We start from the raw sequence: 230,686 nt of genomic DNA, 5'->3' as shown, positions 1-230,686 counted from the left end.
TGACGATTGATTATCGGGTGCGCGGCTTCACACGTGATACGAATGGACATAAGCTTTTCATCGACCATGATATCGCCTCCATTCAAAACTATATTCCGGACGAAGTGCGCAGTCAGTATGACATGATCGACGTGAATGTGTATCAGGAAAATATTTTCCATACCAAATGTAAGCTAAAACAATTCGATCTGGACAATTACCTGTTCGGCTACACCAAGGAAAGCCTGAGTGAAAAAGAGCAACAAAATATATCAACACGTCTCAAAATCGAAATGGACGAAATTTACTACGGTAAAAATATGACATAACAGATCGAATGCGTAAAAATAAAATAGATCATTTCATTGAAAAAAGGAGGATCGCTTGGACTGGAATATAGCCGGGCTTTCGTCCTTTTTTAAATACAAAATAATAGATATTACTCAACTTAATCTGTACAAGCGAGAGATTGTTCACTATGATAGGGGAAGAAACCACTAATTTAAAATAACAGCATGGATTTTACATCCGTTTCTTATTGTAAGCGCAATCAATTGATCCTACGTATGATTTTGTTATGGAAAACAAAGGAGGAATTTGTATGCAAGGCGGTATTGGCGGTAAAAACATCATTTTACGATTGGAAATTTCCACCGGGCACGTCCAATTTGGTCAATTGATTACGCTGGTAAACGAACATGGCGGAGATGTGATTGCCATTGACGTCATTAGCACCTCTGAGAAGGTCACTGTGAGGGATATTACAGTTACCATTGCCGATCCAGCAGAAATCGACCGTATGATTGCCCGAATTAAAAAAACACAAGGTGTTAAGGTATTATCCATCTCTGATCGTACCTTCCTATTACACCTCGGGGGCAAAATTGAAATGCAGCCCAAAGTCCCAATTCAAAACCGCGATGACTTATCCCGAGTATATACCCCCGATGTGGCACGCGTATGCATGGCGATTCACGAGGAACCCGACAAAGCTTTCCGTTTGACGATCAAGCGCAACACGGTCGCTGTCGTCTCTGACGGAAGCGCTGTCCTCGGGTTAGGTAACATCGGTCCCTATGCAGCCATGCCGGTTATGGAAGGCAAAGCCATGCTGTTCAAGCAGCTCGGCTCCGTCGATGCCTTTCCAATCTGTCTGGATACGCAGGACACCGAAGAGATCATTAAGGCCATTAAGCAAATGGCCCCAGCTTTTGGCGGTATTAATCTGGAGGATATTTCATCGCCACGATGCTTTGAGATTGAACAGCGGTTACGTAAAGAGCTGGACATACCTGTTTTTCATGACGATCAGCACGGCACAGCTGTCGTTTTATACGCAGGGCTGATCAATGCGCTCAAAGTTGTCGGCAAAGCCCTGTCTGACGTCAAAATTGTCGTCTGTGGTATCGGGGCTGCGGGTGTGGCTTGCACCAAAATTTTGCTATCTGCAGGGGCTGTCAACATCATTGGCGTAGACCGCCATGGGGCTCTTACAGCTGATGAAACATACGAGCATCCGATGTGGAACTGGTATGCACAGCATACCAACCCTGATCGGCTGTCGGGCACGCTGTCTGAGGTTCTGAAGGACGCTGACGTGTTTATCGGTCTGTCGGCAGGTGGAATACTGCAACGAGAAGACGTGAAACGTATGAAAGAAGCCCCGGTGCTGTTCACTATGGCTAACCCGGTTCCTGAAATTGCGCCAGAGGACGTCGAGGACATTGCAGGTGTCATCGCCACCGGACGTTCGGACTATCCCAACCAAATTAACAATGTACTTTGTTTCCCTGGCATCTTTCGAGCAGCGCTCGACTGCCGTGCCCGTGAAATCAACGAAGAGATGAAGCTGGCGGCCGCAGAGGCCATCGCAGGCACGATCCGTCCTGAAGAACTAAACAAGTTGTATATTATCCCAGGTGTATTTAACGAGAGTGCGGTTCAACGGGTTCGTGAAAAGGTGATTCAAGCCGCCATTGCGAGCGGTACAGCCAGAAGAGTGCCTCGGGATTTCAGATAAAAGAAAAGGATTGCTCCCCTAATGCGGGTGCAATCCTTTTTGCTATCGAAAGATCAAGCTGCATATCCGTTATCTTTACAGCGGTTATGACCTCCATTTAGAGAACAATTGGCTGGCACGCTGAGCAAACTCCTCCAAATTAAAGTTGGAGTTATCCAGCTTGTAGTACCATTTTTTAATCGTATCCAAAATCCATGAGGGAACCTTAACCTCCGAGATACCGGAATAAAACGTATGATATGCCCACACCAAATGCTCCCAGCGCTTGTCATCGCCTTCCTTCACGTATTCCGACACGTCCAATACCTTGGCACGCCCGTCTTGCATAAGTACATTCTTGAGGTGAATATCACGGGGATTCAGCCCCTTGGACCGGACAAATTCCCTCGCCTTTTCCACATCCAGAATGACCTGCTCTGGCACAGGAATTCCTTGCAGCAAACAATCCAGCAGCGTAATACCGGATTCATAACTTATGACAATATACTTGTCGCCTTTTCCGTAATAATGAGGAAAAAAGTCAGACCCTCGCAAACGCTCATATACGTCGGCCTCCGCATCTTTTTTCTCGATCGCCATGTCTGAGTACACCTTGAACGCGTAGCCTGGCAACGTATCGATCGTAAATACGGCCGCATCAGTCCCGATGCCAATACAGCGGACGTCTTGAGTGGCTGTTTTAATGGTAACCGGATCATTATCCTCCGTACTGTATACGGTCACTTGACTTATGATGTCTTCTGCCTGCCTCCATTGTTCTACCATGCGCGATCCCCTCCTTCTCTGTTCTAAACCTTTACCAATGAAGTTAGTTCTATAACAGATAAATAGTATTACGGGTTATCTTTTGGAATGGCTTCAAAATAGGTTGATTCTTTTAAAAAATACGGTATGTACCGTGTCTAACGAGCGTCCGGCAGCAGCAACCTTCTTAACTCTGCATAGCTTGCTGCTGTTTTATAGTCCCCCAGCACATCAGTTTCCGGGGGAGCATTCCTGTGATTGAACCAGATCACCTGCCAATTTGCAGCTATAGCTCCCGCCACGTCATTACGCCAGGAATCCCCAATGTAGCAGCAATGCTCTGCTAACGTTCCTGTCCGCTCATTCACTACTTCGAAGATGCGCGGATCAGGCTTGGCATAGCCAACGGTCCCAGATACAAAGATATGCTCTGCCGCAACATGATTTTCCAACGCCATCGCCTTGATCTTGCTCATCTGGTGTTCTTCAAGACCGTTTGTAATTAATCCAACTAAAAAGCCAGCTGAGCTCAAATCATTTATTAACGAGGTAGCCCCCTCAAAAGGCTCAATTCGGTACTGACGATCCAAGTATTCTTGCTGAACATGTACTGCCTGCTCACGGGTGATTTCTACCCCGAATTCTTGTAAAGCCAGAATGAAACGGCCTTCCCTCATCTCATCCAGTTCATCCGGCCCTGCCTTCCCCTCCAATAGTCCTCCTTTAGCCGATAGTGCGTCGCTGTAATAGCGAATACGATGGTAGGCTTTCTCATAAGGAAAACGCTCATTCAATCCTAATACTGTACGCAATGCATCGCGTGTAGGGTGCAAATGATCGTACATCGTATCATCTACATCAAAAAATACAGCCTTCTTTTGCAAGTTCATATGCCCACTTCTTTCTGTTAAATCTTCGGATGACGCTCCTTTTCACCTTGTCCTGATATTATACCCGTTGGCCTGTTACGTTGCACCTTGTCCTTCACACCGCGCATCCTGCAATCACACTTCACGGTTGCTAACATACACTGAAAAGACCGCATTTTCGCAAACCCACTTTACTTCTCTACCGAGCTAACATAGGTATCTTGTCCTGCTTTGCTCGAAAGCGTTTTATTTGACAACACACGGGTAAAAGGTCACATTTTTGAAAATATTCGTCATACAGGTTTACATTTCGTGTAAAATCACGTACCTTTTAGGGATGAACGCTTTAATGGATGTATTGGATAAGGGAGGCATACACGATGGATTCCGGTTCTAACCTAGCCTATGGATCAGCTACACCTTTGATTGAGGCACTTATAGAATTTGAAAAGGAGCTCGAAGCGAACCGGCATTCTCTGAGTTTTGATTTGGGATTGATTATGGAGCAGGGCCGCGCGCCACGATATATGGCTACACCACCAGATGTTATTCCTTTTGCCCACGCAGGAGTGGACGGAATACATTATGGCTTTTTAACGGATTTTGGTCTTGAAAAGGACCTTTCACAGGCCCCTATCGTATGCGTATCTCCCGTCGATTGGACGGGTGTATGGGTGGTTGCCCGTCATTTGCAGGATTTTTTAAACGTTGTTTATACAGAGAACAGTTCATTAAAACGATACTACGCCAGCGGAGACGACTATTCTGGACATGCAGGTCAGCGACTGCCTCAGCTTGTAGATGAACGCACCGCGTTTGTACGCGAATGCTTTCGGGAACGATTTGGTATCGAACCGATTCAGGATATGGCTGCCTATATCGACAGCTTGCGAGCAGAACGGAAGCACAATGAAGCAGCTCCTACGCTGAATGGCTTGGGCATTCAGGTATCTTCTTCCGCGAAACATAGCTCTTCTATGGAAAGTACCCTCTTGACCGTAACGGAGCCTTTCCTTTGGGAACAACAAGGCGAAGCTGTACGTGAATTGTTCTATAACGGTTCGCGTGAAGCCAGACTGGCCTTTATTCGGGATGCCCAGACACGGCATCTGTTCACCCATTCTGCCCTTCGTGCTTTTGTAGCTGGACAGCTTAAGTTGATGGGCCTATCTGAGGCCGCAACATATCTGGAAGAGTCCTACTATACCGTTATTCCCGATATGATAGAATCTTGACGAAAACTTCGATTCCCCCTAACATAACCGCCTCTGAAAAGGCGGCTTTTTGTGCTACAATAAATGAAAATAATAGGGTCGAACGGCCCGGTACGAATGAAAGAGAGCGAGTATGAATAATCATTCCTATCCTACTCCTGAAATCATTGAAGTTTGTCTGTTGGCGGGCAAACTGATGATGCAAAATGGAGCCGAAACCTATCGTGTTGAAGATACGATGTCCCGCATTGCTTCAGCCTATGGCATATCCCAGTCCCATAGCTATGTAACACCAACTGGGATTTTTTTTGCCATTAATGATTCGGAGCCTGCCAAGCTCATCCGCATCGTAGAGCGGACCACCGATTTGCACAAGGTGACAGAGGTCAATTCCATTTCACGTAAAATCAGCACAGGTGATTTGTCTCCCCGCGCTGCCGTCAAGGAGCTTGCGGAGATTGAGCGTGGCCCCCTCCGCTATTCCAACCGTGTACAGCTGATGGCTGCTTCGTTGGCCAGCGGTTGCTTTATGATCATGTTTGGTGGTGTCTGGCGAGACTTCCCCGCAGCTGTGTTATGCGGCGGTATCGGATTTGCAGCCGTACAGTATTTTCACAGGCTCGTTAAGGTCAAGTTTTTCTCAGAGTTTTCTGCATCTTTTCTAATCGGCTTGCTGGCGGCTCTGTTAACGATAGTAGGCTGGGGACAGATGATGGATAAAATTATAATTGGCTCCGTCATGCCACTGGTTCCAGGCTTGTTAATTACAAATGCCATTCGTGATTTAATGTCCGGGCACCTTGTTTCGGGTCTTTCCAAGGGAGCTGATGCTTGCCTGACATCTTTCGGCATTGGAGCTGGCGTTGCGGTTATCATTTCTTATATGTGATTCGGAGGAGATTCAAGTCTATGCTTGCACAATTATTCACAAGCTTTATTGCCACCGCTGGTTTCGGCATACTTTTCCACGCCCCCCGGCGCTCGCTGCTGCAATGTGGTTTTGTTGGTATGCTAGGTTGGCTGGTCTATTATTCAACCACGGACAGCATGGGACCTGTGAGCGCCAGCCTTTTAGCAACAATCCTTATCGGCATCGTCAGTCAAGGCTTTGCGCGGCTATACAAAATGCCTGTGATTATTTTCAGCGTAGCAGGCATGATTCCGCTCGTTCCAGGGGGAATGGCCTATAATGCCATGCGCCAGTTCGTACAACAACATTATCCTCAGGCACTAGAGCTGGCCATGAGCACGCTGATGATCGCAGGAGCTATTGCTGTCGGTTTGGTGCTGTCTGAGGTGCTTAATCAAATTTTTCACAACATACGTTTTAGACCTCAGCGTTAAAAGCGATGAAAATAGCAAAATAAAAGAGGCTGCTCCCAAAATCATCCGCAGTGTATGAGACGATTTTGGAAACAGCCTTTTTCTGTACACATTACAAAAAATATTTAACTGTCATAAGCTATTATTCATCCACTCGCTTGCCCAATATCGCCAAATCTCGCTCTATGCTGTCCAGCACAGCTACACGCGGATAGTACCCCCATTGCTCAAAACCAAACTTCCGCAGCAGCCCAATACTTGGCTCATTATGACCAAAAACAAATCCCAACAACGTTGTAATCCCCAGTCTCGGACATTCATTTAGCAAATGCTGTACCAGTCGACTTCCTGTTCCGGTTCCACGAGAATCCTCATGGACGTAAATACTAATTTCTGCTGTACCGTTATAAGCTGGACGCCCATAAAAGGACTGAAGGCTGGCCCAACCGGCAATGGTCCCCTTTTGCTTTAAAACCCACAAAGGGCGGTGGTTCTCCTGATGAGCCTCAAACCATGGAATGCGGCTCTCCACTGTCACCGGTTCCAGATCTGCGGTGACCATTCGTCCTGCAATCGTAGAATTATAAATATCCACAATATCGGGAAGATCCTCTCTGCACGCAAATTCAATGGAAAAAGATTGGTCCTGATTCATTATTCGTATCCGCCTCCTATGGTGTGATTTATTTATTGTACAAGACAAGCGCCCGATCAGCCATATCGAGTTGTTTTGCGGATTAGTCCCAAAGGGTTTTATAATAGAGCTTGAAGATAAGGAAAAATAAAAACGGGGAAAGCGATTTAACACGATGAGACGGGAGGTATGTTTCGGAGTCAAGGATTCTGAAGCAGCTTAATATGAATATTGGAACTCAACTCTTGATTTTGGAAATACCTATGGAATCTTTTTTTGGAAAAACGACTATTTATCCTGTACTGCTCAAGGACGAGGATGGACTTACACTGATTGACACGGGAATGCTCGGCCAATTTGAGCCATTACGCAAGGCTATCTCAGATGTGGGTGAGGATATCAGCCGCGTGAAAAGAATTATTTTAACACATCAGGATATTGACCATATCGGAAATGTTCATGCACTGCTGGATCTGCTGCCGAATACTGCCCTGTTAGCCCATAAGGATGACGTTCCTTACATGACAGGAGAGCGACCGTTTGTGAAGCTGACGTCGGAACGGATTAAACAAATGGATACTGTGCTCAAGCAGCAAGCAGAGGATATGATTCGCCGCCTGCCAGATTTGCGCTTTGCTCATATTCTTGAGGACGGTGAGCATCTGCCTTATGGTGGGGGCATACAGATTATACATACACCTGGCCATACACCCGGGCATATCAGCTTGTATGTGCCCGCACAAAAGCTACTGTTGGCAGCAGATGAACTGCTGGTAGTCGAAGGTGAACTGGTCGGTCCTGCTGAGTCGGCTACGCCGGATATGCCATTGGCTCTGAAGAGCCTCGAAAAGCTGACGGTATTGGATGTTGAAAAGGTAATCTGCTACCATGGCGGCTACTATGATCAGAACGTACAAGCACGTCTGCAAACATTAAGTCAGGCAAGAGAATAAGCCATTCAAAGCTATAAATAAAGATGTAATAAGAGCTATAATGAATACATGGACAGAAAGGAATGAGACTCTATGAATGATAAAATCACAAGATTATATGATGAATTGAAATCACAATCTTGGGATGGCCTGCTTGTGACCGATCCCAAACATATTTACTACCTGACGGGCTTTGCTAGTGATCCGCATGAGCGTTTTCTTGGTCTCGTGCTGCTTCGAGACCAAGAACCAGAACTGATCGTACCCGCTCTGGATGCAGAAGCCGCCCAAGCTGCTTCTTCTGTGACTCGTATATCCACCCACACCGATACGGACAATCCATATGATCTGTTGCGTCAACGTACAGGCACCGGAGTGAAAACATTCGCGCTGGAAAAGGAGCACGTCTCCGTCCTCCGTTATGAACAGTTACATACTGCTATTGGCGCGGCTCAATATGTGGATCTGGGTCCTGTGCTTCAAGAAATGCGTGTGAGAAAAACTCCTGAGGAAGTACAACGTCTGAAACATGCAGCTCGTTTGGTGGAAGATGCTCTTCGCCACGGCCTCACCCATGTGCGCGAAGGAGTGACGGAAGTCGAGCTGGTGGCCGAAATCGAATATCAGATGAAAAAAATCGGCGCAGATGGCCCGTCCTTTGACACAACAGTGCTGTCTGGACCCAAAACAGCCTTGCCTCATGGTGTTCCGGGCACCCGCAAGCTACAGCCTGGCGATCTGCTCATGTTTGATATGGGCGTATATTCCGATGGTTATGCTTCGGATATTACGCGTACTTTTGCTTTTGGAAAGCTGTCGGCTGAGCTGGAAACGATTTATAATACGGTTCTTCGCTCGAACAAAGCGGGAATTGCCGCCATTCACCCGGGAGTTTCCTGCGCATCCGTAGATCAGGCAGCACGGGCTGTTGTTGAAGCCGCTGGATACGGCCCTGCCTTTAACCATCGAGTTGGACACGGCCTTGGTATGAGTGTTCACGAATATCCATCTGTACACGGAGGCAATAGCGATCTGCTTCATGAAGGCTTCGTGTTCACCATCGAACCCGGCATCTATGTGCCAGGCCTCGGCGGTGTGCGGATTGAAGATGACGTTTTGGTCACCTCTAATGGTGTTGAAGTGCTTACCTCTTTTCCAAAAGAACTGACAGTGCTCGGATAAACCCATCGCTATTCATTATATTGGTATGTAAAAAAGGATGAAAAAAAGGAGGGGCAACCCCAAGCCATCATGGCTTGAGGGTTTGCTCCTCCTCTTCTATAAAGCGGAAATTGCGTGCGATGTACAAAATGGGTGTACCCGCCGCGGTCAGTACAAATTTTAAGATGTAGGTGGTGAATAATATCTCGAGCCATATCCCCCACGCATAACCGTAAAAGGCAATAGTACAGAAAATGAGCGTATCTATAAACGAGCTGATCATCGTGCTGCCATTGCCGCGAATCCAGAGCTGATGACGTTCCGGGAAGAACTTGCGAATCCAGGCGTACAGACGCACGTCCAGCAATTGACTGACCGCATAGGCTGTCAAGCTGGCAAGCGCAAGTCTTGGCAACAATCCAAACAGCTGTTGCATCGGTGTCTGGGCAAAATCCGTTGCAGTAGGCTGAAACTGCAGCACCATTTGCATCGTTACCGTCGTCATAATCAGAGTGAAAAAGCCGAACCATACAGCTTTACGCGCTTCTTTAGGCCCATATTTTTCATTCAGTAAGTCGCTGGCCATATACATAGAAACATACATCGTATTTCCCAATGTCGTGGTAATGCCGACCAGATCAATCGTTTTGGTTACCTGAATGTTGGCCAGTACAGTAGCAACACCAATCCAGGCGTACAGCCCTTTTTTACCGAACAACCGAAAACATAACAAAAAGAACATAAAATTGACGAGGACAAAAGCTGCCCCCCATAACAGATTAAACATGAAATCCTCCTAGTTTTGATAGCGCGGGATGGTTGCGAACCGCGGTTCATCCGAAGCAAGCCGGAAAAACATTATTTTAATGTATCATAGATTAGGATTTGTGAACAGCCATAATTTACACTGCCCTAAACTCAATACAAAGAGCCGACCTTATGGCCGGCTCTTTGTACAGCGTACATACAGTACGTGTGTTATATAGGCTACAGATGTGATATGAGACTGATCGTACACCCTTCATTTATCATTACTTAAGAGTGTGCCGTTGCATCCAAATCCATACCATGATTATTGAATACGTCTTGATCGTTCTCCTTGAGCACCTTGCCTGAAATGAGACCTGCAGTAATAGAATCATTGACATTTAACGCTGTGCGTCCCATATCAATCAACGGTTCGACTGAGATGAGCAATCCTGCCAATGCCACTGGAAGATTCATGGTAGAAAGCACGATCAGGGAAGCGAAAGTGGCACCACCGCCTACACCCGCCACGCCGAACGAGCTGACCGTAACGACCAGAATCAGCGTGAGGATAAAATCCCAGCTCGTTGGATCAATACCCACGGTTGGAGCAATCATAACCGCCAGCATTGCCGGATAAATACCAGCACAGCCGTTTTGCCCAATAGTCGCTCCCAAGGTCGCAGACAGATTCGCGATGCCGTCGGATACACCAAGCTTTTTCGTTTGTGTTTCAACATTTAATGGAATGGTCGCCGCACTGGAACGAGAAGTAAAAGCAAAAACCAGTGTAGGCAATACCTTTTTCACATACGTCACCGGATTGTAGCCGAACAAGGCCAGCAAAATAAGATGAATGATAAACATGACCAACAGAGCCACATAAGAAGCGAGCACAAACTTGATTAGCTTCAAAATTTCATCTGGATTGGTCGTAGCTACTACTTTAGTGATCAGTGCTAAAATACCGTAAGGAGTCAATCTCAGCACCAGCGTTACAATTCGCATCACTACAGCGTACACTGCATCAATCACTTTACGGAAGGTTTGCGCCTGTTCCGGTTTTTTACGATCCAATCCGAGCACAGCCACCCCGATAAAGGCCGAGAAAATAACCACCGCCAGCGTCGACGTACGACGTGCTCCCGTCATATCCTCAAAAGGATTTGAAGGAATAAATTCCAGCACCTGCTGTGGAATGGTCATGTCCTGAACTGTTCCAAGGCGCTCTTCCATCTTCAAGCCCTGTGCTTGTTCCTTTTCCCCACCTTGAATCTCAATTGCCTTTAGGTCAAACGACAGGCTGGTTACAATACTAACTGAAGCAGCAATTGCCGTTGTAATCAGTAGTACTGCAATAATGGACACGCTGATTTTGCCAAGGTTCTGTCTTCCCTTCAAATTCATAATAGCCGAAATAATCGACACCATGATAAGCGGAATAACGACCATTTGCAGCAAACGGACATAACCGTTACCTGCGAGGTTGAACCAATCAACCGATTTTGTAATGACCTCTGAGCCTGCACCATAAGCATATTGTAGAATAGCCCCGTAGATCAGTCCGAAGCCAAGTCCGGCAAATACCCTTTTTGTAAAGGAGATGTGCTTTTTCTGCATCCAGACCAATACGCCTAGCAGCAAAAGCAGCACGATTACATTTAAAATAATAAAGAAGGTATCCATGTATTATTTCCTCCAAACTTATACTTAATATGTTTTATAAGGTGATCCTTCAATCCGAAGAATACTATATCACAAAACCAACTATTTTTGTAGGTTTTCTAACAATAAAATAGTTAAGCAGCTTCAAATTTGGATTTTATCGAAAACGCCAAACAGCAAGCCTTCATCTTTCGAGGGCTTGCTGTTTTTTTGTCCTGAACAGAACGACATGCATTCAACTTAGCTGCCGGGGCTCTTTTCCACAACCGAGTTCGGAGAAGCATTCATGCCAGATGTAGATACTCCTTGCGAATGCTCGTCTTTTTCATCCACAAAGCCCACAAAATACGTAATTACGCCAGCTGTAACAAACGAAATCAGCATACCCACAATACCGTACACAAGCGTGGGTTCAGAAAATAAAGGTAAGCTGAGCAGCCCAGCAGAGACACCAATACTAGTAAGCTCCGTTTCAAACAGACACATACAAGCCCCACCAACGGCTCCACCGATCATAACTGCTATTAACGGTTTTTTGAAACGGATATTGACACCATACATGGCCGGTTCAATGATTCCTAGCATGGCCAACAAACCTGTGGACGCAGCCAGCGTTTTGACTTTGGCATTTTTGGATTTAACACATACGCCAAATGTTGCGCCAGCCTGAGCGAAAGCCGCTGCAACGACCACGGGAAAAAGGTGATCATAACCCAATGTTGTCAGCGAGCTGATCATAATCGGTAGCATTATATATTGCATACCTGCAATAATAAGCAAAGACATCATGCCTCCGAGCAACAACCCTGTAAATACTTCTGCATTGTCAAACAACCAGCCTAGTCCATCGGATACATGTTGGCCGAGATAACTCCACAGTGGCCCGAAAGCGAACACCATTAAAGGTATAGTGATCATCAGTGTCAAAGTCGGGACAACCATTAATTTAAGTGAATAAGGGATATACCTGTCTAACCATTTTTCGATATACGATGCTATCCAGACAACAACAAGTATGAGTACTATAGATGAAGCAGCTTGTGGGTCTATAACTGGCAGACCGGCAAAACGTACCTCCTCACCAGACTGGAGTAAACTTGTTAATTGGGGATGGAATACGGATGCTGCGATGGCTGCTGCAACAAACACATTGCTGCGCAGCCTTCTTGCCGCACTTGCCGCAACGAAAATAGGTAAAAAATAAAATATCCCATCGCTGATAGCCGTTAAAATAGTATATACCTGCGGATCAAACAACAATAAACCGAAGGATATTAAAACTAATATAATTACCTTAACCATTCCCGCACCAATCATTGCCGGCAAGATCGGAGTAAATACGCCTGATACATAATCTAATAGTCGACTTATCGGATTTCTCCCTGTGGCAGCTCTATAACTGCCGGAAGTCAGCTCCTGTGTATCTTCTCCTCTGACCTGCGAAATCACTTCTTTGGAAAGTAAATCCCGATTCATAACAACCTTTTCCCCTTTTATATGTATATTGAAGACCACTTTCGAACTTACAAACCAAGCTTAGAAGAATATTGTAAAAAAGCCGTATTCCTTATGCTACTTATATTACTTCTTTTTTACAATAGTTTTAAAGAAGGAGTAATCTATTCGTTTTTATGCACCTGATAATTCACACCTAACTTACATCTAAACACCTAAGACCATAGTTATATATTTTTTGTTTGTTTTTGGGCAAATATGACTATTCAACCGTCTGTTAATTATGTAAAATAGGTCTAACCTACTTTTTAGTAAATCATGGATTACTTCCCTTTCACATTCTTGTCCCTTGAATTCAGCTGAAATATACATAGAATCCGAACATTTTCAGTCTTTTCTTCAAGCAAGGAAAGGAACACAAGTAGATCATGGCGTGTCAAGTATCTATTGGACAAGCGGCCTACTTCAAGCAGGGAATTCGTCTGATTTTATTACCATCATGTGAGAGGAGATTTTTCATGAAGAGTTTTAATCGTTCCATTGGCGCGAAATTACGAATTATGTTTTTGCTGATTCAGCTCTTTGCGTCCCTTTTGTTCAGCATCAGTTTCTATGCAATATCCATGAGTATCATTAATAACAGTGTCATGCCTCAGGTAGACCAATTGCTAGAAATTGGAGCTAAAAATGTGTATCAGGATCTCAATATTTCCTTAGCTGTTCAGGCTGGGCAAGGAAGCGGTTCTGATTCCGGCTCCGCTATACAGATGGAATCCTATCTTCAGGACAAGGTCGATACCCTCAAATTAGAATCGGCATATATCGCGGTAGTGAAGGATGATAAAGCCGAAGTCGTCGCACGAAATGTAAAATCAGTATACAAGGTTAAGGATGCACTCATTCCTGTTGAGGATATTAAAAAAGCAAAACAAGGCGAGATGAATATCAGTGAAATTTACAGCGATTCATATGGAGTACACAAAACCGCCTTCTTTGCTATATCAGGTAGTAATCTAGTTCTGGGTGTGAACGAAGACGTCGGATTTGTACAAGAAAAATCCCAACAAATTCTATGGATTTGCATAGGTATTACAGTGGCAACGCTCCTGCTGGGCGGCATTATTTCTACCCTCGTGATACGTAAAGTTGTAGAACCCATTGCTGAATTGGTTCGTCATAGCCAAAAAATTGCTCAAGGTGATCTTTCACAAGAAGCCAAGGTTCATGGAGTTAATGAAATTGCCCAACTTGCCCGCAGCTTCCAATCCATGTCTCATAACTTGAAAGAAATGATCGGCCATGTGCTTTCTACATCCGGTGCGGTTGTTGCAGGATCGGACGAGCTACTTCGTCGGACTGAGGCTATGAGTGTAAAAGTGCAGGATTCTACAGTTGCCGCAGAGGAAGTAGCAAAGGGCAGTACCAGCATAGCTACTGCTGCTGCTGAAAATGCACAGGCTATGGAGGAAATCGCTCAAGGTGTTCAGCACATTGCCTCCTCTGCCAATGATGTATCCGATCAAATCAGTGAAGCGACAAAAGAAACAGTTAACGGTAATACGCTCGCTCAAAAGGCTGTAGCTCAAATGTCACAGGTAGGACATGCTGCCGATGAATCGCTTCGATACATCCATAGTATGAATGAGCGCTCAGAAGCCATTGGCAGTATCGTTTCGGCTATCTTCGATATTACGAAGCAAATTCAAATGTTGTCCCTGAATGCCTCCATTGAAGCCGCCCGTGCGGGCGAACATGGACGGGGCTTTGCCGTAGTAGCTGGAGAAGTACGCAAGCTTGCCGAGCAATCTAAAGAAGCCACACAAGAAATTTCCGACTATTTGGTTACCATTCAAGAAGTATCGCAACAATCTGTGGACTCTGTGACCCAAGTGAGCCGTGAAATTCATTCGGGAACGGAAATGGTTCAACAAGCGAGCTCAGCCTTTAACCAGCTAAGTGAGCTTATGCAAAAGATCAATGCTACGATTCAAACGGTATCTGCAGCAACGGAGCAGGTATCCGCCAGCTCGGAGGAAGTATCTGCTTCCGTGGAAGAGACAGCTCTCATCGCAGCCAATGCACAGCATATGATTCAAGAAATCGGTTTAAATGCCGATGAGCAACTGAATGAAATGGAAAGCCACAGCGATGTTGTTCGCCAATTAAGCAAACAAGCAACCGAACTGCAAAAGGCTGTCCAAAAATTTAAAATTACGTAAGCCGATACAATACAAAGAGGTATCTCACAGTCTTGAAAATGGCTGTAGAGATACCTCTTTATTTTTTAAAAGCGATTTTAATAATCATCCATGAAGTTTATGAATCCATTCCCATAATACGATAAATTTGCTCCATATCTAAATGAGCCCGGACCACCTCTGCGACACGGTCAAACTCTCGTTCCTTGGCTTCACGTACAGTAAAAGTGCTCTCTAAAGGTGCCAAGCCCTTGGCTTGTCGCAATCCATCCAGCCAGCAACGGCGAAAACGGTCATTATCAAACACACCGTGCAAATAGGTTCCCCATACTTTACCGTCTGTCGTACCCCAGCCTTCCTCAAAAGCTGCTTCTTCGCCACGCCGGATACGGAATAACCTTTTCATTTCGCTTAGCTTAAAAGTTATATCTGTAGGTGCGTATGGTTCCGTAACATACTCCGTAACGCCCATATGTATTTCATAACCTTCAATGCTTGGCTTGGAGGCAGAACCCGAATCAGGCACAGTGCTAAGCAAAAGCGGGCAATGATTAGACAGGGTTCCCTGTACGCGTACGGTTTGCTTTTCCTTTAAAAAGGTCGTGGATAGAGCAAGCCAACCTAACCCTTCTGCCTGCTGCGGCAACCCAGATTCGACGGCTTCGGGATCAAATAGTGCGGTACCCAGCATCTGATAACCTCCACAAATGCCAACTAGCTGTGTGCGTCCGGTATTCATAGCCTGCCGAATGTCTTTCTCCAGACCTCTCTCACGCAATTCCAGCAGGTCTCCAATAGTGTCTTTGGTCCCCGGTAAGATAATGGCGTCTGGTACGCCCAACTGTCCAGCTTCAGTGACATAACGAACGCTCACATCCGGCTCTGCGGCCAGAGCATCCGTGTCGGTAAAATTGGAAATCCGCGGATATCGTATCACCGCAATATCCAGTTCTTTATCCTTTGCAGATTGTTTGGGCTTCTTATCCAGTACTACCGAATCCTCTGCTTCAATGCGAATGTCTGGCAGATAGGGCAATACACCGAGTACAGGAATGCCTGTCCGTTCTTCCAGCCAGTCTAATCCTGGTTGAAGCAGAGACAGATCGCCTCTGAATTTGTTAATGATAAATCCGCGGATACGCTGTACTTCATGGGGTTCCAGTAATTCGATAGTTCCTACGAGAGAGGCAAAAACTCCGCCCCGGTCGATATCTGAAATAAGCAACACTGGAGCATCCGCCCAACCTGCCAGATTCATATTTACGATATCGCGGTCCTTCAAATTAATCTCTGCCGGGCTGCCTGCCCCTTCCATAAGGACAATATCATAGGTATCACGCAACCGATTCAGAGCATCCATAACGGTCTGTTTGGCTTTTGGCAAAAAATCCTTCCGGTAATCGGAGGCGCTCATATAGGCATAAGGTACACCGTGTACAACAATTTGTGAGTGCATATCTTTGACCGGCTTAATCAGAATCGGATTCATGTCAGTTGTGGCCTCAATACCGCAGGCCTCAGCCTGCACCCCCTGAGCGCGTCCTATTTCCTTGCCGTCCTCGGTAACATAAGAGTTTAACGCCATATTTTGCGACTTAAACGGTGCGGGACGATATCCGTCCTGCGTAAAAATACGGCAAAGCGCAGTCGTCACCACGCTTTTGCCAACATCCGACGCTGTTCCTTGAAGCATTAATACGGCTGCCGGGTTCGTGCAGGACGGTTCGAAAGTTGACAATTGCCTCTTCCCCTTTAACGAATTCATTTCAAATCTGGTCACAACCCGTACAAAATGACAATAAACAACAATAAAACAGCCTCCAGCAATTCGTTTAAAGTTCCGTATATATCTCCTGTAAGTCCACCCAAGCGGCGGTTAATACGGTTTGCCGTGAAGGTTCCAACACCGTAAGCCAAGACCGGAAGCAACACAAAACCTAGCGAGATTGGAAGGCTCTCAGAATATGAAAGGAACGTCTGTAAGTAGGATCCTGCCAACGACAGATTCCCAGTCCCCCTTGTTGCTGTAGCCAAATCTGCCAGAAGATATTGTCCTACGGCAGCACTTAGGGTCACTAATACTGCCCAGAATACGGCCAACCCTACGCGGCCACCACTCATATCAGCAAAACGCGCAGCCAGCCCATCATCATTACGGGCTTTAGGCCAGCGTTTCATTGCATGTACCATAAACCAGCGGCTCCAAACCATCGGAAGCAGCAGCAAGCCAGACACATTCCGTTCAACCAGCACCGTATACAGCAAAGAAGCCTTGAGCATAAGTAGCAGCACACAAGCAATAACGCCCATTGCTCCTACACGGCTATCCTTCATAATCTCCAGCATCCGCTCACGGGATCGGTAGCTGAATAAGGCATCAGCCGCATCCATCCACCCGTCCAAATGCAATCCGCCCGTCAACCAAACCCAGATAACAAGCGTAAGAATCGCACACGGCAACGGTGGCAATACCATAGAAGTAAGCGCCGCAAAGCCCCAGACAATGATGCCAATAACCACTCCCACCAGCGGATAATAACTTGCACTGCGTTTAAGCAAATCCGGGGAAAAATCTATTTCCGCCTTCACCGGAAGACGCGTTAAAAATTGAAAAGCCGCAGCAACAGCCTGACGTTCGCGGCTCATAGCTTATATTCCAACTGTTTGAGTTCTACGGGAATGCCACCCGTCACCAAAAATACTTCATCACAAAGACGGGCAATCCGCTGATTCATAAACCCACTCAAATCCCGATACAGCCGACCCAGCGGATATTCGGGCACAATACCGTCACCAACCTCGTTGGTTACGATGACGAGCTGCCCTGGATACTGCTCCACAGCTGCCGCCAGTTCATTAATGGCAGCTCTGGACGCAGCTTCGCCGTCCTCGCCTGCGGCCAGCAGTACGTTCGACAGCCACAGGGTCAGGCAGTCGACCAGCACCATAGGCGCGGGCTGCGACGCTTGATCGCCACCAAGCCGCTGCAGCAGCTCCGGCAGCGCCTGCGCTTCCTCCAGCGTCTGCCAGTCGTACCCAGCAGACTCGCGCTGGACCCGATGAAGGGCGATGCGCTCCTTCATCTCCATGTCATAGGCTTGCGCCGTTGCAATGTAGCAGGCGCGCGAAGCGCGCGACATGCATAATCGCTCGGCAAAGTCGCTTTTGCCGCTGCGTGCCCCGCCGGTCACGAGCGCTTTCATCGCTGCGCGGCTCCCTGACCGTCCGATACGCCTGCATCGGCAAAGGTCGCCATTTCGCGCATGATGCGGCACGCCGCATCAATCAGGTGCAAGCTAAGCGCACCGCCTGTGCCCTCCCCGAGCCGCATGTCCAAATAAAGCATGGGCTCCAGCTTGAGCTGGCGGAGCACCGCCTCGTGCCCGCGCTCGTCCGAGGCGTGCGAAGCGAGCATGTACGCAGCGCTTGCAGGCGCAAGTGCACGCGCTGCGAGGGCAGCTGCGCCTGAAATAAAGCCGTCCAACACGACTGGACAGCGATGTGCGGCTGCGCCGAGGATGACTCCTGCCAAGGCGGCAATCTCCAGACCGCCGACCTTAGTGAGCACGTCGAGCGCATCATTTGCATCTGGCTGGTTCACGTCCAATGCGCGGCAGACAACCGATATTTTACGGGTAAGTCCAGCCATATCTACACCCGTCCCCCGGCCTACGATAACTTCCGGCTCTAGCCCGGTAAGAGCACATACGACCGCAGCGCTGGCTGTCGTATTCCCGATGCCCAGCTCCCCGGTAACGAATAGCCGTGTGCCACCTTTGACCGCTTCTGCTACGGCTTCAGCTCCGGCCAAAACCGCCTGTTCCGCTTCCGTACGCAGCATTGCAGGCCCTTTAGCTATATTCGAAGTACCCAGGCGTACCTTACGGTCCACCAGATTCGCGTGAGCGACATCCGCATTCACGCCAACATCTACCACCTTGACATCTGCGCCCGCATGGCGTGCCAGCACATTAATTGCCGCGCCACCTGACAGCATGTTATACAGCATTTGCTGTGTAACCTCAGCCGGAAAGGCACTGACTCCCTCTTCACACACCCCGTGATCCGCAGCCATGACCATAACCGTTTTACGATCAAATTCAGGCTTGTCCACTCCTGTAATTCCTGCTAGCTTGATGGCCACACTTTCCAACTTTCCAAGACTTCCCGGTGGCTTTGTTAATTGGTCCAAATGGGCTGAAGCTGCCGAGGCCGCCACCCCATCCGGCTGGACAATGCTATCGATCAGCTGACGCAGCTTGTTGTTCATATCTTCCACTCCCTGCTCTTTTTAAGTGTGTTTCATCGTTTATTTAATCCGCTGGATCCGAAGCACTTCTGCGCAGCAAGAGCTGCGGCACACCGCTATCAGGATGCGGAAGCATCACAGGCTCAACACCGTATACTCGTCGAATCCGATCCTCGGTTAATAACTTCGATGAAGCTCCCAATCCTTCAACCATTCCATCCTTGAGTACAAGCAAATCTTCGCAAAATTGGGCTGTCAAGTTAAGATCATGCAAGACTGCAATGATCGTCACACCCGTTTCTTGGCGCCAATCTGCCAGCAGTTCCATAAATTCAAGCTGATAGCGCAAGTCCAGATAGGTCGTAGGCTCGTCCAGCAGCAATATTCGTGGCTCCTGCACCATTACTTTTGCCAAAGCTACACGCTGTCGCTGTCCCCCACTCAAGCGGTCCAATGCTCTGTCCGCCAACGTGGCAAGACCCAATCGCTCCAGCACGCGATCCGTGATCGCCTCCACATCAACACCCTTTTCCCTGCCTAACCAGTCCTGATGAGGAAAACGTCCCATTTCTACGACTTCCCTGACGGTGTATCCCACTGGAGGAAGCCCTTCCTGTTGGAGTACGGCTATGAGTCGGGAAAGCTCTTTTCTGCTGTAGCTACCGACCTTTTTGCCATAGATATGAACGTTTCCCGAAGTTGGCTGATCTACACCCGAAAGCAGATGCAGCAAGGTCGATTTTCCACTGCCGTTCGGACCAATAATCCCCCACCAAGTTCCTTCGTCGACGCTCCAGCTTATATTCTTTAACGCATGGAATTCTCCATAGGCACGTGTCAGACCCGCTACCTCTAATGCCCGATCACGCACTTTCTGTGATTCACTTTGTTCTGTCACAGCAGTTCCCCCCTGCGCAGCTTCTTGTTCCGATACAGGAGATATGCGAAGAACGGTGCCCCAACAAAGGCCGTCATCACGCCCAGAGGAATTTCCGTGGGGGATAACAACGTGCGAGCCGCCGTATCCGCCCAAGCCATAAAAATGGCTCCACCGAGCGCAGATAATGGAACAATCATCCGGTAATCAGGACCTGTCACCAGACGAATGATATGCGGTACAACAAGTCCCACAAAGCCAATCACTCCACATACCGAGACAGCGGCAGCTGTCAGCAGCGTGGAAATGATCAGGACAGATAGCTTCGTCGCATCTACATGAACTCCCATGTGAGCCGCCTGACGTTCACCCAAAGCCAAAATATTCAGCACACGTGCCCGGTTCCATAGAAATACCAGTCCTATGACCACATAAGGTAAAAGGATTCCTGTATATGACCAACCGCGCAGACTAAGACTTCCCATCGTCCAGTACAATATTTCATTGACCGTCTCCTTCGACATGGCTGTCAGAAAGGAAACAACTGCTCCTAGAAAGGATTGCATCACCACACCCGACAAAATGAGACTTTGTGTCGGAATTTTTCCACCTTCCCGTGCCAACGTTAGCACCATCCACAGCGTCAGCATTCCGGTCGTAAATGCCACTAGCGGCAGCGTCCATATGCCAACAAATGAAAATTGAAGGCCCCAATAGATCAGTACTGCCGCTCCTACCGAAGCCCCCGAGGATACCCCCAGTGTATACGGATCAGCCAAAGGATTACGCAGCACACCCTGAAATCCGGCTCCCGCCAGCGCCAGCGCTGCTCCTACCAACATTCCCAGTAACACTCGTGGCAATCTGACCTTCAAAATAATCTGCTCTGAGGATGTATTCCAATCCGGTGTAAACGTATCGCCTAACCACGGAAGGTGGTTAACCAGAATGCCCGTGATCTGGCTGACCGGAAGCTTGGCCGAGCCGATGCCAAGACAGAGCAGCAGCGTCAGCAACAGCAGGACAAGACCTGTCCCTCCAAAGCCGATCAGTTTACGGTTCATTTGAAAATTTCAGGATACACGCCCTTGGCCACTTCCTTGAGACCTTCCGTTACGCGTGGACCCGGACGACTGATCAAATTATCATCCACGGCAAACACCCGGTTATGGCGAACAGCCGATATTTGATCCCATCCACTGCGAGCTTTAATGATTTCGCCGAGCGTCTGGCCAGTTTTGTCGTCCTTGACACTTTTGCTGTACAAAATCACGTCAGGGTTCGCAGCAATAATATTTTCTTCACTAATTTGGTACCACCCCTTCTGCGTGGCACCTACATTTTCGCCGCCCGCCAACGTAATCAGCTCGTCCATAAACTCGCCTTTACCAACTGTCCAGCCTGGTGAAAACTCGACGTATACCCGCAGCTTCTGCCCTTTACCGATATTTTTAACTCCTTCTTTCACTTCCGCTACATCTGCCCTCATCTTGTCAGTCACCGCTCTCGCATCTTTCTGATGATCGGTGATTTTTCCATACAATTCGATGTTAGCTATGACATCTTCAACTGTCTTCGGTTCCGTTTTAAAAATCATAATTCCCATGTCGCGCAGCTTGGTCGTAGCCTGTTCACTAAGTGATATCCCTGCAAAAACGACTTCCGGGTTAGCAGCAATGATCGCCTCTTCGTTCGGTTTCATAATACCGCCCACTTTAGGCTTTTTCGTAGCTGCTGCCGGGTAATCAGAGTAGTCGGAGACGCCAACTATTTCCTTATCCAGCCCGATGGCGAACAGCGCCTCGGTTTCTGCCGGGGAGACGGAAACGATTTTATCCGGCGCTTTTTTGAATGTAAATTCCTGTCCTGTTGCATCCTTAACTGTGAGTGGGTAAACTGTTTTGCCCGGAGGCTCTTGTGCGGTTACGGTCTTTCCTGGCTGCTGTGCAGAAGTCTGATTCTCTTTATTTTCAGCATTTTTTCCATTAGAGCCACATGCACTCAGCACAACTGCCAAAATCGGAACCAATAGACCTGTTGTCCAAACCTTTATTTTTTTTCCTGCCATGATTTGCACCCCTTCATAAAAAAATCGTTAAGAGCGTTACTTGAGCATCATCAGATATCTTCTAAATCCAGCCTTCTTTTCCTATCAAAAAAACCCCGCATCCTCATATTAGGACACAGGGGTCACGTTAGCGCAGATTGTGCGCAGGCGGCAGCTTCTTTCCGCACGGACAGTCACTGCGAACACGTCATCCTTTCCTCGAAGGATTATGGTGACAGGCGGACGGGCAGGTATCCTGACTTATGGTAAGATGCATGTCCTGAAATTCCTTCATATGCTTAGTAGCACATAAAGCAGGACTAACCGGCATGTTTCCATTTACAGTGGCGGGACCGCGCCGGACTTACACCGACTTCCCTTTTAACAGCGCAGGCAAGGGAAACCATAGTTTCATCACACTGCGCCGACCTCGTCTGCTGGATATTTGATGTAGTGGTAGTCAAGCCGTTCTTTTACTTGATGATTATAGGTTAAAATGAGGCGGCTTACAACCCAAACAGCCTCTTTACCCGCTGGTGTCTAACCTAATGAGGGAGCATTTCCGCTATGTAATTGTGCGGTCCTGCCAGCCTCAATTGAATCCTAAATGCTTCTCCCGGCTTCGGATTCAGACTCCAAAAATCATGGCCCGGTATCAGCATGCAAGCTAACTGACGAATTACGCCACCATGCGTAACGACCAAAACAGAGGGCGGCGCAGCAGTCAAATCCATGGGTTGAACTTCCATAGCAACACGCCATTCATACAGAGAGTCAAGAAATTTCCGCAAACGATTCACAAAATCTGTCCAAGACTCTCCTCCAGGAGGGGTTATCCGTTGCGGCTCATCAATCCAAGCGCGATACAACGACACATCCTTGAGCATGTCATACGTTTTTCCATCCCACTCGCCAAAATGAAGCTCTCGCAGACGTGGTTCCATCATAGGAGACATAGTAGATAGGGAACCTCCAGACGTCAATTCTGACTCCGGCACAATGATCTGCAAGGTCTGGCGACATCGCCTTAAATCGCTGCAATAGATTCGAGCAAAGGACTGCCCCTGCAATTCTTCTTGCAAAGGCTTTAATTCCTGTTCTGCTCCTGGTAGCAAACCTAAGTCGGAGTGTCCCATATATCGACGTTCCTTATTCCATAAGGTTGTGCCGTGACGAACTAACACGAGTTCCATGTCCCAATGCAGATCTTCTTTAGCATCATATGGCACCTTATCCTCCTGTGAGTTCGGACTTTGTACGTATTCTACCGTCCTTTTTGCTGCTATATCTTGCTTCAAGATCATGTCACTTCCTGCTCGATCATTATTCAGTGTGTCACGCCTCACCCTCACCGCACCCATCCCAAGGCAAAACAACCTGCGGCTCCTAACAAACACAATCCTACGAACATACTGGACACGGCGAACATCAGCTGGATTGTATGCCGTATATCTTTCGACTCTAGCGGTCGTATCCAATCGCCCATGTATGCACGAAAAGAGCGTACGCCATGATACACATTATAGCCTCCAAGACGAATCCCCAGTGCTCCAGCAACAGCTGATTCCGGGAAGCCACTGTTCGGGCTTGGGTGCAGACGAGCGTCTCGCTTGACTGTGCGCCAGCTTCTCGCAGCATCTCGCTTGTACATCCACGCCGCTACGACAAGCATTGCCGCTGTCAGGCGTGCCGGAATGTAGTTAGCCACATCATCTAGACGTGCTGAAGCCCAGCCTAAATGCAGATACTTTTCATTTTTATAGCCAACCATGGAATCGAGCGTATTCACAGCACGATAAGCCAGCGCCAAGGGTGCTCCTCCGATCAGGGCATAAAAAAGCGGGGAAATAATCGCGTCCACGATATTTTCAGCGACCGTTTCAACCGTACCACGTACAATCTCAGGCTCATCAAGCTGTTGCGTATCCCGCCCGACAATCATGCCCAGCTCCCGCCGTGCCGCTGCCAGATCATCCGCCTGCAACGCTCGGTATACGGCCATTCCTGCATCCTTTAGTCCTTTGGAAGCAATCGTGGTCGCAATCAGCACCATTTCTGCGCCGACAGACAACCACGGATGAATCCAGGCAAGCAAGTGCAACAGCGCCCAGGCGAGCGCAAAGGAGCCTCCCGCCACAATGAGCGGAAGCAGTATACCCGCACGTTTCAGCCCCCGATCACTGCGGACCTGGCGACGAATCGCTTTTTCCAATGCTGAAATGGCATGTCCCATCCCGATGACTGGATGCGGCAACCACCTCGGATCACCGATCAGCCTGTCCAAAAGGTAGGCTGCCAGGATAATCAAGCTAACTGTCACGCCGCTGCTCCTCCTCCAGCACTTCACCCAATACAGACAGCAGCCTGTCGTTGGCTTCTGCATCCTTGACCGCAATGCGAAAATGGCTCGTCGTCAGTCCCGGATACATAGCACAGCTACGTATAAGAATTCCGCGTTGTCCAAGCGCCTGCTGAATAGCCGATGCGCTCCACGTACCCGGCGCCCTTGCCAGCACGTAATTGGCTTCACCGGGAACGACACCGCAGCCCCATTCCGCCAAGGCGGTCAACAGGCGGTTGCGCTCCGCAGCAATCAGCTCCTGTGTTTGGCGCTCATATGCTTGCCCACTTCTCAAACACGCCTCCCCAGCCAGCAACGCCAATCCATTCACACTCCAGGTCACCTGTTTGGCCGTCATTCGCCGGATATAGTCCGGATGAGCAATCGCATAGCCCAATCGCAAGCCAGGAATGGCATAAAATTTGGTCATTGACCGGATCAAAATCACATGAGGATAGCGATCCAGCACAGGCAGCAGTGAGATTCGCCGTTCCAGCGGAATAAAATCAATGAATGCTTCATCCACCACCAGCACGGTACCCGTTGTGCCAGCCGCCTCTGCCAGCTCGCACAGCTCCTGCTCACTATATTGTACGCCATTTGGATTATTCGGCTGTCCGAGGAACAAAACATCTACCTGCTCCATGAGCTGAAGGATGTCCTCCACGTCCGCCTTCCATTGAAGCGAGGCCTTCCCATACACCCGGTTGACCTCGGCTCCGAATTTGCCAGCCAGCTCGGCATATTCCGAAAAACACGGCTCCACTGTACCCACACGCTTAGGAGCTAGTCCCAATAGTAGGAGCGCCATGCTTTCAGCCGCTCCGTTTCCGATACTTAGCGACTCCGGTGGAACATGCAGTCGCCGTGCGAGCATATTTTTAAAATTCCGATGCCCAGGGTCTGGATAGCGAATCACAGTGTCAAATGAGTGTTGCAGCGCCTCAAGCACCTCTGGCGGTGGACCAAGCGGATTAATATTTGCACTAAAATCTACAAAATCCGCAGCAGCTCCGCCAAAAGTCGCGGCAGCTGTCTCCCTGTCTCCGCCATGACCGTAAACCTCTATCATTGCCTCTCATCCTTTCCGCCCGTTTCCAATCATTTAGCTCCATTATGAGGCTGCTTTTTGCGTCCCGTCAATGCAAATGAGCTTTTGTACATGGCTCACTTGGGTTACAATAGAAGGAGGCACACATAAATTACACAGTTTATATACGGAGGAATGGACATGCTGTTCATCGACAACCAGGGGATACACGATCCAGCCATTAATCTTGCTATTGAGGAATACGCGCTCAAGCATTTACCGCTGGACGACAGCTATTTGCTGTTTTACATTAATCAGCCTTCTATTATTATAGGCAAGCATCAAAACACTATTGAAGAAATCAACGCCGAGTTTGTTAGGGACAACAATATTCAAGTCGTTCGTCGCCTGTCCGGCGGTGGGGCTGTATATCATGATCTCGGTAATTTAAATTTCAGCTTCATTACTAAGGATAACGGGGAGTCCTTTCATAATTTCCTCAAATTTACGCAACCTGTGATTGACGCCCTGCGCCAAATGGGAGTAGAAGCTGAAATGACAGGCCGCAACGATCTACAGGTCGGAGAACGTAAAATTTCAGGAAACGCCCAATTTGCCACACGCGGACGTATGTTCAGCCACGGTACATTGATGTTCAACCTGAATCTGGATAATGTGGCTGCATCGTTGCATGCCAATCCCGAAAAGTTTAAATCCAAAAGCACAAAATCCGTCCGCAGTCGCGTGGCTAACATCAGCGAACTGATGGACCGTGAGATGACCATAGAGCAATTTCGCGAGGAACTGCTACGTTCCATATTCGGAGCAGAATTGGATCAGGTGCCTCAATATAAGCTCACCGATGCCGACTGGGCCAAAATCCATGAAATATCCAAAGAACGCTACCAATCGTGGGATTGGAACTACGGTCTATCCCCCGAGAGCAATATCAAGCACACACGTAAATTTCCGGTCGGTATTATTGATATCCGCATGGATCTTAAGGAAGGCTACATCCGTGATATTAAAATCTATGGGGATTTCTTTGGTGTGGGTGACGTTGCTGATATTGAAAATATCCTGCGCGGCAAGCGTTATGATGAAGGTGAGGTACGTCAAGCCTTATCCTCTCTCGATTTGAAGCACTATTTTGGTAATATTGAGCTGGACGATTTTGTTGGACTTGTATTTTTGGAAGACTAACCGTTACTTTTTCCCATCGTTTCAAGCCAATACTTCAGTGGTTATATGGGGACAGGCTCTTATGGGAGCTGTCCCCTTTTCATTGCGATATTGTCATTTTGAATATTATAAGATACAATTTTAGCATTGCCCCATGATAGAGATAAAGGAGAGAATACCGATATGTATAAATTAATTGCCATTGATATTGATGATACACTCATTAACGACCAGAAAGAAGTCACACCAGCGACACAACAGGCATTAGAAGCTGCTGTAGCAAAAGGTGTGGTGGTTACCCTCGCTACTGGACGAGCTTATGCCTCTGCACACAAAATTGCTCGCCAGACGGGTTTGAACGTGCCGATCATTACGTACCAAGGAGCTTTGGTTAAAAACCTGCTGGACGAAAACGTGCTGTATGAGCGTTATGTTCCACTCGTGGCTGCACGTCGTCTGTTTGAATTCTGCGTGGAACGCAATCTGCATCTGCAAACGTATATTGATGACAAATTGTACACACGTGAAGATAATCAGAAAATCAAAGATTACACGGAGCTGAACAACACGGAATATTTTGTAGAGCCTGTATTCAGTAAAGTTATAGAGCAGCCGGCTCCTAAATTGCTGATTATCGACGAGCCTGAAGTGTTGGATGAATTAATTCCTGAACTTCGCGAACTGCTTGGCAATGAAGTTCACATTACAAAATCCAAGCCTCATTTTCTGGAAATTATGCATCATGAAGGCACTAAGGGCCATGCGCTTACCTTCCTTGCAAATCATTTTGGCTGTGAACTGTCGGAAACAATTGCTATCGGTGACTCTTGGAACGACCACGAGATGCTTGAATGCGCTGGTCTCGGCATAGCGATGGAGAATGCCATTCCCGATTTGAAAAAGCTGGCTGATTACATCACTCGCAGCAATAACGAAGACGGTGTTAAGCACGCCATCGACAAATTCGTACTCAACGTTGAATAAAGTAAAAAGTGACTGTTCCCATAATACTTAAATGAAGTAGTACAACAACAAAGCCTCCAAACGTCGCATGTTCAGTAACATACGACAGTTTGGAGGCCTTTTCTGTCAGATCATATAATAACCTGCCTCCCTTTAAAATATCAGGCAGCAGAACGTACCTTACGCCTGTTCACCAGACGGATAATTCCATTGTTCATAAGGATTAATCCGGTCACAATGAGCAGCACCCCAGCCAGCATCCACCAGCTTACATGCTCTCCATACAACAACGCTCCCAAGCCCACCGCAATCGGCGGTGATATATACAGCCACGTCGTCGGAAACAGGGGATTTGTACGCTCCATGAGCCAGTAGAACAGTGTATGTGCAATCATCGAACCAAACAGGATCAGATAAAGTAAAGACCCCATGGCAGGAAGGTACTGCCACCCCTCAGAACTCCACGGTTCCGTGATCGCAGACAGTAACAGCAGCATCCATCCCCCATGGATCATTTGCGCCGCATTCAGGGCAATCGGGTTCGTTTCACGAAATACATCCATCACTCGCTTGGAATACAGAGCTCCCCCGGAATAACACAGCTCCCCCAGCAAAATGACAAGGCATCCCGCCAGCCACAGACCACTGATCTGAACCGCCAATCCGGGCAGCACAACCAGCACCACACCAAGAAAGCTGATCATGCAGCCAACGACCGTAATCCGTGACGTTTTTTGCCGTAGCAGTACAGATTGCAAAATGACGATCATCATCGGCCCGGTAGCTGACAAAATAGCTCCGATCCCGGAGCTGACATATTGCTCTGCCCAATACAAAGCTGAAAATGTACCGAAGGTCGTTCCTGCTCCAATCAGCAACATTTCCTTCCGCCATAATAACGACCATCGTACTTTTCCGGTCAGCTTCATAGCAATGAACAATATCGCCCCTGCCGCGAAAAAACGTACCCCTGCCGATAGGAATGGCGGAAGTCCGGCTTCCACTCCCACTTTTATGGCCAAAAACGTTGTGCCAAAAATAAGACACATTACTGTAAACGCGATACCTATCATGATACGTCCCTCTCCCTTCAGTTGCTTTTAAGCATACAGGGAGACGAACAGAACAGATGTATAACTACAGAACAGTTGTATACGTTTTTGAAGTGCTATATAGTACAATACACAGAAAGGAGCGTGGATAGCATGGTTAAGAACAACAGCGAACTACTCTTTGCAGCCGATCATGCCTTAAAGCTGTATGAGCAGGTTATCCATTATGTAACTGTGCGGATTGATCGCGGGGATTGGCAAACAGACATGAAGCTGCCGTCCGTACGAAGCTTGGCTCAGGAGCTGGGTGTACATCGGCTAACTGTTTTCCGGGCATATCAGGAGTTGAAGCAACGGGGACTGGTCTATGTAAAGGACAAATCAGGATATTACGTTCATGCTTCCCAAGCGACTGGGCATGCAAAATATGCTGGCTACTCGGGACATTCGTCCATTGACCTCACGATTCACTCCGAATCTGCCCATGCGGCAGATGATCCGTCAGTTTCAGCCTGGAGAGGAATGGATGGACTTAGCCGTGTTCAATCCGTAAATACGAATTTCCAGTTTTCCAAAGCGCTGATTGACCCCTCTCTCCTGCCCAACCGATTTTGGGGAGAGCTAATGATGCAGGTATTTGAAAAGCATCCGAAAGTAGCGGCCACCTATTCCGCTGTGCAAGGTGATGCCGAGCTTCGGGAGGCCATGGCGCAGCATTTTAGCGTGGATAAGCATTTTGCTTTATCACCGGATGAAGTGCTGATTACCTCCGGAGCACAGCAAGCCATTGATTTAATTGGCCGATCTCTGCTCCGTACAGGAGACCGTGTATTGATCGAACGCCCTGCCTATGGCCCCGCTATGGAAATATTCCGTAGACTAGGCGCGCGTCTGACTATGACTGATATTCGACCAGAAGGTTATGATATGGACCAGATTGAGTGGTGTATGAAAACGGAAAAACCACGCCTCTTTTATATGAATCCAACATTCCACAACCCGACGGGCTTTACGGTCCCCGATGAGCAGCGCAAACGACTGCCTGAACTAGCCGAGCGCTATGGCTGCCTCATTGTTGAGGATGACAGCACCTATGACATTAGCTTTGGGCAAAAGCCCCCTTCTCCGATTTTCGCCTATGATGTTTCGGGAAGCGTCGTCTACATTCGAAGTTACAGTAAATATGTCGCACCCGGTCTACGAATCGCAGCCGTGACCTGCCGACCACAGCTCATGAACAGCCTGCTGAACGTCAAAGCGTTAGTGGACAATGGATCGCCACTGCTGAATCAAAAGCTGTTTTTAGAATACTTTCAATCTCCACGTATGCAGCAGCATATTAAAAAGCTATGTATCGCGCTCCAGATTCGTAAAGAAACGATGGAAGACAGTCTCCGCGACTCCGGTTGGACATGGACCAGCCCGGCAGGGGGACTCAACCTGTGGCTCCAGCTGCCTTCTACGTTGAAACCTAATGAATTACTTGCCAAAAGTTTACAAGAGTCTGTATCCTTTGTCCCCGGCAATGTATTTGATCCCTTCGGCGCAGAGGGTAAAACGCATGTACGGCTGTCCTATTCATACGCCAACGAGCTACAAATCAAAGAAGGAATCTCCACACTTCTACGTATCAGTCAAACGATGTAAAGGTAAGGTCACCTTTATTCTAACGGCAAACTCATGCCGGTGTGTGCCAAGCTAATCCCTTCCAGAAGCCCATAGTTGCGTGTGACATCTACATCATGGGACATATGTGTAAACACTGTACTTTCGGGTTTAAGCCTTCCTATAAGCTCCTGAGCCTCCAGCATGTCATATACGGAACGGGTGGCATACTCGGCCTCCTCATGATAAAAACTCGTTCCCAGGACGAGCAAATTCAGATTGTGCAAGGGCAGAATTTCCGCCTCATTCAATCCAATCGAATCCGAACAGTAAGCCCACGAGAAACCGTCCTTTTCCAGACGATAAGCGTAGGCATATCCGTTCTTCCCGTGATTCACACGCCATCCCCGGATATTCCATCCGCCAAGTTGGGCTCCCTGGTCTACTGGAATAAGATCCAAGTTTCCAGAGAGCCAGGAAAATTGACGCAAGATCGTGTCGATCACTTCCTGTGGCGCGTACAAGCGACCTCTGTTCCCAGTCCAGCGACAGGCATCTGCCCATTCTGGTAATCCTCCAATATGGTCAAAATGTGCATGTGTTACAAGGATCGTAGGGATAAAACGCAGACCGCGCAATTCTAGCTGTCTGCGCCAGTCCGGGCCACAATCAATCATAAAGTCCTCCGTCTCGCTTTCGATCAGCACAGACGATCTCAATCTTACATTCGCCCCTGTCGTGCGAGCTTCTGTGCATACGAGACAATCACAATATACACGCGGAACCCCCATTGCATCCCCCGTGCCAAGAAAAATAAGCCGATTCATGGTTTAACTCCTATCTACCTGGGTCTTTTTACTACTATTATAACGAACAGACCGATTCTGCGTAAATCACCTGCGTAAATCCTTCCAGCGTCCAACGCCAAAAGGAGCATGCCCAAAGCCGTGAAATCCGGCTAGACATCCCCTCATGCGTGATCGTATTTATTTTCAAATAATGATAGGCATTGGATCTTCCTTCAGGCGGTTTTCCACCATCCAGCTGGACTGGTCATTATAGAGATAGGCTCGATGCACCAACACTCGCACCTGCTGACCAGGTTCCAGCGTAGACTTCTCCAGCGAGCGGTATGTCATGAGACGATGATCCCCTACCTGTACTTCAACCATCCACTCACTTCCACGAAAATGCAAATGCTTCACTGTGCCTTCCTCGGTCGCCGACAGAAGCGTAAATTCCTCGCTTGGCCCGACATCAATATACTCTGGACGGATCAAGGCACGTGTTCCCAGTCCAGCAGCTTCTTCGAAGCCTCTGAGACTGCCTGCCTGTTCAATCACCGTAGATTCCCCAATAAAGGAAGCCACGAACGGAGTACCCGGTTTTTTATAAATATCCCAAGGTGTTCCCTTCTGCTCCAGTCGTCCCTGATTAATCACCATAATTTCATCCGCTACTTCAATCGCCTCATCCTGATCATGGGTGACAAAAATTGAAGTAATACCCACCCGCTCAATCAACTCTCGCAGCCAGGTGCGCAGCTCCTGACGAATCTTGGCATCAATAGCTGCAAAAGGCTCATCCAACAGCAGCAATTGAGGCTCTGGTGCCAAAGCACGCGCAAAGGCAACCCGCTGGCGCTGTCCACCTGACAACTGATGCGGATAACGATGCTCAAATCCTTTGAGCCCCGTTAGTTCGACCAACTCTGTGACCCGTTCCTTGATGCGGGTTTTGGAGCTTTTTTTCACTTTCAGGCCAAAGGCAATATTGTCGTAGACGCTCATGTGCTTGAACAAAGCATAGTTTTGAAATACAAATCCGATTCCACGTTCCTGCGGTGACAGCTCGTTTACCCTTTTTCCATGAAAATGAATTTCTCCCGCATCCGGTTGCTCCAGACCCGCCAAAATGCGAAGAATGGAGGTTTTCCCCCCACCACTTGGACCGAGTAAGCCAATAAGATGGCCCGCCTGAATATCAAAAGATACGTCCTTTACTGCATGAAAATTACCGAAATGCTTGTTTAATCCTCTTACTTCCACATGCATATCCGTACACTTCCTTTCCGCTTCTGGACCTGTTCAGGAACAGCAGCAGCCTTGCTTCCCGCAAAGCACGTACCTCATTTGAAATCATTTAATTATTCCAATGTATATACTATGTTTTTTCTTATGTGATACTTTATCAAAGGAAAGTAATTTTCGTCAACTATATATTATATTAGGAATTAAAAGGGTAAAGTATTAGGAAGAAAGGAGATGGAGTTATTGTTGCATACTTTAGAATTATCCACTACACGGCGAGATGAAATGCGCGATATTACACGAGAGGTTGCTTCATTGATCGAAAAAAGCGGGGTACAACAAGGAACCGCACTTGTTTATTGTCCACACACGACGGCCGGCATCGCCATTAATGAAAATGCAGACCCAGACGTCAAACATGATGTGATATTAAGACTAGATGAAGTTTATCCGTGGGAGCATCCCCAATATCGCCATATGGAGGGAAATACGGCTTCCCACCTAAAATCCATTACGACAGGCCCCTCACAAACGATCATCATCCATGATGGAAAGCTGTTGCTCGGACGATGGCAGGGACTTTATTTTTGTGAATTCGACGGACCACGCAGACGCCAATACCATGTAAAGATCATGAAAGGCTGACGGGCCGGGTAAAAAAACAGACCATGATGTTTTCCTGCTGGATGCATCATCGTCTGTTAAATTCTCAGTCGCTTTCGCAAAGTACCGTAATGATAAGTCACCGTCATGAAGTGCATACACCCAGAAAAGCGCCCTACATGTTCATGGCTGAAGTGTGTGAATGCAGGTACGCTCATAGGTGTCTGCACAGCAGCTTTACATGTGCTAAAGCAGCGGGCCTAATTTCTTCAAATGTTAAACCGTCCTGAATATAAAATGATACAAAGCCATGCATCGATAAAAACAGACTTTTCGGTACCCTAGAGCAATATTCCTCCGAATGCCCCTGACCACTCAATTCTTGACGGATCATGGACGCAAATAGTTCCACACAACGGTTTTGCTCTGTGCGACAGTATGCAAATAGTTCTTCATCGTGCATCATGAACATAATTTCGTATTGATATGGATTTTCCAAACCAAAACGGATAAATTCCAGCATCAAGTACTCCAACCTGCTCAAGCCATCATCAGGCGTACCTGTTGCTGCTTGCAGTAGAATCCCACGCAATGTATTAAAATCTTCAATTACAATGGCATAGAACAGTTCAGCCTTCTCTTTAAAATGATAATATAACGAACCATGACTGTAACCCAGATGCTGGCCAATGCTGCGCATTGAAATCGCACGGTAGCCCTTGGTAATAAACAAGTGCCTGGCCGCTTCCAGAATCCGCCCTCTTGACAACTCCTGTTCTACTGCTCTTCTAGCCATATTATTTATTCCCCTTCAATAAAGTAAAGCTGCTCTCCCTCCGACACAAGCGATTGCCCCTGCGTCAAGTCTGTTATCCAGTTGCTGAAGGATTCCGCATCACCAGCCAGCGGCAGACAGGTTAAGGTAACTTTATCCGTAAACATTGTTTCTCCAGTGCGGATGCTGCGATTGCGTAATTCATTTTCCACTTTGCCCAACCAGGTATAATCCAATTCTACAAAAACTTCGCGATGCAGCACACGTGTAATTGCATCCCCTGCCTCGATTGCTGCAACAGCACCATCTGAATACGCGCGAATCAGACCGCCTGCTCCCAACAAAATCCCACCAAAGTAACGGGTAACAACAATAGCGACATTTTTTAGCTTCTGGTTGCGGATCACCTCTAAAATAGGCTTTCCAGCCGTACCACTCGGTTCTCCGTCATCCGATTGCTTTTGGATTTCGTCTCTTTCACCAATCATGTAAGCAGAACAATTATGGGTAGCATTCCAATGCTCTTTTTTGATGCGCTCTATGAAAGCAACTGCTTCTTCCTCAGTTTGAACAGGCTGAATATGGCCGATAAAACGGGATTTTCGGATCACAATTTCCTTGTTGCCGGCACCGCGTACGGTTCGGTATTGTTCCAACATACACGTATAACCTTCCTTACTTCATTTTACAAGAAAGCAGTCCCCCGCTTCTGGCAGCTGGTGAACTGCTTTCCTGTACTTTAATTGATGCTATACACTATAACACTTCTGACCGAAATCCTGTTTCGCATCAGAGATTACAGCACTCTTATTCAGACAATCTCGCTTCAAGCTCAGCTTTTTCTTTTTCGAAGCCTGGTTTGCCGAGCAGCGCAAACATGTTCTTCTTGTAAGCTTCTACGCCCGGTTGATCGAACGGATTTACACCCAACAGGTAGCCGCTGATGCCGCAAGCTTTTTCGAAGAAATAAGCAAGATAGCCGAAAGAGTAAGGGCTTAAGTCAGGAATATTTACAATCAAGTTCGGTACTTGTCCGTCTGTGTGAGCCAGCAATGTACCTTGGAATGCTTTTTTGTTTACAAAATCCACAGTTTTGCCTGCCAGGAAATTCAGCCCGTCCAGATCATCCTCATCTGCTTCGATGGTGATGTGACTTGGTACATTTTCTACTTGGATTACCGTTTCGAAAATGTTGCGGCTGCCTTCCTGAATGAATTGTCCCATGGAATGCAGGTCTGTCGAGAAATCAACAGAAGCAGGATAAATGCCTTTGTAATCCTTGCCTTCGCTTTCTCCGTACAACTGTTTCCACCACTCAGATACAAAATGAAGAGACGGCTCATAGTTTACGAGAATTTCAATTGCTTTACCTTTGCGGTACAAAGCGTTACGAACGGCTGCATATTGATAAGCTTCGTTCTCAGCTACATTCGGGTTGCTGTACTCTTTGGAAGCGTCTGCCGCCCCCTGCATCATTTCCTCGATGTTAATGCCTGCAGTAGCAATCGGCAACAAGCCTACGGCTGTCAGCACGGAGTAACGACCACCCACATCATCAGGAATAATGAAGGATTCGTAGCCTTCTTCGTTAGCCAGTTTTTTCAAAGCGCCACGTTCTTTATCCGTCGTTGCATAAATACGCTTGCGCGCTTCTTCTTTACCATATTTTTTCTCCAGAGCTGCACGGAATACGCGGAATGCGATCGCTGGCTCTGTTGTCGTACCTGATTTGGAAATGACGTTCACAGAGAAGTCTTTACCTTCAATCAGTTCCAACAGATGATTGACATATGTAGAGCTGATGTTATTACCAGCAAAATAGATAGCTGGACCCTTGCGTTGATCTTTAGGTAGCGCATTGTAGAAAGAATGCGACAGCATTTCGATCGCAGCACGTGCTCCAAGGTAAGAACCGCCGATACCGATTACGATCAGTACTTCGGAATCACTTTGAATTTTAGCAGCAGCCTTTTGGATGCGCGCAAACTCTTCTTTATCATAATTGGTAGGCAGGTCAATCCAACCCAAGAAATCGGAACCTACACCGGTTTGGTTGTGCAGTTGCTCATGAGCCAGCTTGATGGGCTCTGCAAAATAATCAATTTCGTGCTGACCTACAAAGGAGAGCGCTTTAGTGTAATCAAAATTAACTTTTTTAGACATGTTTGGAACCTCCTGTTTGGTATTACTAAGACCATGAATACGAACATAAGGACTTAGGAATAGGATACTTTAATTTGCGGGACCTGACAAGCTTGCGTTACCTGTGTATCCTGTGCTTGACAGCCCCTCCTGTAGATAGGGTAGCATGCCCATGCTACAATTAACTGAGATCAACCTGTTTTATATTCATTTCAAGCCGAACTCGCAATCTGCATCGGACGGCAACTTCCAACAAGAAAGGTGATTAGCAATGAAAAATATCGGATTTATCGGACTGGGCACCATGGGCGCCCCGATGGCATCCAATCTGCTAAAGCAGGGATTCGGAGTCACAGTTTATAATCGTACCGCTTCGCGCTGCGAACCACTGGCAGAGCAAGGTGCACGTACAGCTTCAACTCCTCGTGAAGCAGCTGAAGGTCAGCACTTGGTCATTACCATGGTCAGCGATGATCACTCCATTCGTGACATCTATTACGGCGATGACGGCGTGTTTGCCGGACTTACGGCTGGCATGGCCGTGATGGACAACAGTACGATTTCACCTGAACTGGTCAAGCAACTGGCCGCCGAAGCGGACAAGCTGGGCTGCTCTTTCATTGATGCACCCGTAACAGGCAGTAAGCCTGCTGCTGTAGACGGTACACTTGTGTTCATGGTTGGCGGTAATGCAGAAGCCATTGCGGCACAATCAGATGTTTTTGATACCCTGGGCAAAAAGGTACTTCATATGGGACCTAATGGCAGCGGGGCCGTAGCCAAGCTCGCTCATAATACGATGGTGGGTATTCATAACCTCGCTCTGGCTGAAGGCTTTGCTATCGCGGCTAAATCCGGCATCCCGGCAGACAGCTTCCTTGAATTGGTACAACTCGGATCAGCAGGCAGCAAGGCCGCTGACCTGAAAGGGCGCAAAATCATTGAACATGATTTTAGCAACCAGTTCTCACTCGCCTTGATGCTTAAGGACTTGAAACTTGCTTCCTCACTAACAGACAGCCTGTCCATCCCTGCACCTATGTTATCCATTGCCAAAAGCCTGTTTCAAGCCGGGCAAACACAAGGCTACGGCGATGAAGACCTATCCGCTGTCGTGAAGACATACGAAGCATGGATTGGCCACACCATTGGTGGTCAACCTCTCGAATAAGCTGCACCTTTCTTTGTAACCATACGGCTGTGCTTGTGTCATATGGCAGAGCTTTAGGGTAAGCACACTTGGCTTGAAGGCTGAGTGTGCTTACCCTTTTTAGCTTATTATTCGGGATAAGAACAGCAATAATCAGTTACACTTCGTACTTCCAGCTTGAATGAAGACTTTGCAGGTACGTGAAAGGTTGCCGTCCCTTGTATTTCTAGCCATTCCTCAGTACCTGGAAGCAACACTCTCAAATCCCCTGCCAAAATCTCCATGATCTCACGGGAATCCGTGCCGAACTCATACGTTCCTGGCAGCATAATACCCAGTGTAACCTTACTGCCGTCACCCAGGATGACTGTACGGCTTGTAACCTGACCATCGTAATAAACGTTTGCTTTTTTAACTACGCTTACTCCATCGAACTGTGTCATTCGTTATCCCCTCATCTGCTCTCAATGGTTGAATGAATATTGGTGCATCATAACATAGATTTGATTCCAGCTTCAGTATGAAAATACACACTGTATCACCGTATCCTATACATTGGAATTCAATAGTGATTTCATTGCAAAACATCAACTGTATGAAACAAACAGCCGTAAGCCTTTCTCAGGTTACGACTGTCTGTTTTAGATGCTCAGTGTTTTATTTCAACAAAGCTTTCACACGGCTAACAACATTCTCTACTGTAAAGCCGTATTCCTTAATCACACGGTCGCCAGGTGCGGATGCGCCGAATGTGCTGATACCGAGAATGTCGCCTTGGTCGCCAACATATTTTTCCCAGCCCAGTGGATACGCCATTTCTACAGCCAAACGAGCTTTCACTTCTGGCAACAGAACGGAATCTTTGTATGCTTTGTCTTGTTTTTCGAACAGATCCCAGCTTGGGAAGCTGATAACACGTACTTGAATACCTTGTTCTGCCAGTGCTTCCTGAGCTTTAACAGCCAATTGTACTTCGGAGCCTGTAGCCAGAATTTGAGCAACCGGTTTGCCGTCTGTTGCATCTGCAACCACATAAGCACCGCGTTTGATACCTTCGCGTGCATGCTCAGCACTAGCAGCCAGGATTGGCAGGTTTTGACGAGTCAATACCAGAGCAACCGGGTTTTTCTTGTTTTCTAATGTATAAGCCCAAGCAGCAGAAGTTTCATTTCCGTCCGCTGGACGAATTACTGTCAAGTTCGGGATAATACGCAGGGAAGCCAATTGTTCGATCGGCTCATGAGTCGGACCATCTTCACCTACAGCAATACTGTCGTGAGTCAGAACGTAGGTTACAGGCAATCCCATCAGAGCTGCCAGACGAACGGCTGGACGCAGATAGTCTGTAAATACGAAGAATGTACCGCCGAATACTTTTACACCTTGGTGCAACGCCATACCGTTCATCGCAGCAGCCATACCAAATTCGCGGATACCGAAATAAATGTTACGTCCGGCGTAGTCTTCTGGCGTAAAATTCGTCAGGTTGTTCAAATGTGTCATCGTGGAGCTCTCCAGATCGGCAGATCCGCCTGTCAGGAAAGGTACGTTTGGAGCCAATCCGTTCAGAGCATTACCAGAAGCTACACGAGTCGAAACGGCTTTGTCTCCAGTCGTGTATTTCGGAAGATCACGATCCCATCCTTCTGGAAGATCGCCGTTTACAGCTGTTTCGAACTGAGCTGCCAAATCAGGGTGAGCTGCTTTGTATTTCGCGAACTGTTCATCCCATGCTTTGTTCGCCGCGATACCGCGCTCTTTTACTTTAGCAAAATGCTCGCGAACCTCTTGTGGCACGTGGAAGTCCTCCTCGTATACCCATTTGTAGAATTCTTTAGTCAGCTTGGCTTCTTCTGATCCCAACGGGGAACCATGAGTACCACCGTGTCCGCCTTTACCTTGTTTGTTCGGGCTTCCGTAGCCGATAACTGTCTTCACTTCAATCAGCGTAGGGCGTGTCGAGTCGCCTTGCGCTTCTTCAATGGCTTTTTGGATGGCCGGAAGATCGTTACCATCTTCTACGCGCAGTACTTGCCAGTTGTAAGCTTCAAAGCGTTTGGCAACACTCTCGGAAGAGGACAGATTAAGCTTGCCGTCCAGTGTAATATCATTGGAATCAAATAATACAATCAGCTTGCCCAGTTGTAAACGACCAGCCAACGAAGCAGCCTCGTGAGAAATACCCTCCATCAGATCGCCATCGCCGCAGATTGCATACGTGAAGTGATCTACAACTTTAAATTCGTCTTTATTATATGTTGCACCCAGTTGAGCTTCAGCCATTGCCATACCAACGGACATTGCGAGACCTTGTCCCAGAGGTCCAGTTGTAGCATCTACACCAGCAGTGTGCCCAAACTCAGGGTGGCCCGGTGTAAGGCTGCCCCATTGACGGAATTGTTTCAGTTCTTCCATAGGAAGATCATAGCCGCTCAGGTGTAGAAGGCTGTATAGCAACATGGAACCGTGTCCTGCGGACAATACAAAACGGTCACGGTTAACCCACGTAGGTTGATCCGGATTATGATTCATCGTTTTAGCAAAAAGTTGGTATCCCATTGGCGCGGAACCCATCGGCATACCAGGATGTCCCGAGTTTGCTTTCTCGATGGCGTCAATTGCCAACGTACGAATAGTTGTGATGGACAAATTGTCGATCGTGGAGTTTTCATCCTTTTGAATCGCTTGATTCTGGTCAGTCATGGTTTGCCTCCTCATATTGTATAAAGTATGTCAATTGCATTCGGTCATACTCTCCAACACCACCGTCCGATATAGAAACGATGTCTATTGAAGTGAGTGAATCTGCTTGAATGTTTCAATATGACTTATACATTCTTAAGTATTGTACCATTTGCCGTGAAAGTTTGCCAGATCGTTTATAAAGATGATTGTGGAAATGTTGTACCGAGTCCTCATATAAATATACCCGTAATGTATTAACCTCATTTAATAAATTATAAAATCACAAAAAATATTATGTACTGACCGTTTATAAGGCAAATAACTCACATAAAAAAACAAAGCCCGTTATGCGACGGGCTTTGTTCAACAAAAAATATATACTCACAAATTATCTTCTAAAATTTTAAGATTAGTTAAAAACGACCGTTTTGTTCTCATGAACCAGAATACGATCCTCTGCATGCCACTTCACGGCTCTTGCCAAAACGACCCGCTCTATGGTGCGACCGATCCGTTTTAGCTCATTTACATCATCTCCGTGACTTACCCGCTGCACGTCCTGCTCAATGATCGGGCCGCCGTCCAATTCTTCAGTTACATAATGCGCAGTAGCACCAATAATTTTCACACCGCGATTATAGGCTTGGGCATATGGCTTCCCACCCACGAATGCAGGCAGAAAGGAATGATGGATATTGATAATTCGGTTGCGATAATGCTCAATAAACTTGGGAGAAATAATCTGCATGTAACGGGCCAAAATGATAACGTCAATGTCTTCACCAATGACTTCTAGTTGACGGCGCTCCGCCTCTGGCTTGGTATCGGCTGTTACCGGAATATGGTGATACGGGATGCCAAACGATTCCACATACTCCTTCATATCCGGATGATTACTAACCACCAATGAAATATCCGCGTCCAGATCTCCTGCCTGCCATTGCCACAGCAGTTCTACCAAACAGTGATCTTCTTTGGAAACGAAAATAGCCAATTTTTTCTTGCGGCTGACCGCAGAAATCGTCCACTCCATACGGAATTGCTCAGCAACAGCGGCAAAATCCTGTTCCAACTGTGGCTGGGTTGCACTCAAATTCGGCAGATCAAATTCAATCCGCATAAAAAACATACCGCCGGACGGGTCCATTGTATATTGGTCAGATTGAACGATATTGGCCCCATGCTCATACAAAAAACGGGACACGGCCGCTACAATACCTGGTCCGTCTGGACAAGATACAAGCATACGCGCGCGGTTTTCATGGGCTGATAGAGTGCTATTTGGCTGATGTTTTACGTGAATTTCCATGTGGCTATTAATCCCCCTTAGCTTATACCGTCACTGGCAAATGACTGCCGGCAAACCAGGCAATCAACCGTTGATTAATGTGTTCTTCGCTCAAATCTGGAAATAGTGCTGCTTCCGTTATCATGTCATACAGACGCTCCAACGGCTCACGTGGATCGGCTTTTCTTGCTTTGGCATCATTTTTCAGCAGAGCCCAGGTGTCCAGCACAAATTTACGGACATCCACATCCTGTTTTTTGAAAAACGAATGCAATTGCTCTACCTGACCCAAAAACTCATCCCCAAAGCGCTCCTTTACATTTCCGCGAAGCAGGGCAATTTCAACCTCATACATCGGACGCTGAGTTTTGGCTTCCTTCCCAATCCATGGCGTCTCCAAAATAAACGGACGTCCTTGAAGTGCTTCATGATGCACCACATTATGAATCGTCTGATAGCCAATCCAGCCTGATCCGATCGGAGTATGTCGGTCTTTATGAGCGCCAACTGGATTTTTACTGTCATTAATGTGAACAACTGCGATGCGATTCAAGCCGACAATCCGGTCGAATTGCTCTAATACACCGTCCAGATCATTTACGATATCATAACCCGCATCGTGAATGTGACAGGTGTCCATACAAACTGTAAGACGCTCGTTATGCTCTACTTTATCTATAATGGAGGCAATCTCCTCAAAGCTACGACCCATTTCCGTTCCTTTGCCTGCCATCGTTTCAAGCGCAATGTTAACATCTGTCTCCTTCACGCCGTTCAGTACCTCGTTCAAACCATCAGCAATACGCCCAATTCCGTATTCTGCATCCTTATCGGTAAAAGCGCCTGGATGTAGCACGATATTTTTCACACCAATCGCGTGTGTGCGTCGAATTTCCTCCTGAAGAAAGCTGACCGCAAGCTCATAGGTGTTTTCTTTGTAAGAGCCAAGGTTGATGATATACGGGGCATGCACCACGATATCTTCCATTCCCTTCTCAGCCATTAACTGCTTGCCTTCCTCCAAATACATGGACTCCATCGGCTTACGGCGCGTGTTTTGCGGTGCCCCCGTGTATATCATAAAGGAGCTGGACCCGTAAGAAGACGCTTCTTTTGTAGCGCTGAGCAGACCCTTGTCCGAGAAGGACACATGAGAACCAATTTTCAGCATGATTCTGATTCATCCCCTTATCCTGTTATGCTTGTCTTATTTTAATTTAATCATTTTAACGTGATTATTGAAATCAAACAACATAGCTTTTATGGCAGCTTTCTTAAATGACTCTATTAAGGGAACACGTAGATAAAGTACACATCCGAATATATGTTAGTCAAACGAGGGTAAATAAAATCATGGATTGACATCCTTAACCGTATAAAGGTTCATTCATATGAAGTTTTTTTCTCGAAAAGGGTTATATTCTATAACAGATGTATTTTTTTGTGAATCGGAAGGAGAGCTGGCTCCATGAACATCATCGTATGTGGAGGAACTGGATTGGTGGGGAGTGCACTGGTCAAAAGCTTGCTAGACGACGGATACACTGTGAAAGTCGTTACCCGCAAGCCACTGGTAGGACACGAAGCGAGCCCCCGTTTGCAATATATGAGTTGGAACGAATTAAAACAAAAGCCTGAAGTACTGGAAGGCACCGATGCGGTCGTTAATTTAGCAGGCGAAACGCTGAATCAGCGCTGGACGGATAAGTCCAAACAAAGAATTCTTCAATCACGACTGCTATCTGTTGCACGGTTGGCTCAAGCATTGAATGCTCTACAAAAAAAGCCGAAAGTTATCATTCAGGCTTCGGCTGTTGCCGCCTATGGTACTTCCCTGACCGAAACATTCGATGAAACGAGCCCTCGCTGTTCGGAAGATTTTCTGTCTCAGGTGGTAGAGCAATGGGAGGAAGCCGCTAATGCCTACCCTTCTGATGCCCGTTTAATCAAGTTACGCATTAGCCTTGTGCTGGACAGAAAAAAAGGGGCATTCCCCCTCATGAAGATGCCTTATAGCTTCGGATTCGGCGGCAAAATAGGCAGTGGTCATCAATGGATGAGCTGGATTCATATTGAAGATATCGTTCGTCTGATCACGTACTGCATCCATACGACAGAAATCGTCGGGGCAGTGAATGCTTCATCACCACATCCCTTGACGAACGACCAGTTTGGGAGGACAGTAGCTACGGTATATCACCGTCCGCACTGGTTTCCCGTCCCCAGCATTCTCGTTTCAAAGCTAGTTGGTGAGATGAGCACGCTTGTATTGGATGGTCAAAAGGTACTACCGCGCAAAGCGCTGGAGCACGGATTTAAGTTTAACTATCCTTCACTTAAGGACGCTCTTGAGGAACTCCATTCTTCCCAAAAACAGCATTGAATCTAAAAAGAGAAACTCCAGGCTGGTAGGTAGTGTCACTGCCAGCTTAGAGTTCTTTTTTAGTCCGACACAATCTCTCAAGCAGACTGCAAGTTTTTAAGATGCTCATTTTATTCCTATGAATAGCCCCCTATTACAAAGAAAGAAGCCCTGAACATAACAGGCCTCTTCTTGACATATTCCATATAACCTTTATTTATGATGCATTGGAGGATTTAAAAGAGTCCAACCGATAAGTATAAGATACCCCGGCGATTTTAAAAGTGTCTCCATCCTTCATTGTGTACTCCTTATAAGGCACCATAGGCTCTCCATTCAGAACAGTTCCGTTCGTCGAAGATAAATCCTTTACAATGTGGCTATGTTCTCCTGTAACTATACAAAGCTCAATATGAGAACGGGAGGCTCCATCCGTATGCTCTACAAACTGGACCAGTTGCGGGTCTCTCCCGATGATAAAGCTGCCTGCAACGAATTGGTCTGGCTGCAACCGGATGCGCTCGGTCCCTCCACTACCTGGTGGCTTGCGATCCAGGCAAGCAATCGGTGATTGCTGAACAGGTGAAATCTGTATCTCTTGATCTGGACGAAGCAGCATCGTTTCCTGCTTAGATGCAGCATTTAGCAGCTCCGTTACCCCGGAGAGAGACTTATAATAAGCCTCACTGGTATCACTGGCTTCCAATTCATTTCCCCGCTCCGCACCTTTCCACGATGGCTCGTGTGAGTCATAATTTGCTGAAGTTTTCTCCCTGTCTTCCGTAACTCGGTCTCCCACGCTTTTAGATTCTGAGTTTGGAAAAGTCCATCTCCAGCTCTCCTGCCCTTGATCACTCAAATCGGAAGATCGCTTGTCTTGATGATGCTGTCCCGCTACAAATCCGGTCAGTTTATCTACCTGATAACGATCATTTTTCCGCTGCGCTGGGGAAGAAGTAGTTCCTAACCATTCCGAATCCAATACAGGTACTGAATCGCTGTACATATGAGATGAAGTTCTATTGCGCTCCCATTTCCCCGTCCAGCTTATATAAGCAACGGCGACAAGTACCAAGGTCAGCACCACGGAAATGATCAAAGGTACCGTCTCTGGATGATCCAGATAAATATAACGCCACACGATGGCCGAAGCGAGCAGACATCCAAGAGCAATGTACGTTTTATATTTTTGCAATCCAGGCTCCACATCTTCTACTTCGTTTTCTGTTACAAGCTCAGAATTCTCCTCTGGTTTCATGGACGGTTTGAGCCGATTGATCCGTTTAAGCTCCTGAATCTCCTGCAGAGTCTCCCGATGCTCTTGCCCGTATGTTCCGCCACGATCAGTATAGTTCCCCTGTGAGGTATGAGAGACATGAGAGGTATGAGCAGATATGATAGGGTCGGCTGATGAAAAAGCTCGCCCCTCCATACTTTCTCCCTGCACGCTAGCACTCTCTGTACCGGCCTTCATTCCTTGTAATAACAGTTCCTTTAGCAATCCCAATTCAAATTCATTTCTATCACACAGATCCAATATGCGTTGTATATATTCTCCCTGAAAGTGGGCCACACGAGTCATTAAACGAATAACCATCTGCTTAAATTGACTGCCTGTTTGCCCTGCATACTGTACACTGCGTAAAGGAACATAGGTTAAACTGGCGGTTTCCCTAGTACCTGAACCACTTAGAAAAATATAATCCTCATGCAAAATAAACTGGCGGATATCTAACATATATTGCGGGCTGCGATGGAGGGCATCTGCCACTTCATAAAGAATCCGGTAGAAATCAGAAGTCGACACGCCCCCACCTTTCCATAACTGGGAAAGCATGCGTTGTCCCGAAATGTCGTAATGTAACTCAATCTGAAAATCGACTTCCTTTATTCTAAGTTCCAGCAGACCAGGAATCCGATTACCAGTCATCATTCCGGTCTGTACGGAATTTAAATCATCGGTCTTGAGCCCGTCTTCCTTGTTTAGAATCATAAATGTCCCGCCGTTCCGGGCAAAATCCCTGCTTAAACCCAACAATTCATGACCTCCTTAACAATTTCCTATCTCCGTGAGGTAGCATGATCTCCCCCAGCGGACATGTCATGGCAAGAAGTAAAGATAAGCACTGATCGCTCCCGGAATGACTGCCGTCATAAAAGGAAACCTGAGGTGCGCTTCATTTCCACTGGTCAGCGCTTTGCCGCTGCGAAATAGAAAAAATCCTCCTAAATTAAAAGCCACGCGCCGCAGTCTCATGATCGTTTCCCTCTTCCATAGCAAAATTCCTATGCCAATAATACCTGCAAAAAAAATCGAATATAAAGCTGACTGCCATGCAAAAGCGGCACCTGTCCATGCTCCAATCAAGCCGAACAGCTTTACATCTCCTGCACCAACAGCTCCCATCCAGTACAAAATCAGCATGAACCCAAATCCGGTACCCAGTCCAGCAACAGCAAATAAAAAACCGTGCCACCCTCCAAACAGAGTATTGAACACCAAGCCTACCACTATACCGGGCAATGTAAGCTTATTAGGGATTTTCATGCTACGTAAATCCGTAACTAACGCAATCGCGAGTAGTACTCCGCATACAATATACATCCACGTCAATGTGATCTTCCCCCTTTAAAAAATAGAACTAGCAGACTACCAAATCATTTTCCATCGTAGCCATCCCTTACACGTCTATATCCATCCTATCCATCAGCTGGCTTTTCCACGGTAAACGGAACTTCTATACGTTGACCGTCCTCCGTTTCAATCACAAAGCTCCATTGACCGGGTGTTGTATTCGTTCCCACAAACCAGTTCCATTCAATAATCCCGTCCGCATTGGCAGAGGTCCAGCCCAAGTGCTGAGCTGTGCTCTCACCCGACTTATAAAGTACAGAAAGGTTAGCAGTCGTCCCAGGCTCAACCTTGGCCTTGATCAAATTGTACACACCTTTCACAGCAGGTTCAGGCTTGACGAGCAACTGTATGGAATGCTGCGCATCCTTATCTCCTGTCGCATTTCCTGTAGCTGCTCCTTCCCCTGTGTCGCCAATCCAAAGACGTTCCTCTGCCGCCGCCTGAAGCACAATGCTGCGATACAGAAAGGGGACCTTCATCGGCAGTTCATACGACAGCTCTACTCTAAAATAAGGGTCCTTAGTTCCTGTAAGAGCAGGTACATGTACGCTCGTTATATGAATACGGTCATACTCCAGAATGTTTTCCTCCATAAAAGGCTTTAGCATCGGCTTCAGAACAGGGTCAAGTGCAGCTTCCGTAAATCGCCCCCGCAGCTCCTCCATCGGCTTTTGACCGCCCTGAACAGCGCTTTCTACCCAATCACCAATTGGAGGTGGCAACTGGGCAGCGAATTGGCTTGCATATTCACTCACAGATAACTTGGGCAATTCATCCAGCGGTTCACGGACTGCATCTATTTTCGCGGACGCCGCCTCCACGGCTAGAGAAACTGGGTAGATTTTAGTCGAAACCTGCTTAACCGCTTCTGAAGCGGTGGTCTGCAAGGCTGTGGATACCAGCGTCATCTGAACCATATAAATGAGAAAAATAATAAAAAACAGAAACATTGGCAACACGAGTGACGCTTCTAAAACAATACTTCCTTGTTCACGCCGCTCCTGCCCACAAACCTGCCGTAGATACTGATTAATAGGAAAAATGCGCTGTTTTCGTGACATAGTACACACTTCCCTTAATACTCTCGCCTTCTTTTGAGGCGGTCCCGAGCATCTTCATTACCCCAGGTAGAAACCACAGCCTCATCCCATTCTTGACCTCACCCGTTGCATACGTTTGCCGCTCAGCAGGATTGACATCTGTATTCAGGCGGATCAGAGCAAGCATACGGGACATTTTTCGTTCATTATTGCTATGGAGCATCAGAAACAATCGCAAATGATCTTTGTATGTCATTCGAAATTTCAGAAAATCAGACAATGGCACGTCCCCCTTTTGTGCCAGCATAATCATATCTTCTATCGCTTTTTCTACTCCATATAACAAAGCTGCCGCCAAAACGACTAGCGGATTACCTTTTGAACTGTTTTTAACCAATCCCTCCATTGTTCGAATGGCAAGTCTCATAGCAAAAATTTCTCCATAGGCGGATGCCAGATTACCCGTCGGATTATGGAACCCATACAGGATGTACTCAACTTCCTGATTATTCACCTCCAGCTGATCTCCCAAAATCTGTGCAGCATTTCCCACATTTCCACCCGATCCGGCCAAACTGCCAAAACGGCTAAAATCCACATGATGGAAGTAAGAAAGCGCGTATTCATTCTGGTAAAACTCGTCTCCCAGTTGAGTCAGTAAATTGGATGCCGACCCGTATAGACCATCCATACTATCCATGGAAGCTCCCGCTGCATCATAGGTGTCATAGGACAAATCAGCGGATACAGATGGACTGGATGTAGACTGGTTAAACGAAATACTTTCATTGTAATACCGCTCCAGATTTCGGAATTGTTCTGCACTTTGTTTACCTTTGGAAAGAACCTCAATGATCCGATAGGCTTGTTTGAGCTTGTTTTTCGCCTCTTTTTCCATTTTCTTGCGTTCTTTGTCCGGTCCACGTCGCGTATCCATCATTTTGGCTTCACCGTCGAGTACATTCGCAGGTCCCGTCCAAGCATACGCACTCAAGTATTTATCTATCTCTTTGAGCGTTGAAGCGACTTCTTGCTTGAGCATGTCTGCATTCAAAAATGGATCTGTATAATAAGATAATGTACGCATCATACTCGTTATTCTATTGTTAGCAGTATTTATAGAAGTCCGTTGCTTTTCAATTTCTGCTTCCCATTGCTCAAATTCCTTGTCTGGAATCAACAAATCCTCTGCTTTTTGCCGTGCGCTTCCTACCGACGGATCTGCGTTGGAGCCTGCTCCGCTTGGAGTAGGTGCTGCTGAAACCTCATCGTAGCCTGCATTGGCCGCCCTCTGCTTATACTGGGCAATGACTTTGCGCATCTCTTCATTGATCTGCCGGGCCTCATTTAACGGTTCCTTGGCTTCCAGAAGCAGCTTATCATGTTCTTCTCCAGCCTGAGCCATGATCTGACGCAGGCGATCAAGCGCTGCCCTCGCTCTACGTGCATATTTTTCCATCTGCATGATTTTAACGTCGTCCACACTCTTCTTATTGTCTTCATATACATGTACGTAATGCTTATATTGAGCGGCAATATCGGCTACAACCTCAAGCGGGTCCCATATATACTGATTGGGCATATAGGTGCCCCTCTGTTTAATAATCCGCTTACGAACCTCTTCCATATAAGCTCCTGCCTTACGCTGCTTCTCCAGCATGTCATCTAGTTTGGCCTCTCGTCTGTCGTACAGCTTTTGCAGCCGTTTCAGCAAATCTACCGTATGTGAAGCCTCTTTCATATTTTGAGAGAGCGGCTTTAGCTTTTCGAGCACTTCAAACGTAAAATCGACAGGTGCTTTATACTTCATCTCTTCACGGATCTGCTCGTTAAATATGGCATATTTACCAATCTCCCTTTCCATTTTCAAGGAACTAGAATCCAGCTTCATATTCATAAGCGGTAGCGTTTCTGCGCGTGCCGTACGTCGCGCGCTGTCATTGAGCACTTTGACCATAATTTGTTCTCCGCCGCCTTCGCCATAAGCAAACAAACCGTACTCCTGTTGTAATGTCGGATCATAAGCAGACATCACTGAACGAACCGCCGCATGGGTCAGCCGTTCGGTCTGCACATGCAGTGCAGCAATTCTCGCGTAATCAATAAATACAGCAATAAAACCGAACATAACCGCCAAAATCAGAATTAAAAAGACCGTGACAGCACCTGATTCCCCGTCCTTTGTATTGTGTCCCTTACCAAACACCCGCTTCCTCCTTTCCAGTTACATTCCCATTACTTACTTCTCACTGACCGTTTTGACCATATTGCATCAATACTTTCCCTACAACTGCCGAATCTACCTTTTCACCTGATCCTCTGCCCATAAACTTCGCACCATAATAACGGACCAACTCCACCGTACGAATCCATTCTACAGGTTCGACCACGCCAGAACTCATTTCCCCTTGTAAATCTGTCTGATCTAAAAACTGATTCAGCAAAGGTACCTTCACTATCTTATTTAACTTTGTGGTTACCTTACGGTGAATCATACTGTTCTCATATGTCATCTGCCCCTGCATGCCCGCAGGCATATTATTTTCTGCATTGGACAGCTTTTGAGCAGGTAACGAGCCTCCCCCATTGCCGCCCGGCACCTGTACACTTTCCTGATTGTTGGCTCCGGTCCAGCCAAACAGGGCTCCCAGCATAACATCATCCTTCAAGCGCCAATAGAGAGAATCCCGTTGCCCTTGTGTAAATGCTCCCGTACGCGGGTCCTTGAAGCTGTTATCCCAACTGTAAGCGGCCCTTTCCGAAGCAGTAGCAGCGACCTGCACCAATATAGATTTTTGATATATGTACAGGCAAAAAAATAACATCACAAAAATGACCAGCAGTAGAATGGGAAAGACGAGGGAAGCTTCCAAGGAGAAGCTCCCATCCTCTTTTTGTGCCAATTTGCGCAGCATTATGAATCCATAAAATCGTTACTTTTTTTATCCGCCTTTTTCAAAAGCCCTTCTACAATTTTTTTGATCTGATCCTTGAAAATAATTGCCACCGCAATCAGAATGGCAATGATCAGGATCATTTCTAACGTACCCAGGCCATCCTCATCCTTGTACAATTTACGAATACTGCCTGTTACTAATGTCATCATCGTTGTATTCCTCCTACATATTCATCATCATTAAAGCCGGAGCGCCCACCAGCACAATTACCGTTAGCAAAATCAGCGCCATCGGGAATACTAGCTTAGATGAAGCCTGCTCCCCCCTTGTGCGGCTAATTGAAGTCCGCTTGCCCCATAACGTCTGGGATAACTCACGTAAAGCCATCACGAAATCGCTCCCGCCGCGCCTCATATTCAACAAAACTGTCGTCGTAAATACCGTCATTTCCTGAATACCACAACGTTTGCTCAGGTGCTCAAATGCCTGTTGAAAGGAAAAACCACTTTCCCATTCCGCCACCGTCTGCCTCAGTTCTCGATACAACGGATGTTCCGTATCCGCCCCTTTACGTTCCACGCAATGTAGCAATGCCCGTTGTACCGTCTCACCTGCACCTACTAAAAGCATCATTTTACTCAACAGTTCAGGCAGTTCCATTAAAATTTGCTGATCCCGCTTCTGTACTTTCCCATGCAAATCCTTGATCAGTGCGATGGGTACCAGAATACCAAGTCCCAATCCGAGCACCAGCCCAGTCGCATCCCCGCCCAGCATAAGCGATATTAAAGCTCCACCAGCAGCCATCATATATCCGTAACCCAACATTTCTGCCAGAAAAAGCATCGTTTTTTCTCCGCTGTTGCGCATACCATACAGCTTCTGCACCGAACGCTGGAGCTTGAACATCAGCAAAGGCAGCCGATGAGTAGCACGTGAAGCATGAATCATGTGTACAAATGGGACTGAAAGTCTTTGCAGCCGCAGTCCCTCCAGCTTCATATGGCGAAAATGCGCATACTTAGCACTATGCATCTGGTTCAGCACCACCCAACCTCCCACTTGCAGAACCAGCATGACCAGACAAACCAACATCACCACACCCATCTCTCCTTACACTTCAATCTTCATAATGTGGTTGATCCACACAAGACACCCACCAAGCACCAATAAACAAAAGGTTGATAAAATCATACCTGTACCGCTGTATAAGGGCATCATGTAATCACCCGCCGTCATCGTCATAAACAATACAAACAAAAAAGGGGCCGCAAACATAACCCTCGATTCAAAACGTTTCTGCGCAATCATTACACCGATCTCCTGCTGAATTTCCAACTTCTCACCAATGACATTTGAAGCTCGTCGTACGACTTCCACCAGATCACCTCCGGTTCGTTTGCAAGCCGCAAATACGTCCGCAAAATTCGTAATATCCTCCATCTGCGCGCGACGGGCCAAATCCTGCAAAGCAGCCTCTACAGGCTGTCCGATTTCAAGACAGGCGGTAATGATATTAAATTCAAAAATCAGGTCGTGATCTCCATCTGGACTAAGCAATCTCAAATCCTCTACAGCCTCACGAAAACCATTCTCCACCGACCTTCCCGCTGAAAGAGAAGATGAGAGTGAATATAAAGCCTGCTTGAATTGGATGCTTAGAGCAGATCTGCGTCGTTGCAGTAAAAATTGCCTAAAATAACGAGGCGTCACCACAGCCCCGGCAGCGCACAGCAATGATAATATCCATTGGTGATAAAACAGATAGCCGATCATCGCAAACAGCACGCCACTAAACAATATGCACAGACTTTTTTGTACTGTCGATAATGTATATATCGTATAATCTGGCAGAGAAGGGACCTCACGTGATACTTGCTTGGCAATCGTTTTTCCTGACTTCACGCTGATACTCCTCCCCTGTGCCAGCTTTCCGGATTGATCCCGGCCATTTGCAGCTTCAAAGTATGTTGCAGACCCTCGCCACAACGTTCCAGACCTCCCACGATTCGCCCCTTACTCTCTCCTCGTTCCTGAAAAAGATAAAGAGGATTAAGCGTCACCTCACCATTTTCAAAACCAATCACTTCGCTAATTTCCAGCACTCGTCTGGATTTGTCGCGCATCCGTGACAGATGAACGAATATATCAATGGCCGAGCTGATCTGCTGCCGTACTACTCCAAGCGGAAGCTCTGCCCCTCCGAGCACCATCGTTTCCAGCCGGCTGACCATATCGCGGATATTATTCGCATGCCCAGTTGACAACGATCCATCGTGTCCTGTATTCATTGCTTGCAGCATATCCAACGCCTCACTTCCCCGGACCTCACCCACCACAATGCGGTTGGGCCGCATACGCAGGGAGGAACGAATCAGATCACGAATCGTGATTTCTCCCTTTCCCTCGGTGTTCGCATTCCTTGTTTCCATGGAAACCAGATTAGGAACCGTCACAATTTGTAGCTCTGCTGAGTCTTCAATGGTAATAATCCGTTCAGACGACGGGATAAACTGGGATAATGCATTCAAAAAAGTTGTTTTACCAGAACCCGTTCCCCCGCTGATAAAAATGTTGTACTTGCTACGTACCAAATCCTTGAGCATAGCAGCGGTTTCTGTATCCAGCGCACCCATACGTATCAAGTCATCCATCGTCATAGGACGCTCGGGAAACTTCCGTATGGTCATCGTTGGACCCTTGAGAGCAACTGGAGGCAGCACAATATTTACGCGTGACCCATCCTTTAACCGGGCATCCACAATGGGGGAAGCCTCATTCACAATTCGGTTCACCCCGGCTACAATCGTCTGGATTAAATCCTCCAGCCGCTCGCGGGACTCAAATTGATCGGGTACCTGCATCACCTCACCAGCCCGCTCCACAAAGATTTCCCGGTGACTGTTGATCATAATTTCCGTAACGGTCGGATCGTCAATCAATGGCTGGAGTACATCTAGCCCACGGAAAGAGTTAAAAATCTTACGGACAAGTGCGTGCTTCTCACGGGAAGTTAAGCCCGCCAGCTCTACATCGTGTAAAATTCGATTTTCAATATGCCGAACCAGATCGGCATCCTTTACCGAAGACGTTACGTCCAGCCCGTTTCGGATATCTGCTCGCAATGCCTTAAACCGTTCCTCATTCATGTTCATCAGCCCCTTTTAAGACCAAGCAGCGGGCGGATGTGTTACACTGTCCACATTCAGCAGCTCGTGGCACAGATGACGAATTTCCCGCTGATAAATAGGTGAACTAAGCAGTAGCTCACGGTGCTGCATCTGCTTCCATGAAGGTATATAGGGTAACGCTCCGTTTAGCTCCATAAAGTCACGAGGTAACGAGTTGATCATAGTTCCCATATAACGGTTCACCACAAAGCTGGTTTTGCATATCATATCTTCAAGCCCTTCAGGCTGCGTGGTTTCTAAAACATCCAGCCATAATCCGCACTTGTGCATGCTCATTAAATCGTCTGCCAGCAGCCAAATCAGCTTATGACTAGCTTCAAGCACGGCTTGAGTCCGGTCACCTTTTTCAGAATCGCCATCTACGATCACTACATCATACTGTCCGCTTTCGGCAACCGTTCGAATCAGTTCTTTCGCTTCATCACAAGTCATGTCCGTCAGTTCCTTACGATTATAGACAGGCTGAAAAGTATCCGCCTGAATTTCAGGGCGGCGAACACAATAGGCTGCCACAGATAGTGGAATGCCCTCATTTCCCTCCGCCTTGAGATCATAGAGCAGCCTGGACAGCCCTTCTCCTTCTGCTCCGCTAGCACTGCCTGAACCAGTGAACAACGAGCTTGAATCCACCGTCTCCAGATTCAGATAGAATACCGAATATCCCTCATTCCCCAGCTGTTTGGACATATTGAGTGCGGCCGTTGTCTTGCCCAGTCCGCCAGAAGCTGCTACCATGCCGATAATCAGTCCACCTTCCAGGCTGTTTACACATTTCCGACCGTTCGATCTTTGTCTCGCCGTTTCCAAAATAAAACCGACCAGCTCAGATAAAGGCTGATATTTTAATAAAGGCTGTCCATATTCGCTCACTTGTTCTCCCTCATGCAATACCAAACAAGGAATATCAGCAGCTTCCCTATCTGTCCATAGATTCAAAAAAGCCGCTTCACCAACCACCACGTCCGGTCTTTTCATTCCGCTGGTTTCCATCATGTATTGATGAAATGCCTCCGGTTGCGAAAAAGCCGTTATTCTCAGCCTTCTGGCGTACTCGCTTCCGTGAACATAATTCAGCAGCGGCTCAATATAATCCCGGCCTTCTACAGCCAATACCACTTTCACTGGAACCATAACGCTCATCCCTTTCCCTAACACAACAACGCAAAAAAGCACCGTTCATCCATCCGTAAGTACATACGGTTGGTGAACGGTGCTTCCGTCACGTGCAATCTATTTACTGGTAGAATAGCATAGCGCTTATATTAGAGCAAGTATTTTTTGTGCAAGTATCTTCCAAAACCCTCGTACTAGGAGAAGGCGGGCAGTCTAGCCCCGCCTCCTACTATCTTCATCTTAGTAGAATTTGTGGTGACGACGATGACAGTCATGATGGCGATGATGGCGACGTTTCCGGCAATGACATTTCTTATCAAAATCTTCATGTTTCCAGTGATCACGTTTAAATTTAGGTTTAAACTTAATGACAGTCACCTTAATGATCTTCTTAAAGACACGTTTTTTTGGCTTTGGAAAATGACAATCATGCTTACGATGTTTATACATTCAAATTCGCCTCCATTTCTTTGAGATAGAATATACTATGGAAGCAGCGAACCATCGGTAACCAGCATATGACTATTTATGAATTTACTGGGCTAATTAATGATCTACATCCAGCTTAATATCCGGATCATAATCCGCCACAATGAGAACATCCATATGACGTGCTTGACGGAGAATCCTTGGCACAACCGCAAACTTACCCCAACGGCTACTTCGGGAAGACTGCCCCACGATGAGCTGTGTACCTGAATATCCTTCCACCGGAGCAATCAAAATGTCGGCAATTTCGCGTCGGCTGGAAACAAGCCGTATCTCAAAGGTCCCCCCCAGTCGGTGGGTCAGCAGCTTTAGTTGTTCCAGACGAGGGTTCAGTCTCTCAGGTATACGCTCACCGACATGAGCATAAGTCACAATCCACACAGCCTTCAGACGAAAGGCGATACGAAAACCACGGCGAATCAACCTTTCAGCATTTTCACTTAGCGTCACGCCTACGAAGATTACTTCCTCCCTGCGCCACGGTCCCCGAAGTGATTCATGTCGATCCCAGGATTCCAGCCGCTCATCTACGTCATCTGCCAATTCCCGCAAAGCAAGTTCACGCAGCGCAATCAGATTGCCCAGTTTAAAAAAGTGGCTAAGTGCCTGTTCCACCTTCGCATGATCGTATATTTTGCCTTCACGCATACGCTGCTGCAACGATTTAGGAGCCACATCCACAAGCTGTACCTCATCGGCCAGACGCATCATATGGTCGGGAACAGTCTCTCTCACTCGTATACCAGTAATCTGTTCTACCGCATCATTCAGGCTCTCCAGATGCTGTACATTCATTGTGGATATCACAGAAATACCTTGTTCCAAAATGGTAAGCACATCCTCATAGCGCTTAGATCTCATACTTCCGGGCACGTTGGTATGTGCCAGCTCATCAATAAGCACCACCTCGGGATTACGCCTGAGAATGGCTTCGGTGTCCATTTCTTCCAAATGTGCGCCATGACGCTCAATGGACTGACGGGGAATCATCTCCAGAGAGCCTACTTGTGCCAATGTTTCTGCTCTTCCATGCGTTTCCAGCAGTCCGATAACTACATCGATCCCGCTTTCCAGCAGATCATTCCCCTCTCTCAGCATCGTGTATGTTTTGCCGACCCCCGGAGCAGCGCCAATGTATACCTTGAGCTTGCCCCGCAGGATTTTGGCTGCCTCAGCCTGTGCTTCCTCAACGCTCAAACGATGATACGGATCATTATCTCCCTCTTCCTGTCTCATTGTTGGCAAGATCCGCTCACCCTCCTGCTCGGCCCGGTCCGCAATCAGCAGTAAATCCATATTTTTCATTCGTTTTAAAATCCCGTTCACCAGCGATCCTTTCATCAGCTCCTGCCACGGAGTCTGCCGAGAATGCCCCATAACAATTCGGGTAACATTGTGCGTCACCGCATAATGAATCAGTTGACGAGGCAACCTTCTGCGGGAAAAAAGCGGGATTTCTTCAAATGTTGATCCGATCTTGTCAGCCAACTGCTCAATCGAACGCTTGAAGGCTGCTGATTCCTTGGACAGCCTGCGCTTCGAGCTGACAAAGGAGACCACTAGCATATCTCCACCCAACCGCTTGGCGACCTGTTCTCCCCTACGTACATAAATAGACCCATTCCAATGATATTGAACAGGTACCAAAATACGCTCTGCCGCTCCTGACGCCCCGTGCAAGCCTAACTCCTCCCGGTGTCGTTCCAGCGAATCATTCACATCCTCTGCTACCAATCGCAGAGCAAGCTCACGCAATTTACCGAGATTTCCCCGGTGAAACATCTCAGGATTGGGCGTATGCATGTAGCCTTTCGCCAGCCGTTCCAAAATCATCTCCGGGGTGGCATCAATCAGACGAATTTCATCCGCCAGTTCCAGTGTATCAACCGGAACCGTATATTCCGCTTCAAAGCCTGTTAGCTGATATACCCACTCCGTAATTCCTTCGAGTTCATATACATTAACCGTCGTAATGACGCTAATTCCCTGCTCCAGCAAATACCGAATATCCTCCAGCCGTGTTGGAAATGGGGCGTCTTTCCGGTTATGATGTGCCAAATGATCCACCAGTACCACCTCGGGATTTCGTGCCACCAAAGCTTCCACATTCAGATCCTTTTGCTCCTCACCATCTTTTATCCAATGAATACTAGGCACGCGCTCCAGCGTGCCGACCTGTTCCACAGTCACAGGCCGCTGCATGGTTGAGACCGCGCAAATTACAACATCAATACCTTCATGCTGCAACGATTGTCCCTCCTGCAGCATATGATACGTTTTGCCCGAGCCACTGACCGCACCCATGTATATTTTGAGTCTGCCTCGATGCAGTTTGTTAATCGAATCCAGTATTTCCTCTGGTGATTTACGTTTGAAGCTCTCCACTTTCGTTCCTCCCCGCAGCGTAACCGCTCATTCCGTTCATTCTTATATGGTTGTAATGAATGTACTCCCGTGTCCCAATCAATTCAAGATGATCAATCAAGTTTGCTCCAAAAAAAGCCGCGCAGGGCAGTATAAGCGCAAAAAAACGTGCATTCAGGTCTCTTATGCCTGAATACACGCTATTTTGGGTAACTCATATGGGATCACTTCCTACAATCACTTGCTATCTTCGCCAACTTCGCCAACGATCCCCCGTTGTTGAAATAACTTTTGCCATATCACACCGTGAGACGGGGAAAAGAGAAAAGCCAAAAGCAGCAACACACCCGATACACATAGCATACATGCCGCAATAGAAGCATCCAATACACTTGCTGTGTAAAAGCCTACGACCGAACTGATGGCTCCAAATCCGACGCTGTATACAATCATACGGGACAACTTCTCCGTCAGCAAATAAGCGGTAAGCGGCGGTACAACGAGCATGCCAACCACCAGAATTGCACCCACGCTCTCAAATGACGCCACCGTCGTTAGCGAGACGAGACTCATCAGCAGATAATGAAAAAAAACAACTGGAATGCCTAATGAAGCTGCCAAGGCGGGATCGAAGGAAGTAATTTTAAATTGCTTGAAAAAGCCCCCTATCACGAGCAAATTGATCAAAAACATCGCGCCCGTAATCCACACAGCCCTCGGACCGACATCGAAGCCGACTATTTCTAGCGTATTCCATGGCACATAAGCAATTTCCCCATATAAAACGTGATCCATATCCAAATGGGCATTGGAAGCAAACACACTGATCAGCAAAACACCGATAGCAAACAATGTCGTAAACACCACGCCAATGGCAGCATCACTTTGCAGACCGCTTTGTTGGAATAGCTGAATTAGGTACACCGTTAGAAGACCCAGCACAGCCGCACCAAACATCATCCACACCGAATCCCTCGATCCGCTGATGAGAAAGGCAATGACAATCCCCGGTAGTACCGCATGACTGATTGCATCACCGATCATAGCCATTTTTCGGAGCACGAGAAAGCACCCAACGATACTACATCCCCCTGCCACTAACATTCCCGTCAAAATTACATAAAATGAACTCATAGGGCACGCTCCTCCCTTGGCTGTGTTCCGACTGTCTGCTCCAGATTTTTTCTGGCGTTCAACCGAACGATAGCCTTGGAGATCATCCCGCGCTGCGGCGCAAAAATCAAGCTCATTCCAAACACCACAGTCGCACACAACACACATAACGGTCCTGTAGGCAGATTTTGCCCCAGAGAGCTAATGAGCGTCCCACCAAGGCCTGCTATAGCACCAAACAAGCCTGATAGGCACACCATGACACCCAGCTTCTCTGTCCAGTATCTTGCCGACACGGCCGGGGTAATCAGCAGGGCAGCCATCATAATGACTCCCACGGCCTGAATGCCAGCAACCACCGCAATGACAATCAATAGCATCAACAACTTATCCAGCAAACCTGCCGGATAACCAAGTCCGCGGGCAAAGCCGGGATCAAAGCTGAGCAACTTAAATTCCTTGAAAAATAATATACATATTCCGATGAGTACCACCGAAATTACCGCCATCGTATAGACATCAGACAATACCATTGCCGCAGCTTGACCAAATAGAAATTTATCCAATCCGCTTTGGTTGCCTGCGCCACTATGCTGAATTTCGGTCAACAACATAATGCCGAAGCCAAAAAATACCGACAGCACCGCTGCAATCGCGGAATCGCTTTTAATTCGTGAATACCGGGTTAACGCACTGATGGCAAAGGTCGCAACAATCCCTGCAATGGCGGCCCCAATCATAAATCCAAACACGGATTTTGTACCTGTGATCATAAAAGCCACACATACCCCCGGCAAAGCCGCATGTGCCAAAGCATCTCCCATGAGCGACTGCTTGCGCAAATACATAAAACTGCCAATCACTCCGCTGCTTAAACCGAGCAAAATACAGCCCAGCAAAATCCACTGCATATTCGGGTCGGTCAAAAGCGTTGCCAAGCTTGTCATACTGCTCACCTCACTCCGAGTATCGTACCGGAATCCGGGCTTGTTTTGAGTATACTCAGACGCCCGCCATACGTACGCTGCAGATTTTCCTCGGTAAAAATATCTGTCGTCTCTCCAAACGCCATAAGATGCCCGTTCAACAGCATAACCTGATCAAAATAATCCGTGACTGTAGATAAATCATGATGAACGACAAGTACGGTTTTACCCTGCTGTTTCAGATCGTTGAGCAGCGAAATAATGGCTTTTTCTGTTGCAGCGTCCACACCGACAAACGGTTCATCCATAAAATAAAGCTGAGCATCCTGCGCGAGTGCTCTGGCTAAAAAAACACGTTGTTGCTGACCGCCAGACAATTGACTAATCTGCCTGTCTGCATATTTGCTCATTCCAACCTTGTCCAAACTCTCCATCGCAGCCTGACGATCTGCTGCACCCGGACGCTTAAACCAGCCCAATCTGCCATACCGTCCCATCATAACCACATCCAGCGCGTTCGTCGGAAAATCCCAATCCACCGACTCCCGCTGTGGTACATAGCCAACCTTGAGCAACTGTTGCTTGTAGGGCTTGCCGTAGACCAGCACCTCGCCCCTAAGCTTTGGAATCAGTCCAAGCGCTGCCTTGATCAACGTAGATTTCCCAGCCCCGTTCGGGCCGATAATACCAATCAGCTTGCCTTCCGGCACCTCAAAGGAAACATCGAACAAAACGGGCTTTTTTTGATAAGCTACCGATAAATCACGAACGACAAGTGGTGAATGCCCCATGTATCTTTTCCTCCTTATTTAAGAGCTTTAACAATCGTATTAACGTTATGCTTGACCATTCCAATATATGTGCCATCTTCTGTGCCTTCTTCACCCATGGCATCCGAATACAGCTCGCCACCAACCATAATTGTATGACCTTGCTGAGCGGCCCCCTGAATAACCGCATCTATGGCCTTTCTCGGAACACTAGATTCTACGAATATAGCCTTGATTTTATGTTCGACCAGATAATCTCGCAGCTTGGTCACATCTTGAGAACCCGCTTCTGATTCTGTGCTCATACCTTGAAGTCCTCTCACTTGAATGTGGTAGGCATCTCCGAAATAGCCGAAAGCATCATGTGCCGTGACAAGCACGCGCTGGGCTTCCGGTATACTGGCAATCTGCTCTCTCGTGTAATCATCCAGCTCTCGCAGCTCAGTAAGATAGGCTTCTGCGTTGGCCTTATATTCCTCCGCATGAACAACGTCTAGCGCCGACAATTCATCTCTGACGGTTTCTACCGCAGACATCCAATTCTGTACGTTAAACCAGATATGCGGATCATGCTCAGATCCCATTTCCGGGCTACCTGCACGCAATTGATCCTGTGCGATGTTTTTGGACACGGGTATGACGGGTTTTTGCTTGCTGATCTTCTCCAGAATGTCCTGCATTTTTCCTTCCAGATGCAACCCGTTATAAAAAATAACGTCGGCCTGATCCAGCTTGCGCATATCTCCCTGAGAAGCCTTGTACAAATGCGGGTCAACGCCTGACTTCATAATTCCCGTGACCTCCACATGATTACCGCCGACCTTGCCGACAATGTCAGAGATCATACCGATGGTAGCCGTAGCCTTTATTTTTTGTCCTGATTCTCTCGCAGTTCCCTGCTCCTTCTTCTTAGCATCGGTACATGCAGTCACTAAAACCAGAGCTAGAGACAATACTCCAACTGTCGTTACCCATCGCGGCAAAGCCTTCTTAAACTGCTTGTTCATGTTTTAAAATCCTCCTTTGAACTTCGTTTTGGGACAAACTATTTCCTTGATTCAATTATTTTTTATCAATACTATATTTTAGAGTATACACTAAAGTTTTTACCTAGGGAAACATTTTTAAAAAATATAATTCTTATGTATTTCGTTATACCGTTCGATTTTCGTTCTCCCAATGTGTAATATATAGAAGATATCCAATCGTTAAACCAAAGAATACATATAAAGAGGTGCAGGTCATGGAGCCAACAGGATACAGCCCTTATCGGAACAAACGTCGGCAAGTTCGGATACGAAAAATACTGCTTATTTTTATGCTGGTGTGCTGTCTGCTTGCCCTAACTTCCTGTGCTCGAGGTGACATCCATGTAGATGTTCATCTCGATCAAAGTGTAGATCTGGATGCAACGTTCAGTGTAAACAACCAGACACTGATGATGTTGGACAATCCCGGGCTGCTAGATCGATTAGTCAAGCGTATTCAAAGCAACAATGTAGATGTACAGCCGCTAGCTGAACAGGGAAGAAAGGGATATCAAATCAAGGGGCATTATCAAGGAGATTGGAGCACAAACAAAAAAAATCCCAGTCAGGGATTAAATCTACCTGAGGGATTAGAAATAAAGCGCGCTGTGAGCCAACATTTTTTCACAACGAATATTGATCTTACCATGAAGCTCGATCTACCACGGATGCTTCCTGAAGAAGCTCAAGGAATGAGTGACAAATTTGAGCAAATGAATGTGTTTGCGCGCAAATTACTGGAGCGGCAGCTGGATCTTAACTTCAGCCTATCCTTACCTATCCAACCTGCTACCAATAATGCGGACCGTGTGTCGGAAGACGGAAAAACACTGTATTGGGACATTGCTCCTTTGGAATCTAACGAGCTAAAATTGTCTGTTAACGTACCCAATGTACGACATATCGTGTATGTAGCTGTTACGAGCCTGATACTAATCGTGATCGCTGTGATCTTACTAATTCGTAGACATCGCTCCAAAAAAGAGACTTAAAAAAGCAACTAAAAGTGCGTGTTCAAAAAGTCGGCTTTTCAGGACCGAGAAGGTTGGATGAAGCTAGGGACTGAGTAGCGGAGCGTAGACAGATCTACGTGAGCAACGGAAAGCCCGGCTGAATTCAAGATTCGACGTCGAATCCGCTTCTTGAGTAGCTTCGTTATGGAAAGACGACTTTTTGAACAACCTCTAAAAAAATCGTTGTCTAATTTCTGGTGGGGGGATCAGACATTGATCCTCTTCATCCTTGCCAAACCAACGATATCGGTTACGCGCCACCCAGTTATAGACAGCGTTGCGCACAAAGCGGGGAACCAGGATGAACACATAGGCCAGCGGGTATGGAAAACGAAGACGTTTGGCAATTCGCAAAGCCGCGGTGGACCTTGTATAATACGTACCGTCTTCAATCAGCACGAACGTATCCAGCTGATCTGTAGATAGTCCTCCTGCACGTAATAGTTCTTGTCCTGCCTCGGATTGCAGGGAACCAAAATGAAATGTTCCCTTAGGGTCACGCTTGATAATAAAGCGGGCAGCTCCCTGACAAAAGTGGCATACCCCATCTAACAACACAATGGAATGATCTAAATGAGCATGATCAGTCTGGTTCATAAATGCTTTTCACCTCCAAGAAAATCAACGGCATGAATACCAGCAACGCAACCATATGAATATAAACAAAAAAACGCCGAAAGTATCCGACGCTTGTTTAGAAATGTATAGTCTTTACCTGTTCGAAAAACTAGCTCAATGCTTTCTCAAACAGCTGTTTCGTATTAATTTGCTCTAAAAACTCCTCATGGAACTTATCCATACACTTGCAGATAAAATCCTTATGGCATACCGGGCAAGGCGTCGTTAGCAGTCGACTAATATTCGTCAAGGTCCACTCCGGATTACGTTGAGAAAAAACGCGGCACTCCGTTCCATCGGCCAAACTCATTTTAAACTCATAAAGCCCTTCTTTTTCGTTGCTGCCAGCCAGCGTGAAATTAACAATATTCGGTCTGTAAGACATCATATCACCCGTATTTTTCAAATTTGTTTCGTACCTGATGACCAGAATCACCTAAGCCATCTTAATGAATTTTGGCGATGATGTCAAATGGTCGCAAATCTCAGCGAATCAAGATCTATGTGCAAAAGCCACCGATAAATCGGCGGCCAGAGTGTAAAAGTTATAGAAATGCAGTCAAATGACATTAAGCTCGACATCAATGTTACCGCGTGTTGCTTTGGAATACGGACAAAAATCATGCGCTTGGCGTGCCAGATCTTCGGCCTGGGCGCGTTCAATACCGGGTATTTTCACATCCAGACGTACCGCCAGCTGGAAGCCGCCATCGCTTGGGTCCTTGCCGATAGATACGTGGCTGGTGACCTCAACATTGTCTACCTTCACCTTAGCCTTCCGGGCCACATTAGCCAATGCGCTCTCATAGCAGGCACCATAGCCTGCCGCAAACAATTGCTCCGGATTCGTAGCTTCTCCACCTGCGCCACCCAGTTCCTTCGGCGTGCTGAGCTTATGCTTCAAAACTCCATCGGATGAAGCGACTGAACCGTCTCTTCCACCATGTACCGTTGCTGATGCTGTGTATAATGCTTCCATGATTTCATCTCTCCTTCTCTATATCATTTGTTTTCCGCAGGAATCTATCGTCATGTTAATACATGATTTCCTTCTCGTATGTACTTTAAACGAACTACATAAAATGAATCATTTGAAATAGGGTTGTTAACCCGTACATTTATCGTTTAGTTCCACCTCACCTTGTTTACACTATATGTTATAAGCCCCTAGCTTGATGGGCCGTCAACATATGTCTTGAAGGCTCACTCGCATCATTTTATTGTATCTGCTCAGACTTCCATGACTGACAACCCAGTCGTACGCGAGATCGTAGGCTACTTGTTGGTGCGGGGTGGGAGTCCATGTGATGCCCTATACCAAAGCGTTGGAAAAGCTTACAGGCGTAGAAATGACCAAAATGCTTCCGATTCTGAACTTGGAGAATGAAGCCTTTTCTGAAACGCGTAAATTCGAAGAAAAAGGATTGCACCGGACTATTTATCATTTCAGTCCGAATAACTACAAGGAAATTGATAAATATGGAGCAGCGTTCACCCGGAAGATGGACAACAATTTAAAAAAATCCAAAACGACCAAGCTGCTCTCCTCAGAGCGATATAGCTTGGTTTTTTCTAGTGTTCGGCTTTATACGATGCCCATATTGCTTCAAAAATACGATTAACTTGCTTGACCACACAAAAGTTGCACTAGACAAAAACTATTGTAAGTGTACAATAGGGATAACACAATCGTTATGTCACTAATAATATATTTCAACATCAATAAAGAAGGTGAAGCGTATGAAAAATACAAAGGGTAACTTCGCGGAAATCGCTTCACTGTCGGAAGTGAATCGTTCCTTGAGCGTCCCGAAAGACGGAACCTGGTTTCGGAAGTTTCTTGCCTTTGCTGGACCCGGCTATATGGTCGCAGTCGGCTATATGGACCCCGGCAACTGGGCCACAGACATCGCTGGCGGATCAAAATTCGGCTACACGCTGCTTAGTGTCATTCTAATCTCCAACCTGATGGCCATCCTGCTGCAAGCCTTATCCGGCAAGCTTGGCATTGCCACAGGTAAAGATTTGGCTCAAATGTGCCGTGATGCCTACAGTCGTCCTGTCGCCGTCGGCTTATGGCTCTTGTGCGAAATTGCTATTGCAGCCATGGATTTGGCCGAGGTCATCGGTTCAGCCATTGCGCTGAAGTTGCTGTTTGGTCTACCGTTACTATACGGAGTCATCATTACCGCATTTGACGTCATGCTTATTTTACTGCTGCAAAACAAAGGTTTTCGGGCATTGGAAACACTTGTCATTGTGCTGATGGCGACGATTGCCGGCTGTTTTGGGATTAATCTCATTTTGGCACAACCGGAATGGGGCGGCGTATTGGGCGGCTTTGTACCAGACTCGCAAATTTTGACGAATCCAAGCATGCTGTATATTGCCATCGGTATTATGGGCGCTACTGTAATGCCGCATAACCTGTATCTGCATTCTTCTATTGTACAAACTCGCAAATTTGAGCAGACTTCAGCAGGTAAACGGGAAGCTATTACATTTGCAACTTGGGATTCCAGTATAGCGCTGATGTTCGCTTTATTTATTAATGCCGCCATCTTGATCGTGGCAGCTGCTGTATTCCATACGGCAGGAAGAACAGATGTAGCCGAAATTAGTGATGCCTATTATCTGCTTTCGCCACTTCTGGGAACCACGCTTGCGAGCATACTATTTGGGGTGGCGTTACTCGCCTCAGGTCAAAATTCAACCGTTACAGGCACTTTAGCTGGACAAATCGTGATGGAGGGCTTTTTGAATCTTCGTCTTTCACCTTGGTTGCGTCGTCTAGTGACCCGCCTCATCGCGATCATTCCAGCGGTCATCGTCACTGCCATCGCAGGTGAAAAAGGTGCGGAGGAACTACTTGTGCTGAGCCAGGTCATCCTGTCCATCCAGCTTCCCTTTGCCATCATTCCATTACTGCTCTTTACCAGCGACAAAAAGATTATGGGTGAATTCGCAAATAAAATGTGGCAAAAAGTATTAACCTGGATCGTGACCGCTGTCATTATCATCTTGAATGTAGTGCTCATCATCCAAACGATTTCAGGTTAATCGGTAGCCAAATATGAATATATTAAATAGGTATCTCACTAGCCCCAATGGCAGCGAGATACCTTTTTTTGTTCATCCTATTTTATTTGTCCTGTATACATAAAGAATACTCAACGCTTGGCAGGCTCTACCTTCATTTGCGCCTCAAGCGCGAGATTCAGCTTGAGCACGTTCACACGCGGCTCGCCGAATACCCCGGCGCTGCGGCCTTCTGTCTGCTCCTGCACCAGTGCTCTCAGTTGATCCTGCGGGATACCCGTCAAGCCGCTAATGCGCGGAATTTGCACTCGTGCCGCCTGTGGCGAGATGTGCGGGTCCAGACCGGAGCCGGAGTTCGTAATCAGGTCCACCGGAACCTGACTGACGGGTACATCTGGGTTATGCTTCTGCCAATCCGCAATAGAGTCCTTGACTCGCTGTATCAAGGCCGGATTCGACGGCGCGTAGTTGCTTGAGCCTGAACCAGCCCCATTGTAATCAACGCTCGATACCCGACCTTGAAAAAACGCCGAATCGGCAAAGGACTGCCCAATCAGTTCGGAGCCGACCACCCGTCCCTCTGCGTCACGGAGCATACTGCCGTTTGCTTGCTGCGGAAACAGAACCTGCGCTACTCCTGTACTGACTAGCGGATATGCCAAACCACACAAGAGAATCATCAGCACCGATGTTCGCAAAGCCACTCCAATAACTGTACTTCCTCGCATCTCTTGTCTCTCCGGTTGTCCTTCCGACACTGTCCCGGTCCCTGTACGTTTGTTATGACCTTGCCCGCCAGATTCAGCTTTTTCGTGCGCAGCAAATCTGCGTCCAGACATCATCCGATAAAAACCACTCATGTCGTTCACCCTTTCTGCGCTAAATCCACAAATGCACCAGCAAATCAATGGCCTTAATGCCGACAAACGGTACGACCATACCGCCCAGACCGTAAATCAGCAAATTCCGTCCCAGCAGGCGATCCGAGCTCATCGGCTTATACTTCACGCCCTTCATGGCTAGCGGAATCAGAAGCGGAATAATAACCGCGTTAAAGATCAGCGCCGACAAAATAGCGGACAGCGGGGAGCCAAGCCCCATGACGTTCAAAGCGCCCATTTGTGGAATGGCCAGCATGAACATCGCCGGGATGATGGCAAAATATTTGGCAATATCGTTCGCAATGCTGAACGTTGTCAATGCTCCGCGCGTCATAAGCAGCTGCTTGCCGATCGCGACCACCTCAATAATTTTGGACGGATCGGAATCCAGGTCCACCATATTAGCTGCTTCTTTGGCCGCGACTGTGCCGCTATTCATGGCCAGACCGACATCCGCTTGCGCCAGTGCAGGTGCATCATTGGTGCCGTCTCCGGTCATGGCAACCAGCTTTCCCTGTTCCTGCTCACGTCGGATAACCGCGATTTTGTCCTCCGGCTTGCTCTCAGCTACAAAGTCGTCCACACCCGCTTCTCGTGCAATTGTAGCTGCCGTCAGCGGATTATCTCCGGTACACATGATCGTACGGATACCCATTTCCCGGAGCTGATCAAACCGTTCCTTCATGCCTGGCTTCACTGTATCCTTCAAATAAATAATGCCGTATATCTGATCATCCAGCGCGACTGCCAGCGGTGTACCTCCTTCTGAGGCTACCTGATTGGCTTTTTCCTCCAGATCGGCTGGAACACTGCCGTTTTGCGATACGATCCATTGCCGAACAGAATCCACCGCGCCCTTGCGTACCTTTCGTCCATCGGCCAGATCCAGACCACTCATCCGTGTCTCCGCCTTGAATTCGATAAAGGTTCCACCTGCTGCCAAGGATGCATCCAACGTATGCTCCTGTTTGCGCATCAATTCGAGAACCGAGCGGCCCTCTGGCGTCTCATCCTTCATAGAGCTAATCGCTGCCCACTTCACTAACTCTGTCTTCTTCACGCCCTCCACAGGCACGAATTCACTCGCCATTCGGTTACCGAAGGTGATTGTACCTGTTTTATCCAGAATCATCGTGTTGATATCCCCAGAAGCTTCTACCGCCTTACCTGACATGGCCAGCACGTTAAACTGGGTGACCCGGTCCATACCAGCAATCCCGATAGCTGACAGCAGTCCTCCAATCGTGGTCGGAATCAGACAGACTAGCAACGAAATCAGCACAGGAACAGGCAAATCAATGTTAAAATGACGGGCAATCGGCGCTAGCGTAACCACCACAATTAGAAAAATAATCGTCAAGCTAATCAGCAAAGTGTTCAGTGCAATCTCATTCGGCGTCTTTTGCCGCTGTGCGCCTTCCACGAGCGAAATCATTTTATCAATAAATGTCTCGCCCGGCTCTGTCGTAATTCGCACCTTAATCCGGTCACTGACTACCCGCGTCCCGCCGGTTACCGAGCAAAAATCACCACCCGATTCCTTGATGACCGGAGCCGATTCTCCCGTAATTGCAGATTCATCCACCGAAGCCAGACCTTCAATGACCTCACCATCGCTTGGAATCATTTCGCCCTGGGAGACAATAACCACGTCCCCCTTACGCAATTCGGTTGAGCTAACCACCTGAATGTCATTTCCGATGAGCTTGTTAGCTTGTGTATCCTGCTTGGATTTTTTTAAAGAGGCAGCTTGTGCCTTACCCCGCCCCTCCGCGAGCGCTTCGGCAAAATTAGCAAAAAGCAACGTAAACAACAGAATAACAAACACGGCCAGGTTAAAGCCCATTTCCTTGCCAGTTCCAAAATAACCGGGAAGCAGTAACATGAGCAGCACGACCAATGTACCGATCTCCACGACGAACATGACAGGATTTTTCATCATAATCATCGGATTTAATTTTATAAAGCTATCCTTGATCGCATGCTTCAAGATGCTTCTGTCCAGCATGTGTTTGCGTTGTTCCTTCATGATCCAAACACCCCGTTCATCCATTCTCATTTTCTTCTTCACATGGTCAAAAATTCAGCAACAGGTCCCAATACGATGACGGGTAAAAAGGTTAACGCACCAATCAGCAGCACGACCCCGATCAGAATGGCTCCAAATAACTTGTTGTCCGTGCGCAGTGTCCCCGTCGTCACCGGAGTCGGTGCTTTGGCATTCAGCGAAGCCGCCACAGCCAACAATGCAATCATAGATACATATCGTCCGAAGAACATAACCATCCCCGTTGTCATGTTCCAAAATACGTTGTTATCCGAAAGACCTTCAAATCCCGAACCGTTATTTGCGGCAGATGACGCATATTCATAGAGCACCTGAGTCAACCCGTGATACCCAGGGTTAGTGACCGCATCGTATCCCCAATGACTCATAAATGCAAGTGCAGTTGGGGCGAGAATGAGAAACGGATGTACCAAAATGGCAATCGCGATCAGCTTCATTTCCTTACCTTCAATTTTCCTTCCCATAAATTCCGGAGTTCTCCCGACCATCAGTCCGCATATAAACACACCCAGAATCGCATACATCAGCATATTCATCAGCCCGACACCCTTGCCGCCAAAAATGACGTTTAGCATCATTTCTCCCAAAGCAGCCATACCACCCAGTGGGGTTAGTGTATCATGCATATTATTGACCGAACCTGTTGTTGCCGCTGTTGTGACCGCAGTGAATAAAGCCGATTGTCCAATGCCGAAACGAACCTCTTTCCCTTCCATGCTTCCCTGAGAAGCATCCACACCCAGTGTCTGGATTAACGGATTACCTGTCTTCTCAGACACATACGTAATGGATAGAAAAATAAGAAACAATACCATCATGGAGCTAAAAATAATCCAGCCCTGCTTACGATTACGGGCAAACAATCCAAAGGTATACGGCAACGAAGCCGGCATTACCCACATTGCCAAAATTTCCAGCACGTTCGTCCAAGGACTTGGATTTTCAAAAGGGTGCGCAGAGTTAGCTCCCGCATAACCACCCCCGTTTGTCCCCAAATGCTTGATGGACTCCAGAGAAGCAATGGGTCCCATAGAAATCTGCTGCTGTGTTCCGCTCAGCGTCGTAATATCCGCCGTAGGCTGTAGCGTCTGGGGTACCTTCAATCCAACCAGCACCAGCGTAAGCACAAAGGCCAGCGGCAGGAAAATTCTTATAATGGCTTTAATAAAATCTTGAAAGAAATTGCCCATTCCTTCACCGCGCCGCGTCAATCCTCTCATAAAAGCCGCAGCAACCGCAAAACCGGAAGCAGCCGAAGTGAACATCATCATCGTGACGAACGCCATCTGTGTCAGATACGTAAGCCCGCTTTCTCCGCTATAATGTTGGAGATTCGTATTCGTCATAAAGCTGATTACCGTATTAAAAGCTAGTGATGCTTCCATATTACTGTTTCCAGCCGGATTACCGGGAAGCATTCCCTGTAAACGCAACAGCAAGTAGCTGATTGCCACAAGCACGGCGTTCGTAGCAATGAAACTCATAACATACGTAGTCCAACGCATGCTCTCCACTTTCTTCAAGCCTACTACCTTATAAATCAGCTTTTCTGTTCTGCCAAAAATCCGATCCGTCCGATTGGGTTCATTCGAGAATACATGATACATATATGTACCCATTGGCTTTACCAAGAGCAGCAATATAACGATCACAATTCCAATTTGAAGCAGCTCCATCCTTTATTCCTCCTTCAAAATGCTCCTGCGTTTGGAACAACAGACCTGCTTCCAGAGCACCAAACGTGTGCACACGTTTGCGAAAACCTGCTACCTATGATGCTTAATATTCATGATCTGTTGTTCCCGCCCGCTCTATCCCCTATAGCTGACTAGAACTTTTCAGGGTTCAGGAGTGCGTAGATTAAATACATAAACACAATAGCCGTAAGCCCAAGTATAACGATCATCCTCTTCGTCCTCCTTTAGAGGTCTGCGCATCACACCAGCGTACAAACAGCAGTATCACTCCATAACTCACAGCCATGACGAGCAGCATGTATATATCCATCATGTTTATACCCTCCGTATCGGTCCTCAGATCGCCATTCCTATTTCATCATAAAATCATAAAACAACTATGTTATAAGTGCTTATCCGTTCAGCAGAAAACCCACCTCTCCGTTCAATGTGTAGATCACATGGTCCGCTCCCAATCCTCGATAAATTCCTTGTGGATTACAGCCGTGCGTAATAACATAGATCGATTCCGATGTTAGCGGCCGACATATTTGCAGGAAACGGCAAGTCAGATTCAAGCTGTTCTCGAACAAATACACACTACCAATTTCTTTTTTTGGAAAATTCCATTTTCCCGCTTGCATGGTATTGATGCGGACAATGTGCTCCACACCCATTTTCTTGAGCTGTCGTTCCTCCTGGGCGCTATTCGTCAGAACTGCAAACGCCAATTTTTTGAAAATAAGCAATTTCACAAAACTTCTGCCCGCTTCATTCGGTGCAGTGACAATAATTAACCGACCTTCCATCAGTAGCTCCTCTCCCGGTATAAAAAGACAACAAAAAGAAGCCGAAGGAAAAAGGCTTTCCTCCGGCTTCTTACATATCCATGATAAAATAAACCATGGCTGCACACGGCGGTTTGTTGCCTCTCCCTGTACGCTTACGAGGTTAGCTGTCGGATTCGGACGTGAGAGTCGCCCTATTTCTGGCACTTGACCGGAAAATTCACCCCCATGAGACACACGGCAAGCCGTACAGTCTCGATTGGTTCCCCCGCTTTTGCAACTGCAAAATTTAGCGCTATAGACATTTCGTTGTTGCTTCATTCAAGTTAATTTGAAATTACGTCTTGAATCATACACCCGCGCATGGAAGACTGTAAAGCTCAACTGCGGGGTTATAAATCGGCCTTTAGAGCATAGAAGATTAATAATAACGCTTACAATACAACTATGCTACTCACAGCTCCTTCAATCTCTGTTTTTCATCCCTTTTTGAAAATGACAAGCATGTCAATATTGGCGTAGGGTAGAGCCTTTTTGACCTTTTTTTGTAAAACGAGAAGAAAATACGCTATATGTACCAGCTAAACACCGATTGAACCCGCTTTTATAAGAAGAAACACCTTAATTCGCTCCATTTGCAGTGCGATTTACTGTTTTGAACAAAATACGAATTTACAGCGGCTAAAGGCTTAATACAGCTTTTCCAGACTTGCAACCTTACTTTGAATTGCTTACAATTTAATTGCTGAATATTGAATGAGGAGAGATACTATGACCGTTTATGAATATGATGCGCAAACCCTGCAAGGGAAACCAATTCCGTTATCCACATATAAAGGGAATGTTCTGCTTATTGTGAACACAGCCAGCAAATGCGGGTTAACCCCCCAATACAAAGCGTTACAAGAGCTATATGACCAGTACCATGAACTGGGGCTCGAAATTTTGGGATTTCCCAGCAACCAATTCGCCAAACAAGAGCCAGGTTCCAGCGAGGAGATTTCCGAGTTTTGCCAGATCAATTATGGTGTTACCTTTCCGATGTTCGCCAAGACAGATGTCAATGGCGATCAAGCGCACCCCTTATTTCGCTTCCTGACCCAAACAGCTCCGGGGGTACTAGGGTCCAAAGCGATCAAATGGAATTTTACTAAATTCTTAATTACACGAGAAGGTAACGTATTTAAGCGCTATGCACCGCAAACCACTCCAGATAAGTTGGCGGGAGATATAGAGAAGCTTTTGCAGCAAAACTGATATTCTTCTTTATCACAGTTATTAAAACAAAAAAAGCATCCCTTCACGTAAACCGTGTCAGGATGCTTTTTTAACTAGGTCTTGCATATAATGCGGTCGAGAGGACTCGAACCTCCACGGGCGTACGCCCACTACCCCCTCAAGATAGCGTGTCTGCCATTCCACCACGACCGCAAATCATAATGTATTGAGGCAACAGATTTATTATACTCTCTCATCAACTATTTGTAAACAAAAATATAATAATTATTTTATATGTTATTTTATCTAACATATAAAAGTGATAATAATATTTAATTTGACACAAATACTGCTAAAATGTAAATATATATTACATATATTTCGAATTTTTTCGTTGTCCCTAAGTAAAGAGTAAAATAATATAACATAATGATTCACTTCGAGGAGGCGAACCGCCCTGCATAAAGGCAACCGCTTGCTGAACTATGCATTATTGTTGGACCCTTCCCTACCTGTTGGTGGCTTCACCCGTTTTAACGGACTGGAGAAACTATTCCGCAACGGACATTTGAACAGTCTACAAGACCTGGAACATTACATGCTGGATGATTTGTATCCTCAATTTACAACCGTTGACGGCATGGCTATCAAAAGTCTGTATGTCGCCATCCAGCAGAATGACGGTTGGCGAATCGCTCTCATTGATAAGATGCTGCATACCCAACGTCCCTCATTGCAGCATGTGAAGGAGTTGCGTCTATCCGATCAGCGTCTACTTAAGCTCGCTAAGGCTCTTTATCCTTGGCTTGAATTTGACCAGTTGGAATCCATACTCATTCAATACAATGCAATTGGCACACTCGCTACCGTTCACACCTGGATTAACTTCCTTCTCGGAAACGATGTAGAACAGACCGTTCACGGCTATCTTGGCGCAGCGGTGTCCTTCTGTGTGGAAGATGCCTTCAAACTACTCAATCCTCCCTATGAGGAAAAGAACCCTTTTATGGAGCGTATGACCAACGAGCTGCTCTCCGCATGGAAGAAGCTTAACGAACCTGAGCCAACCACATTTCAGCGTCGCCTTCTTCACAGACATTGGTCCAGCTCCTACATCACTCTACCGCTTTATATGAGCCATAATAGCCAATTGGATGAGCCTAGACTGTTTTCCTCCTCAGGTCTATTCAAACGCCTTCCAGCATCCCCCTGATGCGTCGTTTCGCTAATGTGGCAGCAACACCAAGAACACTCTGTCCCTTTCCTCAGGTGGCAGAGTGTTTTTTATCCACATATAATCGAAATTCACACCATTAGTAGACTCTAGATCGATTATCAGAACCACCTAGCACTTAATTAAGTAATTAATTCAACAAAATAACGTATTTACGATTGTAAAAACACGTATAAAAGTGTATCATAGTTTTAGATGGTTAATTCTAACATGTTTACTGATGATTATTATAACACACCAATTATTCCGCAAGAATCCGTAAGGGGCGATTTCTCTTGAACAACAAAATGCCTGTCACCTCCTTCGGGTGGGCCATCAAACAACGGCTTGTCGAACTTCGACTGGATCAGAAAACATTTTGTGAGACACACAACATTCCGCCTTCACGCTTGTCCAATCTGATTCACGGCACCCGCAAAGCACAAAGGTACAGAAAACAAGTTGCTGCAATTCTGAACATCGACGATAACGATTATAAGGAGGCATCGCCACTCTAAACCCAACAAGCATTCCAGTTACATATAGGTCATTCCATATCACCAAGAAACCAAATAAACCCGTAAAGCGAACTGAAGTGCACCCCTTAGAATGGACATTGGAATAAACCCCTGGTTTATCCGATGAAATCTAGGGGGTGCATTTTTTATGCCAGCGAAAAAAGGAACAAAGTTTAACGAATATACGTTTGAAACCAAGGTAGAGGCCATACGGCTCCATATCAAAGAAGGTTGGACATATCGTAGGCTCATGGAGAAGTTTGGGATCGCAGATCGACATCGATTAAAAGAATGGATGCGCAAATACAAGCAGCTCGGTGAATTCGGACTGATGGACCAGCGAGGACGGCGTAAGGAGTATATCGACCAGGATAGGTATATACAGAAGCTAAAACGAGAAAACGACATGCTAAAAAAGTGTTTGGAAATCTGGATACAGGAGATGAAGCACACAAATACGTAACCATTGAGAAAGCTGCGAAAGACTACCCTATTAGCAAACTGTGTACGCTTTTCAAAGTCTCCAGAAGTGGATATTACGCCTTCTTAAAACGGAGAGGAACTGATCGGGATCAGGACGCGAAAGCTCTTGTGAAGAAAGTGTATGAGCAGTATAACGGAGTCTACGGCTATCGCCAAATTCAACTATTTTTGCAGCACGATCATGGAGTCTGGATGAACCATAAAAAGGTACTCCGGCTCATGCAGGTCTTGGGGATCCGCTCACAAATTCGCCGGAAGCATCGCTGTAACTATGCTTCTTCTACAGAAGGTCGTGTGGCGAAAAATCTGCTAAAACAGGATTTCAAGGCGGCCAAACCTAACCAAAAATGGGTCACAGATATCACGCAATATCGTGTGGGGGATTGCTGGCTATATCTGTCTGCGATTAAAGACTTGTTCAATAACGAAATTATCGCGTACCAGATGAGCCATAGAAATGATAACGAACTGGTTTTACAGACATTTCGACAAGCCTGGAAACAGCAAAAAGACGTGACTGGCCTCATCGTTCACAGCGACCAGGGATTCCAGTACACGTCCCATGCGTACCACGACATGCTGCCAAAGGTTGGCGCCCGAATCAGCATGTCTCGCCGAGGCAATTGTTATGATAATGCCTCTATGGAGAGCTTCTTCTCGCATCTCAAAACGGAAGGGCTCTACCCATATGATACCCGAAATATGGACGAGGCACAAAGGAGAATAAAAGAATATATCCAATTTTACAACCAGTGTCGACCACAACGAAAGTTAAATAAGCTGCCTCCGAATGAGTATCGGAAGCAGCTTATAGCCTAGGGTCTTTTTTCAGTGTCTATAAAATGGGGTCTTGACCAAACCCCTCCAGTTCGTTTACGGGTTTTCAACCCAGACGATCTTTAGCCAAAAAATTATTCCGGCTTTGTTTTATCCTTCTCACTTTTTTGCTTACGGTATTTCGCAAATTCAACATATTCTAAAATAAAATTCTGTTCTTCCGTCTCAAGATCTTCTGCCTGGCAATTCAGTGGCCCCATCACTCCAAAAAAATAAGCAGCCTTCTGCTCCTGAAGTACGCCTTCCCCTGGCTTGATCCCTTTCATTAACCAATCAAGCGATACATTAAAAAAGTCCGAAATCTGAATCAAATGGGTGGTACCCGGCGTTGTTTTACCTCTTCTCCAATCACCGAGATTCCCTGAACTGATTTTAAGTTTTTCGCAAAATGCCTTCTTGGTCATTCCGCGATCCTTAATCAAAGCTTCAATCCGCTGATAAATAGTTTGATCTCCCAAAATGTTTCCCCTCCGACACAGTAACTTTTTCTGAAATAATTTTCATTTTTCAGCCTTACTCATTAGTAATCCTCATCAAATCCTAAGCAACCATTACCCCATAGTAGAATTGCGCTGGTTTTTCTCTTTACGAAAGCGGGTAAATTCAATATACTCAAGTATAAAATTTCTTTCCGCCTCACTAAGCGGTTCGCCCTGGCAATTCAGTTGCCCTGAAGCGTCAAAAAAATAAGGGTCTTGCGACTCCTTCAGCACCTCACCCTGTACATCTCGACCCAGCATAATCCAATCCAGACTGGCATCAAAAAAAGAAGCGATTTCAATGAGTTTATTCGTGCCCGGCGTCGTTTTTCCTCTTTTCCAATCCCCGAAGTTCCCTGTACTAATGCCTAACTGCTGGCAGAACGCCTTTTTCGTCATTCCCCGTTCCTTGATGAGTTCCTCAATGCGATGGTAAATAGATTGCATAGAAGTTCCTTCCTCCCTAGCAGGCTCTCAAATAACGATATCATGTTCTCTGTTCCCATTTCAAAGATCACGTATGCTAAAATTACCGAATTATGTATGTTGGTTTCCATTATACCACAACACGCAACAAAAACCGCCTGTTTTCCGAAGAAAGGGCGGTCTTTAAGCCAGTTCACTTACGCTAATCACGTAGCAGCGTTGTCGATTTTAAGTAAGATATGCTTCAATTCATTCAAAGTTTCGCTCAGATGCAATAAATCTTCTTCTGGCAGATACACCAGTTTTTCTTGAATTTTATTGGAGAAGGTATGAAATACCTGTTCACAAAAAGCATCGCCTTCCTGTGTAATCGCCACATTCACGACTCTGCGATCCGAATCACACGACTGGCGGTCAGCCAACCCATGCTCCACCAGTTTGTCCAGAAGAGGAGTCATGTTCGGACGTGAGACATTAAGCTGTTTGGATAAATCAGATACCGTAGACAAGCGCACCTCACGCAGAAGCAGTAATACCTGAAAGTTATTAGGCGACAAATGTAATGGGAAATCGAGCGGACCGTAGGTGAAAAATTTCTTCTTCACAATCGGAAACAAGCCCAAAATATTTTCTGATATATTCCCTAACAGTTGAGTGTCCATATTTTTCACCGTCACTTCATAAGTTTATACTTATCATTCTATAACATTATGGCGTTATATTATACTATGGAATCATTATTTCATCATAATGATTACTTTATTACATCACTACACAAATAAAAAAAGCCTCTACCGCGAGAGACTTTTCCGTTTATTCCATTGATGCGGTCGAGAGGACTCGAACCTCCACGAGCGTACGCTCACTACCCCCTCAAGATAGCGTGTCTGCCATTCCACCACGACCGCATAACAAAATATAAATGGTGAGCCATGAAGGACTCGAACCTTCGACACCCTGATTAAAAGTCAGGTGCTCTACCAACTGAGCTAATGGCTCATGCTGTTCATCCAAGCTGTCCGCCATTAGACCAGACCTCAGGAATTTCCCTTAAGCATGCAACATGTAGTCTATAAAGACAACAATGACCCGTAGGGGATTCGAACCCCTGTTACCTCCGTGAAAGGGAGGTGTCTTAACCCCTTGACCAACGGGCCTTATTATTATGCGCCAACTTGGCGACAAGAAAGAGTATATCAAATAGAATAACGAATGGCAATACTTATTTCTAAAATTTTTAAAAAAGCAGTTTTTATAAGTACAAAATGCATATTAACTTACAATTCCTTATCTTCAATCACTGAAATTCTGAAAACAGCGATAAATGATTGCAATATCACTTGTATTTACTTATAATCACTTACAAGATACCGAAATAATTATATATCAGAGGAGCTTTCTATGTATCAGGAAGAACGAATGTTAAAAATCGTTGATTACTTACAGCTTCATAAACGTATTTCGGTGGATGATATTTGTGAATTTTTTAATGTTTCACGAGATACGGCTCGTCGAGACCTCGTAAAACTTGAAGAACATCAAAAAATTATTCGCACCCGCGGTGGCGCTCTTCTCCCTACACTTCATCACGATCCAATTGGAAATTATAACGAAAGACTACTTACTGTATCCGAGGAGAAACAAGTGATCGGACAGCTGGCTGCCAGCATGGTACGAGATAAGGATCGTATTATATTGGATTCCTCTACCACCGTACAGGCGTGTGCAGAAAGACTGAATGTGCAGGAATGTTCGGTCATCACCAATTCAATCAATCAGGCTGACGTGCTATCTGGAAAAGACGGTGTCTCCATACATCTGTTGGGAGGCCGCCTGCAAAAAGAACACCGATATGTATATGGCTCCTCCGTGATCGCCACTTTGTCTCACTATTTTGTAGACAAAGCCTTTATCGGGATTGGTGGTATATCTGCCCACGGACTAAGCCTAATTCATGAAGAAGACGGTATGCTGAAGCATCAGATGATGAAGCAGGCAGATCAGGTGATCATCCTTGCGGACCATTCGAAATTCGGGATCAATTTTCCATATCGTTTTGCCGATCTGTCTGAAGTTAATATCGTGATTACCGACAGATTGCCAGAACCAGCGATGCTGGAAATTTTGCAACATTATGATGTTGAAGTTGTTGTACCCTCATAAAATATGAAACTGCTTAGCTAGAACTCAAGATTTATCACAGAGATATCGAAAGACAGGAGTTGGAGAGAAATGAAACTGTTTGCGATTGATATGGATGGAACACTGCTGAACGAGGAAGGAAAAATAAGCAAAGTGAACGCGGAGGCTATACGCCAAGCACAGCAGCAAGGCGTTCAGGTGACAATTGCCACTGGTAGAGCCGCTTATGACGCCTGGACGAAGCTAGAGGAAGCAGAGCTTGTAACTCCCGTCATTGGAGCAAACGGCGCAACCGTACACGATGTGCATCGTCGTCAGTTAACCTCTACTCCTATGGGCCGCAGTGAAACGTTTGAAGTGCTGAGCTGGCTGCATGACAACGACTTTTACTATGAGGTCATGACAGACCGCGCGATTTATTCTCCACAAAACGGACATCAGCTGCTTGCTGTTGAAATGGACCGCTTGCTGAGCTCCAACCCGGATATTTCGCTGGATACTTTATTACATGCAGCTGAAAAACAATATGAACAGACCGGACATACCCGGATCGCTTCATATGAGGACATTCCACTGGATGTAGAGATTTATAACGTGCTCTGTTTCTCCTTTGATCAAGCCAAATTAGAGCGGGGTCGTGAGCGTTATCGAGGTTTTCAGGGCCTAAACATGGTCATCTCTTCAGACCGTAACTTTGAAGTCGAGCATAGGGATGCGTCTAAAGGTAATGCATTGCGTTATCTGGCGAATCATCTGAGCATTCCCATGCAGGAAGCCGTAGCGATTGGGGACAGCTACAATGATATCTCCATGCTGACAATGGCAGGAACAGGCATTGCCATGGGCAATGCAAAAGACGACATCAAGGCCGTCTGCTCCCAAGTGACTCTGACTAATGCGGAAGATGGCGTCGCTCATGCTCTGTTGAACATACTCAAGACAGTCGAGGCTGACACCGTGAAATAGAAGTCATGGCTGCGTACAAGACAGGCTAACGCCGCTTCAAGCTGTACGCAGCACATCCCCTCTCCATTTAAACGATTTCAGTCCACCGTTATTCTCAAAGCAGATATAGACGAAAAGGACGCTCGCAAGCATCATTACAATGCATACGAGCGTCCTTTTTCTACTTAAAATACCAACGGAGAGAGAGGGATTCGAACCCTCGCACCGCTTTCGCAGCCTAACCCCTTAGCAGAGGGTCCCCTTATAGCCACTTGGGTACCTCTCCATGGCTCCCCGAACAGGACTCGAACCTGTGACAACTCGATTAACAGTCGAGTGCTCTACCAACTGAGCTATCAGGGAACATTACTGTAAATTATCTTACAGTATGGTTAATTTACCATGATTCAGGGGGTGCCGTCAAGTGCCAACAGGCGAAGCTTCCCTCCACATTTCCCACAGCGATACCGCTGAGGATTCATCTTACGCTTGCGCATATACTCCTGTTTACAGGAAACGCATACTAGCTTGTAACGATAAGGCTGAGGCTTACGTTCCGTTCTTCCCGGCAGAGTCTGACAATGCCTGCTTCCTCCTACACGGGCCAGCCATGCTTTGAAGTCAGCATCTCGATGCTGATAGCCCATCCCACGCAAATGCAAATGATAATGGCACAGCTCATGCTTAATAATTTTCTCCACCTCAGAACGTCCGTAAGCTGCGAGTTGATGTGGATTAATTTCAATATGATGACTTTTCATAAAATACCTACCACCTGTGGAAGACAAGCGCGCATTAAAGGTGGCTTGATGTCGAAACGGCACGCCGAAGCTCTCCAGCGAAATGCGCTCTACCCATTCTTGAAGCTCTTCATTACTCATAGAACGGCTCATTGAATGGTTCATTGAATTGCTCAGGGACTTGGACTCCATCCTAACGGTCTCTCCTCCTTTGCTCCTTACTGACAAGCATATTATAAAATAACGACCGAAGTCTAACCCCCAATTCATAAGCACACTTTAGGTACCCACCCCATATGCTAAACATACAGATGTAACGCAGAGGAGGAGATCGGCTTGCCTCAATGGCTCAGCAACCAGCTCATGCGGGCCTTTTACAAAAAGGACCGGCGCCAAATTAAACTGTTGAACGATTGTTGGTTTTTTTATCATAAAGCACCTGGCGTGGAGTTCGATGCCAACAACGGGTAAAAGCTAAAGGCATCCAAAAATGAAAGCCGGAATCTCCGATACAGTTCGGAGATTCCGGCTTTTGTTATACCTTCACAAGAAGGTTGTACAGCTTTATTTAAAGTATTATGCCTGCGATTGCGCCTCTGCAGGAGGTTTCATCGTCAGACCAACCCTGCCTTTTTTCAAATCAACATTCAACACCCACACCGTTACGTTATCACCGACAGATACGACATCCATCGGATGCTTTACGAAGCCACTGCGCAGCTGTGAAATATGAACCAACCCGTCACTTTTAATACCGATATCGACAAACGCGCCGAAATCAATGACATTGCGGACGGTTCCCTGAAGCTCCATACCCGGTGCCAGATCCTCGATCTTCAGCACATCCTTGCGGAATACCGGCAACGGCAGCTCGTCACGCGGGTCACGGCCCGGACGCTGGAGGCTGTCCAGAATATCCTTCAGTGTCGGCACGCCGACTTCCAGCTTGGCGGCCAGTTCGTCAATGTTGGACACACTCAGTGCTTCCATTGCAGTCTTAGTACCCAGATCGTGAGCGCTGATGTTCAGTTCCGCCAACAGGCTGTCTACGACAGCATACGATTCAGGGTGAATCGGTGTGCGGTCCAGCGGATTTTCTCCACCCGGTATACGGATAAAGCCTACAGATTGCTCGTAGGTTTTTGCACCAAGACGCGGCACCTTCTGCAACTGACGACGGTTGCTGAATTTTCCGTTTTCCTCACGGTACTTAACGATGTTTTTGGCAATCGTCGCGTTGATCCCTGCTACATAGGATAACAGCGCAGAGGAAGCCGTGTTCACATCCACACCGACATGGTTAACGGCTGATTCGACAACGTCCTTTAAGCTTTCATCCAGATGTTTCTGCGACACATCATGCTGGTATTGGCCTACACCAATAGCCTTCGGCTCAATTTTGACCAACTCAGCCAGCGGGTCCTGAACACGACGTGCGATGGAAGCCGCACTGCGCTCGGCCACGTCCAAATCGGGAAATTCCTCCTGTGCCAGCTTGGAGGCAGAGTATACGCTCGCGCCCGCCTCATTGACGATCAGATACGCTAGACTGCTGTCACCAATGTCCGCGATGACTTCCGCTACGAATTGCTCTGTCTCGCGCGAAGCGGTTCCGTTACCAATGACAATCAATTCAATCCCGTATTGGGCAATCAGCTGCTTGAACTTTTCAGCAGCCTCGCGCTTCTTGTTGTTCGGCGGTGTCGGATACGTCACTGCCACTTCCAGCAGCTTGCCTGTGTCATCGACAACCGCCAGCTTACAGCCTGTCCGATAGGCCGGATCGACACCGAGCACACGTCGGCCCTTGATCGGAGCCTGTAGCAACAGACTGCGCAAGTTGCCTGCAAAGATGGAGATGGCCTGCTGCTCGCCCTTCTCCGTCATTTCAGCGCGCACTTCGCGCTCAATGGATGGCGCGATAAGTCTTTTATACGCATCCTCAATGACATTGCGCAGCAGATCTTGCACGACAGACGATCCTTTAATCACTTGACCTGCCACGTAATTGTAAATGGAATCTGGCACTACCTCCAGACCAACCTTAAGAATGCCTTCCCGCTCTCCGCGATTAATCGCCAGAATACGGTGAGGTGGCATTTTCTTAGCGAGCTCACGATAGCTGTAGTAGTTCTCATACACGGATTCTTGCTCCGCGTCCTTCGCTTCGGAGGTCAACATACCATGGTCCAGCGTATATCGGCGTACCCATTGGCGAATAGCCGCATCATCCGCTATATTTTCAGCTAAAATGTCCAAGGCTCCTTGGATGGCCGCCTCGGCGCTGTCCACTCCCAGTTCCGCATTTACATAAGACTCGGCTTCTTTCAGAGCATCGCCCTGCTTCGGCTGGCTCCAGATCCAGATGGACAGCGGCTCCAGTCCCCGTTCCTTCGCTACACTGGCGCGGGTTTTGCGTTTTTGCCGATACGGACGGTACAGATCCTCCACTTCCTGAAGTTTAACCGCAGAGGTGATAGCAGCCTGCAGGTCTTCCGTCAGCTTGCCCTGCTCATCAATAATGCGGATGACCTCTACCTTACGATCCTCCAGATTACGCAAATACACCACACGATCTTCAATTTCACGCAGCTGATTTTCATCCAGCTCTCCTGTCATTTCCTTACGATAACGCGCGATAAAAGGAATTGTATTCCCTTCATCCAACAAACTGATCGTTGTCCGGATTTGCTTGAGTGCCAGCGACAGCTCTCTCGCCACTTGTTTGACAATCCGCTCTTGGCGTTCTGCTTCGTTCGGCTCCTGCCGGATTTCCGTCTTCGTTTCCTCGTTAGACAAACCTATCCCTTCTTCCTCACAGCTCTTGTCATACACCATGTCTTTCATTATCACAAAAAATGATTCAAAGCGCCAGCAGGTGACGTTAACGCAAGCCCTACCTGCTTTTTTCATTGGACACACAAAAGGACAGCGCCCAAGCGCTGCCCTTTTCCCGTTTCACTCGTCGTTCCATCACGCTAAAAATCAATCAAACCGAGACTGATTTGTAGCGAATCGCTCACTTTGCGCATGGTCTCTTCATCTAAATGGGTGATTTTGTCGGTAAGCCTTTGCTTGTCGATCGTCCGAATTTGCTCCAGAAGAACAACAGAATCACGATCAAAGCCATGCGTCGCCGCGTCGATTTCCACGTGTGTAGGCAGCTTTGCCTTCTGAATCTGGGCAGTGATGGCTGCTACGATCACAGTAGGACTAAACCGGTTGCCGATATCATTTTGAATGATCAGCACAGGTCTGACGCCACCTTGCTCGGAACCGACTACGGGTGAAAGGTCTGCAAAAAAAACGTCGCCGCGCTTTACGATCAATATGGATTACACCCCGCTAACTGTACGGCCCAAGGTGCTGTTTGCATCTTCCTCCGCGTGAAAGGCTTCGGATGCCATGGTTAAGTTAATTTTAGCCATTTCCATGTATCCACGCTGCATAGCTTCACGAATGTAACGTTTTTTTCGTTCACCTACATACAGCTTCATGGCCTGCCTGATAAATTCACTGCGGTTGGAATTTTCCATAGCTACGATCCCGTCCACTTCCTGCAAGAGATGATCTGGCAAACTGATCATTATTCTTTTGGTGTTCTGCAAATTGGCCAACTTCTCTTCCACCCCCAAAACCTTGTCGCCATTGTACCATTATAACGTTATTCCCGGTAATTTATTCAAACGGAATACAAGAGAATGTATATGATATTCGTATATCATCTATGCTGCATTCCATTATAAACTACGCAGTTCGTTTTCGTACAGGCGTTTGATCCCCGAAATATAAGTGTCAGCGGAGCCTGATGCGTCTTTTGACAGTTATAGCGCTCTTTTCTTTCCTTTGTACATATTTCGGGACGTTCTGCGAAAACTCCTGCTTTTATTCGGTAATTTGCGTTATGAAATTAATTCCAGCGGGTTGGAAGAAGCGAGTTCACTCGAACAACAGGAACATGACCTCGTGTGTATACACGCGGTACCCTGTCTGCGATCATGCAGATCACCTCATAGTGGATCGTACCAAGCTTGGATGCCAGCTCATCCGCCGCGATAGTTTCGCCGGACTGCTGGCCGATGAGAACAACCTCTTCGCCGGTTTGGATTTCTTTCGCATCTTCTGCGAAAGATTGTAAGGATACCATACACTGGTCCATGCAAATCGTACCGAGTACCGGGACGCGGCGACCGCGTATCAACACTTCGATCTTCCCACTCAGCATGCGGGAGTATCCATCCGCATAGCCGATTGGCAGTGTACCGATCCGTTCTTCACTGGAGGTTACATACCGGGTGCCATAGCTAACTCCCCAGCCGGGAGGAAGCGTCTTGGTATAAACCACCGCCGTCTTCAATGACAATACAGGCAGCAGCTCAATAGCTTGCCGGTTAACCTCATCAGACGGGTACAGACCGTATATACTGATACCAATCCGCACCAAATTGGGGGAAAGAGAAGGGGTATCAATGGTGGCGGCGCTGTTGCCCGTATGTATAATGGGAATGGTGATACCTTGTTCCCTTAGCGCTTCCGCCACGCCCCGAAACCGATCATATTGTAGCAGTGTATAGCTTTTGTCTTCTTCATCCGCGCGGGCAAAATGGGTGTACATGCCTTCCAGCTGCACTTGCTCTAATTCGTTAGCCTGCCGGACAAAAGCCATAGCCTCTTCTCCAGGCAGCAAACCCAGTCTTCCCATGCCGCTGTCTATTTTGATGTGCACCTTCAACTTGCGTTCGTTTCCTTGGCGGTCCAGTCTGCGGATACCCTCCAGCACTTCCTCACTGAACACTGTCAATGAGATATCATGCTCCCAAGCCGTTTGTACAGCTTCCGGTGAGGTGTAACCAAGTACTAGAATGGGTAGCTGAACCCCTGCATGACGAAGCTCCAACGCTTCATCCAGAAAAGCGACGCTCAAATAATCCGCACCAAGGCGTTCCAATTCCTTTGAAATTTCCACGGCGCCGTGTCCGTAGGCATTAGCCTTGACACAGACCAGTATCAGCTTATCCGCTGGCAATGCCTTGCGAAAAGCTTCATAGTTGGCGCCAAGGTGATCCAGGTTGATTTCGGCCCGGGTCGATCTGTATTGTGCTTGCAAATCCAGTCACCTTCTTCAATTGTTAGCCTGTAACATAACCTTTAACCATTCGGAGTGTGGCAAAGTTCTTGCTTCCAAAGGTTAATGGTAATGTTCAAAAACGTGGCTGTCAAATGGCAGGAGAAGTTTGCCAGCATCCTCTACAATGAACACGACATACAAGCGGTGCACATCCTAGACCGCGAATGAACAAAAGACGGATACGGGCGGCAGCAGAGCATTTTTACACTCTAGACCGTCTGCATCCGTCTATAAAGTTTTATTTACCCGATTGATCCTGTATAGAAGCGGCAATTTGTATCATTTCGCTCACAGGCAGGTCAGCACTGGTGATTCTGAACTCGATTCCGTCATTCATCCAGGTCATCGTCTGCTGTTCGCTTCCGGTCAGAACGGCAAAACTTCCTCCAATATCAACCAGTTCGCCTGCGGCTAGTGCGACTGCCCGATCTTTTGGACGCGCCTCCACAATGGTATAATTATACGTTCCACTATACCGCAGCATCACGGCATGTGTACCATTATCCTCCAGCTCCGGCGTATCCTTGATCTGTACTCCGGCTGGCGTGTAGGACGGTTCGATCAAGCCGAATTCACCCATCACAGCTTCTGCCGCATCTGTTCCCGCTGACGTTCCGTTTGCGGCATCCGATGTGCTCGGGGTTTGTTGCTGCGCCTCTGCGTTGGCTGCTGCGTCCGATTTGGATGTATCATTTGTGGCAGTACCGTCCACCTTCGCTTCCCCTGACGGCTGCTGGACTGCATCCCCTGCTGTTCCCTGCTCTTGTCCGGGTTCGCCAGACGTCACGCCAGTCGTCCCATCTATCGCACCGGAAGGATCAAGCTGACCGCTGGGCTCCACTGCTCCGGAAGATGGAGCCCCTTCGCTACCCGTACTCGTCTTACCTGAAGCCATGTTCCGCTCCATATCAAAAGAGTCTTTGTCAAACTTCGTATCAAAAGCAAATTGATCGAATTTCAGATCAACAACTACCTTGGCATTCGCATCAGACACCTGTACCTGAGTCGGTGCATAGTCATTTTTGGACAGCCATATCTTTTGTCTCACCAGCGCATGGCTGTTGTAATTCGCTGCCACATCAAACACATAGGATTTATCGTCGGTAGCCAACTGACGGGAGGCATCGCCGATAATGCTGCGAACCAACGTTTCATATAAATATACTTGACCCTGATTGTTTGGCCAGTCGCTTTTGAAACGGAAGCTTTTGTTCAGGCTGGGTGTCAGTACAAATACACCCTCATCATTACGAAGCACAATTTGCGTAACATCCTTTTTCTCGTTCGTCATGGCAATTCGGTAATAGGACGGCTTGCGGTAGGAAATATCCACCTTGTATTCCTGCGGCGTGTCGCCGGTATGCAGCGTCATCAAAGCTGTACCGTGGTAGCTGTTCAGGTCGCTCACCACGTCACTCAAATCTTTAACCACATCGTCCGCGCTCTTCTTGCCGCACCCGGCCAGCAGCAGCGTTACACACATGACCATGGCAAGCATCCATGAAATCCGGCGCATGTCATCAACCCCTTCAGCACATGTTTTAAATGAATTAGTACATGTCTATGAAGGACTTGTTCGATTTATGCAGACTGGCATGACAAGCTTGAACGTATCCTTGTGTAATACTATAGAATCTTTTGGAGACTGATAATAAATTCATACAGGAAATAAAAAGAACCTCCCCCGTTCAGTTCACTGCTTTTTCATTTTAAAGAAATTGCGTTGATTGGTGAGCCTACCGATGAATTATTATCACGTCCCAATTCATATCACTGTCTGCTTATGTTCATCGGTGGGACAGGTATGGTGGACATTGGCTCAGAGCAGTATCTATTCCATACAGGTCATGGATATTGGCTAGCTCCAGGTGAATCCTATCAAATCGCTCCCCTGAATGGAACTGTGCCCGAATACTACAAAATCACGTTTGAGGTCATCGCTTTGCCGTCAGAACCACAAGCGGACATGGCCTTGGGTAAACACGCAGTACGTATGCCATCCTATATCATGGACCTGTCCTGCCGAGACCGCGCGAATGCATCGTCTCCTCTTCTTCCTCCAAACTTATTCAGTTGACTGAAGAGCTATTTCATAGTACCCAACAAACGATACAGCCGCATAACCAGATATCTGTATTACGGCAGCAAATTATGTTTCAAGAGTTGCTCTTGCTGTGGCAGGAAGACCACACCCATATTGATCAAAATACTACCTCTAATCCGGCATTGCCAGCATCGTTAGAAGGCACTCTCTCATATATGGAAAACAACTATGAAAAGCCCATTACCGTCAAGCAGCTTGCCGAGCAGGCAAACGTCTCCATATGGCAATACTCCCAAATGTTTCGTAAAATCACAGGCAAAAAGCCGCTGCATTACCTCACTGAGCTGCGCTTGAATCATGCCAAGCGGCTGCTGCTGGATTGCAAACGGCCTTTACGTGAAATTGCCCGTCAGGTTGGTTTCTCTGACGAATATTATTTTAATCGGCGGTTTAGGCAAATGACCGGGATTCCCCCGGGCAAGTACGCGCTTTCTGTCTCCGTTTCTGTGCGCGTCAAGGATTGGACGGGTCACCATATTCATATTCCGCGCCGAGCAAGCCGCATCATCTATCATGGAGAAACGATGGGCGATCTATTGGCATTAGGGGCCAAAGCCATCGGCGGAAGTCTGCGACTCAGTGAATACAGCGTCTATAAACATCGTCTTGTGAATGTCGCCGATGTGGGCCTTCCACTGGATACCCGCTTGACCAGTGCTCTCGATCCTGATCTAATTATCATCGCTAATTCGGATGAACAGGAATATGAGCGCATTGCCAGTATCGCTCCCACCGTCACCTTCAACTCCTTCGCCACGCTGGAGGAACGGATGCGTACACTTGGCACCTGGCTCGGTAAGGAGCGGGAGGCCGAACGCTGGTTTGTCTACCTTCACAGCCCGTAATCTGGCAATGTGGCAGCAGCTCGGTACGCAAATCACAGCCGGAGAAACGGCCTCCGTCTTCAACTGGAGCGATGCCATGACCCGGCAAAAACTGCTTACTGCACTGCCCAAACTGCTCGTCACTTCAACCTGATAAGCTGTCATTTTTCTAAAGATACTACATCAGACCATGAATGCTTCCATCTGCCTCCAGCGACATATGCTCAGCTGCTGGGGATTTAGGTAATCCTGGCATCGTCATAGTATTGCCTGTTTCCACGACCACAAAGCCTGCCCCTGCGGACAAAGAAACGCTGGACACATGAATGGTAAAGCCCTCCGGTGCACCTAGCAGAGAAGGTTGATCTGAGAAAGAATACGGTGTTTTGGCCATGCATACAGGCAGTTGTCCAAAACCAAGCTGCTCCATACCGGCCAACGCCCGTTTGGCCGCAGGAGTGTAAGCTACCTCTGCCGCACCATAAAGCTCCTTCGCAATGACACTAATTTTCGTTTGCAAATCAAGTGTATGCTCATACAATGGTGCAAAATGGGCTTTGTCCTCCTGAAGCAGGTTTAGGAGGCTTTGAGCCAGCTTTTCTCCACCTTGGCTTCCCCGTGCCCACACCTGTGACAGCTCTACGGGTACACCCAGCTTGCGGCATTCCGAGAAAATCAGTTCCAACTCGGCTTCGCTATCTGTTACAAAATGGTTGACCGCTACTAGTACTGGCACGCCAAACTTTTGCAAATTCCGAACATGCCGATTCATGTTGACTAATCCAAGTTGCAATTGCTCCAGATTTTCTGCGTCCAGCTCATTTTTAGCTACACCGCCGTTATATTTCAGCGCTTTGGCGGTTACGACCAACAGAGCCGCATCTGGCTGCAAACCGGATTGACGGCACTTGATGTCAAAAAACTTTTCCGCTCCCAGCTCGGCCCCGAATCCAGCCTCCGTGACGACCACCTCTCCCAGCTTCAGGGCCAGCTTCGTACCGATCAAACTACTGCATCCATGCGCAATATTCGCAAAAGGTCCACCATGCACAATAACTGGAGTTCCCTCCAACGTTTGCACCAGATTGGGTTTCAATGCTTCCCGAAGCAGCACAGCCATACCTTCCACCGCCTGGAGTTCCTCAGCTGTTACCGTTTCGCCATCTTCGTTATAACCAATCACCATCCGACCCAATCGCACTTTAAGATCGTCCATATCTTCACTTAAACATAATACCGCCATCACTTCTGAAGCCGAGGTAATGAGAAAGCCACTTTCTCTCACTGCTCCATTACCTGACCCCAATCCGGTCACAATATTTCGCAAACTCCGGTCGTTCATATCGACAGCGCGTTTCCATACGATCCGCTCCGGCTTCAACCGCAAAGCATTTCCATGAAACAAATGGTTATCGATCATCGCTGCCAGCAAATTATGCGCTGCCGAAATCGCGTGAATATCACCTGTAAAATGCAGGTTAATGTCTTCTGCCGGAACAATCTGGGCTTGTCCTCCCCCGGTTGCTCCCCCTTTCATCCCAAAGCAAGGGCCAAGGGACGGCTCACGCAATGCAGCAACGGTTTTATGCCCCAGCGCATTCAGCGCCTGTGACAGCCCGATGGTTGTCAGCGTTTTTCCTTCTCCCGCCGGCGTGGGATTCATTGCCGTAACCAGCACCAGCTTTCCATTCGGGCGATCCTTTAACTGCTCCCACAGGGACGGATTTAGCTTCGCTTTATATTTTCCATACGTCTCCAGATGTTCTTCTTCAATTCCTGCTTCCTTGGCTATATCAATAATCCTCTTCATCTTTCGTTATGTACCCCCTGTTTTATAAGTCTGACCGATGGTGTCAAACCCTGTATCGTTTTATTTTACCAAAGTGTGCCGCTTATTGCGCTATGATTCATTTCATCGCAAGCGTTGCTATCATGTGAGTTATAAAAAAAGAGCATTCCCCGCCCGCATGGACTTTGGTGGATGCTCTTTTGATACGTCTCGTTTAACAAACAGCTTTCAATTTAACCTGCAAAGTTAGCAGCGTAATTTTCAGCAATAAATCCCTTAGAAATCAGGATAGCCTGGGATTTCTTAGTAGCAGGGCCATAGCCTTGGGACAACAAATCATTAATATGTAAGCGGTTATATATGAAGCAAAATACAAAGTTGGATGCCCCACTCGTAAGGATCGACACCAGAAAAATAATAACAGCCCACTTCCAATCCCCTCTAAACAACGCAGGGAAAAAACCGAAAAAGAGCGTAGTCCATGAAAAACCTACTTTGCGTTCCTTGATCATTCCAGTTTTATTTCTCAATTTAATCTTCATTTACCCCTTACCTCTCTTTATATAGTCTTTTAGAACTATATTAGATTATATAGGACAGAGGGAATAAATGGAACTCATTTCGTAAAATCATAAAATTCTCAAATACTCTCTAGTTTATAATGCTTTTCTAGCATTTCTTTAAAAACATCAACAGGGTACTTATATTCGACTGTTTTGAAAACAATCCGGTTATTCCACTGGTTTTTTTCCAGCTCGCACCCATGCTCCATATCCAGTTCCTTCATGATAAAAATAATCTCATCTAAGGTTCTCATTACACTATGACTATTCGTCGTCGTAGCCAGCATCTGCTTGCCTTCCTGTATGTAGGCCTTTACGATCTGTTCATCAAAGCCTTCGCTGATCATAAATTCCTTCAAGGCTTGCATAAAAAGAGCTGGCAAGTTTTTGTACTGCGATTTTTTAATCCCAAAAAGCGTGATACTTAAGCGGGATATATCATGCATAAATACTATATTTTTTCTTCGATTCAGTAAAAACATGCTGGCATGCCAACTATTCAAAGGCGGATAAATATCAACTTGAAGTGGTTCAGTCTCCCATTCCTTCAGCAGTTTTTGTGTTCCTCGTATGACAAACATCGTCGCTCTCCTTTATTGACGGTCCTGTACCGCAGCGTGATTCGACATACCCAATCTCTCATATAAGGCATGTCCCGGATATCATAACACCGTATTCCAAACATCGGATTATAAACTCTTTCAGTATAATATAGGGGAATCATAGATTACCAGACACATTAATTTTCTCTTTGGATATTTATTATGGAAATCCCCTCCACTGCTCTATATAATTCAGGTACAGTTCGTCACGCGAGCTTAATCTAAAAATTAGGGGTGTTCCACACCTATGTCACAACATATTTTACTAATTGAAGACGATCTATCCATTGCCGAAATGCTACTCAAAGCACTCAGCAAGGAAGGCTACAATTTAACTACCGCCTATGACGGGGAAGAAGGGCTTCTCGCCTTTGAACGTCATACCTATGATCTGGTACTGGTGGATTTGATGATGCCGAAGGTGGACGGTATGGAAGTGATCCGCCGGATCCGTACCCACAGCGCCGTGCCGATTCTGATTATGTCAGCCAAGGACAGCGACGTGGATAAAGCGCTTGGACTGGGCTTTGGGGCAGACGATTATGTTGCTAAACCTTTTTCAATGTTGGAAATGACAGCTCGTATTCAGTCCGCGATCCGCAGATCTACTACATATGCCCGTCAGCAACAACAGGAGGAACAGCCGCAAGCACAAGTTTTGACCTACGGCAGTCTGCGCATTGATTTTGATCATTTTACAGTCGTACGCAATGAAAATGAAATTCAGCTAACAGCCAAAGAGTCCGATATTTTGAAGCTATTTGTAGCCAATCCGAACCGGGTATTTACAAAAGCCCAATTATACGGATTTATTTGGAAAGACGATTATATGGGCGACGAGAACGTGATTAACGTCCATATTCGCCGCCTGCGTGAGAAAATCGAAGAAGATCCCTCTCATCCTGTCCACATTAAAACGCTATGGGGCATTGGCTACAAATGGGAGAATGGCTGATATGAACATCGAAAACATTTCTGAATGGATTGTCGGCCTCATCATGTCAGTCGTTATAGTATGGCTTTGGCGGGAGCGTATGGCCTATAAGCGCAAAATAAAGGATATCCGAACCCTACTAGAGCGGATTGTGACGGTGAATCATGCGGAAAAGCTGCTATACGTCACAGGTGACGTTGAACTGCAACGACTCATGACGGAAATTAACCGACTACTGGACTTGAATCTCAGAGTGTCTGCAGATTACAACCGTAGCCAAATCGCCATGCGGAAAATGATTTCGAACATTTCCCACGATCTCAAGACCCCGCTTACGGTTGTGCTTGGATATGCCGAGATGCTGGATGGCGATCCGACTATTTTGCCAGAAGAACGTATAAAGCTGCTATCCAAAATTCATCAAAAGACAAGCGAAGCGATTGAGCTGATCGGCAGCTTTTTTAGCTTGGCGAAGCTGGAGGCTAATGATACGGATATTCCGTTGACTCGACTGGAAGTGGGAGAACTGTGCAGACGCAGCATTTTGGAGTTTTATGACCTGCTGACCGCACAGGGATTTACTGTGCATATTGAGATCCCGGAGCACCCCATTCATGCCTTGGGGAACGAAGGAGCGATTGGGCGGGTGCTGAACAATCTGATCTCGAATGCCATTCGTTATGGGGCAGATGGACGGACGCTGGGTCTGGCTCTATTGGAACAGCAGGATACAGTGCGTATAGAGGTATGGGATCGTGGCAAAGGCATACAGGAATCTGAGCAAGATAAAGTTTTTGAACGCATGTACACACTGGAGGACTCCCGTAATAAGGCGGTACAAGGCAGCGGACTGGGCCTTACGATTGCCAAACGCCTGGTTGAAACGATGAACGGAGAAATTCAATTGACTAGTAGACCTTATGAGCGGACAGTCTTCTCTTTTACATTGAAGAAAATCAACTATTAATCGAACTCAGCATTTTGCATAATTCGATTTGTGCTCAACTTAATAAATTTGTAAGAATCACGAAAGAAAAATGAACATTTCGCCCTTTATCCTTGAATTATCAGCAGTATACGAAGGGAGAACACCTATGACTTACGTAATACGTACACATCAGTTGACCAAGGCCCTGAAGGGCAATGAAATTGTAGCGGGAGTCAGTATGAATGTGCGCAAGGGAGAAACCTATGGCTTTCTCGGCCCTAACGGGGCAGGCAAGACAACGATGATGAAAATGATTACGAATTTACTCAAGCCGACTTCGGGTGAAATTGAATTATTCGGTGAGAAATTAACGCCAAAATCGTATCATCTGCTCGGACGGATGGGTTCGATTATTGAATACCCGATTTTTTATGACAGGCTGACGGCACAGCAAAATCTCGAACTTCATTGTGAATACATGGGCTACTATAATAAGCAGGCGGTTCGGGATGCCCTGGAATTAGTGAATTTGCGAAATGCGGATGACAAGCCGGTAAAGGATTTTTCGCTGGGAATGAAGCAACGTCTTGGGATTGCCCGCGCTATTGCGACTAAGCCAGAGCTACTCATTTTGGATGAACCCATTAATGGTCTGGACCCCGTGGGTATCAAGGAAATCCGCCAATTATTCCACATGCTATGCAAGGAATATGGGATGACTCTGCTCGTGTCCAGTCATATTTTAGCGGAAATAGAGCAGATTGCGGATACGGTAGGCGTGATTAATCACGGACGACTGATTGAGGAAGTATCGATGGAGCAGGTGCGGGAAACCAATACGGAATATATCGAATTTACGACCAACGATTGTAAAAAAGCGACCTATGTCCTCTCCCATCATCTGAATCTGAATAATATAAAGGTACTCAATGAACAGAGTATACGTATTTACGATTCAAATGTACCACAGAAACAAATTACGAAAACGCTCATTTTAAATGATATAGAGGTGGATTCCATTCATCAGAAAAGCAGCACGCTGGAAGACTACTTTTTGCGCCTGTTAAACGGAGGTGATCTCCATGCTTAAATTGATGCAGTTGGAGCTGAAAAAATTTCATCTCGCGGGTTATATCCGTTCAGCACTGATCGCCAATGCATGCATTCTTGGGCTGCTCTGTATTATCGCACTGGACAGTCAAAGTGAAGGAATACCCGAATTCACACAATACACCCAACTCTTGGATCTAATAGACAATTTTGTGAGAGCAACATTTATTGTATTTTCCTCCGTTTTGCTATGCCGCTTTATCGTCGGAGAATTTAAATCCAAATCGATTACAATCTTGTTCATGTATCCGATTCACCGTCAAAAGCTGATGATCGCCAAGCTCTTGGTTGTGCTGCTGTTTACGTTCTTGTCTATTATTATTTCGGAAATAATCATTACGGCTGCTATTCATCTGCTCAACCAGTTTGTCTTGATTGTACCGGATAACCTTACTCTTTCCATACTGGGCCAACAATCAGCACGGACGCTGATCAATGCCGTTGCTGCCAGCTTTATGGGATTGGTTCCGCTGTATATGGGGATGCGAAGATACTCTGTACCCACCACCATTGTGACCTCAATCCTGATTGTAGCATTGCTTTTCTCCAATAATAACGGCGCTACACTTAGCTCCATAGCCCCCGTGCAAATTGGCTTCTCTCTACTAGGAATGCTTGTGGCTTATGCGGCGATTCGACGTATTGAGTATAAGGATATTACCTCGTAATATGTAATTTTGTAGAGCGCTTTCAAAAAACAGATGAAAATCATTGTTAGATATACACACATTTTTCACTGGACTTCATTCTAAAACAGGTATATCCTATAGGAGAAATTAAAAACGGAATAAGGATCTTCGGGGTAGGGTGAGATTCCCAACCGGCGGTATGGCTCATGGAGCTAAGCCCGCGACTCTGTATCTGGCAACAGGATACGGACTGATTTGGTGAGATGCCAAAGCCGACGGTAAAGTCCGGATGGAAGAAGATCGAAATATCAACATGCCGCGAAGTGGATGAATACTGCGTTATTAGTTTTGCAGCAACTTCATTTAACTTGCATAAAGCGGCAAGTTTATTTGATCAACCCCCGTCTTGCATGGCCTTTCGCCATGGACGGGGGTTTTTGTGCCACCGGTCCTGTATTCGCAAGGAGCTAATTGAGTATGAGTCAATCTTCTACTGTACTAACATCCAAAGGTTTTGATCGTAGCTCCCACATGAAAAGCGGTTTTTGGCTGGTCGCAATTGGAGCAGCCTTGTGGGGCGCAGACCCGCTTTTTCGTATTATTTTGCTAAAGTCATTTACTTCAACACAAATTGTACTTATGGAGCATGTGCTGCTCTTCCTCGCTCTGACACCGATGCTGTGGAAGCATCGTGAGGAACTCAAAGCGGTACGGCTTCGTCAAGTTTTCGCTATTTTATTTGTCTCGTGGGGCGGCTCGGCTCTGGCCAGCGTGATTTTCACTATGGCACTCAGCAATGGTGATTTGAATGCTGTACTCTTACTCCAGAAGCTTCAACCCTTGGTCGCTATTGTTCTAGCCCGTATTATTTTGAAGGAAATGTTGCCGCGTCATTTTGGATTATTAATTGTCGTCGCTCTGTTCGGGACGTATCTTCTGACCTTCGGTTGGTCGCTCCCCTTCGGACATGTTCGTGATTTTGTTCAGGTTGGTAGTCTGCTTGCACTCGGTGCAGCAGTTCTGTGGGGCGGTTCGACAGTCATGGGAAGTTACTTGCTTCGTTCAATGAAATATGAAACAGTAACCTCCCTCCGCTTCATGGTGGCGCTCCCTCTTCTGATTGTCCTCACCTCTGTAGAGCATGCGCCATGGAATATGCCTGCCGGTACATGGGCGGGCGCAGCTGTGATTATCAATCTGCTATTGCAGGCATTGCTTCCGGGCCTTCTCAGCTTGCTGCTGTATTACAAAGGCTTAAGTACGACCAAAGCGTCTTATGCTACGATGGCAGAACTGAGCTTTCCCATGGTTGGTGTCGTGATTAACTGGATCGCATTTCAGCAAATTGTCACTGTAGCGCAACTGACTGGTTTTATGCTCATCTGGATTACGCTCTTTATGATTTCACGTCAGCAAAAAAATTAACAGTTCAACGTCCCTTTCATGACTCACCCAAGCCAAATCGTGAAGATGCTTTTGCATCTCCGATTTGGCTTTTTTATGTATTCGTATTCATATAAAATATAGTTCTTTAGACCCATCTTTCAGAAAAAGTGTCTAAAACATGTAATTATTCTTCGTTTCTCAAAGATTACATCTATAAAATTAGTCGGTTTCTGTCGAATAAAAGAATGTAGTGATCATCAGACACAGAGGAGCAAGAGCTATGACGAAAACAAAACAAACAGTTCCGTGGTGGAACAGGTTTCTCAAGCAGTTTTATTTAATGAGGACAAGATTAATAATATCTTTTTTGGCTGTGTTATTGATTCCGAGCGTACTTATCGGGTATTTTTCCTATCAGGGGGCTACAACACAACTCAGTCAGCAAATGGGCGGTTCCGTATACACGAATCTGTATTTGATCCAGAGCAATGTCAATCAGTATGTAGCACCTATTATGAAAGACCTGGACGTGCTTACCACTGAAATCAATTCTGATTCCATTGGTACCAACCAAGAGGCCCTTCAGAAGAAGTTGGATGTCATCGTCAAGGCTCATCCCGAGCTAGATGCCGCGCTTCTCGGTAATGCGAAAGGGCAATACATACGTTCGCCGAAAAAACAGGAGGCCGATTATGACCCCCGGGAGAGAAAATGGTACAAAAATGCGATGCTGGAAAAGGGCAAAGTATTCGTCGGTGTTCCAGTTGCCAGCGTCACGACAGGGAATTTAGTCGTTAATATATCGGGAACGCTGGAGGACGGTGAAGGAGCTGTTGCATTGGCTTTGAATCTGGACAAGATGGGTGAAAGTCTGCAGTCTGTTAAGATTGGTGAACGCGGAGGACTCATTATTGTTGATTCTGAACATAAAGTTGTATCTGGGACTGGAACAGCCTTTAACAAGACAGGCAAAAAACCGGCTGACGCCATAGAGGGACTTCCCGAAGTGGCGACAACCGTCGAAAATGATACTCCTTCCATGTCGCAAATTCAATTTATGAATCGAGATATGCTGGCCTTTACACTTAAGGACCCTCTCACCGGATGGAGCATTGTCGCACTGTCGGATCTGGAGGATTACAGTGATGCAGCCCAACCGATTCTGAAGCAAAGCCTGATTGTGATTGTCATTTCCATACTTGCCGCTGCGATCATCATTGTGCTTATGGTCCGCTCGTTCTTAATTCCGCTGCGCAAGCTGCAAGCAGGAACACGCATCGTCCGTGACGGAAATCTGACCGAACGTGTTAACCTATCCAGCAAGGATGAGTTCGGCGAACTGGCACAGAACTTTGACCAGATGACGCATTCCTTGCATACGATGGTTTCCGAGGTCAATCAAACGTCCTCCCGACTTGCTTCCTCTTCTCTGATGATCAAGGAAAGCACAGAACAAACGACGGAGTCCGTACAACACGTAGCGGAAACGGTTATGGAATCCGCAGAAAATGCAGCCACCAGCGCCGAGGCATCCGAGCAAACCGCTAATGCCGTTGAAGAAATGGCCAAGGGTGTCAGCACCATTGCCGAATCAGCAAGCTCCATCGTAGATTCAGCAGGACAAACCGAGCATGATGTAGCTCAAGGCAGTCAAATGATCAGCCATGTGCGGACACAAATGGACCGTATTCTGGAAGCTGTAAGCCAAACGGCTAGCCTGATGGATGAGCTATCCCAGCTCTCAGACGATGCGAAGCAGATGAATACAGCTATTGCCGCCATTGCCAAGCAAACCAATTTGTTGTCTCTGAACGCGTCTATTGAAGCTTCCAGAGCTGGCGAAGCCGGGCGTGGATTTGCCGTAGTCGCTATAGAGGTACGCAAGCTGTCTGAGCAATCCAAGGAAAGCGCAGATTCCATCAGTCAGATCATTACTCAGATGCTCGATTTGATTCAACGCTCCACCGCTACCATGAACGGTAATGTTCGTAACCAGGTAGGTGAAGGATTACGTATTAGCCAAGATGCAGAAGGTGCATTTACGAATATTGAACGCTCTACATCTCATATTGTGGAACAAATTCAAAGTGTGTCGGCTGCGGCTGAACAAATCTCAGCCAGCACAGAGGAAGTTTCGGCTACTGTCACCCATTTGGCAAGTCTGTCTCGCAATTCGGCGGACAGTTCGCAGACAACCTCTGCTGCCGCTCAGGAGCAAATGGCGGCCATGGAGGAAATCGCATCTTCGTCTCAGGAGTTGTCCAACATGGCGCAGGATTTGCAACAGCTGGTTAAGCGATTTAAGATTTAAGTTACACATCGTATCGTTGCAATTTCATGAAAGTAAGAATGAGCAGCAGTATATCTAATGACTAACAAAAGCCTTCGTCCGTATGCTAATTACGGGCGAAGGCTTTTTCCATGTGAGTACTTGGGGTGATCTCTCTTATTTACTTATAGGGTCATCTGACCGGTTAACTGACGGCGTCTATCTCCTTCGGGGTCGTGCTCCATTTTAATATCCTGATGGAAAATAGCTGTAGTCCGCTCTTCCCTGTCGTACATCGGCCAAGCCTCCTCGAACAGCACAGGCTTCCCATCACGTGCAAAAGCAACCCATGCCTGCTGTATAGCTTGAGCGAGCTTCTGCATCGACGGTTGAATCTCTAATCCAAGCTTGCCTAGCAGCTCCAGATTATCGAAAACAAACGCAATTTCGGCACCGTGAACCGCTTGTCCAAAGGTAGGATGTCCCGGCAATGTCCAATCAAAACGATACATCCATACAGGCGCATGCGCCGACTGCGCAACAGCAAGAGCCAATGCAGGACGCCAAAAAAATAGATCAGTCAACATTTGTGCCTGTCCCTCAATCGTAACCGGAAATGGTTCTATCAGGTCGCCGATGTCTGACATGCCCGTCATCATTTCCAATGCCTGACTCGCTGTTGACTTGTTCATTAGATGGGATTCTTTTCGGATGAAATAGGCCCCCTCATGCAAGTTCGTTCCAATCAAAACGGATACCTGCTTTGCTGAACCTTGCGCGATTGCAGACAGCGGTACATCTGGCAAGGTCACACCGTCCACGACGGGTTGATAGATCATCGCCATCCCTGGTCCGATGACTTCATGCGTCTTCGCCATAGCTAGCATCAGCGCATCTGTCGGCAGCGTAAACAACCGTTCTGGATGCTGAGTGTCCACACCCAGCTGCTGCAGATACACAGCCGTCACTTGTTCGGCCTGTGAGGTTGGCAATACCTGCGACGCACCGCTCTGCGAAATCGCACGCTGGAACAGTCCCTCAGCAGCTGGCATCGCCAATAAAGCGGCAATACTCATCGCGCCTGCCGATTCACCGAACACCGTTACTTCGTCCGGGTTACCGCCAAAGGCAGAGATGTGGTCCCTAACCCATTCCAGCGCAGCGATCTGATCCAGCAGTCCCGCATTAGAGGTCAGGCCATCTCCCTTTGGAGTCAGATGCAAAAATCCTAACGGCCCTAATCGATAATTGATCGTAACAACCACAACATCGCCATTCTTCGCCATCCGTGCCCCGTCATATAAAGGTATAATCCCGGACCCCGTGACAAAGGCACCGCCATGAATCCACACCATCACCGGACGTCCCTTCTCAGGAGCCTTCGAAGCAGGTGTCCAAATGTTCAGGTATAAGCAATCCTCTGACTGCTCAGGCGGTTCCACCAGATTTCCAGTCATACTTTCAGCGGATGGCATAGGTTGCGGACAGATTGGCCCAAAACTCGTCGCAGCCCGTACACCCTCCCAAGACTCCAAAGGCTGGGGCGCGTGAAAACGTAGTTTTCCAACAGGAGGCTGTGCATATGGGATACCTTTCCATACATGATATCCATTCCCCGTTTCCCCACGTAATTGACCTAAACGAGTATGTACTGTAATACTCTCCATCATGAAGCCTCCTTTATTTCGTATCTTCAACACAACGGTATAATATCAATCTTTACATATCTCTATTATACCCTTTGCACACGGCCAAACCAAAAAATACCGGAAGCACTTTTGCGCTCCGGCATTTTTATAAACAAGATAGAGAAATAGCGATTAATCCCGAACTTCTTCTTTGGGAATCAGCTTGTAAATTTCTTCGCTTTCCATAGAGTCAATTAGTCGGTCTAGCCACTTGTAATAAGCGACGGCCTGCTTCATTTTCATACGATCTTGCTGAAGAATCGCCTTAAATTCCTCGTACTCTTCACCCTGATTCATCAATCTGTCCAGCTCATCAATGGCTTTGCGCAACACCAGTAAATTTGTTTCTACCGCTTTTCTCCATTTAATAGCGAAGAAGTCAGTGAAGGTTTGATGCCAGTCATATTCGACTTCATACAAGTCTTTGCGTGAGCCCTTGCTCCAAACCTTATTTACCATTTTCAGATCCAATAATGTTCGAACTCCTGTACTCATGCTCGTTTTGCTCATTTCCATTTCACGGCCCATCTCGTCCAGCGTCATCGGTTTATCCGCAAAGAAAAGCAAACCGTATAAATGCCCCGCAGACAAAGTGATCCCATACAGGTCCATGTTTTTACCTATAGCTTCTATAACACGTTTGCGAATTTTTTGCAGCGAAGCCTGCTGCTCATCACCTAACTGGTACAAGCTCATGCTTGCAACCTCCTAATTTTAGAGCATTTTGCACAACCTAGTATGAACGATTTACCCGTAAAAGATTAGCTTTGACGCAATGTATGAAATCTTTCAATAATAAATGAAATGTTTCAAAAACAAAGCTTCTGTCTATATTACAACAGCATGGATCGTTCAAAATCATAATTCGCAAAATTGCTAATGATAGTAAACTTTTAAAATTATGGATATACATAAATCTTTTTCTTATGGTTATATTTCATTGTCTATTTTAAAAAAAGCACTATCGGTTGTAAAGTTCCGAATGTTTGAGCATTCTATAGAACGAAGGAGCATATCAAAGGAAACTTTGTACAGTTTTTTCTGTACGTACTTTATGAACAGTTTTTTTATTTGAAATGTAAGCAATGCTTCTGTTACAATTAATTTTGTCATTAACCGTTCAGGATGTTCAGAATTATGATTTTTATACTCAATCCTTAATGCAACAAGGGGTTAATACCAAGCAAAGTATAGAAAGAAGAGGTGTATGTATGACGATTTTGGAAGTCAAAAATGTCAGCAAACTCTTTGGTCCTCACGCAGAGCAAGGTGTTCCGCTCCTGGAGCAAGGCTGGGGCAAGGAAAAGTTGGCCAAAGAAAAACAGATTACTGTTGGTGTCAATAAGGCCAACATGGAAATTAAGCAAGGTGAAATTTTCGTAATTATGGGGCTATCGGGCAGTGGCAAGTCCACTTTGGTGCGAATGCTAAATCGCTTGATTGAGCCTACCTCCGGTGAAATTCTGGTCCACGGCAAAGATCTCCGTAAGATGAACAAAGAACAACTTCGCGAAGTTCGTCGTAAAACCATCAGCATGGTTTTTCAAAAATTCGCTCTGTTCCCACATCGGACTGTATTAGAAAATGTAGAATATGGTCTTGAAATTCAAAAGGTAGAAAAAGTACAGCGTCAGGAAAAGGCGCAACAAGCGCTGGAACTGGTTGGTCTTAAAAACTGGGGCGATAAAATGCCCGATGAATTGAGTGGCGGTATGCAGCAGCGTGTCGGCCTGGCACGGGCGCTGGCTAATGACCCTGAAGTGCTCCTGATGGATGAAGCGTTCAGTGCATTGGACCCTCTCATTCGCCGTGACATGCAGGATGAGCTGTTGGAGCTTCAAGATAAAATGAAGAAAACAATTGTGTTTATCACCCATGATCTGGATGAAGCGTTGCGGATTGGTGACCGGATTGCCTTGATGCGAGACGGTGCGGTCGTACAAATCGGTACACCGGAAGAAATTATGATCCAACCGGCTAACTCTTATGTAGCCCGCTTCGTCGAGGATGTGGATCTGTCCAAGGTATTGACGGCTGCTCATGTCATGCTTCGTCCAGAAACCATCACCATGGATCGTGGTCCGCGTGTGGCTCTGGAATTGATGCGGGAGCGTGGGATTTCCAATTTGTTCGTCATTGACCGTACTAAAAAGCTACTGGGTGTTATTAACGCCGAGGATGCTGTTCATGCACTGCGCAATAATTTGAAAATTGAAGATATTTTGATTACTGACGGACCGCAGGTTGCTGCCGAGACTGTCATTAATGATTTGTTTGAAATTACAAGCTCGTCCAAGGTGCCGCTGGCTGTGGTCGATGACAAGCAAAAGCTGCTGGGCGTTATCGTCCGTGGAGCATTGCTCGGCGCACTTGGTGGAGATGTTACCACTACAAAGGAGGTGAATGCCCATGATACCGAAACTGCCAATCGCTGAGTGGATTCAATCCATTGTCGACTGGATGGGTATTCATCTGGCTGGATTGTTTAATGTTATTTCTTCTATTATAGAAGCTGTAGTAGGCTTTTTCTCAGGCCTGTTCATGCTTCCGCACCCTCTGGTGTTCATCGTGATCATCGGGATTATCGCCTTTATGATCGGGCGGGTTCAGCTTACGCTGTTTACTGTCATCGGCTTCCTGCTGATTGATAATCTCGGCTATTGGAGTGAAACAATGAATACGCTCGGACTGGTCATCACGTCTGCGCTCGTATCCATTGTTATCGGGATTCCCATCGGGATCTGGTGTGCATACAGTAAATCCGCATCCCGCATTATCACGCCTTTACTTGATTTTATGCAGACGATGCCTGCGTTCGTGTACTTGCTCCCAGCGGTTACCTTTTTCAGCCTGGGTGTTGTACCTGGTGTTATCGCATCTGTTATCTTTGCTATCCCCCCAACCATTCGCATGACTAACTTGGGGATTATGCAAGTATCAGGTGAGCTGATCGAAGCCTCAGATGCTTTCGGTTCAACCTCTGCGCAAAAGCTGTTCAAAGTTCAGCTTCCACTGGCATTGCCTACCTTAATGGCTGGTATTAACCAGACGATTATGCTGTCACTGTCCATGGTTGTTATTGCTTCCATGATCGGTGCAGAAGGCATCGGTGCTGTTGTGTACCGTGCTGTGACACAGCTGCAAATCGGTAAAGGTTTTGAAGCCGGCTTAGCTGTTGTCGTTCTGGCTATTGTGCTTGACCGTTTTACGCAAAACCTGTTTAAACCTACGCAAAAAGGCAAAAGCCGCGTATCCAGCAAGCAAAAAGTATGGATTACTTCTGCAGTTACAGCTGTCATTTTGATCGCTGGTGCTTCCCAATATTTTGTTGGTACAGATCATTCTGCATCTGGCAAAGGTAACGCTGCTGCCAACCCGGTTGGCGAAGAAGTCGGTTACAAAATTATCGGTATTGATGCCGGGGCAGGCATTATGAAATCGACTGCCAAAGCAATTCAAGACTACAATTTGTCTGATTGGAAGCTGGTTGAAGGTTCCGGTGCAGCTATGACGGCCACACTGGACAAAGCCATTAAAGCGAAAAAACCGATCATTATTACAGGTTGGACTCCTCACTGGATGTTCAACAAGTATGATCTCAAATATTTGGAAGACCCTAAGAAGTCTTATGGTGAAGCCGAGGGGATTCATACGATTGCCCGTAAAGGCTTGCAGCAGGATGCTCCTATCGCTTATGAGTTTCTAAAACGTTTCAAATGGACACCGGAAGATATGGGTGAAATGATGGTTGCCATTCAAGCCGGAACCAGTCCTGAACAAGCTGCCCAGGATTGGGCGGAGAAACATGCCGACAAGGTTCAGGAATGGACTAAAGGACTGCAACCTGTCAATGGCGACACGTTCAAGCTGAGTTATGTCGCTTGGGATTCCGAAATTGCCAGTACGAATTTGCTAAATTATATTTTGGAGAACAAACTGGGTTACAAAGTAACCGCACTTCAAGTTGAAGCAGGTCCTATGTGGACGGGTGTCGCTAGTGGTGATGTAGATGCTTCACCGGCTGCATGGCTGCCGTTAACACATGCGGATTACTGGGCTAAATACAAGGATAAGCTCGACGATCTTGGGGCTAATATGAGCGGTGTTAAAACCGGATTGGTCGTTCCAGCTTACATGGATGTTAAATCGATTACTGATTTGCAGGATAACGGAGCCGAAGCGGCTCCGGCTTCCGCCACAACCGAGGACTTTGGCAAAGAGGTCGGTTACCGCATTGTCGGTACCGACCCTGGCGCCGGACTAATGAAGCTGACCGCTAAAGCTATTAATGACTATGGCTTATCCGACTGGAAGCTGCTTGAAAGCTCTGGAGCTGCTATGACTGCTACACTGGATAAAGCTATCAAAGCCAAGCAGCCTATCGTCGTAACAGGTTGGACTCCTCACTGGATGTTTAACAAATATGATTTGAAATACTTGAAAGATCCTAAAAAAGCGTACGGTGATAAGGAAGAAATTCATACAATCGCCCGCAAAGGTTTGAAGCAGGATGCTCCTGTGGCTTATGAATTTCTAAGCCGCTTTAAGTGGACTGCTGAAGATATGGGTGAAGTGATGATCGCGATTCAGGACGGTATTGCTCCACAGCAGGCTGCCAAGAACTGGGCTGATAAACATCCTGACAAGGTACAGGCATGGATCAAGGGCCTACAGCCCGTCAACGGTGATCCTTTGAAGCTGAGCTACGCTGCTTGGGATTCTGAAATTGCCAGTACGAACGTATTGAAATATGTATTGGAACAAAAATTGGGCTATAAAGTAACAGCCCTGCAAGTGGAAATCGGCCCGATGTGGACTGGCGTGGCCGGCGGAAGTGTAGATGCTACTGCTGCCGCTTGGCTTCCATTGACGCATGCTGATTATTGGGCTCAATACAAGGATAAGGTGGATGACATCGGAACCAGCATGACTGGCGTTATGTCCGGGCTTGTCGTTCCATCCTATGTGCCGATTGATTCTATCGAGGATCTTAAAGCGCCGCAATAATATTTTTTCCGCTTTTAAACCATACGAATAAGCAAAAGGCAGATCAGGGGGAAACCCTGATCTGCCTTTTTATGATATCCAGATTTAAAGTTGCTCTCAGCCTTTTAGCGTGAATCCTTCTTGAGCGGGCACATCGGCATGCTGCCCTGTCGTCTGGTGCTGTCTAAAGAATAACGGATAGATCACAAAGGACACCAGCAGACTCACACAACCAATGACGCCTAGAGCAATCATATCTTTGAAGATGTAGGTGATATCCAGTCCTTTGAGCGTGATGTTCCGTACAGCGTCCAGGTAATACGTCAGTGGCAATATTTCAGCAAGCCCCCGCAAGAAGCCGGGCATTGCCTCTAATGGCCACGTATAGCCTGACAGCATAAAGGAAGGAACAGCAATCAGCATCAGCGTTTGGGTCGCATCCACTCTGGTCTTGGAAAAGAGACTGAATAAGAAGCCTAATCCGCACAATGCAAAGTTAAAGACCAGCGATACCAAAACCAAAGGCAGTACCTGTCCCCTGAACGGAATATCAAAGCATAAAGCACTGATACTGAATACAGTCAGCACATTGAAAGCTCCCGCTGCATAATACGGTGCCAGTTTGGCAATAGCCAAACGCCAAGGGGTATTTCTCCATGCACCAAATCTTCCCCAAGTCCCTGCTTCCTTATCACGCGTGCAGGACAACGCGATACCAAGCAGCAAACACTGCTGGAGAGCCGCAGAGATAACCCCTAGTGGCATGAAAAGCTTATAATCATATACCGGGTTAAATAGCACTCTGGATCGGAACGGGATGGTAGTCAGCGTCGACGCGGCCTGATCGGCGTTCATTCCCTTTTGTTTCATGGAATTGACCGATACTCCAGCGCTCACGCTGCTAATGACCTGATTCGCAATCCGACTGGCACTATTGGAATACATCATATTACTGCCGTCAATCAGCGTGAGCACGGGTGGATTCTCCCCATGCTTAAGCCGAGTCGTAAAGTTGTCGGGAATGACGATTCCGACCTTAGCTTCCCCGGTCTCTACCTGACGGACAGCATCTTCCTGATTGGTCGCTTGCCGTGTAACGGCAAATGAGTCGGTCGAATCGAACGCCTGAATGATCTGGCGACTGAGCTGTGAATTATCTCCATCGTACACTGTGACAGGCATCTCGGTAATCCGCTGATGTGAATATAGGAAGCCAAATAGTATCGTATACACAATCGGCGTAATCAGCAGAATAGCCATAAAGCGGCGGTCCCGGAAGATGCTCAGCCATTCCTCGCGAAACACATCGCGGATACGAAGTCTTTCCTGTGAATCCTGCATATTACTGCGCCCCTTTGCCTGTAAACAGGACCGTGGAGCCTGTTGGAACCGAAGCAGCAAGGTCCGGCAATGCTACTTTAACACCGAAGGAACGGACATCCTTGTCACCGGAGCTTTGGCTCGGTTTTTGAATGGCAAAGTCAGCAGCCGATTCTAACAGAATGACTTTACCCTTCAGCTCCTTACCGCCAGACAGCAATTTAATTTGGACAGTATCCCCTGCTTGAAGGCCATTCAGAGACGTTTCAGGTACATAGAATTTAGCCCAACGTTGTGTCGAAGTTTCAATGGTATAGACCGGGAATCCTGCGCTAGCCATTTCACCTAAGCTAAGCGACTTGGATTTTACGATTCCATCTTCGGCCGCATATAGAGTCGTGTAACTCAAATAGGTCTGAGCCTCTTGAAGCGCGGCTTCCGCTTGGGCTACCTGAGCATTGGCACCTGCAACCGCAGATTGAGCCTGCTCAACTGTGGATTGCGCCGCCTTCACAGCAGATTGCGCTTGTTCTACCGAAGCCTGAGCAGCTTTGACATCTTCCTGTTGCACAGCAACTTTGCCCGCTCCTGCCTGTGCTTCCTTCACCGCAGCCAAGGCTTGACGGTATTGAGCTTCAGCCGCCGTAATTTCCTCCTTGCGGCTTCCCTCCCGTGCCATATCCAATTTTTGCGACTCTGCATTATACTTGGCCACTGCCTGTTGATGTTCCAATGTCGCTTGATCCAAAGATGCCTGGGTTGCTGCTCCGGCTTCTTGAAGCTTTTTGGCACGCTCCAGATTTTTAACGGTCAGGTCCAGCGTTTCCTTGGCTATCTTCACAGATACTTGCAATTGCTCAAGCTCCTGCGGTCTTGCCCCGCTCTTGAGCGCATCCAGTTTTGCCTTGGCGGCGTTCGCAGCCGCTTTGGCCTGTTCGATCTGGCTGGAGGATGCCTCAGCGGTCACACTGACCGATGTCGTACCTTGGCTCTTCTTGGCCTGAGCGGCGCTCACAGTAGCCTGTGCCTGACCTACGCCTGCTTGAGCCTGCAACACACTGGCTTTTGCTTTGGATACATTACTCTTAGCTGCCAGCAACGCCGCCTGTGCCTGCTTCACCTTATCTTCCAACTCGCGACTTTCCAGATGGGCTAATACCTGCCCCTTTTTAACCTGATCGCCTTCCTTGACGAGCATCTGGTCAATCCGTCCTGCCATTTTAAAGCTGGCATTGAGGGTATCCGACTCCACATAAGCCGTAGGTATGGAAGAAGACTGATCCGCAGACAAGCTGCTCCCACCCCGTGGGAAAGCAGTCAAGGCATAAATTCCTACCGCGATTAAAATAATAAGTACGACGTAAATCGTATATTTTTTAGCTTTCATGTTTTCATCACTCCATCTGTCTATTAATGTTGCATGCCCAATGCATTACACACAAATACTTCGATACTTTCTCGAACCTCTTGCAGATTCATCGTTTCGCCCCAAACCATGGACCGCATCGGAGCGAAAATGTAAATCCCAAATAAGCAATTGGCTGTTGTTTTGGCATCCAGCTTACTTGAAATTTTCCCATATAACTTACCGGAATCGATCTCCGCCTCCATAAAATCAAAGTAGTCTGCCAGCACCTGCCTAATATTAAAATGCTGTTCCTGTGAGACCCATCCCTTGCTAACCAGTAAACGGCAGAAATCCGGCTCTCTCCCAATGAACTCAATATGTACTTGGATCAGCTTGTGAACCCTCAGTTCTACCTGATCCATAGGAACCTGAGCCATCGCTTCACGGATATCCTGCACAAATCGCTCCATCCCCATCTTCAAAATGTAAATGTACAATTCTTGCTTGTTTTTAAAATTGTAGTACAGGGTTCCTTTGGCTATGCCACAAACCTTAGCAATTTCTTCCATGTTTGTTTCGTTAAATCCTCGTTCGGAAAAAGCTTTAAGTGCGCCGTTAAAAATAATTTCCTTCGTTTGCTGTTTCATGCTTCCTCCTTTTTTGAACTGACCGTCCAGTACAAAAATTATGTATTTATTATAAGCCCATCTTTAGTTACCCAGCAATAGGAAAAATGAAAATAATTCATTTTAGACATTTCGTCTAAACGCTTATTCTAAAAAATAAAAATGCAAAAACGGATCGAATAAGTGAGGGGGTCACTCATTCGATCCGCTATGTCATAAAATCGGGTGATAAGGGGGCCATTCTACAGATTATCAACCGATTTTAAGGGAAGGCCGACTATTTTTTCACCGTTTGATTGTATTGCGCAATTTTGCCTGTAATTTCTTGTGCAGCTTGATCCAATGCCTGTTTTGGCTTTTGCTGGCCACTCAGAACGGCCTCGATTGCACCTTCGACGATTTGGCGCGCTTCTGGGAATACGCCCATCACTGCGCCCTGTGTAGCGGTGGATTGTGCCGATGCGTGCAATTGGTCAACCGCCGTCTGGAATTGCGGATATTTTACCATATTGTCTTTGAGTACCTTCTCGTCATAGGCTGCTTTCGTGATCGGGAAGTACCCGGTATTTACACTCCATTGTGCCTGTACAGCTGGGGAAGCGACGAATTTAATGAACTCCCACGCTGCCTTCTGTTGGGCTTCAGGTTTGTTGTTCATAATGTACAAACTCGCGCCGCCTACAACCACGCCGCCTTCTTTAGCTTCATTGGCTCTTGGCAGGAATCCGGTGCCTACTTCAAATTTATCGCCAACCTGCTCCACAATATTACGCAGCGAAGCGGTGGAATCCAGCGTCATCGCAATTTGTCCTGCGGAAAAAGCCTTTGCCGTATCGTCTGAGTTACGTCCCAGATTGGATACAACCTTTTCATCGATCATTTTCTTCCACCACGTCAGCGTTTTTACACCGGCATCCGAATTCAGCATGGATTCCGTTGCCGCTTGGTCACGACCATTGCCATTATTCACATAATCCGCGTTCTGATTGGCAAACAGTTGCTCCATAAACCAGCCGTAGATGGCAATGGAAGCACCGGATTTACCATCCTTGCTCAAGGCTTTTGCAGCCTTTTCGAACTCATCATACGTTTTCGGAGGATTAGCTGGGTCAAGTCCTGCGGCTTTGAATGCATCCTTGTTATAGTATAGTATCGGGTTTGACGTATTGAACGGCATAGCGTTCAATTTACCATCAATCGTGTAGTAACGTGTAATATTTGGCTCTAACTGCGACAGATCGAACTTGTCTGCATCAATAAATTGTTGTACAGGTGTGATCATTTTGGAGTCGATCATGAATTTACTACCGATTTCGTATACTTGAATGATGTCCGGTCCGCTGTTGGAACCAAGCGACGCCTTCAGCTTGTTCAAGCTATCATCATATTTGCCTTGATATACTGGCTCTACCTGAATGTCCTTATGACTGGCGTTAAAATCAGCAGCGATCTGCTTGATTGCTTTTTCACCGTTACCGGACATCGAATGCCACCAAGTCAGCTTCACTGGAGAAGTCGCTGCTGCCCCATCACTACCATTACTCGGCTTCTCTGCAGCAGTATTATTGCTACAACCTGCTGCAACCACCATGGCAGTCAGAATAAGCAGGGTCAATGTACTTTTCAGACGAAAAAATCTCATAATCTCTCTTCTCTCCCTTTGATTAAATGATCTTGAATTGGCATTCTCTTGCGATATTCTTGTGTGTTGAAGCTCTGTATATGGGCTGCTTGCGCAGGTGTTGCTTTTCATTTGAAATATGTGATCAGCCTTTAAGCGCACCCGCTGCCATTCCACGTACCAACTGCTTTAGTCCAAAGATCAGCAGGAGCAGAGACGGTAAAATGACAAGTGCCGTACCCGCAAACACCAGATTCCATGAAGTCGATTCCTGAAATTCGAGCATGGATATTCCGATCTGTACCGTACGCATATTCTCACTATTGGTGATCAGTAAAGGCCAGAGATACGAATTGTACATATTCAGGAACGAATACACAGCCAGTGTTCCGAGCGCAGGGCGCGATAACGGAAGCACATGGAACACAAAGTAACGGATATGTCCGCACCCATCCATACGAGCCGCCTCAAACAGTTCCTTGGGAAGCTGGAGAAAAAATTGCCTTAACAGGAATGTTCCGAATGCCGTCGCCAGAAAAGGAACCGTCAACCCTTGATACGTATCAAGCCAGTTCCAGCTTCGTACCGTCAGGTAGTTTGGAATAATGGTCACTTCCCAAGGGATCATCATCGTCGCTACAAACATGCTGAAAATGAAGTTTTTCCCCTTGAATTCCATTTTGGCAAAGGCGTAGGCCGCCAAGCTCGCTGTAATCAACTGCCCAATCATCGTCAGACCCGAAATGAGAAATGTATTTCCAATAAAGGCTGCAATCGGAACAATTTCAAACACTTCAGTGAAATTCTCCATATGAAAGGAATGCGGAAGAAAGCTTGGTGGATAAGCGCTTGCTTCCTCCGGCGACATGACTGCCATAAAAAACGTATATATAACCGGATATAAAATGAGAGCAGCTGCAATCGTAAGCAGTACATACAGCAATGTTGAATTCAGGTGTCGTTTCATTGGTAATGCACCTTTCTTTCCACCCATTTGAACTGAATCATCGTGAGCAGCAGAATGACGGCAAACAAGACAATGGCCTGCGCGCTCCCCGTTCCAAACCGGAAATTAACGAAAGCTTCCTGATAGATGGAATACACGAATACATTCGTACTGTTCACCGGACCGCCTTTGGTCAAAATGTTAATTTGAGCAAAAGACTGGAAGGCTCCAATGATGGAAACTACTGTTACAAAAAAGATCGTCGGTGATAACAGTGGCAGGGAGATACGCCAGAACGTAACGAGCGGGCCAGCTCCATCCATTTTGGCACTTTCATACATGTCATCTGGAATCCCTTGAAGTCCGCTCGATAAGATAATGTAATTGAAGCCAAGATTCATCCAGATGGTCATCATGGCTACTGAGAACAGCGCCCAATCCGGGCTGGTCAGCCACGGAACCGGATTAATATGTAGCAGGGAAAGCACATAGTTGAACATCCCCAGTGTCGGATGAAAAAGAAATTTCCAAATGACCGCAGATGAACCGACCGACAACACCATCGGCAGCGAAAAGGCAAACTGGAAGATACGCATTCCCCGCAATTTACTGTGTGTAAGTGCAGCCAGTACCAGCGCCAATAAAATACCTACTGGTACTGTTAACAGTGCAAACAGGAGTGTGACCTTAATTCCTTGTAGAAACAGTCCCGAGCTGAAAAGTGTAGTAAAATTATCTAACCCCACATAAGCTGCAACGTTTCCTGCGGGATCTGTAGAATGCAAGCTGAGATATACGGACTTGATCATCGGGTAAAACATAAATACAGCAAACAAAATAAGCGATGGAGCCAAAAAGGTATACGCCAGCGCGTTTTCGCGCAATCTTTGAATTTTTAGCGAACCCGTGCGTATGCGGGCTTTAGACGAAGTCTGTTGCTGACTCCTCGTCCCCAGTCCCATAGATTTGTTAAGCTCACCCAAAACGGAGCGCCCCTTTCTTTTCAAACCAACCTCAGTAAGTGTATCGTTTTGATGTAAAGGGAACGTCAAGTGGACTGGAGTAAAATGTTAATGTTTTTTCATTTTGTAAAAGCAACTCTCTATAGGTATAAGCACAAGGACATAGATTCCTACATATAATGCATCATTACAGGGTATGGAGGTTAGAGGCGAATGCCATACAACACCGTCAGTCCGCAAACGTTATATCAAGCTAGACCGGAATTACAGGCGGAACTCAAAAATATCCGCGATCATTTGCATTATCAATTAAGCCCCTACATGAATCACACGGTTAGGGTGCAAACGATGGATCATCAAGTATATGAAGGAACGATTATTCACATCGATGCGGATCATTTGTATTTAAGAGTCCCTCAGCAATATCACTCACCCTTCTCAGGCACCACCCCTGATCGCTCCTATGCCTACAACAATGTCATTCTGCCGTTGGTGTTATATAATTTATTGGTTATAACTCTGTTGAGCTGACGCTCGATCCACATCTCTCTAATTAAAAGACAAAAAAACCTCCAAATTCTGTAAGGAGCCTTCTTGGCACATTACGAAGTTGGAGGTTTTAGTTATTTGTTTTTCATAATCATTAGTTCTCACAAGAGATACCTGCTTCTTGCTCTAGTACAGCTATAAACCTTTCTATACAATCTCCACTCGGCAGGTGGGTGAATACCTCGTTCACACCCTGATTGATCAGCGTGATGTTCCCCCTAGAATCCGACAAACCCTTATCCAGCTTAGCCAGTGAAATATGGTGATAATTGATGAACTTGACCCAAGGAGTACCCATAGTGCAGGAATAAAAGATGATTCGTTGGGATGTCACTGCCAGCATTCCATGATGCGATATCTTCTGGGAGCTCTGTTGCAAATCATACGTACACCCCATACATGATCGGATGTGTTCGCCCGCTTCTAACGTCAGACTAATAGCTTGCAACTCTTTTTCATTTGTTTGCATCCCGTCTCATCTCCTGTTCGAAGTTCAGGAACGAGTCGCAGCTCCTTGACCTCAGACCAGCTTTTGCGGCTTGTCCCGTCGACCTCTTCATTTTTCGTCAGATTAACACTCTCACGAACTGGACAATGACCTACCTCAACTGCACATTGAAACCAAGGATGGATATGTACAACTTAACATGGGTACAGGATGTTATCAACAAGCAAGCTATCACTCTTTTTCAGCATAACTTTGTAATCTACGCATTGCTGAAGAAGCAATTAGATCTAATTTTAAGTGATTGGAATTGATGAATTTCAGAAACGAGGAATGGTATACGCTTCTTCTTGGCAAGCTAATGTGAGAATACGTTAGAACGGAGAAGAAGCCTTATGAAATACAACCGTTTGCTGTGCGCTGGAATCGCTGTTTCTTTACTGTGTATCAGCTCTTGTCCCACTCCATCTACCAATGCACAAGCCCCATCATCCGCCTCCCCCACTCCTACAAAGGGAAGGGCCTATTACGAGGAACGGGGCGACATTGTGTGGGAAGTTCCTACCCATCGTAAGCTTATCGCTCTCACATTCGATGACGGACCGGACGAAAGCAATACGCCTGCCATTTTGGATTTGCTTAAAGAGTACAATGCTAAAGCGACCTTTTTTGTCGTCGGCAGCCGTGTAGAAAAGCTTCCTGATATTGTGAAACGAGAACGAGCAGAAGGGCATGAAGTAGGCAATCATACCTTTTATCATTCATCTTTTCAGTATATTTCCCGTAACAAAGCTCTATCAGAATTGGATCAAGGCCAAGCGAGCATCGTTCAAGCAACTGGTGCGGGAACCCATCTTTTTAGGCCCCCCGGCGGCTCCTATACCGATTCGTTAGTCAAGCTCTCCAAAGAGAAGGGACTGAAAATTATTTTATGGTCCTGGCATCAGGACACCCTGGATTGGCGAAAACCAGGTGTACACCGTATCGCTAATAGGGTGCTTCGCAACGCCCGTAATGGCGACATTGTCCTGATGCACGATTATGTACATCAAAGTACACAAACCGTCGAAGCCCTGAAAATCATTTTACCGGAGCTCAAGAAGAAAGGGTTTACCTTCGTCACGGTATCCGAATTACTCTCTAATCGGGAAAAACCGGATGGGCTCATTGAAGTGAATAAGTAAAAGAGAGCAATAAAACTCCGTCAATTATTTGTTGACGGAGTTTTATACATAAGGATTTAAGCGAAAACCTAATAAGGAACTGATAATTCTCCGAGCGATAATGTGTTGTTAACGAATGGCTCAGAGAATGTACGGTAAGGCTGGCTTGAACTTTAAAGAAGCCTATTACATCCTATTGCTATTTTCATTTGCTAGCTGTACCTTTCAGTCCAACGTTTTGGAGGCTAGCCATTGCATCATCGTTATTTTCTTTCCGTTAATCACCTTCGATACTTCGTTGTTATAAACGTAAATCCAAGACCAGTGGCCATTGTATTCATACGGTGTTTGGTCGCTCTTTTTGTACAAACCAGAGGTATCTACTACGCTATCAAATAAAGACATATGAACATCCTTTGCTCCAGCATTCACTAAACGGTTGTAGGTCGGAACCGTATAATCGTTCGGCGGTACTACGGTGTCGGTTTTGGCAGCCACAAACCAGATCGGAAGGTCCTTCATTTCGTTAATCTGTTCATCGGTTATAAGGCTATCCTTCAAGGCTTCACATGCAACCACAGCGGCTGCAAAATAGTCTTTATAATCACGGATCATCAGCATAGTCATGTAACCGCCGTTGGAGTCTCCGCCAATGTAGATTCGATCTGTATCAATGTCTTTGTTCTTGGCCACGTACTCCTTAATTAAGGACATCAATGCTTGCTCGTATTTGGAGGTGCCGTCTCCGAAGCCTGTAAAACCATCCATCCAGTAGGTTGGAGTCTGAGGTGCCAGCACATAAGCCCCTTCAAAATAGGATTGAATATCTTTAGATGCAAAATTCGCTGCATTATTTCCGGAAATCGGAATCGTCGGATCTGTACCTCCCTCACCCATACCATGCAGCCAGATCACCAAGGGGTTTTTCACTTTGTCTTTTGACGGTGCATAGTCCGTATAGGTTAAAGTAATCCCGTCAAAAGTAGCTTTGCCGGTTGCAAATTGATCAACTAGCTTCCGTATCTGACCTGCGGAAGTATCAATTTCCAAGCCGGAAATCGTTCCTGATGTGGTTTTAATAGCTTTTTGCTGCGTGATTGTGTATTTGTTATCATTCCATGCGTTAAACCCGGAACCTGCCGCATCATAATGAATAGCTGAGCTTAGTGTTAAGGCTGGGCCGACTTCCATTTCTAATACAACGTAGCTTCCGGTTTTATTTACAGGGTTGCCACTTTTGTCCGATACATAGGCCTTGGTGACTTTCCGGTTGCCACTCTCAATAAAGGGATTTACCAGCCTATTGTCGCTTCTTCCCACGTGCACCTTAAATGTATCCTTTGTTATCGCATCTTTAGGTACTGGCTTACCCAGGTTAACAATGATCTTCGTAATGGCTGCTCCCCAATCCTTAACCTCCGCAACCGTCCGGTACGAGGTGGGCTGTATCTTTACATCCTTGGCCCATGCAGCGGAATTGAAAGCAAGGGTCGTACCGATAGCTAAAGTGAATAACATAGTTGTTTTAGCAGCCTTTTGAAACCGTTTAAACATGATGTCTTACCTCCCAGGTCCATTAATAAAACGCTTACATTATTTATTTTAATGATTTTTTTATTTGTATCCTGTCTTTTATTAGCCTAATTCAGGTCAATTACTGACTCCTTGCTCCAAAACACCTCTTGTTCTCTTTTCGATATTGATGCGGTGTTGCCTGATAAACCTTTTTAAATACCCTGGCAAAAGACTTCTCGTTCGGAAATCCATGCTCCAGCGCAATTTGTATGATGGAATGATCCGTATTCATGAGAACTCGAAAAGATCTCTCCAGACGGATGGCATTGATATATTGAAATAAGGTCATCCCTACATGCTTCACAAAAAAACGGGACAAATATTCGGGAGACAACCCAAAAACCTGAGCTATCGAATCCAAGGATAAACTTTGATCGTAATTCTTTTTGATATAATCGGTTATCAACGTCAGCCGCTCCAAATATTTATCGGAGTTAAAGCCACGGATAGATTCATGATCCATTTTAAAATGCATTAATAACAGATACACCAGTTTATAAGATAATGACGTTAAATGGATATGCGCTAAAGGGTCATTATGCCGGTTGAGATAAGCCACAAATAAGGTGTTTAACAAATCACGCAGCTCCGCAAAATGCAGTAATCTCTGCTCGTTAGTTTCAAAAATGGATATGCAGTCAAATGAAATCGGGTCACTGCCGTTAACATTTTCTCGAATAAATCCAGAAGGAATCAGAACGGTTATAGCCTCTCTTCCTTGTCCCTTAGCCACAGAGAAGGAATGAATAGCATTCGAATTAATGAGCACAATATCTCCTTCTTTGGAGCTATAATTTGTGCCATCTATATAGATATTATCGATTCTTCCTGAACGCACATAGGATATTTCGGTGCTATCGTGCCAATGCCTAGGTATGTACGCTGGTTCATTGGAGGAATGAATTATAATTTTTAACGGAAAATGATTGTCTGTCTGGACCAGCTCATATTTGTATTCCAAGTTTGTCGCTCCTCTCAGATGTGAACTCATAATATAGAAGAAAATGGCTTCAGCAAAGTGCCGAAACCACTTGTATTTAACCTTCCTTTCTCTATAAACAAAAAAACCTAAGTATAACAAAATACATAAGATCCTTAGATCTTAACATTTTGTTCCTTAGGTTTTGCCTGCGTAACAGTAACAATCCTAGTGCTATTCATTTAATTAAGCTAAGTATATAGCGGGTTGAAAATCATGTCAACGCTTTCATTCAAGGCGTAATAAACGAAAAGGTCTTATAGATCATGCGTAAATCTATATATAACACTACAATTTGGATCATTAAAAAAGGCTGATTATGAGAGTGTCCATAATCAGCCTTTTGTTTTACACTATGTGGTCAAACAGGGCGCTAATCATAGAAGCCCTTGATGCATAAGGTTTTTTGCCCCCCACATAATTCATTCTAATCAACAACTTCCTTACAATTGTATAATGGGGTATACAAAGTAAATGATATTTCTGAGAATTTGATTTTCTAAAATATCTCACCTTCTCTTGGCCGCATAGGTATGCTCTATCCCGCTCTCAACTCTCCAGAATGACGATATCTCGTAAAGTGTAGACTTATCCCGCCCCATAATATAGTTATTTTGCTCTAAAGCAAGCAACTAACTTTTATGCTTTCTGTACACCTCCGCGTCTTTATCTCCAGATCTAACATATTACGGCAACCTGCTGAAAAGTTGTAGACTGAACGGCGATGTTAAGCTGACGTGACAGGTTAACCTAACAAGCAGACTGCCAATTACGCTTGAAAATACCCAAACGTGCTGCCGGATTGACATTCAGAACTGGCCTTGTGAATCTGGTGGAGTTAAAGGGAGTGCTAGTTGTGTCTCATCTATTATTTTGAACAAGCATTGTATTGAAGAGCCAGCGAAAATTCCATCTGAAATACTGAGCTAGATGCCAATCTTCATAGCCATTTAATACACCTTCATTTAACCAGTAAGACTCTGGTTTTCCGCTCGTCGCAGCTTCAGACACATAAGCGATCATTTTTTCTAAAAAGCGAATGACATCTAGGATTCTATCTGGAGTGGACACATCTCCATGCCCGGGAATGACAGTATCTACCTTCAGATCTCTTTGAATGCGTCTAAGGATGCGTATCCAAGCGTAGGGATTACCGTATGGCATGACCGGAATCGTCTTGTTGGTTATTAAATCACCAGCAATCAAGGTTCGTTCTTCAGGCACGTAAATAACGGCATCGCTTAAAGAATGGCCGCCTCCGTAGGATAAAACTTCGACAGTGCGTTTTGCTCCTTTTATAACTAGTTTATCGTCAAAAGTTATCGTGGGTATCACCCTACGAAGGGAAGGGATAGCATCATACAGGGCTCTCTGCACGGAAAGATCATAGCCGATTTCGGTTAACATGTGCGGATTTTTTTCTTGTGAACGTACTTGATGTAGGCTATTTATTAACTTCTGAATGTTTTGTTGCATTAGATCAATATTCACTTTACCCATTTTAGATAGCAAATCTCTTGTCCAAACGGTAGATATAAAATCACTTTCCATGAATTCCTGATTGCCGTTGACATGATCTCCATGGAAATGAGTATTGATCACATATTTAATTGGTTTATTCGTTAATTGTTCTGCGGTTTGACGTAACAAAGCACCAGAATGCGGTAGGTTGGTTGTGTCCACAACAACGGTCAAATCCCCAATGTCAATAATTGCTGCATTCCCCAGCGAACCACTACCAGGTACCGAAATAGCACCCCAGATACCTTCCGCTGCTTGTTGAATCGTGAAATATTTGTTGTTCATTGTTTATGCCTCCATCAAATTTATGTTTCATGTATATCAATTAGCAACTTTAGCTTACAAGTTAGAGTCAACTAGAAATCAAGCACAAATTTTTGAAATGAAGTTAGAGGTGCAAATATCGACTTCGAGTTGACTTAAAGATGTATAATAGTTTTAAATTTTGGTTTAGAAAAAAGGAGTGACATAAAAAAACAATGCTTACTATAAGTCAAGTATCAGAAAGAACGGGGCTAACTCCTTATACGATTCGCTATTATGAAAAAATTGGAGTACTACAGGAACCAAATCGAAGAAATGGAAGGACACGCATTTATACCGAAAGTGAGGTTTCATATATACAATGTTTAATTAGATTAAAAAAATTGGGATTGTCGCTTGAGGAGATTACGGAATTTACTCGTGACGGATGTGTACTGGATAAAATTCAAAAAGGAGAAGAAGTTGCTAATTTTACTCCTGCCTTACACATACGGATAGAAATTCTTGAAAAGCATCTGGTGGAACTGGAATCCAAGCGGCAGGAACTTGAGTGCATGATTTCCCTTGCCAACGAGAAGATAGCCCTGTACCAAAAACTTACGAAAGACGATATAGTAATGTAGAAGACCTGGTTCACCACCAGCATATACGATGGCAACAGAATTGATTGAACTAACGAGAAACGTTAGTTCAATGAAATAGCGGTAGTCTAGGGCTTTATTTTCCCGTCCTAGGCTACCATTGTTTCTTTTGTTGTAGTTATCAACGAACATTAAAAAGTAGACTCATACCAGTTACCCAGTTGAGCCCTTTACATCTACTCTAAATTCAAACTGATTCCTCATGAAAAAGGTTCCGTTAATCTTAACCGACTCCGGTGTAATATTCTCCACTGCTCCACTGTAATCCACAATATCTATCAAACCCTCGTTCAACGGCTGAACCATATATACTCTTGCCTGGCTTAATGCAGCAGCAAATAGTTCTAAATCCGATTTTAACACTTTATATGTATGGTTCATGCTGATCACCTCAGAAATAGATATTCGGGTAAATCGTGTGGTAATTCCTACACTGAAGAAAGCTCTGCCGACCATAAGGTTAGCAGAGCTTTTTAATGACGATTAAGAACCTCCAACCTGTACAAGAATCTGGATACCAGATACGTTTATAAAAACCAAAAAGCTACTCACAACAATTAACAGTCCCATTTTTCTCAACATTACCTATGCACACCTTTTCAATTAGATTGGAGAACTCTGTTTTGATTTCAGGAGTCGCATAGACTTGGAAACGCATAAACAGGCCAATACAATTTATAAAGTAAGTCTCATTATTAATTATATGTGACTTTACCATTGCAAATAACAATTGTTTAAAACCATCACTGTACCTTTCTCTGTTTAAATAATAGTAGGCCATTTCGTAACCAAACCATGCAATGTAGTCGGGTACTACTTGTTGGCTGTACATATCAGTAGATGTCGGGAGTTGAGTAACGGCATCAATGTCTTTTTTAAACCTTGAAAGTACATCATCAACATCCAAATTATATTGATTAGCAGCTATCATAACGTTTAACAGCTTTGAAAGTTTCTCACCTTCCATGGTATCTGCTGTTTCGGCTATGTATTCAACATAATCTGAGAGCACGCTGACATCTCCAGACAGGAGCTTATTTACATAAATATTGCGTCGTGTCCAATCTTGATACATTTCTACCCAATAGAGGGTATCATCATCAGTCTCTCTGACCCAATCCAAGTCCGCATAGGCGTATGTATATTGTAGAGCTTGTTGGTAATCGCCTCGGGCATCACAGACACTCGCACATAGTAAGTCGGCATACGTGATGTACACAAACATCGGACGACTTAGTTTCTTAGCAGCCTCATTGCGTTCTTGGTTCTTCTGTTGATGTTTCCAATTGTATTGGATTTCAGCCTTAGCTCTCATCACCCCGCTATTTCATCAACCTTGTCCCATTTACGCAAAGACCTGTACACATTAGCCAAATCCTTTAACGCATCAAGTTGTTCTAAATCATCTAGGCGCTCGACATAAGGCTCAAATAGTATAGCTGCCTTGTGATTGCGGCTTTGATCGTCTCCAACTTGAATCGTAAATATACGATATTGACAGACTGCCAATCGTTCTGAATGTTGATATTTCTCCGCTTCAGCTACCCCCTCATAGAGCAGCAATGCAGCCGCATGTCGTTCCTGCGACAACAATTCTTCTGCAATGTCAAATAGTTTGGGCGAATAAAGTAGATTGTCCATGATGGCTCCCACCACTCGACGGATCGCATCCAGCTTGTCCAACTCCGCACAGCGATATAAAAATGGCTCGATTCGCCTCATATTCGGAGGATGGTCGATGATGTAGTTTTCTATGAATAAGTCATAAAAGTGACCTTCCGGTAAACCCATAGCCTCAGTAATTCGATCCAGTTGGTTAACAGACAAAGGCTTGTTTCCTGTCACGATAGCACTTACTGCTCCCCTATTCATATCCGCAATATGACCAAATTGTGTTAAACTCAATCCTTCTTGTTGTAGGAATCTGTCTAATTCTGCTCTAATCGTAGGTGTATGCTTCATGTCATATCCACCTTCCACACAGAAATTCCAAAACTTTTTATTATTGCATTCTATTTTTGTCCATAATTAACCATCTATCAATAAGTTTTGAAATATTTGTCATGCAATATTCAAATGAAATATGTATTTTCGAATATTAATGATTTTTTACCATTTTGTTAATAATAATGTACATTTTATTCCTTTTTCTGTGGTATGATTGGTCAGTAGTACAAATTATACCATTCGAGAGGACGGTTTTTGATGAAGTTTAAAAACACAGCAATTATCCTTACAAGTGCTTTGGCTCTAATGGCAGTAGCTCCTGTAGCTGCTTCTGCCGCACCAGTTACAGGGATTACATTCTCGAAGGATCATGGAGGTATAGTTATCCAAAGAACTGGCCAAGAGGTACATGAGGTTCTTGGTGGGACAAGTCCAACGATGGACTTAACCGTTGAGAAAGGTTATGGACATGTAAGGATTAGAGTTCAGAATACAGGAACATCAAATCTCACTTGGAGCTTGCAGGGTAACGGGAAAGAATACATCTTTAAAACTGTTGGCAAACGAGACTCATTAACGTGGACTAGCGTTAATTCATTCCCTAATGGAATGCCTTCAGGGAAATATGTAATTCAATTCAGAGCGGACGGTAACAACGTTGAAGGCGAAGCTTGGGGTACTACTGGTCAGTACACAGGAGACATTAACTAACCGTTACTACAAGCAGGGGAGCGCCTTGGAGATAAATCCAAGGCGCTTTAAGTATTCAATGTTGCCATACTCAGTGTCTAACAAAATACTGCCGACCAATTAAAGGTTAGCGGGGATTTACTATTTAACGATAAATTCAACTTTTGTTCCGTCTGTTCATCCAACTTGTGACCTACCCACGATCCAGCTCCACGGTTATCCTTTGGACTTATGTATTTAATGTCTGCACCCTCTCCACCTTCGGAGAACATAGCCCATAAAGTTGAGTCTTGTGCTCTTCGAAAATTTAAATACATTATCATACTTATATTTGAATATATAGACATTAATGTTTAGACATCCCTTTTTCGTTTTTGTATGATTACTGAGCAAATAAACAAAAAGGGGATTTATACATGAAAAGAAAGCTCAATTTAATTTTATGCTTCACTTTACTTATTACTATTTTCCTCCCATTATCATCAGTGAGCGCGTACACTGGTGGGTATGCCAACGGAAAGAATGTTGTTGCAATGATATCTGACAGTTATTTTATAGGTAGACCGCATGCAAGCAAAAAAAACACAACGCTTATTACAGATAACAATGAAGAAACAAGCTATTTACTTCCTAAAGGTAATATGATTATGATTGATTTAGGTACAAATAGAACAATTGATTCATATAAGCTTAAAAGTGATTCTAAAAATTTAAGGATCATCTTTTACGACCAAGACACCGGTTGGTTAGACGCTTTAGAAACCAACGTAGGTAATGGAGAACTGACAAAGCTTCCAAAGGAAAAAAAAGTAGATCGTGTTAGATTCATCACTCTTTATTCACTTAGTGCTGAAGATTTAAATATAAGCGAACTTGACTTTTTCTACAGTAAAGATGCAGTACCGACACCGGAACCTTCTCCAACACCAGATCCTAAACCGACACCGGAACCAACACCAACACCGACGCCGACTCCAACACCAAGTCCTGAGCCTAATCCTTCTGAACCTACGGAGCCAACTGAACCATCCGAACCATCACAACCTACTGGTGACCGTGCTATTCTGACTGTAACAATGGACAATGGATTTGATAAAGAATTCGATCTAAGTAAAAAAGAACTCAGTGCATTCATTGCTTGGTATGACGCTAAAGATGCTGGTAGAGGCCCTTCATTCTTTGCCATCGATAAACACAATAACAACAAAGGTCCATTCAACAACCGTAAAGACTATGTAATATTCAATAAAATCCTTACGTTTGAAGTAAGCGAGTATTCAACTAAATAAACAATAAAGAGGACTCCATACTGGTTACATACCAGTGGAGTCCTTTTTCACATCTACTCTAAATTCAAACTGATTACGAAAGAAATAAGATCCGTTAATCCTAATTGACTCTGGTGTAATCTTCTCCACTGCGCCACCGTAGTCTACTATATCTATCAAATCCTCACCCAGCGACTGTACCACATTACTCTTACCTGGTTTAATGCAGCAGCAAATAGTTCGATATCCGACTTTAACACTTTATATGTATGGTTAATGCAGATCACCTCATGTTGTAATACGCTCGACTTTTTCTGAAGTACCTTGGGTTATTACTTTAACCTCATCTCCAACGATTAAAATGCCATATTCATTTTCCTGTACTCTGACTTCTTTCCGATCCGATCCTTCAAATTGGCATGTTATAAAATATTTTTTCGTTGAAGAATTTTCCACCCAGTCTACTCTTTTATCAATTACTTTTGCGATTCGTTCAATTTAGCGCTTCCTGGGGGCGTTGGCGGCGTAGTAACCTTTGGATCTCTATCCCAGTCCTCCAGGATTACAATGTGTCGCGTGTCCGTTTTGTTTTCCCACAAGATAAGATATAGTTATCCTGCTCCAAGGCTAGCAAACCCGCCTTTATGTCCTCTGTACGCCTCCCTGTCTTAATCTCCAGATCTAACATATCACGGCGGCCTGCTGAAAAGTTGTAGACTGAACGGCGACGTTAAGCTAACGGGCAGGATAGTTCCAACATTCTTGTATTTACAAATTCAATAGGTATTTGGTAAAATTACACAAATGCAATGACGAGAAGAGTAAATAAGGTTTACTTTAACAGAGAACTCTGGTAGCTGAAAAGGAGTAAAGGAGATCTTATTGAATCAAGTCTCTGAGCATCACATCGAAACTTGAACTAGTTCGGGGGATGGTGTGACAGGAGCTCCTGTTACAGAGCTAGAGTATAAGTATGTGTTGGCATGCCGTACTCGATGAGGCTAATCTGAAGACAGATTAGCGAACTGGGGTGGTACCACGACGAGATCTCGTCCCCAAGACTTCGTTCTTGGAGGTGGGATTTTTTATCTTTTTGGAGAAGTAGAAAGCCAATTAGCATTAATAATCATGGGGGGCCTTTCAAGCAAAATGAAGGTTATTATGGAAAGGAGATATGAATCCAATGATGAAAGCTTATTTGAAATATTTCTTATACATCCTTAATCACAAATTGAATGTTCTCATTGAATGTTGGAAGGAAGGCTTGTATATTCAGGGGATTGTTCATGATTGGTCGAAATTTTCACCGGCTGAGTTCTTTCCTTACGCAAAAAAATTTTACTCTGGAAAACCTTTGAATTTAGAAGATGAGTTGAATTGGAAATACGCATGGCTTCGTCACCAACGTAAAAACAAGCATCATTGGGAATATTGGGTTGTTAATTCCGACACCAAAGAGGTATTACCCATGCCGAGGAAGTATGTCGTCGAGATGGTATGTGATTGGCGCTCCTTTTCAAGGAAATGGGGGAGAAAGGTAAAAGAATCTACCCTAAACCTTACAGATAGCATAGTTGTTCATCCTGCAACGAAAAGAGAACTTGAGCTTCTAACATCCCTCAAGGGAAAGATAAACCATTGAGCTAACGGGACACGTTAGTTCAATGAAACAGCGACAGTCTAGGACTTTATTTTCCCCGTCCTCGCCTACCGTTGTTTCTTTTGTGGCCTTATACCAGTTCCACCTAGAAATATCCGTCTGTAAGCAGTTCTTCAACTAAAAATCCCCGCCGACCAATTAAGGTTAGCGGGGATTGCTGTACTAACGTTTAGGAACCTCCAACTTGCACAAGGATCTGGATACCAGGTACAGTCATGAAAACTAAAAGCTACTCGCAACAATTAACAGTCCTACACCTTTTCATTAGATTGGAGAACTCTGTTTTGATTTCAGGAGTCGCATAGACTTGGAAACGCATAAACAGGCCAATACAATTTATAAAGTAAGTCTCATTATTTATTATATGTGACTTTACCGTTGTAAATAACAATTGTTTAAAACAAACACTGTACCTTTCTCTGTTTAAATAATAGTAGGCCATTTCGTAACCAAACCATGCAATGTAGTCGGGTACTACTTGTTGGCTGTACATATCAGTAGATGTCGGGAGTTGAGTAACGGCATCAATGTCTTTTTTAAACCTTGAAAGTACATCAACAACATCCAAATTATATTGATTAGCAGCTATCATAACGTTTAACAGCATTGAAAGTTTCTCACCTTCCATGGTATCTGCTGTTTCGGCTATGTATTCAACATATGAAAAAGGATGCTAATGAGAAAATAAGAATTCACTTTGCAGATATATTGAACTTCAATTTCACGAAAGATCATCTCCCTTTGCAAGAAATGTGATTTTTTCGTGATTTAACGAAGAAAGGCTCCCTTTCGGGAGCCTTTTAAATAGCGGTATTACAGGGTTTTGATACCCTTTGTTACATCATTCCACCCATGCCGCCCATTCCGCCCATGTCAGGCATTGCAGCCTTTTCTGGTTCTGGCTTGTCAGCGATAACCGCTTCGGTAGTCAGGAACATTGCTGCTACGGAAGCAGCGTTTTGCAATGCATAACGAGTTACTTTCGCAGGGTCCACGATACCAGCTTCGATCATGTTTACCCAGTCGCCAGTAGCTGCGTTAAAGCCTACGCCAACTTCTTCGCGTTTTAGACGCTCAACGATTACAGAGCCTTCTTCACCTGCGTTAGCAGCAATGGTGCGGATTGGAGCTTCTAGAGCGCGCAGCACGATGTTCACGCCTGTTTGCTCGTCGCCTTGCAGTTCAACAGCTGCAACTGCTTTGTATACGTTCAGGAGCGCTACACCACCACCGGATACGATACCTTCTTCAACCGCAGCACGGGTTGCGTTCAGGGCATCTTCGATGCGCAGTTTGCGTTCTTTCAATTCTGTTTCAGTTGCCGCACCAACTTTGATGACTGCTACGCCGCCGGACAATTTAGCCAGACGCTCTTGCAGTTTCTCTTTGTCGAACTCGGAAGTGGTTTCTTCCAGTTGCGTACGGATTTGGCTAACACGAGCGTCGATGTCGGCTTTGTTTCCAGCACCGTCAACCACAATCGTATTTTCTTTAGTGATACGCACTTGACGTGCTGTACCCAGTTGGTCTACGGAAGCTGTTTTCAGGTCCAGACCCAGTTCTTCTGTAATCACTTGACCGCCTGTCAGGGCAGCGATATCTTGCAGCATTGCTTTACGACGGTCACCAAAGCCTGGAGCTTTAACAGCTACAGCGTTGAATGTACCACGCAGTTTGTTAACAACGAGCATAGCCAGTGCTTCGCCTTCGATGTCTTCAGCGATCAGAACGAGTGGCTTGCCTTGTTGTACGATTTTTTCAAGCAATGGCAGGATTTCTTGAGTGTTTGTGATTTTTTTGTCTGTGATCAGGATATACGGATTGTCCAGTACAGCTTCCATTTTGTCCGTATCTGTTATCATGTACGGGGAAATGTAGCCACGGTCAAATTGCATACCTTCAACCACTTCCAGCTCTGTTGCAAAACCGCGGGATTCTTCAACAGTGATTACACCGTCTTTGCCCACTTTTTCCATAGCTTCAGCGATCAGTTCGCCTACTTCGTCATCAGCAGCGGAAATACCGGCTACTTGAGCAATGGATTGTTTGCTTTCGATTGGTTTGGAGATGGCTTGCAGTTCAGCAACAGCCGCTTTAACTGCTTTGTCGATCCCTTTACGGATACCGATTGGGCTTGCGCCAGCAGTTACGTTTTTCAGGCCTTCTGTGATGAGGGCTTGAGCCAAAACAGTAGCAGTAGTCGTACCATCACCAGCTACATCGTTCGTTTTGGTTGCTACTTCTTTAACCAGTTGAGCACCCATGTTTTCGAACGCGTCTTCCAGCTCGATTTCTTTTGCAATCGTTACACCGTCATTGGTGATGAGCGGGCTACCGAATTTTTTCTCCAGTACAACGTTACGGCCTTTCGGTCCGAGTGTTACTTTAACAGCGTTAGCCAATGCATCAACCCCGCGCAGCATAGAGCGACGAGCGTCTTCACTGAATTTAATATCTTTAGCCATTTGTGATAAACCTCCCTATGGATTATGAATAATTTGTTTCAATTCCTATATTCAGGTCTTGTCCGGGTTCCGGTTAACCGATGATCGCGTGGATATCGCTTTCTTTCATAATCAAATATTCTTTACCTTCATATTTGATTTCCGTTCCAGCGTATTTAGAGAAAATGACACGGTCGCCTTCTTTTACTTCCAGAGGAATACGGGCACCGTCTTTCAATGCGCCTGCGCCAACCGCGATAATTTTGCCTTCTTGCGGCTTTTCCTTGGCAGAGTCAGGAAGTACGATCCCGAAGGAAGTCGTTGTCTCTTGCTCAATTGCTTCCACCAATACGCGTTCACCCAAAGGTTTGATCATGAAAAAATAGCCTCCTTATTAAGTGTTTTATCCTGTAATTTGGTTGTTATGTTGTATGTATTAGCACTCGACAGTCGTCAGTGCTAACAACCAACTTTATGATACTCAACTTGGGATTGAATTTCAAGTCCCTAATGTATTTTTTATGGGAATTTTTATGGACAGTCCTTCCCGATTATATCCATCTATCTGAAAAATAACCGTTAACTCAAAGCTAATGGTTATTTTTAAGGCAGCTAAGCTGCTGCTGTTATGCTCTATAAATAGTCATGATATACAAATGCCATTCATCATCTGCAAGACATGTAGCGCGGACCCGAATAAATTGTTTACTGAGCCATTCAGGTCCTGCCTTATTATTCTGAAGCTACACGCAATTGGGCCTCACGTTCCTCCTGTGCACGCAGCTGCCTGCGGTACACGACCGAAGACAAATACACGCTCACTTCATACAGCACCAGCAACGGAATCGCCACCAAAAAATCGGAAATAAAGTCCGGCGGGGTAATGACAACCGCAACGAACACAAGCAGAAAATACGAAATCTTCCGCCACTTGCGAAGCCGCATTGGTGTTAAAACATGAATTCCCGTCAGAAACATGATAAGCAGGGGGAGCTCAAACAGCAGCGCTACAGGTAGTACAATATTAAACATAAAGGTGAAATATTGTGCGATCCCGTACGTTTCCTGTAATCCCATACTTTTGGTGACCGACGATGTAAACTGAATTGCCATCGGGAAAATAATGAAATAAGCAAAAGCTGTCCCAATGATGAACAAAAGCAGCACATAAGGCACATACCGCAAAGTCGCACTTCGTTCTTGCGGTCTTAAGCCCGGGCTGACAAACTTCCACAGTTGATAGCAAGCAAACGGTAGCGCCACCGCAATCCCGATGATCATGGCGATCTTCATGTAGATACCGATCCCGTCCCAAAAGGAAAACGCGTTTAACTGAAAAGCTTGCGCCGAACCGGAGCGAATAAGCCAGTCATAGACAGAACCCGCCGCGAACAGACCACCAGCCAGTGCCAATACAAATACAATTAGCACATAGATAATTCTGCGGCGAAGCTCTCCCAGATGTTCCATTAGCGGCATTTCATGCTCTGATGGGGTCAAGTCCACTCCTCCTTTCTGAACGGAACGCAGCAGCGCCTCCTAAAAAATAAAGCCCTTCACTGAAGAAGAGGCTTTTGTTTATTGTACAAGCATCAAGAATCGATCACTAAATCTATGACAAGCGTTTATCCTCAGGCTGAGGTTGAACTTCTGAAGACGTCGTCTGTGATGCTTTGACCACACTATCTTTGCTGTCTTTACGCTCAGTCCGTTCATCTTCTGATAAAATATCGCGTGCCCCGTTTTTAAACTCACGGAATGTACGCCCTACAGCTCGACCCAACTCAGGCAGCTTGTTCGGACCAAATAGCAGCAGCGCCAGAATAATTAACAAAATATAACCCGGTGCTCCAATATTGGGCATGTGTAGTAATCCTCCTTATGTTGACGGACAAAATAAGAATTTTTGTCCGTATACGGCCTTATAAATTCTTATAGGTATCATACCACACACGATGTGCTGCCTTCTACCGGAACTGGCCTGTCACCATAAGCAGCGCTTCTGGAAGTTGGTCCATTATCGCTGCCAAATTTTCATGCACACCTTTGGGCGTTCCTGGTAAATTGACGATCAGTGTACGTCCGCGTATTCCTACGATTCCACGGAATAGCATAGCCGCTGGATTTTTCTGCATCACGATCATTCTCATGGCTTCCGCCATGCCTGGCACTTCCCGTTCCACAACCCGCCTAGTCGCCTCCGGTGTCACATCACGGATCGCCAGCTCGGTTCCACCCGTAGTTAGTACCAGGTCTGCATGAAAATAATCGGTCATTTCGATTAAAGCTGCAATAATTTCATCCGGTTCATCGGGAACGATCCGGTATTCCACAATCTCTCCGCCCAGTTCTTCTTCGATGAGTTCCCGGATGACCTGTGCGCTTGTATCCTCACGCTCTCCCCTTGCCCCTTTATCACTGGCTGTTAGGATCGCCGTTTTCCACACCATAAGATCACCCTTCTCCTATCATGAAAGAATACTTTCTCTTCTGAAAATCAGAAACAGCCACGCTGCATCCTCCATCACATCACAGTACCCTCTCGGCGACAATGTTGTCTATGTCAAGGTTCCCGGTGGTCCTCCCTTTGAAAATCTCCATGCTTGCCACCTGTTTTGGATTGCAGCATGGTAGGGCCGATGATCATATCTTTTTGCAGCGCCTTGCACATATCATACACGGTTAACGCTGCGGCTGAAGCCGCTGTCAAAGCTTCCATTTCTACACCTGTCTTACCTTCGGTCTTCACTTCAACTTCAATATGAAGCACATCATGTCCATTATCGGAAAAAGTAATGTTCACGCCTGTCAGGGCCAGTGGATGACACATCGGTATCCAGTCTGACGTTTTTTTCGCGCCTTGAATCCCTGCGACCTGGGCCACAGCAAGAACATCACCCTTGCCGATTCTTCCTTCTTTTACAGCCGTCAATGTAGCCGGATTCATCGTAATCTGAGTCACGGCAACTGCTGTACGAATCGTAGACGTTTTACCCGAAATATCTACCATCCGAGCCCGTCCCTGTTCGTTAAAATGAGTAAAGGAATCCACGACTCCCTCACAACTCCTTTCACATACCCAACTTTACTTCATTCATCATTTGTCAATAATCACAATCTAAGCGTCCATCCAGAGTAAACAGCACGTCCACTCGCAAATCCCTTGGCTCCATGGGCACCTGTGTCAGCAATTGTCCCGGCAACAGCAGCGAGACATAAAGCGGACCTGCATGGCTGTTGTTACGCTTCTCTGCCTCTACCTGTACGGTAAAGCGGTCATAATAGCCTCCGCCGTAGCCGATCCTGCCCCCACGACGATCAAAGGCCAAGCCGGGCACAACAACCCAGTCAATTCCCGTCCACATTTCAGGCGACCACTCCTTGCATGTCAAAGCAGGCTCAGGGATGTTCCAGATGCCGGGTACAATATCTCCGTACTGATCCATCTCCCTCAGCTCCATAGTCCGAGTTACCGGGTCCACTCTTGGGGCCAGGACACGATCTCCCTGTGACCAGCAATGCTCAATGAGGGGAGTCGTCGAAATCTCGCTGCCAAAAGAGAGATAACTAAATAAGGTTAGCTTATCTCCGTTTCTGTCTATTCTAAGCTGCTCCCATGCCTCGATTGCATGCCGACAGGCCACAGCCGATGCCTTCTGCCTTGTCAGCGGGTCCATGGAGTCACGCGCTTCCCGTTGCTGCAAACGCAGCGCGTTCTTCACATTACAGACATCCATCACATCCGCCCTCCCGCACAATCGTCGATAATCTTTAAAACGTTACTATTGTCCCATTTGTCAGTAAGTGCTGTACGTTGCAAGTTTTTTTCATTCTTTTTCACTTCTCGTTTAAGTTTATCATTGTTTATACAAATTGACTACACGCGGCTCAAGGGTTTACAGGGTGAAATCAGTGCAATAGTGGGTAATTTCATGTAAACTGGAAGGAAGGTACCTGTGAAGAAAGCAGGTAGAACTGTGCAAAATGTAATGGAGGAACGATACGCTATGCTATTGCAAGTAACCGGAATTACTAAATCTTATGGAATTGAGCCCGTTCTGGACGGGATTAACCTTCAAATATTGGAACGTGAACGTATTGGACTCGTAGGTGTGAACGGTGCAGGCAAATCGACCCTGCTCAAAATCATTGCTGGTGAAATATCCTATGACAGTGGACAAATTTTCAAGGCGAAGGAGACCAGCATCGGTTATCTGGCGCAAAACAGCGGCTTGAATTCTGACCGTTCTATCTGGGGGGAAATGATGCTGGTGTTCACTCCCCTGATTGAAGCGGAACGGGAACTGCGGCAAATGGAACAGGACATCGCTGACCTGGCCAATGCTCAAAACGAAAAACGCTACGCAGATCTGCTGGAACGCTATGCACGTCGTTCAGACTGGTTCAAGGATCACGGTGGTTATGAAATGGAGACCCGTATTCGCAGCGTGCTGCACGGTATGGGCTTTGGTTCATTTGCACCTGAGACGCCCGTAGCTACTCTGAGCGGAGGACAGAAAACTCGGCTTGCGCTAGCGCGCATCCTACTGCTCGCACCAGATGTCCTTATGCTCGATGAGCCAACCAACTATCTGGATATTCAAACACTGACCTGGTTGGAGGATTATTTGCGCGGCTACTCCGGTTCTCTGCTGGTTGTATCACATGACCGTTATTTCCTGGACCGACTGGTAACGACGATTATTGAAATTGAACGCCATCGTTCTACTCGATATACAGGCAACTACAGCCGCTACATGGAGCTGAAGGCTGCCGAGTACGAAACGAATCTGAAGCATTACGAAAAGCAGCAAGGAGAAATTGCCCGTTTAGAAGCATTCGTACAACGTAATATCGTGCGGGCTTCCACAACCAAACGCGCTCAAAGTCGGCGCAAGCAGCTAGATAAAATGGAGCGTATGGATCGGCCCATGGGAGACTTGAAAAAGGCTCATTTTTCCTTTGAAACAGCCCATATGTCAGGTAAGGAAGTACTGGAGGTACGTGACCTCTCTGTGGGGTATGAAGGTAAAAAGCCTTTATTCCAGCATGCATCGTTCGACTTAAAACGTGGAGATACCGTGGCACTGATTGGTCCGAACGGGATCGGAAAATCGACGTTGCTCAAATGTCTGACCGGATCACTTAAACCTGCTGCTGGCTCCATCCACTGGGGTACGAAAATCAAAATCGGCCTGTATGACCAGGAGCAGACGAACCTGAACCCCGCCAATACCGTACTGGAGGAGTTGTGGAGCGAGTACCCTCATATGGAAGAAGCACGTATTCGTACAGTGCTGGGTAATTTCCTGTTTAGCGGTGACGATGTACTTAAAAAGGTAGCTGCATTAAGCGGAGGGGAAAAAGCCCGTGTATCTCTGGCCAAGCTCATGCTGCGCGAAGCCAACGTGTTAATTCTAGATGAGCCTACCAACCATCTGGATCTGTTTAGCAAGGAAGTGCTGGAAGCGGCTTTGATGGACTATGACGGTACGCTGTTGTTCATTTCCCATGACCGTTATTTCCTGAACAAAATGGCGGAACGTGTCATCGAGCTTCATCCTGGGGGGATAGAACATTTCCTGGGGAATTATGATGACTATGTAGCCAAAAAGCAGGAGTTAGAGGAAATTGCGCAGGAAGCTCTGGAGGCAAATCAGGCCACACGCGGCAAAACATCGGCTACCTCTGCATCCGTGACAGACGAGACCACATCCAAATCACGCGCCGCCACCTATGCGGCAGACAAACAAGCCAAAAGCGAGGAACGTAGCCGTCAACGCAAGCTGGAGGCATTGGAAAACCAGATCAAAACGCTGGAAGAACAAATTTTAGGGCTGGAGGAACAAATGACCCTGCCTGAGATTTATCAGGATTACACAGCGCTTCAGAATATTCAGGCACAACTCGACACCCATAAACAGGAATTGACTGAAACCTATACCTCTTGGGAAGAGCTGTTAGAAGAATAAAAACTACTGCATAAAATCTTAGCCTTAAAAATTTCACATTTTCCTCTTCTATATTTTTGTACACAAGATTATCCACAGCTTATGTGTATGAATGAGATTAAAAAATGGCCTTTTGGGCCATTTTTTTATTGATAAAAAGCCATTTTCAAATGAAAACCAAATTTATCCACCTTTTTATCCACATTATCCACAGATTTCACAAGAACTAAAGGTGTTACATATCCCCCAACTTGCTATCTCCAAAAAGTCTTAGCCTGCTTGCTTCGGACTCGGTTATCCACATTTGAAGCGGTATATGTGGATAACTTTGTTCACAACTTGACAAATCACATCATTATTCGGGCAATATCAAAATTCCAGATTTTTTTGATGGATCATGAAAAATCGTGAACAATTGTGACGAATAATGCGAGTGAATGAGAGGCTGCCAATCATTTGCTCAAACTCCTGTATTTTATCCTCTTGAATTTATATTTTTATGATAGTTATGGAGCGGAACAAAAAAAGACACGACTCAACTGTGCCGTGTCTTGCTCATTCTTCTTCAATTAAGTTTGGACAGACCATTCTTCCAGAGACAGCCCTGGATCAGCCTTCATATCCAATGAGGTAAATTCCCCGCGCTTCCATTTGGCGTAGGCCGCAGCGCCGATCATCGCTGCATTATCTGTGCAATATTTCATCGATGGTACAAGCAGCTCGATTCCTTCGCGCTCACAGCGCTCCCGCAATGCTGTACGCAGTCCACGATTAGCAGCCACACCGCCACAAAGCAGAAGCTGCTTCGCACCGTATTCACGCATGGCACGAATCGCCTTTTCCACCAGCACCTCGACGACCGACTCTTGAAAGCCTCTTGCGATCGCTCCCACATGAACGGTTTCTCCGCGCATTTTCGTCTGGTTAATTACATTCAGCACCGCAGATTTCAAACCGCTAAAGCTAAAATCATAAGAATCCGGCTCCAGCCATGCACGCGGCAAAGTAACCACTTCCTCCGATTCATGAGCCACACGATCCACATGCGGGCCACCCGGATACGGAAACCCAATCGCTCTCGCTACTTTGTCGTAGGCTTCCCCAACCGCATCATCCCTTGTACGACCAATGAGTTGAAAATGACCTTCGGACTCCATCAGCACCAGCTCTGTATGTCCTCCTGACACAACGAGAGCAATGCACGGATATACGATATCATGCTCCAGCTGATTGGCATAAATATGTCCCGCGATATGATGCGTCCCGATTAATGGCTTGCCGAACGCTAAGGCAGCACTCTTGGCAGCGACAATTCCAACCAACAATGCGCCAACCAGTCCTGGTCCTTGTGTCACGGCAACCGCCGAAATCTCACGAGGGGTAATTCCCGATGTTTGCATGGCCTCGTCCAGCATATAGGTGATGCTCTCCACATGTTTGCGTGAAGCTACCTCTGGCACAACACCACCAAAGGCTTTGTGTGTTTCAATCTGACTGGAAATCAAATTTGAGAGCACCTCTGTGCCATTTTTCACGACGGAAACAGCCGTCTCATCACAACTCGTTTCCACTGCCAGTATATAGCAAGGCTCGCCGGAGGCGGAGCCTGTACCTGCTTTTTCCTCTTGCGTCATTGCTTCTGCACGCTTCCTTCCTGTTCACCGGATGCCCCATGCGCGGGAAGATCCGCCCACATGATCACGGCATCCTCGTTATTATCCGAATAATAGCCTTTGCGCACACCTGCGGGCTTAAAGCCTTTTTTCTCATACAAGCCCTGAGCGATCCGGTTCGTTACCCGCACCTCCAGCGTCATACGTTCCATCCCTAAATAAGAGGCCGTCTGCATCAGCTCATCCAACAGCTTGTCCCCAAGCTTGCGTCCGCGATAAGCCTCACGAATCGCAATATTCGTAATATGGGCCTCATCCATAATCGTCCACATGCCTGCGTAACCAATGGCTCGTCCGTCTAGTTCCATAATCATATATTTAGCGAAATGATTCATCGTCAGCTCATTGCGGAATGCTTCCTCCGTCCACGGCAGCGTGAACGCTTCATGCTCAATCTCCAGCACATCGGGAATATCATCCAGTTGCATCAAGCGAAACTCAAGTTTCTCTTCCCGCTGTATGTTCTTTGCCATGTTGTTCACCGCTCTCTTCAGCGCTGACGAAGCAGATTGGCTTCCGCCTCCGCCAGCTGGGTATAATTGGGAACCAGCGTATGTAGCTCGTCATGTTCTTGACGAAGCAGCTTATCCGCCCCAAGGCGGCCAACCCATCTTCCCTCCAGCTCATAAGGTACGATACGCAGCTCGCTCCAAGCACGCAGGCGCTCGGCTGTTTCGGCGTGAACCGCCGTTTCACCGACTAGCCAAATGACCGGAGGACGCTCTTCAGAAGGCAAAGCCTCCAGCCGTTGCAGCAGATCATCGGTCCAAGCAGTCATCAAGCGAATTGCATCTGGCTCCAGCCGTTGAGGGCTCTCGGTGTCGTCAACTGTATTCACGCCGAACAGCCCCGTGTAAACCTGACCACGGCGCGCATCCAGCACAGGCACAATCCAGTCTGCTGCCTGCGCTCCGGTTGAACCGTTATTCACAGACTCATTTTTATCTTCTTGTCCCTTCATCTCGATGCCGCGATTCCAACCACCCCACGCCAAAGCATGCAAAGTGGATATGGACGTCACCGGGATACCCCAGGCCCAAGCGAGTGTTTTGGCTGCGGTCACCGCAATCCGGATACCGGTATAAGACCCCGGTCCAACACCAACTGCAATACCATCTACATCATCTCGTGTCAGCCCTTCTTCATTCAGCAGTCGTTCCAGCTCGGTAATCACATGCACGGAGTGATTACGTTCGCCATAGACGTTGCTTTCTCCCAGCAATTCTCTTCCGTTCATCAGAGCGGCCGCCATCACGGTCGTCGCTGTATCTAACGTCAAAAACCGCTCACGCGGCTTTACATTCACATCTGTATGCTCTCTTTGCATGATTCAAACTCCATTCTCCCGCAAACTGCGGCACCATTGTTCATAAGGCTCGCCGTACCCGGTCAGGTGAATCAAGCGCTCCCCCACATCCGTTGTTTCTATATACATGTGAAGCCGCTGCTCCGGCAATATATCCGGTATAATACTACCCCATTCCACCAGACATACTCCTGTCCCGTAAAAATATTCGTCCAGCCCGAGATCCTCCGCCTCGTCCTGGGAAATCCGGTACACATCCATATGATACAAAGGCAATCGGCCCTCGTACTCCTTAATAAGGGTAAAGGTTGGACTATTAACGATACCCGGCACACCTAAATGACCGGCAAAAGCTTTGGAAAAAGCAGTTTTGCCCGCTCCCAGATCTCCATCCAGCACAATCACCGTTCCGGGAACCGCTTTGGCTGCCAAAAAACCAGCCAATGACCCGGTCTGTGCCTCTGAGACAGAACGGAACGTAAACTGCTCCTGCGAAATTGTCATATATTTTAATCACCTTTCGTCCGAATCGGACCGTTCCAACTTGTTCTTTATTATATAGTTCACCTTATGTCGCCGCAAGGCATGAAGACATGCTATTGTAAGTTAGTGATACACACAGGGAGGGATTGAAACGATGGGGCAAACCGTTTTACTCATGATTGATGTTCAGCAGGCTATGTTCATGTATGATGAGAAGCTGTATCGTGAGCAGGAAGTTGTAGCGCATTTGCAGCAGCTTTTGGACAAAGCCAGAGCTACAGGTACACCGGTGATTTTTGTACAGCATACCGATGAAGCGGATGAGGATTTCCGAGAAAACAGTGTAGGCTGGGCCATCGCCGACGTAGTGCGTCCTCTTCCTCATGAACGAATTGTCCGTAAATCATCCTGGGACAGCTTCTACCAAACCGAATTGGGCCATGTACTGAAGGAACTGGGGGCCGATCAACTCGTAATCGCGGGGATGCAGACCGAGTTTTGCCTCGACACGACTTGCCGAAGCGCCTATAGTCTGGGATACCAGAACAACGTACTCGTATTGGATGCGCATAGTACATTTGATAGCAAGGTGCTAAGCGGTGAACAAATCGTAGCTCATCATAATGGTATGCTTGGCAATCGTTTTGTGCGTTTACTTGCGACGGAAGATGTACATTTTTCGTGAGTTGTTGAAGTTTAATGTTCCAAGCCGATTGCTTTCAAGCAAGTCGGCTTCTTTTTTTGTTCATGCGAAAAAAGCGCACTTTCGGGTGACACTGTTAACAAGAAGCGAGCTAGCACAATATAACGAAGATCATGAATATTGAAAGGCAAAGCCGTCTTCAGAAAATTCTGGAGGCTTTTTTTATTACCCAGCGATGAGTTAGATGATATTGCGAGGAAAACTTTCTCACGTATGGATTGCAACTTTCATTTTTAACATAAAATTCAATTAATGATCATGATTTTCAGAAAAATTAAGAAATTAACAGAAAACGTTAGAATGGCCTAATTATTGTGGAGTATATGGCCCTATAAACATCTGTACATAGATATGTGTAAATATTTGGACATTGAGCAAAATCTGCATTAGAACTATGATGAAAATGGTTTTAATTTCCAATGAGAGAAGGCGATCGAACCGTCACACTCACTGTCTTAGGCACCATGATATGCCCGCATGCAAATGTATCTTGCAGTCGCTGCTTCTCGTAGGTTAAGAGCGGAAATTACGAATTGAAGTGCAATCATGGATGTATTGTGTTTTGAACACAGCGAAAGGAATGTGAGTTTTTAATGAAAAAAGTAGCTTTAGTAAGCCCGTTGAGAACAGCGGTCGGCTCTTTTAACAAAACCCTTGCGCCTCTAAGCGCTTCCGAACTGGGGGCAACTGTGATGACAGCATGCCTTCAGCAAAGTAAATTAGAGCCTTCTTTGATTGATCAGATTTATTTGGGAAATGTTCTTCAGGCGGGCAATGGACAAAATCCTGCCAGACAGGCGGCATTAAAAGCCGGTATCCCTATTGATGTACCCGAAACAACGATAAACACGGTTTGCGGTTCAGGACTTCATGCCGTTGCTTTAGCTTACAATTCAATATTGGCTGAACAAGGCAACATCGTCTTGGCCGGAGGCATGGAGAGCATGTCGAATGCCCCTTACCTGCTAAGGAATGCAAGAAACGGCTACAAACTTGGCAACAGTGAGTTGGTAGACTCCCTAGTGGCCGACGGCCTTACGTGCCCGATCAACCATTACCATATGGGAATTACCGCAGAAAATGTTGCCGAGAAATATGGAATTTCAAGACTTGAACAGGACGAATTTGCCTATCAAAGCCAGCTAAAAGCCGTAGAAGCAAAAAACAAGAAGCTTTTTGAAGAGCAAATTGTTCCGGTCATGATCAAAACCAAAAAAGAAACTATTTCTTTCACAGAGGACGAACACATAAGAGGAAATACAACGCAAGAAAAACTTTCTCAATTAAAACCTGCATTTAAGGAGAACGGGACGGTTACCGCTGGAAATGCTTCAGGAATCAATGATGGCGCGGCGGCCGTGCTTGTAGTGTCGGAAGACAAATGCAAGGAACATGCATTAAAGCCATTGGCATATATCAAGGGATATTCACTTGTTGGCGTTGACCCTGCATATATGGGAATGGGGCCAGTGAAAGCCATTTCGACACTTCTTAAGCAGCAAGGTATATCCATCGATGCCATTGATCTTTTTGAAATTAATGAAGCGTTTGCCTCACAAGCATTAGCGGTAGTGAAAGAGCTAGGGGTCAGTCCTGAGAAGGTGAATGTCAATGGCGGCGCAATCGCGATCGGGCATCCTGTCGGTGCCAGCGGTGCTAGGATATTGACTACGTTGGTTCACGAAATGGTGCGAAGATCTTCACGCTACGGCATCGCCTCGTTATGCATCGGAACAGGAATGGGAATAGCCATGCTAGTTGAAAATGCGCTCATTTAAAGTGCGTGTTCAGGATGACTTTTAGAACTATCTCTTAAAAGGAAGGGAGATCGCTATGAATCAAAAAGATGTACTTTCACTCCAATCTATGCCTGCGGCTAGCGGCAGCTACGGGCGCCCACCATACCGCTTCATCAACCGGGAATTTTTTATCATTACCTATGAGACCGATCCTGCTGCGATTAGACAGGCGGTCCCAGAGCCTCTTGAGCCGGATGGAAGCAATACGGTCTCCTATGAATGGATCAAGATGCCCGATTCATCCGGTTTAGGATGCTATGAGGAAAGCGGTATTGTCATTCCGTGTACTTTTCAAGGAGAACCCTGCAATTTTGTCGCCCAAATGTATTTGGATAACGCGCCTGCTATTCTGGGGGGACGCGAAGTCTGGGGATTTCCGAAAAAATGGGCAAAGCCTCGCCTGAGCGTGGAGGAAACGGAGACGCTGACGGGTACATTGCATTATAATCACGTCCTGGTGGCCACGGGAACTATGCCTTTCAAATATAACATTCTTGATGAAAAGGAAACGGCAAAAGCCATCGCAAAAATGCAAGTTAATTTAAAGCTAATTCCTGATGTTGACGGTACCCCCAAAATCGCTCAATTAGTAGCGTATAATCTCGAGAACATTACTGTAAAAGGCGCCTGGTCAGGGCCCGCCAGATTAAGCTTGATCCCCCATGTCAACGCTCCAGTGGCAGATTTGCCGGTTAAAGCTTATATTGGCGGGAAACATTTTATTGCTGATTTAACGCTTCCATATGGAAGAGTCCTCTACGACTATCTCCAATAAAGTTTGCTTTCCTAAAAATATATATATAAGGAGAAGGAACCATGAATAACAAAGTAATCTCCGCTGAAGAAGCAGTTAAGAAGGTCAAAGACGGAGACACGGTGATGGTCGGAGGTTTTCTGGCAGGAGGCTTTCCAGAGGACCTGGTTCGTGCGCTTGTCGACACCAATCCTGCCAGCAATCTTACGATTGTTTCCAATGACACAGGCACACCGGAATTATCTATCTATAAACTTGTAAAAAGCGGCAGAGTAAAGCGGATTTTTGCATCCTATATCGGCTCCAATCCGGAAACGGGAAGGCTCCTGATGACGAAAGAAGCTGAGGTCCAACTCTTCCCGCAAGGCACGCTCGCTGAAAAAATACGCGCAGGAGGAGCCGGTTTGGGCGGGGTTTTAACACCTGTAGGTGTAGGCACCGTTGTAGAGGAAGGAAAACAGAAAATCAAAATTGATGAAAAGGAATACTTGCTCGAACTGCCGCTCAAAGCCGATGTGGCATTAATTAGAGCCCATAAGGCTGATGAAGCGGGGAATCTTGTCATCAACGGCTCTTCACGTAACTTCAATATGGTTATGGCTACAGCGGCAGAGTATGTAGTTGCTCAGGTAGACGAATACGTAAAGACGGGTGAAATTGACCCCAATCATGTCAACGTTCCCGGAATATTTGTCGACGCAATTGTAAAGGTGGGTGAAAACGCATGAATAACAGAGAATTTATTGCTCGAAGAATAGCCCAGGAATTCAAAAATGGTGAAGTTGTCAACCTTGGTGTCGGATTGCCTACAATGGTAGTGGACTATATCCCCGAGGACATTCATATTATGCTGCAGGCGGAGAACGGAATCCTCGGTGTAGGCCCCAAAGCGGCTCAGGGAAAAGAAAGGCTCGATTGTATCGATTCAGGCGGAAACTACGTTACAACTATGGAAGGAGCATGCTTTTTTGACAGTGCACTTTCATTTTCCATCATCCGCGGAGGGCATGTGGACATCACCGTGCTGGGCGCCCTGGAGGTCGATGAGAAAGGCAACCTTGCAAGCTGGATGATCCCAGGGAAAAAGGTGCCAGGCATGGGGGGAGCCATGGATTTGGTGGTCGGAGCCAAGAGAGTGATTGTAGCCATGGAGCATGTGAACAAAAATGGAGCTCCGAAAATACTGGAACAATGTAAACTGCCCCTGACCGCTGTAAATGTTGTAAAGACCATAGTAACCGAAAAGGCTGTCATCGATGTTATTCCGGGTAAAGGGCTGATGCTAAAAGAAATTGCTCCGGGTTTGTCGGTGGAAGATGTTCAATTAGCAACAGAGGCTAAACTGATGGTTTCACCACATTTGAGAGCCATAGCAGTATAAAGGTCATCATAGAAAGGAACCAGCTGCACCTTCAAATTAACTTGTCTGGCGTTTAACATGCTCTCTCGACTGCATTTATTATTACAAATAAGGTTCGCTAATTGCTCATTGAGCAATTGCGAGCCTTTTTTTGTTGGAGTGGGACCTTTCAAGCAGCATTCTGCGATGAAAGACTACAGCTGTCCAAGATCTTTCTACAGCTATACCCCATACTATGGAAAAAAATCTGTTTTGGTGCTCCTCTTCTATTGTTCTTCCAGACGATCCACACGGACGGTTTGGGTATTGGTGGGTCTGCTACCTATCTGTACAGTGGCCATACCGTTCGCTTCGTCTACATGCTCAATCCAGATCGGTTTTCCATCCATTTGTACGGCAATGGTATCGGGCGAATCATAAATAGCTTTTGCTCGTTCCACGTTCATGCTATTCTTCCCCTCCTGATTGTTATTGTCTGCATTCATTCAGAAATATAGTTCACCTAGTCTTCATCTATAATCCGTTCAACATCTAATGAAGGGATGCTATGAGAAGGCGAAGTTGAAACTACAGCCTCCAAATCCACATGAGCCACAGCTATGGGAAAAGGCGGTTGGATTCCATGGGAAAGGGCAAACTCTGGCGGCAATGCATCCTGTTCTCCTCCGGCGGGTCCCCGAAAGGCGACATGGTTTTGACCTACACGATGCCTGATTTGCCGAGGAAAGGATTTTCCGGACATAAATTGTGTACCTCCTTTTGAATCGGATATGCCTTACTATGCACCAAAATTGCTGTAACCATGCGCAAGCAGAAGTAAATCGCAGTCTTCATTTGCACCTCATACAATCACTTGTACGAAGCATACTAAGTGAAAAATCATATGCTCACAGCCGAGCGTTGGAATCGAAGGATACAAAATGAGGATTTAAGAAAAGGGGGACTGGCGTTATGCATACGGTCTGGAAAGGCGCAATCAGCTTCGGGCTGGTTCATGTGCCCGTTAAAATGTTTTCAGCGACGGAGGATAAGGACATTTCCATGCGTTATATTCACAAGGAGTGTGGAAGCCCACTTAGCTATGTACGAAAGTGTCCCGTTTGTGATAAAGAGGTTGAGTGGGAGGAAATTGGAAAAGGCTACGAATATGAAAAAGGAAAATTTGTCATGTTCGACAAGGAGGAACTGGAGCAAGTTAGCGGACAAGCGGATAAAAATATTGTCATTTTAGATTTTGTGGATTTGCAGGAAATTGATCCGATTTACTTTCAGAAAACCTATTATTTGTCCCCGGATCAAGCTGGCTCCAATGCGTATAAGCTGCTCATGAATGCGATGAAGGATACCGGGAAAATCGGGATTGCCCAAATCTCCATCCGCTCTAAAAGCAGCCTGGCGGCTATTCGGGTGTTGGATGAATGCTTGGCGGTGGAGACGATGTTTTACCCAGATGAAATTCGCCCCATTGCTCAAGTTCCTAACTTACCGGGGCAGGAGGAGGTTAAAGAGAAGGAGCTAACTATGGCAAAAATGCTGATCGAGCAGCTATCTACACCTTTTGATGCAGCGAAGTATACGGATCAGTACCGCGAGCGTCTGCTGGATCTCATTCAGCATAAAGTGGCTGGTGAAGAGGTGCGAATCGCCCCAACACAACCTCAGACCAACGTAGTAGATTTAATGGCCGCCCTTCAGGCCAGCATCGAGGCAGTGCAACCTGTCGTTACCGATCCCGGCCCTGCTGCGAAAAAACGTCCTGCGCGTAAACCAGCAGCCCCAACAGCACAGCAGGCTGTTGCAGGCGAGAACATCTCTCCGACTCCAGTCAAAAAGAAAAGAAGCACTGCCAAACGTAAAGAAACTTAAGCTGAGTTACAGAAAAGTCTGGCTAAGGGGTGGCGGTGAGACTACTTTGATACGATAGTAGCTGACTGAACGCCCCCCGCTCCTCTTGTTCCAGTTGGCGGTAGTTCCCCTGCTGTATGACCTCGCCTTGATCCAGTACGACAATTTGATCCGCATGTCTGATGGTTGACAGGCGGTGAGCGATGATGATCAACGTCATTTGACCTTTCATCCGTTCCAGTGCTGCCTGAATTGCAGCTTCATGCTCACCATCCAGCGCACTTGTCGCTTCATCTAGTATAAGCACCGGAGGATGATGCAAGACAGCCCGTGCTAATACTAGCCGTTGACGTTCTCCTCCAGACAGACGAATCCCGCGATCTCCAATGACCGTGTTCAGCCCTTCGGGCAGTCTGGATACAAAGCTGTCTGCGGCTGCAAAATGTAACGCCTCCCATAGTTGCTGCTCACTAGCATCCTTATCTGCCAGCATCAAATTTTCGCGGACAGTCGCATGAAATAAAAATGGGTCTTGTGACACGTAGCCAAACGACTGCCGCCACTGGGGCAACAATTCGTCGTCCAGAACAAGCCCGTCTATTGTAATCTGCCCCCCAGTTGGACGTAAAAAACCCATCAGGACATCGACCATTGTACTTTTACCTGCTCCCGATTTCCCTACTATGGCTGTCATTCCCCGGGCGGGTATGAACAAATTGATACGATGCAGCGCAGGCTCTGCTGCACCATCGTAGCGATAACCCAGATGGCTGCATTCAATTCCATGACGAAGGGACAGGGGTTGCCGTACAGCTGCAGATGATAGATTGAATACCGATGGATCGGAGAAAGCTTCGCACTCCTGTTGCACCTTGGTGACACTTTCAAAAGCGGAAATCATAGACATGATGTATTCCAGACTCGCTTGAATAAGGGCAAATCGGGGCCATAAGCGGGAAAATATAAGAATCAGCACAATCAGTTTTTCAGATGTAACATGCAGCCACTGCAACGATATAAATATGACACAAGCGACAAAAACAGCTGCCGCTGTACGATGAAAAAACTGTGTGGTCGCATTTTGCCGGACAAATTGGGTCGTATTATCCTCCATTCGTTGTGTCAGGGAGCGAAACCAATGGATATTCGCCGCTTCCAACAGATTGCTTTTAATATCTTTCATGCCGTTCATGTGATCCGTAATTCCAGCAAAATAAACCTGCGACAGCTCAGTCGTACGATCACCTAATTGTTTGGCATTTCGAATGGAGCGGCGGAACACGACAAACAGCCCCAATCCACTCAGAAATACCAGTCCGGTTAAAGAGGGGGACAACCAAAAAGCCAGCGCAATCTGGATCAGCGTAAACATGACGGCTGTAGTCAGTTGAAGAAGCAAATTCGTTCCCTGACTGACACGCGCCAGCTCAGTCGTCATCACATGGCTAAAATCAGATTTACGCTGACGCAAATAAAAAGCCCACTGCGCCTTCATAAAGGAAGTGTACACGTCTACTCGCAGAGAACGCATAAAACGCTGCTGAATCCGCGAATTCAGGATGGATTGGTAACGCTGAAGCAAAGCCTGCCCTGTAAGCAGCACTACAAAAACCATCAACATCCCCGGCAACAGCCAGCTTTTAGGAATGAACGCCAAAAAATGATCCAATCCATCAGACAGAAATGGCATCCCTGAATGACCGACAAATACGCCGATGGCCGCCAGCATAGGAACAAGCATATAAATGCCAAAACCCTCCAGCAGGCTAACAATGATCATACATCCAATATTGAGAAATAACGCACCGCCGTTCACGCTATACAGCTTTGTCATATATAATCGCAGGTGAACCATAATGCACACTCCTTATCGAGTCAGTGCTTTGAAAATCGCCGCTTCAGCCAAAGAAATGGACGTAAAGGGATATACAAAAAATGCAGCTGGCGAGGCAGTGGAAAAACGGCCGAATCCCCCGTAGAAGGAAACAAACGGCTGATGAGGTAACTTAGTCTGTGTCTTGGCTCTTTTAAGGAAAGCAAGTAAGTGCGGCTGACCGGCTGATGGGCAGCCGCCGTGTTTCTGGTCATGACTTGGCTGGAGGCGGCAGCTGGAGTAATGGGGGCACAACTGGTAGCGGTGCTCATCGGGCTATAGTCGTCGTTACTGTCACCTTCTGTGATGCTAGTAACGCCAATGGTGGCAAGCATGGCTGCTTCGCCACAGGTACTACACAATGAAGGACCGCCATCCAGAGGGGCGGCCTCCGCTTGCTCCGCCAAAGCTCTGCTGCGCAGCAGCTCTGATGGAGCAAGCCTACCTGTACCCGACCCGTGGGCAATCGGGTATGGTGCGGGAACGCTGGCCTGCATGAAGGCCAGCGCGCTCAGCGCGAGCCTGTGCGCCTGCCGGGTAGCCGATACCGGACGCATCGGCTCTGGTATCGGCGTACCCAACAGCGCAGCGGCGAGCGCCCAGGCCTGCCCGCCAGCAGGCAGGCCCCCGTAGCGGCGCATCATCGGCAGTAGCGCCTCCCAATCGACAGCACATGCCGCAAGCCTGTCGATGTCAACCAGCCAGCGCAGCCTGAACCAGCCGTGACGCGCACCATGCGCACTCAAGTACAGAAATTGATGCTCGCTGCCAAGCGTATACATACATGACGTCATCGCAGTCCTGTTGTCGGCAGGTGCCAACGGTACCATCCGACTGGCTCCTGTAGCTTTACCCATTTGCCGACAGCTCCACAGCTCGTCAAAAGAGGGTTCCCCACCCCCATCCGGGTGAAGACGCCAATGCAACTCTATCTCTACCCGTTTTTGCGGATGGAGGTAGGATGCATGATGGTCCTTCCATTTCCAACTGCCAAGGACACGCACTTCTCCGCTCTTGGACGCATATCCGGCTTCCTTCATCCAATGCTCAGCCTCATCCATATCGTCAGGGGCAATGAGTAAATCGATGTCTTTGGAGGTACGCAGAGAAACATCCCCGTACAATTGCTGTGCCAGAGCAGGACCCTTCAGTATAAGCACACGGATTCCATGAGTTATGAGCAGCCTGGTCAGACGCCCGGCTTCTGCTTGAAGATGGAGCATGCGAAGCGTGTTTCGATGATATTGCGCCTGAAGGTTTCGCAACAATTCTGCGGGAATGAACGGATGATTCAATGTTTTCAGTTGGAGATACACTGTAGGTACCACTCGATGGTGCTCGGTCAGACGTAAAAAGCGGACCCAATCCATCTCACGCAGCTGGGTAGCAGCAGTCTTATCCTGCCAATGAGAAAAGTCTTTCCCCAATAGAGAGAGTAACAACGTTAATTCCTGATCCTCATTCCAATTCGCAAGTTCCAAAACAGACTTGGTGGGCATGCATTCTTCTCCTTCGATTCTTTGGACTTCTTTTGTCTCATCGCGTTAAAGTAAATAACTACCTTTATCTGCCATCTTTGTATTTGTATCCGTCACAGCACGTCTCCCGAATATCCCCACCACCGTAAATGCTTCCATCTCCCGTTTCCCCGTGACATAAATCGGTCCGCTACGTACCCATGCATGTGCGGCCAAGCGGCCAGCGGCATTTTTGGCTGTGCCCAGATACAGCGTGCAGTCCAGTTTTCTACGTCCCAGCAACGTCATCGCCGCAGCGGCTTGTACAAGACAACTACTGCGCCAAGGAGTATAACGGCTTGCCAGCTCCACAGCGTGCGAAATCTGCTGAATGGACTTCTCCTGCCCGACATCACACTGCCATGGAGTTTCTTCCATACATATGCCCCAAATCCTTGAGTAATCCCCAAAAGAACGACACTGGCGCAGCCTCGCCCATCCCAGCTCCAGCCAAGCTTCCGGCAACAATCTCCTGACCTCTGGAGACAGGAGAAGAAGCCGTTGTATCCGCATATTATACCGACTCCCGTAGAAGCTTTAACAGTCCTTCCCGCTCCAACTCAGCCACAAAGGTATGTACCTGCTGTCTGCACTGTTCCTCGTCCACCTCATATTCGTTCGTCAGGACAGTTACGATATCGCCAAGTGAAGGACCGGATTCTGCCAGTTCCCAGATTCGTCCTCCTGTGAAGCCTAAGTTGTAATATTTACCAGTGTTAATACTCATCATCACTTTTTCCCCGTCCATATCACTGACGTAGACCTCTTCACCGTAAATGACGCGATAATGGTCTTTAGCTGGATTAGTGGCTCCCATAACTCTTTTCCTCCTTACGAATGATATCAAGTACCCGTTGTACAACCTCGGACGCAGTAAAGACGGAACTATCCCTCAGCAGCCGCCAGCCCTCTATTTTACGAGCCATCCTAGCCGCTGTATCAAACGACCATTCACTCAAACCCATTCGAGGAATAATCACCCTACGATATGTATGTTGTAGTAATGTATGCAAGCACTCCAGAACGTTCAAGGGCTGTTCCGTAACTGCCACTAACTCCCCTTCGCGCATCAACGCACGGATTGGTGAATCTGCCACTAGCTCAAATACGCCCCCTAAGGGCAGCGGATCGTTAAAAAATTCATCTACGGCGGGTACGGCATATTTATTCAGCTCATCTGCAAGCATACGCAGATCTCTGTATTGTGGCATTACAGAATTGGCATCCGTTAGGGACCGTATGTGATTTATTGTGCGTGCATGCTTGTTCTCCCGTAAAGCCTCCAGTTGGAGCAAGCTATCCAACCCCAGCTTTTGCTGCGGATAAGCTGGATACACGATGGCTGAGGAAGCCGTAGCTTCTACAGCAATCACGTCATCACTAACCATCTGATAACCTGCCTGCCTAAAAGTAGCCGCCAGTGTCGATTTCCCCGTACCCGATTCACCCACAAATGCGTAGGCCCTCCCCCCAATGACGACCGCACTTCCGTGAATAGGTAATATTCGTCTTTGCATCAGCAGAACACCCATGCACGTACCCAGCACAAATAGCCGCACGGTGTCAGGATCGGCCCCGGAGAATATGCTTACCTCGATTTCCTTGCCTTCTCTGACGGCATAAATGGCCGTGCCTGGTATTTGGAACATAAATCGTTCATCCAGCATCACAAAATTGGCCTGTTCCAGCTGACCACTCCATGCAGTCAAATCAGCCTGTCGAATGACTACATCCTCTACTGCTTCCGGTGCTGCCAGGAGAAGCTCAGGCAGATTCAGTTCACTGGCAATCCTGAGTCCAAAGGCTGTATATTTCGTCCAACTAACATTTGCACTCCTGTCATGCACGGTAGGACTCACTCCTCTGTCCTTAAAAATCCCGTCTTTATTTCTTGGGCAAAACCTCTAACCCGAAAGAAATAAAGACGGCTCTGTATTGAATACGAGTCCAATGGATTATGCTATTTTCGTTCATTCAATCGTTATCGGCCGAGCTGTCTGGCTTCCAGTCCAACATCGGCTGCATGTATAACCATCTATTAGCTTGGATTATAAATATCGGCATCGTGGTCGGACACCCAATCAATCTGTCTCCAGCCTTTCCCCGCCATGGTCTGGCTAATATCCAACACCTCTATCGTCGGTTCCTGCCATTCTTTTTTACTCATTTCATCACCTCCCCTCCAACGAATGACGAACTGTCCGGCCAGATCAATCTGAATCAGTTCAATCCACAGAGAAAACGGTACACGATCAGGCTATGCATTAGTAGTCGTATATTTGGATCAGACGCCTGTTCAGGGCGGGGGTGGCGAAGTTTCGCCATAGCCGTCTTTATTAACTCAATATTGAGATATTCAGCCGCTCGTAAATCATGACACATCAGTTGAAGCTCCCCCATAAACGTATCCCAGCAAGGAAGCATACGATGTAGCCAATCGGCAGGCTGCACGCCGCGTACCCGCTGGTTCAACCGAACATCATCAGGTAGATGATCACGCATGGCTTTACGAATGAGGGCACGGTCCCGACCGTTTTGCACATACTGCTCAAAAGGCACCGATAAGCAAAAACGAATTACCCGGCTGTCCCCGGTCGGATCACGTTCCCATAGGCCATAACGTAGTGAAAGTTTGGTCGCGACCACACCATTTTTGTTGGCAATCGCCAAATTTGAGAACTTCTCTTTTCTCGTCTGATCGGCATTTTTTATCCAACCTGTTCCGCTCAATACAGGAATATCTTCTACATGCATCCGTTTGGCAAACTCCGGGTGAATCAGGGAAGGAACGGGACTTCGATTGCTACGCCGCAACCATGAATGAGATTCAAGTGAAGTCGCTTTTTTCAACATTACGGGGAGTAGATGTGACATGTGCCTGCCCGTAAGCTTGCTGTACCGCCACAATCCCTGAAAGGATTGCAACCAGTGCAAACGACGAAACTGCCGGGCATAATAGTCTAGTGCAGGGCCCCACGATACGGTAAAGTTGCCTCGTGCCCCGGTCAACAGTACACCGACATTGTGCTCCTGTGCTTTTTCGTAAAAACCTCTGATCCAGAAGGAGTTTTCAAAATATTTGTAGGGTGCTTCCATGAGTTCCAGCCAAATATCAATTTCTGAAAACGGACTTTTCCCCTCAAAATCCATATAATTCTCGTGAATGTTGCCCACATAGCGAGCCGTAGACTGAATATAGCTTCGTTCGTTCGCCAGCAATGTAGGCGGTGTCCAGTCTGTAAAATCTTGAACAGGCACATAGCTGTAGGCATGCAGCGGCTTCTGTTGCAAGTGCAGCGATGGCGCGGCAAAGCTTGCAACCGCTCCAGAGTCCAGCCCTCCGCTTAAGGCAGCCCCTACAGCGCGATGCGTCCGTAGTCGGGCAGTGACCGCTTGTGTGAACACCTCGCGGAAAGCTTCTATGTACTCGCCCCCTGTTTTGAGCCGCAGTGGCTCTACCTCATCCAGACATGCATATTTATGAAGGGTTCGCTTTCCCTCCTCCATAGTGAACCAATGTGCAGGAGGAAGCTGGTTGATATGCTTGTATGCGGTCGTTCCGATATCGACGGATTCCTGCATGGCGCGGATGGACAAAAATTCGGCCAGCCATGGCTCATACAATTCTTTTCGCAGAGAGGGCAGGGCCAAAAGCGGAGCGACTACCGTGCTAAACGCGAATCCTCGGTCATGCTGGTAGATGTACAACGTACGATTGCCTGTCATATCTCGAGCACCATATAATCGATGTTCCTTGGCATCCCAAATAACAAAGGCAAAATCACCTATCAGATAACCGGCTGCATCCACTCCCCATTTGTCATATGCCAGCAAAATCAGCTCGCTGTCCGTGATATCTTGTCGCCGTTCCTGCTCAACTCCCAGCCGTTCAAACAACTCGGAACGATTGTCAATAATTGCATCCGCTGTGATTGCCAAATCTCTAAGCTCATCATGGAAGGGAAGACGCTCATGAACAGATTCCGGGGTCACATGCTGGGCATGACAACCCAAAAAAATAGAGCCTTCACACCAAGCGCATACGCGGTCAGCGGGATATTTTCGCAGAGCTTGCATCATTTTCCCGCCTTCTTCGGTGCATACGGACTCATGCCCAAAGCTATAGATTCCGGCAATCGCACTCACGTTCTTCCCCCTTTTTCTTTTCCTATACTTGATAACACTACAGACGCCAAGCGCCCGAGCTTACGGGCAAAGAGGCTACGATATCGGAGACCTTGATTTGGGCGTTGATAGCTTTGGAGCTGAGCGATAAGACGGTTCCGCTCCTCATAGCTATGTGCCAACCTGTTTTCCAGGGATTGAATCCGCCGATCGTTCACGTTCTGGTCCACATGTATCCTTGCCGGATCTTGAGGTGCAGCATGACGGGTTGCATTTATCACGAGTTCTCTGTTATCTGCATCCTGTTCTTCCAGCATCCGATAAGCTGCCTTCCATTCAAAGCCGCTTTGCTGGAGGAATTGTTGTGTACGTCGACTCAGCAACTCTATATCCGGCTCATCCTCAAAGCGGACTCCAGTCATCTGCTCAGCCTGCTCCAGCGCTTCCGGGTAACCAAGCTGCTTAAACATGCGGGACCCAATGCTTCTGCAATACAGCTCAATTTCCGTTTTACTCAACAAGTGTTGCCAGCTATGTACCGAATCTTGATGCGCCTGCTCATGCTCTCCTACGAAGGGATCACCCGCTCCCATACTATAAAAAAGACTGGATTTGGGCGTATCCGCAAAGTCCCCATACTTTTCCATTCCCAGCTCATACTTGATTCCCAGAAAACTGCACAGCTTCTCGATCTCCATCGTTGGATTGGATACGAGTTGTTCATACCTAAGCGGGTATGCAAGTGGATGAGGTGTAGCAAAATAATGAGCATAACGGAACAAACCAACCGTAATATCCGTCATTTTCATATTAAAATGTGGACTCCCTAGTTCCTCCAGCAGTTGAAAACGTCCATTTCGTAGCTGATTAACCTTTTTGAATGAGGCCACAATGGCCAAAGGATTCCGGATAAGCCACAGCCTGCGGGAAGCAGGGAATAAACGGTCTATAAATTCCAAAACCGTATAGTAACGCGGGGATTTGTCGATAAGCATATCTGCTGTTGTTCCTTGAAGCAGACCATTATATATTTCAAGTGCATACGAACGGGAGGCCTGCTCCAATACGTCGGAGGGGACCATACCTTTAAAAAATTGCCGAAGTATCCCTGTTCCTCCATATGGCCGTGCATGTGACTGAGGAAGATCATATAAACTGAGCAGAAACCACATTTCCTGTGTGGCAAACAGGCGGGAATGGTTTTGCAAAATGGCGGTAAGCAGCGAGCTTCCACTCCGAGGGACACTTAACAGGAATACCAGCCCTCCGCCTTGCTTTTCAATCAAGCAAACTCCTCCTCTACCTCTGCTCAAGACACTTTAATAGATACATATCGTATTTTTATTATAAATTTATGATACATAGTGTATCTTGTCAATCCCTTTGATGGATAAATTCAGCACTTCACGTTCATGTTAAACCATATGTAGATCTATAAGCTCAACAATCAGCCTGTAAATAAAGATTTTGCTGCATATTAGCCAAAGGAGGATAGCACTATGGGACAAGCTGTTAAAGGTACAATTACCATTGAAGGTCAGGAAATTCCTATCACAAACCCAGATAAACCGCTGTGGCCTGAAGCAGGCGTGACTAAGGCGCTATATCTTCGCAAGCTCGCGGTATTGGCTCCCTTCCTGCTCAAATATTGCCATCGTCGTCTGCTGACCGTCATCCGCTGGCCACATGGGATTCACGGTGATTTTTTTTATCAAAAAAATGCCCCACGTCCTCGGCCGGACTATATTGAAACCGCTCTGCATGATGGTATTGAATATATCGTGCTCGGAAAATTGCCACAACTCCTCTGGCTTGGTAATCAAGCTGCGTTGGAATTCCATCCCTCTCTGCATGAAACGGGAAGCAAGCTGCCCTGTGAATGGATGATTGACCTTGATCCATCCAGAGAGGTGGAGCCACGTATTATGGAGGCAGCCTCTATTGTCGGTGAAGTACTGGCTTCGCTTGGTTTGGATTCCGTCCCCAAAACATCCGGGGCTACAGGTGTACAAATTATCGTTCCAATCCGTACAGGCATAACCTTCGACGAACTTCGCAGCATCGGGCTATTAGTCGGACAGTTTGTGACAGAAAAATACCCGCATCTGTTCACACTCGAACGGTTAAAGAAGGATCGTGGAACAGCCATCTATTTTGATTATTTGCAGCATTATCAGGGGAAAACCCTGGCCGCTCCTTATACCCCGCGGGCACGCCCCGGCGCTACGGTCTCCACTCCGCTAACCTGGGAAGAGGTACGGCAAGATGTATCACCACTTGACTACCATTTGCTGAATATTGAGGAACGACTAAACCAGGTAGGCGACTTGATCGACAAGGTTCCTCCCCAGCCTGTAGAAGACGTCCTCAAGCATATGCGCACCAAGACACATCCATCCTGACCACTGCTTTGTAGAACAAAAAAGGGGACGAACCCCGCAGCCATTAGGCTGAGAAATTGTCCCCTTGCGCTAGTGTATTCCTTTTTTCTTAAAACGTCCGCCCTTCACATCGTGAATGTTACCGATCGCGATGAAGGCGTGCGGGTCCCAATCTTCAACGATGCTCTTCAGCTTCGCTTCCTCCAGACGGGTAATGACGACGAAAATCACTTTCTTGCTTTCGCCCGTAAAGCCGCCTTCACCTTCCAGATAAGTGACGCCCCGTCCAAGACGGTCCGTCAGTGCATCCCCGATATCACGGTATTTGTCACTAATAATCCAGACTGATTTGGACTGATCCAGACCCTCAATCGTAATATCAATCATTTTCATCGCAATATAATAAGCAATCATGGAATACAGGGCATTTGGCCAACCGAACACAAAACCTGCACTTCCCAGAATGAAGATATTAACGAACAGTACGATCTCACCGACCGAAAAAGGAGTTTTTTCACTGACGAGAATAGCTACGATCTCTGTTCCATCCAGCGAGCCGCCAGACCGAATCACAAGACCTACCCCAACGCCGAGAATGACGCCCCCAAAGATAGCGCCGAGCAGCGGTTCGCCAGGAGTCAATGCACTTACATTGTGAAGTAATGCGGTTCCGATGGACATAACGACGATGCCGAATAATGTGGATAAAGCGAAGGTTTTACCGATTTGTTTGTAGCCGATAAGTAAAAATGGAAGGTTCAACAGGGTCAGGAAAATGCCGAGCGGATAACCAGTAATCTTGGAGGCCATAATGGAAATACCTGTGACGCCTCCGTCGATGACGCCATTAGGAACCAGGAATATTTCCAGGCCCACTGCCATGAGCGCCGCTCCAAAAATAATCATGGCGGCACGCTGGAATAGGCGTTTTGCTTTATTTTTAGGATTAGCTGGTATTTTGCTGATCTTGGTCAACTCTCCGGTCACATCTGTGATCTCAGACAGATTTTGGACTTCCTTGCTCACTACACTCATATATAAATCCCCCCGTTACAGTATGGTATATTGGACCGAAAAAGGGGCTGCGATCCGCAGTCCCCTCTCCTTTACGGCTCTTAATTATATGAATAGTATACCATAAAACTGTGATTTTGCGCAAAAAAGTTAGCAAAGAGCACATAAATCACAATAAAGCGGGATTATATCGATAAAAACGGCGAAAATCGCCTTTAAAGGAGTGGAGAGAGCATGCGAGTTAGAATTTCAGCTGTTTTCTGAGATCGAGGCCGTCTGCGGAACACGTTCAAATCTATGCGTGAAGAGTTGGAAATGTCCTCTACAAAATCTGCCGAAAGCCGTTCCAGCGCTGAATTGGCAAAAACTACAGCGGTCAACTCAAAATTATAGAAAAAGCTGCGCATGTCCATATTGGCGGTCCCGACCGAGCCGAGTAAATCATCAACAATCACCACTTTGGCGTGAATAAATCCTTTTCGATATTGGTAGAACTCCACCCCTGTCTCCAACAGTTCTTGCACATAGGATAAAGACGCCAGATGAACCAGCTTCGAATCAGATTGGTAGGGAATAATAATTTTCACATCTACGCCACTGACTGCTGCCAGCTTGAGCGCCTCATGAATCCCCGGATCGGGAATAAAATACGGCGTCGTAATCCAAATCCGCTTTTTGGCAACCGTGAGCGCACCAAAACACATTTCCTGAATCGTATCCCATACCTGATCGGGACCGCTGCTCAAAATCTGTACTTCCTCATCCCCAGTGCAGGTATGTGGAGGAAATAAATTCACATCCATCAATCTCTCCCCTGAGGCCAGCTTCCAGTCGCTAAGAAATGCATTTTGCAGAAAATAGACGCTATCTCCTTCAATCTGCAAATGCGTATCCCTCCAAAATCCCACTTTGGGGTATTTTCCGAGATAATCGTCGCCTATATTAATCCCACCCACAAATCCAATCATGCCGTCCACCACCACGATTTTCCTGTGATTGCGATAGTTGATCCGGCGATCCAAAGTGGCGAAAAACGGAGGTAGAAAATAATGAAATTCCACTCCCGCCTCACTACAGGTACGAATGAAGGAATAAGGCAAATTGTAGCTTCCTACACCGTCCACAACGAATCGTACCTTTACTCCCTCACGTGCCTTGCGGATCATAACCTCTTGAAACTTTCTTCCGATTTCATCGGCCCGAAATATGTAAAACTCCACATGGATATGATGTTGCGCTTGTTCCATCGCTGTCAGCATAGCCTCGAAGGTTTCTTCACCGTTCGTCAGCACACGTGTGCGATTACATCCAGTCAACGGGTTTTCCGACATGCGAATTAACTGGTTAAACAGACGCTCCTGATGCTTGAAATGAGGATTATGCATTTGCTCCACATGTTCAATCACTTTGGATTGCGCCCACAGACGCTCGCGAAATTCACGAAACAGCTGCGATCCCCCTTTTCGGACCATTTTGCGCTTCTGATAATCCTGTGCAACAAAGTAGTACACGACAAAGCCAATGAGCGGGAAGCAAAACAAAATAAAGAGCCAGGCTACCGCTTTGGACGGCTTGCGAAATTCAAAGAGCAGGATCGTCCCGGTCTGAAAAATAAAAACAATTAAAACCAACAGCAACCACAGCATATCTAAGCCTCCTTATATATCTTAGGATTTTGCAAAATCCTCATCTACGTTTTATACTAAGCTCCAATTTTTTTGACATGTTTGCCTCTTAAGCTGAATAGATAGTAACCAAGCACTATAGGAGCGATGTCCGGAAAGGAGCGATTATGAAAAAAGGAAGCCTAAATCGCCGGATGACCCTGCTTGTTATTCGGGATGCACAGCAACCGCCCAAGCAGCTACAATGCTCTACAGCCGCTGTCATTCTCGTCCCGACTCTTGTGATCGCGTCTATCTCTACACTCGTGATCGGGCTGCAAATCCGTTCTTCCCATATTATCTCCCAAATGGAAACGAATCTTGCTGTCCAGAGTTTGCAGATGGAGGTCACGGTAGCGGACAAGGATGCAGCCATTGGGCGACTACGGCAGGAAGTCATGGAACTGACGAATCAAGCCACCAATATTCGTGAACGTCTTCAGCGCGTAACAGAGCTGGAACAACAAATGCAGCAATTCATTCGTAAACACGGAAACTCATCTGCCACAAGTAACCATAAAAAGACCATGACGCCGCTCTCCTGGAATGCTTCCGGCCATATTGGAGGTGAACTGATCGCAGTGCATGAAAATACTGCCCTCCTAACTCGCCAGGCAATGGATGATTTTCAGGAGATCGAATCTCTGTTGGACACGGTGGAACGTACGGTTCCCCGCTCTATTCAGCAAGCAAATGCCGTACAGCAGAATCTGGAGCGCAAACAAGCCGCACAGCTACTCCAGACCCGTAGGCTGGCTCTTGCCGAACAAGGGAATCCCTCCGTTTGGCCTGTTGGTTCACGGCGAATGACCTCCAGCTTCGGCTATCGCAGCGACCCTTTTACGGGTAGATCTGCCTTTCATTCAGGCGTGGACATTGCCGGACAAACCGGTGATCCTGTCTATGCAGCAGGAGCCGGCACCGTCTTGGAGGCTGCTTCTAGCGGAGCCCGCGGCAAGTGCATCATCATCCAGCATCCTGACGGACTCCAGAGCTGGTATATGCACCTGAGCGGCATGCAGGTGGCTCCGGGAGATCGCGTCCACAAAGGACAGACCATCGGTCTGTTAGGAAGTACCGGGAGAAGCACGGGACCTCATCTTCATTTTCAGATCGTCAAGCATAACCAACCTGTCGATCCATTACTGTATGTACAATGAGGACTTTTCAAAATCCTTACAATAAAGATTGGGGGAAAACCATCATGTTCAAGGAATCCAAAAAAAAGCTCTCCGCCCCAGCTATGGATACACTGCTCGCTAATGGCACCAGCTTTGAAGGTACAGTTGAGGCAGAGGCCAATATTCGGATTGACGGTCATTTTCAGGGCGATATCCGCAGCACTCGTACTGTCGTCATTGGAGAATCTGCTGTGGTACGTTCGGACATCATCGCACAAGACGTCATTCTTGCCGGTAAGGTGTTCGGCAGCATTACTACAGAAGGACGACTGACCATTACGCCGACAGGTGAACTGTACGGAAATACGGCGACCGCTGCATTGGTCATATCTGAAGGCGGTGTACTGGACGGCACAAGTCAAATGAACCGAACAAAGGATGTAGAGTTGTCAACTTCTACGGATGAGTCAAACGGCGAAACCCAATCTAGTTTCAGCAAAAACAGGGAGGACAGCCAAGCCGATCTGCAATCCGAAGCAGGGTAAAATCAGTATACACTCCATTCATTCCATAATATCCTCCACTCTGCGTTCCAAAAATAATTGGTACACCTTACGTATGACAATTTTTCCGCACATATACAATGGAATCACCAAAATGATGCCCAGAATCCCGAGCAGGTCGCCACCAACCAACAGTAAAATAACGACAGTCAACGGATGAATATCCAGCTGTTTGCCAAAAACTATAGGTGACAGCCAATTATCCTGAATTTGCTGTGCAGCAATCACCACGACCAGCGACCAGAGCGCCATCGAAGGTGATTCGAGAAATCCAATAATAACTACAGGTATAGAAGCAGCCACTGCCCCCACATAGGGAATAAAATTAAGAAAAATCGAAATAACGGCGAGCAGCAAGGCATAAGGCAAACCAATAATTAAAAATCCAAGGAACATCATCACACCCAACGCGACATTGATCAGCACCCGACTCACGATAAAGCTGCTAAGCGCGCTATCGATATCTTCCATGACCTCCAACGCGTCTTTGTGATATTTTTTAGGAAAGAAGTTTAGCATTTTAGGGCCAAACTTGCTCCCTTCCTTCAGCATGTAATAGAGCAATATGGGAAAAGTAGCCAATACGATAAAAAAGTAGGATACGAACGATACCAGCTTTACCGAGTAATCAGACAGTGTCGAAAAAGCTTCGTTCAACGTATCTGACAGTTGTGACAGCGGGTCTTCACCCGGAGGCAGCACTTGTCTCAAGGATTGATTATGCCGCCATTGGCTCAATTGATCAACCAGACTTTTAATGAGCTTCGGCGCATTTTCAAATAAATTGGTTACCTGATCACGCAGCGTAGGCCACACACCCCATGAGAAAACAAACAATAACACTCCAATGACCAAATAAATCAGCAAGATGGAGATAGATCGTTTGATTTTTCTACGTTCCATTACATCTACAATCGGCCTCAATAAATAATAGAGGAAAAAAGATAGCATCAACGGTACAACCAGCAAGCTGACCAAAGATACGAGAGGACTGAATATAAAGCTTACTTTGGTACCCAAGTAAATGATGAGTAATAGCATGACAATACCAGTAGTCAGACGAAAAAAACGATTATTTTGCAGCATATCATGCGGCCCCCCTCTGTTCTGTTCTCTCTACCTCTTTAAACGCAAAATGACCCTATTGATTGATTGTTGCTGAAAATAGATTACAATATACCCCTACACTCAGAATGTGCAGCAAAAATAACATAGGTACAGGATAAAATAGCGTAAAATGAATATTTTGCAAATTCCTGAAATAATAAAAAGGACGTCCAAATGCTAGGCATTTGAACGTCCTTTGTGTTACTCTATGGCACTTCCATTTAGGTCGAAACATCCCGTTTTACGAAAACCACCCAGGCAATGGCGATAAAAATCACATAATAGGCGGCCAGCACGGTGAGCGAAAAGGTTAGACTGGAACTTACTGTACCCGGCGGCATATCTAGATATTTTTTCAGATCCATATGTGTAAATAGTACGTATTTGGTCCATTCATAACGATCTGTGCTGAACAAGCCAATAGAGTTATAGACTGTTTTGGTGAACATCATGAACAACGACAGCCCAATCGCCAAGGCACTGGAACGGAAAACTGCGGATAGCATAAATGCAAAGGCCATCGTCACGAATAAGGCGATATAGCTATACAAGAAGTTCAGCGTTACATAAGATATCGGATCACTGAACAGCGGAACAGAACCCGCTGGTGCATCCTTGGATAACATCAGCCATGAGGACAGCGTAACCATCAAGATCAAAATGATCGTTCCGAGCAAACTGAACAAAATCACGGATATATACTTGGACAACAATATTTTGCTGCGAGTCCAAGGTCGGATGAGCAACAACTTAATCGTTCCCCAAGTAAATTCACCAGCCACCGAATCAGCGGCTACAATGACCGTAAACGTCGTATTGAGGAAAAATGTAAACAACGTTGTCAACGCAATTCCATCCCACACACTGACCTGATCGGAAACCAGGGAAATCAGCATCGGAATCGCAGCCGTGATGACCGCCAGCAGACCCAGCATAATCCATGTGCGCACACGCAGGTAAATTTTCAGATTTTCGTTATGTACCAACTTGAAAAAATCAGCCAATGAACCCGCCTCCCGTCACTTCCAAAAATTGATCTTCCAGCGTACGGGCAACCGGGCGAATCGCATATACTTTAATTCCGTTTGCAGCCAGCAGGCTGTTCATCTCTGCGATCTGTTCCCGCTCCAAGTGAAGCAGCAGTTGATTGCCTTCGACGCGCCCTGCTCCAGCAAGCGCATAAGCTTGCTCGGCATCATTTACCTCAAAAGCAATTTCTGCCGTCTGCACTTCCTCCCCTGTATTCTTCAGCTGCTTGATATCAACCAGCCGTCCGCTCTGAATAATGGCTACACGGTCGCACATCAGCTCCATCTCGGACAACAAGTGGCTTGATACGAACACGGTAATTCCTTCCGTACGGGTCAATTGACGCAAATAATCCCGCAGTTCTCGAATACCCTGCGGGTCCAAGCCGTTGGTCGGCTCGTCCAGCACGAGCAGCTTCGGTCGATGCAAAATCGCCTGAGCTACCCCAAGTCGCTGCCGCATCCCGAGCGAGTAGGTTTTTACTTTGTCATGAATTCGGTTTCCGAGTCCCACCAAACGAATCGCTTCATCCACGCGCTCTGGGGTCACCCCAGGAGACATTCGCGCAAAATGCTGCAAATTTTGATAGCCTGTCAAAAACTTGTACATCTCCGGGTTCTCAACAATTGCGCCGACATGGGAAACGGCCTTTTCAAAATCGGTATTAATGCTGTCTCCACAAATATGAATATCGCCCTTGCTGATCGAAATCAGGCCAACCATCATACGGATGGTAGTCGTTTTTCCCGCACCATTGGGTCCCAGGAAACCAAATACCTGTCCCGCCGGAACCTCCAGCGTCAGATCATCCACGATCGCTTTTGAGGAAATGATTTTACTCACACCCTCCATACGTATGACGGGAACCTGTCCTGTCGCTTGCTGCATACTATGAAACTCCTTCCATCCGGAGTGAAGCTGTTATCCATTTTACTTTACATTTCCGGTTTTGGAAGTATTGTACCATATTTAACCTTTTAGAAACACCACGCAGCCTCTATTCCTTGTCCTTGTATATCCAAAGCACCCGCCATTTCTCATCTTCCTGTGTCACATAACAAGGCTGTACGATATCAAAATTACCGAATCGGGTCTTGTAATGCTGAGTGACCGTAATACGGTAAACCTTCCCTAACTCCTCTCCATTCGGATCGGTACGAATGTCATATTCAGCCTGCGGCTCCCCCAGTTCAAACGTGAACGTATCCGTCCCCATATCCTGCATAAAAACGTGCGCACGCTGCTGTACATACGTAGATTTCTCGAATTTCTTTTTCATTTGCGAATGAAAAAACTCCCATGATCCTCCGAAATTTCCCGATTGCTCCATAGTGTAGAACTCGTTCAGTGCTTCTGCCGCTTGATCGCCCTCGCCTGTAGACATCACCCCACGCAGACCCAGCCACAGCAGCCATAACAATCCACATATGATGGCAAAATATAATAGCTTACGGACGAACGCCGAAGCCGCTCTCCTTCTAAACAGCACACATTGCCCCTCCCTCTGTTCGACTATACCGAATTCTCTACAGATGTATGTGGGACAAGCCTTGTTTAGAAGTCTTTAGAAGAAAATAACGGGTGACCTCCCAAATAGGGCACCCGTCTACATAAAGCTTACCTAAGGCGATATGGCCGTGGTAAGCATGTGCTTCTCCAGCACTCCATGGAGACGCTGGCGTTCCTGCTCCTCCACAATGTAATAATATACACCGTTAATTTTACGCCCATGTCCCTTCAGTTCAACGGTATCCGTCTGCTTGAGGGACGGACCGATCCGGGTCAGGAAAGTGGTCATATCGTCAAAGGTAATGTCTGTGCGAATCTGCTCCCCCGCTGCTTCCAATATCGGCTTTACCCTCAACAGACCTTCCTTGCTGATGGACTGGGCCAGAATTTGCTTGAGGAGCTCCCGCTGGCGGGCATTTCTTCCGAGATCCCCACGTGGATCATCGAATCGCATACGAGCGTAGGCCAACGCCTCAGCCCCGTTCAAGTTCAAATTACCCTGCGCAAAATGATGGCCCTCATATTGAAAATCAAGTGGATTATGAACCTCCACTCCCCCCATAAGGTCCACCATTTTCGCAAACCCTTCCATGTTCATCTGCACATAGTAATCTATCGGATGGTTCAAAAAATGCTCAACCGTACGAATCGACATATCCACGCCCCCAAAAGCAAAAGCGTGATTGATTTTGTCCTCACGCCCCTTGCCGATCAACTCTGTTCGCGTATCACGCGGAATGTTGAACATCAACATAGAGCCTTCGGCAGGGTTAACAGACAAGACGATCATCGTATCCGATCGTCCTGGATCGTGAGGCCGCCGATCTACACCCAGCACCAGCACGGTGAACGGCTTGAACTGGGAGATGGCTGCCGGATTGGGTGTACTTGATCCCGTGTCTGTACCTATAGATCGCCCTGCTCCGCCCGTTGCAAAGGTAGAAACCGCCCCAGGCTGCACGATGCTGCGCGGATGATACATCGCATTCGCCGCTGTTTTAAAGGAATGATACACATAAGCGGTGTAGGCAGTAGCCCCTACGAGCAATAACGCCGCAGCCCCCAATGTCACCTTCAGCCATCGTTTCATACGCAGCCTCCCCTTTACGGATTCACTACAGACTGATGACGATCTACATCCAGATTGTTCATCTGTGGCCTGCCGACAGAATAGTATGTAAAGGCGGATTGTCTGATTTGCTCCTCGCTGTACACATTGCGTCCGTCAATCATAATTGGATACTTCATAAGCTCATTCAGTTCACCCAACCCGATATCACCAAATTCTTCCCATTCCGTCAATAGACACAGTGCGTCACATCCCTCTGCCGCTTCTCGTGCGCTATCTGCCCACGTTACTTCCGAGCTGTCCAGCAGTTTGCGGAAGTTAGCCGTCGCGATCGGGTCATATGCACGAATTTGCGCCCCTGCCTCCAGCAGCGACTGCATGATATCCAGCGCCGGGGCATCTCTTACGTCATCTGTATTCGGTTTAAAGGCCAGTCCCCATATACCAATCGTAGCTCCCTCCAGATCACCCAGCGCCTCTTTCAGTTTACGAATCACGTTAAAACGTTGCCCCTGATTCACTTCCACCACAGATTTCAGCAGCTTGAATTCATAGTCCACGTTACCTGCAATTTGGATCAGAGCTTGTGTATCCTTGGGAAAACAGGAACCCCCATAGCCGATACCAGCAGACAAAAAGGAGGAACCGATCCGCTGATCCAGTCCCATACCGTGTGCCACGCGTGTAACGTCTGCGCCCACCTTTTCGCAAATATTTGCAATCTCATTAATAAACGAAATTTTGGTCGCCAAAAAAGCATTCGACGCGTACTTGATCATCTCCGCCGAACGGATATCCGTGGTTACGATATTTGTCGTCAGCGGCTCGTGCAGAGTAGTCAGCACAGCGGACACATGCGGATCGGAAGCTCCGATGATGATTCGATCTGGCTGTAGGGTGTCTATGACTGCTGAGCCTTCGCGTAAAAATTCAGGAACCGAAGCCACACCAAACGGATAATTTGTGCGGCTCGCAATCCAATTTTGAATACGTTTGTTCGTTCCGACAGGCACCGTGCTTTTGGTGACAATTACTTTGTAGCCATTCATGGCGTCTGCCACCTCGCAGGCGGCTTCTTCAATATAGGACAGGTTCGCTTCTCCGCCTGGCAGTGAAGGCGTGCCGACCGCCAAAATAACAATTTCGGCTGCCTCCACCGAAGCAGCCGTATCTGTTGTAAAGCTTAGTCGGCCTTGTTCTACATTATCTTTAATAAGAGCCTTTAATCCCGGTTCATAAATCGGCACCCCACCTGCACGCAGCTGATGAATTTTGTCCTCATTCTGATCTACGCAGACGACGGTATTCCCAAGTGCGGCAAAACAGACCCCCGACACTAGCCCGACATACCCTGCACCAATTACACATAACTTCAAAGCAACTCCCCCTTTTACATGCTGTCTTATTGCATCCGCTTTTACCGACTTCACTTCTCTATATCTCTTCCTGCAAGCCGATTATGATAAAGCGTAAGCCGTTTGTTTTGCCGATAAGATTTTAGAAAACGGTATACATACATCGGATTGTTATAGGCATACCTCTTCCATAATCGCTTCGGTTCGCAGATCAGACGATACAGCCACTCCAGCCCCAGCTTTTGTATCGCTAGTGGCGGTCTACGAACCTTTCCAGTGATATAGTCAAAGGCCGCCCCTACTCCAATCATCACGCCATGAATGCGGTCTTTGTTGCGATGCATCCATATTTCCTGCTTCGGGCAGCCTAAGCTGACGAATATGATATGCGCGCCGGACGCATTGATTTCATCAATGATCCGCTCCTCCTCATCTGGATGAAGCTCACGAAATGGTGGTGAAAAGCTGCCCGCGATGCGGATTCCAGGGTAATCCTGTTCTACTCTTTCTTTTAAGCTATCCAGCGTATCCGGCGTACTGCCGTAAAAATATATACTTACCTTCGTCTGTGGCGCACGTTCGCACAGCTTGAGCATCAGACTGGGACCATCTACCCGATCCTGACGCTCAAATCCGTACAGCTTGAGCGCCCATACCAACGGCATACCATCGGGAGTACACAAATCGGCTTGAGTGAGCGCTTCGTGGAACTCGGAATGATTCCCGGCTGTGACAATGGAATGCGTGTTGCAAATACAAACATAGCCGTCCTTTCGTTCGACTGCCCATTGTTCCAGCATGTGTACCGTCTCCTGAAACGTCAGTGCTGCAATATCTGCATCCGCAATCCTTCCGACTCTATATTGGGGCAGCTGCTTCATAATCACGCTCCTCCATCGCCTCGCTATATATCGCCATCAGCTGCTTCACATTCACTTCTTCCGTATAGCGTGCAGCGTAGTTTTCCGACACCTTCTGTCTCATAGCTGCATAGTTTTCATAAGCTACTGCACAGCGAATCACAGTCTTTATATTTTCCAAATCATCATGTTGAAAATGGAAACCCGTCACCCCGTCCTCCACGACTTCCTCCAGTGCACCGAGCCGGCTGCATAATACCGGAGTTCCAACAGAAAAAGACTCTACAATGGTCATGGGAAATCCTTCATACCAAATGGAAGGCACCATGACATACATGGCCCGGCTCATGCAATCCAGTACCGTGTCTCCATCCTGCTTACCGAGAAACCGAACATCTTCCTGCGGATAAGCAGCGGTCAATTCAGCCTTTTCCGGACCATCCCCAATGATGACCAGTCTCAATCCCCCCCGATCTTCCAACTGTGACCAAGCTTGCAGCAGATTGCGAACCCCTTTTTCAGCTGAAATCCGCCCCACGAACAATAAATAACGATCATTCGGGTCATACTGGGTTTTCACTGTTTTATGATGGACAAAATTCGGCTTTACCGCGATACGATCCAGTGGAATACCGCTTTCGGCAAATTTGTCCCGTGCAAATTCTGTCAGCGCAATATAGCGACTTACCTTGTGCTGCCATGTGCCGATCAGATCGTTGAACTTAATCATCGCCGCTACCGGAATCGTCTGAAGCTGTGAACCTCGATAGCATCCATGACGGATGGAATGCAGCAGCGTGCCGTGCAGACATTTTTCACAAACCTTATTCCCTCGCATAAAGGTTGCCGCCGGACAAATCAGCCTGTAATTGTGCAGTGTCTGGACAACCGGAATCCCCAGCCGTTCACAAGCATGATAGACCGAAGGGGATATAACCGGGAAAAAATTATGCACATGTACCACATCTGGCTTCACCTGTAAAAGCAGCTTTTTGATTCTTTTGAATTCCGGCAGGGACCATGCCGCCTCTACCGCCAGCTTTGCCATGTTCGCTAGCCCTCTGCTTTGAATGCTGTCGTTGTGCACATAGTAATGCTCTGTCTCTATTCCTCTGGAACGCAGCATAGCTGATTCTTGCTCGACAACCTTGTCTTCTCCCCCGCTTTGCTGATAAAAGTTATGGATGATCAGCACCTTGCTCACAGGAGGGTTCATCTGTCTGCTGACCTGTTGGCTCACGTGGTTGCCCCTCTTTCCTGCGTTGATTGCATAGCGTGGTTCGAGCTCGTAGGTTTGATCCCTTGATGACTTACTATTTCATCCGCAATGCGATCCCACGACATACGCTCGACCGTAAGAAAGGCCTTCTCCGCCATACTTCGTCTCAGCTCAGCATTATCCAGCAAATCGCCTATTCGACCAGACCATTCCTCTTCTGAAAAGCTTCTCAGCATCACTCCGCTCACTCCGTCCTCAAGCAAGGTAACCGAGCCCCCGTTTACCGAAGAGATAATCGGGACGCGAAACAGCATGCTTTCCAGCAGCACCATACCAAAAATATCGTATTGGGTCGGAAACAGCATCACATCCGCCGCTCCGTAAACCTGCCACAGATGACGTTGCTCCACTCTTGAAAAATGAATAATACTGTCCGTTATTCCCAGTTCATGAGCATATGTCCAATAGCGGTCTGTGTCCGTCTTCCGTCCATCCCCGACCATTAACAAAAGGCAGCTAGGATGCTTTTGGAGTACCCTTTTGAACGTAGTCAGCATAAAACGTATATTTCTCCGTTCCTCCAGTACACCAACATACAGTAGCACCGGACGATCTCCGATTCGACGCAGCTCATTCGCGACCTCACGGTTTTCCTCACGTTCTCCGCTTATGTCTTCACTGTTGTTACTGGTGTCACTATCGAATGCTCTCTCTACTTTACTGCGATCCAGTCCGACCCCAATCGTAACCACGTTGTCAAAACCTTTATTCTCCAAATAGCGCTTGGCAAGATCGGATTTGACATAGGTACGGCGTAGAGATTTTGCTACCTTCGGCAGCAGCATAATATCGTACAGTTTGCGGATCAGCGCGTGCGTGTTATCTCGGTATGGGCCGTGATACAACGCCAGCTTATCAGGACATTTGCGAGAAAGCAGATAGGTCATGATCTGGTTGTATTCTGTAGTAATGACCAGACCATAGGCATCCAGAAAAGAATCTTTGAGAACATCTCTGTAGATGCTGTTGCTTAAGAACTTAAACCCGTGGAGCCAGATAATACGCAAGGTGCATCCTTCGTGACGGTAGACCTGTTCCAGATGGGTTTCTTTACGATCGTTGTAGTAAACAATATCGCAATCATAGCCTTTTCGAACGAGTGCTTTGCCCAAACCGACTTCCTGTAAATTGTATGAGTCCCCGTTCACTTTGCTGGCAAAATTGCGGAGATACAATATTTTTTGAATCATCATCAGGGCTCCTGCCATTTCATATTGGGTGAGTTATGGAGCATGGAGGGTTCAGAGAACGCTGCGCGTTCCATTTGATCTTCCGATCGCCTGTTGCAGTGGGATTCCTGGATATATAAAACATTCCGAGGTAAGAATCCCACTGCAAAGGCGAACGCTAGCGCTTCTTCAGATTCAAATGGACGGCTCCGCTACTGACCGCCGGGTCCATAAAGTCACCCCATTTCAAAAAAGGAATGCTGGGCATGAAGTGCCCCCCGCTGCGCGGAGAGCGAATGCGCGCTGGCGTTGACTGCGCGCTAGCTTGTATACCGGTCACCATAGCGATAAACGATTGAACAGCATAGAGCTACTACCACTGGGCTGACACAAGACCTTAACGATGGCTAGATTGTCGCCTGCTAAAAGATTGCTATCCACCAAACGGCTGTCACCCTGACAGAGAACGGTACAGAGCATTAATTTCGCTGGCATGCATGCCCGGCGAGAAGTTCGCGGCGATAAGGCGAAGCTATCGCCAGGCGGCTCTTACCTTCCCCACTCTAGGGGCTGGGGGAAATTCTTTTTGGCGGCGGTGGGTAGCGGAGGGTAAGGATTTGAATCTGGAGAAGCGTCAGCGTTCGCCTTTGACGTGGGATTCCGCCCTCTGTAGGGCTTTATTCAAACAAAGGAATCCCACGTCAACAGCGATCGGAAGATCAAATCCGTCCCGAAGCGGCCTTCCATCCACAATAGTTGCTCCAGGATCAAACCCGCCCCGAAGCGGCCTTTCCCCTCCAACTTGAATGTTCACGCTGCCTTTCCTCCGTCATCTGCATATTAAAATGATCTGCCCCTTTGAGCTGGGCAGCTGCCATATCTGCCACTAGAGTCACACTCGATTCCATCGGCACAAAGCGGTATTTGTAGGCTGTAAGCCGATGATCCGTTTCGTGAAATAAAATATCCTGAGCGTAATTCCCCCATCGGTCCTTGGGCATCAAATCAATGGTCATGCTGGCATGCGCAGAGGGCAGCAGCATATTAGAGCCGTGGATACCGATTACTAATTGGCTGGCTGCGTATACCTCGCAGACCCGCAGCTCACTTTCTCGATCGAAGCGTGTGACACGCTCATCAGAAATCCATGCCGGGAAGCTCCCGGTACGCCCAAGTCCAGCGACTGTAAAACGATGATCTGGGAAGCTTTCTTTTAGCCTGCGGAACAGCCGTATGATTTTACTGCGCTGATGATAAATTAGCGGTTTTAGCCCACGTTTGAGCTGCGGAAATTTCTGTACCGCTCTTGCGATATGATGGCTGCCGCTCCACAAGCGATCTTCCCTCCATACGAAGGTAATGCGCGGCTCCGACTCACGCCCCTCGTCATAGCGGGAGACACCTGTAAACTGCTCAATATCAAACTGATTGGGATGTGAATATGCCGGGCTGACATACACCTCATCAAAACGCATCAGTTCCTCAATCATCCGATGATGTAGTACAGGATAAAAGTTACGTGCCCTGCTGAATGGCACATCAACCGTCCAAATTTCAGACACATATGCTGGCACCATCCACTCCAGCGACTTTTGCACAATAACGATAATTCCCAGGTCCGGGGATTGCTCGTATTCGCGTTGCACATTGAGCAGCTTGAGCAACGCATGACCATACAAATAATCCATAGTGTTGACGATGATTACACGTGTAGAAGCTTTCATTTTATGCACGGTCATGCCGACTGCTAAGTCATAGGAAGGATTCATCAACGATTGCCGCAAAGGCTCTCCGAGCCATTTTCTCGATTTCGCATCACCGGTCAGAATATAGTCAGGCATTTCTACACGATAAGGTGAATACGTGGCATGACCGACCCTCATGTCCTCGAGATATTCGCGTCCGCACCCCTCACACGCAGTACTGACACATACATGGATTCCCTGCCACAGCACCTCTCCACTACGTACCTTACCTCCACAATGCGGGCACTGTTCCTCATGCCGAACAAACGGTTTAATGGGTATCATGATTGTTCTCTCCAACTTTCGGTACTGTAATTTGAACACGCCAAAAGGTCAGGATGGACTTTATCATCCAACCCAAATTAGATTTAACTTCCTTAAACAGCAAATCTAATAGAAATACAGATATCGTAAAGGACAAGATCGTCGCCACTAACGACCCTCGCACACCAAGCAAAGGGATTAGCGCGTAATTGAAAGCGATATTCGTAACCGCCCCTACCACCGAGGTCAGCAGCGTGTATCTAAACAAATTTTCATTGGTAATAAACAAGCTTTTAGCAACACTGAAGTTGGTGAAAAACAGACGAATTGCAAACAGAGACAACAGCGAACCTGCTTCGGTAAATTCTCTCCCATACAGCACAACCACTACCCATTGCGATAGAAAAAATAAAGGTACCGAGGTCACAAGAAAGCATATAAACATCAGCCGATACACCTTGGACAATGTCTGTCTGTATTCGTCGCTTCCTTTCTGCTTGGAACGCGTCACCACCGGAGCATAAGCCGTCGTCAGAACGACCGGAATGAAGCCCAGCACTTCGATGAGTCGGAGTGCAACGGAGTATTGCCCGACCGCAGCATTCCCCAGCAGTTCACCGATAATGACTTGATCGATCCGTGCCTGTACATATACAGCGGAGGATGACAATATAAGCGGCCAGCTGTGATTCATGATTCGCCGAGCTGTGGTTAAGCGGAACGTCCATCGGTTCACACGTCGTCCTTCCTTATGGAAGAAATACAGCAGCAGCAGGCTTCCCAACAGAAACTCTCCATGAGCACACAACGCCACCAACCATATCGGAACACCGGACAACAAAAGAATGATTTTGATGGTGGAGCCGAGAACAAAAGCGGTATTCTTGGCAACGACCGTGTATTTGGACAGCATCTGCGCACGAAACCAGTAGTCGATGATATCAAACAATTGAAATATCGAGGCCGTAGCCAGGATTAGGTTGATCAACCGCACTGAACTATCTTCCGGTCTGAGCAGTGAAATTAAGGAATAGGACAGTACAATGGCTATCAGAGTACCTACCAATTTCAGCAGAACCGCCGTCCCCAATAGCTCATGCTCATCCTTGGGGTCTTTGACAAGATCGCGTACTAATATAGAATCAAAGCCAAGGGTCGTGAAAATCAAAAACATCCCGAAAAAGGATTCCGCATAATTCCACTTTCCCAGTTCCTCTGGTCCCAACACTCTCGCCATGATGATGCTGACTGCCAGCCCGAACACCATGCGAATCATTTTGTCACCGAACAGCCAGGATGTATTCACCAGCAAACTTCTGCGCGGTTTGGCGCGTTTTTTGACTAATGTCATAGGTTTTACTCCATCTTAAAAAATGACCTTTCGCACAGCCTTATAACCTGCTGTTCTGTCAATGCAGCTGCAATCAATGTACAGCGAAGAGACCCCCGCTCAGGCGGGTGGCCCCTCCATCTCTTACACGACAACAGAAGCTTCAACTGCAGCCTGCCTTTTTACCCGCTCCAAGTCTGTATCCACCATCATATGAATGAGCTGCTCGAAGCCTACTTCCAATCGCCAGCCCAGCTTTTCTTTCGCCTTGGCACAATCGCCGAGCAATAAATCTACCTCTGCCGGACGGACAAATTGAGGATCGATCACGACGTAATCCTCATAATTTAAACCTACATGGGAAAAGGCAATTTGCAGCAGTTCACGTACAGAATGCATTTCTCCCGTGGAAATGACGTAATCATCCGGTTGATCCTGCTGAAGCATCAGCCACATCGCCTTTACATAATCGCCTGCAAAACCCCAGTCTCGCAGTGAATCCAAATTTCCCATGCGCAGCTCCTGCTGCAACCCTAGCTTGATACGAGCTACCGCATCCGACACTTTACGCGTTACAAATTCCAGTCCTCGGCGTGGCGATTCGTGATTGAACAGAATGCCAGAGCAAGCAAACATATCAAAGCTTTCGCGATAGTTCACTGTAATCCAATGGCCGTACACTTTGGCTACACCGTAGGGACTACGTGGGTAAAACGGAGTCGTTTCTGTCTGGGGTGTCTCCAGCACCTTACCGAACATCTCGCTGCTTGACGCCTGATAAAAGCGCGCTTCCGGTTTGGCAATTCGAACCGCCTCCAGCATATTGGTGACAGATAGCGCTGTAATCTGCCCTGTAGCCAACGGCTGCGGCCACGAGGCCGCTACAAAGGATTGAGCAGCCAAGTTGTAGACCTCATCTGGGTCGGACTGACGGACGGCTTCGATCAATGAAGCCAGATCGGTCATATCACCGGAAAGCCATTGGATGTCATTCTGGATATGCGCTACATTTTCAAAGTTCGGTGTGCTGGTTCGTCTGCGCACCCCGTATACCTCATAATCCTTGGACAGCAGCAACTCAGCCAGATAGGACCCGTCTTGTCCGGTAATCCCTGTGATCAGCGCTTTTTTCATTCCAATTCCCCCACCGTTTTTTTTATTGTTCAACCAGATCCTGGCCTTGAAATGCCTGATACACAGACCTTAATCCCTCTTCTAGTGAAATACGCGCCGACCAGCCCAGCCCAGAAATTCGGGATACATCTACCAACTTACGCGGCGTTCCATCAGGAGCGGAGGTGTTAAAGGTAATTTCCCCCTCATAGCCGACTACATTCTTCACTCGTTCAGCCAGCTCACGAATGGAGATATCCTCACCTACGCCGATATTTACAATTTCATTTCCTTCATAATTGTTCATCAGGAACAGACAGGCTTCTGCCAGATCATCAGAATGAAGAAATTCTCGGCGCGGCGTACCAGAGCCCCATACTTCTACAGTCGGAGATTGATTCAGCTTGGCTTCATGAAACTTACGGATGAGCGCAGGCAGCACATGAGAGGTCTGGAGATCAAAATTGTCGCCCGGACCGTATAAATTCGTCGGCATCACAGAAATAAACCGAGTTCCATACTGACGGTTGTAAGACTGACACATTTTAATCCCGGCAATTTTAGCAATCGCATAGGCCTCATTAGTAGGCTCCAGTTCACCCGTAAGTAGATATTCTTCTCGCAACGGCTGCGGAGCAAATTTAGGATAGATACAGGTAGAGCCGAGGAATAACAGCTTGCCTACATTCGCCCGGTATGCCGCATCAATCACATTCGTTTGTATAAGCAGATTGTCACGGATAAAATCAGCCGGATATTCGTTATTCGCCAAAATCCCACCAACCTTGGCCGCTGCCAGAAATACATAATCCACAGGCTCTGTTTCAAAAAAATGATCTACTGCCTCTTTATTGCGTAGATCCAGCTCACGGCTTGTGCGAGTAATAATATGACGGTAACCCGCATTCTGAAGCGCTCGGACAATAGCGGAACCCACCAGTCCGTTATGCCCTGCTACATATATGTTGGAATGAAGATCCATACTTATCCCCTACCTTCTTCGTGAAAATGAAAGACTTTAATACGCATCCTTGGAGCCTAGCAGCACACGAAATGTTTTCAGCATAATGATCATATCTGTGCGGAAACTGCGTCTGGATATGTACTCCAAATCCAGTTCTACCATCTGGTTAAAGCTTAGATGATTACGACCGCTGATCTGCCATAGACCGGTGCAGCCTGGTGTAACCGTCAGACGCAGCTTATCCCTCACTGTGTAATTATGGACTTCTCTTGGCAACGGGGGCCTGGGTCCTACCAGACTCATCTGCCCACGCAGTACATTGAACAGTTGTGGCAGCTCGTCGATGCTCGTTCTGCGAAGAAAGCGACCCACACGGGTAATTCGGGGATCGTCCCGCATTTTGAACATCGCACCCTCAATTTCATTTTCCACCAGCAGTGCAGACAATCTCGCCTCGGCATCAGACACCATGGAACGAAATTTGATCATGCGAAACGGCCGTTCATTTTTCCCAATACGTACTTGATAAAATAACGCACTGCCTTTTGGGTCCTCCAGCTTAATCAGCAAAATGACAAGCAGAAATACCGGGCATAGCACGATGATTCCAATGAAAGACAATATAATATCCATGCTTCGCTTCACGAACGGGTATACGTTCCATCCTTGCCGCCGTTCAAGCCCATGAGCGACCGAATATACATCCACTGACGCGCCCAGCACTTCGGCATCGTTCGAGCGGGAAGAAGACACGTCTCATCACCTCGCTCCTTATTGATAATTATTATTTATACATTGTTAAAAGAATTTTATATACTCTCATTTTCCTCCTTTTTATTCATGTCAGATTGCGTTCCTCCATACCCCTCTCGGCGCGGGTATTCGAACGCTTCACATTATTAAGTACGACACCCAGAATGCGCGCCTTTACTCTTTCCAAATTCGCTTTTGCTTTCTTGACGACATCCTTTTTGACCTTCCCTGCCTGCACCACCAGAATGACTCCGTCACACATAGCGCTTATAATTAAGCCATCCGGAAAGGACAGCAACGGCGGCGTATCCATTAAGATCACGTCATAATGTTCTTTTAGCTCAACCAGCAGAGCATTCATTCTGCGGGAACTGAGCATCTCGGACGGATTGGGCGGGTTCGGCCCGGCTGTAATTGCATGCAGATGATCAATCCTGGTTTCCTGAACCACATCCTGCCATGCCTGTTGATTGGCAAGCACCCGTGTCAGCCCTGTATGATTACGCAAACCAAACATATGGTGCAAAGAGGAACGACGCAGATCCATGTCCATAATCAGCACCTTTTTCCCCTCTTGCGCATAGGTTACGGCCAAATTGCTAATCGTGACCGTTCTGCCTTCACCCGCCTGAGCGGACGCCACCATCATAACCTCAATCGGCTCGTCTATAGAAGAAAACTGGATGTTAGTACGAAGCATGCGGTACTCCTCCGAAACGGAAGACTGAGCATGTAGGGATGTAACGAGCTGATTATTGATTAATCGCGGCATATTGCCCTTCACCTACCTGTTTAGGAGTTGTAGTGGAGCTGTCAGAGCGTTTATCTTCTTTTTTCATTTTCGTAATCAGGGATAAGGTAGGCAGACCGAGTTCTTTTTCAATATCCTCTTCATTTTTAAATGTATCATCCAATACCTCCAGCAAAAACGCCAAGCCGATTCCCAACAATAAAGAGGTGACAAAAGCAATAAATATCTGTATAGCGGGATTACTGTTCACGGGAACTGCTGGATCATTCAGACTGGCTTCGCTTAGGATGGTGACATTGTCCATTTTCATGATAGAGGGAATTTGCCGTTTGAATACTTTGGCTACCGCATTGACGGTTTTCACAGCCTTCGTATACGATAAATCGCGGATTGTTACATCCATGACCTGTGAATCACCTGCGGTGTTCACTCTTAATTTTTGCGCCAAAGCTGACGGAGTGACCTTAAGGTCGGGGAAGCTGGCGACCACCTGATCCATAATCGCCGAGGAGATCATAATTTGCTTATAGGAGTTCGTTAAGGCTATATTCGTTTGAACTACACTGTAATCAACGACACCTGCACGATCCGGTCGTGGCGTCTGGTTGATAATGAGCTTTGCGGTAGCTTCATAAATCTGCGGGGTAAAATATACATTTTTTATGCCCACTACAGTACATACCAGCAGTACGATGCTACCAATCAACCACATTCTTTTACGGATCAAACGGATGTACTCTTTCAACTGCACAAGACCAGTCCTCCCTGATTGACTTGTTTTCGATGCAATAACGCTTGTACTGATCCTCTGCATAACGGGGAAAAGAACGATGCATGACCCTCTAATCTATAGTAAAATGTTGTATAATAGCGCATAGAAGGTCTAGCCAGCGAATAAGCACAAAATGCTCAATAATCGGTGGCCTCTTAGGGTATATAAACGAAGACATAAGTGAAAACTATGAAATAAAGATACGTTATGTAACTTACATAACTAATTTATGATACAAAACGTATCTTGTCAAGCGTAAAATTGCTTTTTTACCTTTCTTAACCTTGCCTTCAGGAGGAAAAACAGATGAATTATGGCACCCGCATCGCTGAATTACGAGAACATAAGGGATTAAAACAAGAGGAACTAGCGCAATCCCTCGGAATTACGCGGGCAGCTCTTTCTCACTATGAAAAAAATAGGCGCAAGCCAGATTTTGAGATCCTGACCAAGCTCGCTGATATTTTCGGGGTAACGATTGACTACTTGGTGGGACGTACGAGCCATCCGGCGGCAATATTGGATTCAGATGTGAGGGAATTTGTGGACCAGCTTGAACTGTCCGACGAGGATATTCTGCAACGTTTCAACCTGACCATTGACGGACGTACCTTGTCCGAGGAAGAAGCCAAACGTTTTATTGCATTTGTCCGAATGGAACGAATGATGGAATAAAGAAACCTTCCGATTGCTTCACGTCTCGCTCAAGTAAGACCAGCCGTTTACACGCGCTTGTCCTTCCGGTATGTGGTTCCCTCAGCGTCGTTTTCTAGCCATTCTGGCATCGTGAACCCACATTGGAGCAAAATGTCCCGGATGTCCAAGTCGATAGCGGCTTTGTCTACTTTCCGTGCGTTGTTTTGAAAAAGAGGGTTGTTCACCCCTAATTCTGTCTCCTTGTTCATTCAGCACTAACCTCGCTTTATTATTCTTGGTCACCGGAAAGAGATTTCCTACAAAACCATGTATGTATAGTCATGAACAAAACTATTATATATGAATACATACCTGCAATGTTGTCGTCTTATGACGAGAATATAAAAGGATTTTCTTATTTTTTTCTTCATTATACGTAAAGTATTGGCAAATCAGAACGATTTTCCAACAAAAAAGAACCTGTCAGGTCCTATTTTCTCCTGATAGGTTCTTTTTTGTTTTATTTCGAAATGATGTTAGGTATTCGTTAACTCAGGTCCTATATACATTCCGATCTGTTATTAAGCGACCTCGGCTGCCTGGGAAACCTGAGTGCCTCCGGTCGCCCGGACTTTGTAGACATAGTGGCCTCCAGCTTTTACTGTGCGGTCTGTATACGTGCTTCCCGCTACTTGCGAGGCAATCACCTGATAGGCCCCGTCGGTCCCGTCAGCACGCAGCACATCATAGGAAGATACGCCTTCTGCCTGAAGCCAATTAATCTTTACCGCCCCATCCTGAACAGAGGCAGCCTTCACCCCTGTTGGGGCTGAAGCTGCGGTCTGATCTGTACTTTTTAATTCCAAAATATATTGTACCGCTTCGCCAGGACCCAGCTTTTCTTCTAAATCAAGAGCAGGAGAAGCCTTGAGCCCTGATATGGAACGCTGTGCCTGACTGTAAGTAGAACCCGCTCCAAAACGTTCACCCGTGTACAAACCGGCTTTCGGCATCGTTACCCGTACACGAACGGTCTGCGGGGTAGCTTCGAAATTCACTAGATTCACCAGCAATTTGTCTGAAGTAGCGCCGCTACCTGCCAGCGGTTTAAGCTTGGACGTATCCACCGCACGAACATAGACCATCTTGTCCTTGGTATCCTCTGGATTCAGCACTGTATAAGTCAGAGGTTGTCCATGGGTGGCATAGGCTAAGCTCAAGCGTCTCATGATCTTAACACGGGTGTCCTGTCCTTGCCCGAACGGATAAATTTCTGTGTTGGCCGGGTTATGACTTTGCAGATCGAAGCCTGTTTTAAACAGCGTATAATCTTTATAAAAAGCAGCGTGCTGGATAAACATATCGGCAAACCCAATTTGCGAACGCATAATCCGGTCGAATGCAGCTGCTTGTGGCTGACTAGCCCCGTAATCTGGATTGTCTCGATGCGTATCATTGGTACCGAACTCTGTGTTCAGCATCTTTTTCGCCAGTCCATTGCTCGAACCGCCGAAGGTTTTCAAATTTTGGACGAAGCTTCCCCCGCCCTCTTCATTATACGATTCACCATAGGCGTGTCCATTGGTCAGGTCAGTGACTTCCTCCAGCTGTTTACGTTGCGCCGGGTCTCGTTCCCATCCATCTGGGTCACCGCATTTTTGCGTACCACTGGTTTGATTTTTGCACGCTTTGGTTGAGTACGTTGGCCAGTAGGCCCAGCCCGGTGCTACGGTTTTGAGATGCGGTGCCAATTGCTTGCCTTCTGTATTCAACCACTTGGCCACAGCCAGGTTTACCGCCTTGGAGCGATTAAATAATCCAGGTTCGTTATCTACTTCATAATATTGAAGATAAGAACCGTATTTTTTTACATAATCGCGCAACTTTTGCTTGGCCGTCTCTGGCAGAGAACCATCTTTTTGCAGCTTAATATCACCTGTATATAAATACAAAGCAGACGATTGCATATTATACTGCTTTAACGTTTGATAGTAATCATCCACGTCTGTACATGCCTTGCCCACATTACTGGCACAGGTGACCCTCATGACGTTGCCACTATAAGCAATGCCCAGCCACTTGAGAACGTATGGTAAATGCTTAACTGCACCCTGATCATAATAAAATTCTTTATTGTTCACATTTGTTCCGGTCAGTATATATTTACCGTGTACCGGTTCGACCGCAGGTGAAGCTAACGTCTCCAAGCTCAAGTCATCCCAAGTCCACCACACATTTTTATCTTCTGCAGAGGAGCAGTATAGGCAGCGCGCTGTCTTTAGCTTGAGTACGTTAACACCGCTTTGCAATTGCTCTTTGGGTATATATAACTCGTAGTTGTTTTTGAAATTATAAGCACTCCCAGTACCGGATACCCCGGCAATCTGAATAATACCGGACAACTGATGATTTGAAAATACAGCCATTTGCGGGACTGCTTTGCCCGCATCCAAAATCCGAACACGGAATATCATACCATTGGGAGGTATCTGATTCAGCTTATACTGAAGTGTCAGTTCAGGGTTCGTGGACGCATTCAAACCGGGAGGAATATCTCCACTGCTGAGCAATACCGGAACTGTTGTACTCTCTTCTGCTACCGACAACGCTGACAGTGCTCCTTTAGCAGACGATTCGGTAGTGGCAGCTGCTGTAGAAATGTCGATATTATCCCTACCGACCACACCTTTGAATTCCGCTGAAGAGTCATCCCTCTGACCCAGCTTCCATACTGGACTGGCAGCCGCTACTTTATCCGTCTGCAATTCTGCGCTTCTTGAAGGCGTGTATATAAACCAAGCAATCATCGCTATAGCTACGACCGCTAATAGTCCAGATAAAACGACTGTATACCTATGGGATAACCATTTTTTTATCATATGATCCACCCTCTCTCCTCAAATTTTTGGACCGGGAAAGAGTATCAATCAAGGAAGAAACAAAGCGTTTCCGGGAATCACCGCTTTCGCTTCATGCTGACTTTCCCACATTAGACGTGCCATCGCGTCGCCTTTTTCATCATAGTATTCCACTTTTAAATCTACCATTTTGCCTGCTTCCAAAGTAATACTGCCTTTACGCTCCGTCCAGCTTTGTTTGAACCAGCTGTCAATCACCAACTTGCCGTCTACCCATACGCGAATACCATCATCGGATATCGTTGTGAACATATAGGTCTCGCTATATTGTGGTTTGATTTTACCCGTCCAGCGAACCGAGAACTGATCGGCATTCACCTTTGGATCAGCTGCATTGGCGCGCCAGTTGTAGTCCAGCTTGCTATCTGTACGGATCAAAGCAGGACTTCCATTCAAATTCATATTGTTAAAATATTGGCCACGCAGCCCGTTCACATATACCACATCAGGAACAGAAGGAGGAGTCGGAGCTGGGGGAACGATCACTACTGGCGGAGCCGGGATAGGCTCACTTTGTCCCTCGTCCGGTAAGGTCGGTATATCTGCCCCAGGTGGTTGAATCGTTTCCAATCCATTCTTCACATCATCCCGCGTCAAACTCCTCGAATCATTTATATAATCCTGAATTTGATTTGTTGTGTTATTCTCAGTCAGCATCTTGCCCCAAGTCATGGAATATACCCATTTAGGCTGAGCCTGCAACACCTCAGAACTAGGCATCTCACCGTGCTCTCCAATGGCAATCGGCTTATTCCGTGCCAATCCAAGCAAGCCTTCGTAATGACTTTGCTTAAAATCATTGTTGTAAATGTCTACTGCCAAGATGTCCACTTTGTCATCCCCAGGGTATTTCGGGGTATACGGGACAGTATACGAATTGGGCGCATTCGGACTCCATACCCACAGCAGATTGTTCAATTGATGTGTGTTTGTAAAACGGTCGTACATGATATTCCATAGCTGATTGAAATTAGTTTTGTTTCCCCACCAGAACCAGTCACCATTCATTTCGTGGTAAGGTCTCCACAAAACCGGAACCCCTGCATCACGAAGCTGCTTTAACGAAACAGCGACCTTATCCAGATCGGCAATGAGGAGGTTATACTGCGTAGTACCTGGGGTCACGTATTTGTTGAACTCTGTCTGACTTACTTTCGCCTGTACATTGGCCCAAGTCAGTGGCCTACCCGGTAGCGCTTCATGAAAAGTCATCGTCACAATACCACCGGATCTGCTCCAACGGATAGCACTATCGACGACATTTTTACGTTGTGCTGCTTCCGTAGCGTCAGATTGACCAGAGATAGCTCCCATCTCATAGCCGTGTACACCAACATATGCCTGACTGATTTTTTGGACCTTGTTACTTAATTCATCCGGACTTTCCAAATAATCATGCTGACCGGTGACTATTTTTTCCCCTGAGATGTTGAGTAAATAATTGTATAGTTCACGGGCCTGAGTAGAAGCGTCCGAATTAACAGGTTGTAATGAAGTGGCATTCGCCACAGACAGAGAATCACCAAAACCGACGGGCAACAATGAAAAAAGCATAACAACGGGGAGTACATGACGTATCAGTCGATACAGAGGAATAAAATTGAATCTCACTTTCGCTCTTCCTTTCGGTAGCCAGGCTGCCATCCTTGTAGAAGGCCCTTTAGCTTTGCGTACCTGCCTTTCGACAGGGCTGCGTTTATCGTTGGAAGGAGTTTGGATTCCTTCTTACCCTAAGTATCGACTTTCTTTTACCAAAATTTAATAGGTCATGTTCATGAATTTACAGGTTTTCGCCCAATTTCGACAGTTTGAGCTATGAATTTTCATGAATTCGTCTTTTTTTCGTTTTTACGAAAACAATTATGAGATAAATTGGTGACGGGAAATTTCATTCCAATCCATACAAAAGCGGACAATATCCTCTTCAACCAATTCAGAACCAGTCTGCACCTCAATAAAATCCACATCGGTCACAGCCAAAATGCTATGCTTCGTTCCTTCAGGAATGCGAACTACATCACCAGCTTTTACTTTGTGCAGCTTCTCATTCAAAATAATTTCCGCTTCACCGCTAATAATGGTCCAAATTTCACTCCGTTTGAAATGAAGCTGATAGCTGATATTTTTGCCTTTCCGTACGCGGATTCGTTTGGTCAATACCTCGTTACCCTCGTCATACTTGACATAATCCACAACCCGATACTGCCCCCAACGACGTTCTTCATACATTGGACGCTGATCATGAGCCTTGAGCACTTCCTTAATGCGAGGACTTTCAGCCTTATTGGTCACAAGAATACCATCCGGGCTAGCGGCTACAATCAGATCATTCGTTCCAATGATCGCCACAGGAATGTCTAACTCGTTAATAAGACTCGTATTGACGCAATCCTCCGTTACTACACCTCTGCCCACTTGTTGATTAGACATTTCTTCTGTGAGCGTATTCCAGGTGCCCAAATCCTTCCAGAAACCATCATACGGAAGAACTACGATATCCTTTTCCTTCTCGACTACTTCATAGTCAAAGCTGATTTTTTCCAGAGATGCGTATTGCTTTTGCATTTCTTCATAATTCAGCGGCAAACCCTTGGATGCCAAGATATCCAGCAAATAACTTAATTTGAATGCAAAAACCCCGCAGTTCCATAGAGCATTGCGTTCAATCAGACGCTCCGCCTGCTCCCGGTCGGGTTTCTCTTGAAAATGGCTCACTTCGCGGTAGCCAGTGCTACCTTGGGTGGCATCGTTTTTCGGAATAATGTAACCATATTTCTCTGAAGGATAGGAAGGGACAACCCCGATTAAAGCAAGCTTGCCTTCACTCTCCTGGAGTGTATGTTCCAGCTGGGCTACGGAAGCGAAGAAAGCATCCTCAACATAAGGATCTACAGGCAATATAGCTATAATTTCATCAGGGGAAACACCAGCAATGGAATATAGATAAGTCGCTGTCAGCGCAATCGCAGGAAAGGTGTCTCTGCGTTCCGGCTCAACAATGATGCGCGTATTCGGCCCGACCTGACTCTGGATCATTTCGACCTGTGCTCTCCCTGTCGCAATAAACGAGGATTCTGATAATCCGTTGTCTCCCAATTGTCTCCATACCCGCTGTACCATGGATTCCGAAATCCCCTCCGGGCTCTCCAGTACCTTCAAAAATTGTTTGGAACGGGAATCATTGGACAAAGGCCATAATCTTTTACCGGAACCACCAGACAAAAGTACGAGCTTCATAACTCTCCACTTCCTCTCTATATTGGTTGGATGATCGTTCTGAATGATGAGTAGCCCGCTACGGACTGAATTTGATCTTACGATCGCTGTTGCCGTGGGATTCTTTGGATTGTGTAAGACATTTATATGTAAGAATCCCAAGTCAAAGGCGAACGCTCCGCTTCTCCAGATTCAAATCCATCCCTGCGCTACTCAAAAATGCATCATGCCGATCATACCTTGTGGTGCAAAAGGCACGACCGGACATTATTAAGTCCGGTCAGCCTGTAAGACGTTCGAGAACTCAGAGCTTGCCCGCTGTGCTTGCAAGCTTCAAGTAATCGAGGTTTCGTAACGCCTTGCCCAGATTGCCTTCGGCAACCGCAATGGCGTACTTGATCGGAAGGAGCGGCTTCAACCGCGCCGCTCCCTCCGATACGCCCTTCCTACTCCCCCCCCCATAAGGTGGGAGTTTAAAAACTGTGACTCCACGGCGGAAAGCAGCGGAGCGGTCCATTTGAATCTGGAGAAGCGCTAGCGTTCGCCTTTGCAGTGGGATTCTTACCTTAGAATGTTCTATATAATCCAGAGAATCCCACTGCAACAGCGATCGGAAGATCAAATGGAACGCGCAGCGTCTCCAACCCTGCCACAGCCACTTTTTAATCGGTCACTTCGGTCACTTTTTAAACTTCCACTTTATCCCGATTCCACCCACTCATCCGCGGACGACCCACGGAGTAGTATTCCAGCCCGGAGCCTTGGATCTGTTCCTCAGCGAATACGTTACGACCGTCAATGAGAACCGGCTTGCGCAAAATGGAGGTCAGTTGTACGAGATCGACTTTTTTGAACTCTTCCCAATCGGTCAACAGGCACACAGCGTCGCTACCTTCAGCGGCTTGCTGTGGGGATGAGCACCACATAATATTCGGGTGATCCACGCGCTCCTTGAATTTATCCATCGCAATGGGATCATACAGTTTGACAATAGCGCCTGCCTGAATGAGCGTTTCTACGATTTCCAGTGCTGGAGCTTCGCGGATGTCATCTGTATTTGGCTTGAAGGCGAGGCCCCAAATGCCAATGGACACACCGTTCAGTTGACCCAGCGATTCGCGCAGCTTGGATACAATCATAAAGCGCTGGTCGGTATTCACCTCGACCACCGATTTCAACAACTTAAATTCATAGTCTACATTACCTGCAATTTGGATAAGCGCATTTGTGTCTTTTGGAAAGCAAGAGCCACCATACCCGATCCCTGCTTGTAGGAAAGAGGAGCCAATCCGTTTGTCCATACCCATACCGTCAGCCACACAGGTTACATCGGCGCCAACCTTTTCGCAAATATTAGCGATTTCGTTAATGAACGAAATTTTAGTTGCCAGAAACGCATTGGACGCGTATTTGATCATTTCAGCACTACGGATATCCGTCACATAGATTTTATCCGTGAACACCTGATGCAGAGTGACCATGGTTTCACGCAATCCTGTATTGTCCAAACCAATAATGATGCGATCCGGATAAAGCGTATCATTGATGGCTGAGCCTTCTCTCAGGAACTCCGGCGCGGAGACGATATCGAAAGACAAACTCGTGTGACGAGCCAACACGTCCTTAATCTTTTCGTTCGTTCCGACAGGTACAGTACTCTTGGTCATAATAATCTTATACCCGTTCATGGCATTCCCAACATCAGCGGCCGCCTGTTCAATGTATGACAAATTCGCCTCGCCGTTAGCCAGAGAAGGTGTACCTACCGCCAAAATTACGATATCCGAGCGGCGTACCGCATCGGCCAAATCCGAGGTGAACTCCAACCGGCCCGCTTCCAGATTCAACGCGATCAATTCCTCAATACCCGGTTCATAAATCGGAGATTCTGCCCGGTTCAACATGTCGATTTTGTGCTGCTCCAGATCGACACAAATCACCTCATTACCTTTTTGCGCAAAACATACACCCGAGACGAGTCCAACGTATCCAGTACCGATTACAGCCAGCTTCATTCCGTTCATCCTCCTTTTAGAAAGTTCACATAGGCTTGTTCTACATACTTTTTTAATTGATCCTTGAAATTTTCTTCATCAAATTTGCGCGCATGGGTAATGATATCGTCCACATTCCACGCATGTTGCTCAACCTTTTCGACGGCCTCCAGCACATCCTCTACTTGATGCTTGCGGAAAAATACGCCGTTCACATGAGGAACAATCGTATCCAGCGCTCCCCCACCCTGAAAAGCGATGACAGGCCGTCCGGCCGCATTCGCCTCCAAAGGCGTAATACCGAAGTCCTCTTCACCCGGAAAAACGAGCGCTCGGCATTCTGCCATCAGCTTGTTAACCTCTTCATCCTCAAGCCTGCCAAGGAATTCAATGTTCGGGGCAGCCATACCTTCGAGTCGTTTACGGTCCGGTCCTTCACCCACAATGCGTAGCTTGAGACCGTTACGTTTGAATGCTTCGATCGCGAGATCGATGCGCTTGTAGGACACCAATCGGGATACGATCAGGTAATAGTCACCGATGTTTGTAGCGCGTTTAAAACGGGATGTATTAATAGGTGGGAAAATCACATCCGAATCCCTTTGGTAATAGTGCAAAATTCTTCGTTTAACAACCGAAGAGTTGGCGACAAACTGGTCTACGTTGCGAGAAGTTTTGGCATCCCATGTTTTCAACCGGTTCATGTACAGCTTGAGCATGTTTTTGAGCAGGTTGGATTTGGACTGCCGGGCCATATATGTATCGTAATCCCAGGCAAACCGCATCGGTGTGTGACAATAACAAATGTGAAACGTATGTTTGGGTACCTGGATGCTTTTCATAAATGCACTGCTGGAGCTTAAAACAATGTCGAAATCCCTAAAATCAAAATCACGGATAGCAATGGGATACAGCGGCAGCACTCCTTTGAAGTTCTCCTTCACTCCTGGGACTTTTTGTAGCCAAGTGGCTCTAATATCCGCATCCTTCAAGTTACGCGACAGGCGGTCGTCGCTGAACACCGTTGTGAAGATAGGAGCCTCGGGATACATATCGTGGAATACCTCTACTACCCTTTCCGCTCCGCCCATTTGGATTAAGTAATCGTGTGCTATCGCTATTTTCATCTGAATCATCCTTTAACGCGAATGTCGGTCAGACTCCTGCCAACAAACCCTTATAGTAATGAACTATATCCTTAACTGTGTTCTCGATGACAAAATGCTTCTTGACCCGTTCCATCCCTCTCTCACCCATCTGCTGACGTTCTTGTGGATGCTCCAACATCCAGCGGATGGCTTCTTCCAGCTTAGCCGGATCACCCGGTTCAATAAGCAGCCCGGTTTCATGGGGTACCACCGTTTCCTTGGGTCCACCCTCATTGGAAGCAATCACGGGGAGACCCGCAGCCATGCCTTCAATAATGACCTGACCGAATGGTTCTGGTGTAATAGAGGTATGAATCAGCAAATCACAACGCTGCATCAGGCCTTGAATGTCATCGACGTGTCCCAGCAGATTGACGTTAGCCAACCCGTATTCGCGCATCGTGGACTCTAATCGTTGCTTGTATTCCTCTTCTCCGAACAATGCATCTCCAGCCAGCCAGAATTTCACGCGCTGATCCGGTAAAAAGGAGCGTGCTGCTTCCAGTAAAATATGCTGTCCCTTCCATTCCGCCAATCTGCCGACCAATACGACGTTAAACGAGTCATCACCACGTACATGGGCAGCCGTGTCACGTGCTGTAATCGCTTTGGCAAAAGCGGAATAAACGACAAGCGTCTTTTTGTCCGGGGGTAACTCCAACGCACTCAGCGTGGACTTGGAATTAGCAATCACTCCGTTGGGCAAAAAGCGGGACATCAGCCGAATCCCTTTGGCCACAATCGGCTTCAGATACGGCGGACCGATGTGGTCACGGATATGCCAGATCAAGGGCAGCTTCGCCGATTTGGCGGCTACTGTACCATACAGTGCAGACTTGAGCGAGTTCGTGTGAACGCACACGACCTTTTCCTCACGCAGCAAGGGCGCAAGTTTTCTACCGTAAGCCAGCAAACGAAAAGCTGCTGCAGGCGCACCTAGATTCACGGCATTCCGTCCCCGATTGCGAATCGAATCGTCCAATGGAACGATGCGCACATCAATATCACGCTGCCGAAGCCGATCTGCCAAATCGCCCTCCTCTGCCAAAATAACGAGCGGGTCGATATGTTCCCCGATATTCGTCAGTATGTTGTACAAAGCGACTTCGCCGCCGCTCCATCTTGCCGTATGGTCAATATAAGCTACTCTCATCATTTCGCCGCCGCCTTTCTATCAAGGACCTGTCGGAACACCTCTTCCACCTGCTCCGCTACATGTCCCCATGTATATCTGCTCAGGACATGGTCCCGGCATTCCCTTGCATTCGGTAGAAGTTCACGATGATCCAGCACACGCAGCAACCCTTCAGCAATGGCTTCACTATCCGTTCCCTTGAACAAAAGCTCGGGACGGAATCCTCTTAAAATCTCCTTGTTGCCACCCACAGGAGTCGCCAGCACCGGCAGTCCCGAGGCCATCGCCTCCACTGTGATCAGACCGAAACCTTCCAGTGCCTGTGTGGGTACAACGAACAAATTCGATGCTTGGTGGTACAGTGGAAGCTCCTCATCCGACACATAACCGAGCAGCCTTACATGGTTATGAAGATTGTATTCCGCCACCTTGGAAGCCAATTCCTCCATCAAGGGGCCCTTTCCTCCAATCAGCAACACATGATCAGGATGACGCTCGGTTACTCGTCGCCATGCTTCCAGTAGCTGTAGTAGTCCCATTCGATTAACAAGACGACGAACGGTTAGCACAATCGTCGCATTCTGCGGCAAATTCAGGCGCTTCCGTACCGCTTCTTGATCCTCTGCCGGGTGGAACCTTTCTACATTCGCCGCACCAGGAATAATATGAATTTTGCTGAGTGGAACTTTATAGTGCTCATGCAAAATATCCCGAAAAGTTTCGCTGAGCACTATAAATTTATCCGCCAATCCGTAGGCTTTCATTTCAATGGATTTGGCCAACGTCGTTTTTAACAAATGCTTGAGGCCCTGTCCTTCAATCTTCATTTCCTCCGTCCACGGTCCGTGAAAGGTGGTAACTACCGGGATTCCTCTTTTTTTCGCCTCCAGCGCCGGTCCGACACCATAGGGAGCAAAATGGGAATACAGTACATCCGTCGGTTGCTTGTCGAACAGCTCTGCTGCATATTTTTGCATTAGCTCTCGACGCTTCCACATGGATTGCTGCTTGCTACCAATCGAATGAATCCGAATACGGTCGGGCGCCTGCGGCTGCTCGTCACTACAGATTAGAGCATCCAGCGTATTGCGCTCTAACGTAAGCTGCTCACAGATGGATTTGAAATATGTGTTGAGGCCTCCTGGCTGCAAGGACGGCCAGCTCAGCCCCGTTGCCGCAATACGAAATCCGTTATTGTACGACATAGCTGGTTTCTCCTTTCTGCTCGGTATGTCCGTCATCCACGATTTCTATCTTTTTTCGCCGCTTGGTTAGCTCATAATGCTTGAAGCAGACGAGAAACTCATACATCACCCAGAATACTGCTACGGCAAAACCCGCCAATCCCTTGCGGTATAAGCCTTGGACAAAATATTTCTGCACAAAGCGGGCAGGAGGCCGCCACAACAGTCTGGTAATCCGAAAGGATCTTCCTTTGTTAAATGCCGTCTCTGCTTCCAGATCTGTATATTTGTTAAAACGGGTCATATGATCACTGATGCTGCGGAAGCCGTAGTGCCATAACACGCCCTCCAGATTGACAATCTGGGAAGAGGCTACGTCCGGCATTTCATGAACAAGACTATTCGTAATGCCATAAATACGCCGATTGTACAAACGAACCAGGTATTCACCTTTGTTCATCCATTTGCCGAGAAAATCTCCAATCCGGAATACGGAATATGCTTTGGCCGGATCGTGGAGCGTTTCCTTTACTTTCAACAAGTCTCCAAGCAACTCTGCATCCACTACTTCGTCCGTATCAATCAGGAATATCCAATCAAATTCCGCTTTTTCAACACCAAACATGCGCTGCTTGGCATAACCGGGCCACGGGTTAGAAAACACCCGACAGCCCAAGGATTCAGCTACCTGAATCGTATTGTCCTTGCTCCCTCCGTCAATGACGACGATATCGTCCGCAAAGGGCTTGCAGGATTTAATGGCGGCTGTGATTCGAGTGCCATCATCCTGAGCGATAATAACTACGGATATCCGGTTGTCCGCGGGAACGCTAGACATGTGGTTCATTAGCGGGTGCCTCCTTCTTTATCTAACCGTTAACTGGCTTTTTCCGGATGTAGTGTGACATCGTTGATCGGAGCCATTGAAAATCTTGTTTGGAAATAAGCAGTCTTGGAATTTTCATTTTAAGAACGAATTTAACATTACATAAAATGAAAATGAACCGTAAAATCCCCGAAGACAGCATTGCTATCCCTGCACCCGTCAATCCATATCTCGGCACGAGTATGGACAGCAATGGAATGACGAGCGCCAATCCGACACCCTGTAGAATGGTAACCAGTTTGGGCTTACCCAACGCCATAAATTGTTGTGCCAGCACCATGGTCCCTCCACTGATAGCAACCTCAAGCACCAAGAACCGGAATACCGTGAGCGCTTGTTTAAACTCTTGACCATATAACAATGTAAATACGAACGGAGCAATCAGCATCAGCATCGCCGCAGCCAGAAAGGTTGCCGTTGATGTCACTCGAAATGCCCGAAATGTTATGGCCACCGCCTCTTCCTTATTCAGACCAGAGGCTTTGGGAAACAGCACGACAATGATCGAGGTAGAAAATACATTCACCATCCTGGCCAAGCTGACCGCTACTGCATATAAACCGAGATCAGCGGGTCTGAGCAGACCCGCAATCAAAATCTGATCAATATAAGTGGAAACCTGCCCCATGAGATCATTTCCGTATGAACCCATACCGTAGGTAAAGAGATTTTTAAATTGCGTCCAGCTGTTCTTTACCTTTGGTTTGTACAGCCGAATCATTCGTATCGTGACACCGATATAAATCGGCAAGCCTGGCAGTAAATAGGCCAATGCCGAGGTGTACGGATTCATATTTCCGGTTAAGATCAGAATCGCCAGACCCAGCAGTGTACTCAGCGGTACCAGATACCGGAATAAATTGTACTGCTTATATTCCGAGCGAACTTGAAGCAATGCATTATTGATCTGTGAAATCGCTATGAGCGGACACATCATCATGGAGCACTGCGCGAAAAGTATGACCGATGAAGAAAAAGAGCGCAGCCAATAAGGAATTAGAAAAACTCCGACGAGTGTCGCCAAGCCCCCGAACATGGTAGCCAGCAGCAAGGCCAGACCATACAGCTTGCCCGTTTCCTCCGGTTTCCTTTTCGCATTGTAAATCAATGCAGACGGGACACCGAAGCTCATGCAGAAGGCGAGAAATTGGGACCAGTTCACCATCGCTGTCTGTTCCCCGCGTCCAGTAGGACCCAGGAATCGTGCCGTTAGCACACCAGTCAGCATATTCACGACGAGAATCAGCATACTGAATATCATCGTTTTTACTGCTGCAGAGCTGTTATCCTTGCTTTTGGCAAACCGAATCACTGTGGACCATAGTGTCCGGACAGGTGCGGATAATGCTTGTAAGTTTTGCACAGCCTTTACCTTCTTTCCGCGATGACATCTTTTGCCCATAGTCCTATTCCGATCATCATCCAGATCAGATAGCCGCGCATACCGGGGAAACCATTATCTGATATGAGACTGGCTACAGCTCCGGCCCACGTAGCCAACGCCAGTCTGATATAAGGCTGACTGGCATCTCGTTCGGCAATACGGGCGAGAAGGCGCTTGATGATAACGAACAGACCACCGAAGAAAAAGAATGCCCCGAAAATACCGAAGGTGAGGAAAATGGCGATATATCCATTATCCATAATCCCAAGTTCGCCGAGATCGCCGCCGTTATCAAGCTTGGTTCCGATTCCTACACTCCCGATCCCCTGCCCGACCGGATTGCCAGCAATCGCCGGAAGCATCGTATGCAGTAAATCCAAACGTTCATTGTACGAATGATCCTGCTGAATATCCGTCAGCGTCTGCATGCGAGCCACCAAACCTTCAGCCCCTGGAAGTTTTGGAACAATGATGTAGAGAAGAAGGCCAACTATAGCTAGTTGAAACAAGGTTTTCCACTTTCCCTTGGAAGATGAACTGAGAATGTAAGCCAGCAACATGACGAAGGCAATTAGCCAGGCTGAACGTACCAGCGTGATTAAAAGACAAACGACCGTCAGCAGGATTCCGATCCATCCCAAAGTGCCGCGCCAACGTTTTTCCATTAGCATGGGTACAAGTGCCATCGCCAGGAAAATAGCGCAGGGACCGGGCGAGTTCATGGAAGAAAATACTCTGATTTGAAGTGGTTCTGGAACACCAATGGAATTCATTTCTACATGATTCATCCAAAATGCATCCCACGGAGGCACCGTCAAGTACTGGATAATGCCGTAAATTGCCACAAGAACAGCAATGTTGGCATATGAATACAGCAGTCGGTCCAGCTCCTTCGCCTTCATGGGCTTAATCGCAAGATAAGGCAACAGGATCAAAGGAACCACATAATTGGCTAAATCATAAGCAAAAACAATACCATTTTTGAATAACCCGACCACACTCCCGTAGGCCAATTCTATGCCGAAAAATACAGCAATTCGGGTCAAGGGTTTTTCCGCCTGATGAATGCCTCGCAACACAGGAATAATCAACATACTGCTTACCAGCAGCGGTGCCACGCTCAACAAGGAAACCGAGTGATATGTTCCCTCCATCCAATCCGCAATGCGGCGGATTTCCGGGCCTACTGCCCACACTGCCAGTGTGTAAGGAATCAGTAGCCGCGATTGCAGGATCGCCAGCAGGAAGGCCGGAAAAACGAGCGCCAGCAATATGGCTCCCTGCTGGCTCATGGTGGGATTCATCTTGGCGCTGACAAATCCGATGGCGAGTGGCAGCATACAAGCCAGCAATCCCATGCCGATCATGCTGATTCCACGCCGATTTCCTAGCCAAACGGAAATCTGCTGATCTGCCAACCGACTCATGTTTCTCACCCCTGACCTCCCTTCATCCGCTTCCGCTTGAACATCTCTTTAAACAGCAGAACGAGAAATTGGGAATCCTCAATCAAATATCTTTTCCACAATCGTTTAGGCTCCTGAGACAACCTCCAGAACCATTCAAATCCCGTCTTCTGCATCAGCTCCGGTGCTCTTTTCACATTTCCCGACAGGAAATCAAAGGTCGCTCCCACCCCAATCGAAATCGGAGCACGGTAAGTCTCATAATATCTGTAGATCCATTTTTCCTGTTTAGGTGCGCCTACACCTACAAAAACGATGTCCGGGCGAGCCTCTTGAAGCAGTTGGATAATGTGCCTATTCTCCTCCTCGTTTTTCTCAAAACCATAAGAAGGAGAGTAACAGCCCACCACATTCATGTTCGGATAAGATTCCTGGAGATTGAGCATAGCCTTCTCAGGAATACCGTCAGCTGCACCCAGAAAAAATAAACGATAGCCTCGATCCTCAAAAGCCTCTCCCAGCCGAGTGAACAAATCTGACCCGGACACCTTTTGTTTGAGGGGTTTTTTCAGTAACTTGGACGCCCATATGATAGGCATTCCATCGGCCACTACAGCTCCGGCATCCGAATACACCTTGCGGAATTCATCATCCTTGCGAAGCTTGATCACATGATCGACATTACAGGTCAAAATGTAGGAATGACGCTGATGTTCAATAGAAGTATCTATAAATTCGAGTAGATCATTAAAATCGTAATTATCAAAGTTGACATCGAACATGTTCACTCTGCTCATCGTATCACTTCTCTTTGCGAAAATCGGTTTGAGTAGATGTCTGGTATAACGCGTTCAAATACCAGCAAAATGGAATAATCATCTGAACCGTCGACAACGTATTATCTGAAAACGAGTAGATCAGAAAGCCTGCAATTAAGCTTGCAAAATAAGGTTTGATAGACTTGGCAAGCGACCGGTAAATGAGAGCGAACACGATCAGCAATGAAAGTATTAATAGCCCGCAACCGATATATCCCGTGTCAAAATAAAAGCGTATATACTCGTTATGCGGTACAACAAAGCCATTGAATAATGTCCCGTCGTTCGCGACCGTTACCGCGCCAAGACCTCTCCCTGACCAAGGGTAATCATGTACTCTGTTCAAAAAATATTCCCATGCCTCCGAGCGTCCCGATAGGTCAATGCCTGTATCGGTCTCCCGTTCGAAGGAGCGTTTTTTTAAATTGTTCCATTGCAGGGCCACCGCCCCCAGAGCAACCAAAAACGATCCGGCCAGCGGTAGCAAATAATTGACTTTCCCCTTGAGGTACTGACGGGCAATATCAGACAGATACACAGCAAACATTAATAACAATGCCAGAATCGGTCCACGTGTACCGGTGGCGATCAGAATCAGAAAGTTCAGTGCCAACACAGTGTAATAAAAAGCGGCTTGCTTGGGTCTACGCTTGACCTCAATCAGAGAGACGGCAATTCCGAGAAAGGAGAGCATTGCCAGATGCGGCGGTATATTCGCTCCTTGTACTCTGACTGCGCCCGTAAATTCAACATCCGTAAACGAATGCAGCCCTAGAACCTGCAAACCCAGTCCAATGACCACACTAATAATGGGCAACAAACTGATCAGTCGGATATGCTTTTCTGCCACATCCTTTTTCCACTGGATCAGTAAAAAAAAGAAAGGGAGTGATAAACCGACGAACGCCTTGACGGCAATCGAGGTCGTTAACAAAGGCAGCCATGCTGAAAATCCAAATGTGATCCCCAGCATGATCACCAATGCCCAGACCGGATAGCTGAACTTGAGACGTATGCCATACACGAGCATACACGGCACCAGCAGAGCCAAAATGCCCAATTTGTACAATGACAAAATCTCAATACCGAACACGCCACCCTGATACAGAGAATCGACTGAGACTGCTGTACTTAGCAAAACAGCGTAGCTGATGCGCTCTGGATGATGTATGGAAACAGCCAGCAAGAGCAGTAAACATACCGCCGCAATACTGACCACCGGCTGATAGGTAGCCGCAATTCCTACAGCAAGAGCGCCCAGTAGAAAAATAAAAACATGCTGTATGGTGTTTATTCTAGTAGTCCAAGGATAGTTACTCATGTTCCATCTTTCACCCCGCAGCTGACTCGCTTTTCCGGTTGCGCAGTGTATCCAGCGTCCCACGGATACTTTCAAGCCTGCACCGGTTCAACAGCTTCCTGCCCTCACTACGCGCCAGCAGGGAATCCACAGTGATGTATAACACTTTGGCTGCCGTCTTCGCCATCAGCATCGCGTTGCCGCGCAGACCTACGGCCTGAGCAGCGTTAGACATGCCCTGACAATAGTAGCGGTTCATGATCCATTCTTTCGTTAACCGTGAAGCAGGCACAAAATGTTCCACAGACATGTGTGGATGATACATAATCGTTCCACCATTTTTACGGATTTGCTCGAATACCCACGATTCTTCACCAGATAGAAGGATATCTCCCTTTCTGCCTAGATGAAGCGGGAACATAACGGCGGCAAAAGCCGTTTTGCGCATCGCCATATTCGCTCCAAATGGATTCAGTCCCGACGGATATTCACGAACAGCTTTGCCCAGATCAATAATTGTGTAAGGCAGTTCAAGCGGGCCTGTCAGCCAACCCGGTCGTTCCGTCTCAAACATAGGGTCAATTTTCCCACCCATAGCCGTCAGCTCAGGATTGTTCCCGAATGCTGACATAATCGTTTGCAACCATGTAACACACGGAATTGCATCATCATCGAGAAAAGCAATGACTTCCGCTCTTGATAACGTAATGCCTGCATTACGAGCAGCAGACAGTCCTTGTTCGCGCTCATAATGATATCGGAGATGGATATTCTGACCATGGGCGACGGTGAACCTTTTGATCGTCGCTGCTGTATGATCGGTGGATCGGTTATCGACCACAATGATCTCAGCCAGTGCAAGGTCTTCCAGTTCCAGCAGGGACATTAACGTTTTCTCCAGCAGGTCCGCCCGGTTATAGGTGCAAATAACGACGGACACTGCGGGACATCGCTTGAATGCATCCATCAGTAAGCATCCTTGGAGAACAGCATTTTAACGCCTGTTTTCATGATGATTTTCAAATCGAGCCACGTATTGCGAACATGAATATACTTCAAATCCATTTGCACCATTTCTTCGAAGCCTACACTGTTACGTGCGCTCACCTGCCAGTAACCCGTACATCCCGGTGTTACAATCAGGCGTTGCTTATCATAATCGGAATATTGCTCGACCTCGCTGGGCAACGGCGGACGCGGACCGACTAAAGTCATGTCGCCGACCAACACGTTCCACAGCTGCGGAATCTCATCAATACTCGTCTTGCGCAGAAAACTGCCAATTTTCGTGATCCGAGGATCGTTTTTAATTTTGAACATGGCGCCGCTCACTTCATTCAGCTCCATCAAGTCCTTTTTCAGTTCCTCAGCATTGGACACCATTGAACGGAATTTATACATATCGAATAACTTCTCATTCTTGCCCACCCGAGTTTGCTTGAAAAACACGCTTCCCTTTGGGTCTTCGAGCTTAATCAAAACGCCTACCACTACAAAAAGCGGAAGCAAGACGATCAAGCCCACGAACGACAGCAGCATATCAAGGAGGCGTTTTGTGACCAGGTAGGACGTTTTATCCTGAATTTGTGTATTTCCGTATGGCATGTAAAACGCTTTACCTGACATGACAGCCTCGCCGTCCTCCGGTAAATTTTCCATGCTCATGCTGACGTACCCCCTCTCAACCTGCCGTGGTTGCTTTCTCGGTCTTTTTCAACCATTCATTCATGGCCTCCATAACCGGATACTTCAAATCATCGCTGGCAAGTGCAAATTCAAGTGTGGTTAGAATATATCCAAGACGTTCACCTACGTCATAACGTGTGCCTTCAAAATCATAGGCGTACACACGCTCACTCTGATTCAGCTTTTGGATCGCATCCGTCAACTGAATTTCGCCGCCAGCTCCTTTTTCTTGAAGATCAAGATATTTGAAAATTTTCGGCGAGAACACGTAGCGACCCATAATAGCCAAATCGGATGGCGCTGTGCCTGGAGCCGGTTTTTCTATAAAATTATTCACTCGGTACAAGCGTCCGTCCTGCTGATCCGGTTCAATGATGCCGTACCGGTTCGTAAATTCCTGCGGTACCCGCTGCACACCGATAACCGAATTTTGAGTTTCCTCATACTGATCCATCAGCTGGCGCAGGCAAGGCTTCTGACCTGTTACGATATCATCGCCCAGTAGCACACCAAACGGCTCGTCCCCGATAAAGCGTCTTGCGCACCATACTGCATGTCCAAGACCTTTGGGTTCTTTTTGGCGAATGTAGTGAATTTCCACTCCTGAAGAACGCTGTACTTCCTCCAGAAGCTTCAGCTTACCGTCCTCGAGCAGTTTGGATTCCAGCTCAAATGCGTTGTCAAAGTGGTCCTCAATGGCACGTTTGCCTTTACCCGTAACGATAATAATGTCCTCAATACCAGAAGCAATCGCTTCTTCCACGATATATTGAATCGTAGGCTTATTGATAATTGGAAGCATTTCCTTAGGCATCGCTTTTGTGGCAGGGAGGAAGCGCGTACCTAACCCTGCTGCTGGAATAATGGCCTTTTTCACTCTTTTCGTCATCGCACTCATTCTCCTTGCTTCATCGAATTTTGGTGTTGCTTACTTCACCTGATTCATCACAATTCCAACCAGCGTCGCACTGGCCTGCTCCATGAGTTGCTTTGTTTTACGTAGATCTTCCCGTTTGGTACGACCATGTCTAGCGACGAGAATCACACCATCCGTTAAGCCTGCAATCAGGCGAGCATCCGTATAATTCAGCGCCGGAGCCGAATCGAGTAAAATGATGTCATATTCACGTTTGAGCTCTTCCAGTAGCTCAGCCATACGTTCGCTACCGAGCAGATCTGCTGCGTTGTACAGGGTGTCTCCACCGGGAACAACCGATAGCTCCAGGCCACCATGTCTAACGATAGACTTGGAAGAAGCCCCACCGCGCAAATAAGCCGATAGACCTCCGGTATTCTCCATTCCGAATATCTCGTGCAGCGCTGGTTTATGCAGATTGCAATCCACCAGAGCCACCTTCTTGCCTTCTTGTGCAAAGGAAACTCCGATGTTGGCGAGCAGTGTTGTTTTACCCGCTCCGCTTTCCGGCGAGGTCAACAATAGAACCGTGCCACGGTCCTTTTGCCCAATCACCTGCTGCCGGATGTATGTACGGAGGGATCGAAATGATTCCGAGATATACGATGATGGATTACTTTCTGTAATCAACATGTCATTCAATCGCAGCATATTTACGCTCCCCTACCCGTTCTTTGGAATTTCCAGCTGCTCCATCGACGTCCTTCTTGCGAATGACTGGAATCGATGCAATTACCGGAATACCGATGTCCGCGTCCGCTTCTTTCTCCGAGCGCAGCGTACCGTTAATGCTTTCCAGGAACACAATCGTGCCCAATGCAATCATCAGCGATACGAGAAAACTAATCGCAATATTCATGAGCGGGTTCCCATTAATCGGGTCAGGATTGGCCTGAGGGTCCGCTTCATTTAAAATTTTCACATTATTCAATTCCATCAATCCCGGAACTGTCTGTACGAATTTCTGGGTTACCGCGTTTACAACCGCTGCGGCCTGTGGATAGCTCCCTGCCTCAAACGTCAAACCGATAACCTGACTTTTATCCGAGGATTTAATCTGCAGTTTCTCTGCCAACTTCTGCTGCGTCAAACCGAGCTCGGGATGAGCCGCTACAACAGCGTCCATAATTTTAGGTGAAGTGAGAATTTGCTTGTAGCTTTCCACCAAATTAAGACTTGTGTTGACGTCGTTCAGATTGTTGCTCCCCTGCTTGGCGGAAATATGATTAACCAGCAGTTGGCTTGAAGCGGAATAGACTGGCTTCACGACATTGTCGCTCACAAAGTATGTTGTTACACATGAGAGAATGACAAAAATTGCGATCAGCCACAATCTTCTTTTAATCAGGACTAGATAATCCAAAATGGTTTTCTCCACAAAAATCCTCCCTCCTATACAATTTCTCTTCATATTTAAGTATGACTTTATTGTAACAATTGGCTCTGTGAACGACATGGAACCGAATGGCACTTTCTCCCTCACTATGGGGGGGAGGGAAATGTATACTTTCGGATACGGCATGGTATACTTTTGTACCATGCTTTGTCGATTATGGAAAAAGAAATCGAAAAAAGCCTCAAAATCACAAATATTGGTGATTTTGAGGCTTTTCTTTCCACTCGCACATGAAAGTGCAGCGTAGCTTATAGAGTCAGCGCATCATTGTTGGCTCGTACTTCGCCAGACCGATGGCATTGGCATACAATGCTGCCTGCGTACGATCCGCCAGCCGCAGCTTGGCCAGTATCTGACTGACATGCTTTTTGACTGTGAACTCACTGATAAATAACCGGGATGCAATTTCACGATTGCAAGCTCCTTGTCCCAGCTCGACCAGCACTTCCTTTTCCTTTGGCGTCAGGTCGTCGGTCAGATTGCCCGCATCTTCACGCAGCTTGTTTTCGAGAATAGCCGGATCATAATATTTGCGTCCTTTGTTGACAAGATGAATCGCGTAAATTAGTTCCTCAGGCAATGCTTCCTTAAGCACATAACCGTCCACGGAAGCTTCCTCTGCTTTTAGAAAATCTTCACGTGTTGCGGAAGAGGTCAGCAAAATAAATTTGCTTCTGAAACCACGCCCGCGCGCTATCTTGATAATATCCAGCCCCGATTCATCAGCTAGTTTCAAATCCAGCAGCACCAGATCCGGATCTGTTTCCTCAATCACCATAAGTGCTTCCTGTTGATTCTGGGCCTCTCCCGCAAACTGAACATTGGGCTGCATGGATATAACCGCAGCGAGTCCTTTCCGTACTAAAGGATGATCATCGACAATGACAATTTTCATGATTCGGCCTCCTGTCTACAGTTCAGGATTTGCATAATCCCTATGTATCCGATTGTTACCGCAGATTTTGTATTGCAGAATGTTCACACATTTTATTCGAGAATTTTGCAAAATCCTCATTCATAAGCATTTACCGGAATGGACAATCGGATCTGTGTTCCCTCTCCGATTCGACTTGAAATATCAAATTCGCCTCCCATCGATTGAGCTAAATATTCCATATTCATCATGCCCAGGCCCCCGCCTGCACTGACCGCCTCACCTCCTGCTACCATTCTCGCCGTCTCAAACCCTACTCCGTCGTCATGAATAGACAGTCTAATCACTTGGGGCGTCAATTTTAACTTCACATCAATTCGCTTGGCCAATCCATGACGGATTGCGTTCCCCGCCGCTTCGGAAATGATGCGGAATAAAGCCTTTTGGTACAAATACGGAAGTGAATAATGATCACCATGAATGTCAAAATCAATTTGTACGTGGTTCAGCTTGGAGAGTGTATGCAGATGACTTTTCACCGTCCCTAACCAAGTTGAGCCTCCGCTTTTTTTCGAACTTAAACTATGAATCGCCCCTTTCAGCTCTCTAACCGCTTGGTTGGCTGATTGCTGAATTAGATCAATTTGCTCCTCCACCTGCTCCTTTGGCTGATGACACCAGGTTTGCCGGAGAGAATGCGTTGCGTACACAATACCAAAAAGACTTTGAGAAACATTGTCATGCATTTCATTTGCAATCCGGTTCTGCTCATTCGTCACAATCAGCTGATTTTCAATACGCTCCAGCTCATAGCGCTCCAAGAACACAGCGCTCAGCTCAGCCAAGAATATCAGTTGTTGCACGAGCCAGCGTCTTCCTGTCAGACTTTGATCCGGGCCCAGCTTGAGGCCAATCGTCGCTACAAAACGGGTCGTCATCGGTACGGTGATCATGAGAAAGTCGCCCCATTCTGGCAGATGTCTGAAAAATGGTTCACGCTCTTCCCTGAATTCCTCCCGGTAATTCTCCAGTTCCTCGAATAGTTGCTCCTCCTCCTCCACCGTCCAGCCTGTCTGGCTGCTTGCCGGTGCATCCTCTTCCTGACTATCCAGCCAGAAAAATGCACGGCTCTGCTTGGTTAGCTTGACAGTGTAATCCGAGATGACCTGACCTAGATTTAATGCCTCATTATGGCTGGTCGTCTCCATGATGTGGTAAATCGACTTGATATGATCCATCGTCTCATTGGCTTGTTCTTTAGCCACCTTCAGTTCGTCCTTCATGACGCCAATAACCTGCATTGCCATCGTGGTTACGATCAATACCAGAAACAAATTAATGTTCTGCAATATAAGATCCCACAAAAAATATTGACCTGGTGTAAAAAAGATATAACAAAATGTAAGCACCAAGCCGATATAAGAAAGTAGGAGCGTCCAGCTGTACCTCATAGATAGATGAGCACAAGCTACCAGCATGGGAGTAATCACATACCATTTGAACGGGCTATTTATCCCTCCGGTCGGGAATAACAACAAAATGATCCCTGCTGTTTCTAGTGCAATGCTACATTTCAATACCATATCATGAAGTCTGTATTTACGGTAAATCCAAGTAAATGCTGTAACGGATAAAAATAGAAAACCAATCAGTAATAGCTTCTGCCACACGATTAACCTAGATGATTCGAACAGAAAAACAAGTGACGTTAAAGATAGTGATACATAACGGTATAAAAAAATCATTTGGTCTTCTGCTGACTTCCTCAACTTCATCCTGTCACCCTATTCTGTGTTTTGAAGGGACGATGGGCATATTAGGTTTGTTTGTGTACTCTAAAAAATCATAACCAATCCAAAAATAAATAACAAGACATAAACTCTTACGTAAACGGTTACATTCCAAAAAATTTGGTACTTTTTATAACATATTTACCGTTTCAGGAAAACACTTTGGGGGTAATGTCAGAATTTATGACGTTTGTCAAGGAAATAAATCGCATTTTTGTAACCTAAAAAAAGACTTGCTGGTACCACCGTGATTATAACAGCGGTATTCAGCGAGTCCTTTTTTAGTAAATTTGGTAGTCTACATTTTAACCCCCGGCACGCGCCAATTCACGCATATTGGCTTCAAATGCTGCCAACAGAGCTTCATCTCCGCTCAAACCAGTTGCCTCTTCTTTTTGGATCTGTTCAACCATACGCTTGTAATCCTTTGGAATCACTCGTACAAACTGCTGAATCGCAGTCTGCCAATCATCCAAAATACGTTGTCCCGCTTCACTACCCGTGTAAGTGACATGGCGTTGAATCAAGCCGCGCAAATCCGCTGCTTCTGCAGGATCTTCCACACCTTCCAGCAACACCATTTCCAGATTACAACGGCTCAGGAACGTCCCCTCAGGGTCATAGACATAGGCAATACCACCGGACATTCCGGCTCCAAAATTCCGTCCGGTTCCACCCAATACAGCTACACGTCCGCCCGTCATATATTCGCAACCATGATCACCAACGCCCTCAACTACAATACGTGCGCCGGAGTTCCGAACGGCAAAGCGCTCGCCTGCGATTCCGCTAATGTAAGCTTCACCGCTGGTCGCTCCATACAAGGCTGTATTTCCGATAATAATGTTTTCTTCTGCCTTAAAGGTCGCTTTGTGAGACTTTTTCACAATAACCTTACCGCCAGATAGCCCTTTACCAACATAGTCATTGCTATCGCCTTCCACGCTCAGCGTGATGCCTTTCGGAATAAATGCCCCGAAGCTCTGACCTGCCGATCCAATAAAGTTAAAGCGAATTGTATCCTCAGGCAGACCCGCCGCTCCATACTTACGGGTGACCTCGCTGCCCAGAATCGTTCCTACCGCCCGATTCACGTTTGTAATAGGTAAGGTACCCTCAACAGGCGTTCCGTTCTCCAGCGCTTCCGCAGCCATCGGTACGAGCTGTTGCATGTCGAGTGTTTCTTCCAGACCGTGATTTTGGCGTTGTACGCGGTAACGTACACTACCTTCTTCCAACTCAGGAACATGCAACAGCAAGCTCAGGTCTACGCCCTTCTTCTTCCAGTGCGAATCGGCGTTCACGGTATCCAGACAATCCGTACGTCCAATCATTTCCTGAATCGTACGGAAGCCCAATTCCGCCATAATTTCACGGACATCTTCTGCGATGAAACGCATAAAATTCACCACATGGGCAGGATCGCCCATATAATTTTTGCGTAGCTCTGGATTCTGCGTAGCCACACCAACCGGACATGTATCCATTTGGCATACCCGCATCATAATACAACCCAACGCCACGAGCGGCGCAGTAGAGAAGCCGTATTCTTCCGCGCCCAACAGGGCAGCTACTACCAAATCGCGGCCAGACAGCATCTTGCCGTCTGTCTCCAATACTACGCGGTCGCGCAGGTTGTTTAGCATCAGCGTCTGATGCGTCTCCGCCAGGCCCAGCTCCCAAGGCATACCCGCATGGCGGATGGAGCCTTGCGGGGAAGCGCCTGTACCACCGTCGTAACCGCTGACCAGAATAATGTCAGCACGGCCTTTTGCTACCCCTGTAGCGATCGTGCCTACGCCTACTTCTGACACCAGTTTCACGTTAATGTCAGCACGCGGATTAGCGTTTTTGAGATCATAGATGAGCTCTGCCAAATCCTCGATAGAATAAATATCGTGATGCGGCGGTGGTGAAATCAAACCTACTCCTGGCGTAGAACCACGTACCTCAGCGACCCAAGGGTATACCTTACGTCCTGGCAGTTGTCCACCTTCGCCCGGCTTAGCGCCTTGCGCCATTTTGATCTGAATTTCGTCAGCATTCACCAAGTAATTCGATGTTACACCGAATCGGCCTGACGCTACCTGCTTAATCGAACTGCGACGAGAATCGCCATTGGCATCCGGTATGAAACGTGCTGGGTTCTCCCCACCTTCACCCGTATTGCTCTTGCCCCCGATCCGATTCATCGCAATCGCCATATCTTCATGCGCTTCCTGACTGATCGAGCCAAAGGACATGGCTCCTGTCTTGAAGCGACGCATAATGGATGCAGCGGATTCCACTTCATCCAGCGGCACAGGCTCACCAGCAGGCTTCAATTGAAGCATGGAGCGAATCGTCAAATACTGTTCAGATTCACCCTGTACCAGCTTGGCGTACTTCTTGTAAAGCTCGTAGTCTCCCGAGCGTACCGACTGCTGGAGCAAATGCACCGTTTGCGGGTTAAACAAATGCTCTTCCCCATCGTTACGCCATTGATAGTCGCCGCCCGAATCCAGCACTTTGTCGTTGCCGTCCTTGTCAGTGAAAGCACGGTTATGATGAACCAGCGCTTCCGTAGTCACTTCCTCCAGACCAATACCGCCAATGCGGGAAGGTGTCCAGGTGAAATAACGGTCAACAAAATCCTGCTTCAGACCTACAGCCTCAAAAATTTGTGCTCCACGGTACGACTGAATCGTGGAAATACCCATTTTGGACAATATTTTAACGACACCCTTCGTTGCCGCTTTAATATAATTTTTAACTGCCTTTTCGTGCGAGATGCCGCGCAACAAGCCCTGCTGAATCATGACATCCAGCGTTTCAAAAGCCAGATACGGATTAACCGCGCTCACACCGTAGCCAAGCAGCACCGCATAATGGTGAATATCCCTTGGCTCCCCAGACTCCAGCAAAATACTCACACGTGTGCGTGTACCCTGCTTAATCAGATGGTGATGCAGGCTGGAAACAGCTAGCAACGCCGGAATGGCCGCATTTTCCGCATCCACTCCACGGTCGGACAAAATCAGGATGTTATGACCTTTGTCAATGACACGGTCAGCCGCCTCAAACAATCCTTCCAGCGCCTTGCGTAAGCCCTCAGCGCCTTCCTTCGCTTCAAAGAAGATCGGAATCGTCATCGATTTGAAGCCAGGACGGTGTACGTGGCGAATTTTGGCAAACTCCTCATTCGACAACACCGGCGAATCCAAACGAATCTGACGACAGCTTTCCGGTTCTGGATGCAGTAAATTGCGCTCTGGCCCAATCGTAGTTGCAGTTGACGTTACAATCTCTTCACGAATGGCGTCAATCGGCGGGTTCGTGACTTGAGCAAACATTTGTTTAAAGTAATTGTACAAACGTTGCGGACGGTCGGACAGCACCGCCAATGGTGCATCGTACCCCATTGAGCCAATCGGTTCTGCACCTGTAAGTGCCATCGGCTCCAGAATTTTGCGCAGTTCTTCAAACGTATATCCAAAAGCGAGCTGAAGCTGATTTACATTTTCATGTTTAGGCTCCGGCTGTTCTAGTGCTTCCGGCAGCTCATCCAAATCAACCAAGTGCTCATCCAGCCATTGCTGATAAGGTTCCTCGGAAGCAATACGTTCCTTTAACTCTTCGTCAGAAACGATACGGCCTTCTTGGGTATCAACCAACAGCATACGACCCGGACGGAGACGATCCTTATAGAGCACATTTTCAGGAGCAATATCCAATACGCCCGCCTCTGAAGACAGTGCGATCAGATCGTCCTTGGTCACATAGTAACGTGCAGGACGCAGACCGTTGCGGTCGAGAATCGCCCCGATTTGGATACCATCTGTAAACGCCATCGCAGCCGGTCCGTCCCACGGCTCCATCATGGTGCTGTGATATTCATAAAATGCCCGTTTCTTCGGGTCCATGGTTTCATGCTTGTTCCAAGGTTCCGGCACCATCATCATGGCTACATGAGGAAGGGAACGTCCGCTCAGATACAGAAACTCCAGTGTATTATCAAACATGGCTGTATCTGAGCCATCTGGGTTAATGACTGGTTTTACCTTCTTGATATCTCCGCCAAACGCTTCGCTTTCAAACTGCGCCTGGCGAGCATGCATCCAGTTCACGTTGCCGCGCATAGTATTAATTTCGCCGTTGTGAATCATAAAACGATAAGGATGCGCGCGGTCCCAGCTCGGGAACGTATTCGTGCTAAAACGGGAATGGACCAGCGCGATCGCCGATGTCACCCGCTCATCCTGCAAATCTAAATAAAATTTGCCTACCTGCTCGGTTGTGAGCATTCCTTTGTATACAACCTTGCGACATGACAAACTTGGAATATAGAACGACTCGCCGTTCTCATCCTCTTGGTTATAGCGAATAGCAAGCTCTGCACGTTTGCGAATGACATACAGTTTCCGTTCGAAGTCCAGCTCTTCCTTCAAATCGCTACTGCGACCGATGAATACCTGACGCACGCCTGGTTTAGCTGCTTTTGCCGATTTACCCAGCATTTCGTCATAAGTTGGAACATCGCGAAAACCCAAACAATTTTGACCTTCGTCCACGATGATATCTCTTAGCTTCTGCTCATGCACTTCACAAACTTTTGGATCATTGGATACAAAAAGCATACCCACGCCATAATGTCCGGCCTTTGGCAATTTAAAGCCCAATCGCTCCGCTTCCTCTTGAAAAAACAGATGAGGAACTTGAATCATGATCCCTGCTCCGTCACCGGAGTTTGGTTCACTTCCCTGACCGCCCCGATGCTCCATATTCACGAGCATGGTCAAAGCCTGACTTACAATATTGTGCGATGGTTTTCCCTTGATGTGGGCAACAAAGCCCATGCCGCAGGCGTCTTTTTCGAATTGGGGATCATATAGTCCCTGTTTGGGTGGTAAACCTGTCTGTCTCATGGAACGCAACCTTTCTGTTATAAAGTCATGCTGGCCTGAAATACAGGCGGCCGAATAGAAGACAGTGGCGACAAGAGGTAACTCAAAGAACAACTACGAGGAATGGGGGACAAAACATGTGACGTATTCAAGGCGGTACGGTCCGCCGAATGCGTATGTTTTTCAATAATTATGCAATGGCTTGACTTGAAAAATACGTCGATTCCACTGATGAATCTAATTAGTTCTATCATTTTATCATTGACCTATCATGTTAGCAATTCAAAGTTTTTATGATTGTGATAATAAATCTTTTACATTACAGCTTCAACGTATCAATGCAAAAATATCTCATTTTTATGTATAAATATTCACTTTTAAAAAATAGCCTTTCCTATTCCTCTAAGGAACAGAAAAGGCTGACAAAGGAGATTTGATGAGTTTATAGACCATCAAGTATATTCCCGTAAATCAGATATCCGTATTAAAATTCGAGACTTTCGCCGGGCTTCAATGCTTTCCCTTCAATACCTTCTTTGTGCAGACGATCACAGAAGCCGTCTCCGTCCTGCTCAATACCCGGGAACGTATTGTAATGCACCGGTATTACGCGGCTTGCACGCAGCCATTTTGCTGCCAGCAGTGCATCCTCCGGTCCCATCGTATAACCATCTCCGATGGGCAATACCGCAGCATCGATGGAGTTAGTTTCGCCAATGAGACGCATATCGCCAAACAGGCCAGTATCCCCTGCATGGAAAAAGGTTTGGCCTCCCATGGTCAATAAGATCCCCGCCGGCTCTCCCATGTAAATGATTTGCCCGTCCACCGTCAAAGATGAGCTGTGGAATGCAAGCGTGAATTTCACATGGAAACCGTCAAAGTGGTGACCTCCACCCAGATTCATACCGTGAGCTTTGGCCCCCAAGGATGAACAATATTCGGCCAGTTCCGCGACCGCGATTACTGGACAATCATTGCGCTTGGCAATTTCAACAGCATCTCCAAAATGATCGGCATGACCGTGTGTCAACAGCACGGCATCCACCTGAATATCCTCGGCCTGTACGGTTGCTTTAGGATTTCCTGTCAAAAAAGGATCAATAATAATCCGTTTCCCCTCTGCCTCTACCAGTACAACTGAATGTCCATAATATGTGATTTTCATATCATCTACGCCTCCTTTGTCACTTTCATTATTTTGGTTACTTTCCTTTACCCATTATACCTCTTTTGCATACTGGCTTCACCTATACCCTAAAATTCGTTCACAAAGCTGAACCCTATTGTTTAGAAAGGGCTGTTATTTGTAGAAAGTATGATGACCGATAGTTTTCACCTTCGTACGCGAATGATGAACCGTAAGGTCCTGGGCCAACGTAAGCGACAGGAAAAAACAGGTGTTATCAGGCACGGCTTTATGGCCGTTCAAAGCAGCAGTAACCGCACGGATGCTGTCCTGGTTAGGCTGAACACGACGAAGACGCCCGTTCGCGACCGGACTAAATTGTGCTTTTTGATAAATCACTGCCTGAATCGTATCGGGAAATGGGGCTGACCGCAGCCGGTTTAAGACAACGTTGGCAACTGCCACTTTGCCTTCGTACGGTTCGCCTTCTGCTTCTGCCATCACTATTTTTTGCAGCAGGAGCAGTTCTTTAGCGGAGACAGGATAGCTCCAGGTAGACAACGCCTTGTCATCCTGCGTGAGCATTTTTGTCTTCGTAAAGTAGATGGTTGTAGGAGGGGTTAGGATTGCGGACTTGCTATGCTGGACCTCAGGCTTTTTCTTGCCTGTAGCAACGTTATTCCGAGCTTGTTCCACCTGCTTCATCTGGGAAGCGGGTAACGGAGTCGGCATGATTTCTTTCCAGCTTGACTGCCCATGAGCAGCGACAAAGATGGGGCTTGTCCTGTTTGACCCATTATGGGTCCCCATCCTGTCGCCATATGTAGGAGACGAAGAGTTCCCTGACCAGCTCAGAGATTGCATAGGTGTATTTTTATGATTTTTCTGTGTTTGCTGAACCTCAGCGTAGAGGCCTATCCCCAATATACAAACAAGCAGCACACTCAATAGAGGTGCAAACCAACGATGTTCTTTAACGATTTCCATAATGTTCCTCCCGTTAACTATAAGCACATTCCTCAGATATGTAACCTAAAATGCGCCTTTTGAATAACGCTGAAACACTATATCACTAAATTCGCTGATAGATCAAGGCTTTCACCTCATTAATGGGAATGTTTGAATTATTTGGTACATTGGTTTTTGACCCATCCGGGTTGCATATAAAACAAATTCTCCCACTTCCCATGGCTCGCTGCATCGGTCATTTGGCTGCCAAATAGACGGTGGAATAGGCTGTTCTCCTATGTACGAACGTGCTAGGGTGATATGAGGTCGATAAGGTCGCTCCTCGGGTTTAAAACCCAGCGGTTCGGTAGCCTGGAGTATGGACTGGTACAGTTGATCCAGTGAATCACGCTGCCCGGTCACTCCCCTCCACAATACACGCGGAAATTCTTCACGACCAAAAAAACCTGCTTCTCCAATGCCGAGTGTGAACGGGTCATGCTCAGCTGCAGCTTGAACTAAAACCTGCTCAAGTTTCGGTATAACCGAGGTCTCCACATCACCCAAAAACTGAAGTGTCACGTGGTAATCTCTGAAATCACTCCATTTGCGAAAAGTCAGGTCTTTTAAATCCTGCTCCACCCAATAATGTAGCTTCTTCTTATGCTCATTCGGGAGAGCAATAGCTGTAAAAAGTCTTTGCGATTCATTTTTCATCAACCTATACCTCCTTTCCTAATTGATATTTGTGGATATCTCAAAAAGTAGCTGTTTGGATTGTCCCTGATCAGGGTAAAGCCATTTGTTGTTATATATAATGACACTGCGAGCTCGTTTTTACCCTCCTTATGCAATTTTTTCGGCAATCTGTTATTCTTGAAAGGATGGTTCGCCAGAATATATTGGAAACTCCAAGGAATCAAAAATCGAGGAGGCTATGAACTATGGGAAACATTTTAAGCTTACATCAACTTACGGAAGAGCAAAAAAGACAAGTTCGTGCAACGGCTCCGGGCTACGAGTTGATTATTGGCAAAGCTCAGGAATTGGAGTCTAAACAAATCCGGGAGGCCGAGGTTATTCTAGGCTGGTCTAAGCATATTGCCGAAGAGGCATTACATCCAGACAGCAAGCTGAAGTGGATACAAACCTGGTCGGCCGGGATTGATAAGCTACCGCTTACCGAATTGGAGAAGCGTAACATTTTACTAACGAATACAAGTGGTGTGCATGCAATTCCAATTACAGAGCATATCTTTGGAATGCTGCTATCGCACACACGTTATTTACAGCAAGCAGCTGTCTTGCAACGTCAGAAAACATGGCAGCCACCGAAAGGCCAATTGACGGAATTACGTGGTAAAACGCTGTTGATTACAGGCGTTGGCGAAATTGGCCGCGAAACAGCGCGGATTGCAGAAGCCTTTGGCATGCGGGTGATCGGAGTCCGCCGTTCTGGCAAGGAAGCTCCCCATGTAGAGCACATGTATACTAACGAACAATTACACGAAGCATTGGGAGTAGCGGATATCGTGGTAAATATATTGCCATTCACCGAGGAAACCCATCACTTCTTTGACGAAAAAGCATTTGCAGCTATGCGTAAGGGTGCCTTCTTCATTAATGTAGGTCGCGGTGGCACCGTTCATACGGATGCGCTTGTACGCTCTTTGGAACAAAAGCATATTGCCTTTGCCGGACTGGATGTATTCGAGGAAGAACCGCTACCTGCTTCACATCCGCTATGGAGTCTGGACCATGTCTTGATCACACCGCATATTGCAGGCGATACGGACAAATATGCCGAACGGGCGGTGGATATTTTTCTTACTAATTTGAATGCCTATGCCGCTGATCAGGAGTTACCGCTGAATTTGGTTAACTACAAAACTCAGTATTAATACACTACTTACAGATCCAGATTTCCCGACTCATACCTGTCTTATGTATGCGGCATTGCTCCGTAAGGGTCCAGCCTGACTCGGATAACAATGTTTCCATCGGCTCCTTGCTCACGACCACTGCCCGCGCGGCCAAGCGTCTCAGACTGCGCAGCATCTTCTTTTGTTCATCAGCCGGGAGCACGGAGCACAGGTTATAGGGCATATCCAATATGGCCGCATCGTATGTGCCTTCGAGCATATTCATATCCCCGAGCTTCACTAGATCTTCTTCATATCCAAAATGACGCAAATTCACTCGTGCCCCTCGCACCGCCAACGGGTTGATATCACAACCGCGAATATCCTCCCCCATGCTCAATGCCTCAATCATTACATTGCCCATACCACAACACGGGTCTAGCAGTTTCAATGAGCCTGACTCTCCCTTTGCGGCTGTTAGATCAGTTGCTGCCAAATTCACAAGTGCCCTAGCTACCAGAACGGGTAGTCCAGTAGAATAATTTTGCGGCTTCTGACGACGCTCCTGCCACGATCTGTCGCTATACTGACACATGCCCAGTAGCCACCGTTCTCCTATCCGAATAACACCAAGGGTGATATCCGGTGTCTTCATTTGCGCCTGGCCATGAATGCGTGCACCAATTCGGCGTTCGATTCCGCGCCGCTCGTCATAGTCGGCCTCATGGTCACCTTCTTTAAGGCACAACACCTTGAAAGTCTTTCCTTCCTCAAGTTGTAACATAGAGGCTGCTTCGCATAGCTCTTCCAGTGTTCCCGCATCTGTCATTACATCCAGCCGAAGATGAATAAACGGGCTGGTACCCGGCTCCAGCCGCCGATGGGACAATAGGATGGAATCCTGCACGGGCGGCTGACCGAACAAGCATTTCAATTCCAAAAGACATAACTCACGCTCTGTTTCATGACACGCATAGGTATATATGTAGCTTGGTTTCATTTCTTCGATATTCGTTTTCTGTTTATTCATGTCATATCTCTTTTCATTTGGAATCAAGGCTAGAATTTACAGCCTCCGCTATTAGACGGTAGGAGTGAAGCCGCTGCTCATAATCGGGAATCGGTGTGACCAACAGAAACTCATCATTATCATATTTAATCTGCAAGCCGCGTAACCGTTCGGCAATATCCGACGGCGTTCCCACTAGCCAGCTGGCTCGCATTGCCGGGTCGCCCAATGAAATCTGAACAGCCCATTGCTGCGCCAGTTCATTTGTCAAGGCACATACTGCTCCTACAGCCACCATGGTACGTGGCTTGTCCATCCGGTTGGATGGCTGAAAGCTGGAGCGGTAAATGCTTAGCATTTCTTCCGTTTGCTGTTCACTCATAAACTGACCGAATACATAGCCTGTTGAATACTGGGCGGCATATTCGGCACTTTTTCGGTTTGTACCTAGCATCCACACTGCTGGCGGCTGTTCAGGCATCGGCCGGGCAAACACAGGCACCTGTTCATATTCGTAAGTACCTTCCAGCAAAGCCAATAGAGCTTCCATCGTCTGTGGCAGCTCCGCCACATGTTGAAGAAAATTACCGCTCAGTGCCATCGAAGCATGAGGTCCCCCACCAGGTGCTCTCCCCAGGCCCAATTCGACTCTGCCAGGATATAGAGCGACCAGTAGATGAAACCATTCCGCGACCTTGACTGGACTATAATGCGGGAGCAAAATAGCACCCGCACCCAGTTTAATGGTCTTCGTCACCGCCCCGATATGCGACAGCAGCACTTCCGGGCTGGAGGAAGCCAGCCCCTCCATATCATGGTGCTCCGAGGTCCAGTAGCGTGTATATCCCCATGCTTCTGCCTGTCTCGCTAGTTCACCAGCTCGTTGAACCGCTTGCTCCGGACGGTTACCGGGCAGCAACGGCACCATATCGAGCACACCGAGATTCAACCTTTTTATAGATAAAGACCGAGATTGCATAGACACATTCCTCCCTCCTGCTATCCATTACAAACCAGTTCCTTCTACTATATAGGGGAAATTTAAAGGTCAATCCAGATCATAAATGGAACCCACCTTCAGACCGTATAACTCATTATAGATTTTTTCAGCAAAAGCATCGGTCATACCTGCAATATAGTCTATGACCATATGCTCCCATGTCCAGATCGGTTTCGCCTTGGCTTGGTCGCGCTCATAGCGCTGGAGCCAGTCGCTTGGAATAATAGATTTCGACGTTTCTGGGTCCAGAAAAGCCAGCCACAGCCGTCTGAGCATCCACTCACTCCGTTTTTGCAGTCGCTGTACGCGTAGATCGCGGATCATCGTAACCCAAGCAAAGCTTTTCAACACACTCACAGTGCGCAGCATATCCAAATCTTCGCTTCCATCCCGCACGAAGGTTACCTTTTTCCAATTTCCATCATCAATTACACCCAAGCTGCTGACAAACAGGCTGACCCAGTATGCCTTCACTTCACGGCGAGTACGGGAATAATCGTGTTCACACATCGGCATCTTGCCATTCCACACCTTCAAAAATTCGCTCAGCACAGCCGCTACCTTCTGCTCAATCTGAGCCAGTTGCCAGCCTTGCCAGAAGCTATCCTCCAACGTGGTGATTTTCTCCGTAATCAGACGAATTAAATACGGATCATATAAGAAATGCTCGTGCACCTCGATTTTCCCAGCTTTAATCCCATCCTCCAGATCATGCGCAGAATAAGCGATATCGTCGCACAGGTCCATAAGCTGGGCTTCTAGCGTCTTTTTACCATCAGGGATACCCCAATCCTCGCGGATAGAACGTATGTATTCCCACTCATGCAGGTACAACCCTTTTTTGTTCAGAATCCCCGGGTATGGGTATTTGTTGATCCCCAGTAACACAGCGTCCGACAAATTCAAACCATCCACGTTCTCACGCTTCTCCAAAAACATAATCAGTCGGAAATTGTGCGCGTTCCCTTCAAAATGCTCATAAATTTGTCGCTCACGCGCATAGGCCTCCTGTCCACGCTTGGACTCCGGTGTGAAGCCTCCGGCAGAGGATATCTTTTCTACCTTTGTTTCAATCAGTTGATCCAAAATCCCGTCCAGCACCTCTTCTCCCTTGTGTCCGAACGGTGGATGCCCAAAGTCATGTGCAATGGAAGCACATTCTACCACCTCCGGGTCAATGATCAGTCCTGCGTTATCTGCCTGTTCCAGCTCTACTTCGGGATGGCGGCGCAGCAAGCTTCGTGATGCTTCACGCGCAATTTGCGCTACCTCCAAAGAATGCGTCAGTCGTGTGCGGTAATAATCGCCCGTGCCTGCGCCAAACACCTGTGATTTACCCTGCAATCGCCGGAAAGTCGGTGAATGGATCAAACGGGAGTAGTCCCGTTCATATGCGGCCCGTGAAGCGTCGCTTCGTGTCTGTTCCGCAAATTGCCGATGCTCTCTCTTGTCCTGCCATGTCATAAAGCCCACTCCCTACGTACTCAATTGGAGTGATTATACATTTTTTTCGCGCCTCAGGAAAGCTCACATGACTTTCAGCTGTAAAAGTTACTTTTAGCGCCACTGCGCAGTCGGATGGTGCTTTCTATTCCAATACAAAAAGTGTCATATAAAAAAGGTGGTCCCCAGCCATTTGCTTCAGGCCAGAAAACACCTCTTTACTCAACTTTATATACCTCATCACTTTTGCTCTAACGCTTTGCCCTCGGGTCCAATACATCCCGCAACCCGTCCCCCATCAGATTAAAGCCCAATACGGTCAGCATGATAGATATCCCCGGAAAGATAACTGTCCACGGCGCGTTCTGGATATATTGCCGCGAATCGGACAACATTTTACCCCACTCTGGCTCAGGAGGTTGTGCACCCAAGCCCAGAAATCCAAGCGCTGCCGCTTCAATGATGGCCGTTCCGATCCCCAACGTTCCCTGTACGATGATTGGTGTCAGGCTGTTAGGCAAAATATAGCGGAGGATGATTCGTGTATTATTGGCTCCAAGCGCTCTAGCAGAAGTGATATACTCCTCCGTTTTGACACTCAGCACCTTAGAGCGAACTAACCGTCCATACGTTGGCACATTGACAATGGCAATGGCGTACAACGCATTTTCCAATGAAGGCCCTAAAATGGCCACAATAGCAATGGCCAGCAAAATCCCCGGAAATGCCAGTAAAATGTCGAATAGCCGCGAAATGGCCATATCTGCCCATTTTCCGTAAAATCCTGCGATTAAACCTAAGGCTGTTCCTACAATCATTGAACCAATAACAGACAAGAAACCGACCCACAACGAGATTCTGGCTCCATACAGCGTGCGAGTCAGTAAATCTCGACCGAGATCATCCGTACCGAACCAATGCTCCGCAGAAGGAGGCTGCAAACGGCTCACCAAGTTTTGCTCTTTATAGTCAAAAGGAGCAATCCACGGCGCGATCAAAGCAATGATGACAAAGAAGATAATAATGCTCAGGCCGACGAACGCCATTTTATTGTGACGGAAAGCCCTCCATGCGTCTCTCCAAGGGCCAGTCACGACAGGCAAATGCGCCAATGTGCTGCGTGTCGTCGGTATGTTGTTGGGTTCCATTGAAAATTGTGACATCGGACAAGCTCCCCCTTGAACAATTGACGACTTGATTACTGATAACGGATACGCCGGTCGAGCACCGCGTACAGCAAATCGACAATCAGATTAATGATGACGAACAGGAACGCTATGATCAGAATTCCGCTTTGAATAACCGGATAGTCACGCGAGCTGATCGCTTCAAAAATGTACCGTCCGATGCCAGGCCAGGCAAAAATGGTTTCTGTCAGTACCGCGCCTCCCAGTAGTGATCCAGTCTGAAGACCGATGACAGTAAGTACGGGGATCGCAGCATTTTTAAGCGCATGTTTGTACACAACTTGAAAAGATGCCAGCCCCTTCGCCCGAGCCGTACGGATATAGTCCGCATCCATAACCTCCAGCATGCTGGAACGAGTAATGCGCGCAATGACCGCCATTGGAATCGTTCCAAGTGCGATACTGGGCAGGATCAAATGCTTGATGACGGTCCATACCTGATCCATACGCCCACCTATGAACGCATCAATCACGGCTAAATGTGTCACAGCTTCCACCGGATCACGGGAATTCATGCGTCCGATGGAAGGAAGCCAATGCAGTTTATTTGCAAAGATCCACTGCTCCATCAAGCCCAGCCAAAAAATCGGCATCGATACCCCGACCAGTGCAATGACCATGCTCACATAGTCAAACCAGGAATTTCGCTTCCAGGCACTCACGATGCCGGCATTCATTCCGACTACAACGGCAAAAAACATGCTTGCTACTGTCAACTCCAGTGTAGCCGCCAGATAAGGGACCATTTCCCGGGCAATCGGCTGCTTGGTGCGAATGGAATCGCCCAAGTCCCCTTGTGCCAGCTCACCTAAATAGGTCCCATATTGCTGTAACCACGGCTTATTCAGCCCCAATTGCTCACGTAGCGCCTGCTTGGACTGTTCCGTAGCCTTATCTCCCAGTATGGTTTCCGCCGGATCTCCCGGAATGGCATGAATAATGGAAAAAACGATGAGCGTCATGCCCAGTAATACAGGAATCAATATGGCCAGTCTTTTTACAATATATGAGTTCATATCCTATTCACCGCCTGCTTGCGTTTGGGCTATTCAAAATAAATATTTCCGTACGCTTCAATACCTGCCGGAGAAGGTACAAAACCCTTGAGATTCGCTTTACCTGCCATCAGCGGTGTGCTGTGAACCAATGGAATCCACGGCGCATCCTGTTTAATAATCACTTGTGCTTCCTTATACATTTCCGCACGCTTGTCCTGATCGACCTCAACCTGCGCCTTCACCAATATTTTGTGGAGTTCCTCATTCACATAAAAACTACGGTTATTGCCTGGAATCGTATCCTTGTCCAGCAATGTATAAAGGAAATTATCCGGGTCACCATTATCCCCGTTCCATCCCAGCATATACAGATCATCCTTTTTCCCCGCCTTAACATCATCCAGATACGTAGCCCATTCCGGGGATTGGATGTTTACTTTGACGCCTATTTTTTCAAAATCGGCTTGAATGGCCTCTGCCACCTTTTTGCCGTCAGGCATATAAGGACGAGATACGGGCATTGCATAGAAGGTTAAAGGCTCGGGAAGCCCGTTAGGAAAGCCCGCTTCCGCCAGCAAAGATTTAGCCTTATCCAGATCATAGGCGTAATCCTGAATACTATCGTTGTACCCCCATAACGTAGGTGGCATCGGATTGACCGCAGGCTTAGCCTGCCCTGCAAACAATGCATCAATAATAGCCTGCTTGTTCACTGCGTGATTCAGTGCCTGCCGCACCTTGGGATTATTGAATGTTTTTTTCTTTAAATTAAAGCCAATGTACGCCACATTAAAGGAGGGACGTTCAATTTTCACCAAATCGCTATTGCCGTCTAACTGCTTTGCATCATCCGGGTTCAAATCCTCCATCAGGTCAATTTCCCCGTTTTGCAGAGCATTAAATCGTGCGGTATTGTCGGGTATGGAGCGAACAATGATCTTAGCCAGCTTCGGCTGCCCCTCTTTCCAATAGTTTGGATTCTTCTCCAGCGTGATGGTATCGTTCCGTTTCCATTCCTTAAATACAAAAGGCCCCGTGCCGACCGGATTACTCTTGAAATCAGCCTTTTTCTCCTGAATAGCCTTGGGACTTGAAATACTAAAGGATGGCATAGCGATATTTTGTAAAAACGGCGCCTGCGGCTTGTTTAGTGTAAACTGGACGCTGTTCGCATCTACCGCTTTAACCTCCTTAATCACCCTACTTCCTTCAGGACCGAACATAGAATCATAATAGTCAAACGAGTCACCTTCAAATTTGTATGGACTTTTCGGATCAGCCCAGCGGTCAAAGTTAAACACAACCGCTTCTGCGTTAAAGTCACTTCCGTCATGGAATTTCACACCCTGACGCAGCTTGAACGTATAGACCAGTCCATCCGGTGATACTTCCCAGCTCTCTGCAAGCCCTGGTTGGATCTCCGTTGTATTTTCCTTATATTCCAGCAGTGTGTCGAACACTTGCATTCCGATTTTTAGCGACTCGCTTTCAGTCACAATGGCAGGATCTAGCGCCACGGAATCTCCGCCGCGTCCATAAATGAGCGTGTCCTGCACGCCCTCTCCTGCTCCGCTTGGTGTTTTCCCTGCCTCTGGCTTTGCTCCTTCACCTGATCCCCCACAACCGGAAAGCGTCAAAACAGCTCCTAGCGCAAGCACCAGCAGAACGGTCCAGATTTTGTGTTTTGCATACTTTTTGCTCATGCAGCAAACCCCTTTCACACCTTATATATTGTTAATTCGTTGATACCGGATGAATGCCAATTCCTTTAGATTGACATGACAAGCTTGTCCTCAAGCTGTGGTCCCAAATTCCGAGTTCATCAAATAGGTGTAGTAGGACAGAAGTGTTCATAATCTAGTGGTGTAAGAGATGCTGTAGGGTAATGAATAGATGTGATGTAATAAATAGAAAGAGGAGTATGTCAGGTCGTGGTGAAAGTGTGATATATACTCACAAATAGTGAATATTATGCTCAAACAAAGTTGATTATTGGATACTTTACTATAAAATCTGGAAGCAGACAAGGGGGTTTTTCATACATTACCATATGTTTTTATACATCATGTCAATTAATATTACAAACCAATTTACACAATCATATCAAATAAATACTCCTGCTTGGGGTCTTCAACCTCCAAGCAGGAGCATGATCTTACCTCAAAAATGTATTCAGCACCAAACCTACAGTCACGGCTTGGGCTCCTTTTACGATAGAGAAATGATCTCCAGGCACTTTATGCGTGAACATTTCCCCCTTACAATACAATTCCCATCCTTTATATCCTAATTCCCAGGTATGTTCTGAAATAAACAAACAGACAGGGGCCTTTACAGCTCGATCGGGCTGGTAGACATGCTGCATTTTCACCCAATGATTCACACTTTTAAAGCGTTCGAGTTCAGCTTATGTAAAAATCATGTAGAACATTACTTTACAATAAGTGCAGGCGGCTGCCTTTGAACCGCCTGTCAATTTACGTTTCAGGTGTATGGCTTGGTTCACATGAAAATAATCCCTTCCGGGCATAAGATTTGCAAAAGATCATTTATTTTTTTTAAACACACCCAGACGGTTCAGTACGACCAGTAAGCGATAAAAATCGTAACTGCTTGGCAGTTTCGCATCCACAATCGGGCTTGCCGGATTAAATGCAACAGCGGCAGCCATCGCTTCCTTCGCCCAGGTCGGTACAGGCATAGCCTGACGCCCCTCCAATTCAGCTACCCGCTGATCCACCTTTTTAATATATGCGCTTTGTTCATTCAACGTCTGCTTGAGCACATCTTTGCTGTTTTCAAGAGCGACAACCTGCTGCTGCAGGGCCTTAAATGCCGCTTTTTCCTCTGCTGTCATTGGCTCATCCCCCTCTTCTCCTGCAAATGCTTGGCGTAGCTCGGCCTCTGTTCCGGCGTATACATTCAGGTCAACCGGCCCTTGAATTCCATCAACCCGTCCACTATCGCTGTATTGCCAAAAGTCCCAGTTCTTCCATGCTGTGGTGTCGCCGGGCACCCGTGTACTATAACGTGCAATCCACAGCTTATAACTATCCAATGGCGCTTTGAAATGGGCAGCAAAAGCATTCCCTGTATATACCATCAGCTTGCGGCCGCTTACCCGTTCAAATTCCGTTACAAATGCCAGCGCAATCTCATGAATCGCGGCCGAGCTAAGCCCTCCCGGATTATTTTCATAATCCATCACCGCTGGCAAGTCCAGCGCTTTCGCACCACCCACCTGATCCAGCACCTCGGCGAAATGCCTGGCTTCCGCTTTTGCTGCATTTACAGTGGTTGCATCTACAAAATGGTAAGCTCCCAACAGAACCCCGGCTGCCTTGATCCCTTTTGCATTCGTGATAAATGTCGGATCGACGTAACGCTGTCCTTGACTCGCTTTAATAAATGCAAACGATTTACCATCGGCTCGTACACGTTTCCAATCAATCGTTCCCTGATATCGGGACACGTCAATGCCTTCGGCAGCGTTAGGGCTGCGATTCTGCATAAGGCGTTCCCTCCTTATCATTCATAATGTTGTAGCTCACTCTGTCTCTGTTATCCATATGCTTGGACCATCCATACGGTCTGGGCTTTTCCACTCTTACACCGAAAAAAGGGCAAAAAGGTAGTCTGCCTATTTTGTAGTGGCCACTGGTGGCACTTTTATGAAGCTTTATTTTCTTTGTCGGAAGGGTCGGTTGGCTTTATTTTTTCTCCACTCGACTTGGACTCAAAAATAGCTACCGCATTCCGCAAAATATCCGGCATCGGCACTCCCATTCTGCCCACATTTTCAATAATGGACAACAGCTCGTTCGCTAAATAAAAGAAAACGACGGCATCCCGGAAGTAATGTGCATCCCCGAGAATACCGTCGATTAGATGAGCTACCGTAATGAGCAAAAACACGGTAACCTTGCGAAAAATACCGTAATACCCCTGGCGGCTTTTTAGTTCCCCATTAATCCAGGCCGCTGCCCATCCGGTGAAAAAGTCGATCACGACCATCCACCACAGCAACGTCAACATTGTGGTCCACCCCCCAAAAAAATAACCGATCAAGGTCCCCGTGGAAAACCCCAGCCAAATCTGATCGATCTTTTCATGCATGTTTGTTCCCCCTTTTGAACCTAGGTGTAAAATGAATGCCCTTGGACTGATCCAAGGGCATAAAAAAACACGCTCTGTGTGGCATCATTTAGTTGTTACTTAGCTCTGTCCTTATTCGAAAGCATACCATTGATAAGCTTGTATTTTAACATTGTTAGATATATAAACGGTTGCACTGATATTAAGATTAAACCCACCCGGTACTCCTGAATAAGAAACAGAAGCATCTGCACCTCTATAAGTGCGAATACCTGCAAGATTGCTAATATAACCGTTATAATCACTAGTACTACTGGAAATTGATATGTTAACCAATACAATGCTAGGTGTAAACGACAATCCTGAGACTGCTAACGATAACAAGGGATTCGTAGATGTTGCGGATACCTGACCATTAAAATTCCCGCTTGCAGATTTTTTGGTAGATAATCCACTTATTGCTTCCGCTAACTGATCTCCGGTCATACCAGAGTTGGCGCTGCCGCCTTTGCCAGTGATAGCGTTAGCGACCTTTGATTTAAGATCACTGGCTTGCGTAAAAGCCTGGTCTGCCCGACTGTAAGCTTCATTCGCTCGATCATTAGCTGCCTTTACCGCGCTCGGAGTAGCTGCCTGATCTATGGCTGTGCTTCCGGTAGATGTATTAAGCTGCACAATCCCCCTCGCCTGTGTTGATGCTGAAGGCAAATCCGATGCTAGATGACTATGTTGCTTAGGAGCAGCGTACTGATCTGTATACTTCTTGGCATTCCCCTCTGCTGCACTCCATGCTGCTTGCTTGGCTACTGTAACATGGAGGTCTGTATTGCTGGCGTGATTGTCCAACGCTTCCTTGGAAGCAACACCGTTCCCAGCCGGGTCCTTTTTGATATTTTCAACCTGTGCGGCCAATTCCTGATCGTTAGCATAAAGGGTATCAATCGGTCCATTCAGGACGTCCGCATGTCCTTGGTCGGTAGTAACAAATCTGCGTGGTTGTTGTATGCTCATACTTTTTATCCTCCTTAATAGATGTCATCAATTTCAAAAACAAATTCCATATCACTATCCTTGATCTTATTGCTCATTGTACGGATAGCCGTCAGCTTCCCCGCTGAATCTACCAAAGCCAGCTCATTAATCGTCTCACCCGCCAATTCATTTTCTGCCAGTGAGCAAGTATATCGAATTGTTGCAGGAGCAATAAATTCAAAGCTCGTAATATCCTTTTGAACCAGTTCCTTTTTCAACACCTGTTCTGTTCCATCCAAAGGCAGTGGCTTCCCTGCTTGATCCACACCTCCGCTACCAAACGACATTTTCACTACTTTTGTCAGCGTTCCTCCCTCAGCGCGGGCACGAGCCATTTGTTCCCTTGCATATGCAGTCGTGACTGTCAAAACTTGTTCTGCCATACTTACCATCCTTTCTATTTTAAAAATAAAAGTTATATTGGTTTAGATTGAAATAACTTTCTCGGTTGAGCTTAACATCTGACTACCGTCCAGCTCCATACTTCCATCTAACTTCCAATAATGGTCTCGAATTTTCATTCTGCCTTCCTGATGATGATCCACTCGATGCTTGAAGACAAATTTCGAACGGTTCAAATAGCGCATAGGTTCCTCTGTCCACCCGGACAAAGAAGCTATTCCGTTCAGTAACTCGACACCATCTAAATACCATGGCTTCCCACCAAAAAAGCGAACTCTTGAACGTAATCGAATACGATAAACCATTTCATTCTCATGAAGAAATGCAAGCCTAGTTTTGTTATTCATATAAAAAGCAAGATGAGCAGGCTTAATATCCTCGATGATCTTTTTGAAATCAATCATATTTTCAGGGATTCTATTTTCAAAGTTTATACCAAACTTGTACTCAGCCGGATAAAAATCTACTTCCCCATCGACACCAAATGAGCTCATGATTTTCCGTATTAAATCCCCTGAAAATTTGCCACTCCCACGAAGTTTTGACTCCACAACGGATCGCCTCTGTTCCAGCGGCTTTTCCAAATGGATCGGGATACTCAACTCCATTTCCCAGCGTTCAAGCCCCCAAGTGGCGGAGCGAACAAAAAACTGGGCTAACGTGTCATCTAGCGCAAGGTATAGAGCATCTAGTTCGCTACCCTTTGCATCCATATCGACGTGCATAACACGGGATGCTTCGTAATAGGCAGGAAGATAGGAAAATAGCTCCGGTCCCCGCGAACTGAACATTCGTTTACTAAAATCATCCGTTACATCTTGGATAACAGATTCTTTTTTTTCGTCAATATCCATCCATACTCACCATCCCCAGTTCTACCTCCTGACCGAATTGAATCGTTATAAAAGGATTGCTTTGTCTGTTCATTTTCAGCTTGGAGAAACCCATTATAATCAGATCCGTTCTTCCATACATGCTCGCTCCTCCTTTGAGTACAGGCATTTTTGCTCTCTGCTCTATACCGTTTTTTTACGAAAAATAGAGCTATACCATTTAACCGGTTCTCGCTGTGCACTGGAAACCTCCATAGATGACGTTTCCTCTACGTTATCCAAAACCAGATCAGAACGCTGAGATAAAATCATTCCCTTCACTTGTTTACGTTGTTTTTCATCTAAAGCGTAGCTTCCAATGATAGCTGCTATATTACCTTCTCCCCTATCATAGCGGGTAACACAAGCATAAGCACAAATACGTAATTGAGTCTCTGTTAAAGCAGTCATAGTTATGACTTCACCTCTTTTTAAATAAGAATTTTGCGTCTAAACAGGAGTCAGTACATGGTTATTTTCCTGTGTTACCAAGCATGAGCTGGGTCAGCGTTACTTCGAGATCTGCAATACGCTGCTTCAATTGATCTGTCTCACTTGGTTGTTGCTCTGCTTTTTGTGTCAGTTCCTTAATCGCTTCCTCACTCAATCCTTCACTCCAAAATGTCGTCGGGTCTCTTCGTTCTGGAGTCGAAAAAGCCGGAGCAGAATATATAGGTTCGTCTCCACGTTCGTTTTCCAGCTTGTTTTGCCATTCAACATGCAACTTCTGAAATGAAGCTTGCGATTCCTTACTAATTTTCTCGTACTTCTTTTGTGCCTCAATCAGAGTTTCGTTATATTCTGCTTCATAGGTCAACCAGCCTTGAATATCAAACAGAGGATGATATAAGCCCGGTGGAACTGGAATACCAACCGTATAGCCAGCAGGGCTGGTTTCTGTATTCTCTTCATCAATGGCACTCGATTTATCGGTAGTACGCATATAGATGTCTTGTTGCTGGTCTGTGTCAGATAGTATGAGTGAAGATGGAGCATAAAAAGGGACGATACCCGAAAAGGCATCGTCCACTAGCTTGTCCTCCAGATAGAGGCCATCTGTATTTACTTTAGGTACTGCTTTCATATATTATCCTCCTTAAACTTCTGCTATAAATTGAACGGCATCTAAACGTATCCAACCATAGCCCCCTCTGCCTACTACTTCAACACGTCCGTCAGAGGATATTGCAATTACGGCAGTTTTGTCAGCGGACACCGCATCAGATGCTGCGCAGGTTAATACCGTTAGTATTTTTGGCCTGTATCCTTCCGGCAACCTAAAACATGTAACGGTTGCATTAGAAGTCGGTACCTTTATTGACCCGTGCATCTTAATAAGATTATCTGACATTTTAAGGTACTGAGGCCACATATCCACTGAGGATGTTTCTGCTGTAACGCCATTAAGCAACGTGGGTGTAATCCAGGAAGGGCTATCCTTGTCCGCCTTTTTGTTCTCCACCACAGACAGGCGCAAATTTGCTTGTTGCACACAGTCTATCAAATCCAACAGCAGTGTCTTTTCGTTAGCTGCGTAGATTCCTGTGAACGGCACAACGGGTGAGAGACCAACCATAAAGTACGTGACACTGTAGGCCGATACTCTGTCGCTATCCGATGCATTCAAAAGTTGCGATAACGTACCTGCACTCGTGATCCATCCGACGCCCTTAGTCCATCTTGTGTCTAAGACCCCATCTTTGTATACCGTCAACGGTTGTATAGACCTGTTCCTGAGCAAGCGCGCGCTAAAGCTGGCGTTATTTATGTTCATCCTGTTGCCGAACATAGTTCCTGTCTCCATAAATACGTCGGCAGGCTCGCGCAACACAATTCCCGTACCTACTTCAACCTGATTGTCTCCCGCAACGAACGTTAGTTGCCCTTCGGATATGATAGGCTCTGCTGTAGGCGTTGCGAGTTTGTATACGAGTTGGTATGCCGACCAATTTCCATATCTTACGTACGACAAGGATGTTATCGCTGTTGTCGGCAAAGTAGTTACGTACAGCGTTGCTGCGGTCCCGTTCGAATCGTAGATAGAATCAAGCGGACACCACGCCTTCCCTACTGCCTCATTGTTAAACGGCTTACTAACGTCTCCTTGACCAGCCAAATACATCTTCCAGCCCATAAAATACGCCTTTATTTCGTCTGTTGTAGGTGTGTAGTTATCTCCCCATCCACTGTCTGCGCTAGAAATGGACAGACCCACAACACCAGATTCTGGGCTAAGGTGGGATTGATCCGGCCCGCTTAACGGGAAAACATGCTGAACCAACTTACCGTCAAACTTTGTTATCCTCTCACTGTCAACCATTCCATTAGTGGCAGGTATCCGCACAACTTTGTAGCCTGCGGCTGAATCGAAGTAACCCCAGGGTAGCGAGCCGTCAAGCGTCATACTGTGCCAACGTTTGCTTTTATAATATTGCCCATCACGTTCAAACACTGTATCAGCATTAGCCCCTGTAACTGGATCGGCGTACAGGTCTGTTTGCAGTGCCAGCATGGAGTCTTCATGCTGCTTGAATGGTTTGGCAATACTGCCGATGTTGAACATAAAGTCTGAAATCGTTACTTCGGCAGTGGATGTGCCCAACAAGCGGATCACTACACCTTTAGTACCTGCCGGAACTGTGAATGTATAAGATATAATTCCACTACCTGTTACATTACCGATAACCGCAGTCTCGTTTTGCATATTTACATGTATTCTACCCGTTGCTCCACTCGACTGAGCGGAAACCGTGTAAGCCTGACCCGGAACTAATGGGTAGATGGAAGATATCATTATATTCGAAGAAGAAACAACAACATTTCGATTATCTTTAATAAGAGGTGTTCCGACCGTAGCGTCCCAAGAATAAAAAGAGTGTGGGGCCAAATTCTCCCCGTACCGGACCGCGTATGGATTACGCACAGGCATTACACTATCTACATAAGGATATTTGTTGTCAATTTGATCGTCGGTCATCGTTGCTAATGCTGCATATTCTGCTGCAGAAATCTCATAGATACGCGCAGCCTCAAAATAAGAATACTGTCCTACAGTACCCTGTGTTACCAAATCTATGTTAGTAATAATATCGCTGGTAGGTGCCAGCCTAAACCAAGCCGTAGCAAAGTTAGTCTTATCCGTAACTACAACTTTCGATTCTACCAGAGCATTCGGAGCCGAGATTCCTGCATCTATAGCGTTACCTACTTTAGCTCTTACAATTGCAACATAGTATTTCCCAGCTAAAAATTTAAAATTACTATAAAACCCCACTCCAACGGTATATCCAGGCTTGATCGTTACTTTTAACGAATTAGGCATTGTCCCTTTATTCAAAGTATCTAGCGCTATATCAGCTTGATACGGTGTTACCACCCTTAAGCTACTCAAATTCCCCCATCTTCCCAACAAATTCACCAACGTACGCCCGCTCATCCCCGTCAGCGAAAACGGCGATGCCTTTTCCGCATGAACAATTTGCACCCCGGGTTCGAGAGTCACCGCCTTACGCTCCGTCGTATCCAGACGCTTCTTGATCTCATTCACACCATCATTCACGTCACCTGCGAAATCGTCTACAGCGCGCCAGTTTTGATCCAAATACTTCTCCAGGTCAAAATACGTGGTTTTGGGCGATGTGCGGTCAATTTGATTTAAGCCAAGATTTGGTGTCTTTTCGCTTGCCATGCTATGCGCCACCTCCTAAATATCTATCCTGGGTTGTATGTTCAATTTCATAGAGGGTCATAGACTCAACTTCAGCAATGGTCAGGTAGCGTAATTTGTACTCCACCGCCATATGAGCGGGCTTGATCTCCTCGATGGCTGCTTTAAGGTCTTCCACGTTGGGCGGAATCCCAATGGTATCGATAAATTTGACCGTAAATCCCCATTCGGCGGGATGAAAAGTGACATCTACCGTGCCTCCGTCGTACGCTTCAGCTACATTTTTGACAAGCCGGCCGGAAAAGGTTCCTGCCCCTCGCAGCTTCGATTCCACCACAGCACGCCGTTGGTCCAATGGCTTCGCCAGGTCGGTTTCGATCCCCAGCTCCATTTCCCAGCGTTCCAACCCCCATGTGGCGGTACGTACAAAAAACTGTCCCACCGTTGCATCCATTGCAAGATACAAGGCGTCCAATTCGCTTCCTTTAGCATCCATATCGGAACGCATCACACGTGAGGTTTCATAATAGGCAGGCAAATAGGAAAGCAGCTCGCGTCCCCGCTCGCTGCTCATTTGGCCCACTGTATCTCCCTCTATAGTTACCCGATTAACAAAAGTGTCACTACGGTTTGCACGTTTTCCCTGGTCTGGGTTATTCAATAAATCTTCAAAGCTGTTCGTTCCATTGTTACTCACTGACGCTCACCGTCCCCAGCACTGCCACCTGACCTGATCCAATCTCAATATTCTGATTGCTCTGTCCATTGATTTTCAGTTCAGAGAAATCAATAATAATCGGAATGTCCAGCAGCACAGCAGAAATCCGGGTGTAACGTACCAACGGGTCTTCCTTGTAAAAAGCAAGCTGCTTCAAATACGTCCGCACACCGCTTTCGATCAGCTTTTTGATTTCATCCAATGTGGACGGCTTCTCTTTGGTACGCTGTACCTTGACTGAGATGTTAATTTCCACTTCTGTCGCTGGCATGATCGTCACCACAGGACCCGCTGGTGCCAGCCCTTCTCCTTGCCCATCCTGCGTCGGATCAATATACTTTTGCACCGCAGCCACGATATCCGGGCTGGCTGCTCGTTTGTCCGTATCCAGTACATATAACCCCACTGTTCCTGGCCCTTTCCAGAGCGGAACAACTTCTACGCCACCCACTCCAGCAATTTCATTCGCCCACTGGGTATACTGCGCCTTGTTGCCGCTTGCGCCCTGGTTCCGCACCTTGGCATAAAAACGCTCCAGCAACAGCTGGTCGCTCTCAACGTCTGTACCGCTTTTTGTTTCCTCCGTATTGATCACAGAGGCGACCCCGCTAACCGGGGTTGCCATCACTTGGATGACACCCGCAGGCACATTGCCGCTACGCCCGGGATTGACCGCCCGAATAGCTGCTTCCCCGGCACCTTGTTCATCCAGCGTGACCGATGCCGTGGTCGCATATTCAATGGAAGCTTCCCCGGATACATCATCTGCCGGGGTCGCCACCAAGGTTCCCGCCGGGACAGTCGTTCCCGCTGTGCCCGTGAACGTGACCATACCTGAAGCGGCAACCGCTTCTCGCCGTGTCACCCCATGCTCTGCTGTCCGCAAATCCAGCTCCGGCGAGCGAAAATCCGGATTATCGCTGGCTGCCGTGCTGGCAAAGCCACGTCGCAGCAGCTCCTGCGCCCAAATTGCCGCTTCGGATAGCATAAAAGCCACTGGCGCCTGCGCATCCCAAATAAAAGAGCCCTCGGACTTATCCATGTCCGAAGGCACTTTTTCCAGCATCCGATTTAAAATTCCCTCTTCCGTCTGGTCTACCAAATATTCCGGCAAGTCTGCCATTAGATCACCACACTTTCCACAATTTCCGTTTCATCTCGCACGTTCGTAATCTGGCAGCTAAAATGGCACGCCTCACCTTCCCAGCGAAACGTGAATTGATCCACACTAGCCGTACGTGCATCTGCTAGTAACGCCTCCGTGACCATGCGTTTAATTTCACTTTCCTGCACACCGTGCCCATAGCTGCTGCCAATCAGCTCCTCCAGCTCGCTACCATAGTCAGGTGAATAGATCACATGCCGATAGCGAGGAGTGCGAATCGCTTTTTCACACCATTGTACCCAGGCTTCTTTCTCGCCTGTAGTCACGATTTTACGGCTAGGGCTCATAACAAACTCTCCAGCTTCAAAATCAAACCGCCAGCTTCGCCCAAATACTGCGCGGTTATCCTCCAGTACATCCGGGTCGGTCATATCCATGTCTGTCCAGATCATATCATCTGTTTCGGGAAATAAATTAGCCACGTCCACTCACCACCTTGCACACAACAACTACATCGTTACCGCTATTCACCCGAACCGCAAGTACACGATCTCCGGGCTTAAGACCTTCGTTCAAACGTAGATTCACATCCTCCAGCTCGTCTTCCCCGATATAAAAGGAAGTTTTCAGCTCTTTGCCTTCCCAATTTTCCGATTCCACTGCGGTTGAGGTGCCTTTATACATATGACGTGGTACAGACAGCAGCCCCGGTAGCTCGGCGACCAAATAATCCTGAAGCTCATGTTTAAAATCGTCCAGCTTGAGTCCCGTGGAGGTGATCGTTCCTAGTACCGCGCCTACCCCACTCAGTGCTTGCTTGGTATGCTTATGAAATGAAGATTGCAGCGCAGTAGCCAAATGCCCATAGGGGTCCTTATTCAAGGTAAAACCTCCTTTTCACATCGTCATACGTTCCGAGCTCCAGCGACATACTGCCGGGGTTACCTAATTCCCTGCTCACCGAAATGACCAATAACTTTATGGAGCCTAACATTACCGCGTCTCCTGCTCGGATCGTGTTCATGTCCGGTGCATTTACTGATATCGTTTGCTGTATGCCTCTCAGCTTACTTTTGGCCAACTCACGTGCTGCTGCACCAGACTTGACTTCGTCATCCTGTACGATCACCTGAAGTGTCCCATATTTGGCAATGTCCTTCTCCTCAAGCGCCATCACCTTGGACGGTACCTCATTGCCTGATTCACTGGCAGCCGTAGCCAGTACCTTCACTCTTGTGGCCGCACCTTCCAGCGTACGGGATTGAGTTGTATCCGTGACTCTCTCCAGAGCATACACATCTTTGTTCGTTCCCAGCTCGTACAGCTCCAAGCCGGAAGAAATCATCCGTGGATGATACAGCTTTCCCCCCGCCTTTGCCGTTTCGCGCAGATCTCCCAGCATCATAGAATAGATGGACTGTGTGCGGTATACGGCGCGTCCTAGCGTTTTTTTCGTATCTGGCAATGAAGCGATTTTCAGCTTCCAGTCCCTAGCATACTTCTGAAAACGCTGAGTAGCCGTCTGCTTGGCAGGAAGTAAATATTCATCTTCGGACTTGTCCAAATACACCGTACGGTCATATAACGTCAGCGTCATACGTTTGAGCCCGTTGTTAGAGGTTTCTACTTCCCAGACCACTGCGGGGGACAACAAGGGAACATAATCTTTTTTACCATAAGGAATTCCGCTAACCCGGATCGACATCCCTGGAGAAATCGGCGGCATATCCGACGTAACGACCAGATTGACCGTCCCCTGATAGGCGATTTGCTCCAGCGAATCCCTCAAATTAATGTTCTCCACAAGCGGCGACAAATCATATTTATCCTGTAAAATGACTTTATAGCTCATGACAGCACCAGCTTTTGCCCCGGTTTAATTGCATTCGGATTTTGTCCAATGACCTTTTTATTAAGCTGATAAATGCGACTCCATTGGGAGCTATCCCCCAACTCCAGTTTGGCAATTTTGGACAAGGAATCCCCGGACTTAACCGTATATGTTTTTTTCTTTTCTTTCATATCTGTGCGGGGCTTTTTGTTGACTGCAGCCGCCTTACTTGCCGTGACGCCAGCTTTTTTGGCAACTTTCATATCACTCCAGGTCCGTAGTGACAGATCAAAATTCACATCCCCATACTCGCCGCCGCGAAAGGTAGAATTATGAGACGCCACAATTACTGGCACATTCACGGCTGTCTCCGTAATGATAAAACGTAGCGGGTTCTTGGATAACAAAAAGCCATTCAACGTGTTCATGGCCTCCTGCGGATCAGGGATATCTTCATATGTGCAATACGCTGGATTGTATTCTTTCGGAAAAAAAGAAGAGAAGGAGATTTCCTTCACCTTCTCTCCTTGCGGAAAGTCAAACTCCCCATAGGATAAAATCGTCGTTGTATCAAATCCCTTTTGCCGTGAGATCGTCACTTCCTCAGGGTTTACTGGAAACTGAAACTTTTTCCCCTTACCATCCGTCAAACTAAATTCCATACTATTCACCTCCTATTCACGCTAACGTCCTCGCTGTCTTGTTGTTATCCATAGCTTGACGGAATCCTGCTACAAAGCGTTTGCCTACTTCTGAAGCCAAAGCATCAAAATTAACACGTTCACCAACAGCCACCTGAATTGCACCTGTCGGCATATTCACTTGCATGTTTGATTTATTTCTATTTGTGTTCTTTACTGAATGAACAGCTACCGTTCTGTGTCTATCATTTGCACGATATGTTCTAGAACTTGCAACTAAATTCCGAGAATATTTATTCGGTGTACTTTTTTTAGCAGCAGTTTTCTCTGTACTCTGTAAAATTTCCCAGTTCAATTTTTCTGGAGAATCCAAGATCATTTGAAGGAAATCGCTTGTTTTTGTTGTTGCCTTTTTAATTGTGTCCTTAAAAGGATCAGCGTTTTTCTGAACAAAGTTATTGAATTTATTAGAGAATTTTTTAGTCCCCTCACTTATGTCATAAACTTTCCTCTTAATTCCTTCACTGAGACCCGGAATATTATTTTTCAAATAATCTCCTGCACCATTAATCTTATTTTTAAGAGGTTCTCTCACGTTATTCAGTATTTTATTAGAAGCAGGTACCTTTCTTGATATTTTCTCGGTCAAGTTGTCAACTCCCCCCATCAGATTCCCCGTCTGATTACCGATGAAGCTTTCGAGTTGTTTGCTCCAATGATCAATTGTTGTAGGAGTAGCAGCCTTTATGTTATTCACTTTTATAGCTACTTCATTATTAAAACCAATCATACCTTGTTTGAAGTCTTGTGTAGTCTGATCGATACCTGCCTTTAAAGATTTTGTCCAGCCTTTAAGATGCGTTTTGGCATACCAAACTTTCTCCATTCCTTTCTCCCCTAACGGCTCAAACAATTTTTCACCTATTTCTCCAAATATATAACCAAGGACAGGAGCTAACACAACTCCGGCATAGGGAACTTTTGAACCGAGTTGCATACCAAAGGATTTTCCTAAAATATTTCCGGTTTTTCCTGCAACTAATTTCCCAATCAGTTTATATTTTTCTTCTCCCTTAGCATTAAGAATTTCACTTATATCAAAACCAATATCAGCAAAGCCAATAGCTTTTCCTCCATATTTCGCTGCACCTTTTAATCCTGTTTTTAGCCAAGAAGGAGTACTGGAAAACATAGAAGCTGCTTGTGTATATAGAGAGGACGATTTTATTGTATTTAGAATACTATCAATGCTATTCTTGGCGTTCCGCAACTTTAAGGGCATTGAAGCTATTTGTGATGCAGTAATAGCCTTATAAGCCTTAGATACTTTTGCAATCATCTCTAAAAAATCTTTAGGTTTACTAAAAAACTTAAAGAAATTCATAAGATCCATAACAGGTTTTATTAAAACAATCTTCTGTTTTTCATTATTTTTACTCGCTGCACTTTGAGAGATTTGAGATTTACCAAGAACGCTGGATATCATAGATCCTAAAGGCAAACCAGAAGTTGCATAATTGTTAAATCCACCCTTGTTCTGCATTTTTTGTTGGGTAATAATTTTGTTTTGCTGCTTGATCAAAGAATGGTTAAATCCGTTAGATTTGCCAAGCTTGCCGCAAGTTGTTGATTTACATTTCGAGCAATCCTTGGAACATGAACATTTAACAGCAATCTTAATTCCAGATAAATTTTGGGTCAGGCGATTTATTTTATATAAACGTGAAGTTAAATTACTCAACGCATTAGAAAGTCGCTTAACTGACTCCGTAGTTTGGTCAATAACTACCTTTTGTCTTTGAAAACTACTAAACCCAAAATTCCTTGTCCGCTTCTGGATACTCTCAAAGTATCGATCCATAGATTTTAATTCTTTATTAACTCTACTTAAACTTCTTATATCCAAAATATCATCCACACCTACACCTCCTTTAACTACTACATATTATCTGCTAAAGCATCTAGCTCTTCTTCGGCAAACGCCAGCAGCAGCATACGCTCACCGCGGGAAAGCCGCCAAAAGTCTCCGGGGCGGAGGTGGTGCCGGACCCACAAGTGGTACAGCATCGTCGTCATTCCCCCGGAGCTGATTAGTTTTTTAGATCAGCAATCTCAACGCCAAAACCGGACAGTTCTAGCACCTTATCCCCTACTGCGTCCAGTTCACCCGCCAGCAGCATACGGCGGACAGACTGTTCGCCACCGGACAGCTTCAAGCGGCTTGTAATCCGGGGATCGCCCCAACCGTTAAGGGACAAGCCTTTCACTTCCAGCTTGCCGGTAGCTTCCGAAATCAACAAGGCGTTGAACGTTTCAGTATCTACCTTCTCATCTACTGCCCCCTTCACGGTTCGGCGAATCGTGCAGCGCTCACGAATGCTGTCCACCTTGCTGGAGGTCAGGCCGTGCAGCACAATTTTCATATCAAGGCGCTTGATACGAACCGTTTCCTCCGGTAGTTTTTCAGCGGCCTCAAACAGACTGTCCAAAATTTGTTCTTCTGTCATATTCTCATTCAAGCTCATAAGTCATTCTCCCTTATTGTTTATTTGTATTTGGGGAACGGAACGCCTCACAGCATCCCATCCCCCGTTTTCCAATTTAGTTTGCTACAATCGGATCTAGCAGCTCATAGCCTTCAAAGGTGAAGGTCGTTTCTTCCTGTACTTCTTCACCTGCTGTCCAGTTGGCCAGTTGGATTTTGTCAGGAGTGCAACGAATGAGACGAATACTTTCATGTCCGAAGGCTTCTGGATCATCCAATTTAGTAATAATCTCAAAACGGTTAAAACCGCGACGAATCATATCGGACGTAACCTTGTAGCCACTCATCGTTCCCGTTCCCTTTTTGATACCGCGCTTGTGTACCTTCCACTCGTTGCCCACGAGATTCAGCTCGCGTTTTTCCATCTCCACGCTGGCTTCCAGCTTATTGATATTCGTCTGCCACACCCCGTCCACATGCGCCTGACCATACGTACCTAAAATGACTCTTGAAGCATCCAACATTTCTTTTTCCTCCTCAAAATAATCCATAATATAGTTCGGGATTTCATAAAATCCTCGTTGTTAACAAGCTACTTCATTTCTACTGA

Annotated in this window: 218 protein-coding genes, 6 tRNA genes, 4 pseudogenes, 4 riboswitches and 1 other annotated feature (1 of these 233 only partly in view); of the genes and pseudogenes, 54 read left to right on the top strand and 174 right to left on the bottom strand. The window is 46.7% G+C overall.

The features are described from left to right. Positions 1 to 308 carry the final stretch of an adenosylmethionine decarboxylase gene (speD, locus tag ACUYLD_RS01885; protein ID WP_446674313.1) on the top strand. 499 nt of this gene lie to the left of the window's left edge, so only the last 308 of its 807 coding nucleotides appear in the window; its start codon lies beyond the left edge, outside the window; the stop codon is at positions 306 to 308. 272 nt (positions 309 to 580) lie between these two features. Further along, positions 581 to 1,999, top strand: coding sequence for a malic enzyme-like NAD(P)-binding protein (locus ACUYLD_RS01880; RefSeq protein ID WP_446674312.1), 1,419 nt, complete (start codon positions 581 to 583; stop codon positions 1,997 to 1,999). An 84-nt stretch (positions 2,000 to 2,083) separates the two neighbouring features. Here the strand turns inward: ACUYLD_RS01880 and ACUYLD_RS01875 are convergent, their stop codons facing one another. Together ACUYLD_RS01875 and ACUYLD_RS01870 are read right to left on the bottom strand one after the other, a co-directional pair. Beyond that, positions 2,084 to 2,764 carry a hypothetical protein gene (locus tag ACUYLD_RS01875; RefSeq protein WP_061829075.1) on the bottom strand — a complete coding sequence of 227 codons (681 nt, stop codon included), beginning with the start codon at positions 2,762 to 2,764 and terminating at the stop codon, positions 2,084 to 2,086. A gap of 137 nt (positions 2,765 to 2,901) precedes the next feature. Next, positions 2,902 to 3,633, bottom strand: coding sequence for an HAD family hydrolase (locus ACUYLD_RS01870; protein ID WP_446674311.1), 732 nt, complete (start codon positions 3,631 to 3,633; stop codon positions 2,902 to 2,904). Positions 3,634 to 3,992: 359 nt separating this feature from the next. Here ACUYLD_RS01870 and ACUYLD_RS01865 point away from each other — a divergent pair, with 359 nt between their 5' ends. The 3 genes from ACUYLD_RS01865 (at position 3,993) to ACUYLD_RS01855 (ending at position 6,170) form a co-directional block, all read left to right on the top strand. Continuing rightward, the gene (locus ACUYLD_RS01865; protein ID WP_069291429.1) at positions 3,993 to 4,847 is read left to right on the top strand and encodes a hypothetical protein; all 855 of its coding nucleotides are present in this window, start codon (positions 3,993 to 3,995) and stop codon (positions 4,845 to 4,847) included. A gap of 112 nt (positions 4,848 to 4,959) precedes the next feature. Next, positions 4,960 to 5,715: a threonine/serine exporter family protein gene (locus ACUYLD_RS01860; RefSeq protein WP_103047616.1), complete on the top strand. Its 756-nt coding sequence runs from the start codon at positions 4,960 to 4,962 to the stop codon at positions 5,713 to 5,715. A 20-nt stretch (positions 5,716 to 5,735) separates the two neighbouring features. Continuing rightward, positions 5,736 to 6,170: a threonine/serine exporter family protein gene (locus tag ACUYLD_RS01855; protein WP_103047615.1), complete on the top strand. Its 435-nt coding sequence runs from the start codon at positions 5,736 to 5,738 to the stop codon at positions 6,168 to 6,170. Positions 6,171 to 6,291: 121 nt separating this feature from the next. Here ACUYLD_RS01855 and ACUYLD_RS01850 read toward each other — a convergent pair whose 3' ends face one another. Next, complete coding sequence (locus ACUYLD_RS01850) at positions 6,292 to 6,804, bottom strand: GNAT family N-acetyltransferase (protein WP_061829070.1); 513 nt, start codon at positions 6,802 to 6,804, stop codon at positions 6,292 to 6,294. 203 nt (positions 6,805 to 7,007) lie between these two features. Here ACUYLD_RS01850 and ACUYLD_RS01845 point away from each other — a divergent pair, with 203 nt between their 5' ends. Further along, positions 7,008 to 7,736 (top strand): MBL fold metallo-hydrolase, encoded by a 729-nt coding sequence (locus tag ACUYLD_RS01845; protein ID WP_336077384.1) that lies wholly within the window; start codon positions 7,008 to 7,010, stop codon positions 7,734 to 7,736. A 72-nt stretch (positions 7,737 to 7,808) separates the two neighbouring features. Further along, on the top strand, positions 7,809 to 8,897 hold the full coding sequence (locus tag ACUYLD_RS01840) for a M24 family metallopeptidase (protein ID WP_446674310.1): 1,089 nt from the start codon (positions 7,809 to 7,811) through the stop codon (positions 8,895 to 8,897). 67 nt (positions 8,898 to 8,964) lie between these two features. Here the strand turns inward: ACUYLD_RS01840 and ACUYLD_RS01835 are convergent, their stop codons facing one another. From ACUYLD_RS01835 to ACUYLD_RS01825, 3 genes are all read right to left on the bottom strand, one after another. Then, complete coding sequence (locus ACUYLD_RS01835) at positions 8,965 to 9,663, bottom strand: queuosine precursor transporter (protein ID WP_446674309.1); 699 nt, start codon at positions 9,661 to 9,663, stop codon at positions 8,965 to 8,967. A 248-nt stretch (positions 9,664 to 9,911) separates the two neighbouring features. Next, entirely contained in the window at positions 9,912 to 11,309 is a 1,398-nt protein-coding gene (locus tag ACUYLD_RS01830; RefSeq protein WP_061829066.1) for an L-cystine transporter, read from the bottom strand. 219 nt (positions 11,310 to 11,528) lie between these two features. Then, the gene (locus ACUYLD_RS01825; protein ID WP_446674308.1) at positions 11,529 to 12,764 is read right to left on the bottom strand and encodes a PTS transporter subunit EIIC; all 1,236 of its coding nucleotides are present in this window, start codon (positions 12,762 to 12,764) and stop codon (positions 11,529 to 11,531) included. 497 nt (positions 12,765 to 13,261) lie between these two features. Between ACUYLD_RS01825 and ACUYLD_RS01820 the strand changes: the two genes are divergently transcribed. After that, positions 13,262 to 14,962, top strand: coding sequence for a methyl-accepting chemotaxis protein (locus ACUYLD_RS01820; RefSeq protein ID WP_446674307.1), 1,701 nt, complete (start codon positions 13,262 to 13,264; stop codon positions 14,960 to 14,962). Between the two features lie 97 nt (positions 14,963 to 15,059). Here ACUYLD_RS01820 and ACUYLD_RS01815 read toward each other — a convergent pair whose 3' ends face one another. The 10 genes from ACUYLD_RS01815 to cobD form a co-directional block, all read right to left on the bottom strand. Next, positions 15,060 to 16,679 carry a cobyric acid synthase gene (locus ACUYLD_RS01815; protein WP_250267811.1) on the bottom strand — a complete coding sequence of 540 codons (1,620 nt, stop codon included), beginning with the start codon at positions 16,677 to 16,679 and terminating at the stop codon, positions 15,060 to 15,062. Between the two features lie 38 nt (positions 16,680 to 16,717). Then, positions 16,718 to 17,587 carry an adenosylcobinamide-GDP ribazoletransferase gene (gene cobS / locus ACUYLD_RS01810; protein ID WP_250267809.1) on the bottom strand — a complete coding sequence of 290 codons (870 nt, stop codon included), beginning with the start codon at positions 17,585 to 17,587 and terminating at the stop codon, positions 16,718 to 16,720. Next, positions 17,584 to 18,144, bottom strand: a complete 561-nt coding sequence (gene cobU / locus ACUYLD_RS01805) for a bifunctional adenosylcobinamide kinase/adenosylcobinamide-phosphate guanylyltransferase (protein ID WP_446674306.1) — start codon at positions 18,142 to 18,144, stop codon at positions 17,584 to 17,586. Before cobU ends, cobS begins: the two co-directional genes overlap by 4 nt. Then, positions 18,141 to 19,211: a nicotinate-nucleotide--dimethylbenzimidazole phosphoribosyltransferase gene (gene cobT / locus ACUYLD_RS01800; protein ID WP_446674305.1), complete on the bottom strand. Its 1,071-nt coding sequence runs from the start codon at positions 19,209 to 19,211 to the stop codon at positions 18,141 to 18,143. The genes cobU and cobT overlap by 4 nt, the downstream gene beginning before the upstream one ends. Positions 19,212 to 19,254: 43 nt before the next feature. After that, a complete protein-coding gene (locus ACUYLD_RS01795; protein ID WP_446674304.1) occupies positions 19,255 to 20,088 on the bottom strand; it encodes an ABC transporter ATP-binding protein in 834 nt (277 codons plus the stop codon). Further along, positions 20,085 to 21,131 carry a FecCD family ABC transporter permease gene (locus ACUYLD_RS01790; protein WP_069291418.1) on the bottom strand — a complete coding sequence of 349 codons (1,047 nt, stop codon included), beginning with the start codon at positions 21,129 to 21,131 and terminating at the stop codon, positions 20,085 to 20,087. Before ACUYLD_RS01790 ends, ACUYLD_RS01795 begins: the two co-directional genes overlap by 4 nt. Beyond that, positions 21,128 to 22,135, bottom strand: a complete 1,008-nt coding sequence (locus ACUYLD_RS01785; RefSeq protein WP_446674303.1) for an ABC transporter substrate-binding protein — start codon at positions 22,133 to 22,135, stop codon at positions 21,128 to 21,130. Before ACUYLD_RS01785 ends, ACUYLD_RS01790 begins: the two co-directional genes overlap by 4 nt. Positions 22,136 to 22,343: 208 nt before the next feature. Next, a riboswitch (cobalamin riboswitch) is annotated at positions 22,344 to 22,537 on the bottom strand. Positions 22,538 to 22,659: 122 nt separating this feature from the next. Further along, complete coding sequence (locus ACUYLD_RS01780; protein ID WP_446674302.1) at positions 22,660 to 23,418, bottom strand: histidine phosphatase family protein; 759 nt, start codon at positions 23,416 to 23,418, stop codon at positions 22,660 to 22,662. Positions 23,419 to 23,462: 44 nt separating this feature from the next. Then, positions 23,463 to 24,434: an adenosylcobinamide-phosphate synthase CbiB gene (gene cbiB, locus ACUYLD_RS01775; protein ID WP_254326488.1), complete on the bottom strand. Its 972-nt coding sequence runs from the start codon at positions 24,432 to 24,434 to the stop codon at positions 23,463 to 23,465. After that, positions 24,424 to 25,527: a threonine-phosphate decarboxylase CobD gene (cobD, locus tag ACUYLD_RS01770; RefSeq protein ID WP_069291415.1), complete on the bottom strand. Its 1,104-nt coding sequence runs from the start codon at positions 25,525 to 25,527 to the stop codon at positions 24,424 to 24,426. The genes cbiB and cobD overlap by 11 nt, the downstream gene beginning before the upstream one ends. A gap of 159 nt (positions 25,528 to 25,686) precedes the next feature. Between cobD and ACUYLD_RS01765 the strand changes: the two genes are divergently transcribed. Then, entirely contained in the window at positions 25,687 to 26,688 is a 1,002-nt protein-coding gene (locus ACUYLD_RS01765) for a lipoate--protein ligase (RefSeq protein WP_069292091.1), read from the top strand. Positions 26,689 to 26,850: 162 nt separating this feature from the next. Then, entirely contained in the window at positions 26,851 to 27,651 is an 801-nt protein-coding gene (locus ACUYLD_RS01760) for a Cof-type HAD-IIB family hydrolase (RefSeq protein ID WP_061829546.1), read from the top strand. Positions 27,652 to 27,791: 140 nt separating this feature from the next. Here the strand turns inward: ACUYLD_RS01760 and ACUYLD_RS01755 are convergent, their stop codons facing one another. Next, positions 27,792 to 28,703 (bottom strand): DMT family transporter, encoded by a 912-nt coding sequence (locus ACUYLD_RS01755; protein WP_013309297.1) that lies wholly within the window; start codon positions 28,701 to 28,703, stop codon positions 27,792 to 27,794. 132 nt (positions 28,704 to 28,835) lie between these two features. Here ACUYLD_RS01755 and ACUYLD_RS01750 point away from each other — a divergent pair, with 132 nt between their 5' ends. Next, positions 28,836 to 30,329, top strand: coding sequence for an aminotransferase-like domain-containing protein (locus tag ACUYLD_RS01750; protein WP_446674301.1), 1,494 nt, complete (start codon positions 28,836 to 28,838; stop codon positions 30,327 to 30,329). A 14-nt stretch (positions 30,330 to 30,343) separates the two neighbouring features. On the opposite strand, the gene ACUYLD_RS01745 is transcribed toward ACUYLD_RS01750, so the two are convergent. After that, on the bottom strand, positions 30,344 to 31,114 hold the full coding sequence (locus tag ACUYLD_RS01745) for an MBL fold metallo-hydrolase (protein ID WP_023987639.1): 771 nt from the start codon (positions 31,112 to 31,114) through the stop codon (positions 30,344 to 30,346). A gap of 165 nt (positions 31,115 to 31,279) precedes the next feature. After that, positions 31,280 to 32,341, bottom strand: coding sequence for a sulfate/molybdate ABC transporter ATP-binding protein (locus ACUYLD_RS01740; protein WP_103047598.1), 1,062 nt, complete (start codon positions 32,339 to 32,341; stop codon positions 31,280 to 31,282). A 219-nt stretch (positions 32,342 to 32,560) separates the two neighbouring features. Here ACUYLD_RS01740 and ACUYLD_RS01735 point away from each other — a divergent pair, with 219 nt between their 5' ends. Beyond that, positions 32,561 to 32,962 (top strand): secondary thiamine-phosphate synthase enzyme YjbQ, encoded by a 402-nt coding sequence (locus tag ACUYLD_RS01735; protein ID WP_061829625.1) that lies wholly within the window; start codon positions 32,561 to 32,563, stop codon positions 32,960 to 32,962. 172 nt (positions 32,963 to 33,134) lie between these two features. Here the strand turns inward: ACUYLD_RS01735 and ACUYLD_RS01730 are convergent, their stop codons facing one another. From ACUYLD_RS01730 to ACUYLD_RS01720, 3 genes are all read right to left on the bottom strand, one after another. Then, on the bottom strand, positions 33,135 to 33,716 hold the full coding sequence (locus ACUYLD_RS01730; RefSeq protein WP_061829550.1) for a TetR/AcrR family transcriptional regulator: 582 nt from the start codon (positions 33,714 to 33,716) through the stop codon (positions 33,135 to 33,137). Positions 33,717 to 33,721: 5 nt separating this feature from the next. After that, positions 33,722 to 34,354 (bottom strand): YigZ family protein, encoded by a 633-nt coding sequence (locus tag ACUYLD_RS01725; protein WP_029516377.1) that lies wholly within the window; start codon positions 34,352 to 34,354, stop codon positions 33,722 to 33,724. 148 nt (positions 34,355 to 34,502) lie between these two features. Next, entirely contained in the window at positions 34,503 to 35,858 is a 1,356-nt protein-coding gene (locus ACUYLD_RS01720) for a glucose-6-phosphate isomerase (RefSeq protein ID WP_061829551.1), read from the bottom strand. Between the two features lie 250 nt (positions 35,859 to 36,108). Here ACUYLD_RS01720 and ACUYLD_RS01715 point away from each other — a divergent pair, with 250 nt between their 5' ends. Next, entirely contained in the window at positions 36,109 to 37,008 is a 900-nt protein-coding gene (locus ACUYLD_RS01715) for an NAD(P)-dependent oxidoreductase (protein ID WP_446674300.1), read from the top strand. A 107-nt stretch (positions 37,009 to 37,115) separates the two neighbouring features. Here ACUYLD_RS01715 and ppnP read toward each other — a convergent pair whose 3' ends face one another. The 4 genes from ppnP to ACUYLD_RS01695 all read right to left on the bottom strand — a co-directional run bounded on the left by ppnP (position 37,116) and on the right by ACUYLD_RS01695 (position 42,131). Continuing rightward, positions 37,116 to 37,430, bottom strand: coding sequence for a pyrimidine/purine nucleoside phosphorylase (ppnP, locus tag ACUYLD_RS01710; protein WP_013309288.1), 315 nt, complete (start codon positions 37,428 to 37,430; stop codon positions 37,116 to 37,118). Positions 37,431 to 37,644: 214 nt separating this feature from the next. Further along, complete coding sequence (gene tkt, locus ACUYLD_RS01705) at positions 37,645 to 39,690, bottom strand: transketolase (protein ID WP_061829554.1); 2,046 nt, start codon at positions 39,688 to 39,690, stop codon at positions 37,645 to 37,647. A gap of 391 nt (positions 39,691 to 40,081) precedes the next feature. After that, complete coding sequence (gene purU / locus ACUYLD_RS01700) at positions 40,082 to 40,981, bottom strand: formyltetrahydrofolate deformylase (RefSeq protein WP_023987631.1); 900 nt, start codon at positions 40,979 to 40,981, stop codon at positions 40,082 to 40,084. Positions 40,982 to 41,003: 22 nt separating this feature from the next. Continuing rightward, complete coding sequence (locus tag ACUYLD_RS01695; RefSeq protein WP_025722686.1) at positions 41,004 to 42,131, bottom strand: deoxyribonuclease IV; 1,128 nt, start codon at positions 42,129 to 42,131, stop codon at positions 41,004 to 41,006. Between the two features lie 297 nt (positions 42,132 to 42,428). On the opposite strand from ACUYLD_RS01695, the gene ACUYLD_RS01690 reads away from it, so the two are divergent. After that, positions 42,429 to 43,343, top strand: a complete 915-nt coding sequence (locus ACUYLD_RS01690; protein ID WP_446674299.1) for a TIGR01777 family oxidoreductase — start codon at positions 42,429 to 42,431, stop codon at positions 43,341 to 43,343. Between the two features lie 196 nt (positions 43,344 to 43,539). On the opposite strand, the gene ACUYLD_RS01685 is transcribed toward ACUYLD_RS01690, so the two are convergent. From ACUYLD_RS01685 to ACUYLD_RS01615, 15 genes are all read right to left on the bottom strand, one after another. Beyond that, positions 43,540 to 45,360: a DUF6382 domain-containing protein gene (locus ACUYLD_RS01685; protein ID WP_446674298.1), complete on the bottom strand. Its 1,821-nt coding sequence runs from the start codon at positions 45,358 to 45,360 to the stop codon at positions 43,540 to 43,542. A 63-nt stretch (positions 45,361 to 45,423) separates the two neighbouring features. After that, entirely contained in the window at positions 45,424 to 45,936 is a 513-nt protein-coding gene (locus ACUYLD_RS01680; RefSeq protein WP_025722689.1) for an A24 family peptidase, read from the bottom strand. Between the two features lie 86 nt (positions 45,937 to 46,022). Beyond that, positions 46,023 to 47,018: a TadE/TadG family type IV pilus assembly protein gene (locus tag ACUYLD_RS01675; RefSeq protein WP_446674297.1), complete on the bottom strand. Its 996-nt coding sequence runs from the start codon at positions 47,016 to 47,018 to the stop codon at positions 46,023 to 46,025. Next, complete coding sequence (locus ACUYLD_RS01670; protein WP_446674296.1) at positions 46,987 to 49,203, bottom strand: hypothetical protein; 2,217 nt, start codon at positions 49,201 to 49,203, stop codon at positions 46,987 to 46,989. The genes ACUYLD_RS01675 and ACUYLD_RS01670 overlap by 32 nt, the downstream gene beginning before the upstream one ends. 40 nt (positions 49,204 to 49,243) lie before the next feature. Next, positions 49,244 to 49,912: a TadE family protein gene (locus ACUYLD_RS01665; RefSeq protein WP_165176294.1), complete on the bottom strand. Its 669-nt coding sequence runs from the start codon at positions 49,910 to 49,912 to the stop codon at positions 49,244 to 49,246. After that, on the bottom strand, positions 49,912 to 50,103 hold the full coding sequence (locus ACUYLD_RS01660) for a Flp1 family type IVb pilin (protein WP_013309278.1): 192 nt from the start codon (positions 50,101 to 50,103) through the stop codon (positions 49,912 to 49,914). Before ACUYLD_RS01660 ends, ACUYLD_RS01665 begins: the two co-directional genes overlap by 1 nt. A 13-nt stretch (positions 50,104 to 50,116) precedes the next feature. After that, on the bottom strand, positions 50,117 to 51,001 hold the full coding sequence (locus ACUYLD_RS01655) for a type II secretion system F family protein (protein ID WP_080942820.1): 885 nt from the start codon (positions 50,999 to 51,001) through the stop codon (positions 50,117 to 50,119). A gap of 6 nt (positions 51,002 to 51,007) precedes the next feature. Then, complete coding sequence (locus ACUYLD_RS01650; protein WP_061829561.1) at positions 51,008 to 51,799, bottom strand: type II secretion system F family protein; 792 nt, start codon at positions 51,797 to 51,799, stop codon at positions 51,008 to 51,010. Then, positions 51,796 to 53,043 carry a CpaF family protein gene (locus tag ACUYLD_RS01645; protein WP_446674295.1) on the bottom strand — a complete coding sequence of 416 codons (1,248 nt, stop codon included), beginning with the start codon at positions 53,041 to 53,043 and terminating at the stop codon, positions 51,796 to 51,798. Before ACUYLD_RS01645 ends, ACUYLD_RS01650 begins: the two co-directional genes overlap by 4 nt. 15 nt (positions 53,044 to 53,058) lie before the next feature. Further along, the gene (locus ACUYLD_RS01640) at positions 53,059 to 54,216 is read right to left on the bottom strand and encodes a ParA family protein (protein ID WP_446674294.1); all 1,158 of its coding nucleotides are present in this window, start codon (positions 54,214 to 54,216) and stop codon (positions 53,059 to 53,061) included. Between the two features lie 528 nt (positions 54,217 to 54,744). Continuing rightward, the gene (locus ACUYLD_RS01635) at positions 54,745 to 57,072 is read right to left on the bottom strand and encodes a histidine kinase (protein ID WP_446674293.1); all 2,328 of its coding nucleotides are present in this window, start codon (positions 57,070 to 57,072) and stop codon (positions 54,745 to 54,747) included. Between the two features lie 216 nt (positions 57,073 to 57,288). Then, positions 57,289 to 58,185, bottom strand: a complete 897-nt coding sequence (locus ACUYLD_RS01630; protein WP_446674292.1) for a metal ABC transporter permease — start codon at positions 58,183 to 58,185, stop codon at positions 57,289 to 57,291. Then, positions 58,182 to 59,111: a metal ABC transporter permease gene (locus tag ACUYLD_RS01625; RefSeq protein WP_069291389.1), complete on the bottom strand. Its 930-nt coding sequence runs from the start codon at positions 59,109 to 59,111 to the stop codon at positions 58,182 to 58,184. Before ACUYLD_RS01625 ends, ACUYLD_RS01630 begins: the two co-directional genes overlap by 4 nt. A gap of 5 nt (positions 59,112 to 59,116) precedes the next feature. Next, positions 59,117 to 59,881, bottom strand: a complete 765-nt coding sequence (locus ACUYLD_RS01620; protein WP_061829566.1) for a metal ABC transporter ATP-binding protein — start codon at positions 59,879 to 59,881, stop codon at positions 59,117 to 59,119. 14 nt (positions 59,882 to 59,895) lie between these two features. Then, on the bottom strand, positions 59,896 to 60,867 hold the full coding sequence (locus tag ACUYLD_RS01615; RefSeq protein WP_446674291.1) for a metal ABC transporter solute-binding protein, Zn/Mn family: 972 nt from the start codon (positions 60,865 to 60,867) through the stop codon (positions 59,896 to 59,898). 236 nt (positions 60,868 to 61,103) lie between these two features. Between ACUYLD_RS01615 and ACUYLD_RS01610 the strand changes: the two genes are divergently transcribed. Next, positions 61,104 to 61,880, top strand: coding sequence for a DUF3153 domain-containing protein (locus ACUYLD_RS01610; protein WP_069291387.1), 777 nt, complete (start codon positions 61,104 to 61,106; stop codon positions 61,878 to 61,880). A gap of 192 nt (positions 61,881 to 62,072) precedes the next feature. Here ACUYLD_RS01610 and ACUYLD_RS01605 read toward each other — a convergent pair whose 3' ends face one another. The 3 genes from ACUYLD_RS01605 to ACUYLD_RS01595 all read right to left on the bottom strand — a co-directional run bounded on the left by ACUYLD_RS01605 (position 62,073) and on the right by ACUYLD_RS01595 (position 63,498). Then, positions 62,073 to 62,498 carry a thiol-disulfide oxidoreductase DCC family protein gene (locus ACUYLD_RS01605; protein ID WP_446674290.1) on the bottom strand — a complete coding sequence of 142 codons (426 nt, stop codon included), beginning with the start codon at positions 62,496 to 62,498 and terminating at the stop codon, positions 62,073 to 62,075. Positions 62,499 to 62,628: 130 nt separating this feature from the next. Next, positions 62,629 to 62,955: a hypothetical protein gene (locus ACUYLD_RS01600; protein WP_025722703.1), complete on the bottom strand. Its 327-nt coding sequence runs from the start codon at positions 62,953 to 62,955 to the stop codon at positions 62,629 to 62,631. A gap of 123 nt (positions 62,956 to 63,078) precedes the next feature. Further along, positions 63,079 to 63,498, bottom strand: coding sequence for an organic hydroperoxide resistance protein (locus ACUYLD_RS01595; protein WP_013309264.1), 420 nt, complete (start codon positions 63,496 to 63,498; stop codon positions 63,079 to 63,081). A gap of 328 nt (positions 63,499 to 63,826) precedes the next feature. On the opposite strand from ACUYLD_RS01595, the gene ACUYLD_RS01590 reads away from it, so the two are divergent. Together ACUYLD_RS01590 and ACUYLD_RS01585 are read left to right on the top strand one after the other, a co-directional pair. Next, entirely contained in the window at positions 63,827 to 64,141 is a 315-nt protein-coding gene (locus tag ACUYLD_RS01590) for a hypothetical protein (RefSeq protein WP_446674289.1), read from the top strand. Between the two features lie 118 nt (positions 64,142 to 64,259). After that, positions 64,260 to 65,579, top strand: coding sequence for an Nramp family divalent metal transporter (locus tag ACUYLD_RS01585; protein WP_069291385.1), 1,320 nt, complete (start codon positions 64,260 to 64,262; stop codon positions 65,577 to 65,579). A 110-nt stretch (positions 65,580 to 65,689) separates the two neighbouring features. Here ACUYLD_RS01585 and kdpC read toward each other — a convergent pair whose 3' ends face one another. From kdpC to ACUYLD_RS01560, 5 genes are all read right to left on the bottom strand, one after another. Beyond that, a complete protein-coding gene (gene kdpC, locus ACUYLD_RS01580) occupies positions 65,690 to 66,418 on the bottom strand; it encodes a potassium-transporting ATPase subunit KdpC (protein WP_446674288.1) in 729 nt (242 codons plus the stop codon). Positions 66,419 to 66,437: 19 nt separating this feature from the next. Further along, the gene (kdpB, locus tag ACUYLD_RS01575; RefSeq protein WP_446674569.1) at positions 66,438 to 68,468 is read right to left on the bottom strand and encodes a potassium-transporting ATPase subunit KdpB; all 2,031 of its coding nucleotides are present in this window, start codon (positions 68,466 to 68,468) and stop codon (positions 66,438 to 66,440) included. Positions 68,469 to 68,506: 38 nt separating this feature from the next. Further along, positions 68,507 to 70,183, bottom strand: coding sequence for a potassium-transporting ATPase subunit KdpA (gene kdpA, locus ACUYLD_RS01570; RefSeq protein WP_446674287.1), 1,677 nt, complete (start codon positions 70,181 to 70,183; stop codon positions 68,507 to 68,509). Between the two features lie 152 nt (positions 70,184 to 70,335). Next, positions 70,336 to 70,413 carry a potassium-transporting ATPase subunit F gene (locus ACUYLD_RS01565; protein WP_071559652.1) on the bottom strand — a complete coding sequence of 26 codons (78 nt, stop codon included), beginning with the start codon at positions 70,411 to 70,413 and terminating at the stop codon, positions 70,336 to 70,338. Between the two features lie 183 nt (positions 70,414 to 70,596). Continuing rightward, entirely contained in the window at positions 70,597 to 70,992 is a 396-nt protein-coding gene (locus ACUYLD_RS01560; protein WP_023987603.1) for a hypothetical protein, read from the bottom strand. Between the two features lie 115 nt (positions 70,993 to 71,107). Next, positions 71,108 to 71,276: riboswitch (cyclic di-AMP (ydaO/yuaA leader) on the bottom strand. A gap of 466 nt (positions 71,277 to 71,742) precedes the next feature. Between ACUYLD_RS01560 and ACUYLD_RS01555 the strand changes: the two genes are divergently transcribed. Next, positions 71,743 to 72,228, top strand: a complete 486-nt coding sequence (locus ACUYLD_RS01555; protein WP_254327630.1) for a glutathione peroxidase — start codon at positions 71,743 to 71,745, stop codon at positions 72,226 to 72,228. A 91-nt stretch (positions 72,229 to 72,319) separates the two neighbouring features. Here the strand turns inward: ACUYLD_RS01555 and ACUYLD_RS01550 are convergent. Next, positions 72,320 to 72,402, bottom strand: a tRNA-Leu gene (locus ACUYLD_RS01550). Positions 72,403 to 72,664: 262 nt separating this feature from the next. Between ACUYLD_RS01550 and ACUYLD_RS01545 the strand changes: the two genes are divergently transcribed. The 4 genes from ACUYLD_RS01545 to ACUYLD_RS01530 all read left to right on the top strand — a co-directional run bounded on the left by ACUYLD_RS01545 (position 72,665) and on the right by ACUYLD_RS01530 (position 75,222). Continuing rightward, positions 72,665 to 73,402: an urease accessory protein UreF gene (locus ACUYLD_RS01545; RefSeq protein WP_446674286.1), complete on the top strand. Its 738-nt coding sequence runs from the start codon at positions 72,665 to 72,667 to the stop codon at positions 73,400 to 73,402. Between the two features lie 296 nt (positions 73,403 to 73,698). Then, the gene (locus tag ACUYLD_RS01540; RefSeq protein ID WP_029516349.1) at positions 73,699 to 73,920 is read left to right on the top strand and encodes a hypothetical protein; all 222 of its coding nucleotides are present in this window, start codon (positions 73,699 to 73,701) and stop codon (positions 73,918 to 73,920) included. A gap of 148 nt (positions 73,921 to 74,068) precedes the next feature. Further along, positions 74,069 to 74,383 (top strand): helix-turn-helix domain-containing protein, encoded by a 315-nt coding sequence (locus ACUYLD_RS01535; RefSeq protein WP_235309933.1) that lies wholly within the window; start codon positions 74,069 to 74,071, stop codon positions 74,381 to 74,383. Further along, positions 74,338 to 75,222 carry an IS3 family transposase gene (locus tag ACUYLD_RS01530; RefSeq protein WP_446674285.1) on the top strand — a complete coding sequence of 295 codons (885 nt, stop codon included), beginning with the start codon at positions 74,338 to 74,340 and terminating at the stop codon, positions 75,220 to 75,222. The genes ACUYLD_RS01535 and ACUYLD_RS01530 overlap by 46 nt, the downstream gene beginning before the upstream one ends. 92 nt (positions 75,223 to 75,314) lie before the next feature. On the opposite strand, the gene ACUYLD_RS01525 is transcribed toward ACUYLD_RS01530, so the two are convergent. The 6 genes from ACUYLD_RS01525 to ACUYLD_RS01500 all read right to left on the bottom strand — a co-directional run bounded on the left by ACUYLD_RS01525 (position 75,315) and on the right by ACUYLD_RS01500 (position 77,302). After that, entirely contained in the window at positions 75,315 to 75,698 is a 384-nt protein-coding gene (locus ACUYLD_RS01525) for a helix-turn-helix domain-containing protein (RefSeq protein ID WP_013309253.1), read from the bottom strand. Positions 75,699 to 75,791: 93 nt separating this feature from the next. Beyond that, complete coding sequence (locus ACUYLD_RS01520) at positions 75,792 to 76,166, bottom strand: helix-turn-helix domain-containing protein (RefSeq protein WP_025722343.1); 375 nt, start codon at positions 76,164 to 76,166, stop codon at positions 75,792 to 75,794. A 185-nt stretch (positions 76,167 to 76,351) separates the two neighbouring features. Then, positions 76,352 to 76,807 (bottom strand): MarR family winged helix-turn-helix transcriptional regulator, encoded by a 456-nt coding sequence (locus tag ACUYLD_RS01515; protein WP_250258956.1) that lies wholly within the window; start codon positions 76,805 to 76,807, stop codon positions 76,352 to 76,354. A 163-nt stretch (positions 76,808 to 76,970) separates the two neighbouring features. Next, a tRNA-Leu gene (locus ACUYLD_RS01510) sits at positions 76,971 to 77,053 on the bottom strand. Between the two features lie 15 nt (positions 77,054 to 77,068). Continuing rightward, positions 77,069 to 77,144: transfer RNA gene (locus ACUYLD_RS01505), tRNA-Lys, on the bottom strand. Positions 77,145 to 77,230: 86 nt separating this feature from the next. After that, positions 77,231 to 77,302, bottom strand: a tRNA-Glu gene (locus tag ACUYLD_RS01500). 244 nt (positions 77,303 to 77,546) lie between these two features. Here ACUYLD_RS01500 and ACUYLD_RS01495 point away from each other — a divergent pair. Next, complete coding sequence (locus tag ACUYLD_RS01495) at positions 77,547 to 78,308, top strand: DeoR/GlpR family DNA-binding transcription regulator (RefSeq protein ID WP_013309250.1); 762 nt, start codon at positions 77,547 to 77,549, stop codon at positions 78,306 to 78,308. A 69-nt stretch (positions 78,309 to 78,377) separates the two neighbouring features. Further along, complete coding sequence (locus ACUYLD_RS01490) at positions 78,378 to 79,253, top strand: Cof-type HAD-IIB family hydrolase (RefSeq protein ID WP_061829578.1); 876 nt, start codon at positions 78,378 to 78,380, stop codon at positions 79,251 to 79,253. A gap of 176 nt (positions 79,254 to 79,429) precedes the next feature. On the opposite strand, the gene ACUYLD_RS01485 is transcribed toward ACUYLD_RS01490, so the two are convergent. The 3 genes from ACUYLD_RS01485 to ACUYLD_RS01475 all read right to left on the bottom strand — a co-directional run bounded on the left by ACUYLD_RS01485 (position 79,430) and on the right by ACUYLD_RS01475 (position 80,164). Beyond that, positions 79,430 to 79,518, bottom strand: a tRNA-Ser gene (locus tag ACUYLD_RS01485). Between the two features lies 1 nt (position 79,519). Further along, positions 79,520 to 79,595 (bottom strand) — tRNA-Asn (locus ACUYLD_RS01480). 44 nt (positions 79,596 to 79,639) lie between these two features. After that, positions 79,640 to 80,164, bottom strand: a complete 525-nt coding sequence (locus ACUYLD_RS01475; protein ID WP_053324897.1) for a SprT family protein — start codon at positions 80,162 to 80,164, stop codon at positions 79,640 to 79,642. A 144-nt stretch (positions 80,165 to 80,308) separates the two neighbouring features. Here ACUYLD_RS01475 and cmpA point away from each other — a divergent pair, with 144 nt between their 5' ends. Beyond that, positions 80,309 to 80,443, top strand: coding sequence for a cortex morphogenetic protein CmpA (gene cmpA / locus ACUYLD_RS01470; protein WP_007429337.1), 135 nt, complete (start codon positions 80,309 to 80,311; stop codon positions 80,441 to 80,443). A gap of 105 nt (positions 80,444 to 80,548) precedes the next feature. On the opposite strand, the gene ACUYLD_RS01465 is transcribed toward cmpA, so the two are convergent. From ACUYLD_RS01465 to ACUYLD_RS01445, 5 genes are all read right to left on the bottom strand, one after another. After that, positions 80,549 to 82,771 carry a Tex family protein gene (locus ACUYLD_RS01465; protein ID WP_446674284.1) on the bottom strand — a complete coding sequence of 741 codons (2,223 nt, stop codon included), beginning with the start codon at positions 82,769 to 82,771 and terminating at the stop codon, positions 80,549 to 80,551. Positions 82,772 to 82,950: 179 nt separating this feature from the next. Beyond that, on the bottom strand, positions 82,951 to 83,301 hold the full coding sequence (locus ACUYLD_RS01460) for a type II toxin-antitoxin system PemK/MazF family toxin (protein ID WP_007429335.1): 351 nt from the start codon (positions 83,299 to 83,301) through the stop codon (positions 82,951 to 82,953). A gap of 6 nt (positions 83,302 to 83,307) precedes the next feature. After that, the gene (locus tag ACUYLD_RS01455) at positions 83,308 to 83,589 is read right to left on the bottom strand and encodes a CopG family ribbon-helix-helix protein (RefSeq protein ID WP_007429334.1); all 282 of its coding nucleotides are present in this window, start codon (positions 83,587 to 83,589) and stop codon (positions 83,308 to 83,310) included. A 293-nt stretch (positions 83,590 to 83,882) separates the two neighbouring features. Then, positions 83,883 to 85,079: an alanine racemase gene (gene alr / locus ACUYLD_RS01450; RefSeq protein ID WP_446674283.1), complete on the bottom strand. Its 1,197-nt coding sequence runs from the start codon at positions 85,077 to 85,079 to the stop codon at positions 83,883 to 83,885. A gap of 259 nt (positions 85,080 to 85,338) precedes the next feature. Further along, positions 85,339 to 86,616 (bottom strand): outer membrane lipoprotein-sorting protein, encoded by a 1,278-nt coding sequence (locus ACUYLD_RS01445; protein ID WP_250258972.1) that lies wholly within the window; start codon positions 86,614 to 86,616, stop codon positions 85,339 to 85,341. 288 nt (positions 86,617 to 86,904) lie between these two features. Here ACUYLD_RS01445 and ACUYLD_RS01440 point away from each other — a divergent pair, with 288 nt between their 5' ends. The 3 genes from ACUYLD_RS01440 (at position 86,905) to ACUYLD_RS01430 (ending at position 88,182) form a co-directional block, all read left to right on the top strand. Further along, the gene (locus tag ACUYLD_RS01440; RefSeq protein WP_446674282.1) at positions 86,905 to 87,177 is read left to right on the top strand and encodes a hypothetical protein; all 273 of its coding nucleotides are present in this window, start codon (positions 86,905 to 86,907) and stop codon (positions 87,175 to 87,177) included. 74 nt (positions 87,178 to 87,251) lie between these two features. Then, a complete protein-coding gene (locus ACUYLD_RS01435; RefSeq protein WP_446674281.1) occupies positions 87,252 to 88,049 on the top strand; it encodes a helix-turn-helix domain-containing protein in 798 nt (265 codons plus the stop codon). Beyond that, positions 88,027 to 88,182, top strand: a complete 156-nt coding sequence (locus ACUYLD_RS01430) for a hypothetical protein (protein WP_322159499.1) — start codon at positions 88,027 to 88,029, stop codon at positions 88,180 to 88,182. The genes ACUYLD_RS01435 and ACUYLD_RS01430 overlap by 23 nt, the downstream gene beginning before the upstream one ends. Before the next feature lie 24 nt (positions 88,183 to 88,206). On the opposite strand, the gene ACUYLD_RS01425 is transcribed toward ACUYLD_RS01430, so the two are convergent. The 3 genes from ACUYLD_RS01425 to ACUYLD_RS01415 form a co-directional block, all read right to left on the bottom strand. Beyond that, entirely contained in the window at positions 88,207 to 89,838 is a 1,632-nt protein-coding gene (locus tag ACUYLD_RS01425; protein WP_446674280.1) for a formate--tetrahydrofolate ligase, read from the bottom strand. A 212-nt stretch (positions 89,839 to 90,050) separates the two neighbouring features. Further along, positions 90,051 to 90,359, bottom strand: coding sequence for a hypothetical protein (locus ACUYLD_RS01420; RefSeq protein ID WP_013309242.1), 309 nt, complete (start codon positions 90,357 to 90,359; stop codon positions 90,051 to 90,053). Between the two features lie 98 nt (positions 90,360 to 90,457). Beyond that, the gene (locus tag ACUYLD_RS01415) at positions 90,458 to 90,961 is read right to left on the bottom strand and encodes a DUF6933 domain-containing protein (RefSeq protein WP_061829582.1); all 504 of its coding nucleotides are present in this window, start codon (positions 90,959 to 90,961) and stop codon (positions 90,458 to 90,460) included. A 268-nt stretch (positions 90,962 to 91,229) separates the two neighbouring features. On the opposite strand from ACUYLD_RS01415, the gene ACUYLD_RS01410 reads away from it, so the two are divergent. The 6 genes from ACUYLD_RS01410 to ACUYLD_RS01385 all read left to right on the top strand — a co-directional run bounded on the left by ACUYLD_RS01410 (position 91,230) and on the right by ACUYLD_RS01385 (position 98,280). Next, on the top strand, positions 91,230 to 91,937 hold the full coding sequence (locus tag ACUYLD_RS01410; RefSeq protein WP_061829583.1) for a response regulator transcription factor: 708 nt from the start codon (positions 91,230 to 91,232) through the stop codon (positions 91,935 to 91,937). Between the two features lies 1 nt (position 91,938). Beyond that, a complete protein-coding gene (locus tag ACUYLD_RS01405; RefSeq protein ID WP_061829584.1) occupies positions 91,939 to 92,883 on the top strand; it encodes a sensor histidine kinase in 945 nt (314 codons plus the stop codon). Between the two features lie 127 nt (positions 92,884 to 93,010). After that, positions 93,011 to 93,934 (top strand): ABC transporter ATP-binding protein, encoded by a 924-nt coding sequence (locus ACUYLD_RS01400; RefSeq protein ID WP_061829585.1) that lies wholly within the window; start codon positions 93,011 to 93,013, stop codon positions 93,932 to 93,934. After that, a complete protein-coding gene (locus ACUYLD_RS01395) occupies positions 93,927 to 94,622 on the top strand; it encodes a hypothetical protein (protein WP_061829586.1) in 696 nt (231 codons plus the stop codon). Before ACUYLD_RS01400 ends, ACUYLD_RS01395 begins: the two co-directional genes overlap by 8 nt. A gap of 121 nt (positions 94,623 to 94,743) precedes the next feature. Beyond that, a riboswitch (FMN riboswitch) is annotated at positions 94,744 to 94,888 on the top strand. Positions 94,889 to 95,060: 172 nt separating this feature from the next. Continuing rightward, positions 95,061 to 96,008, top strand: a complete 948-nt coding sequence (locus tag ACUYLD_RS01390) for a DMT family transporter (RefSeq protein WP_076292438.1) — start codon at positions 95,061 to 95,063, stop codon at positions 96,006 to 96,008. A 241-nt stretch (positions 96,009 to 96,249) separates the two neighbouring features. Beyond that, on the top strand, positions 96,250 to 98,280 hold the full coding sequence (locus tag ACUYLD_RS01385) for a methyl-accepting chemotaxis protein (protein ID WP_250267733.1): 2,031 nt from the start codon (positions 96,250 to 96,252) through the stop codon (positions 98,278 to 98,280). Between the two features lie 143 nt (positions 98,281 to 98,423). On the opposite strand, the gene ACUYLD_RS01380 is transcribed toward ACUYLD_RS01385, so the two are convergent. Then, positions 98,424 to 99,905 (bottom strand): carboxylesterase/lipase family protein, encoded by a 1,482-nt coding sequence (locus tag ACUYLD_RS01380; protein WP_446674568.1) that lies wholly within the window; start codon positions 99,903 to 99,905, stop codon positions 98,424 to 98,426. Between the two features lie 153 nt (positions 99,906 to 100,058). After that, complete coding sequence (locus tag ACUYLD_RS01375; RefSeq protein ID WP_028543060.1) at positions 100,059 to 100,622, bottom strand: GbsR/MarR family transcriptional regulator; 564 nt, start codon at positions 100,620 to 100,622, stop codon at positions 100,059 to 100,061. Between the two features lie 515 nt (positions 100,623 to 101,137). Between ACUYLD_RS01375 and ACUYLD_RS01370 the strand changes: the two genes are divergently transcribed. Together ACUYLD_RS01370 and ACUYLD_RS01365 are read left to right on the top strand one after the other, a co-directional pair. Next, positions 101,138 to 102,361 carry a quaternary amine ABC transporter ATP-binding protein gene (locus ACUYLD_RS01370; RefSeq protein ID WP_025722068.1) on the top strand — a complete coding sequence of 408 codons (1,224 nt, stop codon included), beginning with the start codon at positions 101,138 to 101,140 and terminating at the stop codon, positions 102,359 to 102,361. Beyond that, positions 102,336 to 104,933 carry a glycine betaine ABC transporter substrate-binding protein gene (locus ACUYLD_RS01365; RefSeq protein ID WP_446674279.1) on the top strand — a complete coding sequence of 866 codons (2,598 nt, stop codon included), beginning with the start codon at positions 102,336 to 102,338 and terminating at the stop codon, positions 104,931 to 104,933. The genes ACUYLD_RS01370 and ACUYLD_RS01365 overlap by 26 nt, the downstream gene beginning before the upstream one ends. A gap of 96 nt (positions 104,934 to 105,029) precedes the next feature. Here the strand turns inward: ACUYLD_RS01365 and ACUYLD_RS01360 are convergent, their stop codons facing one another. The 6 genes from ACUYLD_RS01360 to ACUYLD_RS01335 all read right to left on the bottom strand — a co-directional run bounded on the left by ACUYLD_RS01360 (position 105,030) and on the right by ACUYLD_RS01335 (position 111,756). Continuing rightward, positions 105,030 to 106,253, bottom strand: coding sequence for an ABC transporter permease (locus ACUYLD_RS01360; protein ID WP_254329294.1), 1,224 nt, complete (start codon positions 106,251 to 106,253; stop codon positions 105,030 to 105,032). Position 106,254: 1 nt separating this feature from the next. Then, the gene (locus ACUYLD_RS01355; RefSeq protein WP_235307717.1) at positions 106,255 to 107,619 is read right to left on the bottom strand and encodes an HlyD family secretion protein; all 1,365 of its coding nucleotides are present in this window, start codon (positions 107,617 to 107,619) and stop codon (positions 106,255 to 106,257) included. Positions 107,620 to 107,642: 23 nt separating this feature from the next. After that, the gene (locus tag ACUYLD_RS01350; RefSeq protein ID WP_250259014.1) at positions 107,643 to 108,227 is read right to left on the bottom strand and encodes a TetR/AcrR family transcriptional regulator; all 585 of its coding nucleotides are present in this window, start codon (positions 108,225 to 108,227) and stop codon (positions 107,643 to 107,645) included. A 256-nt stretch (positions 108,228 to 108,483) separates the two neighbouring features. Then, a complete protein-coding gene (locus ACUYLD_RS01345; protein ID WP_446674278.1) occupies positions 108,484 to 109,848 on the bottom strand; it encodes an ABC transporter substrate-binding protein in 1,365 nt (454 codons plus the stop codon). A gap of 124 nt (positions 109,849 to 109,972) precedes the next feature. Continuing rightward, complete coding sequence (locus tag ACUYLD_RS01340) at positions 109,973 to 110,794, bottom strand: carbohydrate ABC transporter permease (protein WP_235307713.1); 822 nt, start codon at positions 110,792 to 110,794, stop codon at positions 109,973 to 109,975. After that, positions 110,791 to 111,756 (bottom strand): carbohydrate ABC transporter permease, encoded by a 966-nt coding sequence (locus ACUYLD_RS01335; protein ID WP_043882098.1) that lies wholly within the window; start codon positions 111,754 to 111,756, stop codon positions 110,791 to 110,793. The genes ACUYLD_RS01340 and ACUYLD_RS01335 overlap by 4 nt, the downstream gene beginning before the upstream one ends. Before the next feature lie 192 nt (positions 111,757 to 111,948). Between ACUYLD_RS01335 and ACUYLD_RS01330 the strand changes: the two genes are divergently transcribed. Then, entirely contained in the window at positions 111,949 to 112,266 is a 318-nt protein-coding gene (locus ACUYLD_RS01330) for a hypothetical protein (RefSeq protein WP_322173992.1), read from the top strand. Between the two features lie 112 nt (positions 112,267 to 112,378). On the opposite strand, the gene ACUYLD_RS01325 is transcribed toward ACUYLD_RS01330, so the two are convergent. Then, positions 112,379 to 112,753 (bottom strand): PH domain-containing protein, encoded by a 375-nt coding sequence (locus tag ACUYLD_RS01325; protein ID WP_322173994.1) that lies wholly within the window; start codon positions 112,751 to 112,753, stop codon positions 112,379 to 112,381. A gap of 371 nt (positions 112,754 to 113,124) precedes the next feature. Here ACUYLD_RS01325 and ACUYLD_RS01320 point away from each other — a divergent pair, with 371 nt between their 5' ends. Beyond that, positions 113,125 to 113,913, top strand: a complete 789-nt coding sequence (locus tag ACUYLD_RS01320; protein WP_348621839.1) for a polysaccharide deacetylase family protein — start codon at positions 113,125 to 113,127, stop codon at positions 113,911 to 113,913. Between the two features lie 204 nt (positions 113,914 to 114,117). On the opposite strand, the gene ACUYLD_RS01315 is transcribed toward ACUYLD_RS01320, so the two are convergent. The 3 genes from ACUYLD_RS01315 to ACUYLD_RS01305 form a co-directional block, all read right to left on the bottom strand. Next, positions 114,118 to 115,446 carry a prolyl oligopeptidase family serine peptidase gene (locus ACUYLD_RS01315; RefSeq protein WP_446674277.1) on the bottom strand — a complete coding sequence of 443 codons (1,329 nt, stop codon included), beginning with the start codon at positions 115,444 to 115,446 and terminating at the stop codon, positions 114,118 to 114,120. A 100-nt stretch (positions 115,447 to 115,546) separates the two neighbouring features. Then, positions 115,547 to 116,428, bottom strand: a complete 882-nt coding sequence (locus ACUYLD_RS01310) for an AraC family transcriptional regulator (RefSeq protein ID WP_446674276.1) — start codon at positions 116,426 to 116,428, stop codon at positions 115,547 to 115,549. A gap of 879 nt (positions 116,429 to 117,307) precedes the next feature. Beyond that, entirely contained in the window at positions 117,308 to 118,252 is a 945-nt protein-coding gene (locus ACUYLD_RS01305) for an MBL fold metallo-hydrolase (RefSeq protein WP_446674275.1), read from the bottom strand. A 194-nt stretch (positions 118,253 to 118,446) separates the two neighbouring features. Here ACUYLD_RS01305 and ACUYLD_RS01300 point away from each other — a divergent pair, with 194 nt between their 5' ends. Continuing rightward, positions 118,447 to 118,854: a MerR family transcriptional regulator gene (locus tag ACUYLD_RS01300; protein WP_023987566.1), complete on the top strand. Its 408-nt coding sequence runs from the start codon at positions 118,447 to 118,449 to the stop codon at positions 118,852 to 118,854. 171 nt (positions 118,855 to 119,025) lie between these two features. Here ACUYLD_RS01300 and ACUYLD_RS01295 read toward each other — a convergent pair whose 3' ends face one another. Together ACUYLD_RS01295 and ACUYLD_RS01290 are read right to left on the bottom strand one after the other, a co-directional pair. Then, complete coding sequence (locus ACUYLD_RS01295) at positions 119,026 to 119,253, bottom strand: hypothetical protein (RefSeq protein WP_254329302.1); 228 nt, start codon at positions 119,251 to 119,253, stop codon at positions 119,026 to 119,028. A 163-nt stretch (positions 119,254 to 119,416) separates the two neighbouring features. Next, positions 119,417 to 120,834 (bottom strand): annotated as a pseudogene (locus ACUYLD_RS01290) (transcriptional regulator). Between the two features lie 243 nt (positions 120,835 to 121,077). On the opposite strand from ACUYLD_RS01290, the gene ACUYLD_RS01285 reads away from it, so the two are divergent. After that, positions 121,078 to 121,530: a hypothetical protein gene (locus ACUYLD_RS01285; RefSeq protein WP_322174025.1), complete on the top strand. Its 453-nt coding sequence runs from the start codon at positions 121,078 to 121,080 to the stop codon at positions 121,528 to 121,530. Positions 121,531 to 121,650: 120 nt separating this feature from the next. On the opposite strand, the pseudogene ACUYLD_RS01280 reads toward ACUYLD_RS01285, so the two are convergent. Then, a pseudogene (locus ACUYLD_RS01280) lies at positions 121,651 to 121,787 on the bottom strand (NucA/NucB deoxyribonuclease domain-containing protein); the annotation flags it as partial. Positions 121,788 to 121,925: 138 nt separating this feature from the next. Here ACUYLD_RS01280 and ACUYLD_RS01275 point away from each other — a divergent pair. After that, positions 121,926 to 122,798, top strand: coding sequence for a hypothetical protein (locus ACUYLD_RS01275; protein WP_348621833.1), 873 nt, complete (start codon positions 121,926 to 121,928; stop codon positions 122,796 to 122,798). Between the two features lie 24 nt (positions 122,799 to 122,822). Here ACUYLD_RS01275 and ACUYLD_RS01270 read toward each other — a convergent pair. Both ACUYLD_RS01270 and ACUYLD_RS01265 read right to left on the bottom strand, forming a co-directional pair. Continuing rightward, positions 122,823 to 123,055: pseudogene (locus ACUYLD_RS01270) on the bottom strand (hypothetical protein). Between the two features lie 10 nt (positions 123,056 to 123,065). Further along, positions 123,066 to 123,254, bottom strand: a complete 189-nt coding sequence (locus tag ACUYLD_RS01265) for a hypothetical protein (protein ID WP_446674567.1) — start codon at positions 123,252 to 123,254, stop codon at positions 123,066 to 123,068. A 323-nt stretch (positions 123,255 to 123,577) separates the two neighbouring features. Then, positions 123,578 to 123,837: a binding site (T-box leader), on the top strand. Between the two features lie 123 nt (positions 123,838 to 123,960). Between ACUYLD_RS01265 and ACUYLD_RS01260 the strand changes: the two genes are divergently transcribed. Next, positions 123,961 to 124,419 (top strand): DUF5662 family protein, encoded by a 459-nt coding sequence (locus tag ACUYLD_RS01260; protein ID WP_446674274.1) that lies wholly within the window; start codon positions 123,961 to 123,963, stop codon positions 124,417 to 124,419. 247 nt (positions 124,420 to 124,666) lie between these two features. On the opposite strand, the pseudogene ACUYLD_RS01255 reads toward ACUYLD_RS01260, so the two are convergent. The 8 genes and pseudogenes from ACUYLD_RS01255 to ACUYLD_RS01220 form a co-directional block, all read right to left on the bottom strand. Beyond that, a pseudogene (locus ACUYLD_RS01255) lies at positions 124,667 to 125,098 on the bottom strand (transcriptional regulator); the annotation flags it as partial. A 175-nt stretch (positions 125,099 to 125,273) separates the two neighbouring features. Beyond that, the gene (groL, locus tag ACUYLD_RS01250) at positions 125,274 to 126,902 is read right to left on the bottom strand and encodes a chaperonin GroEL (protein ID WP_013369880.1); all 1,629 of its coding nucleotides are present in this window, start codon (positions 126,900 to 126,902) and stop codon (positions 125,274 to 125,276) included. A gap of 73 nt (positions 126,903 to 126,975) precedes the next feature. Then, positions 126,976 to 127,257, bottom strand: a complete 282-nt coding sequence (groES, locus tag ACUYLD_RS01245) for a co-chaperone GroES (RefSeq protein ID WP_007429271.1) — start codon at positions 127,255 to 127,257, stop codon at positions 126,976 to 126,978. Between the two features lie 356 nt (positions 127,258 to 127,613). After that, complete coding sequence (tatC, locus tag ACUYLD_RS01240; protein ID WP_103048885.1) at positions 127,614 to 128,381, bottom strand: twin-arginine translocase subunit TatC; 768 nt, start codon at positions 128,379 to 128,381, stop codon at positions 127,614 to 127,616. 112 nt (positions 128,382 to 128,493) lie between these two features. Further along, a complete protein-coding gene (locus ACUYLD_RS01235; protein ID WP_013309213.1) occupies positions 128,494 to 128,745 on the bottom strand; it encodes a twin-arginine translocase TatA/TatE family subunit in 252 nt (83 codons plus the stop codon). A 103-nt stretch (positions 128,746 to 128,848) separates the two neighbouring features. Then, entirely contained in the window at positions 128,849 to 129,331 is a 483-nt protein-coding gene (locus ACUYLD_RS01230; RefSeq protein WP_013309212.1) for a MogA/MoaB family molybdenum cofactor biosynthesis protein, read from the bottom strand. A gap of 113 nt (positions 129,332 to 129,444) precedes the next feature. Next, a complete protein-coding gene (gene moaC, locus ACUYLD_RS01225; RefSeq protein ID WP_013309211.1) occupies positions 129,445 to 129,933 on the bottom strand; it encodes a cyclic pyranopterin monophosphate synthase MoaC in 489 nt (162 codons plus the stop codon). 52 nt (positions 129,934 to 129,985) lie between these two features. Next, on the bottom strand, positions 129,986 to 130,618 hold the full coding sequence (locus ACUYLD_RS01220) for a 5-formyltetrahydrofolate cyclo-ligase (protein WP_446674566.1): 633 nt from the start codon (positions 130,616 to 130,618) through the stop codon (positions 129,986 to 129,988). A gap of 270 nt (positions 130,619 to 130,888) precedes the next feature. On the opposite strand from ACUYLD_RS01220, the gene ACUYLD_RS01215 reads away from it, so the two are divergent. Next, positions 130,889 to 132,853: an ABC-F family ATP-binding cassette domain-containing protein gene (locus ACUYLD_RS01215; protein WP_039270134.1), complete on the top strand. Its 1,965-nt coding sequence runs from the start codon at positions 130,889 to 130,891 to the stop codon at positions 132,851 to 132,853. Positions 132,854 to 133,401: 548 nt separating this feature from the next. Here ACUYLD_RS01215 and tsaD read toward each other — a convergent pair. The 4 genes from tsaD to tsaE are packed head-to-tail and all read right to left on the bottom strand — an operon-like array spanning position 133,402 to position 136,315. Beyond that, a complete protein-coding gene (tsaD, locus tag ACUYLD_RS01210; RefSeq protein WP_023987471.1) occupies positions 133,402 to 134,466 on the bottom strand; it encodes a tRNA (adenosine(37)-N6)-threonylcarbamoyltransferase complex transferase subunit TsaD in 1,065 nt (354 codons plus the stop codon). Further along, positions 134,463 to 134,978, bottom strand: coding sequence for a ribosomal protein S18-alanine N-acetyltransferase (rimI, locus tag ACUYLD_RS01205; protein ID WP_039269584.1), 516 nt, complete (start codon positions 134,976 to 134,978; stop codon positions 134,463 to 134,465). Before rimI ends, tsaD begins: the two co-directional genes overlap by 4 nt. A gap of 17 nt (positions 134,979 to 134,995) precedes the next feature. Next, positions 134,996 to 135,832, bottom strand: coding sequence for a tRNA (adenosine(37)-N6)-threonylcarbamoyltransferase complex dimerization subunit type 1 TsaB (gene tsaB, locus ACUYLD_RS01200; RefSeq protein ID WP_250267701.1), 837 nt, complete (start codon positions 135,830 to 135,832; stop codon positions 134,996 to 134,998). Positions 135,833 to 135,835: 3 nt separating this feature from the next. Further along, a complete protein-coding gene (tsaE, locus tag ACUYLD_RS01195) occupies positions 135,836 to 136,315 on the bottom strand; it encodes a tRNA (adenosine(37)-N6)-threonylcarbamoyltransferase complex ATPase subunit type 1 TsaE (RefSeq protein ID WP_023987468.1) in 480 nt (159 codons plus the stop codon). 133 nt (positions 136,316 to 136,448) lie between these two features. Here tsaE and ACUYLD_RS01190 point away from each other — a divergent pair, with 133 nt between their 5' ends. The 5 genes from ACUYLD_RS01190 (at position 136,449) to ACUYLD_RS01170 (ending at position 140,931) form a co-directional block, all read left to right on the top strand. Then, the gene (locus tag ACUYLD_RS01190; protein ID WP_061829613.1) at positions 136,449 to 136,979 is read left to right on the top strand and encodes a cysteine hydrolase family protein; all 531 of its coding nucleotides are present in this window, start codon (positions 136,449 to 136,451) and stop codon (positions 136,977 to 136,979) included. A gap of 611 nt (positions 136,980 to 137,590) precedes the next feature. Continuing rightward, entirely contained in the window at positions 137,591 to 138,775 is a 1,185-nt protein-coding gene (locus ACUYLD_RS01185) for an acetyl-CoA C-acetyltransferase (protein WP_446674273.1), read from the top strand. A gap of 55 nt (positions 138,776 to 138,830) precedes the next feature. Beyond that, on the top strand, positions 138,831 to 139,571 hold the full coding sequence (locus tag ACUYLD_RS01180; protein WP_446674272.1) for an acetoacetate decarboxylase: 741 nt from the start codon (positions 138,831 to 138,833) through the stop codon (positions 139,569 to 139,571). A gap of 41 nt (positions 139,572 to 139,612) precedes the next feature. Next, a complete protein-coding gene (locus tag ACUYLD_RS01175; RefSeq protein ID WP_235307615.1) occupies positions 139,613 to 140,278 on the top strand; it encodes a CoA transferase subunit A in 666 nt (221 codons plus the stop codon). Further along, the gene (locus ACUYLD_RS01170; RefSeq protein ID WP_446674271.1) at positions 140,275 to 140,931 is read left to right on the top strand and encodes a 3-oxoacid CoA-transferase subunit B; all 657 of its coding nucleotides are present in this window, start codon (positions 140,275 to 140,277) and stop codon (positions 140,929 to 140,931) included. Before ACUYLD_RS01175 ends, ACUYLD_RS01170 begins: the two co-directional genes overlap by 4 nt. A 245-nt stretch (positions 140,932 to 141,176) precedes the next feature. On the opposite strand, the gene ACUYLD_RS01165 is transcribed toward ACUYLD_RS01170, so the two are convergent. Then, complete coding sequence (locus ACUYLD_RS01165; RefSeq protein WP_069291346.1) at positions 141,177 to 141,356, bottom strand: H-type small acid-soluble spore protein; 180 nt, start codon at positions 141,354 to 141,356, stop codon at positions 141,177 to 141,179. 56 nt (positions 141,357 to 141,412) lie between these two features. After that, positions 141,413 to 141,652 carry a hypothetical protein gene (locus ACUYLD_RS01160; RefSeq protein WP_061829618.1) on the bottom strand — a complete coding sequence of 80 codons (240 nt, stop codon included), beginning with the start codon at positions 141,650 to 141,652 and terminating at the stop codon, positions 141,413 to 141,415. 209 nt (positions 141,653 to 141,861) lie between these two features. On the opposite strand from ACUYLD_RS01160, the gene ku reads away from it, so the two are divergent. After that, positions 141,862 to 142,776, top strand: coding sequence for a non-homologous end joining protein Ku (ku, locus tag ACUYLD_RS01155; RefSeq protein ID WP_013309197.1), 915 nt, complete (start codon positions 141,862 to 141,864; stop codon positions 142,774 to 142,776). Between the two features lie 22 nt (positions 142,777 to 142,798). Here the strand turns inward: ku and ACUYLD_RS01150 are convergent, their stop codons facing one another. The 8 genes from ACUYLD_RS01150 to ACUYLD_RS01115 form a co-directional block, all read right to left on the bottom strand. After that, positions 142,799 to 144,610, bottom strand: coding sequence for an ABC transporter ATP-binding protein (locus ACUYLD_RS01150; protein WP_446674270.1), 1,812 nt, complete (start codon positions 144,608 to 144,610; stop codon positions 142,799 to 142,801). Between the two features lie 20 nt (positions 144,611 to 144,630). Next, positions 144,631 to 146,127 (bottom strand): nucleotidyltransferase domain-containing protein, encoded by a 1,497-nt coding sequence (locus ACUYLD_RS01145; protein ID WP_446674269.1) that lies wholly within the window; start codon positions 146,125 to 146,127, stop codon positions 144,631 to 144,633. Between the two features lie 45 nt (positions 146,128 to 146,172). Next, positions 146,173 to 146,658 carry a lasso peptide biosynthesis B2 protein gene (locus ACUYLD_RS01140; RefSeq protein WP_446674268.1) on the bottom strand — a complete coding sequence of 162 codons (486 nt, stop codon included), beginning with the start codon at positions 146,656 to 146,658 and terminating at the stop codon, positions 146,173 to 146,175. 1 nt (position 146,659) lies between these two features. Beyond that, complete coding sequence (locus ACUYLD_RS01135) at positions 146,660 to 146,962, bottom strand: lasso peptide biosynthesis PqqD family chaperone (protein WP_348621824.1); 303 nt, start codon at positions 146,960 to 146,962, stop codon at positions 146,660 to 146,662. Next, on the bottom strand, positions 146,949 to 147,992 hold the full coding sequence (locus ACUYLD_RS01130) for a serine kinase (protein WP_446674267.1): 1,044 nt from the start codon (positions 147,990 to 147,992) through the stop codon (positions 146,949 to 146,951). Before ACUYLD_RS01130 ends, ACUYLD_RS01135 begins: the two co-directional genes overlap by 14 nt. A gap of 191 nt (positions 147,993 to 148,183) precedes the next feature. Continuing rightward, positions 148,184 to 148,312: a paeninodin family lasso peptide gene (locus ACUYLD_RS01125; RefSeq protein ID WP_134902123.1), complete on the bottom strand. Its 129-nt coding sequence runs from the start codon at positions 148,310 to 148,312 to the stop codon at positions 148,184 to 148,186. A 53-nt stretch (positions 148,313 to 148,365) separates the two neighbouring features. After that, entirely contained in the window at positions 148,366 to 150,291 is a 1,926-nt protein-coding gene (locus ACUYLD_RS01120) for an asparagine synthase-related protein (protein WP_446674266.1), read from the bottom strand. After that, the gene (locus tag ACUYLD_RS01115; protein WP_446674265.1) at positions 150,288 to 151,556 is read right to left on the bottom strand and encodes a sulfotransferase family protein; all 1,269 of its coding nucleotides are present in this window, start codon (positions 151,554 to 151,556) and stop codon (positions 150,288 to 150,290) included. Before ACUYLD_RS01115 ends, ACUYLD_RS01120 begins: the two co-directional genes overlap by 4 nt. Before the next feature lie 213 nt (positions 151,557 to 151,769). Between ACUYLD_RS01115 and ligD the strand changes: the two genes are divergently transcribed. Further along, complete coding sequence (gene ligD, locus ACUYLD_RS01110; protein WP_446674264.1) at positions 151,770 to 152,672, top strand: non-homologous end-joining DNA ligase; 903 nt, start codon at positions 151,770 to 151,772, stop codon at positions 152,670 to 152,672. Between the two features lie 69 nt (positions 152,673 to 152,741). Here the strand turns inward: ligD and ACUYLD_RS01105 are convergent, their stop codons facing one another. Together ACUYLD_RS01105 and cls are read right to left on the bottom strand one after the other, a co-directional pair. Further along, complete coding sequence (locus tag ACUYLD_RS01105; RefSeq protein ID WP_250243674.1) at positions 152,742 to 153,686, bottom strand: YitT family protein; 945 nt, start codon at positions 153,684 to 153,686, stop codon at positions 152,742 to 152,744. Positions 153,687 to 153,880: 194 nt separating this feature from the next. After that, positions 153,881 to 155,311: a cardiolipin synthase gene (gene cls / locus ACUYLD_RS01100; protein WP_061830255.1), complete on the bottom strand. Its 1,431-nt coding sequence runs from the start codon at positions 155,309 to 155,311 to the stop codon at positions 153,881 to 153,883. Positions 155,312 to 155,457: 146 nt separating this feature from the next. On the opposite strand from cls, the gene ACUYLD_RS01095 reads away from it, so the two are divergent. Next, the gene (locus ACUYLD_RS01095; protein WP_446674263.1) at positions 155,458 to 156,489 is read left to right on the top strand and encodes a M23 family metallopeptidase; all 1,032 of its coding nucleotides are present in this window, start codon (positions 155,458 to 155,460) and stop codon (positions 156,487 to 156,489) included. Between the two features lie 44 nt (positions 156,490 to 156,533). Beyond that, positions 156,534 to 156,995 carry a bactofilin family protein gene (locus ACUYLD_RS01090; protein ID WP_446674262.1) on the top strand — a complete coding sequence of 154 codons (462 nt, stop codon included), beginning with the start codon at positions 156,534 to 156,536 and terminating at the stop codon, positions 156,993 to 156,995. 18 nt (positions 156,996 to 157,013) lie between these two features. On the opposite strand, the gene ACUYLD_RS01085 is transcribed toward ACUYLD_RS01090, so the two are convergent. The 16 genes from ACUYLD_RS01085 to ACUYLD_RS01010 form a co-directional block, all read right to left on the bottom strand. Continuing rightward, on the bottom strand, positions 157,014 to 158,099 hold the full coding sequence (locus tag ACUYLD_RS01085; protein WP_061830257.1) for an AI-2E family transporter: 1,086 nt from the start codon (positions 158,097 to 158,099) through the stop codon (positions 157,014 to 157,016). 242 nt (positions 158,100 to 158,341) lie between these two features. Then, positions 158,342 to 159,124, bottom strand: coding sequence for an ABC transporter permease (locus tag ACUYLD_RS01080; protein ID WP_061830258.1), 783 nt, complete (start codon positions 159,122 to 159,124; stop codon positions 158,342 to 158,344). Beyond that, complete coding sequence (locus ACUYLD_RS01075) at positions 159,117 to 160,037, bottom strand: ABC transporter ATP-binding protein (RefSeq protein ID WP_446674261.1); 921 nt, start codon at positions 160,035 to 160,037, stop codon at positions 159,117 to 159,119. The genes ACUYLD_RS01080 and ACUYLD_RS01075 overlap by 8 nt, the downstream gene beginning before the upstream one ends. 109 nt (positions 160,038 to 160,146) lie before the next feature. Continuing rightward, positions 160,147 to 160,638, bottom strand: a complete 492-nt coding sequence (locus ACUYLD_RS01070; RefSeq protein WP_069291336.1) for a hypothetical protein — start codon at positions 160,636 to 160,638, stop codon at positions 160,147 to 160,149. A gap of 132 nt (positions 160,639 to 160,770) precedes the next feature. Next, a complete protein-coding gene (locus tag ACUYLD_RS01065; protein WP_446674260.1) occupies positions 160,771 to 161,748 on the bottom strand; it encodes an LCP family glycopolymer transferase in 978 nt (325 codons plus the stop codon). A 14-nt stretch (positions 161,749 to 161,762) separates the two neighbouring features. Further along, complete coding sequence (locus ACUYLD_RS01060; protein WP_446674259.1) at positions 161,763 to 163,103, bottom strand: UDP-glucose dehydrogenase family protein; 1,341 nt, start codon at positions 163,101 to 163,103, stop codon at positions 161,763 to 161,765. A gap of 50 nt (positions 163,104 to 163,153) precedes the next feature. After that, positions 163,154 to 163,963 carry a WecB/TagA/CpsF family glycosyltransferase gene (locus tag ACUYLD_RS01055; protein ID WP_028543099.1) on the bottom strand — a complete coding sequence of 270 codons (810 nt, stop codon included), beginning with the start codon at positions 163,961 to 163,963 and terminating at the stop codon, positions 163,154 to 163,156. Next, complete coding sequence (locus ACUYLD_RS01050; RefSeq protein WP_446674258.1) at positions 163,941 to 165,182, bottom strand: glycosyltransferase family 4 protein; 1,242 nt, start codon at positions 165,180 to 165,182, stop codon at positions 163,941 to 163,943. Before ACUYLD_RS01050 ends, ACUYLD_RS01055 begins: the two co-directional genes overlap by 23 nt. Continuing rightward, a complete protein-coding gene (locus ACUYLD_RS01045; protein WP_446674565.1) occupies positions 165,179 to 166,411 on the bottom strand; it encodes a glycosyltransferase family 4 protein in 1,233 nt (410 codons plus the stop codon). The genes ACUYLD_RS01050 and ACUYLD_RS01045 overlap by 4 nt, the downstream gene beginning before the upstream one ends. A 746-nt stretch (positions 166,412 to 167,157) precedes the next feature. Next, on the bottom strand, positions 167,158 to 168,420 hold the full coding sequence (locus ACUYLD_RS01040) for a hypothetical protein (RefSeq protein WP_446674257.1): 1,263 nt from the start codon (positions 168,418 to 168,420) through the stop codon (positions 167,158 to 167,160). Further along, on the bottom strand, positions 168,407 to 169,750 hold the full coding sequence (locus ACUYLD_RS01035) for a flippase (RefSeq protein WP_061830267.1): 1,344 nt from the start codon (positions 169,748 to 169,750) through the stop codon (positions 168,407 to 168,409). Before ACUYLD_RS01035 ends, ACUYLD_RS01040 begins: the two co-directional genes overlap by 14 nt. Before the next feature lie 123 nt (positions 169,751 to 169,873). After that, positions 169,874 to 170,863, bottom strand: a complete 990-nt coding sequence (gene gmd / locus ACUYLD_RS01030) for a GDP-mannose 4,6-dehydratase (RefSeq protein WP_061830268.1) — start codon at positions 170,861 to 170,863, stop codon at positions 169,874 to 169,876. A gap of 22 nt (positions 170,864 to 170,885) precedes the next feature. Further along, complete coding sequence (gene fcl, locus ACUYLD_RS01025; protein ID WP_250259094.1) at positions 170,886 to 171,824, bottom strand: GDP-L-fucose synthase; 939 nt, start codon at positions 171,822 to 171,824, stop codon at positions 170,886 to 170,888. 36 nt (positions 171,825 to 171,860) lie between these two features. After that, entirely contained in the window at positions 171,861 to 172,559 is a 699-nt protein-coding gene (locus ACUYLD_RS01020; RefSeq protein ID WP_165176455.1) for a sugar transferase, read from the bottom strand. A gap of 85 nt (positions 172,560 to 172,644) precedes the next feature. Further along, positions 172,645 to 173,331: a CpsD/CapB family tyrosine-protein kinase gene (locus ACUYLD_RS01015; protein WP_446674256.1), complete on the bottom strand. Its 687-nt coding sequence runs from the start codon at positions 173,329 to 173,331 to the stop codon at positions 172,645 to 172,647. Then, positions 173,312 to 174,061: a YveK family protein gene (locus ACUYLD_RS01010; RefSeq protein WP_039269541.1), complete on the bottom strand. Its 750-nt coding sequence runs from the start codon at positions 174,059 to 174,061 to the stop codon at positions 173,312 to 173,314. Before ACUYLD_RS01010 ends, ACUYLD_RS01015 begins: the two co-directional genes overlap by 20 nt. 327 nt (positions 174,062 to 174,388) lie before the next feature. Here ACUYLD_RS01010 and ACUYLD_RS01005 point away from each other — a divergent pair, with 327 nt between their 5' ends. Continuing rightward, complete coding sequence (locus tag ACUYLD_RS01005) at positions 174,389 to 174,757, top strand: helix-turn-helix domain-containing protein (RefSeq protein WP_025720479.1); 369 nt, start codon at positions 174,389 to 174,391, stop codon at positions 174,755 to 174,757. Between the two features lie 47 nt (positions 174,758 to 174,804). Here the strand turns inward: ACUYLD_RS01005 and ACUYLD_RS01000 are convergent, their stop codons facing one another. The 25 genes from ACUYLD_RS01000 to thpR all read right to left on the bottom strand — a co-directional run bounded on the left by ACUYLD_RS01000 (position 174,805) and on the right by thpR (position 206,446). Further along, positions 174,805 to 174,987, bottom strand: a complete 183-nt coding sequence (locus ACUYLD_RS01000) for a hypothetical protein (protein WP_322159462.1) — start codon at positions 174,985 to 174,987, stop codon at positions 174,805 to 174,807. A gap of 312 nt (positions 174,988 to 175,299) precedes the next feature. Further along, complete coding sequence (locus tag ACUYLD_RS00995; protein ID WP_446674255.1) at positions 175,300 to 177,597, bottom strand: hypothetical protein; 2,298 nt, start codon at positions 177,595 to 177,597, stop codon at positions 175,300 to 175,302. A 48-nt stretch (positions 177,598 to 177,645) separates the two neighbouring features. Beyond that, positions 177,646 to 179,247, bottom strand: a complete 1,602-nt coding sequence (locus ACUYLD_RS00990; RefSeq protein WP_446674254.1) for a glycosyl hydrolase — start codon at positions 179,245 to 179,247, stop codon at positions 177,646 to 177,648. Between the two features lie 13 nt (positions 179,248 to 179,260). Then, a riboswitch (cyclic di-GMP riboswitch) is annotated at positions 179,261 to 179,341 on the bottom strand. 155 nt (positions 179,342 to 179,496) lie between these two features. After that, complete coding sequence (locus ACUYLD_RS00985) at positions 179,497 to 180,873, bottom strand: sugar phosphate nucleotidyltransferase (RefSeq protein ID WP_013309163.1); 1,377 nt, start codon at positions 180,871 to 180,873, stop codon at positions 179,497 to 179,499. A 283-nt stretch (positions 180,874 to 181,156) separates the two neighbouring features. After that, complete coding sequence (locus ACUYLD_RS00980) at positions 181,157 to 181,474, bottom strand: hypothetical protein (protein WP_446674253.1); 318 nt, start codon at positions 181,472 to 181,474, stop codon at positions 181,157 to 181,159. A gap of 64 nt (positions 181,475 to 181,538) precedes the next feature. Then, complete coding sequence (locus tag ACUYLD_RS00975; RefSeq protein WP_446674252.1) at positions 181,539 to 182,867, bottom strand: UDP-glucose dehydrogenase family protein; 1,329 nt, start codon at positions 182,865 to 182,867, stop codon at positions 181,539 to 181,541. A 5-nt stretch (positions 182,868 to 182,872) separates the two neighbouring features. After that, a complete protein-coding gene (locus ACUYLD_RS00970; protein WP_061830276.1) occupies positions 182,873 to 183,973 on the bottom strand; it encodes a glycosyltransferase in 1,101 nt (366 codons plus the stop codon). A 28-nt stretch (positions 183,974 to 184,001) separates the two neighbouring features. Then, complete coding sequence (locus ACUYLD_RS00965; protein ID WP_023987423.1) at positions 184,002 to 185,150, bottom strand: glycosyltransferase family 4 protein; 1,149 nt, start codon at positions 185,148 to 185,150, stop codon at positions 184,002 to 184,004. Continuing rightward, complete coding sequence (locus ACUYLD_RS00960; RefSeq protein ID WP_061830277.1) at positions 185,147 to 186,334, bottom strand: glycosyltransferase family 4 protein; 1,188 nt, start codon at positions 186,332 to 186,334, stop codon at positions 185,147 to 185,149. Before ACUYLD_RS00960 ends, ACUYLD_RS00965 begins: the two co-directional genes overlap by 4 nt. Next, on the bottom strand, positions 186,321 to 187,160 hold the full coding sequence (locus ACUYLD_RS00955) for a glycosyltransferase family 2 protein (RefSeq protein ID WP_023987421.1): 840 nt from the start codon (positions 187,158 to 187,160) through the stop codon (positions 186,321 to 186,323). Before ACUYLD_RS00955 ends, ACUYLD_RS00960 begins: the two co-directional genes overlap by 14 nt. A 22-nt stretch (positions 187,161 to 187,182) precedes the next feature. After that, positions 187,183 to 188,562, bottom strand: a complete 1,380-nt coding sequence (locus tag ACUYLD_RS00950; protein ID WP_061830278.1) for a lipopolysaccharide biosynthesis protein — start codon at positions 188,560 to 188,562, stop codon at positions 187,183 to 187,185. Positions 188,563 to 188,567: 5 nt separating this feature from the next. After that, positions 188,568 to 190,010: an O-antigen ligase family protein gene (locus ACUYLD_RS00945; RefSeq protein WP_061830308.1), complete on the bottom strand. Its 1,443-nt coding sequence runs from the start codon at positions 190,008 to 190,010 to the stop codon at positions 188,568 to 188,570. A 5-nt stretch (positions 190,011 to 190,015) separates the two neighbouring features. Further along, a complete protein-coding gene (locus ACUYLD_RS00940; RefSeq protein WP_028543109.1) occupies positions 190,016 to 190,786 on the bottom strand; it encodes a WecB/TagA/CpsF family glycosyltransferase in 771 nt (256 codons plus the stop codon). 4 nt (positions 190,787 to 190,790) lie between these two features. Next, positions 190,791 to 192,128: an O-antigen ligase family protein gene (locus ACUYLD_RS00935; protein WP_446674251.1), complete on the bottom strand. Its 1,338-nt coding sequence runs from the start codon at positions 192,126 to 192,128 to the stop codon at positions 190,791 to 190,793. A 10-nt stretch (positions 192,129 to 192,138) separates the two neighbouring features. Beyond that, entirely contained in the window at positions 192,139 to 193,074 is a 936-nt protein-coding gene (locus tag ACUYLD_RS00930) for a glycosyltransferase (protein ID WP_061830280.1), read from the bottom strand. Continuing rightward, a complete protein-coding gene (locus ACUYLD_RS00925; RefSeq protein WP_013309152.1) occupies positions 193,074 to 193,772 on the bottom strand; it encodes a sugar transferase in 699 nt (232 codons plus the stop codon). The genes ACUYLD_RS00930 and ACUYLD_RS00925 overlap by 1 nt, the downstream gene beginning before the upstream one ends. A gap of 16 nt (positions 193,773 to 193,788) precedes the next feature. Next, a complete protein-coding gene (gene galU, locus ACUYLD_RS00920) occupies positions 193,789 to 194,682 on the bottom strand; it encodes a UTP--glucose-1-phosphate uridylyltransferase GalU (RefSeq protein ID WP_013309151.1) in 894 nt (297 codons plus the stop codon). 39 nt (positions 194,683 to 194,721) lie between these two features. Then, entirely contained in the window at positions 194,722 to 195,360 is a 639-nt protein-coding gene (locus ACUYLD_RS00915; protein WP_013309150.1) for a CpsD/CapB family tyrosine-protein kinase, read from the bottom strand. Next, on the bottom strand, positions 195,344 to 196,087 hold the full coding sequence (locus ACUYLD_RS00910) for a YveK family protein (RefSeq protein ID WP_061830281.1): 744 nt from the start codon (positions 196,085 to 196,087) through the stop codon (positions 195,344 to 195,346). Before ACUYLD_RS00910 ends, ACUYLD_RS00915 begins: the two co-directional genes overlap by 17 nt. Before the next feature lie 274 nt (positions 196,088 to 196,361). Beyond that, positions 196,362 to 197,000, bottom strand: a complete 639-nt coding sequence (locus ACUYLD_RS00905; RefSeq protein ID WP_235307592.1) for a response regulator — start codon at positions 196,998 to 197,000, stop codon at positions 196,362 to 196,364. Between the two features lie 116 nt (positions 197,001 to 197,116). Beyond that, positions 197,117 to 198,754, bottom strand: coding sequence for a sensor histidine kinase (locus ACUYLD_RS00900; RefSeq protein ID WP_446674250.1), 1,638 nt, complete (start codon positions 198,752 to 198,754; stop codon positions 197,117 to 197,119). A gap of 320 nt (positions 198,755 to 199,074) precedes the next feature. After that, a complete protein-coding gene (gene gltB, locus ACUYLD_RS00895) occupies positions 199,075 to 203,673 on the bottom strand; it encodes a glutamate synthase large subunit (protein WP_446674249.1) in 4,599 nt (1,532 codons plus the stop codon). A 463-nt stretch (positions 203,674 to 204,136) separates the two neighbouring features. Next, the gene (locus ACUYLD_RS00890; protein WP_069291322.1) at positions 204,137 to 204,820 is read right to left on the bottom strand and encodes a metal-dependent hydrolase; all 684 of its coding nucleotides are present in this window, start codon (positions 204,818 to 204,820) and stop codon (positions 204,137 to 204,139) included. A 135-nt stretch (positions 204,821 to 204,955) separates the two neighbouring features. Next, entirely contained in the window at positions 204,956 to 205,768 is an 813-nt protein-coding gene (locus tag ACUYLD_RS00885) for a cell wall hydrolase (protein WP_061830285.1), read from the bottom strand. 111 nt (positions 205,769 to 205,879) lie between these two features. After that, positions 205,880 to 206,446: an RNA 2',3'-cyclic phosphodiesterase gene (thpR, locus tag ACUYLD_RS00880; protein ID WP_446674248.1), complete on the bottom strand. Its 567-nt coding sequence runs from the start codon at positions 206,444 to 206,446 to the stop codon at positions 205,880 to 205,882. Positions 206,447 to 206,673: 227 nt separating this feature from the next. On the opposite strand from thpR, the gene ACUYLD_RS00875 reads away from it, so the two are divergent. After that, entirely contained in the window at positions 206,674 to 207,630 is a 957-nt protein-coding gene (locus tag ACUYLD_RS00875) for a D-2-hydroxyacid dehydrogenase (RefSeq protein WP_446674247.1), read from the top strand. 4 nt (positions 207,631 to 207,634) lie between these two features. Here the strand turns inward: ACUYLD_RS00875 and ACUYLD_RS00870 are convergent, their stop codons facing one another. From ACUYLD_RS00870 to ACUYLD_RS00750, 25 genes are all read right to left on the bottom strand, one after another. Beyond that, a complete protein-coding gene (locus tag ACUYLD_RS00870) occupies positions 207,635 to 208,621 on the bottom strand; it encodes an RNA methyltransferase (protein WP_446674246.1) in 987 nt (328 codons plus the stop codon). A 13-nt stretch (positions 208,622 to 208,634) separates the two neighbouring features. Then, positions 208,635 to 209,579, bottom strand: coding sequence for an MsnO8 family LLM class oxidoreductase (locus tag ACUYLD_RS00865; protein WP_446674564.1), 945 nt, complete (start codon positions 209,577 to 209,579; stop codon positions 208,635 to 208,637). Between the two features lie 69 nt (positions 209,580 to 209,648). Then, positions 209,649 to 211,064 carry a deoxyguanosinetriphosphate triphosphohydrolase family protein gene (locus ACUYLD_RS00860; protein WP_061830290.1) on the bottom strand — a complete coding sequence of 472 codons (1,416 nt, stop codon included), beginning with the start codon at positions 211,062 to 211,064 and terminating at the stop codon, positions 209,649 to 209,651. 230 nt (positions 211,065 to 211,294) lie between these two features. Then, positions 211,295 to 212,206 (bottom strand): nickel transporter permease, encoded by a 912-nt coding sequence (nikC, locus tag ACUYLD_RS00855; protein WP_103048940.1) that lies wholly within the window; start codon positions 212,204 to 212,206, stop codon positions 211,295 to 211,297. Positions 212,207 to 212,241: 35 nt separating this feature from the next. Continuing rightward, the gene (locus ACUYLD_RS00850) at positions 212,242 to 213,246 is read right to left on the bottom strand and encodes an ABC transporter permease (protein WP_069291317.1); all 1,005 of its coding nucleotides are present in this window, start codon (positions 213,244 to 213,246) and stop codon (positions 212,242 to 212,244) included. 29 nt (positions 213,247 to 213,275) lie between these two features. Further along, positions 213,276 to 214,931, bottom strand: a complete 1,656-nt coding sequence (locus tag ACUYLD_RS00845) for an ABC transporter substrate-binding protein (RefSeq protein ID WP_446674245.1) — start codon at positions 214,929 to 214,931, stop codon at positions 213,276 to 213,278. Between the two features lie 842 nt (positions 214,932 to 215,773). Continuing rightward, on the bottom strand, positions 215,774 to 216,739 hold the full coding sequence (locus tag ACUYLD_RS00840) for a glycoside hydrolase family 25 protein (RefSeq protein ID WP_061830294.1): 966 nt from the start codon (positions 216,737 to 216,739) through the stop codon (positions 215,774 to 215,776). Positions 216,740 to 216,897: 158 nt separating this feature from the next. Further along, positions 216,898 to 217,344, bottom strand: coding sequence for a phage holin family protein (locus ACUYLD_RS00835; RefSeq protein WP_040101929.1), 447 nt, complete (start codon positions 217,342 to 217,344; stop codon positions 216,898 to 216,900). Positions 217,345 to 217,455: 111 nt separating this feature from the next. Continuing rightward, the gene (locus ACUYLD_RS00830) at positions 217,456 to 218,334 is read right to left on the bottom strand and encodes a tail fiber protein (RefSeq protein WP_446674244.1); all 879 of its coding nucleotides are present in this window, start codon (positions 218,332 to 218,334) and stop codon (positions 217,456 to 217,458) included. A gap of 14 nt (positions 218,335 to 218,348) precedes the next feature. Beyond that, a complete protein-coding gene (locus ACUYLD_RS00825) occupies positions 218,349 to 218,738 on the bottom strand; it encodes a phage tail-collar fiber domain-containing protein (protein ID WP_061830296.1) in 390 nt (129 codons plus the stop codon). A gap of 42 nt (positions 218,739 to 218,780) precedes the next feature. Then, entirely contained in the window at positions 218,781 to 219,548 is a 768-nt protein-coding gene (locus ACUYLD_RS00820; protein WP_446674563.1) for a putative phage tail protein, read from the bottom strand. A gap of 52 nt (positions 219,549 to 219,600) precedes the next feature. After that, complete coding sequence (locus tag ACUYLD_RS00815) at positions 219,601 to 219,732, bottom strand: hypothetical protein (RefSeq protein WP_446674243.1); 132 nt, start codon at positions 219,730 to 219,732, stop codon at positions 219,601 to 219,603. 41 nt (positions 219,733 to 219,773) lie between these two features. Continuing rightward, entirely contained in the window at positions 219,774 to 220,040 is a 267-nt protein-coding gene (locus ACUYLD_RS00810) for a hypothetical protein (protein ID WP_446674242.1), read from the bottom strand. Between the two features lie 61 nt (positions 220,041 to 220,101). Next, positions 220,102 to 220,713 carry a hypothetical protein gene (locus ACUYLD_RS00805; RefSeq protein WP_250267646.1) on the bottom strand — a complete coding sequence of 204 codons (612 nt, stop codon included), beginning with the start codon at positions 220,711 to 220,713 and terminating at the stop codon, positions 220,102 to 220,104. Between the two features lie 12 nt (positions 220,714 to 220,725). Next, entirely contained in the window at positions 220,726 to 223,317 is a 2,592-nt protein-coding gene (locus ACUYLD_RS00800) for a hypothetical protein (RefSeq protein WP_446674241.1), read from the bottom strand. Between the two features lies 1 nt (position 223,318). Beyond that, complete coding sequence (locus tag ACUYLD_RS00795) at positions 223,319 to 223,993, bottom strand: YmfQ family protein (protein ID WP_069291309.1); 675 nt, start codon at positions 223,991 to 223,993, stop codon at positions 223,319 to 223,321. After that, positions 223,986 to 225,137, bottom strand: a complete 1,152-nt coding sequence (locus ACUYLD_RS00790) for a baseplate J/gp47 family protein (protein ID WP_446674240.1) — start codon at positions 225,135 to 225,137, stop codon at positions 223,986 to 223,988. The genes ACUYLD_RS00795 and ACUYLD_RS00790 overlap by 8 nt, the downstream gene beginning before the upstream one ends. Next, positions 225,137 to 225,601, bottom strand: a complete 465-nt coding sequence (locus ACUYLD_RS00785) for a contractile injection system sheath initiator (protein ID WP_254326557.1) — start codon at positions 225,599 to 225,601, stop codon at positions 225,137 to 225,139. The genes ACUYLD_RS00790 and ACUYLD_RS00785 overlap by 1 nt, the downstream gene beginning before the upstream one ends. Then, a complete protein-coding gene (locus ACUYLD_RS00780) occupies positions 225,594 to 226,001 on the bottom strand; it encodes a hypothetical protein (protein WP_254350949.1) in 408 nt (135 codons plus the stop codon). The genes ACUYLD_RS00785 and ACUYLD_RS00780 overlap by 8 nt, the downstream gene beginning before the upstream one ends. Beyond that, positions 225,994 to 226,971, bottom strand: coding sequence for an XkdQ/YqbQ family protein (locus tag ACUYLD_RS00775; protein WP_446674239.1), 978 nt, complete (start codon positions 226,969 to 226,971; stop codon positions 225,994 to 225,996). Before ACUYLD_RS00775 ends, ACUYLD_RS00780 begins: the two co-directional genes overlap by 8 nt. Further along, on the bottom strand, positions 226,968 to 227,612 hold the full coding sequence (locus tag ACUYLD_RS00770) for a LysM peptidoglycan-binding domain-containing protein (protein ID WP_446674238.1): 645 nt from the start codon (positions 227,610 to 227,612) through the stop codon (positions 226,968 to 226,970). The genes ACUYLD_RS00775 and ACUYLD_RS00770 overlap by 4 nt, the downstream gene beginning before the upstream one ends. Positions 227,613 to 227,628: 16 nt before the next feature. Continuing rightward, complete coding sequence (locus ACUYLD_RS00765) at positions 227,629 to 229,509, bottom strand: transcriptional regulator (protein ID WP_322159447.1); 1,881 nt, start codon at positions 229,507 to 229,509, stop codon at positions 227,629 to 227,631. A gap of 20 nt (positions 229,510 to 229,529) precedes the next feature. After that, entirely contained in the window at positions 229,530 to 229,658 is a 129-nt protein-coding gene (locus ACUYLD_RS00760; protein ID WP_446674237.1) for a hypothetical protein, read from the bottom strand. 23 nt (positions 229,659 to 229,681) lie between these two features. Continuing rightward, positions 229,682 to 230,116 (bottom strand): phage tail assembly chaperone, encoded by a 435-nt coding sequence (locus ACUYLD_RS00755; protein WP_007429164.1) that lies wholly within the window; start codon positions 230,114 to 230,116, stop codon positions 229,682 to 229,684. Positions 230,117 to 230,192: 76 nt separating this feature from the next. Next, positions 230,193 to 230,600: a phage tail tube protein gene (locus ACUYLD_RS00750; RefSeq protein WP_007429163.1), complete on the bottom strand. Its 408-nt coding sequence runs from the start codon at positions 230,598 to 230,600 to the stop codon at positions 230,193 to 230,195. Between the last annotated feature and the right edge of the window lie 86 nt (positions 230,601 to 230,686).

The sequence above is a fragment of the Paenibacillus sp. SER-28 genome, from assembly GCF_052906305.1.
This window is presented reverse-complemented; position numbering and strand designations above follow the sequence as displayed.

Coding starts and splice junctions, on each gene's coding strand:
- ACUYLD_RS01880 (WP_446674312.1), top strand. CDS start 581: ATGCAAGGCGGTATTGGCGGTAAAAACATCATTTTACGATTGGAAATT.
- ACUYLD_RS01875 (WP_061829075.1), bottom strand. CDS start 2,764: ATGGTAGAACAATGGAGGCAGGCAGAAGACATCATAAGTCAAGTGACC.
- ACUYLD_RS01870 (WP_446674311.1), bottom strand. CDS start 3,633: ATGAACTTGCAAAAGAAGGCTGTATTTTTTGATGTAGATGATACGATG.
- ACUYLD_RS01865 (WP_069291429.1), top strand. CDS start 3,993: ATGGATTCCGGTTCTAACCTAGCCTATGGATCAGCTACACCTTTGATT.
- ACUYLD_RS01860 (WP_103047616.1), top strand. CDS start 4,960: ATGAATAATCATTCCTATCCTACTCCTGAAATCATTGAAGTTTGTCTG.
- ACUYLD_RS01855 (WP_103047615.1), top strand. CDS start 5,736: ATGCTTGCACAATTATTCACAAGCTTTATTGCCACCGCTGGTTTCGGC.
- ACUYLD_RS01850 (WP_061829070.1), bottom strand. CDS start 6,804: ATGAATCAGGACCAATCTTTTTCCATTGAATTTGCGTGCAGAGAGGAT.
- ACUYLD_RS01845 (WP_336077384.1), top strand. CDS start 7,008: ATGAATATTGGAACTCAACTCTTGATTTTGGAAATACCTATGGAATCT.
- ACUYLD_RS01840 (WP_446674310.1), top strand. CDS start 7,809: ATGAATGATAAAATCACAAGATTATATGATGAATTGAAATCACAATCT.
- ACUYLD_RS01835 (WP_446674309.1), bottom strand. CDS start 9,663: ATGTTTAATCTGTTATGGGGGGCAGCTTTTGTCCTCGTCAATTTTATG.
- ACUYLD_RS01830 (WP_061829066.1), bottom strand. CDS start 11,309: ATGGATACCTTCTTTATTATTTTAAATGTAATCGTGCTGCTTTTGCTG.
- ACUYLD_RS01825 (WP_446674308.1), bottom strand. CDS start 12,764: ATGAATCGGGATTTACTTTCCAAAGAAGTGATTTCGCAGGTCAGAGGA.
- ACUYLD_RS01820 (WP_446674307.1), top strand. CDS start 13,262: ATGAAGAGTTTTAATCGTTCCATTGGCGCGAAATTACGAATTATGTTT.
- cobS (WP_250267809.1), bottom strand. CDS start 17,587: ATGAGCCGCGAACGTCAGGCTGTTGCTGCGGCTTTTCAATTTTTAACG.
- cobU (WP_446674306.1), bottom strand. CDS start 18,144: ATGAAAGCGCTCGTGACCGGCGGGGCACGCAGCGGCAAAAGCGACTTT.
- cobT (WP_446674305.1), bottom strand. CDS start 19,211: ATGAACAACAAGCTGCGTCAGCTGATCGATAGCATTGTCCAGCCGGAT.
- ACUYLD_RS01790 (WP_069291418.1), bottom strand. CDS start 21,131: ATGAACCGTAAACTGATCGGCTTTGGAGGGACAGGTCTTGTCCTGCTG.
- ACUYLD_RS01785 (WP_446674303.1), bottom strand. CDS start 22,135: ATGGCAGGAAAAAAAATAAAGGTTTGGACAACAGGTCTATTGGTTCCG.
- ACUYLD_RS01780 (WP_446674302.1), bottom strand. CDS start 23,418: ATGATCTTGAAGCAAGATATAGCAGCAAAAAGGACGGTAGAATACGTA.
- cobD (WP_069291415.1), bottom strand. CDS start 25,527: ATGATAGAGGTTTACGGTCATGGCGGAGACAGGGAGACAGCTGCCGCG.
- ACUYLD_RS01765 (WP_069292091.1), top strand. CDS start 25,687: ATGCTGTTCATCGACAACCAGGGGATACACGATCCAGCCATTAATCTT.
- ACUYLD_RS01760 (WP_061829546.1), top strand. CDS start 26,851: ATGTATAAATTAATTGCCATTGATATTGATGATACACTCATTAACGAC.
- ACUYLD_RS01755 (WP_013309297.1), bottom strand. CDS start 28,703: ATGATAGGTATCGCGTTTACAGTAATGTGTCTTATTTTTGGCACAACG.
- ACUYLD_RS01750 (WP_446674301.1), top strand. CDS start 28,836: ATGGTTAAGAACAACAGCGAACTACTCTTTGCAGCCGATCATGCCTTA.
- ACUYLD_RS01745 (WP_023987639.1), bottom strand. CDS start 31,114: ATGAATCGGCTTATTTTTCTTGGCACGGGGGATGCAATGGGGGTTCCG.
- ACUYLD_RS01740 (WP_103047598.1), bottom strand. CDS start 32,341: ATGCATGTGGAAGTAAGAGGATTAAACAAGCATTTCGGTAATTTTCAT.
- ACUYLD_RS01730 (WP_061829550.1), bottom strand. CDS start 33,716: ATGGCTAGAAGAGCAGTAGAACAGGAGTTGTCAAGAGGGCGGATTCTG.
- ACUYLD_RS01725 (WP_029516377.1), bottom strand. CDS start 34,354: ATGTTGGAACAATACCGAACCGTACGCGGTGCCGGCAACAAGGAAATT.
- ACUYLD_RS01720 (WP_061829551.1), bottom strand. CDS start 35,858: ATGTCTAAAAAAGTTAATTTTGATTACACTAAAGCGCTCTCCTTTGTA.
- ACUYLD_RS01715 (WP_446674300.1), top strand. CDS start 36,109: ATGAAAAATATCGGATTTATCGGACTGGGCACCATGGGCGCCCCGATG.
- ppnP (WP_013309288.1), bottom strand. CDS start 37,430: ATGACACAGTTCGATGGAGTAAGCGTAGTTAAAAAAGCAAACGTTTAT.
- tkt (WP_061829554.1), bottom strand. CDS start 39,690: ATGACTGACCAGAATCAAGCGATTCAAAAGGATGAAAACTCCACGATC.
- purU (WP_023987631.1), bottom strand. CDS start 40,981: ATGGAAATTCACGTAAAACATCAGCCAAATAGCACTCTATCAGCCCAT.
- ACUYLD_RS01695 (WP_025722686.1), bottom strand. CDS start 42,131: ATGCTGAAAATTGGTTCTCATGTGTCCTTCTCGGACAAGGGTCTGCTC.
- ACUYLD_RS01690 (WP_446674299.1), top strand. CDS start 42,429: ATGAACATCATCGTATGTGGAGGAACTGGATTGGTGGGGAGTGCACTG.
- ACUYLD_RS01675 (WP_446674297.1), bottom strand. CDS start 47,018: ATGTCACGAAAACAGCGCATTTTTCCTATTAATCAGTATCTACGGCAG.
- ACUYLD_RS01665 (WP_165176294.1), bottom strand. CDS start 49,912: ATGCTGCGCAAATTGGCACAAAAAGAGGATGGGAGCTTCTCCTTGGAA.
- ACUYLD_RS01660 (WP_013309278.1), bottom strand. CDS start 50,103: ATGATGACATTAGTAACAGGCAGTATTCGTAAATTGTACAAGGATGAG.
- ACUYLD_RS01655 (WP_080942820.1), bottom strand. CDS start 51,001: ATGGGTGTGGTGATGTTGGTTTGTCTGGTCATGCTGGTTCTGCAAGTG.
- ACUYLD_RS01645 (WP_446674295.1), bottom strand. CDS start 53,043: ATGAATGAGGAACGGTTTAAGGCATTGCGAGCAGATATCCGAAACGGG.
- ACUYLD_RS01640 (WP_446674294.1), bottom strand. CDS start 54,216: ATGGTTCCAGTGAAAGTGGTATTGGCTGTAGAAGGCCGGGATTATATT.
- ACUYLD_RS01630 (WP_446674292.1), bottom strand. CDS start 58,185: ATGAGTTCATTTTATGTAATTTTGACGGGAATGTTAGTGGCAGGGGGA.
- ACUYLD_RS01625 (WP_069291389.1), bottom strand. CDS start 59,111: ATGACAAGCTTGGCAACGCTTTTGACCGACCCGAATATGCAGTGGATT.
- ACUYLD_RS01620 (WP_061829566.1), bottom strand. CDS start 59,881: ATGGGGCATTCACCACTTGTCGTTCGTGATTTATCGGTAGCTTATCAA.
- ACUYLD_RS01615 (WP_446674291.1), bottom strand. CDS start 60,867: ATGAACAAGCAGTTTAAGAAGGCTTTGCCGCGATGGGTAACGACAGTT.
- ACUYLD_RS01610 (WP_069291387.1), top strand. CDS start 61,104: ATGGAGCCAACAGGATACAGCCCTTATCGGAACAAACGTCGGCAAGTT.
- ACUYLD_RS01605 (WP_446674290.1), bottom strand. CDS start 62,498: ATGAACCAGACTGATCATGCTCATTTAGATCATTCCATTGTGTTGTTA.
- ACUYLD_RS01595 (WP_013309264.1), bottom strand. CDS start 63,498: ATGGAAGCATTATACACAGCATCAGCAACGGTACATGGTGGAAGAGAC.
- ACUYLD_RS01590 (WP_446674289.1), top strand. CDS start 63,827: ATGCCCTATACCAAAGCGTTGGAAAAGCTTACAGGCGTAGAAATGACC.
- ACUYLD_RS01585 (WP_069291385.1), top strand. CDS start 64,260: ATGAAAAATACAAAGGGTAACTTCGCGGAAATCGCTTCACTGTCGGAA.
- kdpC (WP_446674288.1), bottom strand. CDS start 66,418: ATGAGTGGTTTTTATCGGATGATGTCTGGACGCAGATTTGCTGCGCAC.
- kdpB (WP_446674569.1), bottom strand. CDS start 68,468: ATGAAGGAACAACGCAAACACATGCTGGACAGAAGCATCTTGAAGCAT.
- kdpA (WP_446674287.1), bottom strand. CDS start 70,183: ATGGAGCTGCTTCAAATTGGAATTGTGATCGTTATATTGCTGCTCTTG.
- ACUYLD_RS01565 (WP_071559652.1), bottom strand. CDS start 70,413: ATGATCGTTATACTTGGGCTTACGGCTATTGTGTTTATGTATTTAATC.
- ACUYLD_RS01560 (WP_023987603.1), bottom strand. CDS start 70,992: ATGGAAGGTCGGTTAATTATTGTCACTGCACCGAATGAAGCGGGCAGA.
- ACUYLD_RS01555 (WP_254327630.1), top strand. CDS start 71,743: ATGACCGTTTATGAATATGATGCGCAAACCCTGCAAGGGAAACCAATT.
- ACUYLD_RS01535 (WP_235309933.1), top strand. CDS start 74,069: ATGCCAGCGAAAAAAGGAACAAAGTTTAACGAATATACGTTTGAAACC.
- ACUYLD_RS01520 (WP_025722343.1), bottom strand. CDS start 76,166: ATGCAATCTATTTACCATCGCATTGAGGAACTCATCAAGGAACGGGGA.
- ACUYLD_RS01515 (WP_250258956.1), bottom strand. CDS start 76,807: ATGGACACTCAACTGTTAGGGAATATATCAGAAAATATTTTGGGCTTG.
- ACUYLD_RS01495 (WP_013309250.1), top strand. CDS start 77,547: ATGTATCAGGAAGAACGAATGTTAAAAATCGTTGATTACTTACAGCTT.
- ACUYLD_RS01490 (WP_061829578.1), top strand. CDS start 78,378: ATGAAACTGTTTGCGATTGATATGGATGGAACACTGCTGAACGAGGAA.
- ACUYLD_RS01475 (WP_053324897.1), bottom strand. CDS start 80,164: ATGGAGTCCAAGTCCCTGAGCAATTCAATGAACCATTCAATGAGCCGT.
- ACUYLD_RS01445 (WP_250258972.1), bottom strand. CDS start 86,616: ATGCGCCGGATTTCATGGATGCTTGCCATGGTCATGTGTGTAACGCTG.
- ACUYLD_RS01440 (WP_446674282.1), top strand. CDS start 86,905: ATGGTGGACATTGGCTCAGAGCAGTATCTATTCCATACAGGTCATGGA.
- ACUYLD_RS01435 (WP_446674281.1), top strand. CDS start 87,252: ATGTTTCAAGAGTTGCTCTTGCTGTGGCAGGAAGACCACACCCATATT.
- ACUYLD_RS01425 (WP_446674280.1), bottom strand. CDS start 89,838: ATGAAGAGGATTATTGATATAGCCAAGGAAGCAGGAATTGAAGAAGAA.
- ACUYLD_RS01420 (WP_013309242.1), bottom strand. CDS start 90,359: ATGAAGATTAAATTGAGAAATAAAACTGGAATGATCAAGGAACGCAAA.
- ACUYLD_RS01415 (WP_061829582.1), bottom strand. CDS start 90,961: ATGTTTGTCATACGAGGAACACAAAAACTGCTGAAGGAATGGGAGACT.
- ACUYLD_RS01410 (WP_061829583.1), top strand. CDS start 91,230: ATGTCACAACATATTTTACTAATTGAAGACGATCTATCCATTGCCGAA.
- ACUYLD_RS01405 (WP_061829584.1), top strand. CDS start 91,939: ATGAACATCGAAAACATTTCTGAATGGATTGTCGGCCTCATCATGTCA.
- ACUYLD_RS01400 (WP_061829585.1), top strand. CDS start 93,011: ATGACTTACGTAATACGTACACATCAGTTGACCAAGGCCCTGAAGGGC.
- ACUYLD_RS01395 (WP_061829586.1), top strand. CDS start 93,927: ATGCTTAAATTGATGCAGTTGGAGCTGAAAAAATTTCATCTCGCGGGT.
- ACUYLD_RS01390 (WP_076292438.1), top strand. CDS start 95,061: ATGAGTCAATCTTCTACTGTACTAACATCCAAAGGTTTTGATCGTAGC.
- ACUYLD_RS01385 (WP_250267733.1), top strand. CDS start 96,250: ATGACGAAAACAAAACAAACAGTTCCGTGGTGGAACAGGTTTCTCAAG.
- ACUYLD_RS01380 (WP_446674568.1), bottom strand. CDS start 99,905: ATGGAGAGTATTACAGTACATACTCGTTTAGGTCAATTACGTGGGGAA.
- ACUYLD_RS01375 (WP_028543060.1), bottom strand. CDS start 100,622: ATGAGCTTGTACCAGTTAGGTGATGAGCAGCAGGCTTCGCTGCAAAAA.
- ACUYLD_RS01370 (WP_025722068.1), top strand. CDS start 101,138: ATGACGATTTTGGAAGTCAAAAATGTCAGCAAACTCTTTGGTCCTCAC.
- ACUYLD_RS01365 (WP_446674279.1), top strand. CDS start 102,336: ATGATACCGAAACTGCCAATCGCTGAGTGGATTCAATCCATTGTCGAC.
- ACUYLD_RS01360 (WP_254329294.1), bottom strand. CDS start 106,253: ATGCAGGATTCACAGGAAAGACTTCGTATCCGCGATGTGTTTCGCGAG.
- ACUYLD_RS01355 (WP_235307717.1), bottom strand. CDS start 107,619: ATGAAAGCTAAAAAATATACGATTTACGTCGTACTTATTATTTTAATC.
- ACUYLD_RS01350 (WP_250259014.1), bottom strand. CDS start 108,227: ATGAAACAGCAAACGAAGGAAATTATTTTTAACGGCGCACTTAAAGCT.
- ACUYLD_RS01345 (WP_446674278.1), bottom strand. CDS start 109,848: ATGAGATTTTTTCGTCTGAAAAGTACATTGACCCTGCTTATTCTGACT.
- ACUYLD_RS01340 (WP_235307713.1), bottom strand. CDS start 110,794: ATGAAACGACACCTGAATTCAACATTGCTGTATGTACTGCTTACGATT.
- ACUYLD_RS01330 (WP_322173992.1), top strand. CDS start 111,949: ATGCCATACAACACCGTCAGTCCGCAAACGTTATATCAAGCTAGACCG.
- ACUYLD_RS01325 (WP_322173994.1), bottom strand. CDS start 112,753: ATGCAAACAAATGAAAAAGAGTTGCAAGCTATTAGTCTGACGTTAGAA.
- ACUYLD_RS01320 (WP_348621839.1), top strand. CDS start 113,125: ATGAAATACAACCGTTTGCTGTGCGCTGGAATCGCTGTTTCTTTACTG.
- ACUYLD_RS01315 (WP_446674277.1), bottom strand. CDS start 115,446: ATGTTTAAACGGTTTCAAAAGGCTGCTAAAACAACTATGTTATTCACT.
- ACUYLD_RS01305 (WP_446674275.1), bottom strand. CDS start 118,252: ATGAACAACAAATATTTCACGATTCAACAAGCAGCGGAAGGTATCTGG.
- ACUYLD_RS01300 (WP_023987566.1), top strand. CDS start 118,447: ATGCTTACTATAAGTCAAGTATCAGAAAGAACGGGGCTAACTCCTTAT.
- ACUYLD_RS01295 (WP_254329302.1), bottom strand. CDS start 119,253: ATGAACCATACATATAAAGTGTTAAAATCGGATTTAGAACTATTTGCT.
- ACUYLD_RS01285 (WP_322174025.1), top strand. CDS start 121,078: ATGAAGTTTAAAAACACAGCAATTATCCTTACAAGTGCTTTGGCTCTA.
- ACUYLD_RS01275 (WP_348621833.1), top strand. CDS start 121,926: ATGAAAAGAAAGCTCAATTTAATTTTATGCTTCACTTTACTTATTACT.
- ACUYLD_RS01260 (WP_446674274.1), top strand. CDS start 123,961: ATGATGAAAGCTTATTTGAAATATTTCTTATACATCCTTAATCACAAA.
- groL (WP_013369880.1), bottom strand. CDS start 126,902: ATGGCTAAAGATATTAAATTCAGTGAAGACGCTCGTCGCTCTATGCTG.
- groES (WP_007429271.1), bottom strand. CDS start 127,257: ATGATCAAACCTTTGGGTGAACGCGTATTGGTGGAAGCAATTGAGCAA.
- ACUYLD_RS01235 (WP_013309213.1), bottom strand. CDS start 128,745: ATGCCCAATATTGGAGCACCGGGTTATATTTTGTTAATTATTCTGGCG.
- ACUYLD_RS01230 (WP_013309212.1), bottom strand. CDS start 129,331: ATGGTGTGGAAAACGGCGATCCTAACAGCCAGTGATAAAGGGGCAAGG.
- ACUYLD_RS01220 (WP_446674566.1), bottom strand. CDS start 130,618: ATGGATGTCTGTAATGTGAAGAACGCGCTGCGTTTGCAGCAACGGGAA.
- ACUYLD_RS01215 (WP_039270134.1), top strand. CDS start 130,889: ATGCTATTGCAAGTAACCGGAATTACTAAATCTTATGGAATTGAGCCC.
- tsaD (WP_023987471.1), bottom strand. CDS start 134,466: ATGACGCAAGAGGAAAAAGCAGGTACAGGCTCCGCCTCCGGCGAGCCT.
- rimI (WP_039269584.1), bottom strand. CDS start 134,978: ATGGCAAAGAACATACAGCGGGAAGAGAAACTTGAGTTTCGCTTGATG.
- tsaB (WP_250267701.1), bottom strand. CDS start 135,832: ATGCAAAGAGAGCATACAGATGTGAATGTAAAGCCGCGTGAGCGGTTT.
- tsaE (WP_023987468.1), bottom strand. CDS start 136,315: ATGACAATTTCGCAGGAGCAGTTTACGTTCCGTTCTGTCTCAGAGGCA.
- ACUYLD_RS01190 (WP_061829613.1), top strand. CDS start 136,449: ATGGGGCAAACCGTTTTACTCATGATTGATGTTCAGCAGGCTATGTTC.
- ACUYLD_RS01185 (WP_446674273.1), top strand. CDS start 137,591: ATGAAAAAAGTAGCTTTAGTAAGCCCGTTGAGAACAGCGGTCGGCTCT.
- ACUYLD_RS01180 (WP_446674272.1), top strand. CDS start 138,831: ATGAATCAAAAAGATGTACTTTCACTCCAATCTATGCCTGCGGCTAGC.
- ACUYLD_RS01175 (WP_235307615.1), top strand. CDS start 139,613: ATGAATAACAAAGTAATCTCCGCTGAAGAAGCAGTTAAGAAGGTCAAA.
- ACUYLD_RS01170 (WP_446674271.1), top strand. CDS start 140,275: ATGAATAACAGAGAATTTATTGCTCGAAGAATAGCCCAGGAATTCAAA.
- ACUYLD_RS01165 (WP_069291346.1), bottom strand. CDS start 141,356: ATGAACGTGGAACGAGCAAAAGCTATTTATGATTCGCCCGATACCATT.
- ACUYLD_RS01160 (WP_061829618.1), bottom strand. CDS start 141,652: ATGTCCGGAAAATCCTTTCCTCGGCAAATCAGGCATCGTGTAGGTCAA.
- ku (WP_013309197.1), top strand. CDS start 141,862: ATGCATACGGTCTGGAAAGGCGCAATCAGCTTCGGGCTGGTTCATGTG.
- ACUYLD_RS01150 (WP_446674270.1), bottom strand. CDS start 144,610: ATGGTTCACCTGCGATTATATATGACAAAGCTGTATAGCGTGAACGGC.
- ACUYLD_RS01145 (WP_446674269.1), bottom strand. CDS start 146,127: ATGCCCACCAAGTCTGTTTTGGAACTTGCGAATTGGAATGAGGATCAG.
- ACUYLD_RS01140 (WP_446674268.1), bottom strand. CDS start 146,658: ATGCGGATACAACGGCTTCTTCTCCTGTCTCCAGAGGTCAGGAGATTG.
- ACUYLD_RS01135 (WP_348621824.1), bottom strand. CDS start 146,962: ATGGGAGCCACTAATCCAGCTAAAGACCATTATCGCGTCATTTACGGT.
- ACUYLD_RS01125 (WP_134902123.1), bottom strand. CDS start 148,312: ATGAGTAAAAAAGAATGGCAGGAACCGACGATAGAGGTGTTGGATATT.
- ligD (WP_446674264.1), top strand. CDS start 151,770: ATGGGACAAGCTGTTAAAGGTACAATTACCATTGAAGGTCAGGAAATT.
- ACUYLD_RS01105 (WP_250243674.1), bottom strand. CDS start 153,686: ATGAGTGTAGTGAGCAAGGAAGTCCAAAATCTGTCTGAGATCACAGAT.
- cls (WP_061830255.1), bottom strand. CDS start 155,311: ATGCTGTGGTTGCTGTTGGTTTTAATTGTTTTTATTTTTCAGACCGGG.
- ACUYLD_RS01095 (WP_446674263.1), top strand. CDS start 155,458: ATGAAAAAAGGAAGCCTAAATCGCCGGATGACCCTGCTTGTTATTCGG.
- ACUYLD_RS01090 (WP_446674262.1), top strand. CDS start 156,534: ATGTTCAAGGAATCCAAAAAAAAGCTCTCCGCCCCAGCTATGGATACA.
- ACUYLD_RS01085 (WP_061830257.1), bottom strand. CDS start 158,099: ATGCTGCAAAATAATCGTTTTTTTCGTCTGACTACTGGTATTGTCATG.
- ACUYLD_RS01075 (WP_446674261.1), bottom strand. CDS start 160,037: ATGCAGCAAGCGACAGGACAGGTTCCCGTCATACGTATGGAGGGTGTG.
- ACUYLD_RS01065 (WP_446674260.1), bottom strand. CDS start 161,748: ATGAAACGATGGCTGAAGGTGACATTGGGGGCTGCGGCGTTATTGCTC.
- ACUYLD_RS01055 (WP_028543099.1), bottom strand. CDS start 163,963: ATGAAGCAGCTGCCCCAATATAGAGTCGGAAGGATTGCGGATGCAGAT.
- ACUYLD_RS01045 (WP_446674565.1), bottom strand. CDS start 166,411: ATGATTCAAAAAATATTGTATCTCCGCAATTTTGCCAGCAAAGTGAAC.
- ACUYLD_RS01040 (WP_446674257.1), bottom strand. CDS start 168,420: ATGATACCCATTAAACCGTTTGTTCGGCATGAGGAACAGTGCCCGCAT.
- ACUYLD_RS01035 (WP_061830267.1), bottom strand. CDS start 169,750: ATGACATTAGTCAAAAAACGCGCCAAACCGCGCAGAAGTTTGCTGGTG.
- gmd (WP_061830268.1), bottom strand. CDS start 170,863: ATGAAAAAAGCGCTGATCACAGGGATTACCGGACAAGACGGGTCCTAT.
- fcl (WP_250259094.1), bottom strand. CDS start 171,824: ATGGATCTTCATTCCAACATATATGTAGCAGGGCATAACGGACTGGTG.
- ACUYLD_RS01015 (WP_446674256.1), bottom strand. CDS start 173,331: ATGCCGCGATTAATCAATAATCAGCTCGTTACATCCCTACATGCTCAG.
- ACUYLD_RS01005 (WP_025720479.1), top strand. CDS start 174,389: ATGAATTATGGCACCCGCATCGCTGAATTACGAGAACATAAGGGATTA.
- ACUYLD_RS01000 (WP_322159462.1), bottom strand. CDS start 174,987: ATGAACAAGGAGACAGAATTAGGGGTGAACAACCCTCTTTTTCAAAAC.
- ACUYLD_RS00995 (WP_446674255.1), bottom strand. CDS start 177,597: ATGATAAAAAAATGGTTATCCCATAGGTATACAGTCGTTTTATCTGGA.
- ACUYLD_RS00985 (WP_013309163.1), bottom strand. CDS start 180,873: ATGAAGCTCGTACTTTTGTCTGGTGGTTCCGGTAAAAGATTATGGCCT.
- ACUYLD_RS00975 (WP_446674252.1), bottom strand. CDS start 182,867: ATGAAGCTGGCTGTAATCGGTACTGGATACGTTGGACTCGTCTCGGGT.
- ACUYLD_RS00970 (WP_061830276.1), bottom strand. CDS start 183,973: ATGAAAATAGCGATAGCACACGATTACTTAATCCAAATGGGCGGAGCG.
- ACUYLD_RS00965 (WP_023987423.1), bottom strand. CDS start 185,150: ATGATGAGAGTAGCTTATATTGACCATACGGCAAGATGGAGCGGCGGC.
- ACUYLD_RS00960 (WP_061830277.1), bottom strand. CDS start 186,334: ATGTCGTACAATAACGGATTTCGTATTGCGGCAACGGGGCTGAGCTGG.
- ACUYLD_RS00955 (WP_023987421.1), bottom strand. CDS start 187,160: ATGAACCACATGTCTAGCGTTCCCGCGGACAACCGGATATCCGTAGTT.
- ACUYLD_RS00945 (WP_061830308.1), bottom strand. CDS start 190,010: ATGAGTCGGTTGGCAGATCAGCAGATTTCCGTTTGGCTAGGAAATCGG.
- ACUYLD_RS00940 (WP_028543109.1), bottom strand. CDS start 190,786: ATGAGCAGAGTGAACATGTTCGATGTCAACTTTGATAATTACGATTTT.
- ACUYLD_RS00935 (WP_446674251.1), bottom strand. CDS start 192,128: ATGAGTAACTATCCTTGGACTACTAGAATAAACACCATACAGCATGTT.
- ACUYLD_RS00930 (WP_061830280.1), bottom strand. CDS start 193,074: ATGGATGCATTCAAGCGATGTCCCGCAGTGTCCGTCGTTATTTGCACC.
- ACUYLD_RS00925 (WP_013309152.1), bottom strand. CDS start 193,772: ATGAGCATGGAAAATTTACCGGAGGACGGCGAGGCTGTCATGTCAGGT.
- galU (WP_013309151.1), bottom strand. CDS start 194,682: ATGACGAAAAGAGTGAAAAAGGCCATTATTCCAGCAGCAGGGTTAGGT.
- ACUYLD_RS00915 (WP_013309150.1), bottom strand. CDS start 195,360: ATGCTGCGATTGAATGACATGTTGATTACAGAAAGTAATCCATCATCG.
- ACUYLD_RS00905 (WP_235307592.1), bottom strand. CDS start 197,000: ATGAAAATTGTCATTGTCGATGATCATCCTTTAGTACGGAAAGGACTC.
- ACUYLD_RS00900 (WP_446674250.1), bottom strand. CDS start 198,754: ATGAAGTTGAGGAAGTCAGCAGAAGACCAAATGATTTTTTTATACCGT.
- gltB (WP_446674249.1), bottom strand. CDS start 203,673: ATGAGACAGACAGGTTTACCACCCAAACAGGGACTATATGATCCCCAA.
- ACUYLD_RS00890 (WP_069291322.1), bottom strand. CDS start 204,820: ATGAAAATCACATATTATGGACATTCAGTTGTACTGGTAGAGGCAGAG.
- ACUYLD_RS00885 (WP_061830285.1), bottom strand. CDS start 205,768: ATGGAAATCGTTAAAGAACATCGTTGGTTTGCACCTCTATTGAGTGTG.
- thpR (WP_446674248.1), bottom strand. CDS start 206,446: ATGAAAAATGAATCGCAAAGACTTTTTACAGCTATTGCTCTCCCGAAT.
- ACUYLD_RS00875 (WP_446674247.1), top strand. CDS start 206,674: ATGGGAAACATTTTAAGCTTACATCAACTTACGGAAGAGCAAAAAAGA.
- ACUYLD_RS00870 (WP_446674246.1), bottom strand. CDS start 208,621: ATGAATAAACAGAAAACGAATATCGAAGAAATGAAACCAAGCTACATA.
- ACUYLD_RS00865 (WP_446674564.1), bottom strand. CDS start 209,579: ATGCAATCTCGGTCTTTATCTATAAAAAGGTTGAATCTCGGTGTGCTC.
- ACUYLD_RS00860 (WP_061830290.1), bottom strand. CDS start 211,064: ATGACATGGCAGGACAAGAGAGAGCATCGGCAATTTGCGGAACAGACA.
- nikC (WP_103048940.1), bottom strand. CDS start 212,206: ATGTCACAATTTTCAATGGAACCCAACAACATACCGACGACACGCAGC.
- ACUYLD_RS00850 (WP_069291317.1), bottom strand. CDS start 213,246: ATGAACTCATATATTGTAAAAAGACTGGCCATATTGATTCCTGTATTA.
- ACUYLD_RS00845 (WP_446674245.1), bottom strand. CDS start 214,931: ATGAGCAAAAAGTATGCAAAACACAAAATCTGGACCGTTCTGCTGGTG.
- ACUYLD_RS00840 (WP_061830294.1), bottom strand. CDS start 216,739: ATGCAGAATCGCAGCCCTAACGCTGCCGAAGGCATTGACGTGTCCCGA.
- ACUYLD_RS00835 (WP_040101929.1), bottom strand. CDS start 217,344: ATGCATGAAAAGATCGATCAGATTTGGCTGGGGTTTTCCACGGGGACC.
- ACUYLD_RS00830 (WP_446674244.1), bottom strand. CDS start 218,334: ATGAGCATACAACAACCACGCAGATTTGTTACTACCGACCAAGGACAT.
- ACUYLD_RS00825 (WP_061830296.1), bottom strand. CDS start 218,738: ATGGCAGAACAAGTTTTGACAGTCACGACTGCATATGCAAGGGAACAA.
- ACUYLD_RS00820 (WP_446674563.1), bottom strand. CDS start 219,548: ATGTTCAGTTCGCGGGGACCGGAGCTATTTTCCTATCTTCCTGCCTAT.
- ACUYLD_RS00815 (WP_446674243.1), bottom strand. CDS start 219,732: ATGTATGGAAGAACGGATCTGATTATAATGGGTTTCTCCAAGCTGAAA.
- ACUYLD_RS00810 (WP_446674242.1), bottom strand. CDS start 220,040: ATGACTGCTTTAACAGAGACTCAATTACGTATTTGTGCTTATGCTTGT.
- ACUYLD_RS00805 (WP_250267646.1), bottom strand. CDS start 220,713: ATGAAAGCAGTACCTAAAGTAAATACAGATGGCCTCTATCTGGAGGAC.
- ACUYLD_RS00800 (WP_446674241.1), bottom strand. CDS start 223,317: ATGGCAAGCGAAAAGACACCAAATCTTGGCTTAAATCAAATTGACCGC.
- ACUYLD_RS00790 (WP_446674240.1), bottom strand. CDS start 225,137: ATGGCAGACTTGCCGGAATATTTGGTAGACCAGACGGAAGAGGGAATT.
- ACUYLD_RS00775 (WP_446674239.1), bottom strand. CDS start 226,971: ATGAGCTATAAAGTCATTTTACAGGATAAATATGATTTGTCGCCGCTT.
- ACUYLD_RS00770 (WP_446674238.1), bottom strand. CDS start 227,612: ATGGAATTTAGTTTGACGGATGGTAAGGGGAAAAAGTTTCAGTTTCCA.
- ACUYLD_RS00760 (WP_446674237.1), bottom strand. CDS start 229,658: ATGCTGTACCACTTGTGGGTCCGGCACCACCTCCGCCCCGGAGACTTT.
- ACUYLD_RS00755 (WP_007429164.1), bottom strand. CDS start 230,116: ATGAGCTTGAATGAGAATATGACAGAAGAACAAATTTTGGACAGTCTG.
- ACUYLD_RS00750 (WP_007429163.1), bottom strand. CDS start 230,600: ATGTTGGATGCTTCAAGAGTCATTTTAGGTACGTATGGTCAGGCGCAT.